This window comes from Actinoplanes sp. NPDC049598 (assembly GCF_040675435.1).
GTDB lineage: Bacteria > Actinomycetota > Actinomycetes > Mycobacteriales > Micromonosporaceae > Actinoplanes.
Map to the genome: position 1 here is coordinate 55,421 of NZ_JBFAOX010000002.1, position 225,579 is coordinate 280,999.

Annotated in this window: 211 protein-coding genes and 2 pseudogenes (2 of these 213 only partly in view); 104 read left to right on the forward strand and 109 right to left on the reverse strand. The window is 71.2% G+C overall.

Annotated features, from left to right (window positions below; all coding sequences use genetic code 11):
• From AB0J66_RS06080 to AB0J66_RS06095, 4 genes are all read right to left on the reverse strand, one after another.
• Positions 1 to 663, reverse strand: the 5' portion of a protein-coding gene (locus AB0J66_RS06080; protein ID WP_364656132.1) for a substrate-binding domain-containing protein. 483 nt of this gene lie to the left of the window's left edge; only the first 663 of its 1,146 coding nucleotides appear in the window; its start codon is at positions 661 to 663; the stop codon falls past the left edge of the window.
• Positions 664 to 941: 278 nt separating this feature from the next.
• Positions 942 to 1,946 (reverse strand): ABC transporter permease subunit, encoded by a 1,005-nt coding sequence (locus AB0J66_RS06085; RefSeq protein ID WP_364656134.1) that lies wholly within the window; start codon positions 1,944 to 1,946, stop codon positions 942 to 944.
• The gene (locus AB0J66_RS06090) at positions 1,943 to 2,827 is read right to left on the reverse strand and encodes an ABC transporter ATP-binding protein (protein ID WP_364656137.1); all 885 of its coding nucleotides are present in this window, start codon (positions 2,825 to 2,827) and stop codon (positions 1,943 to 1,945) included. The genes AB0J66_RS06085 and AB0J66_RS06090 overlap by 4 nt, the downstream gene beginning before the upstream one ends.
• A complete protein-coding gene (locus AB0J66_RS06095) occupies positions 2,824 to 3,231 on the reverse strand; it encodes a GntR family transcriptional regulator (protein ID WP_364656139.1) in 408 nt (135 codons plus the stop codon). The genes AB0J66_RS06090 and AB0J66_RS06095 overlap by 4 nt, the downstream gene beginning before the upstream one ends.
• Positions 3,232 to 3,303: 72 nt before the next feature.
• Between AB0J66_RS06095 and AB0J66_RS06100 the strand changes: the two genes are divergently transcribed.
• The gene (locus AB0J66_RS06100) at positions 3,304 to 3,837 is read left to right on the forward strand and encodes a GNAT family N-acetyltransferase (RefSeq protein ID WP_364656141.1); all 534 of its coding nucleotides are present in this window, start codon (positions 3,304 to 3,306) and stop codon (positions 3,835 to 3,837) included.
• Here the strand turns inward: AB0J66_RS06100 and AB0J66_RS06105 are convergent.
• A complete protein-coding gene (locus AB0J66_RS06105; protein WP_364656143.1) occupies positions 3,827 to 5,254 on the reverse strand; it encodes an NAD-dependent succinate-semialdehyde dehydrogenase in 1,428 nt (475 codons plus the stop codon). The two genes, AB0J66_RS06100 and AB0J66_RS06105, sit on opposite strands and share 11 nt — an antisense overlap.
• A 35-nt stretch (positions 5,255 to 5,289) precedes the next feature.
• Here AB0J66_RS06105 and AB0J66_RS06110 point away from each other — a divergent pair, with 35 nt between their 5' ends.
• From AB0J66_RS06110 to AB0J66_RS06120, 3 genes are all read left to right on the forward strand, one after another.
• Positions 5,290 to 5,580 carry a hypothetical protein gene (locus tag AB0J66_RS06110; RefSeq protein ID WP_364656145.1) on the forward strand — a complete coding sequence of 97 codons (291 nt, stop codon included), beginning with the start codon at positions 5,290 to 5,292 and terminating at the stop codon, positions 5,578 to 5,580.
• Complete coding sequence (locus AB0J66_RS06115; RefSeq protein WP_364656148.1) at positions 5,523 to 6,731, forward strand: oligopeptide:H+ symporter; 1,209 nt, start codon at positions 5,523 to 5,525, stop codon at positions 6,729 to 6,731. The genes AB0J66_RS06110 and AB0J66_RS06115 overlap by 58 nt, the downstream gene beginning before the upstream one ends.
• Positions 6,732 to 6,911: 180 nt before the next feature.
• Positions 6,912 to 7,163: a hypothetical protein gene (locus AB0J66_RS06120; protein WP_364656150.1), complete on the forward strand. Its 252-nt coding sequence runs from the start codon at positions 6,912 to 6,914 to the stop codon at positions 7,161 to 7,163.
• Positions 7,164 to 7,287: 124 nt separating this feature from the next.
• On the opposite strand, the gene AB0J66_RS06125 is transcribed toward AB0J66_RS06120, so the two are convergent.
• Both AB0J66_RS06125 and AB0J66_RS06130 read right to left on the reverse strand, forming a co-directional pair.
• Positions 7,288 to 7,545 (reverse strand): hypothetical protein, encoded by a 258-nt coding sequence (locus AB0J66_RS06125; protein WP_364656153.1) that lies wholly within the window; start codon positions 7,543 to 7,545, stop codon positions 7,288 to 7,290.
• On the reverse strand, positions 7,542 to 7,775 hold the full coding sequence (locus AB0J66_RS06130) for a hypothetical protein (protein ID WP_364656155.1): 234 nt from the start codon (positions 7,773 to 7,775) through the stop codon (positions 7,542 to 7,544). Before AB0J66_RS06130 ends, AB0J66_RS06125 begins: the two co-directional genes overlap by 4 nt.
• A 147-nt stretch (positions 7,776 to 7,922) precedes the next feature.
• Between AB0J66_RS06130 and AB0J66_RS06135 the strand changes: the two genes are divergently transcribed.
• Entirely contained in the window at positions 7,923 to 8,762 is an 840-nt protein-coding gene (locus tag AB0J66_RS06135; protein WP_364656157.1) for an NAD(P)-dependent oxidoreductase, read from the forward strand.
• Positions 8,763 to 8,872: 110 nt separating this feature from the next.
• On the opposite strand, the gene AB0J66_RS06140 is transcribed toward AB0J66_RS06135, so the two are convergent.
• Entirely contained in the window at positions 8,873 to 9,421 is a 549-nt protein-coding gene (locus tag AB0J66_RS06140; protein WP_364656160.1) for an alpha/beta hydrolase, read from the reverse strand.
• Between the two features lie 31 nt (positions 9,422 to 9,452).
• On the opposite strand from AB0J66_RS06140, the gene AB0J66_RS06145 reads away from it, so the two are divergent.
• On the forward strand, positions 9,453 to 10,073 hold the full coding sequence (locus AB0J66_RS06145) for an L-threonylcarbamoyladenylate synthase (RefSeq protein ID WP_364656162.1): 621 nt from the start codon (positions 9,453 to 9,455) through the stop codon (positions 10,071 to 10,073).
• Positions 10,074 to 10,094: 21 nt separating this feature from the next.
• Here the strand turns inward: AB0J66_RS06145 and AB0J66_RS06150 are convergent, their stop codons facing one another.
• The 6 genes from AB0J66_RS06150 to AB0J66_RS06175 all read right to left on the reverse strand — a co-directional run bounded on the left by AB0J66_RS06150 (position 10,095) and on the right by AB0J66_RS06175 (position 22,710).
• On the reverse strand, positions 10,095 to 11,315 hold the full coding sequence (locus AB0J66_RS06150; protein ID WP_364656164.1) for a GDSL-type esterase/lipase family protein: 1,221 nt from the start codon (positions 11,313 to 11,315) through the stop codon (positions 10,095 to 10,097).
• Between the two features lies 1 nt (position 11,316).
• Positions 11,317 to 14,454, reverse strand: coding sequence for a glycosyl hydrolase 115 family protein (locus tag AB0J66_RS06155; RefSeq protein WP_364656167.1), 3,138 nt, complete (start codon positions 14,452 to 14,454; stop codon positions 11,317 to 11,319).
• Entirely contained in the window at positions 14,451 to 15,737 is a 1,287-nt protein-coding gene (locus tag AB0J66_RS06160) for an SGNH/GDSL hydrolase family protein (RefSeq protein ID WP_364656170.1), read from the reverse strand. Before AB0J66_RS06160 ends, AB0J66_RS06155 begins: the two co-directional genes overlap by 4 nt.
• A gap of 253 nt (positions 15,738 to 15,990) precedes the next feature.
• On the reverse strand, positions 15,991 to 17,082 hold the full coding sequence (locus tag AB0J66_RS06165; RefSeq protein WP_364656173.1) for a lytic polysaccharide monooxygenase: 1,092 nt from the start codon (positions 17,080 to 17,082) through the stop codon (positions 15,991 to 15,993).
• 11 nt (positions 17,083 to 17,093) lie between these two features.
• On the reverse strand, positions 17,094 to 20,021 hold the full coding sequence (locus tag AB0J66_RS06170; RefSeq protein WP_364656176.1) for a glycoside hydrolase family 48 protein: 2,928 nt from the start codon (positions 20,019 to 20,021) through the stop codon (positions 17,094 to 17,096).
• A 16-nt stretch (positions 20,022 to 20,037) separates the two neighbouring features.
• Positions 20,038 to 22,710, reverse strand: coding sequence for a cellulose binding domain-containing protein (locus AB0J66_RS06175; protein WP_364656179.1), 2,673 nt, complete (start codon positions 22,708 to 22,710; stop codon positions 20,038 to 20,040).
• A 378-nt stretch (positions 22,711 to 23,088) separates the two neighbouring features.
• Between AB0J66_RS06175 and AB0J66_RS06180 the strand changes: the two genes are divergently transcribed.
• From AB0J66_RS06180 to AB0J66_RS06195, 4 genes are all read left to right on the forward strand, one after another.
• The gene (locus AB0J66_RS06180; RefSeq protein ID WP_364656181.1) at positions 23,089 to 24,453 is read left to right on the forward strand and encodes a UDP-glucose/GDP-mannose dehydrogenase family protein; all 1,365 of its coding nucleotides are present in this window, start codon (positions 23,089 to 23,091) and stop codon (positions 24,451 to 24,453) included.
• 295 nt (positions 24,454 to 24,748) lie between these two features.
• Positions 24,749 to 26,119 carry an ABC transporter substrate-binding protein gene (locus tag AB0J66_RS06185; RefSeq protein WP_364656183.1) on the forward strand — a complete coding sequence of 457 codons (1,371 nt, stop codon included), beginning with the start codon at positions 24,749 to 24,751 and terminating at the stop codon, positions 26,117 to 26,119.
• Positions 26,120 to 26,250: 131 nt separating this feature from the next.
• Complete coding sequence (locus tag AB0J66_RS06190) at positions 26,251 to 27,192, forward strand: sugar ABC transporter permease (RefSeq protein ID WP_364657338.1); 942 nt, start codon at positions 26,251 to 26,253, stop codon at positions 27,190 to 27,192.
• Positions 27,189 to 28,100: a carbohydrate ABC transporter permease gene (locus AB0J66_RS06195; RefSeq protein ID WP_364656186.1), complete on the forward strand. Its 912-nt coding sequence runs from the start codon at positions 27,189 to 27,191 to the stop codon at positions 28,098 to 28,100. Before AB0J66_RS06190 ends, AB0J66_RS06195 begins: the two co-directional genes overlap by 4 nt.
• A 52-nt stretch (positions 28,101 to 28,152) precedes the next feature.
• Here AB0J66_RS06195 and AB0J66_RS06200 read toward each other — a convergent pair whose 3' ends face one another.
• Together AB0J66_RS06200 and AB0J66_RS06205 are read right to left on the reverse strand one after the other, a co-directional pair.
• On the reverse strand, positions 28,153 to 28,974 hold the full coding sequence (locus AB0J66_RS06200) for a toll/interleukin-1 receptor domain-containing protein (protein WP_364656189.1): 822 nt from the start codon (positions 28,972 to 28,974) through the stop codon (positions 28,153 to 28,155).
• 43 nt (positions 28,975 to 29,017) lie between these two features.
• The gene (locus tag AB0J66_RS06205; RefSeq protein WP_364656191.1) at positions 29,018 to 30,910 is read right to left on the reverse strand and encodes a hypothetical protein; all 1,893 of its coding nucleotides are present in this window, start codon (positions 30,908 to 30,910) and stop codon (positions 29,018 to 29,020) included.
• Between the two features lie 95 nt (positions 30,911 to 31,005).
• Between AB0J66_RS06205 and AB0J66_RS06210 the strand changes: the two genes are divergently transcribed.
• A complete protein-coding gene (locus AB0J66_RS06210) occupies positions 31,006 to 31,779 on the forward strand; it encodes a tetratricopeptide repeat protein (protein ID WP_364656194.1) in 774 nt (257 codons plus the stop codon).
• Here the strand turns inward: AB0J66_RS06210 and AB0J66_RS06215 are convergent.
• Positions 31,771 to 32,289: a phosphotransferase gene (locus AB0J66_RS06215; RefSeq protein ID WP_364656197.1), complete on the reverse strand. Its 519-nt coding sequence runs from the start codon at positions 32,287 to 32,289 to the stop codon at positions 31,771 to 31,773. The two genes, AB0J66_RS06210 and AB0J66_RS06215, sit on opposite strands and share 9 nt — an antisense overlap.
• Before the next feature lie 257 nt (positions 32,290 to 32,546).
• On the opposite strand from AB0J66_RS06215, the gene AB0J66_RS06220 reads away from it, so the two are divergent.
• The 7 genes from AB0J66_RS06220 (at position 32,547) to AB0J66_RS06250 (ending at position 41,114) form a co-directional block, all read left to right on the forward strand.
• A complete protein-coding gene (locus AB0J66_RS06220) occupies positions 32,547 to 32,717 on the forward strand; it encodes a hypothetical protein (RefSeq protein ID WP_364656200.1) in 171 nt (56 codons plus the stop codon).
• The gene (locus AB0J66_RS06225) at positions 32,714 to 33,127 is read left to right on the forward strand and encodes a hypothetical protein (RefSeq protein WP_364656202.1); all 414 of its coding nucleotides are present in this window, start codon (positions 32,714 to 32,716) and stop codon (positions 33,125 to 33,127) included. The genes AB0J66_RS06220 and AB0J66_RS06225 overlap by 4 nt, the downstream gene beginning before the upstream one ends.
• A gap of 113 nt (positions 33,128 to 33,240) precedes the next feature.
• The gene (locus tag AB0J66_RS06230) at positions 33,241 to 36,438 is read left to right on the forward strand and encodes a hypothetical protein (protein WP_364656205.1); all 3,198 of its coding nucleotides are present in this window, start codon (positions 33,241 to 33,243) and stop codon (positions 36,436 to 36,438) included.
• Positions 36,439 to 36,559: 121 nt separating this feature from the next.
• Positions 36,560 to 37,312 carry an SIS domain-containing protein gene (locus AB0J66_RS06235; RefSeq protein ID WP_364656207.1) on the forward strand — a complete coding sequence of 251 codons (753 nt, stop codon included), beginning with the start codon at positions 36,560 to 36,562 and terminating at the stop codon, positions 37,310 to 37,312.
• Positions 37,313 to 37,446: 134 nt separating this feature from the next.
• Entirely contained in the window at positions 37,447 to 38,619 is a 1,173-nt protein-coding gene (locus AB0J66_RS06240; protein WP_364656209.1) for a glycosyl hydrolase, read from the forward strand.
• Between the two features lie 96 nt (positions 38,620 to 38,715).
• On the forward strand, positions 38,716 to 39,753 hold the full coding sequence (locus tag AB0J66_RS06245) for a lysylphosphatidylglycerol synthase transmembrane domain-containing protein (protein ID WP_364656212.1): 1,038 nt from the start codon (positions 38,716 to 38,718) through the stop codon (positions 39,751 to 39,753).
• Positions 39,754 to 39,842: 89 nt separating this feature from the next.
• Positions 39,843 to 41,114, forward strand: coding sequence for a M28 family peptidase (locus AB0J66_RS06250; RefSeq protein WP_364656214.1), 1,272 nt, complete (start codon positions 39,843 to 39,845; stop codon positions 41,112 to 41,114).
• Here the strand turns inward: AB0J66_RS06250 and AB0J66_RS06255 are convergent.
• Positions 41,008 to 43,212: a hypothetical protein gene (locus AB0J66_RS06255; protein WP_364656216.1), complete on the reverse strand. Its 2,205-nt coding sequence runs from the start codon at positions 43,210 to 43,212 to the stop codon at positions 41,008 to 41,010. The two genes, AB0J66_RS06250 and AB0J66_RS06255, sit on opposite strands and share 107 nt — an antisense overlap.
• A gap of 164 nt (positions 43,213 to 43,376) precedes the next feature.
• Here AB0J66_RS06255 and AB0J66_RS06260 point away from each other — a divergent pair, with 164 nt between their 5' ends.
• The gene (locus AB0J66_RS06260) at positions 43,377 to 44,270 is read left to right on the forward strand and encodes a GNAT family N-acetyltransferase (RefSeq protein ID WP_364656219.1); all 894 of its coding nucleotides are present in this window, start codon (positions 43,377 to 43,379) and stop codon (positions 44,268 to 44,270) included.
• A gap of 477 nt (positions 44,271 to 44,747) precedes the next feature.
• On the opposite strand, the gene AB0J66_RS06265 is transcribed toward AB0J66_RS06260, so the two are convergent.
• Positions 44,748 to 45,023 (reverse strand): hypothetical protein, encoded by a 276-nt coding sequence (locus AB0J66_RS06265; RefSeq protein WP_364656221.1) that lies wholly within the window; start codon positions 45,021 to 45,023, stop codon positions 44,748 to 44,750.
• Between the two features lie 328 nt (positions 45,024 to 45,351).
• On the opposite strand from AB0J66_RS06265, the gene AB0J66_RS06270 reads away from it, so the two are divergent.
• Positions 45,352 to 45,807, forward strand: coding sequence for a nitroreductase family deazaflavin-dependent oxidoreductase (locus AB0J66_RS06270; protein ID WP_364656224.1), 456 nt, complete (start codon positions 45,352 to 45,354; stop codon positions 45,805 to 45,807).
• Between the two features lie 78 nt (positions 45,808 to 45,885).
• Here AB0J66_RS06270 and AB0J66_RS06275 read toward each other — a convergent pair whose 3' ends face one another.
• Positions 45,886 to 46,719 carry a LysR family transcriptional regulator gene (locus AB0J66_RS06275; RefSeq protein ID WP_364656227.1) on the reverse strand — a complete coding sequence of 278 codons (834 nt, stop codon included), beginning with the start codon at positions 46,717 to 46,719 and terminating at the stop codon, positions 45,886 to 45,888.
• A 69-nt stretch (positions 46,720 to 46,788) separates the two neighbouring features.
• Here AB0J66_RS06275 and AB0J66_RS06280 point away from each other — a divergent pair, with 69 nt between their 5' ends.
• The gene (locus AB0J66_RS06280) at positions 46,789 to 47,295 is read left to right on the forward strand and encodes a hypothetical protein (protein ID WP_364656230.1); all 507 of its coding nucleotides are present in this window, start codon (positions 46,789 to 46,791) and stop codon (positions 47,293 to 47,295) included.
• Here the strand turns inward: AB0J66_RS06280 and AB0J66_RS06285 are convergent.
• The gene (locus AB0J66_RS06285) at positions 47,242 to 48,216 is read right to left on the reverse strand and encodes an alcohol dehydrogenase catalytic domain-containing protein (RefSeq protein ID WP_364656233.1); all 975 of its coding nucleotides are present in this window, start codon (positions 48,214 to 48,216) and stop codon (positions 47,242 to 47,244) included. The genes AB0J66_RS06280 and AB0J66_RS06285 overlap by 54 nt on opposite strands.
• Positions 48,217 to 48,280: 64 nt before the next feature.
• Between AB0J66_RS06285 and AB0J66_RS06290 the strand changes: the two genes are divergently transcribed.
• Positions 48,281 to 49,483 (forward strand): isocitrate lyase/phosphoenolpyruvate mutase family protein, encoded by a 1,203-nt coding sequence (locus AB0J66_RS06290; RefSeq protein WP_364656235.1) that lies wholly within the window; start codon positions 48,281 to 48,283, stop codon positions 49,481 to 49,483.
• 4 nt (positions 49,484 to 49,487) lie between these two features.
• Here the strand turns inward: AB0J66_RS06290 and AB0J66_RS06295 are convergent, their stop codons facing one another.
• The gene (locus tag AB0J66_RS06295; RefSeq protein WP_364657340.1) at positions 49,488 to 50,483 is read right to left on the reverse strand and encodes an SEC-C domain-containing protein; all 996 of its coding nucleotides are present in this window, start codon (positions 50,481 to 50,483) and stop codon (positions 49,488 to 49,490) included.
• A gap of 164 nt (positions 50,484 to 50,647) precedes the next feature.
• On the opposite strand from AB0J66_RS06295, the gene AB0J66_RS06300 reads away from it, so the two are divergent.
• The 7 genes from AB0J66_RS06300 to AB0J66_RS06330 all read left to right on the forward strand — a co-directional run bounded on the left by AB0J66_RS06300 (position 50,648) and on the right by AB0J66_RS06330 (position 56,244).
• Positions 50,648 to 51,271 carry a hypothetical protein gene (locus AB0J66_RS06300; RefSeq protein WP_364656238.1) on the forward strand — a complete coding sequence of 208 codons (624 nt, stop codon included), beginning with the start codon at positions 50,648 to 50,650 and terminating at the stop codon, positions 51,269 to 51,271.
• A 45-nt stretch (positions 51,272 to 51,316) separates the two neighbouring features.
• Positions 51,317 to 51,688: a YbaB/EbfC family nucleoid-associated protein gene (locus tag AB0J66_RS06305; RefSeq protein WP_364656241.1), complete on the forward strand. Its 372-nt coding sequence runs from the start codon at positions 51,317 to 51,319 to the stop codon at positions 51,686 to 51,688.
• Positions 51,685 to 51,993, forward strand: a complete 309-nt coding sequence (locus AB0J66_RS06310) for a type VII secretion target (RefSeq protein WP_364656244.1) — start codon at positions 51,685 to 51,687, stop codon at positions 51,991 to 51,993. Before AB0J66_RS06305 ends, AB0J66_RS06310 begins: the two co-directional genes overlap by 4 nt.
• The gene (locus tag AB0J66_RS06315) at positions 51,993 to 53,015 is read left to right on the forward strand and encodes a hypothetical protein (protein WP_364656246.1); all 1,023 of its coding nucleotides are present in this window, start codon (positions 51,993 to 51,995) and stop codon (positions 53,013 to 53,015) included. Before AB0J66_RS06310 ends, AB0J66_RS06315 begins: the two co-directional genes overlap by 1 nt.
• Entirely contained in the window at positions 53,012 to 53,614 is a 603-nt protein-coding gene (locus AB0J66_RS06320; protein WP_364656249.1) for a DUF6346 domain-containing protein, read from the forward strand. The genes AB0J66_RS06315 and AB0J66_RS06320 overlap by 4 nt, the downstream gene beginning before the upstream one ends.
• Before the next feature lie 220 nt (positions 53,615 to 53,834).
• Positions 53,835 to 55,463, forward strand: coding sequence for a D-alanyl-D-alanine carboxypeptidase/D-alanyl-D-alanine-endopeptidase (gene dacB, locus AB0J66_RS06325; protein ID WP_364656251.1), 1,629 nt, complete (start codon positions 53,835 to 53,837; stop codon positions 55,461 to 55,463).
• A gap of 85 nt (positions 55,464 to 55,548) precedes the next feature.
• A complete protein-coding gene (locus AB0J66_RS06330; protein ID WP_364656253.1) occupies positions 55,549 to 56,244 on the forward strand; it encodes a GTP pyrophosphokinase family protein in 696 nt (231 codons plus the stop codon).
• Positions 56,245 to 56,325: 81 nt separating this feature from the next.
• Here AB0J66_RS06330 and AB0J66_RS06335 read toward each other — a convergent pair whose 3' ends face one another.
• Positions 56,326 to 57,240 (reverse strand): helix-turn-helix transcriptional regulator, encoded by a 915-nt coding sequence (locus tag AB0J66_RS06335; protein WP_364656256.1) that lies wholly within the window; start codon positions 57,238 to 57,240, stop codon positions 56,326 to 56,328.
• 102 nt (positions 57,241 to 57,342) lie between these two features.
• Here AB0J66_RS06335 and AB0J66_RS06340 point away from each other — a divergent pair, with 102 nt between their 5' ends.
• Entirely contained in the window at positions 57,343 to 58,263 is a 921-nt protein-coding gene (locus AB0J66_RS06340; protein ID WP_364656259.1) for an oxidoreductase, read from the forward strand.
• A gap of 5 nt (positions 58,264 to 58,268) precedes the next feature.
• On the opposite strand, the gene AB0J66_RS06345 is transcribed toward AB0J66_RS06340, so the two are convergent.
• Positions 58,269 to 58,694 (reverse strand): hypothetical protein, encoded by a 426-nt coding sequence (locus tag AB0J66_RS06345; RefSeq protein WP_364656262.1) that lies wholly within the window; start codon positions 58,692 to 58,694, stop codon positions 58,269 to 58,271.
• Positions 58,695 to 58,744: 50 nt separating this feature from the next.
• Positions 58,745 to 59,806 (reverse strand): class I SAM-dependent methyltransferase, encoded by a 1,062-nt coding sequence (locus AB0J66_RS06350; protein ID WP_364656265.1) that lies wholly within the window; start codon positions 59,804 to 59,806, stop codon positions 58,745 to 58,747.
• A gap of 85 nt (positions 59,807 to 59,891) precedes the next feature.
• On the opposite strand from AB0J66_RS06350, the gene AB0J66_RS06355 reads away from it, so the two are divergent.
• Entirely contained in the window at positions 59,892 to 63,578 is a 3,687-nt protein-coding gene (locus tag AB0J66_RS06355; protein WP_364656267.1) for an AAA family ATPase, read from the forward strand.
• Between the two features lie 9 nt (positions 63,579 to 63,587).
• Positions 63,588 to 64,139 (forward strand): GNAT family N-acetyltransferase, encoded by a 552-nt coding sequence (locus tag AB0J66_RS06360; protein ID WP_364656270.1) that lies wholly within the window; start codon positions 63,588 to 63,590, stop codon positions 64,137 to 64,139.
• Positions 64,140 to 64,185: 46 nt separating this feature from the next.
• On the opposite strand, the gene AB0J66_RS06365 is transcribed toward AB0J66_RS06360, so the two are convergent.
• A complete protein-coding gene (locus AB0J66_RS06365) occupies positions 64,186 to 64,920 on the reverse strand; it encodes a class I SAM-dependent methyltransferase (protein WP_364656273.1) in 735 nt (244 codons plus the stop codon).
• The gene (locus AB0J66_RS06370) at positions 64,917 to 65,219 is read right to left on the reverse strand and encodes a YciI family protein (protein ID WP_364656276.1); all 303 of its coding nucleotides are present in this window, start codon (positions 65,217 to 65,219) and stop codon (positions 64,917 to 64,919) included. Before AB0J66_RS06370 ends, AB0J66_RS06365 begins: the two co-directional genes overlap by 4 nt.
• A gap of 71 nt (positions 65,220 to 65,290) precedes the next feature.
• On the opposite strand from AB0J66_RS06370, the gene AB0J66_RS06375 reads away from it, so the two are divergent.
• Positions 65,291 to 65,785: an NUDIX domain-containing protein gene (locus AB0J66_RS06375; protein WP_364656279.1), complete on the forward strand. Its 495-nt coding sequence runs from the start codon at positions 65,291 to 65,293 to the stop codon at positions 65,783 to 65,785.
• A gap of 81 nt (positions 65,786 to 65,866) precedes the next feature.
• The gene (locus AB0J66_RS06380) at positions 65,867 to 67,495 is read left to right on the forward strand and encodes a methyl-accepting chemotaxis protein (protein ID WP_364656282.1); all 1,629 of its coding nucleotides are present in this window, start codon (positions 65,867 to 65,869) and stop codon (positions 67,493 to 67,495) included.
• A 62-nt stretch (positions 67,496 to 67,557) separates the two neighbouring features.
• On the opposite strand, the gene katG is transcribed toward AB0J66_RS06380, so the two are convergent.
• From katG to AB0J66_RS06405, 5 genes are all read right to left on the reverse strand, one after another.
• Complete coding sequence (gene katG, locus AB0J66_RS06385) at positions 67,558 to 69,795, reverse strand: catalase/peroxidase HPI (protein ID WP_364656284.1); 2,238 nt, start codon at positions 69,793 to 69,795, stop codon at positions 67,558 to 67,560.
• A complete protein-coding gene (locus AB0J66_RS06390; protein WP_364656287.1) occupies positions 69,795 to 70,214 on the reverse strand; it encodes a Fur family transcriptional regulator in 420 nt (139 codons plus the stop codon). Before AB0J66_RS06390 ends, katG begins: the two co-directional genes overlap by 1 nt.
• Positions 70,215 to 70,342: 128 nt before the next feature.
• On the reverse strand, positions 70,343 to 71,635 hold the full coding sequence (locus tag AB0J66_RS06395; RefSeq protein WP_364656290.1) for an acyltransferase: 1,293 nt from the start codon (positions 71,633 to 71,635) through the stop codon (positions 70,343 to 70,345).
• Positions 71,636 to 71,753: 118 nt separating this feature from the next.
• Complete coding sequence (locus AB0J66_RS06400) at positions 71,754 to 72,260, reverse strand: hypothetical protein (protein ID WP_364656293.1); 507 nt, start codon at positions 72,258 to 72,260, stop codon at positions 71,754 to 71,756.
• A gap of 11 nt (positions 72,261 to 72,271) precedes the next feature.
• Positions 72,272 to 73,633, reverse strand: a complete 1,362-nt coding sequence (locus AB0J66_RS06405; protein WP_364656294.1) for a sensor domain-containing diguanylate cyclase — start codon at positions 73,631 to 73,633, stop codon at positions 72,272 to 72,274.
• Between the two features lie 137 nt (positions 73,634 to 73,770).
• On the opposite strand from AB0J66_RS06405, the gene AB0J66_RS06410 reads away from it, so the two are divergent.
• Both AB0J66_RS06410 and AB0J66_RS06415 read left to right on the forward strand, forming a co-directional pair.
• Complete coding sequence (locus AB0J66_RS06410) at positions 73,771 to 76,662, forward strand: M36 family metallopeptidase (protein ID WP_364656297.1); 2,892 nt, start codon at positions 73,771 to 73,773, stop codon at positions 76,660 to 76,662.
• 68 nt (positions 76,663 to 76,730) lie between these two features.
• Entirely contained in the window at positions 76,731 to 77,096 is a 366-nt protein-coding gene (locus AB0J66_RS06415) for a response regulator (protein ID WP_364656299.1), read from the forward strand.
• Here AB0J66_RS06415 and AB0J66_RS06420 read toward each other — a convergent pair.
• The gene (locus AB0J66_RS06420) at positions 77,064 to 77,708 is read right to left on the reverse strand and encodes a response regulator transcription factor (RefSeq protein WP_364657342.1); all 645 of its coding nucleotides are present in this window, start codon (positions 77,706 to 77,708) and stop codon (positions 77,064 to 77,066) included. The genes AB0J66_RS06415 and AB0J66_RS06420 overlap by 33 nt on opposite strands.
• A gap of 118 nt (positions 77,709 to 77,826) precedes the next feature.
• Here AB0J66_RS06420 and AB0J66_RS06425 point away from each other — a divergent pair, with 118 nt between their 5' ends.
• Positions 77,827 to 78,039 carry a DUF5999 family protein gene (locus AB0J66_RS06425; protein WP_364656302.1) on the forward strand — a complete coding sequence of 71 codons (213 nt, stop codon included), beginning with the start codon at positions 77,827 to 77,829 and terminating at the stop codon, positions 78,037 to 78,039.
• Here the strand turns inward: AB0J66_RS06425 and AB0J66_RS06430 are convergent.
• Positions 78,014 to 81,682 (reverse strand): glycosyltransferase, encoded by a 3,669-nt coding sequence (locus tag AB0J66_RS06430; RefSeq protein WP_364656305.1) that lies wholly within the window; start codon positions 81,680 to 81,682, stop codon positions 78,014 to 78,016. The genes AB0J66_RS06425 and AB0J66_RS06430 overlap by 26 nt on opposite strands.
• A 208-nt stretch (positions 81,683 to 81,890) precedes the next feature.
• Between AB0J66_RS06430 and AB0J66_RS06435 the strand changes: the two are divergent.
• Positions 81,891 to 81,995: pseudogene (locus AB0J66_RS06435) on the forward strand (DUF397 domain-containing protein); the annotation flags it as partial.
• A gap of 15 nt (positions 81,996 to 82,010) precedes the next feature.
• Here the strand turns inward: AB0J66_RS06435 and AB0J66_RS06440 are convergent.
• The gene (locus AB0J66_RS06440) at positions 82,011 to 82,715 is read right to left on the reverse strand and encodes a TetR/AcrR family transcriptional regulator (protein WP_364656307.1); all 705 of its coding nucleotides are present in this window, start codon (positions 82,713 to 82,715) and stop codon (positions 82,011 to 82,013) included.
• 58 nt (positions 82,716 to 82,773) lie between these two features.
• Between AB0J66_RS06440 and AB0J66_RS06445 the strand changes: the two genes are divergently transcribed.
• The 3 genes from AB0J66_RS06445 to AB0J66_RS06455 are packed head-to-tail and all read left to right on the forward strand — an operon-like array spanning position 82,774 to position 85,747.
• A complete protein-coding gene (locus AB0J66_RS06445; RefSeq protein WP_364656310.1) occupies positions 82,774 to 84,165 on the forward strand; it encodes an FAD-binding oxidoreductase in 1,392 nt (463 codons plus the stop codon).
• A gap of 16 nt (positions 84,166 to 84,181) precedes the next feature.
• Positions 84,182 to 85,051 (forward strand): hypothetical protein, encoded by an 870-nt coding sequence (locus AB0J66_RS06450; protein WP_364656312.1) that lies wholly within the window; start codon positions 84,182 to 84,184, stop codon positions 85,049 to 85,051.
• Positions 85,052 to 85,081: 30 nt separating this feature from the next.
• Positions 85,082 to 85,747, forward strand: coding sequence for a helix-turn-helix domain-containing protein (locus AB0J66_RS06455; RefSeq protein WP_364656315.1), 666 nt, complete (start codon positions 85,082 to 85,084; stop codon positions 85,745 to 85,747).
• 40 nt (positions 85,748 to 85,787) lie between these two features.
• Here AB0J66_RS06455 and AB0J66_RS06460 read toward each other — a convergent pair whose 3' ends face one another.
• Together AB0J66_RS06460 and AB0J66_RS06465 are read right to left on the reverse strand one after the other, a co-directional pair.
• Complete coding sequence (locus AB0J66_RS06460; protein WP_364656317.1) at positions 85,788 to 86,183, reverse strand: VOC family protein; 396 nt, start codon at positions 86,181 to 86,183, stop codon at positions 85,788 to 85,790.
• A 44-nt stretch (positions 86,184 to 86,227) separates the two neighbouring features.
• A complete protein-coding gene (locus AB0J66_RS06465) occupies positions 86,228 to 87,127 on the reverse strand; it encodes an SDR family NAD(P)-dependent oxidoreductase (protein WP_364656319.1) in 900 nt (299 codons plus the stop codon).
• 104 nt (positions 87,128 to 87,231) lie between these two features.
• Between AB0J66_RS06465 and AB0J66_RS06470 the strand changes: the two genes are divergently transcribed.
• The gene (locus tag AB0J66_RS06470; protein WP_364656320.1) at positions 87,232 to 87,894 is read left to right on the forward strand and encodes a TetR/AcrR family transcriptional regulator; all 663 of its coding nucleotides are present in this window, start codon (positions 87,232 to 87,234) and stop codon (positions 87,892 to 87,894) included.
• Positions 87,895 to 87,896: 2 nt separating this feature from the next.
• Here AB0J66_RS06470 and AB0J66_RS06475 read toward each other — a convergent pair whose 3' ends face one another.
• Positions 87,897 to 88,499 (reverse strand): hypothetical protein, encoded by a 603-nt coding sequence (locus AB0J66_RS06475; RefSeq protein WP_364656322.1) that lies wholly within the window; start codon positions 88,497 to 88,499, stop codon positions 87,897 to 87,899.
• Positions 88,500 to 88,799: 300 nt separating this feature from the next.
• Here AB0J66_RS06475 and AB0J66_RS06480 point away from each other — a divergent pair, with 300 nt between their 5' ends.
• A complete protein-coding gene (locus AB0J66_RS06480) occupies positions 88,800 to 89,597 on the forward strand; it encodes an SAM-dependent methyltransferase (RefSeq protein ID WP_364656324.1) in 798 nt (265 codons plus the stop codon).
• Positions 89,594 to 91,564: an EAL domain-containing protein gene (locus AB0J66_RS06485; protein ID WP_364656327.1), complete on the forward strand. Its 1,971-nt coding sequence runs from the start codon at positions 89,594 to 89,596 to the stop codon at positions 91,562 to 91,564. Before AB0J66_RS06480 ends, AB0J66_RS06485 begins: the two co-directional genes overlap by 4 nt.
• Here the strand turns inward: AB0J66_RS06485 and AB0J66_RS06490 are convergent.
• A complete protein-coding gene (locus AB0J66_RS06490; RefSeq protein WP_364656330.1) occupies positions 91,474 to 93,375 on the reverse strand; it encodes an MFS transporter in 1,902 nt (633 codons plus the stop codon). The two genes, AB0J66_RS06485 and AB0J66_RS06490, sit on opposite strands and share 91 nt — an antisense overlap.
• A 169-nt stretch (positions 93,376 to 93,544) precedes the next feature.
• Between AB0J66_RS06490 and AB0J66_RS06495 the strand changes: the two genes are divergently transcribed.
• The 3 genes from AB0J66_RS06495 to AB0J66_RS06505 are packed head-to-tail and all read left to right on the forward strand — an operon-like array spanning position 93,545 to position 96,641.
• Positions 93,545 to 93,976, forward strand: a complete 432-nt coding sequence (locus AB0J66_RS06495; protein WP_364656333.1) for a universal stress protein — start codon at positions 93,545 to 93,547, stop codon at positions 93,974 to 93,976.
• A 39-nt stretch (positions 93,977 to 94,015) separates the two neighbouring features.
• Complete coding sequence (locus AB0J66_RS06500) at positions 94,016 to 95,137, forward strand: nitronate monooxygenase (RefSeq protein ID WP_364656336.1); 1,122 nt, start codon at positions 94,016 to 94,018, stop codon at positions 95,135 to 95,137.
• Positions 95,124 to 96,641 (forward strand): acetyl-CoA acetyltransferase, encoded by a 1,518-nt coding sequence (locus AB0J66_RS06505; protein ID WP_364656339.1) that lies wholly within the window; start codon positions 95,124 to 95,126, stop codon positions 96,639 to 96,641. Before AB0J66_RS06500 ends, AB0J66_RS06505 begins: the two co-directional genes overlap by 14 nt.
• Here AB0J66_RS06505 and AB0J66_RS06510 read toward each other — a convergent pair.
• The 7 genes from AB0J66_RS06510 to AB0J66_RS06540 form a co-directional block, all read right to left on the reverse strand.
• Entirely contained in the window at positions 96,626 to 97,159 is a 534-nt protein-coding gene (locus AB0J66_RS06510) for a hypothetical protein (protein ID WP_364656342.1), read from the reverse strand. The genes AB0J66_RS06505 and AB0J66_RS06510 overlap by 16 nt on opposite strands.
• Complete coding sequence (locus tag AB0J66_RS06515; protein ID WP_364656344.1) at positions 97,117 to 97,452, reverse strand: hypothetical protein; 336 nt, start codon at positions 97,450 to 97,452, stop codon at positions 97,117 to 97,119. Before AB0J66_RS06515 ends, AB0J66_RS06510 begins: the two co-directional genes overlap by 43 nt.
• A 347-nt stretch (positions 97,453 to 97,799) precedes the next feature.
• Complete coding sequence (locus AB0J66_RS06520) at positions 97,800 to 98,225, reverse strand: NUDIX domain-containing protein (protein ID WP_364656346.1); 426 nt, start codon at positions 98,223 to 98,225, stop codon at positions 97,800 to 97,802.
• A gap of 17 nt (positions 98,226 to 98,242) precedes the next feature.
• Positions 98,243 to 98,974: a phosphotransferase gene (locus AB0J66_RS06525; RefSeq protein WP_364656348.1), complete on the reverse strand. Its 732-nt coding sequence runs from the start codon at positions 98,972 to 98,974 to the stop codon at positions 98,243 to 98,245.
• Between the two features lie 3 nt (positions 98,975 to 98,977).
• The gene (locus AB0J66_RS06530; protein WP_364656351.1) at positions 98,978 to 99,232 is read right to left on the reverse strand and encodes a dihydrofolate reductase family protein; all 255 of its coding nucleotides are present in this window, start codon (positions 99,230 to 99,232) and stop codon (positions 98,978 to 98,980) included.
• A gap of 155 nt (positions 99,233 to 99,387) precedes the next feature.
• Positions 99,388 to 99,861 (reverse strand): helix-turn-helix domain-containing protein, encoded by a 474-nt coding sequence (locus AB0J66_RS06535; RefSeq protein WP_364656354.1) that lies wholly within the window; start codon positions 99,859 to 99,861, stop codon positions 99,388 to 99,390.
• Positions 99,842 to 100,855 (reverse strand): SDR family NAD(P)-dependent oxidoreductase, encoded by a 1,014-nt coding sequence (locus AB0J66_RS06540; RefSeq protein WP_364656357.1) that lies wholly within the window; start codon positions 100,853 to 100,855, stop codon positions 99,842 to 99,844. The genes AB0J66_RS06535 and AB0J66_RS06540 overlap by 20 nt, the downstream gene beginning before the upstream one ends.
• Before the next feature lie 73 nt (positions 100,856 to 100,928).
• Here AB0J66_RS06540 and AB0J66_RS06545 point away from each other — a divergent pair, with 73 nt between their 5' ends.
• The 3 genes from AB0J66_RS06545 (at position 100,929) to AB0J66_RS06555 (ending at position 103,897) form a co-directional block, all read left to right on the forward strand.
• Complete coding sequence (locus AB0J66_RS06545; RefSeq protein WP_364656360.1) at positions 100,929 to 101,825, forward strand: AraC family transcriptional regulator; 897 nt, start codon at positions 100,929 to 100,931, stop codon at positions 101,823 to 101,825.
• 169 nt (positions 101,826 to 101,994) lie between these two features.
• Complete coding sequence (locus AB0J66_RS06550; protein WP_364656362.1) at positions 101,995 to 102,483, forward strand: N-acetyltransferase family protein; 489 nt, start codon at positions 101,995 to 101,997, stop codon at positions 102,481 to 102,483.
• Between the two features lie 37 nt (positions 102,484 to 102,520).
• Positions 102,521 to 103,897 (forward strand): S28 family serine protease, encoded by a 1,377-nt coding sequence (locus AB0J66_RS06555; protein ID WP_364656364.1) that lies wholly within the window; start codon positions 102,521 to 102,523, stop codon positions 103,895 to 103,897.
• On the opposite strand, the gene AB0J66_RS06560 is transcribed toward AB0J66_RS06555, so the two are convergent.
• Entirely contained in the window at positions 103,894 to 104,358 is a 465-nt protein-coding gene (locus AB0J66_RS06560) for a 2'-5' RNA ligase family protein (RefSeq protein ID WP_364656366.1), read from the reverse strand. The genes AB0J66_RS06555 and AB0J66_RS06560 overlap by 4 nt on opposite strands.
• Positions 104,359 to 104,427: 69 nt before the next feature.
• Here AB0J66_RS06560 and AB0J66_RS06565 point away from each other — a divergent pair, with 69 nt between their 5' ends.
• Positions 104,428 to 105,429: a LacI family DNA-binding transcriptional regulator gene (locus tag AB0J66_RS06565; protein WP_364656368.1), complete on the forward strand. Its 1,002-nt coding sequence runs from the start codon at positions 104,428 to 104,430 to the stop codon at positions 105,427 to 105,429.
• A gap of 303 nt (positions 105,430 to 105,732) precedes the next feature.
• Here AB0J66_RS06565 and AB0J66_RS06570 read toward each other — a convergent pair whose 3' ends face one another.
• Together AB0J66_RS06570 and AB0J66_RS06575 are read right to left on the reverse strand one after the other, a co-directional pair.
• Complete coding sequence (locus AB0J66_RS06570; protein ID WP_364656371.1) at positions 105,733 to 106,716, reverse strand: EamA family transporter; 984 nt, start codon at positions 106,714 to 106,716, stop codon at positions 105,733 to 105,735.
• 193 nt (positions 106,717 to 106,909) lie between these two features.
• Complete coding sequence (locus tag AB0J66_RS06575; RefSeq protein WP_364656373.1) at positions 106,910 to 107,527, reverse strand: GntR family transcriptional regulator; 618 nt, start codon at positions 107,525 to 107,527, stop codon at positions 106,910 to 106,912.
• A gap of 53 nt (positions 107,528 to 107,580) precedes the next feature.
• Here AB0J66_RS06575 and lhgO point away from each other — a divergent pair, with 53 nt between their 5' ends.
• A complete protein-coding gene (gene lhgO, locus AB0J66_RS06580; protein WP_364656375.1) occupies positions 107,581 to 108,807 on the forward strand; it encodes an L-2-hydroxyglutarate oxidase in 1,227 nt (408 codons plus the stop codon).
• Positions 108,808 to 108,919: 112 nt separating this feature from the next.
• On the opposite strand, the gene AB0J66_RS06585 is transcribed toward lhgO, so the two are convergent.
• Both AB0J66_RS06585 and AB0J66_RS06590 read right to left on the reverse strand, forming a co-directional pair.
• The gene (locus AB0J66_RS06585; RefSeq protein WP_364656377.1) at positions 108,920 to 110,098 is read right to left on the reverse strand and encodes an MFS transporter; all 1,179 of its coding nucleotides are present in this window, start codon (positions 110,096 to 110,098) and stop codon (positions 108,920 to 108,922) included.
• 48 nt (positions 110,099 to 110,146) lie between these two features.
• Complete coding sequence (locus AB0J66_RS06590; protein WP_364656380.1) at positions 110,147 to 110,608, reverse strand: Lrp/AsnC family transcriptional regulator; 462 nt, start codon at positions 110,606 to 110,608, stop codon at positions 110,147 to 110,149.
• A gap of 200 nt (positions 110,609 to 110,808) precedes the next feature.
• On the opposite strand from AB0J66_RS06590, the gene AB0J66_RS06595 reads away from it, so the two are divergent.
• A complete protein-coding gene (locus tag AB0J66_RS06595) occupies positions 110,809 to 111,642 on the forward strand; it encodes a universal stress protein (RefSeq protein WP_364656382.1) in 834 nt (277 codons plus the stop codon).
• A 4-nt stretch (positions 111,643 to 111,646) separates the two neighbouring features.
• Here the strand turns inward: AB0J66_RS06595 and AB0J66_RS06600 are convergent, their stop codons facing one another.
• Both AB0J66_RS06600 and AB0J66_RS06605 read right to left on the reverse strand, forming a co-directional pair.
• Positions 111,647 to 112,015 (reverse strand): Asp23/Gls24 family envelope stress response protein, encoded by a 369-nt coding sequence (locus tag AB0J66_RS06600; protein ID WP_364657345.1) that lies wholly within the window; start codon positions 112,013 to 112,015, stop codon positions 111,647 to 111,649.
• Positions 112,016 to 112,056: 41 nt separating this feature from the next.
• Positions 112,057 to 113,022, reverse strand: coding sequence for a hypothetical protein (locus AB0J66_RS06605; protein ID WP_364656385.1), 966 nt, complete (start codon positions 113,020 to 113,022; stop codon positions 112,057 to 112,059).
• Between the two features lie 89 nt (positions 113,023 to 113,111).
• On the opposite strand from AB0J66_RS06605, the gene AB0J66_RS06610 reads away from it, so the two are divergent.
• Positions 113,112 to 114,518 carry a hypothetical protein gene (locus AB0J66_RS06610; protein ID WP_364656388.1) on the forward strand — a complete coding sequence of 469 codons (1,407 nt, stop codon included), beginning with the start codon at positions 113,112 to 113,114 and terminating at the stop codon, positions 114,516 to 114,518.
• 1 nt (position 114,519) lies between these two features.
• On the opposite strand, the gene AB0J66_RS06615 is transcribed toward AB0J66_RS06610, so the two are convergent.
• Positions 114,520 to 115,902: an amino acid permease gene (locus tag AB0J66_RS06615; protein ID WP_364656391.1), complete on the reverse strand. Its 1,383-nt coding sequence runs from the start codon at positions 115,900 to 115,902 to the stop codon at positions 114,520 to 114,522.
• 189 nt (positions 115,903 to 116,091) lie between these two features.
• Here AB0J66_RS06615 and AB0J66_RS06620 point away from each other — a divergent pair, with 189 nt between their 5' ends.
• The 3 genes from AB0J66_RS06620 to AB0J66_RS06630 are packed head-to-tail and all read left to right on the forward strand — an operon-like array spanning position 116,092 to position 117,942.
• Positions 116,092 to 116,667: a phosphoesterase PA-phosphatase gene (locus AB0J66_RS06620; RefSeq protein WP_364656392.1), complete on the forward strand. Its 576-nt coding sequence runs from the start codon at positions 116,092 to 116,094 to the stop codon at positions 116,665 to 116,667.
• A gap of 46 nt (positions 116,668 to 116,713) precedes the next feature.
• Positions 116,714 to 117,196, forward strand: a complete 483-nt coding sequence (locus AB0J66_RS06625; RefSeq protein WP_364656395.1) for a cupin domain-containing protein — start codon at positions 116,714 to 116,716, stop codon at positions 117,194 to 117,196.
• Complete coding sequence (locus AB0J66_RS06630; protein WP_364656397.1) at positions 117,193 to 117,942, forward strand: methyltransferase domain-containing protein; 750 nt, start codon at positions 117,193 to 117,195, stop codon at positions 117,940 to 117,942. The genes AB0J66_RS06625 and AB0J66_RS06630 overlap by 4 nt, the downstream gene beginning before the upstream one ends.
• 7 nt (positions 117,943 to 117,949) lie before the next feature.
• Here the strand turns inward: AB0J66_RS06630 and AB0J66_RS06635 are convergent, their stop codons facing one another.
• From AB0J66_RS06635 to rfbB, 4 genes are read right to left on the reverse strand one after another with little or no spacing between them, the layout of a single operon-like run.
• Complete coding sequence (locus AB0J66_RS06635) at positions 117,950 to 118,102, reverse strand: hypothetical protein (protein ID WP_364656399.1); 153 nt, start codon at positions 118,100 to 118,102, stop codon at positions 117,950 to 117,952.
• Positions 118,092 to 118,682, reverse strand: coding sequence for a GNAT family N-acetyltransferase (locus AB0J66_RS06640; RefSeq protein WP_364657348.1), 591 nt, complete (start codon positions 118,680 to 118,682; stop codon positions 118,092 to 118,094). The genes AB0J66_RS06635 and AB0J66_RS06640 overlap by 11 nt, the downstream gene beginning before the upstream one ends.
• The gene (gene rfbD / locus AB0J66_RS06645; RefSeq protein ID WP_364656402.1) at positions 118,604 to 119,437 is read right to left on the reverse strand and encodes a dTDP-4-dehydrorhamnose reductase; all 834 of its coding nucleotides are present in this window, start codon (positions 119,435 to 119,437) and stop codon (positions 118,604 to 118,606) included. The genes AB0J66_RS06640 and rfbD overlap by 79 nt, the downstream gene beginning before the upstream one ends.
• On the reverse strand, positions 119,437 to 120,399 hold the full coding sequence (gene rfbB / locus AB0J66_RS06650) for a dTDP-glucose 4,6-dehydratase (protein ID WP_364656405.1): 963 nt from the start codon (positions 120,397 to 120,399) through the stop codon (positions 119,437 to 119,439). The genes rfbD and rfbB overlap by 1 nt, the downstream gene beginning before the upstream one ends.
• A gap of 46 nt (positions 120,400 to 120,445) precedes the next feature.
• On the opposite strand from rfbB, the gene rfbA reads away from it, so the two are divergent.
• From rfbA to AB0J66_RS06665, 3 genes are all read left to right on the forward strand, one after another.
• On the forward strand, positions 120,446 to 121,321 hold the full coding sequence (gene rfbA / locus AB0J66_RS06655; RefSeq protein ID WP_364656408.1) for a glucose-1-phosphate thymidylyltransferase RfbA: 876 nt from the start codon (positions 120,446 to 120,448) through the stop codon (positions 121,319 to 121,321).
• Positions 121,318 to 121,947: a dTDP-4-dehydrorhamnose 3,5-epimerase family protein gene (locus AB0J66_RS06660; RefSeq protein WP_364656410.1), complete on the forward strand. Its 630-nt coding sequence runs from the start codon at positions 121,318 to 121,320 to the stop codon at positions 121,945 to 121,947. Before rfbA ends, AB0J66_RS06660 begins: the two co-directional genes overlap by 4 nt.
• A gap of 317 nt (positions 121,948 to 122,264) precedes the next feature.
• On the forward strand, positions 122,265 to 123,743 hold the full coding sequence (locus AB0J66_RS06665) for a sugar transferase (protein WP_364656413.1): 1,479 nt from the start codon (positions 122,265 to 122,267) through the stop codon (positions 123,741 to 123,743).
• A 74-nt stretch (positions 123,744 to 123,817) separates the two neighbouring features.
• Here AB0J66_RS06665 and wecB read toward each other — a convergent pair whose 3' ends face one another.
• The 7 genes from wecB to AB0J66_RS06700 form a co-directional block, all read right to left on the reverse strand.
• Positions 123,818 to 124,948: a UDP-N-acetylglucosamine 2-epimerase (non-hydrolyzing) gene (gene wecB / locus AB0J66_RS06670; protein WP_364656416.1), complete on the reverse strand. Its 1,131-nt coding sequence runs from the start codon at positions 124,946 to 124,948 to the stop codon at positions 123,818 to 123,820.
• A 2-nt stretch (positions 124,949 to 124,950) separates the two neighbouring features.
• The gene (locus AB0J66_RS06675) at positions 124,951 to 126,207 is read right to left on the reverse strand and encodes a nucleotide sugar dehydrogenase (protein WP_364656419.1); all 1,257 of its coding nucleotides are present in this window, start codon (positions 126,205 to 126,207) and stop codon (positions 124,951 to 124,953) included.
• A gap of 13 nt (positions 126,208 to 126,220) precedes the next feature.
• Positions 126,221 to 127,006 (reverse strand): WecB/TagA/CpsF family glycosyltransferase, encoded by a 786-nt coding sequence (locus AB0J66_RS06680; protein ID WP_364656422.1) that lies wholly within the window; start codon positions 127,004 to 127,006, stop codon positions 126,221 to 126,223.
• Positions 127,003 to 128,181: a hypothetical protein gene (locus AB0J66_RS06685; protein WP_364656424.1), complete on the reverse strand. Its 1,179-nt coding sequence runs from the start codon at positions 128,179 to 128,181 to the stop codon at positions 127,003 to 127,005. Before AB0J66_RS06685 ends, AB0J66_RS06680 begins: the two co-directional genes overlap by 4 nt.
• A gap of 302 nt (positions 128,182 to 128,483) precedes the next feature.
• On the reverse strand, positions 128,484 to 131,879 hold the full coding sequence (locus AB0J66_RS06690; protein WP_364656426.1) for an Ig-like domain-containing protein: 3,396 nt from the start codon (positions 131,877 to 131,879) through the stop codon (positions 128,484 to 128,486).
• 94 nt (positions 131,880 to 131,973) lie between these two features.
• Entirely contained in the window at positions 131,974 to 132,870 is an 897-nt protein-coding gene (locus AB0J66_RS06695; RefSeq protein WP_364656429.1) for a glycosyltransferase family 2 protein, read from the reverse strand.
• Positions 132,867 to 133,709 (reverse strand): glycosyltransferase, encoded by an 843-nt coding sequence (locus AB0J66_RS06700; RefSeq protein WP_364656431.1) that lies wholly within the window; start codon positions 133,707 to 133,709, stop codon positions 132,867 to 132,869. Before AB0J66_RS06700 ends, AB0J66_RS06695 begins: the two co-directional genes overlap by 4 nt.
• A 193-nt stretch (positions 133,710 to 133,902) precedes the next feature.
• Here AB0J66_RS06700 and AB0J66_RS06705 point away from each other — a divergent pair, with 193 nt between their 5' ends.
• Both AB0J66_RS06705 and AB0J66_RS06710 read left to right on the forward strand, forming a co-directional pair.
• A complete protein-coding gene (locus AB0J66_RS06705; RefSeq protein ID WP_364656434.1) occupies positions 133,903 to 135,132 on the forward strand; it encodes an MFS transporter in 1,230 nt (409 codons plus the stop codon).
• Positions 135,129 to 136,157, forward strand: coding sequence for a hypothetical protein (locus AB0J66_RS06710; RefSeq protein ID WP_364656436.1), 1,029 nt, complete (start codon positions 135,129 to 135,131; stop codon positions 136,155 to 136,157). The genes AB0J66_RS06705 and AB0J66_RS06710 overlap by 4 nt, the downstream gene beginning before the upstream one ends.
• On the opposite strand, the gene AB0J66_RS06715 is transcribed toward AB0J66_RS06710, so the two are convergent.
• Positions 136,144 to 136,800, reverse strand: a complete 657-nt coding sequence (locus AB0J66_RS06715) for a class I SAM-dependent methyltransferase (RefSeq protein ID WP_364656439.1) — start codon at positions 136,798 to 136,800, stop codon at positions 136,144 to 136,146. The genes AB0J66_RS06710 and AB0J66_RS06715 overlap by 14 nt on opposite strands.
• Before the next feature lie 268 nt (positions 136,801 to 137,068).
• On the opposite strand from AB0J66_RS06715, the gene AB0J66_RS06720 reads away from it, so the two are divergent.
• Positions 137,069 to 138,157 carry a hypothetical protein gene (locus AB0J66_RS06720; RefSeq protein WP_364656441.1) on the forward strand — a complete coding sequence of 363 codons (1,089 nt, stop codon included), beginning with the start codon at positions 137,069 to 137,071 and terminating at the stop codon, positions 138,155 to 138,157.
• Positions 138,158 to 138,170: 13 nt separating this feature from the next.
• Positions 138,171 to 139,370: a glycosyltransferase gene (locus AB0J66_RS06725; protein WP_364656444.1), complete on the forward strand. Its 1,200-nt coding sequence runs from the start codon at positions 138,171 to 138,173 to the stop codon at positions 139,368 to 139,370.
• Here AB0J66_RS06725 and AB0J66_RS06730 read toward each other — a convergent pair.
• Positions 139,336 to 140,712: an O-antigen ligase family protein gene (locus tag AB0J66_RS06730; RefSeq protein ID WP_364656447.1), complete on the reverse strand. Its 1,377-nt coding sequence runs from the start codon at positions 140,710 to 140,712 to the stop codon at positions 139,336 to 139,338. The genes AB0J66_RS06725 and AB0J66_RS06730 overlap by 35 nt on opposite strands.
• Complete coding sequence (locus tag AB0J66_RS06735) at positions 140,709 to 141,602, reverse strand: hypothetical protein (RefSeq protein ID WP_364656450.1); 894 nt, start codon at positions 141,600 to 141,602, stop codon at positions 140,709 to 140,711. The genes AB0J66_RS06730 and AB0J66_RS06735 overlap by 4 nt, the downstream gene beginning before the upstream one ends.
• A 223-nt stretch (positions 141,603 to 141,825) precedes the next feature.
• Between AB0J66_RS06735 and AB0J66_RS06740 the strand changes: the two genes are divergently transcribed.
• Positions 141,826 to 143,094, forward strand: coding sequence for a glycosyltransferase family 4 protein (locus AB0J66_RS06740; RefSeq protein WP_364656452.1), 1,269 nt, complete (start codon positions 141,826 to 141,828; stop codon positions 143,092 to 143,094).
• A 6-nt stretch (positions 143,095 to 143,100) separates the two neighbouring features.
• Here AB0J66_RS06740 and AB0J66_RS06745 read toward each other — a convergent pair whose 3' ends face one another.
• From AB0J66_RS06745 to AB0J66_RS06775, 7 genes are all read right to left on the reverse strand, one after another.
• Positions 143,101 to 144,582, reverse strand: coding sequence for a lipopolysaccharide biosynthesis protein (locus AB0J66_RS06745; RefSeq protein WP_364656455.1), 1,482 nt, complete (start codon positions 144,580 to 144,582; stop codon positions 143,101 to 143,103).
• Positions 144,583 to 144,594: 12 nt separating this feature from the next.
• A complete protein-coding gene (locus AB0J66_RS06750) occupies positions 144,595 to 148,215 on the reverse strand; it encodes a DUF4082 domain-containing protein (RefSeq protein WP_364656458.1) in 3,621 nt (1,206 codons plus the stop codon).
• Positions 148,216 to 148,388: 173 nt separating this feature from the next.
• On the reverse strand, positions 148,389 to 149,477 hold the full coding sequence (locus tag AB0J66_RS06755; protein WP_364656461.1) for a DegT/DnrJ/EryC1/StrS family aminotransferase: 1,089 nt from the start codon (positions 149,475 to 149,477) through the stop codon (positions 148,389 to 148,391).
• 10 nt (positions 149,478 to 149,487) lie between these two features.
• Positions 149,488 to 150,117 carry an acetyltransferase gene (locus AB0J66_RS06760; protein WP_364656464.1) on the reverse strand — a complete coding sequence of 210 codons (630 nt, stop codon included), beginning with the start codon at positions 150,115 to 150,117 and terminating at the stop codon, positions 149,488 to 149,490.
• The gene (locus AB0J66_RS06765; RefSeq protein ID WP_364656466.1) at positions 150,114 to 151,229 is read right to left on the reverse strand and encodes a DegT/DnrJ/EryC1/StrS family aminotransferase; all 1,116 of its coding nucleotides are present in this window, start codon (positions 151,227 to 151,229) and stop codon (positions 150,114 to 150,116) included. Before AB0J66_RS06765 ends, AB0J66_RS06760 begins: the two co-directional genes overlap by 4 nt.
• Before the next feature lie 8 nt (positions 151,230 to 151,237).
• The gene (locus tag AB0J66_RS06770; protein WP_364656469.1) at positions 151,238 to 152,203 is read right to left on the reverse strand and encodes an NAD-dependent epimerase/dehydratase family protein; all 966 of its coding nucleotides are present in this window, start codon (positions 152,201 to 152,203) and stop codon (positions 151,238 to 151,240) included.
• Positions 152,200 to 153,258: a Gfo/Idh/MocA family oxidoreductase gene (locus tag AB0J66_RS06775; RefSeq protein WP_364657351.1), complete on the reverse strand. Its 1,059-nt coding sequence runs from the start codon at positions 153,256 to 153,258 to the stop codon at positions 152,200 to 152,202. The genes AB0J66_RS06770 and AB0J66_RS06775 overlap by 4 nt, the downstream gene beginning before the upstream one ends.
• A 238-nt stretch (positions 153,259 to 153,496) precedes the next feature.
• Between AB0J66_RS06775 and AB0J66_RS06780 the strand changes: the two genes are divergently transcribed.
• Positions 153,497 to 154,084, forward strand: coding sequence for an acyltransferase (locus AB0J66_RS06780; protein ID WP_364656472.1), 588 nt, complete (start codon positions 153,497 to 153,499; stop codon positions 154,082 to 154,084).
• Positions 154,085 to 154,121: 37 nt separating this feature from the next.
• Here AB0J66_RS06780 and AB0J66_RS06785 read toward each other — a convergent pair whose 3' ends face one another.
• Positions 154,122 to 155,210, reverse strand: coding sequence for an endo-1,4-beta-xylanase (locus AB0J66_RS06785; protein WP_364656474.1), 1,089 nt, complete (start codon positions 155,208 to 155,210; stop codon positions 154,122 to 154,124).
• A 195-nt stretch (positions 155,211 to 155,405) separates the two neighbouring features.
• Here AB0J66_RS06785 and AB0J66_RS06790 point away from each other — a divergent pair, with 195 nt between their 5' ends.
• The 5 genes from AB0J66_RS06790 to AB0J66_RS06810 all read left to right on the forward strand — a co-directional run bounded on the left by AB0J66_RS06790 (position 155,406) and on the right by AB0J66_RS06810 (position 160,665).
• Positions 155,406 to 157,271 carry a glycoside hydrolase family 15 protein gene (locus tag AB0J66_RS06790; protein ID WP_364656477.1) on the forward strand — a complete coding sequence of 622 codons (1,866 nt, stop codon included), beginning with the start codon at positions 155,406 to 155,408 and terminating at the stop codon, positions 157,269 to 157,271.
• Positions 157,268 to 158,038: a SigB/SigF/SigG family RNA polymerase sigma factor gene (locus tag AB0J66_RS06795; protein WP_364656480.1), complete on the forward strand. Its 771-nt coding sequence runs from the start codon at positions 157,268 to 157,270 to the stop codon at positions 158,036 to 158,038. The genes AB0J66_RS06790 and AB0J66_RS06795 overlap by 4 nt, the downstream gene beginning before the upstream one ends.
• 73 nt (positions 158,039 to 158,111) lie before the next feature.
• Positions 158,112 to 159,689: a methyl-accepting chemotaxis protein gene (locus tag AB0J66_RS06800; RefSeq protein WP_364656482.1), complete on the forward strand. Its 1,578-nt coding sequence runs from the start codon at positions 158,112 to 158,114 to the stop codon at positions 159,687 to 159,689.
• 37 nt (positions 159,690 to 159,726) lie between these two features.
• Positions 159,727 to 160,104 (forward strand): YccF domain-containing protein, encoded by a 378-nt coding sequence (locus AB0J66_RS06805; protein ID WP_364656484.1) that lies wholly within the window; start codon positions 159,727 to 159,729, stop codon positions 160,102 to 160,104.
• Between the two features lie 60 nt (positions 160,105 to 160,164).
• Entirely contained in the window at positions 160,165 to 160,665 is a 501-nt protein-coding gene (locus AB0J66_RS06810) for a hypothetical protein (protein WP_364656487.1), read from the forward strand.
• Here the strand turns inward: AB0J66_RS06810 and AB0J66_RS06815 are convergent.
• The 3 genes from AB0J66_RS06815 to AB0J66_RS06825 all read right to left on the reverse strand — a co-directional run bounded on the left by AB0J66_RS06815 (position 160,649) and on the right by AB0J66_RS06825 (position 162,246).
• Positions 160,649 to 160,918 (reverse strand): hypothetical protein, encoded by a 270-nt coding sequence (locus AB0J66_RS06815; RefSeq protein WP_364656490.1) that lies wholly within the window; start codon positions 160,916 to 160,918, stop codon positions 160,649 to 160,651. The genes AB0J66_RS06810 and AB0J66_RS06815 overlap by 17 nt on opposite strands.
• A gap of 109 nt (positions 160,919 to 161,027) precedes the next feature.
• Positions 161,028 to 161,732, reverse strand: a complete 705-nt coding sequence (locus AB0J66_RS06820) for a hypothetical protein (protein WP_364656493.1) — start codon at positions 161,730 to 161,732, stop codon at positions 161,028 to 161,030.
• A gap of 64 nt (positions 161,733 to 161,796) precedes the next feature.
• Positions 161,797 to 162,246: a nuclear transport factor 2 family protein gene (locus tag AB0J66_RS06825; RefSeq protein WP_364656496.1), complete on the reverse strand. Its 450-nt coding sequence runs from the start codon at positions 162,244 to 162,246 to the stop codon at positions 161,797 to 161,799.
• Between the two features lie 192 nt (positions 162,247 to 162,438).
• Between AB0J66_RS06825 and AB0J66_RS06830 the strand changes: the two genes are divergently transcribed.
• Positions 162,439 to 163,257 (forward strand): EamA family transporter, encoded by an 819-nt coding sequence (locus tag AB0J66_RS06830; protein WP_364656500.1) that lies wholly within the window; start codon positions 162,439 to 162,441, stop codon positions 163,255 to 163,257.
• 139 nt (positions 163,258 to 163,396) lie between these two features.
• Here the strand turns inward: AB0J66_RS06830 and AB0J66_RS06835 are convergent, their stop codons facing one another.
• The 4 genes from AB0J66_RS06835 to AB0J66_RS06850 are packed head-to-tail and all read right to left on the reverse strand — an operon-like array spanning position 163,397 to position 168,647.
• Positions 163,397 to 164,611 carry an MFS transporter gene (locus AB0J66_RS06835; RefSeq protein WP_364657354.1) on the reverse strand — a complete coding sequence of 405 codons (1,215 nt, stop codon included), beginning with the start codon at positions 164,609 to 164,611 and terminating at the stop codon, positions 163,397 to 163,399.
• Between the two features lies 1 nt (position 164,612).
• Complete coding sequence (locus tag AB0J66_RS06840) at positions 164,613 to 166,304, reverse strand: glycerol-3-phosphate dehydrogenase/oxidase (protein ID WP_364656503.1); 1,692 nt, start codon at positions 166,302 to 166,304, stop codon at positions 164,613 to 164,615.
• A gap of 2 nt (positions 166,305 to 166,306) precedes the next feature.
• Positions 166,307 to 167,824: a glycerol kinase GlpK gene (gene glpK / locus AB0J66_RS06845; RefSeq protein WP_364656506.1), complete on the reverse strand. Its 1,518-nt coding sequence runs from the start codon at positions 167,822 to 167,824 to the stop codon at positions 166,307 to 166,309.
• A complete protein-coding gene (locus AB0J66_RS06850; protein WP_364656508.1) occupies positions 167,817 to 168,647 on the reverse strand; it encodes an MIP/aquaporin family protein in 831 nt (276 codons plus the stop codon). Before AB0J66_RS06850 ends, glpK (AB0J66_RS06845) begins: the two co-directional genes overlap by 8 nt.
• Positions 168,648 to 168,770: 123 nt before the next feature.
• Here AB0J66_RS06850 and AB0J66_RS06855 point away from each other — a divergent pair, with 123 nt between their 5' ends.
• From AB0J66_RS06855 to AB0J66_RS06875, 5 genes are read left to right on the forward strand one after another with little or no spacing between them, the layout of a single operon-like run.
• The gene (locus tag AB0J66_RS06855) at positions 168,771 to 169,526 is read left to right on the forward strand and encodes an IclR family transcriptional regulator (RefSeq protein WP_364656511.1); all 756 of its coding nucleotides are present in this window, start codon (positions 168,771 to 168,773) and stop codon (positions 169,524 to 169,526) included.
• Positions 169,527 to 169,542: 16 nt separating this feature from the next.
• A complete protein-coding gene (gene glpK, locus AB0J66_RS06860; protein ID WP_364656514.1) occupies positions 169,543 to 171,036 on the forward strand; it encodes a glycerol kinase GlpK in 1,494 nt (497 codons plus the stop codon).
• 52 nt (positions 171,037 to 171,088) lie between these two features.
• Positions 171,089 to 172,270: a M20/M25/M40 family metallo-hydrolase gene (locus tag AB0J66_RS06865; RefSeq protein ID WP_364656517.1), complete on the forward strand. Its 1,182-nt coding sequence runs from the start codon at positions 171,089 to 171,091 to the stop codon at positions 172,268 to 172,270.
• Positions 172,271 to 172,315: 45 nt separating this feature from the next.
• Complete coding sequence (locus AB0J66_RS06870) at positions 172,316 to 172,975, forward strand: SDR family NAD(P)-dependent oxidoreductase (RefSeq protein WP_364656519.1); 660 nt, start codon at positions 172,316 to 172,318, stop codon at positions 172,973 to 172,975.
• A gap of 23 nt (positions 172,976 to 172,998) precedes the next feature.
• A complete protein-coding gene (locus AB0J66_RS06875; protein WP_364656522.1) occupies positions 172,999 to 173,535 on the forward strand; it encodes a GNAT family N-acetyltransferase in 537 nt (178 codons plus the stop codon).
• Here AB0J66_RS06875 and AB0J66_RS06880 read toward each other — a convergent pair.
• Positions 173,501 to 173,968, reverse strand: coding sequence for an SAM-dependent methyltransferase (locus AB0J66_RS06880; protein WP_364656525.1), 468 nt, complete (start codon positions 173,966 to 173,968; stop codon positions 173,501 to 173,503). The genes AB0J66_RS06875 and AB0J66_RS06880 overlap by 35 nt on opposite strands.
• An 83-nt stretch (positions 173,969 to 174,051) precedes the next feature.
• Here AB0J66_RS06880 and AB0J66_RS06885 point away from each other — a divergent pair, with 83 nt between their 5' ends.
• Positions 174,052 to 174,237: a hypothetical protein gene (locus tag AB0J66_RS06885; RefSeq protein ID WP_364656528.1), complete on the forward strand. Its 186-nt coding sequence runs from the start codon at positions 174,052 to 174,054 to the stop codon at positions 174,235 to 174,237.
• A 100-nt stretch (positions 174,238 to 174,337) separates the two neighbouring features.
• Positions 174,338 to 175,018 (forward strand): class I SAM-dependent methyltransferase, encoded by a 681-nt coding sequence (locus tag AB0J66_RS06890; protein ID WP_364656530.1) that lies wholly within the window; start codon positions 174,338 to 174,340, stop codon positions 175,016 to 175,018.
• On the opposite strand, the gene AB0J66_RS06895 is transcribed toward AB0J66_RS06890, so the two are convergent.
• The 3 genes from AB0J66_RS06895 to AB0J66_RS06905 form a co-directional block, all read right to left on the reverse strand.
• Positions 174,970 to 175,662, reverse strand: a complete 693-nt coding sequence (locus AB0J66_RS06895) for a Type 1 glutamine amidotransferase-like domain-containing protein (RefSeq protein WP_364656533.1) — start codon at positions 175,660 to 175,662, stop codon at positions 174,970 to 174,972. The two genes, AB0J66_RS06890 and AB0J66_RS06895, sit on opposite strands and share 49 nt — an antisense overlap.
• A gap of 75 nt (positions 175,663 to 175,737) precedes the next feature.
• Complete coding sequence (locus tag AB0J66_RS06900) at positions 175,738 to 175,911, reverse strand: hypothetical protein (protein ID WP_364656536.1); 174 nt, start codon at positions 175,909 to 175,911, stop codon at positions 175,738 to 175,740.
• Between the two features lie 156 nt (positions 175,912 to 176,067).
• A complete protein-coding gene (locus AB0J66_RS06905; protein WP_364656539.1) occupies positions 176,068 to 178,344 on the reverse strand; it encodes a glycosyltransferase family 2 protein in 2,277 nt (758 codons plus the stop codon).
• A 110-nt stretch (positions 178,345 to 178,454) separates the two neighbouring features.
• Between AB0J66_RS06905 and AB0J66_RS06910 the strand changes: the two genes are divergently transcribed.
• Complete coding sequence (locus AB0J66_RS06910) at positions 178,455 to 179,975, forward strand: chitinase (protein WP_364656541.1); 1,521 nt, start codon at positions 178,455 to 178,457, stop codon at positions 179,973 to 179,975.
• A gap of 57 nt (positions 179,976 to 180,032) precedes the next feature.
• Here AB0J66_RS06910 and AB0J66_RS06915 read toward each other — a convergent pair whose 3' ends face one another.
• The 3 genes from AB0J66_RS06915 to AB0J66_RS06925 form a co-directional block, all read right to left on the reverse strand.
• Positions 180,033 to 180,503, reverse strand: a complete 471-nt coding sequence (locus AB0J66_RS06915; protein WP_364656543.1) for a hypothetical protein — start codon at positions 180,501 to 180,503, stop codon at positions 180,033 to 180,035.
• An 85-nt stretch (positions 180,504 to 180,588) separates the two neighbouring features.
• Positions 180,589 to 181,317: a hypothetical protein gene (locus tag AB0J66_RS06920; protein ID WP_364656546.1), complete on the reverse strand. Its 729-nt coding sequence runs from the start codon at positions 181,315 to 181,317 to the stop codon at positions 180,589 to 180,591.
• 152 nt (positions 181,318 to 181,469) lie between these two features.
• Positions 181,470 to 181,736, reverse strand: coding sequence for a helix-turn-helix transcriptional regulator (locus AB0J66_RS06925; protein ID WP_364656548.1), 267 nt, complete (start codon positions 181,734 to 181,736; stop codon positions 181,470 to 181,472).
• A gap of 42 nt (positions 181,737 to 181,778) precedes the next feature.
• Here AB0J66_RS06925 and map point away from each other — a divergent pair, with 42 nt between their 5' ends.
• Positions 181,779 to 182,570 (forward strand): type I methionyl aminopeptidase, encoded by a 792-nt coding sequence (gene map, locus AB0J66_RS06930; protein ID WP_364656551.1) that lies wholly within the window; start codon positions 181,779 to 181,781, stop codon positions 182,568 to 182,570.
• Here the strand turns inward: map and AB0J66_RS06935 are convergent.
• Together AB0J66_RS06935 and AB0J66_RS06940 are read right to left on the reverse strand one after the other, a co-directional pair.
• Positions 182,550 to 183,761: an acyl-CoA thioesterase/bile acid-CoA:amino acid N-acyltransferase family protein gene (locus AB0J66_RS06935; RefSeq protein WP_364656554.1), complete on the reverse strand. Its 1,212-nt coding sequence runs from the start codon at positions 183,759 to 183,761 to the stop codon at positions 182,550 to 182,552. The two genes, map and AB0J66_RS06935, sit on opposite strands and share 21 nt — an antisense overlap.
• 22 nt (positions 183,762 to 183,783) lie before the next feature.
• Positions 183,784 to 184,286: pseudogene (locus AB0J66_RS06940) on the reverse strand (hypothetical protein).
• A gap of 83 nt (positions 184,287 to 184,369) precedes the next feature.
• Here AB0J66_RS06940 and AB0J66_RS06945 point away from each other — a divergent pair.
• Together AB0J66_RS06945 and AB0J66_RS06950 are read left to right on the forward strand one after the other, a co-directional pair.
• Positions 184,370 to 184,774 (forward strand): SDR family NAD(P)-dependent oxidoreductase, encoded by a 405-nt coding sequence (locus AB0J66_RS06945; protein WP_364656557.1) that lies wholly within the window; start codon positions 184,370 to 184,372, stop codon positions 184,772 to 184,774.
• Positions 184,775 to 184,855: 81 nt separating this feature from the next.
• On the forward strand, positions 184,856 to 185,455 hold the full coding sequence (locus tag AB0J66_RS06950; protein ID WP_364656560.1) for a DsbA family protein: 600 nt from the start codon (positions 184,856 to 184,858) through the stop codon (positions 185,453 to 185,455).
• Here AB0J66_RS06950 and AB0J66_RS06955 read toward each other — a convergent pair.
• Complete coding sequence (locus AB0J66_RS06955; protein ID WP_364656563.1) at positions 185,398 to 186,324, reverse strand: TetR/AcrR family transcriptional regulator C-terminal domain-containing protein; 927 nt, start codon at positions 186,322 to 186,324, stop codon at positions 185,398 to 185,400. The genes AB0J66_RS06950 and AB0J66_RS06955 overlap by 58 nt on opposite strands.
• A gap of 115 nt (positions 186,325 to 186,439) precedes the next feature.
• Between AB0J66_RS06955 and AB0J66_RS06960 the strand changes: the two genes are divergently transcribed.
• From AB0J66_RS06960 to AB0J66_RS06975, 4 genes are all read left to right on the forward strand, one after another.
• Positions 186,440 to 187,174, forward strand: coding sequence for an ABC transporter ATP-binding protein (locus tag AB0J66_RS06960; RefSeq protein ID WP_364656566.1), 735 nt, complete (start codon positions 186,440 to 186,442; stop codon positions 187,172 to 187,174).
• Positions 187,171 to 188,472 carry an FtsX-like permease family protein gene (locus AB0J66_RS06965; RefSeq protein WP_364656568.1) on the forward strand — a complete coding sequence of 434 codons (1,302 nt, stop codon included), beginning with the start codon at positions 187,171 to 187,173 and terminating at the stop codon, positions 188,470 to 188,472. Before AB0J66_RS06960 ends, AB0J66_RS06965 begins: the two co-directional genes overlap by 4 nt.
• Before the next feature lie 139 nt (positions 188,473 to 188,611).
• Entirely contained in the window at positions 188,612 to 189,739 is a 1,128-nt protein-coding gene (locus tag AB0J66_RS06970; RefSeq protein WP_364656571.1) for an MFS transporter, read from the forward strand.
• Positions 189,740 to 190,057: 318 nt separating this feature from the next.
• Positions 190,058 to 190,609 carry a class I SAM-dependent methyltransferase gene (locus AB0J66_RS06975; RefSeq protein ID WP_364656572.1) on the forward strand — a complete coding sequence of 184 codons (552 nt, stop codon included), beginning with the start codon at positions 190,058 to 190,060 and terminating at the stop codon, positions 190,607 to 190,609.
• A gap of 910 nt (positions 190,610 to 191,519) precedes the next feature.
• On the opposite strand, the gene AB0J66_RS06980 is transcribed toward AB0J66_RS06975, so the two are convergent.
• Together AB0J66_RS06980 and AB0J66_RS06985 are read right to left on the reverse strand one after the other, a co-directional pair.
• Complete coding sequence (locus tag AB0J66_RS06980; protein WP_097329175.1) at positions 191,520 to 191,771, reverse strand: type B 50S ribosomal protein L31; 252 nt, start codon at positions 191,769 to 191,771, stop codon at positions 191,520 to 191,522.
• A gap of 92 nt (positions 191,772 to 191,863) precedes the next feature.
• Positions 191,864 to 192,832 carry an aldo/keto reductase gene (locus AB0J66_RS06985; protein ID WP_364656575.1) on the reverse strand — a complete coding sequence of 323 codons (969 nt, stop codon included), beginning with the start codon at positions 192,830 to 192,832 and terminating at the stop codon, positions 191,864 to 191,866.
• Positions 192,833 to 192,961: 129 nt separating this feature from the next.
• On the opposite strand from AB0J66_RS06985, the gene AB0J66_RS06990 reads away from it, so the two are divergent.
• Positions 192,962 to 193,501: a snapalysin family zinc-dependent metalloprotease gene (locus tag AB0J66_RS06990; protein WP_364656577.1), complete on the forward strand. Its 540-nt coding sequence runs from the start codon at positions 192,962 to 192,964 to the stop codon at positions 193,499 to 193,501.
• A gap of 48 nt (positions 193,502 to 193,549) precedes the next feature.
• Here AB0J66_RS06990 and AB0J66_RS06995 read toward each other — a convergent pair whose 3' ends face one another.
• The 3 genes from AB0J66_RS06995 to AB0J66_RS07005 all read right to left on the reverse strand — a co-directional run bounded on the left by AB0J66_RS06995 (position 193,550) and on the right by AB0J66_RS07005 (position 195,889).
• Positions 193,550 to 194,326: a trypsin-like serine protease gene (locus AB0J66_RS06995; RefSeq protein ID WP_364656579.1), complete on the reverse strand. Its 777-nt coding sequence runs from the start codon at positions 194,324 to 194,326 to the stop codon at positions 193,550 to 193,552.
• Between the two features lie 320 nt (positions 194,327 to 194,646).
• Positions 194,647 to 195,510, reverse strand: coding sequence for an LLM class flavin-dependent oxidoreductase (locus AB0J66_RS07000; RefSeq protein WP_364656581.1), 864 nt, complete (start codon positions 195,508 to 195,510; stop codon positions 194,647 to 194,649).
• 13 nt (positions 195,511 to 195,523) lie between these two features.
• Positions 195,524 to 195,889, reverse strand: coding sequence for a DoxX family protein (locus AB0J66_RS07005; protein WP_364656583.1), 366 nt, complete (start codon positions 195,887 to 195,889; stop codon positions 195,524 to 195,526).
• A 112-nt stretch (positions 195,890 to 196,001) separates the two neighbouring features.
• Here AB0J66_RS07005 and AB0J66_RS07010 point away from each other — a divergent pair, with 112 nt between their 5' ends.
• Both AB0J66_RS07010 and AB0J66_RS07015 read left to right on the forward strand, forming a co-directional pair.
• Positions 196,002 to 196,391, forward strand: coding sequence for a helix-turn-helix domain-containing protein (locus tag AB0J66_RS07010; RefSeq protein ID WP_364656585.1), 390 nt, complete (start codon positions 196,002 to 196,004; stop codon positions 196,389 to 196,391).
• 12 nt (positions 196,392 to 196,403) lie between these two features.
• On the forward strand, positions 196,404 to 197,591 hold the full coding sequence (locus tag AB0J66_RS07015) for a hypothetical protein (RefSeq protein ID WP_364656587.1): 1,188 nt from the start codon (positions 196,404 to 196,406) through the stop codon (positions 197,589 to 197,591).
• Here the strand turns inward: AB0J66_RS07015 and AB0J66_RS07020 are convergent.
• Positions 197,588 to 198,940, reverse strand: coding sequence for an FAD-dependent oxidoreductase (locus AB0J66_RS07020; protein ID WP_364656589.1), 1,353 nt, complete (start codon positions 198,938 to 198,940; stop codon positions 197,588 to 197,590). The genes AB0J66_RS07015 and AB0J66_RS07020 overlap by 4 nt on opposite strands.
• Before the next feature lie 192 nt (positions 198,941 to 199,132).
• Between AB0J66_RS07020 and AB0J66_RS07025 the strand changes: the two genes are divergently transcribed.
• Genes AB0J66_RS07025 through AB0J66_RS07050 form a run of 6 tightly spaced genes read left to right on the forward strand, consistent with a single transcriptional unit; the run spans position 199,133 to position 204,775 of the window.
• Complete coding sequence (locus AB0J66_RS07025) at positions 199,133 to 199,810, forward strand: DUF1684 domain-containing protein (protein ID WP_364656591.1); 678 nt, start codon at positions 199,133 to 199,135, stop codon at positions 199,808 to 199,810.
• On the forward strand, positions 199,807 to 201,306 hold the full coding sequence (locus AB0J66_RS07030; protein ID WP_364656592.1) for an ABC transporter substrate-binding protein: 1,500 nt from the start codon (positions 199,807 to 199,809) through the stop codon (positions 201,304 to 201,306). The genes AB0J66_RS07025 and AB0J66_RS07030 overlap by 4 nt, the downstream gene beginning before the upstream one ends.
• Entirely contained in the window at positions 201,306 to 202,262 is a 957-nt protein-coding gene (locus tag AB0J66_RS07035) for an ABC transporter permease (protein WP_364656594.1), read from the forward strand. Before AB0J66_RS07030 ends, AB0J66_RS07035 begins: the two co-directional genes overlap by 1 nt.
• Entirely contained in the window at positions 202,259 to 203,167 is a 909-nt protein-coding gene (locus tag AB0J66_RS07040) for an ABC transporter permease (RefSeq protein WP_364656596.1), read from the forward strand. Before AB0J66_RS07035 ends, AB0J66_RS07040 begins: the two co-directional genes overlap by 4 nt.
• The gene (locus tag AB0J66_RS07045; protein ID WP_364656598.1) at positions 203,164 to 203,961 is read left to right on the forward strand and encodes an ABC transporter ATP-binding protein; all 798 of its coding nucleotides are present in this window, start codon (positions 203,164 to 203,166) and stop codon (positions 203,959 to 203,961) included. The genes AB0J66_RS07040 and AB0J66_RS07045 overlap by 4 nt, the downstream gene beginning before the upstream one ends.
• Complete coding sequence (locus AB0J66_RS07050; protein WP_364656601.1) at positions 203,954 to 204,775, forward strand: ATP-binding cassette domain-containing protein; 822 nt, start codon at positions 203,954 to 203,956, stop codon at positions 204,773 to 204,775. Before AB0J66_RS07045 ends, AB0J66_RS07050 begins: the two co-directional genes overlap by 8 nt.
• Here AB0J66_RS07050 and AB0J66_RS07055 read toward each other — a convergent pair.
• Positions 204,760 to 205,659, reverse strand: coding sequence for a LysR family transcriptional regulator (locus tag AB0J66_RS07055; protein WP_364656604.1), 900 nt, complete (start codon positions 205,657 to 205,659; stop codon positions 204,760 to 204,762). The two genes, AB0J66_RS07050 and AB0J66_RS07055, sit on opposite strands and share 16 nt — an antisense overlap.
• Positions 205,660 to 205,729: 70 nt before the next feature.
• Between AB0J66_RS07055 and pseI the strand changes: the two genes are divergently transcribed.
• Genes pseI through AB0J66_RS07070 form a run of 3 tightly spaced genes read left to right on the forward strand, consistent with a single transcriptional unit; the run spans position 205,730 to position 208,230 of the window.
• Positions 205,730 to 206,779, forward strand: coding sequence for a pseudaminic acid synthase (pseI, locus tag AB0J66_RS07060; protein WP_364656606.1), 1,050 nt, complete (start codon positions 205,730 to 205,732; stop codon positions 206,777 to 206,779).
• Between the two features lie 36 nt (positions 206,780 to 206,815).
• Entirely contained in the window at positions 206,816 to 207,625 is an 810-nt protein-coding gene (locus AB0J66_RS07065) for an SDR family oxidoreductase (protein ID WP_364656607.1), read from the forward strand.
• A 53-nt stretch (positions 207,626 to 207,678) separates the two neighbouring features.
• Positions 207,679 to 208,230, forward strand: a complete 552-nt coding sequence (locus tag AB0J66_RS07070) for a hemerythrin domain-containing protein (RefSeq protein WP_364656609.1) — start codon at positions 207,679 to 207,681, stop codon at positions 208,228 to 208,230.
• 7 nt (positions 208,231 to 208,237) lie between these two features.
• Here the strand turns inward: AB0J66_RS07070 and AB0J66_RS07075 are convergent, their stop codons facing one another.
• Both AB0J66_RS07075 and AB0J66_RS07080 read right to left on the reverse strand, forming a co-directional pair.
• Positions 208,238 to 209,287 (reverse strand): spore photoproduct lyase family protein, encoded by a 1,050-nt coding sequence (locus AB0J66_RS07075; RefSeq protein WP_364656612.1) that lies wholly within the window; start codon positions 209,285 to 209,287, stop codon positions 208,238 to 208,240.
• 13 nt (positions 209,288 to 209,300) lie between these two features.
• Positions 209,301 to 210,131, reverse strand: coding sequence for an SDR family NAD(P)-dependent oxidoreductase (locus AB0J66_RS07080; protein WP_364656614.1), 831 nt, complete (start codon positions 210,129 to 210,131; stop codon positions 209,301 to 209,303).
• Positions 210,132 to 210,220: 89 nt separating this feature from the next.
• Here AB0J66_RS07080 and AB0J66_RS07085 point away from each other — a divergent pair, with 89 nt between their 5' ends.
• Positions 210,221 to 210,868, forward strand: a complete 648-nt coding sequence (locus tag AB0J66_RS07085; protein ID WP_364656617.1) for a TetR family transcriptional regulator — start codon at positions 210,221 to 210,223, stop codon at positions 210,866 to 210,868.
• On the opposite strand, the gene larC is transcribed toward AB0J66_RS07085, so the two are convergent.
• From larC to AB0J66_RS07105, 4 genes are all read right to left on the reverse strand, one after another.
• Complete coding sequence (larC, locus tag AB0J66_RS07090; protein WP_364656620.1) at positions 210,804 to 212,333, reverse strand: nickel pincer cofactor biosynthesis protein LarC; 1,530 nt, start codon at positions 212,331 to 212,333, stop codon at positions 210,804 to 210,806. The two genes, AB0J66_RS07085 and larC, sit on opposite strands and share 65 nt — an antisense overlap.
• 143 nt (positions 212,334 to 212,476) lie before the next feature.
• Positions 212,477 to 213,154: a nickel pincer cofactor biosynthesis protein LarB gene (gene larB / locus AB0J66_RS07095; RefSeq protein ID WP_364657356.1), complete on the reverse strand. Its 678-nt coding sequence runs from the start codon at positions 213,152 to 213,154 to the stop codon at positions 212,477 to 212,479.
• A gap of 92 nt (positions 213,155 to 213,246) precedes the next feature.
• Positions 213,247 to 214,086 (reverse strand): ATP-dependent sacrificial sulfur transferase LarE, encoded by an 840-nt coding sequence (locus tag AB0J66_RS07100; RefSeq protein ID WP_364656622.1) that lies wholly within the window; start codon positions 214,084 to 214,086, stop codon positions 213,247 to 213,249.
• A 59-nt stretch (positions 214,087 to 214,145) separates the two neighbouring features.
• Positions 214,146 to 215,363, reverse strand: coding sequence for a lactate racemase domain-containing protein (locus tag AB0J66_RS07105; protein WP_364656625.1), 1,218 nt, complete (start codon positions 215,361 to 215,363; stop codon positions 214,146 to 214,148).
• A 100-nt stretch (positions 215,364 to 215,463) separates the two neighbouring features.
• On the opposite strand from AB0J66_RS07105, the gene uxaC reads away from it, so the two are divergent.
• Together uxaC and AB0J66_RS07115 are read left to right on the forward strand one after the other, a co-directional pair.
• Entirely contained in the window at positions 215,464 to 216,840 is a 1,377-nt protein-coding gene (gene uxaC, locus AB0J66_RS07110) for a glucuronate isomerase (RefSeq protein ID WP_364656627.1), read from the forward strand.
• Complete coding sequence (locus tag AB0J66_RS07115; RefSeq protein WP_364656630.1) at positions 216,837 to 217,928, forward strand: mannitol dehydrogenase family protein; 1,092 nt, start codon at positions 216,837 to 216,839, stop codon at positions 217,926 to 217,928. Before uxaC ends, AB0J66_RS07115 begins: the two co-directional genes overlap by 4 nt.
• On the opposite strand, the gene AB0J66_RS07120 is transcribed toward AB0J66_RS07115, so the two are convergent.
• Together AB0J66_RS07120 and AB0J66_RS07125 are read right to left on the reverse strand one after the other, a co-directional pair.
• Positions 217,899 to 219,134: a hypothetical protein gene (locus tag AB0J66_RS07120; protein ID WP_364656633.1), complete on the reverse strand. Its 1,236-nt coding sequence runs from the start codon at positions 219,132 to 219,134 to the stop codon at positions 217,899 to 217,901. The two genes, AB0J66_RS07115 and AB0J66_RS07120, sit on opposite strands and share 30 nt — an antisense overlap.
• Positions 219,135 to 219,178: 44 nt before the next feature.
• A complete protein-coding gene (locus AB0J66_RS07125) occupies positions 219,179 to 219,778 on the reverse strand; it encodes a hypothetical protein (protein WP_364656635.1) in 600 nt (199 codons plus the stop codon).
• Positions 219,779 to 219,925: 147 nt separating this feature from the next.
• Between AB0J66_RS07125 and AB0J66_RS07130 the strand changes: the two genes are divergently transcribed.
• Entirely contained in the window at positions 219,926 to 223,900 is a 3,975-nt protein-coding gene (locus tag AB0J66_RS07130; protein WP_364656637.1) for a tetratricopeptide repeat protein, read from the forward strand.
• On the opposite strand, the gene AB0J66_RS07135 is transcribed toward AB0J66_RS07130, so the two are convergent.
• Entirely contained in the window at positions 223,866 to 225,293 is a 1,428-nt protein-coding gene (locus AB0J66_RS07135) for a Dyp-type peroxidase (protein ID WP_364656640.1), read from the reverse strand. The two genes, AB0J66_RS07130 and AB0J66_RS07135, sit on opposite strands and share 35 nt — an antisense overlap.
• A gap of 187 nt (positions 225,294 to 225,480) precedes the next feature.
• Between AB0J66_RS07135 and AB0J66_RS07140 the strand changes: the two genes are divergently transcribed.
• Positions 225,481 to 225,579, forward strand: the 5' portion of a protein-coding gene (locus AB0J66_RS07140) for a S8 family serine peptidase (protein ID WP_364656642.1). The gene runs 2,697 nt beyond the window's last position; the window shows 99 of its 2,796 coding nt (coding positions 1–99); it begins with the start codon at positions 225,481 to 225,483; its stop codon lies off the right edge, out of view.

Genomic DNA, 225,579 nt, shown 5'->3' on the forward strand with positions numbered 1-225,579 from the left:
GGCCTGCTTGGGGTCCCACTCGGGAACCCACTGGTCCGGGCCCTTCTTGGCCGTCGCGTTGTCGTAGCGCTCCTGCAGCACCGAGTCGTAGCCGTCCTTGAACAGGGTGGCGTTGTTGTCCGACCGGGAGCCGTTGAGCTCGGCGATGACCGGGTTGCTCACACCCTTCGCCGTCAGGCAGGTGCCCAGGGCGTACGCCTGCTTCTTGCCGACGTCCTCGTTGTCGAAGCTGACGTAGTAGTTGGCGCCGCCGTTGAGGGTGAGCCGGTCGTAGTCGATCGTCGGGATCTTGTTGGCCCGGGCCTTGTCCAGGACGGCCTTGCCGCTGGCCGAGTCGAGGTTGGCGATGATCAGCACCTTGACGCCGCTGTTGACCATCGACTCGCCGATCTTGACGAAGTTGGCCTTGTCGCCCTGCGCGTTCTGGATGTCGACCGGGATGCCGGCCTTGTCGAACGCCGCCTTGAGGAACTTCGGGTCGTCGTTGCCCCACCGCTGCGAGCTCACGGTGTCGGGCAGGATCACACCGACCCGGGCCTTGCCACCGCCGCTGGTGCTGGTGTTGCTACCCGCCTCGCCGGAATCCCCCGAATCGTCACACGCAGTCATGGTGGCTGTCGCCATCACACCCGCCATGGCGAGGGCCAACAGTTTCTTGCGCATGGGTTGAGACGTCCTCTCCGGTGGAACCCGAGCTGTGCCGCCCGAACGAGCGGACCCAGTATCGGATACCCGTCAATGCACTCGACAAGGGGTACGGTGCCGGAGAAGAAAATAGTTCATTTCCCGTCAGTTATCACCCTCTCATTACCCTGCGTATCGATGAGCGTGATCATGCCCAGGTCAGGCCGCCCGAAATCGCCGAATCGGACGCGGCGGCGGCGGGGCGGCCACCACCGCGCCGATCGGGTGAAGTCCGGAAGGACGGCCGGAATCGGGCGCTATGCCACTTTGCGCTGGACCCACCACAGGCTGAACGCCGACAAAAGCCCCGCCACCACCACGAGCAGCCCGAACTCGCGCCACTGCAGGGCCCAGAACCGGTCGGCCGGGATGTAGGTGACCTCCTGCCTGAGGTTCAGGGTCCCGAGGTACTCGTTGCAGGTCCGGGGGCCGGCTTCACGGCCGCACCGGGCCGGGTCGACCGGGCCGCGGTACTGCTCGCCGTCCGGCCGGACGGTGACGTTCGACAGCTCCCAGGCGCCCTGGACCGGCGCGGCCATCCGCACGGTGATGGAGTTGTCCGAGCTGATGCCCATCGACTGGATCTGCCGCGGGTCGAAGGCGACGGACGCCGTCACCGGGGTGACGAGGTGCTCCCGGATCAGGAACGGCACCGCGAGCTGAATCAGCGCGACCGCGAGCAGCGTCACCGCCATGGCCGTGACGGCCCGCCGGAGCAGCATGCCGATCAGCACCCCGGCCGCGAACCCCAGCGCCGCGTAGCCGATCGGAACGACACCCCGGCCGGTGAACAGCGCCGGCGCGAGGCGGCCGTCGTTGGCCACGTCGAACGGGGCCGCCCACCAGGTCACGACCGCGCTGAGCACGGCCGCGGTGACGACGGTGGCCAGGCCGACCCCGATCAGCTTGGTCAGGATCCAGCGCCGGCGCGACACCGTCTGGTTCCAGACCAGCCGGTGCGTGCCGGTCTCGAGCTCGCGGGCCACCAGCGGCGCGCCCCAGAAGACGCCGACGACCGCCGGCAGCGCGAACAGCCCGATCGTGCCCACCGCGTACAGCACGTTGGTCAGGCCCTTGTCGGCCTGGAGCATGAAACTGTCGGCGAGGTCGCGGCAGTCGGCCGTGCAGTCGGCGAGGCCGCTGCTCCGATAGAGGTCGAACAGGTGCGGCCCGGTCGCGGCCAGCGCGGCCGCGACGACGACGGCGAAGGCCGCCGCCGCCCAGGCCTGGACGCGGAACTGCCGCCAGGTCAGCCAGATCATCGCTTCTCCAGGACTCGGTCGCGGCCGTCGGCGCCGGCCTCGGCGGTCATGTACGCGAGGACGAGGTCCTCCAGGTCGAGCCGGTCCGACGCCCACGACGGGTCGTCGACCGGCGCGGTGCTCCGCACGACCAGGGTCGACTGCACGTCGGTGTGGCTGGCCTGGACCACGTGGCGACCGGCGCCGAGCGTGCCGGGGTCGCGGCGCGGGCCGGTCAGCCGGTGGTGGGTGCCGAGCAGCTCCTCCACGTCGCCGTGGACCCGGACCCGCGAACCGACCAGGACGATCAGGTAGTCGCAGACCCGCTCCAGATCGGCCACCAGGTGCGAGGACATGACGACGCTGGTGCCGTGCTCGGCGGCGTACGCCATCAGGCCCTGCAGGAACTCACGGCGGGCGAGCGGGTCGAGCGCGGCCACCGGCTCGTCGAGCAGCAGCAGCTCCGGCCGCTTGGCGATGGCCAGGGTGAGCGCCAGCTGGGCTCGCTGGCCGCCGGAGAGCTTGCCGGCCCGCTGGGCCGGGTCGAGGCCGAGCTCGGCAATGCGCTCCTCCGCCAGCGCCTTGTCCCAGCCCGGGTTGAGGTGGGCGCCGAACCGCAGGTGGTCGGCGACGGTCAGGTGGCCGTAGACCGGGGTGTCCTGCGCGACGAAGCCGATGCGCGGGGAGCCGGTGTGCGGGGTCTCGCCCAGCACCTCGATGGCGCCCGCGGTCGGCGTGAGCAGGCCGCAGGTGAGCTGCAGGAGCGTCGACTTGCCGGCCCCGTTCGGGCCGACCAGGCCGACCACGTGGCCGGCCGGGATGTCCAGGGTGCAGTCGCTGAGGGCGGTCCGGCGCCCGTAGCGCTTGGTCAGCCCGGTGGTGGTGACGACGGCGTCAGTCATCCCCGTCTCCCCGCTCGTTCTTCCGAAAACTCACGAAAGGTGCTGGTCAGGAGCGCCTCGACGTCCTCGTCGTCGAGACCGGCGGCCCGGGCCCGGCCGAGCCAGTCGGTGAGCTCGCGGCGCAGCGGCCCGTGGGCCGCGATCGCCTCGTCGTCGCCGGCCAGCGTGCGGGTGACGAAGGTGCCGAGGCCGGGGCGGGGCTGGACGAGACCCTCGTACTCCAGCTCGCGGTAGGCCTTGAGCACCGTGTTGGGGTTGATCGCCACGCGGGCCACCACGTCCTTGACGGTGGGCAGCCGGTCGCCCTCCTTGAGCAGGCCGAGCCGCAACGCGTGCCGAACCTGCTGGATCAACTGCAGGTAGGGCGCGACACCGGATCGCGCGTCCAGGTGAAACTCGATCATCCTTGACCCTTCTATTTAACTAGGTAACTAGCACAATAGCAGTCGACTCCAACGTGGAGGAAGATGGCGGTCATGACGCTGACGAGCCGGGTGGCCGGGATGGATGATCTGGAAGCGCTGAGACCGCTGATCGCGGCGGCGATCTCGGTGAACCAGAAGGAGTTCCTGACGCCGGAGCAGGTGGCCAGCAGCAACGCGATCATGGGGCTGGACACGCAGCTGATCGACGACAAGACCTACTTCGTCGTGCTGGAGGACGGCGAGATCGCCGGCTGCGGTGGGTGGAGCCGGCGGGCCACGCTCTACGGCGGCGACCACTCGGCCGGCCGGGACGCGGGCCTGCTGGATCCGGCGAAGGACCCGGCCAAGGTACGGGCGATGTACACGCACCCGGATCACACGCGGCGGGGCGTGGGCCGGCTGATCCTGTCGCTCTGCGAGCAGGCCGCGGCCGCGGAGGGCTTCACGACCCTGGAGCTGATGGGGACGCTGTCCGGGCAGCCCCTGTACGAGAGCTACGGCTTCACGGTGGTCGAGCGGCTCGAGGACGCCCGTGGGGGCGCCCCCGTGCCGCTCGTGCGGATGAGGAAAGCCATCACCAGTTGACGGCGATGTACTTCGACTCGAGGTACTCGAGCAGGCCCTCGTGCCCGCCCTCGCGGCCGATGCCGCTCTGCTTGACGCCGCCGAACGGCGCGGCCGGGTCGCTGACCAGGCCCCGGTTGAGCCCGACCATGCCGGCCTCGATCGCCTCGCTGACCCGCAGGCCCCGGGCCAGGTCCTGGGTGTAGACGTACGCCACCAGGCCGAACTCGGTGTCGTTGGCCAGCCGCACCGCTTCCGCCTCGTCGGTGAAGGTGACGATCGGCGCCACCGGCCCGAAGATCTCCTCCTTGAGGATCGGCGCGTCCGGGGCGACCCCGGTCAGCACGGTCGGCGGGTAGTAGTAGCCGGGGCCGTCGGGGCGCGTGCCGCCGGTGGCCGCGGTGGCCCCGCCCTGCAGGGCGTCCTTCACCAGGCTGTCCACCTTGCCGACCGTGTCCTCGTTGACCAGCGGGCCGACCTGCGTGTTCTCGTCGGTGCCGGGGCCGACCCGCAGCGCCGACATGCGCTCGGCCAGCTTCTCACTGAAGGCCGCGGCCACCGACTGCTCGACGTAGAAGCGGTTCGCGGCCGTGCAGGCCTCGCCGCCGTTGCGCATCTTGGCGATCATGGCGCCCTCGAGGGCCGCGTCCAGGTCGGCGTCGGCGAAGACCAGGAACGGCGCGTTGCCGCCCAGCTCCATCGACGTGTTGATCACGTTGTCGGCCGCCTGGGCGAGCAGGATGCGGCCGACCTCGGTCGAGCCCGTGAACGACAGTTTCCGTACCCGCGGGTCCTTGAGCATCTTGCCGACGACCTTGCCCGAGCTGCGTGAGGGCAGCACGTTGACCACGCCCGAGGGCACCCCCGCCTCGGCCAGGATGGCGGCCATGGCCAGGGCGGTCAGCGGGGTGTCGCTGGCCGGCTTGAGCACGACCGTGCAGCCGGCGGCCAGGGCCGGGCCGATCTTGCGGGTGGCCATGGCGGCCGGGAAGTTCCACGGGGTGACCAGCACGCAGACGCCGACGGGCTGACGGGTCACCAGGATCCGGTTGGCGCCCGACGGAGCGGTGGCGAAGTCGCCCGCCCCGCGCACCGCCTCCTCGGCGAACCAGCGGAAGAACTCCGCCGCGTACGTCACCTCGCCCTTGGCGTCCGTCAGGGCCTTGCCGTTCTCCAGGCTGATGAGCTTGGCCAGGTCGTCGGCCCGCTCGGTCATCAGCTCCCAGGCCCGGCGCAGCGCCTCACCGCGTACCCTCGGGGCCGTCGCCGCCCAGGCCGGGCCCGCCTCGGCCGCCGCGTCCACCGCGGCGATCGCGTCGGCCTCCGACCCGTCCGCGACCGTGGCGATCACCTCGCCCGTCGCGGGGTCCCGTACGTCGAAACGGTCCCCGGTCGAGGAGGGGACCCACTTGCCGCCGATGAAGAGTTCAGTTTCCACGCTCTTAGTCTCGTCCGGCTGGGTATCCCCCGCCAATGGTAGAGACGACGACCGAGCGCACCTTCTTCGGGCAGCCGCGCCCGCTGGCCAACCTTTTCGGGGTTGAGCTGTGGGAACGGTTCTCCTTCTACGGCATGCAGGGCATCCTGCTGATCTACCTGTACTACGAGGCGTCGCGGGGCGGGCTCGGGATCGACGAGGGCACGGCGACGTCGATCGTCGGGGCGTACGGCGGGTCGGTCTATCTGGCCACGGTGATCGGAGCCTGGTGCGCGGACGGCTCTTCGGGCCGGAGAAGGTACTGTTCGGCAGCGCGGTTCTGGTGATGTGCGGGCACATCGCGCTGGCGGTGATCCCTGACATTCCGGGCGTGGCGACGGGGCTGATCCTGATCGCGCTGGGCAGCGGCGGGGTCAAGGCCACGGCGACGGCGATCGTCGGGACGCTGTACGCCGAGGGCGACGAGCGGCGCGACGCCGGGTTCTCGCTGTTCTATCTGGGCATCAACCTGGGCGCGCTGGTCGGGCCGCTGCTGACCGGGGTGCTGCAGCAGGAGGCCGGGTTCCACTGGGGCTTCGCGCTGGCGGCGGTGGGGATGGCGCTCGGGCTCACCCAGTACGCGCTGACGCGGCGCAGCCTGCCGCCGGCGGCGAGTCGAGTGGCCAATCCGCTGCCCGCCTCCCGCCGGCCGCTGGTCGTCGGCATCGCGCTGGCGGTCATGGCGGTCGTCGCGGTGCTCGCCTTCACCGGGCTGATCCCGGCCGACCACTTGTCGGACATCGTGGTTGTTCTGTCGATCTGCGCGGCTGTGGCGTACTTCGCCGTCATCCTGTCGTCCCGCAAGATCGACTCCGTGGAACGGCGGCGGGTTTTCGCTTTCATCCCGATGTTCGTCGCGTCGGCCGCTTTCTGGTCGCTCTACCAGCAGCAATTCACCGTGGTCACGATCTATTCGGACAAGAGGCTTGACCGGGACATCTTCGGCTGGACGATGCCGGTGTCGTGGGTGCAGTCGATCAATCCGGTCTTCATCATCATCCTGTCCGGCGTCTTCGCGGCGATCTGGACCAAGCTCGGCGACCGGCAGCCGTCCACACCGGTGAAATTCGCGGCCGGCACCGCGGTCATGGGTCTGGCGTTCCTGCTGTTCCTGCCGTTCGCGGGAAACCCGAGCGTGCCGCTGCTCGGCCTGACCGGCATCCTGCTCGTCTTCACCATCGCCGAGCTGCTGCTCTCCCCCGTCGGGCTGTCGCTGTCGACCAAGCTCGCCCCGCGCGCCTTCCAGACCCAGATGGTCGCGCTGTTCTTCCTGTCGGTCGCGCTCGGCACCGCCCTGTCGGGCACGCTGGCCGGCTACTACAGCGAGGACCACGAGGTCGCGTATTTCGGGATCCTGGGCCTGATCGCCATCGTCCTCGGCGGCGTGCTGTTCGCGCTGAGCCCGTGGCTGCGCCGCTTGATGGGCGGCGTGCGGTGAGCGCCGTCCACCAGATCTACCCGCGCTCGTCCCTGGTTCACCGGCCCGTTCCCCTGCGACCGGCCTGACGAGCACGAGGCTGACGTGCAGCCGGGGCACCACGCCGTAGGTGGTTTGACTCCCCGTGAGGGGTGGGTACACAGAGGACACACCACGACTCGTACGGGGAAAGGAAAAACGATGACCCAGGTGACGACCCGCCGCAGTGGCAGCATCACCGGCGCCCGCGTCTGCACGATCCTCGCGTTCGTCTTCGCCGCCGTAGCCATCCTCTTCGTGCCGATCATCTTCGGCCTCGCCGCCGTGGTCCTCGGCCTCGTCGGCGGCTACCTCGGCGACCGCCCCCTCGGCTGGTACGCCGCCGCGGCCGGCGCTGCCGGTGGCGTGCTCGGCGTCATCCTGGGCGCCATCGTCCTCAACGCCACCAGCTGACCGCAACCGCACTTCACACGGCCCCCGCGTCTCGTCGCGGGGGCCGTGCCCGTTCCCGGACCGGCCGGCGGCCCCGCATGTCCGACGCGATCCGGGTCGGTGGCGGCGACAACGGCGACGGAAGCTAACCGGCCGGCACGACCGCCCCGGTCTTGTCGAGCATGTGGGTGCGCCAGTACGTGTCCCACTCGTCGTCGGTGTGTCTCGGCTCCTGGCCGGGCGGGAAACGCGCGTACCCCGGGGGTGGTTCCTGGCCGTTGGGGACGCAGGTGCGGCCGGTGGAGCCGAGCTGGGTCGCGGGGTATTCGCCGTTGCGGCAGATGGCCTGGTCGGTGCAGCCGGCGACCGCCATGATGAGCAGGAGCAGGGCGAGACGCTTCACGCCGGGGGTTCGATGACCTTGGCCAGGGCGGTGATGGCGACCGCGGCGCGGATGAACTGGTTGTCGGCCAGGTCGCCGATCGTGTTGATGCCGAAGGCCAGGGCCAGGCCCTGCGCCTCCTCCTCGCTGACGCCGGAGAGCGCGGAGACCGGGGCCGCCACGAGGTCTTTCAGGTCGAGGGAACGGTACGGCTCGTCGAGAAGGGCGTCGAGGTTGGCGGTCACTGCCATGAAGGGGCTCCCCCGTCGTGGTCGCTGCCGGATGCCCTGCAGCATGTCACGCGGGCGGACCCGGGCACGTCGCGTTTCGGATGGCGCGAACCAATGCGGCCCGATTGGATCGGTTGCCGCGGCCCGCGGGCTCCTAGCCTCGGCGTCATGACAGTGGGATTCCTCGGGCTCGGCGTGATGGGCGGGCCGATGGCGGCCAACCTGGCTCGCGCCGGCACCGATCTGATCGTCTGGAGCCGTACGCCCGCACGGGAAACCCCGCCGGGGGCACGCCGGGCAGCCGACCCGGCCGAGGTTTTCGACTGCGCCGAAACCGTGATCATGATGCTGTCGGGCGCCCCGGCCATCGACGCCGTTCTGCCGCTGCCGCTCGTCCGTGACCGTCTCATCGTCCACATGGGAACGACGGCGCCCGCCTACTCGGCGGCGCTCGGCGCGCGGATCCGGGCCGCGGGCGGCCGCTACGTCGAGGCCCCGGTCTCGGGTTCCCGCGGCCCGGCCGAGGCCGGCGCCCTGGTCGCCATGCTGGCGGGAGACCCTGAGGATCTGGCGGCCGTACGCCCGTTGCTGGCGCCCATGTGCGCGCAGGCGTTCGACTGCGGCGCCCTGCCGGGCGCACTGCTCATGAAGCTGGCGGTGAACACGTACCTGATCGGCAAGGTGACCGCGCTGGCCGAGGCGTTCCACTTCGCCGCGGGCCACGGCCTGGACGTCGCGTTGCTGCGGCAGGTGATCGACGCCGGCCCCATGGCCAGCACGATGTCCCGCGCCAAGACGGCCAAACTCGCCGACGGCGACTTCGCGGTGCAGGCGTCCGTCCGCGACGTCCTGATGAACAACGAGCTGATCGTGGACGCGGCCCGTACCGCCATGCCCTTGTTGGAAGTCTGCCGTGACCTGTACGCGGAGAGCCTCGACCTGGGCCACGGCAACGCGGACATGGCCGCGGTCGTGCACGCCATCGCTACCCGGCCGCGGGCCGCCTGACCGCCTCCCCCGCCGCGTCGTGCCCTCGCAGCCGCCGCGTCAGCTCCTCGACCGGATCGTGCACGAGATCACCCAGCAGTGACGTCGCCGCACGGCCCGTCGCGGCCTCGCTATGCGGCTGGGCGGCGCAGGCTGTCGATCAGGGTTTGGGCCAGGGGCCACTCGCCGTAGCCGGCGTCGGGGTTGATGTGGCCTACGTCGCCCAGGTCAAGGAAGCGGCTCCCCCAGGCCTCGGCGTACGCGGCGGCGGCGCCCGACTTGTCGTACGGGTCGTTGGTGCTGGCCACCACGATCGAGGGGAAGGGCAGCTTGGTCCGGGGCGGTTCGCGGAACGAGGCGGCGGCGGGCGGGAACGCGGGGCCCGCGGGGTCGGGGATGGCGACCAGCAGGGCGCCCGCGACCGGGGGGCGGTCGGGGCGGGCCGCCCAGTGGGCGACGGTCAGGGTGCCGAGGCTGTGGGCGACCAGGACCGGGTGGTCGGCGACGGCCACGGCGCGGTCCAGGGCGGCCAGCCAGTCGTCCAGCGACGGGTTGCTCCACGACGCGGGCTGGAGGCGCACGAAGGAAGGGTCGGCGTCGAGCAGGGTCTGCCAGTGGCCGGGGCCGGAGCCGTCCAAGCCGGGGACGGTGACGGCGGTGATGCGCGGGGAGTCGATCACGTTCGGCGGCCTCACTCACTAGACTTCGCGGGTGGCGAAGTATTTCGACGTGCATCCGGACAATCCGCAGCCCCGCGCCGTCCGGCAGGCGGTGGACATCATCCGCGGGGACGGCCTGATCGCCTACCCGACGGACTCGTGTTTCGCGCTGGGCTGCCGGATGGGCAACAAGGACGGGCTCGACCGGATCCGGGAGATCCGGCATCTGGACGAGCGCCATCATTTCACGTTGATGTGCCGCGACTTCGCGCAGCTCGGGCAGTTCGTGCAGATCAACAACGCGTCGTTCCGCCTGGTCAAAGCGAGCACCCCGGGCCCGTACACGTTCATCCTGCCCGCCACCAAGGAGGTGCCGCGCCGCCTGCTGCACCCCCGGAAGAAGACGGTCGGCGCCCGCATCCCCGACCACGTGGTGGCCCAGGCCATCCTGGCCGAGCTGGGCGAGCCGCTGGTCTCCAGCACCCTGCTGCTGCCGGGCGAGGAGGAGCCGATGACGATGGGCTGGGAGATCAAGGAGACCCTGGACCATCAGCTCGACGCGGTGGTCGACTCGGGCGAGGGCAGCACCGAGCCGACCACGGTCGTCGACCTCTCCGACGGCGACCCGGAGATCCTCCGCGTCGGCGCCGGAGACCCGAGCCGCTTCGAGTAGGTCAGAGCCGCACAGGGCAGGTCAGAGCCAATGCCGGGGTACCGCCCGGGCCAGGGCGGCGTAACCGGCGGGGTTGAGGTGAAGGTGATCGCCGGTGTCGTAGGCCGGTAGGAGCTGTTCCGGCGCGGCCGGGTCCTGGGCCGCGGCGGCGAAGTCGGCCACGTCGTCGAAGAGGTGGCGCAGGGCGGCGTTGACCGTGCGGCGGGAGCGCCGCCGCAGGCCGTCCGGGTCGTCGTAGCCGGTGTTCCCGCCGAACGGGGTCAGGGTGGCGCCGTAGACGGTCAGGCCGGCGGCGTGACCGCGGAGCACGATCTGCTCGTACGCCACCAGCAGATCGTCGACCACCTGCTTCTGCGCCTCTTCGGTGGCCGCGGCGGTGCCGATGTCGTTGACGCCCTCGAACAGCAGCATCCGGTCGACGCCGCCCACCGCCAGCACGTCGCGGTCGAGGCGGGCCAGCACGTTCGGGCCGAGACCGTCGTTGAGGACCCGGTTGCCACCGGCCGCCTGGTTGAGCACCGCGATCCTCGTACCGCGGGCGAGGAGCTGATCGGGCCAGCGGTCGTTGCCGTTGGTCGTCGAGCCGCGCCCGTCGGTCAGCGAGTCACCGACGATGGCCAGCGCCGGCGCGTCCGACCGCACCTCGACCGCGCTGATCAGATACCAGTGATCGACGGGGACGGACCCCGGCAGGTCACTCTCGGCGGTGCGGTCACCCTTGATGAGGTACGAGGTGGTGCGCGAACCCGGATGCCCGGTGACCGCGTCGCCGCTCACGCCCGTGGCCAGGTAGGCCGAGATGGTCAGGTTCGCGCCGGCGCCGGCCGTGAGCGCGACCGGGTCGGAGACGATCTGCGCGCCGACCGGGATCACCACCGAGCGCCGGCCGCCGAAGGTGAGCGGCTTGATCTGCGAGGCCGCGGGCACACCGGCGCGGCCGTCGATCGGCCGCCCGACCGAGGCGGCGGTGAGCGCGAGAGGACCCGTACCGAACGCATTGGAGAAACGCACCCGCAGCTGGCGACCGCCCAGGGTGAGATGCACGGTCTGCCGCAGGGTCGTGTCGGCCAGCGTGGCGAACGGCGCCGGCGGCACGTTGTTCGGCTCGGTCAGCTGCGGCATGGCGGTCCAGGTGTGGACCCAGGACGTACGCCGTGACGACCGGCCCGGCAGCGCGGCGGCGGCCGGGACCGCCGCGCCACCGACGGCGCCCCCGAGGGCGAGAAGGGTTCTTCTGCGCATGTCAGGACCTCCGGCTCTCGGGCGGGCCGAGGTACGACGGTTGCAGCCCACCCGTGTCGATCACCAGCCGCTGGAGGACGACCGTGGCGTCGACGGCGTGGAACGTCACCGTGTGCCGCCCCGGGCCGGCCAGATCGAAGACGGACGTGGTGATGTTGATGTTGTCCGAGGTGTTGCGGGCCCACTGGCGGTTCATCGTCGTGTCGTTGGCGCCGGTGGCCGTGGTGATGTTGACGATCTGCGGCGGGCCGCCGTCGACCGAGATCCCGTAGCGGACACCGTCCGGCGTGTAGACGCTGTTGCGCGGCGAGAGGTACGCGGAGATCCGCACCGGCTGATCGCCGGTCACCGTGAACGTGTACGAGAGCGACGCGTTCTCCGACCGTGGCGTGAGCCCGTTCCCCGTACGGCCGATGTCCGGCAGCAGCTGCCAGGAACCGGACTTGCGGGTGTAGTGGTCGGCCTCGATCGCGACGTAGCCGCCCGCCTCGAGGAAACCGGCCGGTGCGACCCGCGGCTTCTCCACCTTGACGTCGACCGTGGTCGAGGTGCCGGCGCCACTCACCGTTACCGGCACGGTCGTCACTCCGGCCGGCGCCCGCTTCCAGTCGACACGCACCGCGACCCGGACCTCGTCACTCACCCGGCCCTTGGCCGGCGTCAACCGCAGCCAGGGAGCGGTCGAGGAAACGTCGTAGGCGAACGGCGTGCGGCCCTTGTTGTAGATCTCCAAATGGGCCGAGGAATCCGAGGACCACGGGCTGAGCGACGACGGCAGCACCGGCAGCACACCCAGCGCCGCGGTTTCCGGCACTTCGATGCGCTTGAGGTACGGGTAGATCTCGTCGGGCAGCGCCACATTGTTCAATTCGGGCTGCTGCCACGGCGCGTTCGGGCCGTAGCGGGCCACATTCCCGTACCCGATCTTGGGTTGGGTCTGCCAGCCCTTCCATTTGCCGCCGGCCAGCACCTCGTTGTAATAGCGGCTCATCGCCTGATCCTCGGCGAACAAGGCCTCGGCCCGATCGGCCAGCCGGTTGGTGGCGGCCCGCCCCTGCCCGGCGTACTCGATGTTGGTGAACTCGGCCCGGCGCAGGTCGTAGACGATCGCCGTGTCCTTGATCTGGTAGTAGACGAGTTGATAGAACGCGTCCTGCCACGCTCCTGGCACCCGTTTCCTCACTTGGGTGGCGCGGCGGGCGAGCGCGAGCCATTCCTCGGTCACCCGGTCCATCTCGGCATAGGCGGTACGGCTGAACGGGCTCGCCTCGTCGTTGTAGGTCACCTCGCCGGTGGCCGGGTTCGTGCTGATCCGGCGATTGAGCAACTCCGGCTTGCGGCGGGACTGCAAATGCCCGTACGTCTCCAGAAGGTCGGCAATCGCCGGCGCCAGCGACGGCCCGAAGTTCTGCGCCGCGAAGCGGCGATGCCAATCGTCGAGCGCGCTCACCGGCAGCGAATCCGGATTCCACGCGTAGTCCAGGAAGAACTGGGTCGGCAGCTCCTCGTTCTTCAGGTCACCCACGTTGACCATCCACAGACGGTCAACCCCGGAGGTGTACGCCCGGTGCAGCTGCTCCCAGGTGTTCGTGATGTTGACCGTGTCCGCCCACTTGTAGTTGCGGCCGTCGCCCACGTAGTCGAAGTGGTAGTACAGCCCGTAGCCACCGCTGCGCTTCTCGGTCGTCGGCAGCCGGCGCATGTTGCCCCAGTTGTCGTCGCAGAACACGACCGTGACGTCGTCCGGCGGGCGGTAGCCGTTGTCCCAGTAGCGCTGGACCTCCTTGTAGAGCGTCTGCACCTGCGGCCGGTCGATCAGCCCGGTCTCCCGCAGGATCTGCCGCTGACTGTCGATGATCGACGACATCAGGTCGATGCCGTCCCCGTCCGGCAGCGACACATCGCCGTTCCCGCGCATGCCGAGCGTGATCACACCCTCGATGTTCTGATCCCGCATGCGCTCGGCGCCGTCCCGCCAGTACGCCTTGATCGCGTCCGGGTTGCGGCGGAAACTCCACTCCCCCGTGCCCTGCGGGTGCCGGTTCCACTCCTCGATGCCGCGCATCATCGGCGCCTCGTGCGAGGTGCCCATCACCACGCCGTAGAAGCTCGCGGTGGCATGGTTGGCCGGATCGTCCTCGGCGAACGCGCGCCCCCACACCGCCGGCCACAGATAGTTGGCCCGCGTCCGCAGCATCGTCTCGAAGACCTTCTCGTAGTACGCGGCGTTGAGGCCCCCCGGATAGCCGGGCGCCTTACCCGGCCCGAAGAAGCCCGGCGCCCAGGTCCCGGTGGCCGGGTTCTCGTCGTTGATGAAGAAACCCCGGTACTTGACCTTCGGCGTGCCCTGCGTATGCCGCCCCGGCAGCACATAGAGCTCGCCGGAATGCGCGGCCGGCACGTCATCCCAGAAGTGCCACGGCGAGATCCCGATGTTCCGCGAGACGTCGTAGGCGCCGTAGATGCTGCCGCGCTGATCGCTGCCGGCGATGACGAAGGCCCGCTTGACCCCCGGCAGCGGATCGGTGACAACCTGCTCGACCGTGGTCTCCCACTTGCCGGCGATGGCGCGGACGTCGAGCTTGCCCCGCGCGATGATCTGGTCGATCAGCGGACTCTTGCCGATCGTCCCGACGATCACCGGGTCGCCCGCCGCGCCCCTGGCCGCGGAGCCCGCCCTCCCATGGGGGCCCCCGCCTCTGGCAATTATCCCGGATCCGCCCAAGATCGTGTCAGCAGCCTGTGGATAACCAGCACTGGCCGGCGAACCGCTGTGGACAACTGTGGGCCGGACTCCGGTGACCTTCTCGATGTCGGACTGCAGATCGTCGACGACGCGGATGACGCCCGCGTAGTCGGCTGTGCTCACCACGATCGGCGCCGCCTTGCCCCGGGCGACCAGCGGGAAACGGCCGGCGCCGGCGCGGGTGGCGATGTAGTCGGTGGTGGCGGCCGAGGAACCTCGCGCAGGCGAGGACGATGGCGCGGCGCCCGCGGAGGACAGGCCGCCTGCTGAGGACAGGGCACCCGCGGAGGACAAGCCGCCCGTGGAGAGCGCGGCGCTCGCGGCCTGCGCGGTCCCGGGGACCAGGACGACCGTCGCGGTCAGGGCGGCGGCGACTGCTAACACGGTTCTCATTTGAACAACCTCAGGGGTACGGCCTCGGCCATCGCGGCCATGCCGGCGTCGTTGGGGTGCAGTCCGTCGCCGCTGTCGTACGCGGGGTTGAGGCGCAGGCGGTCGGCCGGGTCGGCCATGGCGCGGTCGAAGTCGACGACGGCGTCGTATTCGCCGCCGGCTCTGATCCAGCGGTTGAGGACGTCGCGTTTTCGTTCGTTGGCCTCCGAGTAGAAGCCGAGCGTGTCGCCTTTGAACGGCAGGATCGTCCCGCCGATCGCGGTGATCCCGGCCGCGTGGGCGCGGGCGATCAGCTGCCGGTGCCCGGCGATCAGGTCGTCGGCCGAGACCACCTCGTTGACCGGGGCCACCGTGCCCGGGTGGCCCAGGTCGTTCACCCCGAGCAGCACGATCAGATGGCGCGCCCCGGGCTGGGCGACCACATCCCGGTCGAAGCGCCGTAGACCGCTGTGACCGAAGTAGGCCGCGAACGTCTCGGCATCGCTCCCGGCGGCCGGGTTTGGGTCGTGCAGCAGGCGGTTCCCCGAGATGCCCACGTTGGCCACGCCGCGTTCGAGGCCGGCCGCGCGCAGGCGGGCCGCCAGCAGGTCGGGCCAGCGGTGGTTGAGGTTGTTCTGGGTGTTGGCGCCGTTGGTGATCGAGTCACCCAGGGTGACGATGGCCGAGCCCCGGTCGCGGACGGCGACGCCCGAGAGGAAGAGATATTGACCGATGGCCTGTACGGGGGTGAGCGTGCGGGCCGCTGTCACGTCCCCGTCGGCGATCACGTTGTCCTGGAAGGCGAACGCGGCCAGCGTCGTCACGGGCGTGCGGGCCGGCAGGAACAGGCTGACCGCGAGGTCGGCGCCGGGGGCCACGCGCAGCCGGACCGGGTCGCTGAGCAGCGGCGCCCCGGCGGGCAGGATCACGTCGGCCCGGTTGCCGAAGGTGACCCGGCGGTCGGTGCCGGGGACGATGGCCGTGCTGGCGCCGGTGCCGGCGCGCAGGGCCACGCGGACGGCGCCGACCCGGAGCGGGGTGGTGCCGAACTCGTTGGTGATGCGCACCCGCAGCTCGTCGCCGCCGGCGCTGAGGTGGACGACGTGGCGGACGGTCTGCGCGGCCAGCACGAGCGGCGGGGTGGGCGGGATGGTGGTGGGCGCGGCCGCCCACGAGGCCACCCAGTCGGCGTCGTGCGCAACGGGCGAGGTGGCAGAGGCGGGGGCGGGGGCGGCCAGCCCGGAGGCCGCGGCGGTGACGGCGGCGCCGGAGGTGAGGGCGAGGAGTTCTCGTCGGGTGGGCATGAGGCTCCTTCTCGGCAGCGGGGACAGCGGCGGAGGTGGGGACGGGAGCACAAAAGGGGCCGGAAGTTTCGGAAACAAATCGAGCGGACCCTCGTAACGTAAAGGTGCTCATCTATGTCGTCAAGACGTGACGAGCCGATCATGGCCAACACATGACGTTGAAACGTTCGCGATAATCGTCGGAACTTTCGTCGTAGGCAAACGCCGACGGCGACACGAGAAGTCTCGTGCCGCCGCCGGGATCAGGGAGGGGTCAGGCCGTCGTACAGGCCAGGTTGTCGACGCTCGGTGGGGCGCTGCCCGAGCCGATCAGGCCGAACGTCGTATGGCTGCCCGCCGCCACCGTTCCGTTCCAGCTGGCGTTCTTGACCGTCACCAGCGATCCACTGCTGCTGGCGGTGCCGCTCCAGGCCTGGGTCAGGCCTTGCGAGCCCGGCCAGGTCCACGTCACCGTCCACTTGCCGATGGCCGCGGTGCCGGCGTGCACCATCACCTCGGCCTGGAAGCCGCCGTTCCACGTGCCCGTGATGTTGAACATCGCGGAGCAGTCGGAGCCGGCCGGCGGGTTCGACGGCGACGTGCCCGGCGTGGTGGGCACCGGCGTCGTGGGCGTCGGCGTGCCGGGCGTGGTGCCGCTGCCCCGGATGCCGGTGACCTCGCCGTTGCCGCCGTCGAAGACGACGTCGGAGCAGCCGTAGAACGTCTCGTTGCTGTCCGAGCGCTGCCACACCGAGTAGATCAGGTGACGGCCGCTCTTGCCGGACGGCAGCTTGGCGTTCCAGTAGTAGTAGCCGTCGTCGCTGCCCGGCCCGCCGTTGTCCGGCGGGTTGGTCACCGTGTCGAACGGCGTGGACTCCAGGTCGCTCCAGGCCAGGGCCCGGGTCGGGCTCCAGCTGTCCTTGGTGATGTAGAGCCGGAACGTGCCCGGGTGCTTGGCCCAGTTGTTGTACTTGACGCCCAGCGTCGCCCCCGTGGTCAGGTGCGTCACCGGCCAGTCGTTGCGGGCCAGGTTGAAGCCGGTGAAGTTGTACGGGCCGCCGGTGCCGCCCGAACAGAGCTCACCGTTGGGGATGAAGCCGTCCATCCGGCCCGCCCCGTCGGAGCGGAGCACGGCGAACCAGTTGTAGAGCGAGGTCGTGCCGCTCTGGGCCACCGCCGCGGCGCAGGCCGCGTTGGTCGGCTCGATCGCCCCGGTGGTGGGGTTGCGGCCGTCCTTGTAGCAGAGCCAGGTGCGGCTGCCGGGCACCATGATCGCGCCATGAGCCTGGGCCGCGCCCGAAGCGATGACGAGACCGGCGGTGGAGGCAACCAGAGCCGTGACGGCGTAGACGAAGAATCTCTTCATTGTCACTCCCTTCAGCCGTTCGGGAACAGGCGGGCGAAGTCGGCGTAGCCGGTGGCGACGTCGACCTGGGCCCAGAACCGGTGGTAGTTGAACGTCGGCGCCGGGCCGCCGTTCAGGTAGGCCTCGACCTTCGGGTAGTCCGGGTCGTTCTTGTAGAAGGAACGGATGTCCAGGAAGGACACGCCCGGCTTGATGGCGTCGCCGTTGGGCATCTTGCCGCTCCAGCCCGGCGGGATGTAGATGCCCTGGCCGGTCGAGGCGTTGTAGGTGTCGTCCATGCGGTTGTAGTCGGCGCGGGTCTCGGTGACCGACACGCCCTTGGCGTCCTTCTTGGTCCAGATCGCGTCGAGCAGGTTCTTGGCCGCGGTCTTGGCCGCCGCGTTGCCCGACTTGGCCGCGTAGTAGGTCAGCAGCTTGGCGAACGACCCCGCCACGCCGAGGTCCTGGCCCTTGCTGGTCACCGTGACGTGCAGGTTGGTGTTGGCCGCGGGCGAGGACGGGTTCCAGGTGGCCGGGGCGCCCGACCACTCCATGTCGGACGGGATGGAGAAGTCGGTGGCGCTGATGGTGCTGTTGGCCAGGGCCCACGGCACCCACTTGTCCAGCACCGACTTCGCCTTGGCGTCACCGGTGGTGTAGTAGTACTCGGCCAGCCGCTCCAGCGACCAGGTCTGCATGCCGAACCAGCGGTTCGACGGCGGGTCCTCGTACACCGGGGCCTCGACGTAGGCGAGACCGTAGAACGTCGGCGTGCCGGCCGGGCGGGCCTGGTAGCTGCCGTTCCAGCTGTTGGTCGCGCCGCCTGCGATGGCGCCCTCGGACGACTGCAGCCACTGGTAGAACTCGAGCTGCCGGTTGAGGCTGGCCTGCCAGTCGGCCTTGGCGGTCGGCGACTTCGGGGCGAAGGCGCTGACGTTGCTCAGGATGTAGGCGGCCATCGGGTTCTGGTAGCCGAAGTGGCTCGTGCTCGAGCCGATCCGCCACGCCCAGCCGGCGCTGGTGTCGGTCGCGCCGCCCCAGGCGTAGTACCAGGACATCAGGTTGTTGGAGGCGTTCTTGCCGGTGCCCGCGGCGCAGGAGGTGGACGCGCAGCCCGGCTGCTTGAAGTACTTGTCGTAGAACGAGTAGCGCAGGTAGTCACCCATCTTGGCCGCGTTGGCCACGGCGGAGGAGATCTGCGACTGCTTGCCCTGCTCGGTGGCCCAGGTGTACGCCCAGTAGGCCGCCTGCACCGCGCGCGAGTCCGCGTCCGGGGCGTTGGTGTACTTCCACTGCTTGGCGTAGCTGGCGTCCTTGGTGAACAGGTCGAGGAAGCCGTTCGGGCCGCCGTGCTTGAAGGTGTCGCAGGACGGCTGCGGCACGGTCTCGAACGTCGACTCCTGCGGGCCGCGCTGGAACGTGTTGATGTAGACGTTCTTCGACGTGCCGTCACCGCACCGGCCGAAGCCGTAGACGTTGTCGACGTCGAGCAGCCAGTGCATGCCGTAGATGTCGGAGGTGCCGTACGCGCTCTTCAGCTCCGAGGCCAGCGGGTCGCTGCCGACCGAGACGCTGTTGTCGAGCTGCGACGGGTACTGCGACGGCAGCGGGTACTCGGCCGCGTAGGTCGCCGGCTTGGACGCGTCGTACTTGTCGTTGGTCGGCTGGTCGGCGTGCGAGGGGATGATGTACTTCTCCATCGTCGCCCAGGCGCTGTTGAACGGCGCCCAGTCGCCCGCCGCGTGCCCGTGCTCGGCCTCGAGCCACAGCCAGTAGCTGAACGCCTCGGAGGTCGTCTCGTGGCCGTGGTCGGGCGCCTCGTCGATCAGCGTCTCGATCGAGTGGTAGGGCACGCCGTCCGGGCTGAAGTAGCCGTTGGCCGGGTTCTTGATGTCGTTGTAGAGCTGGGTGAACCGGGCGTCGGCCGAGCCCTGCTGGGCCACGGTGGCGTTCACCGAGGCCGCGGTGTGCCCGCTCGCGGTGGCCGAGAACGTGGCGGTCGCGCCGAGGGCGGCCGCGCTGGTGGCCGCGATCGTGACGGTCTGGCCGGTGTTCCAGTTCGTCGGCGTGAAGGTCAGCGACGCCGGGGTGGCCGACACCGTGGTGGCGCCGGCGCTGCGGGCGACCGCGACGGTCACGTCGGCCGTGGGCGCCTTGGAGAGCGCCAGTTTCACCGTGGCGCTGCCGCCGGGCGAGACGGTGACCGAGGTGGCGTCGGCCACGATCGCCGGCGTGGTGGCCGCGTCGACGAAGACCGGCACGTCGGCCGTGTTGCTCTTGACGCCGTTGGCGTCGTAGGCGATGGCCTGCAGGTGGTAGGCGGCGGCCTGGCTGGGGACGCCGGTCCAGGTGTACGTGTACGGGGCCGCCGTGTCGGTGTTGATGAGCAGCCCGTCGTGGTAGAACTCGACCTTGCTGACCGAGCCGCCGCCCGCCACCGTCGGCGTGGCCGTGATCGGGATCGAGGCGGGCGCGGTGTAGCGGGTGTTCGCGGCCGGGCTGGTGATCTCGACCTTCGGCGCCGCGACCGCCCCGTTGCAGGGCGCCCCGTTCAGGGTGAACGAGGTCGGCACCGGGTTGGCCGAGCCGAACGTGCCGTTGAAGCCGGTGCTGACCGTGCCGTTGGTGCCGATGCCGCCGTTCCAGGCCGCGTTGGTGACGGTGACGTGCTGCCCGCTCTGGGCGTACGTGCCGTTCCAGCCCTGGCTGACCTTCTGCGCGGCGTCGGGGAAGTCGTACTCGAGCTTCCAGCTGGTCAGCGGGTCACCGGTGTTGGTGATGGCGATGTCGCCGGTGAAGCCGCCGGACCACTGGCTCTGCACCTTGTAGACGACGGTGCAGCCGGGGGCGGCGAGGGCGGGGGTGCCGGCCGCGAGGGCCACGCCGGCGCCGAGGACGGCGGCGCCGGTGAAGGCCAGCCCGCGGCGCAGGCGTCTTCTGGCTAGTTGTCGTGCTCGCACGTGGGGAGTTCCTTTCTCAGGAGAGGGCACAGCTGACGGGAGAGGGGACGGGGTTATTCGTTCCGGCGACGCTGCCGAGGAAACCGAAGGTGGTGGAGGCGCCGGCGGCGAGCGCGCCGTTGTAGCCGGTGTTGCGGGCGGTCACCGCGGCGCCGCTCTGGGTGGCGTTGGCGTTCCAGGCGTTGGTGAGGGTCTGGCCCCCGGCGAAGGTCCAGCCGACGCTCCAGCCGGTGGCGGCCGCCGTCCCGGTGTTCTTCACGGTCACCTCGGCCTGGAAACCCCCCTGCCACTGCCCAGTGACCTTGTACGCGGCGGAGCAGCCCCCGGCCGGCGTGGTGGGCGGGGTCGTCGGCGGCGTGGTGGGAGGAGTCGTCGGCGGGGTGGTGGGAGGAGTCGTCGGCGGGGTGGTGGGTGGAGTGGTGGGTGGAGTCGTCGGTGGGGTCGTGGGAGTTGTGCCCGTTTTGTCGCCGTAGAGGATGCCGCGGCCGTTGGTGCCGAGGTAGACGCGGCCATAGACGTTCGGATCGGCCGCGAGGGCGTCACCCGCGTTTCCGTACTGGTGGGCGTCGTCGTTGATCCGCACCCAGCTCGCGCCGGAGTCATCGGAGCGGAAGACCCCGGTCACCCCGTCGACCGTGCCGACCAGATAGACGGCCGGCTTGGACGCGCCCGGCGCCGCCTTGCCGAAGGCGACGTTGATGCCCGACGTCACCGACGGGATCCTGGTGAAGGTGGCGCCCGAGTCGGTCGACCGCAACAGCCCCGTACTGCCGGCGAACCACACTTCGCCCGCCGCCCCCGGCACACCCTTGAAATGCAGCCGTCCGCTGCTCGGGAGCGATGCCGCCGACGCGGTGAACGTCGCGCCGCCGTCCTTGCTCGTGTAGAGCGTGCCGGCGGCGTACGCCCAGAAGGCCTTGGGGTCGACCCGGTCGCTCTCGACGATCGCCCCGGCCGGCACCCCGGTCGACGCGGTCCACGAGCTGCCCCGGGTCGTGCTGTAGTGCACGCCGGCGCCCTGGGGTGACCAGACCATCGCCGTCGCGTCGGCCCCGACCGCGATCGTGCCGCCGCCGGTGACCCCGGACGGCTCCTGGCCCTGGTACCAGTTCTTGCCGCCGTCGCTGGAGATGCCGATGTGCGGGGCCGCGTCCGCGTTGCCGACCCGCGCGAACACTCCCGGGTCGAGCTCGGCGAAGTCGAGGCTGGTGTTGCTGCCCAGGCTGGGCGTGTCGTGGAAGTTGGCCGGGACGGTGTCGAGCGACGCGTGGTGGAAGCCGCCGATGTCACCGAGCGCGCTGACCAGCGGCGCCCCGGAGGGCGGAGCGGCCAGGTCCAGTACGGCGGTCTCCTCGAGCCCCTTGGCCATCGGCTTGATCGTGACCGTGCCGCCGCTGTCCCAGTTCGTCAGGTTCGCCGAGCCGTACACGGTCGCGCCCGTCCCGTACAGGAACCGGTTGGAGTTGAACGGGTCGATGGCCAGCGTCTCGTTCATCCAGCCGAGCTTCGGGGTCGACTCCGGCGGTTGCGGGTTGGTGTTGAAGTCGAGCCACGGGTTGGCCGAGATGTCCAGCGCATAGCGCTTGGTGACCGACGGATAACCGGCGAAGTCCCAGATCCGGGTCCAGGTGGCGCCGTAGTCGGTGCTGCGGAAGAAGATGGCGTCGGGCCACCAGGAGATCTGGGTGGCGACCATCAGCGTGCCCGGCTTCTGCTTGTCGACCGTCAGGCCGGAGTAGCCGTAGTACGGCGACTCGGAGGCGGGCGTCGGCGAGATGTCGGTCCAGGCCCCGGTGGTCAGGTCGAGCCGCTGCACCTGGCCGGCACTCCCGTCGTACGGGCCGCCGGTGTCGCTGGTCGCGATGAACAGGTAGTTGCCCTGCACGACGCCTTTGTGCGCGATGTAGCCGGTCGGCTGGCCGGGGACACGTTCCCAGGTGACGCCGTTGTCGAGCGAGCGGTAGACCGGGTTCTGCTTGTCGGCCACGCCGACGTAGATCTGGTTCGCCGCGCCGAAGGCGACCCAGGTCAGGCCCTGGTTCTGGCTCAGATAGCCGTTGGCGTCGTTCGGGTCCTGCACGTAGTTGCCGGCGTTCGGGAACGCGGTGACCTCGGCCCAGGTCGCGCCGTAGTTCGTGCTGCGCCACAGGCCGTTGCCGCCTTCGGCGGCGTAGTAGACCGTGCTGTTGTGGTACGGGTCGACGGCGAGCCGCTCCCCCATGCCGCGCCCGGGCATGTTGCCGCCGTTCTTGAACGGCAAGGTGGTGATCTGCCAGGTGTTCCCCTTGTCGGAGGATCGGAGGATGGCGCCGTTGTTCGGGTCCCAGCTGTTGGTGTACATCCCGACTGCCGCGTAGACCCGGTTCGTCTCGACCGGGTCGGGCGCGATGCTGACCACGCCGTTGTAGCCCCAGTTGTCCTGCCCGACCCAGTCGAGCAGCGGCGTCCAGCTCTGCCCGGATTCGTTCCAGCGGTAGGCGCCGCCGATGTCGGTGCGCGCGTAGATCAGGTTCCGCTCGCCCGGGTTGAACACGACGGCCGGAACGAAGCCGCCACCGTCGATACGGACGTTCTTCCAGGCGTACGGATCCACGGCTGCCGCGGTGGCCGTCAGGGGCCGGGCGAGGACCATCACCACGGCACTGAGCAGGACAGCGACAACGGTGGCAGCCAGGGTGGAGCGCCTCATCCGGCCCCTTCCATCGATGCACGTCATAGTGGGAGCGCTCCCAAGAGCGTGAGTCGCCGACATACCGCTGTCAAGACCTGGAAACCGGGAGTTGACAATCGTGCATATTTTGGGCACCGTGCGGGGGTTCGACGCGCCGCGAACGGGCATACCTGCAGGCCTGCGGGCAAGCCGAAGGGCTATTGAGGCCGGTGAATCGCGAAAAAACGTCGGCAACTCTTAGGAATGAACTGAATACCGTACGTCAAGGATTTGCCGGGCGTTTTTCTACGCTGTGTATCATCTGGCATTGTTTACCAGGGCGGCGTGGCGTTCGCTGTGTCAGAAGGGCCGGCCGGCCAGGGCGGCCGCCGGACCACCGCGGTGGAGGAGCGTTTGATGAAGGTTTGCGTTGTCGGCACGGGCTATGTCGGGCTCACCACCGGGGTCAGCCTGGCCTTCCTGGGCCACCAGGTCACCTGCGTCGACCTGGATCAGGGCAAAGTCGACATGCTGCGCGCCGGACACTGCCCGATCTACGAGCCCGGCATGGACGACCTGCTGGCCGAGGCCGCGGCCAACCTGAGCTTCACCACGTCGTACGCCGAGGCCGTGCCGGGCGCGGACGTGGTCTTCGTGGCCGTGCAGACCCCGTCCGCCGCCGACGGCAGCCCCGACCTGCGCTACCTGCGCTCGGCGGCCGAGAGCGTCGCGCAGAACCTGGACAACGACTTCACGGTCGTGGTCAACAAGTCGACGGTCCCGATCGGCAGCGGAAACTGGGTCGACGCCATTCTGCGCGACTCTTTTGCCGTTCGCGAGAACCGCCCGGAAAGCTGCGAATTCTCCGTCGCCTCGAATCCCGAGTTCCTGCGCGAGGGCAACGCCATCCACGACACGCTCTTTCCGGACCGAATCGTCATCGGCTCGGACAATCCGCGCAGCCTCGAGGTGCTCAACCGGCTTTACCGCCCGATCATCAACCAGACCTTCACCGCGCCCAGCTTCGCGCCCCGGCCCGACGACACGACCGCCGTGCCGCTGGTCTCCACCGACCTCGCCTCGGCCGAGCTCATCAAATACGCGGCCAACGCCTTCCTGGCGCTGAAGATCAGCTTCGTGAACGAGATCGGCCAGCTGGCCGGCAAGGTCGGCGCCGACATCGCCGAGGTCGCCCGGGGCATCGGCCTCGACCAGCGCATCGGCTCGCGCTTCCTGCAGCCCGGCGTCGGCTGGGGCGGCTCCTGCTTCGGCAAGGACACCAAGGCGCTGATCGCGACGGCCTCCGAGTACAACTACGAGATGCCGATCGTGCAGGCCGCCCGCGACATCAACCAGCGCCAGCGGGCCATCGCGGTCGAGCGCCTGCAGGACGAGCTGCGCATCCTCAAGGGCCGGCGGATCGGCCTGCTGGGCATCGCGTTCAAGCCGAACACCGACGACCTGCGCGACTCGCCCTCGCTGGACATCGCCAACCTGCTCATCGCCCGCGGGGCCCGGGTGCGCCTGCACGACCCGATCGCCGGCGAGCGCTTCAAGCGGGAGCAGCCGGAGCTGGCGCCCTTCCTGAGCGAGACCATCGACGGCGCCTTCGACGACTGCGACGCCGTCGTGCTGGTCACCGAGTGGGCGCAGTACCTCGAGCTCGACTGGGGCAAGGTCGTCGGGCTGATGCGCTCCCCCATCGTTCTCGACGGCCGCAACGTGCTCGGCCGCGAGCGCATGACCCGCCTCGGCTTCAAGTACCTGTCGATGGCCGGCTGACCTCAGCCAGGCCGCCCTCGTCCGATCAGGCCACCCCGCTCTCGTCCATTCGACGATAACCGAGCGGGGTGGCCTCTTTGCGACTAGGGTCGTCTCTAGGCCCTTTATGGGCCATGACCTGCGGTTCTTCCTTAACCGGTTAAGCTGCTCCGTGCATCGCGGCCGTATCGTTATCGAGTCGATCAAGCGGAAATCATTGCGCAACGTGCCGGTTACCTCTTGACTGTTGTCCAAGTAGCGCTTCGGACGGCGACGTCTTCGGACGTCGGAGGCGCGATTTGACATAGGGAGCGGTATGTTCGGTCAATCTACGAGCCCGCGTTTTCGCCGGGCGGCGCTCGCCGGCACGCTGAGCGCTGGGCTGGTCTTCAGCCTCGCCGCGTGCGGTGGCGACGATTCCGACAGTTCGGCCAGCACGGATGCGTCCGCGTCGGCCATCGACTGTTCGCCATACACCAAGTTCGGCGACATCAAGGGCAAGACGGTCACGATCTACACGGGCATCGTGACCCCCGAGGACACCCCGCACAAGGAGTCCTACAAGCCCTTCGAGAACTGCACGGGCGCCACCATCAAGTACGAGGGTGACAAGTCCTTCGAGACGCAGATCCTGGTCCGGGCCAAGGCCGGCAACCCGCCGGACCTCGCCATCGTGCCCCAGCCCGGTCTGGTCAAGCAGCTGGTCGCGACCGGCAAGGCCAAGGAGGCCCCGGCCGAGACCGCGGCCAACGTCGACAAGTTCTGGGACAAGGCCTGGAAGGCCTACACCACGATCGACGGCAAGTTCTACGGCGCGCCGCTCGGCGCCAGCGTGAAGTCCCTGGTCTGGTACTCGCCGTCGGAGTTCAAGGACTCCGGCTACCAGGTGCCGACCACGCTGGCCGACCTGCAGGCGCTCACCGACAAGATCGTCGCGGACGGCAAGAAGCCGTGGTGCGCCGGCATCAGCAGCGGTGACGCCACCGGCTGGCCGGTCACCGACTGGATGGAAGACTTCATGCTCCGGACCAGCGACCCGGAGACGTACGACAAGTGGGTCAACCACCAGATCCCGTTCAACGGCCCCGAGGCCACCGCCGCGCTCGACGCGGTCGGCGGCTACCTGAAGAACGACAAGTACGTCAACGGCGGTCTGGGCGACGTCAAGAGCATCGCGACCACCACGTTCCAGGACGCGGGCCTGCCGATCACCCAGGGCACCTGCTCGCTGCACCGCCAGGCCAGCTTCTACGCGGCCAACTTCGACAAGGGCACCAAGGTGGCCGAGGACGGCGACGTCTTCGCGTTCTACCTGCCCGGCAAGGACGCCAACACCAAGCCGGTGCTCGGCGCCGGTGAGTTCGTGGTCGCGTTCGCCGACCGTCCCGAGGTCAAGGCCTTCCAGACCTACCTCTCCTCGGACGTGTGGGCCAACACCAAGGCCAAGCTCTCCTCGGGCTGGGTCACGGCCAACAAGGGTCTCGACCCGAACAACCTGACCAACCCGATCGACAAGCTGGCGGGCACCATCCTGCTCGACCCGAAGGCGACCTTCCGCTTCGACGGCTCGGACCAGATGCCGGCCGCCGTGGGCTCGGACGCGTTCTGGAAGCAGGCGACCGCGTGGATCACCGGCCAGGACACCAAGACCACGCTGGACAACATCGAGAAGGCATGGCCTAAGTAGTCACACAGCTTTGCCGGGGCCGGTCGGGACATCCGACCGGCCCCACCCCTCTTCTTAAACTGTCCAGCGCGTAAGGAGGTCCGGGTCGCGTGTTCAACACCGCCTCCACCACCCCCGAGAAGATCCTGCAGATGCTCGCGGCTCTGCTGCTGTTCGCGGCGGTGCTGGGTGTCATCCTCTTCATCGCCGCCCGATTCGGCGGCAAGCGCGGCGACAAGGTCGTCGCATGGCTCTACCTTCTGCCGACCGTGCTGCTGCTCGCGGTCGGTCTCGTCTATCCCGGGCTTCGCACGATCTACCAGTCGTTCTTCGACGCGGCCGGCAAGACGTTCATCGGCCTCGACAACTACACCACCATCTTCAGTGACAACGACCAGCTGACGGTCCTGCGCAACACGGTGATCTGGGTCGTCGTGGTGCCGTTCCTGGCCACCGCGATCGGGCTCGTCTACGCGATCCTGGTCGACCGGTCACGCTTCGAGTCGGTCGCCAAGGCGCTGATCTTCCTGCCGATGTCGATCTCGTTCGTGGCGGCCAGCGTCATCTGGAAGTTCATGTACGAGTACCGCCCCGACCAGGGCAACGTGAAGCAGATCGGCCTGATCAACCAGATCATCGTGTGGCTCGGCGGCAAGCCGGTCCAGCTGCTCATCGAGTCGCCGCTGAACACGTTCCTGCTCATCGTCGTGATGATCTGGATCCAGGCCGGCTTCGCGATGACCATCCTGTCGGCCGCGATCAAGGCGATCCCGGACGACATCATCGAGGCCGCCCGCCTGGACGGCGTCAACGCGTGGACGATGTTCCGCAACATCACCCTGCCCAGCGTGCAGCCGACCGTCGTGGTCGTGCTGACCACGATCGGCATCGCCACCCTGAAGGTCTTCGACATCGTGCGGACGATGACCGGCGGCCAGTTCAAGACCAGCGTCGTGGCCAACGAGTTCTACAGCCAGACGTTCCGGGCCGACAACCAGGGCCTCGGCGCCGCCCTCGCGGTGCTGCTGTTCATTCTGGTCATCCCGATCGTCGCCTACAACATCCGCACCCTGCGTCGTTCGGAGGCGTCATGACAGTCACTCCGGTCACGACCACCCCGCCGCTGACGGCCGAGAAGCCGAGCGCGTCCTCGATCGCGAAGAAGAAGCTCAGCTCCCCCTGGGCCTCGATCGCGGCCATCGTGCTCGCGGTGCTGTGGACGCTCCCGACCTTCGGCCTGCTCGTCTCCTCGTTCCGGCCGGAACGGGCGATCAAGACGACGGGCTGGTGGACGTTCTTCAGTGACCCGACGGTCACGATGGAGAACTACAAGGCGGTCTTCGGCGAGGAGGGCGGCGTCAACCTGGCGTCGTACTTCGTCAACTCGCTGATGATCTGCATCCCGGCCGTGCTGATCCCGATGGCGCTGGCCACGCTGGCCGCGTACGCGTTCACCTGGATCCAGTTCCCGGGCCGCAACTTCCTGTTCATCGTGGTCTTCGCCCTGCAGATCGTCCCGCTGCAGGTCACCCTGATCCCGCTCCTCGAGATCTTCGTGAAGATCGACCTCACCGGCACGTTCTGGACGCTGTGGATCTCCCACTCGACGTTCGCCCTGCCGCTGGCGATCTACCTGCTGAGCAACTTCATGCGCGAGATCCCGTCCGGCCTGATCGAGGCGGCCCGCATCGACGGCGCCGGCCACGTGTCGATCTTCTTCAAGGTGATGTTGCCGCTGCTGACCCCGGCCCTGGCCGCGTTCGGCATCTTCCAGTTCCTCTGGGTCTGGAACGACCTGCTGGTCGCCCTCGTCTTCGCCGGCGGCGGCGACGAGGTCGCCCCGATCACCCTGCAGCTCGCCAACCTGAGCGGCACCCGAGGCACCGCCTGGCAGCTCCTGTCAGCCGGCGCCTTCGTCTCCATCGTCGTCCCCGTGACGGTGTTCCTCCTGCTCCAGCGCTACTTCGTCCGAGGCCTCCTCGCCGGCAGCGTCAAGGGCTAGATCCGCTCCGCACCAAGGAAAGGCCGCGTCCCTCGGTGGGGCGCGGCCTTTCTCATTCGGCCAGGATCGGGAACTCGTCGCGCGGGCGCTCGCCCGTGATCACCCGCCGCAGCGTCTCCAGCCCCTCCTGCAGGTGCCGCAGGCCGAGGATCTCGACCCGCGCGAGAGGCAGCAGCTCGGGGACGCTGGTGCCCGGCAGGGCCATCAGGGCGACCCGGAAGTCCGGACGATTCCGTTGCTCGTCGAACACCGCGGCCAGCTCCGCGTCCTGCCGCTCCCGCACGCTGGGAGGCCCGAGGAACACGACCGCGGAGCGCGAGCGCCCGACGCGCTGGCGCATCCCGTGCGCCCAGGTCTCGGTGAACCGGGCGTCGAAATTGAAGGTGGAGGCCAGCAGACCGGCTTGCCGGAGCTGGCCGACGAGCCGGTCCACGATGTCGCGGTTGCTGTGATCGTAGGACAGGTAGACGTCGTAGTCGCGGGTGCTCTCCTTGCCCCGCACGGAGGCGGTCGCGACCGAACGGTCCCGGCCGAGGTCGGCGCTCGTGTTCATCTGCCGCACGCCGGCTCCGCTCAGCCGATCCTCACGGTCCAGCAGCGAGATCCGGACGGTCTCGCAGTCCGGGCAGGCCATGTCGCTATCACCGCGGGCCTGCCGCCGGCGTACAAGCTCGATCGGAACCCGGTAAGCGCAGCCGGGACACGTGAAGACGCGGTCACGCTCGACGGAGCCCGGTACGGCCCGGGCCTCAAGATGGTCGTGGACGTACTCCTCGAACAGGAACCGGGTCTCCTCGCTCGGGGAGTCGCTGAAATAGACCGTCAGCTCGCCTTGCGCACGAACCCCGGCGGTTCCTCGCTCATCCCTGCACATTAATGGCGATCGGCCGCCGCCGGCGCGGCGGCCGATCGTCCGCTCAGGACTGGCTGCGCGGGCTGTTCGGGGCCAGCGTGTCGATGAACTCGTGCGGGCTGTGCACCTCCGGGTCCTGGCGGGCCGCGTCGGCTTCGGACTTCAGGGCGTCGGCGGCCGAGTTCGGGTTCACGCCGGCCTTCTTGGCCGCGGCGACGACCTTGTAGTACGCCGCCTCGCTGAACGCGTACGCGGCACGGTACTCGTGCTTCGCGAAGGCCGCTCGCGCCACGCCCAGCAAGGCGTCCGCGTCGTGCAGGCGGGTGCCGGCCGGGACGGTTGCGGCCAGGCGGTTGGCGGCCTCCCAGTACGCCGCGGTCAGCCAGCGGTCGCTGTTGTCGCGGTCGAACTGGCTGAAGTCCCAGTTCACGTCGAGGTAGGTCATGACGGTGTTGCTCTCGTCGCCGGCCCAGACGTAGAAGAACTCGCCCTCCGGGCCGTAGGCCGTGCCGGTCTCGCTGTCGTAGCCGTCGTGCGGGTGCGACATGCCGAGATGGTGGCCCACCTCGTGGATCTGGGTGGTGCTCAGGCCGTACCCGTCGGCCACGATCTCCGGCGAGATGAAGCAGAAGACGTACGTCTGGTCGCCCGTCACGTAGTCCTCGTCGGCGAATCCGAGGGCCGGGGCGCCGACGCCGGGGCCGACCGCGTAGTTGAACACCGGGAGCTCGTAATCGACGCGGCCCCGGTCGTCCTGCGTACGGCCGAGGTTGTCGCGGTTGTAGAGGTAGAGGTTGGCGAAGGGCGGGTAGCCGGCGCCCGGGTAGCAGCTGACGTCCTCGAGCAGGTCGAGGTAGCAGGCGCGGGCCTTGGCGTCGAACGGCAGGTCCTGGCTGTCGTAGTCGAGCTTGTTGCGCCAGCGCAGCTCGCTGAGCTCGTCGACGACGTACCGGGGTTTCTGGTAGCGGGCCGAGGCGTCGACACCGGGCCAGCCCTCGTACGTGTTGCTGTCGATGTTGATCGATCTTGGAAGAGGGGTCGGCAGCTCGACCGGGTAGAGCGGTGACGTCGTCATCAGCAGGTTCAGCGCCACGTAGCGGGTGATCCGGCCCAGGTCGGCCGGGAGCGCGCCCGGCGCCCGGTAGCCGCCCGCCGCGTACTCCCAGATCGGCGGCATGCGGTAGTCGGCCACGCCGTCACCGTCCACGTCGGCGTTGGTGACGTCGAAGTTGGCCGTCCACGACTCGGGGCCGGCCGACAGGTCGTGGAACCAGACCCGGCGCGTACGGCCCAGGCCCGTCTCCTCGTCGTCGGCCGTCGTGCCACCCCAGGCGATCACCTTGCGGCTGTCGCGGTTGGCGCCGAAGTCGTAGCCGGTGTCCGGGTCGGGCTCACCCGTCTTCGTGTAGGCGTGGAATTTGAAGTCCGACCGGCCGTACCAGTTGATGAAGAAGACCGTGTTGCGGCGGGTGTCCACGCCGGACGGCGGGTTGAGGGCCAGCCACTTCTCCACGCTCGGCGCGTCGATCGTGTGATTGTCGGTGACGTCCCGGACGTTGGTCGGCGAGGCGTTGTAGGCGGTTTGATATTCGGTCAGCGGCGCCGGTTTCGCCAACTTTCCCAACTGCCTGAAAAACCGGTTCTCGTACGCTTTATCGGTGTACTTGAACTTGTAGTCGTAGGTGTAGGTGATCCCCAGCTTCTCCACCACGTCGTACGGCAGCCGTGACCGCACCACGGGCTCGTAGCGCCGGGCGAGCTGCCCCTCGAAGGCCGCCCGGTCCGGCTCGTAGCCGACGAACACGATGTTGACCGGCACTTTCTCGGTCAGGCGGGGCTGGCCGCCCGGGTTCAGGAACTGATATCCGTACGCGGGTGCGGCGGCCCCCGCCGGTGTTGCGGACGCCCCGACGAGCGCGGCGGTCAGCAGAATGATGAACGCGCTTCTCCGTCTCATGCCGCCACCAAACCATCAACATTGATCGATAGGAAGGGTCACTCTTTCGGTGACGAATTCCAGCCCGGGCGACGCCGGGCCGCTATAACGGTCAGGTGATCCCGGCTGAGACCATCGACCGGCTCGGTGAGGACGACCCCGCCGCGGCCCAATTGCTTTGCCTGTGCGCGGTTCTGCACCCCGCTCCCGTACCGGTCGACGTCTTCACCCCCGGCCTGCCCCGGCTGCCCCGCCCGCTCGGCGCCGTCCCGCCGTCCCTGGTCCCCGGCCTGGTCGACATCCTGACCGCCCAGGGCCTCGCGGCGTCCGGGGCGAGCGGCCTCACCCTGCCCGATCCGGTCCGCGACGCCGTCCAGGAAGACCTGGGACCTTCGGCGGTACGCGTGTGCCGCGCCTACGCCGGCGCGCTGATCGCCGCGGCCGCGCCCGCCGCCGTCGAGGACCCCGCCACCTGGCCCCGCTGGGCCGCCCTGGCCCCGCACCTGATCGCCGCCGACGCCGCCCACAGCCCCGATCCCGACCTGCGCGCCGCCGCCCGCCGCCTGGTCACGAGCCTGCTGCACCGCGGCAAGCCCCGCCCGGCCCGCACCATCGCCGCCGAGCTGCACACCGCCTGGCGCGCCGACCTCGGCCCCGACCACCCCGACACCCTGGCCGCCGCCCACGAGCTGGCCCGCGCCCTGCTCGCCACCGGCGCCCTGCTGCCGGCCCGCGCCCTCCTGGACGACACGGTCACCCGCATGGCCGGGGCCCTGGGCCCCACCCACCCCCAGACCCTGGCCGCCGCCGCCACGCGCCGCGGCGCCCTCCTCCGCATCGGCGGCGCCCCCGGCAAACCGCGCCGCCCCCGCCGTCGCCCATCACCGTAAGAAAGCATCCCGGTGCCGCTCGAGAACCGCCCGGTCGTTCCGGGCCCACTCGACTGCCCGCACCGCATGCCTCCGCCGCGCCGTATCCAGCCGTTGGTCGCGTGCGTTGGCCGCCTCAACCTCGGCCAGCCCGCTCTGCCGGGCCAGCATCGCGTCGACGAGCACCTCGGGCTCGACGCCGCCGTACCCCTCACGCACCAGCCGCACATGCTCGGCCTGCTCACCGACCGGCACGTTGCCGAGCGCCTGCACACCCCACGTCCAAGCCATGTAGGCGAGGTCGTCGAGACGCCCACCCGGCCGGCACGAGTCCCAATCGATGAGCGCCACCGGCAACCCCGCCCGGAAGATCGTGTTGAACGGCCCCGGATCCCCGTGCGTCACACACTCGCGCTCCCCCGCGAGCACGCTCCCCGCAGTCAGATCGTGCAACTCCCGCAACATCCGACCACCCAGGCCGTACGCCCGCACGTCCCGCTGCCCCGGATGGTCACTCGTCCTTCCGTCCACAAAGCTCAGCACATCCCGCCCCGCCTGATCCCGCCCGAGATACCGCGGCGCGTAGGCATACCCGGCCTTCTTTAGAAACTTCAACACCTCAACGGCAAACCCAGGCCCAGCCGTACGCCGCACGGTGTCACCAACCCGCACAACCTCCCGCGTGTTGTTGCCGCCGCTCAGCCGCTCCTCATCGCCTGACACGATCCGCCTCGCCTTCACCCGCTAGGGGATGTCGCGCGCCTAGTTGACTCATTACTATGGCGCGCATGAACGACACCCCTTCCCAGAAGATGACCACCTTGGCCGAGCTTTGCGCAGCCCTCAACCTGCCCGAGCCCGAGCCCCTGACGGAAGAACAGCGACGTGAGTTCGACGCCAAAATGGATCGGGCGGACGCCGACCTCGCGGCAATGCTGGCCCGCCGCGAAGCCGCGTGAACACTCTCCAGCAGCCGCGCATATTCGACGCATCGGCGCTGGTCGAGCTGTGTGCAGGGCATCCCGAAGTCATGGACATCCTGTTCAAGGCCCGGGCCGGGAAGTTGACTCTCTCCCTGCCCGCGCTCGCCGTCGCTGAGGCGCAAGCCGCCTTGCGGTTCTCCGATCATGTCTGGCAGCACATCTTCGGCTTCTCCGGTCTCACCGAGCAGCCGCTGACCTGGAACGGCGCTCTTGCCGCAGGCGTCATCGCCGCGCCGCGGCTTGAGCACTATCCGATGCAGCCGGCGCTGATCGGGCCGATCATGGTCGGCCAAGTCGTCCACGAGGCGCGGGAGATGAAAGCCATCGTGGTCACTCGGGTTCCCGAGGCGTACGGCGCCTACAACGTCACCCTTCACCACATTTGAGGAAGGCCCCACTCTCTCCCGGGCATGCGGCGCCCCCCAGTGCCTCGGGTCGGGAGAGAGTGGTCAAACTTCCTCTTCTTCGTGCTCGAGTCGCCCTAGGCCATCATGGAGCGATGCCGTCTCGCCTGTCCTACGCCGATGCCGTCAAGATCCTGGGTCGGGCCGGGGCGTTCTCCGCGGCCACCGCGGATGGCGGCGAGCCGGCGGTCGGGCTCTTCGGCGCCAAGGCCGAGGTGGTTCGGCTGGGCGGGCTGGTCGCGGTCCACATCGGTGAGGCCGTACGGGGACTCGGGCGCCACGAGCGCAGCGAACGCCTTCAGGCCGCTCATGTGGTGCTGGTGGTCGCCGCGTTCTTCGAGGAGCTGGACGACTGCCTGACCGCGGCGGGGCTCGCCGAGCCGGAGTTCGCCCGGGACGGCCAGGTGGCCGGCGAGGCCGCGGGGACGATCGTCGACCGCCTGCTCCCGGCGCCCGTGCCGTTGCCGGCGCCCGAACGGCCGTACAGCACGCTCTTGAAAGATCTGCACGTCTGGTTCGCCCGCCAGTCGCAGCACCTGACCGCGCCGGCGGTCGGGGAGCGCGCCGGCGAGGACCCCCGCCGCGCCGTCACCCACCTGCTCGACCAGGGTCTGCCCGGCGGGGCCGTCGCCCGCTACGACGAGGCCCATCGGCGGCTCGCGGCCGAGATTCCCGAGTTCGCGCTCTGGGCCGACCGCCTCGAGACCCGGGCCACCACCCGTGGCCTGCAGCGACTGGAGGATCTGCTGCTGCGGGCGGCGAGCGGTCGCGACCCGGGCCGGCAGCGGGCCGCGCTGGCCCGCGCCTATCGGGCCGATCTCGACCGGCCGGTGCTGGGCGGCGACGCCGGTGACGTCGACCTGCCCGCCCTCGGGGCCGCCTATCTCGATCCGCGGTTCCGGGTGCGGGCGGCCGGTCAGGGCGCCCGCCCGGCCGACGAGCAGTGGTGGGGCGAGGCCGGGGTCCGGGCCGACTTCGCGGAGTTCCTGGCCGCGCACCTGACCACCACGCAGGCCACCGAGGCGCCGATGCTGCTGCTCGGGCAGCCGGGCGCCGGCAAGTCGTCGCTGACCCGGATCCTGGCCGGCCGCCTGCCCGCGGGCGACTTCTTCGTGTGCCGGGTCGCGCTGCGCGACGTGCCGGCCGAGGCCGACATCCAGGATCAGGTGGAGCTGGCCCTGCGCCGCGAGATCGGCGAGACGGTGTCGTGGGCCGAGTTGTCCCGCGACGCCGAGGGCACCCTGCCGGTGATCCTGCTCGACGGCTTCGACGAGCTGCTGCAGGTCACCGGACTCCACCAATCCGACTATCTCCAGCAGGTGGCCCGGTTCCAGCAGCGGGAGGCCGCGCTCGGCCGCCCGGTCGCGGTCCTGGTCACCACGCGGGTCGCGGTCGCGGACCGGGCGCGGCTTCCGGTCGGGGCCTTGGCCGTACGCCTGGAGCCGTTCGACGACGACCAGATCAACCGCTGGCTGACCGTCTGGAACAGCACCAACGCCCGGGCCGAGCCCTTGACAGCGGATCTGGTCCTCCGCTTCCGAGCCCTCGCCGAACAACCGTTGTTGCTGCTCATGCTGGCCCTCTACGACGCCACCGACCACGCCCTGAAAGGAGGCGAGCTGCTCGACGACGGCCGGCTCTACGAGCGCCTGCTGACGTCTTTTGCGGAACGCGAGGTCCGCCGGGTCCACGAGGGACAACCCGACGCGGCCATCCCCGGCCTCGTACAGCAGGAGCTTCTCCGCCTGTCGGTCGTCGCCTTCGCCATGTTCCACCGCCTGCGCCTGTGGGTCACCGAGCCCGAGCTCGACGCCGACCTCGCCGGCCTCGGCATCACCCCGTCCCGCCCCGGCCGCACCGAGGCCTTCCGCAGCCCGCTGACGGCGGGCCAGGAGATGATCGGCCGCTTCTTCTTCATCCAGCGCGCCCAGGCCGTGCAGGACAACCAGACCCGCCAGACGTACGAGTTCCTGCACGCCACCTTCGGCGAATACCTGGTCGCCCGCCTGGTCGTCCAGGCCGTCCGCGACATCGAGGCCAGGGAGGCCGCCAGCACCCTGGCCCTGCGCCTCGGCGCCCACAACGACGACGACCTCCTGCGCTCCCTGCTCGGCTTCACACCCCTGACCGCCCGCACCACGGTGTTGCCGTTCATCTCCGCTTTGCTCGACACCCCCGACCGCGACCGCCTCCGCACCTGGCTGACCGGCCGCACCGCCGAAGCCGTGACCCGCCCGCAGTACGCCGAAAGCCAATACCGCCCGATCGACAAGCGCGTCGACCACTGGATGGCCACGTACTCGTACAACCTGATGCTGTTGACCCTGACTTGCGGCGGTGAGCTGCGCGCTTCCGATTTGTTCATCCACACCGACGACCCCGCCGCATGGCTGCGCAACTCGGCCCTGCAGTGGCAGGCAGCCATCCCGAGCGGCATGTGGATGGACGCCATGGAGGTTCTCAAAGTCACCCGCGGCTGGCGCGACGGCCGCCGAGACATCGCGCTGGAGCTCGCGCTCGACTGGACCAGGGACTTCCCGGCCGGGGCCGATGTCCTCTGGATGCACGGCATGGAGCCCGACGATGACAGCGAAGTGCCGTTCGCGGCCGGCGTGGAGCTGCCACCCGCGCTCCGGTCCATGCGCCTGACCAATCACCTGAGTGACGATGTGCTGCTGCACGCGCTGGAGCCGCTGATCCGGCGGACGCCGTCGGCGCTGACTCAGTTCGTCGCACCGGAGCCCGGAAGCTACCACTCCGTGGCCAACAGTCTCGTCCGGATGTGGCTGGCGGCCACGAGCACCTCCCCGGCGAACGGATTGGCCTCGAACTACATCGAGGCGGCAAGCGCCGCGATGGACCTCGCCTACGACAATCTGGCCACCGCGAGCGCCGAGGTCACCGAGCTCGTCCTGGCCACCATGCGAGCCGACGCCTATCGCCTGCGGCCGGACGACGTATGCGACATCGTCAGCGGGCTCATGCACAACGCGGTCGTCACGGCTGACGCTGCCGCCAGCGCCGTCTACTGCTTGACCACCTCGGGAGCAGCCCGTCACTCGGCGGGCGCTGACCTCGCCTCCCGCCTGATCGAGGAGCACACGGAAATCGAGGCCTGCGTCCTTGTTCCCGCGTTGCGGGCCATCGTCGAGGGCATGAGCCACCCTCGGGAAGAGATTTCCGAGGTGCTGACGTACGCCGGGCGACGGCCGGAGCTCGAGCGCCTCGCCCCCGACCTGGCCGACTCTCTGTTCATCACTCCTCCGCTCGCCTTACCGCCGATCGAAACATAGAAGAAAGTTATTGACTAGATGTCGTGGCGGTCGTAATTTTCATCGACAAGTGGTGGCGATGAAAAGGATGACCGACGTGACCCGTGAGAGCGGCGGCGCGCGGGCGTGCGAAAGGACAGCCGTGAGCCTCACCAGCAGTGACTTCCTGACCCGGATCCAGGCGGCGATCGACAAGGTGGGCCGTGGCCAGGACGAGCAGAAGCACCGGGCGGCCGACCTCCTAGCCGGGTCGCTGCGCAGCGGCGGCGTGATCCAGGCGTTCGGGTGCGGGCACTCCGAGGCGCTGGCCATGGAGATCGCCGGGCGGGCCGGGGGTCTGGTGCCGACCAACCGGATCGCGCTGCGCGACGTCGTGCTGTACGGGGGTGAGCCGCTCTCGGTGCTCGAGGATCCGATGTTCGAGCGGCGGGCCGACGTCGCGCACCGGCTCTACGAGCTGGCCCCGGTCAAGCCGGACGACGCGTTCGTCATCGCCTCCAACTCGGGCATCAACGGGGCCGTGGTGGAGATGGCGCTGCTGGTCAAGCAGCGTGGGCACGCCCTGATCGCGATCACCTCGGCCGAGCACTCGGCCGGCGTCGACTCGCGGCACCCGAGTGGGCGCAAGCTGGGCGAGATCGCCGACGTGGTGCTGGACAACGGGGCCCCGTACGGCGACGCCGCCCTCCCGATGCCCGGCGGGGGCGCGGTCGGGGCCGTCTCGTCGATCACCGCGGCCCTGCTGGCCCAGCAGATCGTCACCGAGGTGGTGTCCCGGCTGGTCGCGGCCGGTGTGACGCCGCCGGTCTACCTGTCGGACAACGTGCCCGGCGGCAAGGAGCACAACGCGGCGATGGAGGCCCGGTACGCCGGCCGGATCCGCCGCATCGCATAGACCCGGTACGTCCTGGCGCAGGGTCTGGCCGCCCTGCGGGTCAGCCAGGGGTACCGCGTTCCAACGGCACATCCGCGCCGGCCTGACCACCGGCGCGGTCCAGTGATCCCCCCGTTACCAGGAGGCCTTTCTCCATGCTCAAAAGACGATTGGCGGGCATTCTGACCGCGGTCCTGGCCGGAGCGGGCGCCGTGGCCCTCTCCTCGGCCGAGCCGGCCGCCGCCGCGGACTGCGGCTACCTGTTCGACGACTTCCACTACAGCACCTCGGCCGACCCGGCGCTGACCGCCAACGGGTGGACGCCGCGGTCGTACCAGGGCGGGCCGGGTGTGCCCGGCGCCAACTGGTCGCCCAACAACATCTCGTTCCCCACCTCCGGCGGGCAGAAGGTGCTGCAGCTGACCGCCTCGACCGACGGCACCGGGGCCGGCACCAACCACGCCGAGCTCTACTCGACGCAGAAGCGTTACCTGGACGGCACCTACGCCACCCGGATCCGGTTCACCGACACGCCGGTCAGCGGCAACGACGGCGACCACATCAACCAGACGTTCTTCACGATCAGCCCGCTCAACGGCGATCTCGACCCGACCTACAGCGAGCTCGACATCTCCGAGTACCTGCCCAACGGCGGGTGGGGCGAGACCGGGCCGATCAATTACCAGACCAGCTGGTACACCTACCGCAACGAGCCCTGGTTCGCCGACAACGTGCACTCCGAGCAGCGCAGCAGCCTGGACGGGTGGCACGAGCTGGTGGCCCAGGTGGCCAACGGGCACATCGTCTACTTCATCGACGGCGTGCAGGTCGGCGACCACTCGGGCAAGTTCTACCCGCGCCAGACGATGACCATCAACTGGAACCTGTGGTTCATCGACACGGCGACCCACTCGGGCGGCCTGAGCACCTACATCGAGCAGGTCGACTGGGTCCTGTTCGCCAAGAACCAGGTCCTCTCCCCGTCGCAGGCCACCTCCCGGGCCTCGGGTTACCGCACGGCCGGCAGCACGTTCGTCGACACCGTGGCCGGTACGGGAACCTGCTCCACCCCGCCCACCACACCTCCGACCACACCTCCGACCACCCCGCCCACCACCCCGCCGGCGGCCAACTGTGACAACGCGGCCTCGTGGGCCATCGGCTCGGTCTACACCGCCGGCAACGTGGTGAAGCACGAGCGCAGCCGCTACGGCGACCCGAACGGCCCGAAGTCCGGCGACGGCGCCCACCTGTGGCGGGCCAAGTACTGGACGCAGGGCTCGGAGCCCGGCTGGACCGACCAGTGGCAGGACCTCGGCCGCTGCTAACAGCTCTTCCTGGGAGCGGGGCTGTCAGGCCCCGCTTCCAGCTCTTTGCGTCACAGCGGGTAGCCGAAGCTTGATCGCGTTTGCCAGGATCGGCCCGTGTCTCCTACCCGGTCTGAGCTGCGGCCCGACCCCGCGGCTCCGGCCGTGCGGGCGGGCTCACGCTGGTGGGCCCGCCTCCGCCTGCCGCTGGTCGTCGTCGCCGGGCTCGCCCTGGCCGCCTACGGCCTGCGCGGCCGGTTCCCCGACCCGCGCGACTTCCTGGGCGCGCTGACCGGCGCCGACTACTGGTGGGTCACCCTCGCCGCGGCCCTGCAGGCCGTCTCGATCGGCGCCTTCGCCTGGCAGCAACGGCAACTGCTGAGGGCCTTCGGCGTACGCGTGCGGGCGCGCTTCGCCCTCGCGGTCACCCTGTCCCGTACCGCCATCTCCATCTCGATGCCGGCGGGTGCGGCCGTCTCGGCGGGTTACGCGGGCCGGCAGTACGTCCGTACGGGCGCCACCAAGGAGATCGCGGCCGCCTCGATGATCGTCTCCGGCCTGACCTCGATCGGCGGTCTGGCCCTGCTGTACGTGGTCCTGGGCGCGGCCCTGATCACCACCGACCCCGCCCTGCTGGCCAGCCCGCAGCCGCTGATCGTGGTGGCCGGCCTGATCGCCCTGACCGCTGTCGCCGTCTACGCCGGCCGCCGCGCCATGCACCGCCCACCGCGCCCCGGCCCGGACGGCCCCCCATCCTTCGTCCGCAGACTGCTCACCAGTGCCGCCGACGCCTGGCGGGCCGGCGCCGCCCTGCGCTCCCGCGAATGGATCACCGGCGTCCTCTACTACACGGTCAACTGGCTGACCGACCTGCTCTGCCTGATGGCCACCTGCCGCGCCGTCGGCCTCCCGGTCGGCGTCATGACCCTGGCCGGCATCTACCTGGGCGTGCAGATCGTCCGCCAGGTCCCCCTCACCCCCGGCGGCGTCGGGGTCATCGACACGGCCCTGGTCGCCGGCCTGACCGCCGCCGGCGCCACCGCCGCCACAGCCGCCGCCGCGGTGGTCATCTACCGCCTGCTCTCCTGCTGGCTCCTGATCCCGGCCGGCGGCCTGGCCGCCCTCTACCTCCGCCGCGACGCCGCCACCCGCTGATCTGCGGCGCTGGTCCTTGATCCGACTGCGGCCGCGGGGGCGCGCCTGGAGAATCCCGGTAACCGTTGTCGGGTCGGCGGGTGGGACTCATGCATGAGCCGGGGGAACTCCTGTCGATCGTCGAGGGGCTGGCCGGGATTCCGCGGCTGCCGGGGTCCGAGGGGGAAGCTCGGGCGGGGGCGCTGATCCGGGACGATCTCGTCGGGGTGTGCCGGCGGGTGGTGGTCGAGCCGGAGCGGGCGTACGCCTCCTATGCGCGGCCGATCGGGCTGCTGTGTGCGACGGCGCTCGGCGCGGCGATGGTGGCGGCGCGGGGGCATCGCGGGCTCGGCTCGGTGGTGGCGGGGCTGGCGGGGGCGGGGATCGCCGATGACATCACCGGTGGCCGCATGGCGTTCCGGCGGATGTCCGGGAGGCCCGGGACGACGGCGAACGTCGTGGCGCAGACCGGCGACGACCAAGCGCGGACGACGCTCGTCGTGCTCGCCCACCATGACGCCGCGCCGTCGGGGGTGGTCTTCGATCAGCGTGTGCACAAGTGGGTGGCCCGGAGGTGGCCGCGGCTGATCGCGAGAGCCAAGGGCAACCCGCCGCTGTGGTGGGTGGTGCTGGCCGGGCCGGTGCTGGTGGCGCTGGGCAGCGCGATCAACCGGGCGAGCTGGCGGAACGCCGGGGCGGTGATCTGTGCGGGCTCGGTGGCCGCGATGGCGGACATCGGGCGGCGGCCCGCCGTGCCGGGGGCGAACGACAACCTGAGCGGGGTGGCCGTGCTGATCTCGCTCGCCCGGGCGCTGCACGAGAAGCCGCTGGAAGGGCTGCGAGTGCTTCTGGTTTCGGCCGGGGCCGAGGAGGCGCTGCAGGAGGGCATCCGCGGTTTCGCCCGGCGGCATTTCGGCGAGCTCGACCCCGCGCACACCTACTTCCTCAACCTCGACACCGTCGGCAGCGGGCGTCTCGTGCTGCTGGAAGGCGAGGGCCCGCTGCGCATGCACGACTACCGCCCCGAGTTTCTCGCCACGGTGGCCGAGTGCGCCGACCTTCAAGACATTGCGGTGGTACGGGGTCTGCGCGCGCGCAACAGCACGGACGGCTCGGTTCCCCACCGGTACGGCTATCCGACCGCCACCGTGGTCTCGGTCGACCGGCGCGGGCTGATGCCGCACTACCACCTCGACTCCGACGTGCCGGCGAATCTCGACCCGGAGTCGGTGGCGGAAGCGGCCCGGCTGGCCGAGGCCGTGGCCCGGCGGCTCGCTACGTCTCCGCCAAGCGGCGCTGGAGCTGCTCGTGCCGGAACTGGTAGACGGCGCCGACGCGGCGCAGCAGGTCGTGCTGGTGGGCGTCGTCGAGGAAGGCCATGAAGCGCCACGGCACCCGGCCCTGGACGGCGAGCCAGAACTTCGCCGCCAGGAACCGGCCCCACACCGTCGCGTTGAACCCGCTGTAGCGGTCGACCAGGACGAAGCCGGTCGCGAAGATCAGGGCGTGCAGGACGCCGCTGCGCCAGCCTTCGGCGATGGTGAAGGCGACGTACGTGGTCCCGCCGATCACCAGGCCGATGGAGGCGCCACGGGCGATCGCCGCGGTGCAGTCCGAGCGCCTCGTCGAGCGCGGGCTCAGTCCGGTCGTGGTGTCGGAGGCGACGTCCAGCCAGACGTTCAGGCCGTCGATCAGGCCCATCGCCATCCCGGCCGAGAGCCCGGCCAGCACGCCCAGCCCGGGGCCGATGAAAACGCTGGCGAACAGGGCCGTGCCGGCGCCGACGGTGGCGCCGATGGCCAGATGGCGGGCGAACCGGCCGACGCTGCGGCGCAGGGTGAGCCGCATCTTGCTCGGGGTGCGCCGCTCGGCGATGACGAACGGGCCGGCGGCCAGCCCGACGGCGAGCGCGGCCGCCACGCCGTCGGCCATCGCGGTCGCGGGCGGCTCGGCCGCCCAGTACCCGGTGAGGGCCACCGCGACACCGGCGGCCATGCCGGAGTAGCGGCCGGCTGTCAGCCCGATCCGGCGCGCGGAGCCACTGGTCTTGGAGCGGAGCAGCCACTCCTCCAGGGTGCGGGGGCGCGGGCCGATCAGCCGCCAGAAGATCAGGGCCGCCACGGCGTACGCGACGCCGACCGCCGGGCCCAGGACGAAGCCGAGCACCCCGCCGGCCAGGACGGCCGTGGGCACCTCGTAGATCCAGCGGGGCACGGTGCGTTCCAGCTCCCACCAGGCCAGGTTGTTGCAGTTGCCGGCGGCCAGGTCGCGGGCCAGGAAGGCCAGCCAGGGGGCGACGTCGGGCGCCTGGTCCTCGTACTTGGCCGGGATCAGCTGGTCCAGCAGGTGGTTCTCGACGGAGACGCGGTCGCCGAGGGCGGGGCTGAGCAGTTCGGAGCTGTCGCGAGGGTTGTCGCCGTAGATGGTCCGGGCCAGGCCGATCATCAGGGGGCTGCTCAGGACCGTGGCCAGCGGGCCGTCCGGGTCGTCGGTGAGCTCGCGGAAGACCGGCTTCCACTGGTCCTCGCGGCGGCGCGGTGTGGTCCGGGCGAGATAACTCTCGATGATCGGCACGCTGAGCGGCTGCAACTGCATGACGGCGGCGAAGGTCAGCACGTCGGAACTCTCCACGGCGTCGCGGAACTCGTCGGAGCGGCACGTGACCACGAGCGGCTGGTCGGCGTCGAACGCCCGGTTGATCTGGCCGATCGCCGTACCCCGCAGTCGCTCCGGCATCTCGTCGAGTCCGTCGAGGACGGGCCGGACGAGCCGGCGCTCGACCAGGGACCGGGCCAGGGCCCGCCGTTCGCGCTCGGTGGCCGCGCCGAACCGGTAGTTCTCGAGCAGGTAACCGGCGATCCAGCGGGCCAGGCCACCCGCGCCGGGGTCCCAGCCGCTGATCGGCATGATGACCGGCACCGGGTCGCCGGGCGCGCGCTGCTGCAGGAGTTGCAGCGTGAGCACCATCGCGAAGACCGACTTGCCGGAGCCGGGGCCGCCGAGCATCACCAGCCGGCCGGTCGGCACCCGCGCGTAGAACTCGGCCGCGTGGGACAGCTCCCCCGGCTCGGGGCCGTGCTCGGGTGTCTCGCCGAAGACGAGCGCCGGGTGCTCGGCCAGGTCCGGGTCGGCGGGAAGCCAGCGTACGGGCAAGGGCCATGGGTCTTGCAGACGCCGGACCCGGGCCTCCTCCCGCCACTGGGCCTCGACCACCCGGGCCAGGTCGTCGGCGGCCCGGGCGCAGGCCTCGGCCTCCTCGGCCTCGGAGCGGGTCACGCGGGCCTGCCGTACGCGGGTGAAGGTGCGCTCGGCCCAGGGCGCGGAGAAGCCGGCCAGCGCCGTGATCGCCCCCAGCACACCGGCCCAGCGCGACGCGTGCTCCACGCCCTGCCCGACCAGCACGATGGCGACCGTCGCCAGGACCGCGGCCCAGGCGAGCACGACCAGGAACAGGAGCAGGCCCTTGCGGCGTCCGTCCACAATTTCGAGTCTGCGCGCCGCCCGCGCCCCGTCAAGCAGGTTGCCGACGGGCGTAAATCGGATGCGCGCGCCGCCCGGACCGGGCACCATGCCAGAAGCACAACGCCGACGAGGAAGGAGGGTGCCGTGACTTCCGCACGCAGACCATCGCCTTGGAGGCACCGTTGTTGTTCCGTACCTTCGCCGAGGGAGACCTCGACTCCGTTCTGAGCCGGCTCGACGATCCGGAGCGCTTCGCCGCGTTCCTCAAGACCGGCAACTACCGTCCGGCCTGGACCTGGCTCGCCGTCGACGGCGAGGAGATCAAGGCCGTCGCCGTCTGGTGGGGCTTCCCCACCTCCGAGCGGCCCTTGGCCCTCGACACGCTGTACGCGTCCTCTGACGTGGCCGACCCCGCGGCCGTGTGGGCCGCGCTGATCCGGCAGATGCCCCCACCGTTCGAGTACCACCAGTTCACGCTGCCCGGCGGCGAGAACGACCCCGACGTGAGGCTGCGGCTCGCCGCCGCCGAGGCAGCCGGCCTGAACAGCGTCAACGAGCGGCTCCGCTACCAGTGGACGGCCGACGACCCGCTCCCCCGCCGCTCGACCCGGCTCACCTTCGCCCCCGAGCCCGACGACGAGGCGTACGCCAAGGTCTTCGCCTTGATCTCCACCGGCAGCCTGGACGTGGCCACCCGCGAGGGCGTCGCCCGGCTGGGCGCCCACGAGAACGCCCGCGAGGAGGTCGCCCTCTACCGCCAGATGCGCGGCCCCCGCGACCGCTGGCGCCTCGCCCACGACCGCCACGGCCGCCTGGTCGGCTGCGCCCTGCCGAGCGCCAACGACGGCGGCCCGGTCGTCGGCTTCCTCGGCGTCGTCCCCGACCAGCGGGGCCACCGCTACGCCGACGACCTGCTGGCCGAAATCACGCACCTGCTGACCGAGGAAGGCGCCACCACCATCCGCGCCGACACCGACAAGACCAACACCCCCATGGCGAACTCCTTCAACCGTTCCGGCTACCACATCTTCGCCACCCGCATCGTCGCCACCATGCCCCCAGACACCCAAAGCTGACCCCCACCCGCGACAAGCGCGACGCGCACCCGGTAAAGGCGTGGCCACGTTGCCAGCCAACGCGGCCACGCCGCCCGAGCGGTACGAAATGGTGTGGGCGACTCCCCCACCCGCGCCGACCGGGCGGCGCGGAACAGCCCGGGCGATTCCCTCGCCCCGGCGCGGAACAGCCCGGGCGACTCCCTCGCCCCGGCGCCGACCGGGCGACCCGCTCACCCGCGCCGACCGAGCGGCGCAACACGACCGGGCGATTCCCTCACCCCGCGCCGACCGGGCGGCGCGAAATAACCCGGGCGACCCGCTCACCGGCGCCGGCCGCCCGATTCCTCGGCGGCCCCAATTCCGAGCCGCGACACCGGATCCTTCGTTGACCCAGCGTGCCATTCCATCGGTTAGGCGGCAGCTATTCACCCGGCTCGGGCGCGCTCGGCCCCGACACCGCCAGATCACCGGGGATTCACGAATGCGGGCCCGAGGTCACCGGGACGGAAATTGGCGAATCGTCGATCCTGGGCTTGCCCGGCCGGCATCTTGGCTGTTCGGGGAGATCGGCGGGAAGGGCGGAGGCTCGTCGGGGCACGACTCCTGGAAGTCCAGGTAGATGCGCCGGGCGTGGCGCAGAGCCTTGCCGTGGTCGCGACGGCGCTTGTGATCGCGACGAAATTCGGCGGCGCTCGGTGAGTAGTTGCGGCGCTTTGTCGAGTCACGCATTGCCGACAATTCCGTGCGGCCGAAGAAGGAAGGCTGTGTCATGCCGATATTCTTTCACGCGCCGATACCGGGATGCCAGTAAAGGATCATTGCAAACTCTTTCTTCGGTAGCGGTTGAGGTGCGGGATAATCAGCTGCGATTTTCCTGCCGCCGCGGTTTCTTGCTTGCTCTGCCGAGTCGGCCATAAACGGTGCTCACGGCGGAGTCGACGATCATTCTGGCCGTGGGTGGTCCGGCCACAGTGGGGTCGGCTGTCGTGGCGGGGCCGACGCAGATCGAGGCCCTCGGGCCGCTCGACGGAGGGGCGACGCCCGCGACGGATCTACGCGGCTCAGCCGGCTCACAGGTGGTGGGGGGCAGACTCGGACGATGACGGACGGGGTGCGGGTTCCGCCTCGGTGGGTGGTCACGACCGCGTGGCGGGTGCATCGGGGGCTGTACCGCGCGACGGGTGGGCGCTTCGGGTTGCGGCGCCCGCGCCCCGGACGTGAAGGGCTGTTCCGGTTGACCACGGTGGGGCGGCGCAGCGGGTTGGAGCGCAGCGTCATTCTGGCCTACATCGTGGACGGTCCGGCCGTCGTCACGTTGGCCATGAACGGATGGGGCGACGGCGAGCCGGCGTGGTGGCTGAATTTGCGGGCGAGCGGGACCGCGTACCTCCGGACGCCCGAGGGGACGCGCAGGGTGACCGGACGCGCAGCGGCGGGCGCGGAACGCGACCGGCTGTGGGAACGCTGGCGTGAGCTCGACCCGAAGCTGGACGGGTACGCCGCGCTGCGAAAGACCGAGACCGCGGTGGTCATCTTGGAAGACACAGCGGGCTGACCAAGCGGCCGGCGACCAGTAGACGCCGCGGTCACCTCAAAAAGACGCAGCGGGCTGACCAAGCGGTAGACGCCGCGGTCAGCCTAGAAGACGCAGCAGGTTGAGCACGCGGTCGTCGGTCAGGGCGGACGGCTGGTGGACCACGTGGTAGGTGACCGGGGGCAGGTCGGCGACGCGGAGGGCGGCCAGGCCGGGTGGCGGTGGGACGCAGCCGTTGACGATGGCCAGGCCCGCTCCGAGGGCGACGAAATGGGTGATCAGCGGCCAGCCCTCGGCCTCGACGGCGACCGTCCACGCGGCGCCGGCGACTCGCAGGGCCTGCTCGAGCATGGCGCGCTGGGGGCGGTGCTGGGGCGGGACGACGAGCGACTCGCCGGCCAGGTCGCGCATCCGGACCGAGCGGCGGCGGGCCAGGCGGTGGCCGGCGGGCACGAAGAGCATCTGGGGGAACGTCGCCAGTTCCCGTACGGACAGGTCGGGTGGCAGCACGTCGAGGACGCTCACGCCGACGTGGGCCTGGCCGTTGCGGATCGCCGCCAGCATCTGGCGGTGATCGCAGTTGATCAGGCGGAGCGGGGTGGTGGCCAGCGCGGTCCGGATCGTGTCCCCGAGCAGGTAGAGGTAGGCGCCCTGGCCGGCCGCGAGCACCACCGGGCGTTGCGCGGGCGCCCCGGCGAACTCCGAAAGAAATCCTTCGAGCCGCGCGTTCTGGTCGCGGGCGAATCGGGCGACCGCCTCGCCGTCGGCGGTGAGCACCAGCCGGCGGCCCTCCCGCCGGTAGAGCGGCCGGCCCAGCGACGCCTGCAGCTTACGGATCTTCACGTGCAGGGCGGGCTGCGAGATGTGCAGCTCCTCGGCCGCGCGCGTGAAATTCAGATGGGCGGCGAACACCGCGAACGCCGTCAGATCCATAACGCGAAACTATAGCCGGGCCACCAAGAATAGTTCCGCATTAATACAACGGAGAGCACCCTGAGCGGCATGAGAAACCTCGGCGTAGACATCGGACGCGTAATCATCGACGGCGGCGGCCCCGGCGGCGCCGACACGCAGTTCTTCAGCGGCGACACCACCCGGATGCTGGCCACCCCGGCCGTGCCCGGCGCGTTCGAGACCCTGGCCCGGCTCGTGCCGCTCTTCGACCAGGTGTGGCTGATCTCCAAGTGCGGCGAACGGGTCCAGCGAAGAACCCGGCTCTGGCTCGACCACCACGAGTTCGCCACCCGCACCGGCATCCCCCGCGACCACCTGCGCTTCTGCCTGAAGCGGCCGGACAAGGCGATCCACTGCGCCGAGCTCGGCATCACGCACTTCATCGACGACAAACTCGACGTTCACGAGGCGCTGCGCGGGATCGTGCCGTACCGCTACCTGTTCGGTCCGCAGACGGTCACGCCGCCCACTTGGGTCACGCCCACGGCGGACTGGACGGAGCTAGGCACCAGGATGGACGAGGACCTTCACACCCGTACGGCCGGCCGCCGTTGACATGGCATTGTGGATGTCTCCGAGCGGGAACGTGTCGGAGACCAGCGGGGCCAGCTCGACCAGGCCCCGGGCGGCGAGGTCGATCGCGCGCGGATAGACCTCGCCCATCCGCCGCACCATGACCAGGGTCAGGCCCTTGCGGCGGGCCAGGGCCGCGCTGAAGGTCGTGCGGTCGCCGTCCGGGATGCCCACCAGCACCACCCGGGCCCCCGGCTTGGCGAGCCGTAACGCCGACTCCACGGCGCCGTCCGAGCCGGACACCTCGAAGACCACGTCGGCCACGGCCTCCTGATCACCGGCCGGCTCGGCCCCGAGACCCTCGGCCGCCTTCAGGCGGTGGGTCAAAGGCTCCCGGGCCAGTACGCGCGTAGCACCGTGCCGCTGCGACAGCTGAATCAGCAGCAACCCGATCGGACCACAGCCGACCACGGCGACGGTCGACGCCATCCGCAGGTGACTGAGATCCATCGCGTGCAGGGCGACCCCGAGCGGCTCCAGCATCGCGCCCTCGTCGTCGGAGAGCGCGTCGGGCAACCGGTGCAGCCGGTGCGCGGGCCAGGTCAGGAACTGCCGCAGGCCACCGTCGCAGTCACCGTGCCCGGCGAAGACGATCCGCGGGCACAGGTTCGGATAGCCGGCCCGGCACTCCTCGCAGGTCTCGCACGGGATCGCCGGGTCGATCGCGACACGCACGCCGTCGTCGTCGCCCCCGGAGCGGATGACCCCGGCCATCTCATGTCCCAGCACCAGCGGGCGTGGCAGCCCGGCGTCGCCGATGCCGCCCTCGGTGAACCAGTGCAGATCCGACCCGCAGATCCCCACCGACGTCACCTCGACCAGCCGCTCATGGGGCGCCGGGGACGGGCGCTCTTCGTCGTGCAGCCGGAGGTCGCCGGCCCGGTGGAGACGCGACACGATCACGACCCGACGCTAACACCGCAACGGTGTATCGCGAACCGGCGATGAACCCTGCATGATCGACGGCATGTCTTCCACCGACCTGTTCGCTCCCGGCAGCGTCACGCACCTCCCCGGCGTCTACGACCCGGCCAGCGCCGCGCTCGCCGTCCGGGCCGGCATCCGCGCCGCGTACCTCTCCGGGGAGGCGATCGCGGCCACGATGCTGAAACCGGCCGCCACGCCGAACGCCGTCTCCGCCACCGAGATCGCCGACCGCGCGGCCGTGCTGGCGCCCTTCCTGGGCGGGGTGCCGCTGATCGCGGACGCGGTGGTCGGCTTCGAGGAGCCGGACGGGGCGGTGTGGTCGGCCCTGGCCTACCAGCGGGCGGGCATCGGCGGCCTCGTCCTCGGCGAAGGCTCCCCCGCGCGGGTGGCCGCGGTGAAGGAAGGCGCGCCCGGGATCGCGGTGATCGCCTCGGCCGGCGGGGACTCGCCCGGGGAGGCCATCGCCCGTGGTCGGGCACTCGCGGCGGCCGGCGCGGACGCCGTCCTCCTGCTAGGCCTCGGTGAGGACCAGTTGCGCTCCGCGGGGGTTGCTCTCCCGGGTGTACGCCTGGCAGTGAACCGGACGGAAGGGGCGACCCGCGGCCGTTTCCTCAGCGACGCCGAGCTGGCCGAGGCGGGGGTTGTCCTCGTGCTGCACCCGCTGACGGCGGTGCTGGCGGCGCTGCGGGCGGCGTCGCTGGCTTATCACGCGCTGACGTCGGAGCCGCTCTCCTCTACTGAGCCGCCCTCGCCCGCGCCGCCGCCATCGCCGGGCGCGTCGGCTTCGGCCGCGTCTTCCTTCCCCGAGCCGCCCTCCTCCGCCGCGCCCTCCTCCGCCGCGCCCTCAGGCGGTGCGTCGTCGGCAGTGGCACCCACGCTGGAGCAGGTCGACATGATGCCGCCGGCGGTGCTGGCCACCCTGGCGGGCGGGGCGCCGGCGAGCTTCCTGACCCAGACGGATCCGAGGGCCGTCTTCGCGCTCCCGCCGCCACCGGCCCCGGCCACGCCGCCGTTCGGCGCTCCGGCCTTCGGCACGGTCGAGGACCGGCCCTGGGCCAGTGCCACCGAGCCCGCCGAACACCCGTGGCTCGCGGTCAGCGGACCCGACGAGCCGACCGAATCGGCGTTCGACCAGCCGCTCCCCGATCGGCCGGCCCCCACGCCCACCCAGCGGCAGGCCGCCGGGGCGGCCGGCCGAACCTGGGCGAGCATCGCCCGGGAGGTCGGCCGCCTCGGCACCTGAGAGGTCAGCTGCGGGAGCGGGGCAGGCAGCACTTCTTGTACTTGAGGCCGGAGCCGCACCAGCAGGCGCCGTTGCGCTCCGGCGGCCACGGGATCTGGTCGGCGGTCGCCGCCACCTGGCGGGCGTAGCCGGCCCGGACCTGCGGGTCGGCCGGGTCGCCGTCGGCGCCGGCGAAGCCGCTCAGGCCGGTGACCTTGCCGCTCAGCACGGTCAGGCCGGTGCGGCCGGAGCCGGCCCGCCGGACCAGTTCCTTCTCGAGGTGGGCGCGGTGCTCGTCCCAGTTCGCGCCGTACGGCTCGGACAGGGCCGGCCACTTCTCGAGCAGCTGGTCGAACTCCGCCTTCGGGAAGAACAGCAGGTCGTCGGCGGGTGCGCCGGCGGCCCGGCCGGAGGCGTTGGCCAGCCGGGTCTCGAGCCGGTCGGCCAGGTTGTCGTGGTGGTCGTGCTGCAGCCCCAGCGCGTGCCGGGTCCGGTGGCGCTGCTGCAGCAGGAAGAAGAGCAGCCCGGCGTCCTCGGCGCTGGCCGGCTCGGCCGCGTCGCCCCGCTCGGCCAGCACCTCGTCGACCGCCTCGGTCAGCCACTCCTCGGCCAGCCGGTCGCGCCGGCCGGCGGCGAGGGCGGCACTGACGTACGCCGCCGCGTCGGGGTACTTGGTCAGCAGCGGCCGCAGCGGCTCGATCGCGGCCACCGCCTCGTCCTCGCGGCCGAGGCGGAACAGCACACGGGCCAGCAGGGCTTTGGCCCCGGCGGCCTGGTTGTCGTCACGCGACCCGAAGGACTCGACGGCCCGCTCCGCGTACCGCAGGGCCGCGTCGAGCTTGCCCCGGCTCTCCGCGATCTCGGCCGCGAGCGCGAGGGCGTACCCCGCGTCGTCCTTGTCGGCGAGCCGCCCGCTCTCCGCCGCTTCGGCAAGGTCGGCCGCGATGCCGAGCGGGTCGGCCGCGCCGAGGGCGCTCTGCCGGATCTCTGTAAGGTCTGCGCTGGTCAGATCGGCTTTCATAGGCACGCCGCCACCGTACAACTCCGTAGGCACTCACGGTTGTTGATCTGGGTCTCACTCGCGCGGTTTTCGCGACCGGCCGAACCGGTGTTCCTCGATGTCCGCCGCGCCCGGGCCGTGCGGAATACTGCGTAGCTTCGGCGACGACGAGGCGAGGTGGCTTCATGAAGGGTCAGGTCGTGCGCTCCCCCGAGGGGGAGGAGATCGTGCTGGCCGACATCGGGCTGGTCGAGATCTTCGACAACCCGGTGGTACGGGTGTGGGACGTGTCCCTGCAGCCCGGGGAGACCCACCCGTGGCATCTGCACCACAACCCGTACGTCGTTCTGAGCCTGTCGGGGTCGGAGTGCCGGATGGACTGGCTGGACGGGTCGGCGCCGCGCTTCCTAAACGAGTATCACGGGGGCAGCGTCTACCGGCCGCTGTCGCCGGTGCACCGGCTGACCAACATCGGCGACCGGTTCTACCAGAACCGGCTGGTCGAGCTGAAGGAGCTCGGTGAGCTGCGCGCCGAGCCGTACCCGGTGGGTGAGGGCGCCCGCAGCGTCCGCGGCGAGCGGCCGGGACCGGAGCTGCCCGACGGGCGCGTGCCGGTGTTGCACCACGATCACGTGAAGGTGTGGACGACCTCGACGGCCGAGCTGGACCTGGCCGAGGTGCCGCACGTGCTGGCCGCGCTGGCCGCTCCGTACGAGGTGCGGTTCCACGAGGGCGGCCCGGTCAAGGTGGACGGTGACTGGTTCGTGGTGGAGCTGTCCTATGTCGCGAGCGGGATCGCGGGGGCGTGACCTCCTCGTCTATCCTCCTGGCCGTAACCGGGGGATGGGATGTCGATGTCGATGGTGCCGGAGGACCGCATCGCTGACTGGGAGCTCAGGGTCGAGGAGCAGGCTCGGCGCACCCAGCGGCTGAGCGAGTCGATCGAGCGCAGCACCAGCTCGGCGGAGTCGCCGGGCGGTGAGGTCGTGGTCACGGTGGACTCGACCGGCGGCCTGGCCGGGCTGCGGTTCCGGCGCGAGGCGGGTGATCTGCCCCTCGACCGGCTGGACGAGCTCGTCCTGGCCACCAGCAAGCGGGCCCAGGCGCGGATGGCCGAGCAGGTCAGCGATCTGGTCGAGCAGCTGTACGGATCCGGGTCGGGCACCGCCCAGTTCATCCGCACCGCGTACAGCGAAAGGTTCGCCGGGGAGGCTGAGCGGCCATGACCCAGCCCGGGATGAACGTCGATCCGGCCCAGGTGCGCCGGCACGCGCTGCTGATCGACGAGGTCGCGACGATGGTCGACGAGGCGGTGGCGGCCGGTGGTCACGTGCGGGCGGGCAACGAGTCGTACGGCAAGCTCGTGGGTTGGATCTTCACCCCGCCGCTGAACCATTTTGCCGACACCTATCTCACCGCCGGTCGCGACATCGTGACGGCCACGCAGCGGCAGGCGGACGCGCTGCGGGCCACGGCGGACGAGGCCGTGGCGTCCGACCAGCGCTCGGCGGATCGGCTGGGTGGCGACTGATGGCGGGCGACTACCAGGTCCAGCGGGCCGGCCTGATCGCCGGCGAGGCCGGCACCAAGGGCTACGAGGGCGCCGGAATCATCGAGGCCGCGTCCGCGCTCGGCGACGGCGTGCACAACGGGGACTGGTTCGGCGTCACCGCGAACGGGGCGGTCACGGCGCTCGGGGCGGTCGGCGCGGTCATGGACCCGTTCCAGGCGGTCTTCGCGGCCGGCGTCGGCTGGCTGATGGAACACCTCGACTGCCTCCGCGAACCGCTCGACTGGCTGTGCGGCGACCCCAAGGAGATCGAGGGGCACGCCAACACCTGGCGCAACGTCGAGCAGCGGATGTACGACTCGATGACGTTCTACGTGGACGAGGTCGACAAGACCGTCGCGTACTGGAGCGACCAGGCCGCCGCGGCGTACCGCTCCCAGGCCCGCGGCAGCGCGGAGAACCTGGAGGCGGCCGGCAAGCTGGCCGGCATCCTCTCCGAGATCACCATGCTGGCCGGTGCGATGGTCGGCGTGGTCCGCAACACGGTCCGCGACCTGATCGCCGAGGTGGTCGGCGCGGCCATCTCCAAGGCGCTGTGGGCGCTGACCGTGGTCGCGATCCCCAAGGTGGCGGCCGAGATCTCCATCATGGTCACCAAGTACGCGACGAAGATCGCCGGCCTGCTCAAGCGCCTGTCGGCCGCGGTCAAGGAGCTGGCCGGCAAGGCCGGTCACGGCACCGAGCTGCTCGAGTCGATCAGCCGGTACTTCGCCAAGCAGGGCGACGAGCTCTACCTGGGCGCCCAGGAGCTGGATGTGGCGCGCCAGGGCGCGGGGCGGCAATTCGGCGGTACGGGGTGGCGCGGTCTCGACGACGCGCACGCGCACGTGAAGGACGGCCACGTCGGGGCCCACGGCAGTCTCCCGTCGCAGGCCGGCGACATCCTGAAGACCGCGCCGCGCGACAACGCCCTGCAGAACGCGGGCTCGTACGGCGCCTGGACCACCGACGAGGACGAGCCTTCCTTGAAGCTGCCGCTATGAGCCCCATGTCGGACGAGGAACGGCAGCGCCGCCTGGCCAACTTCGAGAAGGAGCAGGCAGCCCTGGACGCCCGCCGCGAGGCGGCCCGCCGGCGCGACCGGGAGGTCAGCGACACCCAGGCGGCGGTGCTGGGCAAACGCTCCGGCCTCGGCAGGTTCTGGGCCGGGGTGGCGCTGGTGCTGGTGCTCGCCCCGCTCAGCTGGCTCGCCTCGGGCACGGTCGGCCGCTACACGGGCAACGACTTCGGCGACGCCAAGACCACGTACCGGGCGGTCGTCCAGTCCTGCGACAAACGAGGCCCGGTCACCGACAAGGGCGGCTTCGGCACCTACTACGTCTGCCGCGTGAAGATCGGCGACGTCGACACCCGCCAGATCAGCGACCCCGGCTTCTTCCCCGACGACCAGACCGGCCGCACCATCACCATCGGCGACAACGGCTCCAGCCGCGGCGTCCACGCATGGTCCCGCCCCGAGCTGCCGTCCCGCTGGTACCTGAACGCGCTGGTCATCATCCTGGGCCTCTTCCCGGCCCTGGTGATCTGCCTGCTGGTGTTCGTGGCCATTGCCGCTTTCAAGGGACGTAGACGGAAGCCCTGAGCCCGTCGTACCCGGACGGCCGCCCGCGCGCGGGCACCTGGCCGTCGTACCCGGACGGCCGCCCGCGCGGGCACCTGCCCGTCGTACCCGGAGGGCCGCCCGCGCGGGCACCTCGATCTCCATCGCGGGCCCCTCCCCATCGGCCCCAGCGCCTGCAGCGCAACCTCACCCAGCCAGCTGACCAGCGTTTCCTTGACCGCGGTGGCGCGTTGATCATGCGGTGAAGCGGAAAGCGCCCCTGATCCTCGCCATCGCGCTGTGCATGATCGCGCCGTCCGCCCCGGCGGCGGCATCGGCTCCGTCCGCCGCCGCCGGCCCGGCGGCGGCCTCCGGCCCGGCGGCGGCCTCCGGCCTGGCTTCCGGCCTGGCGGCGGCATCCGGCGGTCCGGCGTGGGCCCCCGCCGCGCCTACATCGCGTACCGGCGCCGGAGATCCTTTCGCCGCCTGCCTGCCCGGCGCGATCGACCGGCTGCTGGCCGATCCGGCGCTCGCCGGGGCGCAGACCGGCGTGGTCGTGGCCGACGCCCGTACCGGCCGGACCCTGGTCGATCGCCGCGGCGGCACCCGGCTGCTGCCCGCCTCGAACCTCAAGTTGCTGACCTCGGCCGCGGCCATGGCGCTGCTCGGCCCGGATCACCGTTTCCCGACCACCGTCCGCTCCGACGGCCTCCGCCGCGGCCCCGTGCTCGACGGCGATCTCTACCTGCGCGGCTCCGGCGACCCCGCTCTCACCCCCTCATCGCTGAACACGCTCGCCCGCGACGTGGCCGCCACCGGTCTCCGCCGCGTCACCGGGGACCTCATCGGTGACGACACCGCCTTCGACGACGTCCGCCTGGGCCTGGAGTGGGCCTGGGACGACGAGTACTCCGCCGACGCCGCCCCTGTGTCGGCCCTCACACTCTCACCCGACAGTGACCTCAAGGCCGGGACCGTGACCGTCACTGTCAGTGCCGATTCCTCCGCGGTACGGCTGACACCGACGACCTCACGGCTCCGCGTCATCAACCGCACGACCGCGTCACGCGTCGGCCCCACCACGATCGACGTGACCCGGCGCCACGGAACCAACACCATCGTCGTGACCGGCCACATCACCGCCGGATCCGCACCCGAGAAACGTTCGGTCTCGGTACCGGACCCCACCCTGCTCGCCACGGAGGTGTTCCGCTCGGCGCTGCGCCGCCACGGCGTACAGCTGGACGGAAAGATCCGGACAGCCCGGCCCACCCCCGCCCGGGCGCCCGAGGTGGCGCGGCACATCGGGCCACCGTTGCGGAATCTGATGGCTCCCCTGCTGAAGCTTTCGAACAACAGCATGGCCGAACTGCTGGTCAAAGCCCTGGGCAAGGGGACCTGGGCGGCCGGCACCGCCGCGGTCGCCGGCTATCTGGGTCGGCTCGGCATTGACCCGGCGACGCTGCGGCAGGTGGACGGCTCCGGCCTGTCCCGCCGCAATCTCGTGCCCCCGGCCGCGCTGGTCCGGCTGCTGCTCGCGGTGCGCGCCGAGCCCTGGTTCGCCACGTGGTTCGCCGCCCTCCCGGTGGCGGGCAACCCCGACCCCCGGATCGGCGGCACGCTGCGCAAACGGATGCTCGGCACCCCGGCCGCGGGCCTCGTACACGCCAAGACCGGCTCCCTGACGGGCGCTTCCGCGCTCTCCGGCTACGTCAGCGGTCCCCGTCCCGTCGTCTTCTCGGTGATCTTGAACAATCAGCTCGCGCCCACGGTCACCCCCGTGATCGACGCCATCGCGGTGGCCCTCACGCAGCGTTACCATGAGGCCCGACCCTCCGTCGGCCGACTGGCGTACTGCGAATACGGTAGGGCGGAGACTTCGCTGGGATGACGACGGGGTGATCCCCGCCGAGCGATGCTGGTCAGGGCAGGGATGCCGCGGCACCGCGCATCGAACGACTCTGGAGAACGGCACCGTGACGACCGAGCAGCCCGCCGTGAGCAGCGACCAGGAGATCGCCCGGCGCAGCGACAGGACCCTGGCCGCCCTATCCGTGACCTCCACGTTCGCGGACGAGCTGAGCCACTTCATGCTCGTCTACAAATTCGGCCTGGCCGAGATCGGCACCAAGATCTCGATCCTGGCCGAGGAGCTCGCCCACCGCGGCCGCGGCAACCCGATCGAGCACGTGCTGCCCCGTCTCAAGAGCACCCAGAGCCTCACCGCGAAGGCCCGCCGCATCGACTGCCCGCTGACCCTCGACGACATGCGGTCCCGCATCCGCGACATCGCCGGCATCCGCATCGTGTGCAGCTTCGTCTCGGACGTCTACACGGTCGCCGACATGCTGACCCGGCAGCCCGACGTCACCCTGATCCAGACCAAGGACTACATCGCCAAGCCGAAACCCAACGGCTACCGGAGCCTGCACCTGATCGTCGAGATCCCCGTCTTCCTCTCCGACCGCGTCGTCTCGGTCCCGGTGGAGGTCCAACTTCGTACCGTCGCTATGGACTTCTGGGCCAGCCTCGAACACAAAATCCACTACAAGTACGACCCCGACGTCCCCGCCGCCCTCCGTCAGGAACTCGCGGCCGCCGCGGAGGACGCGGCCCGCCTCGACGTCCGCATGGAACGCCTCCACCGCGAGATCCACGGCCCCCGCCGCTAGTAGGGCCGCGCCGCTAGCCCGGCCCCGCCCCGGGCCGGGCTGAGCCGCCGGCCGCGTCTGGCTGCCAGCCCGGCCCCGCCGCTAGCCCGGCCGGCTCGCCGCCGCCTGTTCGGCGGGCTCGTGGGTGGGCTCCTCGCTCACCCAGCGGACGGCCTTCGTCGCCTGCAGGGACCCCAGGAGCCGCAGCCGGTCGGCGTGCGGAGTGCCGGGCTCGGCGGTGTAGACCAGCATGACCGGGCCCGGGTTGCCCGGCAGCGGATACGTGTCCCAGTCGAGGGTCATGTCGCCCACCAAGGGATGGTGGAAGACCTTGGAGCCGGTCACCGACTCGCGGACGTCATGGCGCGACCACAGCCGGCGGAACGTGGAGCTGCGGATGGTCAGATCGCCGATGATCGAGGCGGCCCGGGGATGGGTGGGATCCACGGCCACGGCCGCCCGGAGCATGCCGATGTAGTCGAGCGCGAAAGTCTCCCAGTCGCCGCAGCGCTCGCGCGCCGATGGGTCCTTGAAGAGAGCGATCAGCAGATTGCGCTGGTTCGGCGGCAGCAGCTCGGGCTCGCCGAGCAGGGCCACGGCCAGCGGATTCCAGGCGAGGACGTCCAGGTGGCGGCTGACCACCAGGGCGGGGGTGTCCATGACCTGCAGAAGGTTGCGTGTGCTGCGGGGCACCCGCTCGGGGGCGTGCCGTTGGCGGACCGGCCCCGGGCGCCGGGCGGCGCGAGCGAGCTTGAAGAGGTGGCGCCGCTCCTCGCCGTCCAGATTGAGGGCGCCGGCGATCGCCTCGAGGACCTCCTCGGACGGGCGAACGTCGCGGCCCTGCTCCATGCGCTGGTAATAGTCGGTGCTCAGGCCTGCGAGCAGAGCCAGCTCCTCGCGCCGCAGGCCTTGTACTTTACGGCGGCCACCGGGCTCGAGACCGACGTCGGCAGGGCAGAGACGGGCGCGGCGGGCACGGAGGAAGTCGCCGAGTTCTTCGGTGTAGGCGTTGGGCATGCGACAAGTGTGCCCCGGCCGGGTGACCGCGAAGGTAGGTCTGCTTTTCCTAGGGAGGCGCGTGCGAGGGAACCTTCCTCGAGCGCCCCTAACGTCGTCGCCATGAGCGAGTGGACAGCAACCGACATCCCCAGTCTCCGTGGCCGCACGGCCGTGGTGACCGGGGCCAATTCCGGCCTGGGCCTGGTCACGGCCACCGAGCTCGCCCGGCACGGCGCCCGGGTCGTCCTGGCCGTTCGCGATCTCGACGCCGGCGAGCGGGCGGCCGGGCGCATGAGAGAGGCCCGGCCGACGGCCCAGCTGGAGGTCCGCGAGCTCGACCTCGCCTCGCTGGCCTCCGTCCGCGCCTTCGCGGCGAAGCTGGTCGCCGACCATCCGTCGATCGACTTGTTGGTCAACAACGCGGGGCTGGTGCTGCTCGGGCGCCGGCGCACGACCACCGACGGCTTCGAGCTTCAGCTCGGCACCAACATGCTCGGCCATTTCGCCCTGACCGGGCTGGTGCTCGGCGCGCTCGAGGCCGGGGACGCCGCACGGGTGGTCAGCCTCAGCTCGGTCACCCACAAGGGCGCCCACCTGGATTTCGACGATCTCATGTCGGAGCGGGATTTCGACGCCGCCCGCGCCTACGGTCGCTCCAAGCTGGCCACCACCGTGTTCGGCCTGGAGCTCGACCGCCGGCTGCGCGCCGCCGGGTCGCCTGTCACCAGCGTGATCGCCCATCCCGGGGTGTCGTCCACCAATCTCACTCCACGCGCCTGGCAGGACAGGGGACGGCTCGGCCGCGCCCTCGCGCGACTCTTCCTGCTGCTCACCCAGCCGGTCGAGCGCGGCGCGCTTCCCCAGCTCTTCGCGGCCACGGCTCCCGGGGTGCGGGGTGGGCAGTTCTTCGGCCCGTCCGGATTCCGCGAGATCCGGGGCGGCGTGACCGAGGTCCGTCCGAGCGCCGAGGCGGCCGACCCGGCAGTGGGCCGCCGCTTGTGGGGTGTGTCCGAGGGCCTGACCGGGGTCGGTTACCTATGAGACCGTCACGCCCAGAGGGCGACCCACTCGATCTCGTCGCCGTCGCTGCCAACGTCCTCGCGAGTGGCGATGTTGACGCCGAGGCCGGGCACGTCCATCCCGTCGTCGAACTCGACCGGCTCCCGCACGGACAGGTTGCGGGCGGCCAGCGCCGGTCCCAGAGCGCCGAACGTCGTGGCGTACAGCTCGAGGCCGTCGTATTGAAGGGAGCCGTTGACGAACAAGATCGACGTGAGCACGCCGTCCGCGTACCGCAGGAAGAGGGTCGTGTGCTCGTTGCTGTACTGGTCCTCGAAGGGCCGGTTCTCGTCCGGGGCGGGGAAGGTGCCGGCCAGCGCCGCACGCAGTTCCTCGCGGCTCGTGCGCAGCAACACCTCGACGTCACCCGACCGGAGCCCCTGGTGGGGCACCAGTTCCCAGCGCTCGGCCATCCGACCCTCCCGGAAAAGAATCATGCTAACCGGGCGCTGGGCCGGTGGTGTCAGGGTGTGGCCTGGAAGACGAGGTTGAAGGGCGTCTCGGCGACCCGGCGGAAACCGGTGAAGCCGGCGGTGGTCGCCACCTCGCGCAGGCGGCGCTCGCCGGCTTGGGCGCCGAGCGCGGTGCCGACCTCCTGGGAGAGCGAGTTCGGTGTGCAGAGAAGCGTCGAGGCGCCGTAGTAGACGGCCCCGACCGGGTTGAGGTTGTCGCGCAGGGTGTCACCGGCGAAGGGTTCGACGATGAGAAGGGAGCCGCCGTGAGCGAGTTTCGAGCGCAGGTGCGCGAGCACACCGGCGGGATCGCCCATGTCGTGCAGGCAGTCGAAGAGGCAGATCAGGTCGTAGGCGCCGTCGAGCTCCCGGGCCGGGCCGGTCTCGAAGCGGGTCCGGTTGCCGACACCCGCCTCGGCCGCCCGCCGACGGGCGGCCTCGATCGAGCCGGCGTGGTAATCGGTGCCCACGAACGTCGACTGCGGATAGGCGCCGGCCATCAGGATCGTCGACGCGCCGAGACCGCAGCCGATGTCGGCCACCCGGGCGCCCGCCTTCAGCTTCGCCTCGACGCCGTCCATGGCCGGGATCCAGGCCCCGGTCAGGTTGGCGTGGTAGCCGGGCCGGAAGAAGCGCTCGCAGCCCTCGTAAAGGTCATGGTGGTGTTCGTGCCAGCCGACGCCCTCGCCGGTGCGGAAGGCGTCGACCAGCCGGTCCGTGGAGCGGACGGCGGCCAGCATGAGCTCGAAGCCGCCGATCACGCAGGCCGGGCTGTTCTCGTCGGTCAGCGCGACGGCGTGCTCGGCCGGCAGCACGAAGCGGTCCTCGCCCGCGAGCTCGAGGTAACCGGCGGCGGCCTGGGCGGAAAGCCATTCACGCACGTAGCGCTCGGCGGTCCCGGTGCGGCCGGCCAGTTCGGCCGCGGTGACAGGAAGGGAGTCGGCCATGGCCTTGTACAGCCCCAGCTTGTCGCCGATCACGGCGAGTGATCCGGTCAGCATCGAGCCGAAGTCGCCGACGGTCTTGAAGACGAACTCCATCAGGCGCTGCTCGTTCAGTGTCGTGGTAGTCATGCCGGGCGACGCTAACCAGGCCGATTTCCGTTTCGTGTCCGCTTCCCGTCCGCACCCCGGACGACGGGCGCGCACAATCATCGGCATGCCCGGTGAGCTGCGCCTCCGGCTGTTCGGCGGCTTCCACGCGGAGGCCGGCGGTCAACCCGTCGTGCAGTGGCACCGCAGCGCCGCCCTCGACCTGGTCAAGCTGCTGGCGCTGACCCCTGGCCACCGCCTGCACCGGGAGCAGGCCGTCGATCTGCTGTGGCCGTCGGCGCCCTCGCGGCTGAACAAGGCGCTGCACTACGCCCGCCGCGCCGTCGGCCACGATCACCTGCTGCTGCGCGACGACATGCTCCTGCTTCACGGGTCGCCGCTGCGGGTCGACGTCGACGATTTCGAGGAGGCCGCCCGGCAGGGCGACACTTCCCAGGCTCTCCGGCTGTACGCGGGTGAGCTGCTGCCCGAGAACCGGTTCGACACCTGGGCGTCGGCCCGGCGCGACCAGTTGCGCGACGCCGTGACGCCGCTGCTGCTGTCCCAGGCCGAGGGGCTGCGCTCCCGTGGTGATCGGCGCGGCGCCATCGCCGCGCTGGAACGGCTCGTCGAGCTCGACCGGTTGCACGAGGAGGCGTACGCCCGGTTGATCGCCCTCGAGGAGCGCCATCGTGCCCTCCGCTGGTACGAGCAGATCACCGCGTTGCTCCGCGACGAGCTGGGTGTCTCCCCCGGCCCCGCGCTGCAGCGGGCCCACCGCGCCGTGCTCGACCAGCCCGGCCCGGAGCCCGGAGCCGAGGAGCGCAAGCTCGTGACCGTGCTCGACGCCGACTTCCGCGGCGCGCCCGCCCCCGACGGCGACCCGGAGCAGGCTCGCCGCGACCGGGCGCTGTGGACCGGCCAGCTCGGGGAGATCGCGCGCCGATGGGGCGGCACGGTGCGGCCCCGGGTCGGCGGCGGCGTCATCGCGGTGTTCGGCTATCCGGCGGCCCGGGAGGATCATGCCTCGCGGGCCCTGTGGGCGGGCTTCGAGATGCTGCGGCGCTCCCCCGCGCCGCTGCGGCTCGGGGTGGCCACCGGGGAGATCATCGCACCGGAGCCGGCGTCCGGGGCGCTGGAGGGCATCGGCGGCGCGGTGCTCGACGGCGCCGCACGATTGCGGGAAAGCGCCGCCCCGCGGACGCTGCAGGCGGCCGGCCGGACCCGCCGCGCGGCCCGCCGGGGCGCGTTCCGCTTCGACGGCCGCCGCCTGCTCACCGCGTCGTGGGCCGTCGAGCAGCCGTCGGCGGGCGAGCCCCCGATGGTCGGGCGCACGGGCGAGCTGCGGGCCGTCCTCGGCCTGATCGACGATGCGGTCACCAGCCGCTCACCCCGCCTGATCACCGTGGTGGGCCCGGCCGGGATAGGTAAGACACGGCTCGTCCGCGAGGCAGTGGCCGCCCGGCCCGGACTGCGCGTGCTGCAGGGCCGATGCCTGGCCGCGGGCGACGGCATCACGTACTGGCCGCTCGGCGAGATCCTGCGCGACGCCTGCGGCATTCCGCTCAGCGCGCCCGGCCCGGTCGCCGCCGACCGGCTGCGCGCCGCCGTCCCGCACCCGGAGACCGTCCACGCCCTGGCGGCCGGAGCTGCCATCCGCCTGCCCGGCAACCCTCTCAGCAACGCCGACCCGCGCACCGTCGCCGAGGAACTCGGCCGCGCCTGGCCGCGCTTCGTCACCGCGCTGGCCGCCCGCGGCCCGGTGCTGCTGGTCATCGAGGACCTGCACTGGGCCGGCGGGCCGATGCTGGCCATGCTGGCCCGGCTCGTCGCCCGCTCGGCCGGCCCGGTCGTGCTGCTGACCACCGCCCGGCCCGAGCTGCTCGAACACCACGGCGCGATCACCGCCGCCTCCGTCGTGTCACTCAGCGCGCTGACCGACGAGGCCGCTCGCGAGCTGGTCACCGGGCTGCCCCACGATCCGGGCCGGCGCGACGAGATCCTGGCCCGGGCCGAGGGCAATCCGTACTTCCTCGGTCAGCTCGCCGCTCACCTGGCCGAGGGCGGCTCGGGTGCCCTGCCCGACTCCCTGCACGCGCTGTTGTCGGCGCGGGTCGACGCGCTGCCGACGGCCGAGAAGCGGCTCCTGCAGGCGGCCGCCGTCATGGGCCGGGTCTTCTGGGCCGAGCCGATGCGTGACCGGCTCGATCCGGAGGCGCTCGCCTCGCTCGAGGCCCGCGGGCTCGTGCTGGCCCGGCCGTCGCCGGGGGCGGCCGGGCAGGAGGAGTACGCGTTCAAACACGCCCTGCTGCGCGACGTCGCCTACGCCGCGCTGCCCACCGCGCAGCGGGCGACCGGGCACGCCGACGTCGCCGCGTGGCTGGAGGAGATCTCCCGCGAGCGGGTCGACGAGGTGATTGAGCTGATCGCCTTCCACTACGCCGCGGCGGCCGACAACGCGGCGACCAACGACTGGGTACGGGCCAAGGCGTTCCGCTCGCTCATCGCCGCCGGAGTCGGGGCCCGCCGCCGGTACGCCGTGGAGAAGGCACTGGATCTGCATCGGCGGGCGCTGCGTTACACGAGTGACCCGGCCGAGGCGCTCGAGGCGATCGGCGACGACCACGAGACGGCCTACGCCGGGGACGACGCCGTCGCGACCTGGCGGGAGGCGATCGCCCTGACCCACGGCGACCGCCGGGCCGCGCTCTGCCTGAAGACCGCGACGATGGTGGTGACCCGCTGGGGCGGCTTCCGGGCGCCGGCCGATCCCGCGCTGGGCGACCGGGTCATCGACGAGGGCCTGGCCGCCGTCAGCGACCCGTCGACCAGGGCGCGGCTGCTGTCCCTGCGCGCCCTCTGCGGCTCCCGCTGGTCGTGGACCGGCCGGCCCGACCCGCTGCCCGTGGCGCGCCGCCGCCAGGCCGCCACGGCGGCGGGCGCGCTGGCCGACCGGCTCGGCTCCCCCGCGCTGCACGGCATGGCCCTGCTCGGCACGGCCGCCGCCCAATTCCTGGAGGGCCGCTACGACGACGCCCTGCTGGCCGTCCTCGAGCAGACCGGCAACGACGGCACCGACCGGGACCGGGCCCTGGCCCACCTCGTCGCCTCGCTGCTCATGACCGACATCCGCGGCGATCACCCGAGCGCTCTCGAGCACGCGCTCCACTCGTACCGCTGGGCTCGTGGTCTGTCCCCACACGACCGTCTGCACGGAACCGCCGCCGTGATGACCTGCCTGCTGCATCTGGGTCGCTGGGGGGAGATCGACTCCTATCTGGAGGAGCATCTCACGCTGCGGCAGGGGCCCGAGGCGGAGATGGCCTGCCCGTACATCCGCTCGGGTCCACTGGTGGCCGCCCTGGCCCTCGCCCGGCGCGGCGACCCGGGGGCCGCCCGCACGGTCGCCACCACCGTGACGCCCGACCTGGCCCATCCCGGCAACCCCGAGGCCACCCGGGCCCAGCTCCTGATCGAGCTCGGCGACCCGCTCGCCGGCCGCGACCTCGCCGAGCGGCTCGTCGAACGACATCGCCGCCCCGGCCCCGAAGAGATCCCGCACGAGGCCCTCGCCCTGGTCCAGGCGCTCGAGGCCCTCGGCGACCACCCGGCCTTGCGGGCGTTCCTGCCCACCGCCCGCGCCGCCACCGGCTACCTGGCCGCCCTCGGCCCTACCTGCGACCGGGCCGAGGCCCGGGCGTTGGCCGCCGAGGGCGACCACGCCGCCGCGACGGCCCTGCTGACCCGGGCCGCCGGCGCCTTCGACCGCATGTCCCTGTCCTTCGAGGCCGCCCGCTGCCGGGCCACATCGTAGGCTCCCAGCGTGGAACTGACCACCGAGCGCCTCCTGCTGCGCCCCCTGCGCCCCGGCGACGAGGCCGACGTGTTCGCCTACCGCGGGCGCGCCGACGTCTCGCGCTACCTCGAAAGCGAACCCATGGCCGCCGACCAGGTCGAGGCCTTCATCGCGGAGCGCACCACCGCCACCCGCATCGAGAAGGAGGGCGACCGCATCCTGCTCGGCGCCGAACTCGACGGTCACGTCATCGGCGACGTCCGCCTCCGCGGGGGCAGCCCGGAGAACGCCCAGGGTGAGCTCGGCTGGGTCTTCAACCCCGCTTTCGGCGGCCGCGGCTACGCCACCGAGGCCGCCCGGGCCCTGCTCCGCCTCGGCTTCGAAGACCTGCACCTGCACCGCATCTGGGCTCAGCTCGACCCGCGCAACAAGCCCTCGTCCCGGGTCTGCGAACGCCTGGGCATGCGCCTCGAAGCCCACCTCGTCGAGGAGTCCCTCTTCAAGGGCGAATGGGGCGACCTGGCCATCTACGCCATCCTCGACTGTGAGTGGCGGGCGGCCACGACCAATGACCAATGACCACTGACGGCCCACGGAAGACAGCGATCGCAACCCGACGGCGGTTTCAGCGGCGGACGACAGCAGTGAAATCGGTGGCGTCGTCGGTGGCGGGGTTGCCGTCGTCGTCGGTGAGGTGGGCGGAGAGGCCGGCGGTGGTGCACAGGGTGCGGAACTGGGCCGGGGTGTGCCAGTGCAGCAGCCACTCGCGGGCGGCGGACTCGGTCGTGTCGGGGGTGATGCGTTCGTAGCGGGAGGTGGTGATGCGGGTGCGGGCCGACTCGTCGTACGTCTCGGTCAACGGGGTGTAGCGGAGCCGGGCGCCGTCGTCGGCAACGGTTTCACGGGGGATACCTAGGTCGTCGGAGGGGGTGGGGATCCACAACGGGATCAGGGCGGCGCCGTCGTCGGTGAGGTGGGCTCGGATGGCGCGCAGGGCGCTCAGGGCCGCGGCGTCGTCGGGGAGCAGGTTGAACGTGGGGCCGGCCAGGTAGATCGAGCGGTAGCGGCGGCCGAGGGACAGCGACTCCATGCTCTGGTGATGCAGGGTGACGTCGAGGCCCAGGGCGGCGGCGTTGGCGCGGCAGCGGTCCAGCATGTCGGCCGAGGAGTCCACACCGGAGACGTCCAGGCCCTGGGCGAGCAGGGACAACAGCGGTTCGCCGTCGCCGCAGCCGATCTCGAGGGCCGGCTGGCCGGTGGTGCGCACGAAGTCGGCGTACGGCGTGGGGTCGAAGTGGGCCGACTTCAGTTTGGCGTAGGCCTCGACGACGATGCCCGTGTAGAACTGGTCCGGCGTCATGCGTCGCGGCCGCGGAGCAGGGAAACGCGGAACGGGCGGAGCTCGCCGCGGGCGTAACCGCCGGCGATGGCCGGGTCCTCGTCCATGATCTGGCGGGCGGTGGGCTCGTCGGGGGCCTCGATGACGGCGATGCCGGTGTTGATCGAGCCGAGCGTGGGGCCGGCCAGGATCAGCACGCCGTCGGCCAGCAGCCGCTGGAGCCGCTCGAAGTGGGTGGCCCAGACGGCCTGTTCCTCGGCGGTCATCGTGGCCGCGAAGTCGTCACGCGGCGGATGAAGAAAGTAGATCCACTCGGCCATGCGCGGAGTGTCGCAGAACCGGCCGGATCCGGCACCCGAATTGCGGCGACGGCCCGCCCTAGAGTGTTCATGTGTCTCAATATGCTCGGCGCTCGGCGCGCGTGATCCTCCTCAACGCGGCCGATCGGGTTCTGCTGCTTCGGTCGGCGCTGGCCCCGCCCAGCCAGGGTCATCTTTGGCTTACTCCCGGTGGCGCGGTCGAGGAGGGCGAGGACCTCTCCACCGCGGCCGCGCGGGAGCTGCATGAGGAGGTCGGGCTGGCCGTGGCACCCGGGGAGTTGCGGCCGATCGCCTACAGCGAGGGGCACGTCGAGTTCAGCTGGGCCTCGGGTCTGTTCCGCGACGACTTCTTTCTGCACCGGGTGCACGCTCACGAGGTCGACACTTCGGGCCACACGGCCCTCGAGCAGACCCACTACCGGGGCTTCCGCTGGTGGAGCGTCGGGGAGCTGCAGAGCACCACGGAGGACATTTTCCCGTACGGCCTCGAAATGCTCCTGAAACGAGTAATGAGCGGTGACGTGCCCGCGGTACCGGTGCGGCTGCCCTGGGGGCTTCGAAAATAAGTTGTGCAACGGCTCACGGAACCGGCCACCTGACCGATTTGTCAGGTGAGCGGCCACCGAGCGATCAACACGAGGCATGGCATGACTACGAGCACGCAGCACCCGGGCGGGAACGCGGTTACGCGGTCGTTCGCCAACATGAAGATCAACAGCAAGATCGGGGTGCTGGTCGCGATCCTCGCCGTCGCGGCGCTCGGGGTCGGGATCATCGGCATCAACCGGATGGGCGCGCTGAACGACGAGCTCACGGCGATGAAGACCAAGCACGTCGAGAGCATGGGAAACCTGCTGGGTGTGCAGGGCGGCCTGGCCACGATGTATCGCGAGATGCTCGTCTACTCCGTCTCGCCCACCGCCGCGGAGAAGGCCGACGCCGTCACGAAGACGAAGGCCGCGGACAATGAGATCGACGCGGCGCTCAAGGCCTATACGGCCGCGGCGGCGGGCTCGACCACCCGGCAGACGGCCGTCACCACCCTCGGCCGGGGCCTGTCGACGTACCGGGACCTGCGCAACGTCCTCTTCTTCCGGGAGACCCCACCGGCCGGTTTCACCGCGCCGACCGATGTCGGCGCCGCTTTCAACGACGCCGAGAAGACGGTCAACGACACCGTCGACGGTCTCGAGGACCTGGAGAAGACCGAGGCCAACCAGCGGGCCGAGAAGGCCGCCTCGGCCTACTCCTCGGCGCGGACCTGGGTCATCGTCGCCATCGTGGTCGGCCTGCTGCTGGCACTGCTGCTGGCGTACGTCATCTCGTCGACCATCAAACGCCAGGTGAACTCGGTCGGCACGGCGCTGCGGTCGCTGGCCGCCAACGACCTGACCAAGTCGGCCACCGTGTACGGCCGGGACGAGATCGGCCAGATGGCGATCGCCGTCAACGAGGCCCGCGACGGGCTGCGCAACACGCTGAACGAGGTCACCGCGACCGCGGCCACGCTGGCCGCGGCCGGGGCGGATCTGTCCGAGGCCAACCAGGAGATCTCGGTGCACGCCCGGGAGGCGGCGGCGCAGGCCGACGTGGTGGCCTCGGCCGCCGACCACGTGTCGATCAACGTGTCGACCGTGGCCGCCGGCTCGGAGGAGATGGGCGCGTCGATCCGCGAGATCAGCCAGAACGCCAACGACGCCGTGCAGGTCGCGGCCCAGGCGGTCGGGGTCGCCGAGGCGACCAACCGGACCGTGTCGAAGCTGGGTGAGAGCTCGGCCGAGATCGGCAACGTGGTCAAGACGATCACCGCCATCGCCGAGCAGACGAACCTGCTGGCCCTGAACGCGACGATCGAGGCGGCCCGGGCCGGCGAGACCGGCAAGGGTTTCGCGGTCGTGGCGGGCGAGGTCAAGGACCTGGCCCAGGAGACGGCCAAGGCCACGGAGGACATTTCGCGGCGGGTCGAGGCGATCCAGGCCGACACGTCCAGCGCGGTCGACGCCATCGGCGAGATCAGCCGCATCATCGCCCGGATCAACGACTACCAGGTGACCATCGCCTCGGCGGTCGAGGAGCAGACGGCCACGACCGGCGAGATGACCCGCAGCGTGGGTGACGCTTCCGGCGGTACGACCGACATCGCCTCCAACATCACCGGGGTGGCCAACGCCGCCCAGTCGACCACGGCCGCCCTGACCCGGGCCACCATGACGGTCGACAACCTGTCGCGGGTGTCGTCGGAGCTTCAGGTGATCGTCGGCCGCTTCCGCCTCTGACCGGCTGCGCGGAAAGAGCCCGGCCGGTCATCGACCGGCCGGGCTCTTCTTACGGCAACGGATCAGGCGAGGTCGTAGCGGTCGAGCTCCATGACCTTCGTCCAGGCGGCGACGAAGTCGGTGACGAACTTCTCCTGGGCGTCGTCGCTGGCGTAGACCTCCGCGAGGGCGCGCAGCTGTGAGTTGGAGCCGAAGATGAGGTCGGTCGCCGAGGCGGTCCACTTCACCTGGTCGGTGGCGAGGTCGCGGATCTCGTAGACGTGCTCGCCGGACTCGGCGGCCTTCCACTTGGTGCCCGGGGAGAGCAGGTTGACGAAGAAGTCGTTGGTCAGCACGCCCGGCTTGTCGGTCAGCACGCCGAGCTGGCTGCCGCCGAAGTTGTTGCCGAGGGCGCGCAGACCGCCGACCAGCACGGTCATCTCGGGCGCGGTCAGGTTGAGCATGTAGGCGCGGTCGACCAGCAGGATCTCGGGCTGGGTCTTCTCGCCCGGGCGCAGGTAGTTGCGGAAACCGTCGGCGCGGGGCTCGAGGACCTTGAACGACTCGACGTCGGTCTGCTCCTGCGTGGCGTCGGTACGGCCCGCGCGGAAGGGCACGGTGACCTTGACGCCGGCGTCGGCCGCCGCCTTCTCCACCGCGGCCGAGCCGGCCAGCACGATCAGGTCGGCCAGGGAGATCTGCGCGCCACCGGCCGCGTTGAACTCCTGCTGGATGCCCTCGAGCTTGGCGATGGTCGCGGCCACCGGCTGGTTGACCTCCCAGCTGCGCTGCGGCTCGAGACGGATGCGGGCGCCGTTGGCGCCACCACGCTTGTCGGTCGAGCGGAAGCTCGCGGCCGACGCCCACGCGGCCTGCACCAGCTCGGCCACCGAGAGGCCGGAGTCGAGGACCTTCGCCTTGAGACCGGTGACGTCGGCCTCGCTGACCAGGGGGCCCTCGACGGCCGGGACCGGGTCCTGCCAGAGCTGGGCCTCGGGAACCCACGGGCCGAGGAAGCGGCTGACCGGGCCCATGTCACGGTGCAGCAGCTTGTACCAGGCCTTGGCGAACGCGAGACGGAACTCCTCGGGGTTCTCCAGGAAGCGGCGCGAGATCTTCTCGTACGCCGGGTCGACCCGCAGCGCCAGGTCGGTGGTCAGCATCGTCGGGCGGTGCTTCTTCTCCGGGTCGAAGGCGTCCGGGATGATCTCGTCGGTCGTCTTGGCCACGTACTGCTTGGCGCCGCCGGGGCTCGTGGTGAGCTCCCACTCGTACTTGAACAGGATCTCGAAGAAGCGGTTGCTCCACTGGGTCGGCTTGTCGGTCCAGGTGACCTCGAGGCCGGAGGTGATCTGGTCCTTGCCCTTGCCGCTGCCGTAGGTGCTCAGCCAGCCGAGGCCCTGGGCCTCGATCGGGGCGCCCTCGGGCTCGGGGCCGACGTGGCCGTCGGCGACACCGGCGCCGTGGGTCTTGCCGAAGGTGTGACCACCGGCGATCAGCGCGACGGTCTCCTCGTCGTTCATCGCCATCCGGGCGAACGTCTCCCGGATGAAGTGCGCCGCGGCGAGCGGGTCGGCGCTGCCCTTCGGGCCCTCGGGGTTGACGTAGATCAGGCCCATCTCGGTGGCCCCGACGCCCTCGGCCATCGTCTTCTCGGAGGCGTAGCGCTCGTCGCCGAGCCAGGTGTCCTCGGGACCCCAGAAGATCTCCTCGGGCTCCCACGTGTCGACCCGGCCGAAGCCGAAACCGAAGGTCTGGAAGCCCATGTCCTCCAGGGCCACGTTGCCGGCCAGCACCAGCAGGTCGGCCCAGGAGATCTTCTGGCCGTACTTCTGCTTGACCGGCCAGAGCAGGCGGCGCGCCTTGTCCAGGTTGGCGTTGTCGGGCCAGCTGTTGAGCGGGGCGAAGCGCTGGCCGCCGTCGCCGGCGCCACCGCGGCCGTCCTGGATGCGGTACGTGCCGGCGGCGTGCCAGCTCATCCGGATCATCAGGCCGCCGTAGTGGCCGAAGTCGGCCGGCCACCACTCCTGCGAGGAGTGCAGCGTCTCGGCGATGTCGCGCTTGATCGCCTCGACGTCGAGCTTGGCGAACTCCTTCGCGTACTCGAAGGAGGGGCCGAGCGGGTTGGCCTTGGACGAGTGGGCGTGCAGCACCGACAGGTCGAGCTGGTTGGGCCACCAGTCGCGGTTGGTGCGCGGGCGCCCACCGGTCTTGGGGGTCGGCGAGTCGATCGCCGGGTTCTCGCTCTCACTGCCGTGGGCGGTGACGGAGTCGTGGTCGACCGGGCAGCCGCCGGACTTCGGGTCGAAGGTGTCAGACATCAGTTTCCTTCCGAACAGTCGGGGCAGGTGCCCCAGTAGACGACTTCCGCCTCGTCGACCACGAAGCCGTGGTCGTCGGACGCGGTGAGACAGGGGGCGTGGCCGACGGCGCACGCGACGTCCTCGATCGCGCCACAGCCGCGGCACACGAGGTGGTGGTGGTTGTCACTCACCCGGGTCTCGTAGCGGGCGGTGGCACCGCGGGGCTGGATGCGGCGCAACAGGCCGGCATCGGTGAGCACACGCAGTACGTCATACACCGCCTGGTGGGACACCGCGGGGAGATCCGCCCGAACGAGCGAGATCACGGTGTCGGTGTCGACGTGCGGGTGGTCGCGCAGCGCGCCCAGCACCGCCAGCCGGGGACGGGTCACGCGCAACGAGACCGCCCGGAGCTGCGCCTCGAGGTCGGCCGTCATGCGGCAAACCCTAGACCACTTTTCTGGAACAGATCAAGTTTTCGGCGCGCCGTCGTGACGTCGCACGCAGTGACGAAAAAGCTCGCCGCGCGGGGGCACGGCGAGCTTCTGCGGCGGAGCGGCGCGTCTCAGCGCGGCGGGTACGGCGGGTTCTGCGGGTAGCGCTGAGTGTCGTTGGCGGGGATGACCTGGGCCACGCCGCGGGCGGCGGGCGGGACGGTGGGCGGGGTCAGGGGAACCATGATCGGCTTCAGCGGACCGGCGGGAACGACCGGAGCGGCGGCAGCGACGGGAACGGCCGGAGCGACGGGAACGGCGGCAGCGACGGGAGCGGCTGTCGCGACGGCCGGGATCAAGGCCCGTGGGGCGGGCGGCCAGAGCGACGCCTTGCGCTTGGCCGAGACGTCCTCGACCCAGCCGAAGACCAGCACGGCCGCGATGACCAGGGCCGACTCCACCACCAGCATCCAGCCGATGTAGGTCGGCGTGGCCCACTGCACGTGGTAGTGCTCGAGCAGCATCGCGGCCACGGTGATCAGCGGGTAGTGCCACAGGTAGATCGTGATGGCCCGGGCGTTGATGACGCGGATGCCCTCGGCCAGGGCCGGGACCTTGTCCAGGAAGGCCATCGACGGCTTGAGGCGCAGGGCGATCAGGACGAACGCCAGCGACCAGAACGTGCGGGCGATCGGCTCCGAGTTCAGGTCGTAGCCGTACTCGGTCGGGTGGGTGAACAGGTAGTAGCCGCCGTAGGCGCCGAGCGCGGCGATCGCCGGCAGCAGGACGTAGAGCGGCAGCCGGGCCAGGCGGCCGTCGCGGTGGGCGAAACCGGCGATCCAGCACGCCGCGTAGGTCACGAAGTCCCACATGACGCCGTCGATCTGGTCGGGCAGCCGGAAGCCGGTGTAGACGAGCAGACCGAGACCGGCCAGCGGGGCCAGCACGACCGCCCACGACAGCCGCTTGTACAACAGCCACAGCAGGGGCGAGACCAGGACGAACAGGAGGTACGCGCGCAGGTACCAGAGCACCTCCCAGAACGGCTCCCCCCAGCTGCTGCCGGGCGGGTCCTCCAGCGGGAAGACCCAGAAGACCAGCTGGAGCTTGTGCAGCGGGTGGTCGGGGTCGCTGGTGTGCCAGCCGTGCCAGAGCATGATCGGCACGGCGATGGCCCCGAACACCCACAGGGCGGGCAGCAGCCGCCGGATGCGCGACCACACGGCCTTGCGCGCGCCCGCCTTGGCCAGCGACGCGGCCATGAGCGAGCCGGCGATCGCGAACATCACGCCCATCGCCGGCAGCACGAAGCTCAGCCACGCCCAGCCGAAGGCGTGATAGATGATCACCCGCACGATGGCCACGGCCCGCAACGTGTCGATGTACCGGTTGCGGGACCCCGCGGGGGCCGTCGTCGCTGTCATCTGGTGGCCTTCCGCGGATGATCAAAGCCTGGCGAGTTACAAGATCACGATTGTGCTCTCGCTGTGAACCGCCGGACGGCCGCCCGCCCCCTAGCCGTTCAGCCAGGACTTATGTAGATCAAACAGAGGGCTTCACGCCGAGCTTGGCGCACGCCGCGTCGAAGCTCTCCCCCGCCTTGTCGGTGTCGCCGCTGTCGAGCACCTTCTCCGGCTCAGAGCTGGCGGCGGCCTTGGCGAACTGCGCGGACAGGGTCTTGAGGTCCTTGGCCACCGGGCTGTCGCCGCCGGACTCCGCGATCTTGCCGAGGTCCTTGGAGAAGGTCGCGACGACCTTCTTCAGGCCGGCCGGGTCGAACTCGCCCTGCGCGTTGGCGACCGTGGCGAGCGACTTGGCCATCGTCAGCTTGGCCTGGTTGGCCTGCTCGCACAGTGCCTTGTCACCCGAGGCGGCGGGCGCGGCGGCCGCCGCGGAGGACGTGGCCGGAGCGGCGGACGTGGCGGGAGCGGCGGCCGAGGACGCCGGGGCGGCCGCCGAGTCGCTGTTTTCGGATTTGTCCGAGTCGGAACCGCAGGCGCCCAGCAGGGCGAGCGGCAGGGCAGCGAGAACAAGAGTTAGACGCTTCACGATGGAGCACCCTAGCGGTCGGCCGCCTGGAGCTCATACACGTGTACTCCGTGCGTGCCCGCCCGCTTGGCGTCGTACATGGCCAGATCGGCCCGGTCCAGCAGCTCGGCCGCCGATCCGCAGGAGGGGTCGGCCGCCGCCACGCCGATGCTGGCCCGCGCCCGCAGCGTCACTCCGTCGACGGTCACCGGCTGGTCGAGCGCGGCCAGGATCCGCCCCGCCACCGTCAGCGGCGACCCCGAGGCCAGCACGACCCCGAACTCGTCCCCGCCGAGCCGGCCGAGCAGATCCTCCGGCCGTACGCAGGAGCGCAGCACCCCCGCCACCGACGCGAGCAGGGCGTCGCCGTACCGGTGCCCGTACGTGTCGTTGACCGCCTTGAAGCCGTCGAGGTCGACGAAGAGCACCGCGACCCCGGCGGTGAGCGGCGCCGCCGCGAGCCCGCGCAGGAACGCCGCCCGGTTGTGCAGCCCGGTCAGGTGGTCGTAGGTCGCCTCGTGGGTGAGCCGCTCCTGCATCTCGACGCGCTCGGTGACGTCGCGGAAGTTGACCACCAGGGCCCCGACCGCGGGATGCGCGATCAGGTTGCGCACGGTTCCCTCGACCCAGCGCCAGCCGCCGCCGGCGTGCCGCGCCCGCAACTGCACCGCCTGCGGTTCGGCCGGGTCGGCCAGGCACCGTTCGATCGCGGCCCGGGCCAGGACGACGCCGTCCGGGTCCACCTGCGTGGTCCAGTTGGCCCCGGCGTACGCCTCGGCGCCGAACCCGGTGAGGTTGCGGATCGCGGGCGAGACGTAGCGCATCTCGCCGGTGGCCTCGACGACGCAGTACACGTCGGTCGAGTCCTGCACCAGCGCCTGGTACAGCGCGGCGGTGTCGCGCACCGAGGCCTCGGCCTGTTCGCGCTCCTCGGCGCTGTGCCCGAGGGCGCGGATGAACAACACCGTGAGCAGCAGCCCCAGCAGACCCGTGGCCTGGGCCGGGGTCGGCGGCAGATAGGTGAAGACCCAGCCGAGGGCGATGCCGAGCTGTCCCAGCCCGATGCAGACGGCCGTCCCGACCGCCATCGGCCGCCACAACCGTGCGCCGAAGTCACGCACGTAGTACGTGACCACCAGGGCGAAGGCCAGGGGCAGGACCGGGCCCCAGCCGGTCACGTAGACGATCCAGCCCGCCGCCAGTAGGTGCAGGTAGGGCGTGAGGCGCCGGGTGACCAGGACCGGGTGCTGCAGGACGCCGAACAGCACCATCGGCAGGACGGTGAGCACCAGCGGCGCCCGCCCGACCAGGTCGAACGGGTGCAGCACGAGGACGACGACCAGGGCCACGACCGGCTCGATCGTCAGCCCGGACCACCGCCGGCGAATTCCCACGGATGCCCCCATCGACCAGGCCCGGCCGGACCTGAGAAATCTGACCTTTGATCGACGCATTTAGATGTTTGGCCCATGTCGCGGGGCCGGGCGGTGCGATCGGATGACGGGGACACCCGTTCCACAAAGGAGGTACCGTGCGCGCTCCATCCCGTGCGTCGGCGGGAGCCACCGCCGGTCTGCTCGCGGCCGCGCTCGTCCTGGTCGCCGGATCCGGCAGCCAGGCCGCGCCCGCGAGCCCGGACAGCCATCCCGGTGACGGAAGCAAGGACTACCGCCAGGGCCACGTCGCCCCCACCTCGGCCCAGAAGACGAAGACCGCGGGCGACCAGGTCCGCTGGAACACCTTCGGCACGCCGGCCAGCCTGACCGCCACCACGGAACCGCTGGCCACGGGCCTAGCGGCCGACCCGGTGGCCGCGGCCCGGGCCTACGTCGCCGGCCACCGCGACGTCCTCGGCCTGACCGCGGCCGGCGCCGACTCGCTCGAGCTGCTGACCTCCGCCCCGCTCGGGGAGGGCGCGGCGGTCGTCTTCCGCCAGCGCTTCGGCGACCTGGTGGCCGGCCGCGACGGCCTGCTCTCGGTCGGCGTACGCGACGGGAAGGTGTGGTACGTCAGCTCGTCGCTCGCCCGGGACGCGGCCGCGCCCGAGCCGGCCACGCTCGGCGCCGACCAGGCCGCGGCCGCCGCCAAGGCCGAGGCCGGCCTGCCCGGCGCGACCGTGATGGCGTCCAAGCTCGTGGCCGTGCCCACGGCGGACCGCGGCGCCCGGGCCGCTTACCAGGTGACGATCGGCGACGACCTGCGCGGGGCCGATCCGGTGGCCTTCACGTCGTACGTCGACGCCCGCGACGGCCAGGTGCTGGTCCGCGACGACATCGTCGACGCCGACAGCGACCACCCGGAGTGGGAGGTCTTCCCGGCCAACCCGCCCACCGACTACTCGTCGCGGGACACCCGCCGTACGTGGTGCTTCGCCCCCGGGCCCCGCTGCGACGAGAACGTGCGTACGTCCGCCTCGCCGCTGGCCTGGGACGTGATCCCCTCGACCGGCGAGCCCAGCTTCACCACCCGCGGCAACAACGCCATCGCGGTGGAGAACTGGAACTCCAGCGACCCGTTCACGGTCGGCACCGAGACCGCCACCCCGCGCCCGAACCGCAAGTACGACTACCGCTGGACCAACCAGTGGCACCGCGAGCGCTGCGCGCCCACGACGTTCGAGACACCGCAGAAGAACGACATCGACGCGGCCCGCGGCAACCTGTTCGCCATGCACAACCGGATGCACGACTGGACGTACCACCTGGGCTTCACCGAGGCCACGTGGAACATGCAGGACGACAACCTGCGCCCGGGCGGGCTGGCCGACGACTACGAGCAGGGCAACGCGCAGGCCGGCGGCATCAGCGGCGGCCCGCCCACGTTCGCCGCGCGCAACAACGCCAACCAGATCACCCCGCCCGACGGCGAGGCGCCGATCACCAACATGTACCTGTGGCAGCCGATCGCGGGCACCTTCTACGGGCCCTGCGTCGACGGTGACTACGACATGTCGGTCATCGCCCACGAGTACGGCCACGCCGTGACCAACCGCATGATCGCCGGCCCGGACGGCGGGCTGAGCTCGCCCCAGGGCATGAGCGAGAGCTGGTCCGACCAGCTCGCGATCGAGTACCTGTACGAGCACGGCTACCAGAAGACGTACACGATCGGCCAGTACGTCACCAGCGACCCGACGGCCGGCATCCGCAACTACAACATGAGCCGCAACCCCCAGCTGACGTACGCCAGCGTCGACTACGACCTGGTCGGCCTGCAGGTGCACGCCTCGGGCGAGCTGTGGAGCGCGACGAACTTCGACATCCGGGCCGCGATGATGAAGCGGTACGGCTCGGGCACGCCGGCGCTGCAGAAGGCCTGTGCCAACGGCCGCGTGCCGGTGACGTCCTGCCCGGGCAACCGGCGCTGGATCCAGCTGGTCTTCGACTCGTTCCTGCTGATGGCCAACAGCGAGAACAGCCAGGTCGACGCCCGCGACGCGCTGCTCGGGGCCGACCTGGTCCGCTTCGGCGGCCGGAACCAGGACCTGCTGTGGAACGCCTTCGCCCGCCGCGGCCTGGGCCAGAACGCCGCGAGCAACGGCGCCGCCGACGCCGACCCGCGCCCGGACTTCACCTCCCCCTACGCCAAGGAGGCCACTGTCCGGTTCCGCCCGGTCGACGAGCGCGGCCAGGCGGTGGCCGGGGCCAAGCTGTACGCCGGTGACTACCAGGCCCGTGCGGTGCCGATCGCCGACACCGACCCCGCCACGGCCATCCCCGACACGGTCGGCATCGTGCCGGGCTCGTACCGGTTCGTCGCGCAGGCGCCCGGCCACGGGCACGCCCGGGTGGCCGAGTCCGCGTACCACCCGGGACAGACCCGGACGCTGAGCGTGCGGATGCCGGTCAACCTGGCCTCGGGCGCCGCCGGGTCCACGGCGACCGGCGACGGCGTCAACCTGGCCCGGCTCACCGACGACGACGAGGCCACCAACTGGGCCTCGCTGGGCGCGCCGGTGGCGGGCCGCCAGGTCACCGTCGACCTGGCCGGCGACAAGGCCCAGACGGTACGGAGGGTGCAGGTGAGCGCCCTGCTGCGGCCGCAGATCCAGACCGACCCGGACGCGACCGTGCAGAACCGGTGGTCGGCTCTGCGCCAGTTCCGGGTACAGGCGTGCACCGCGTCGGCCACGGTCACGTGTGCGAACGCGGCCGACTTCCGGACGGTGTACACGAGCCGGCCGGACGCGTTCCCGTCGGGCAAGCCGCGCCCGCGCGCGCCGGAGCTGATCATCAAGTCGTTCGACATCCGGCCGGCCAGCGCCACCCACCTGCGTCTCGAGGTGCTGACCAACCAGTGCACGGGCGGGCCGGCCTACGCCGGTGAGCAGGACGCCGACCCGCGGGCCAACACCGACTGCGCCACGGCCAGCCCGCAGGCGCTGAACGTGCGCGTGGCGGAGTTCCAGGCGTACGGAAAGTAGGTGATCGGCATCCCCGGACTACCGCTAGCAGGAATGCGGCGGATGTCCGGGGATGCCACCCTTGGCGGGTGACCCTGCGCTGCCTGCTCGTCGACGACAACGAGCACTTCCTGACCGCCGCGCGCGACCTCCTCGAGCGCGAGGGACTGGTCGTGGCGGGCACGGCCGCGCACCTCGCGGACGCCGTGCGCCGCGCCGCCGACCTCGGGCCGGACGTGGCCCTGGTCGACATCAACCTGGGCGGCGAGAGCGGCTTCGACGTGGCCCGGCGGCTCGCGCCGACTCCGGTCATCATGATCTCGACGCACGCCGGCGACGATTACGCCGACCTGATCGAGGAGAGCCCGGCCATCGGCTTCCTGTCGAAACTGCACCTCTCCGCGGCGGGCGTCGAGGCGCTGCTATCGGGCCTCCAGGAAGGCCAGCACCGCTAGCACCCGGCGGTGGTGGTCGTCGGTCTCGGGCAACTGCAACTTCGCCAGTACGCTGCGGACGTGCTTCTCCACCGTGCCCTCGGTGATGAACAGCCGCCGGGCGATGCCGGCGTTGGACTGGCCCTCGGCCATCTGCCCCAGCACCTCGCGCTCGCGTGTGCTCAGCACCGCGAGCGGGTCGTCGCGGCGGCGGGAGCTGACCAGCTCCTCGACCAGGCCGGGGTCGATGACCGAGCCGCCACCGGCGATCCGCTCGAGCGCGGCCAGGAACTCGCCGACGTCGGTGATCCGGCTCTTCAGCAGGTAACCGATGCGCCGGCCGCTGGCCAGCAGCTCCATCGCCTGCTCGACGTCGGCGTAGGCGGACAGGACCAGGATCCCGGTCTCGGGCAGCTCGTCGCGGATCTGCTTGGCCGCGCGCAGGCCCTCGGTCGTGTTGGTCGGCGGCATCCGCACGTCGACCACCACCAGCTCCGGCTTGGTCTCGCGGACCAGGCGCATCAGCTCGACCGCGTCGCCCGCCTGGCCCAGCACGTCCAGCCCGGACCGCTCCAGCAGACTCGCCAGCCCCTCGCGCAGCAGGACGTCGTCCTCCGCGATCACCACCCGCATCCCGCTCATGGGGGGATTATCGCCGGTCGGCTACCGGCTAGCCGGTACCGGGGAGCCGGTAGGCGGAAGTCGGGCTAACGGCGATGTGCGGAACCACTCGGATGACGAGGCTGTAGTCATGTGCGAACACCAGCCGCAGTGCCCCGCGATCGACCAGCCCGGCGCCGAGAGCGCGCAGGTCATCATGCATCACGCCGACCTCGGGTGGGCCATGTTGTGCAACGGCGCCATCGTGCTCGACAGCGCGGTGCGGGCCGCGCCCGTCATCGACCTGGCCAGCCGTAAGCGCCGGGCCCCGCAGCCGGTCACTGCCCATCAGGTCGCGGCCTGACCAAGGGCACCCGGCACGTCACGGTCGTGCCGCCGCCCGCGGGGCTGCGCACGTCGAACGTGCCGCCCAAAGCCTCGATGCGGTCCTTGAGGCCCAGCAGACCGGTGCCGCGCGTGGGATCCGCTCCCCCGGCGCCGTCGTCGCGGACCACCAGCCGCAGCGCATCACCGTCGGTGTCGACGGCCACCTCGACCACCGAGGCGCCCGAATGCTTGGCCGCGTTGGTCACCATCTCCGAGACCACGTAGTACGCGCCGACCTCCACCGCTTGCGGCGGGCGCGCTTCCAGGCGTACGTCCACCTCCACCGGAAGCGGCGAACGGCGCGCAAGCGCCCGCAGGGCCGGCCGCAGGCCGGAATCGGAGAGAACCGCCGGGTGGATGCCGCGGGACAGCTCGCGCAGCTCGTCGATGACCGTCATCAGGTCGCCGGCGACGTCGGTCACCCCGCGCCGGGTCTCCCCCTCGGTGTCCATCCCCACCCCGCGCAGCCGCAGGGCCAGCGCCACCAGCCGCTGCTGGGCGCCGTCGTGCAGGTCGCGCTCGATGCGCCGGCGGGCCTCGTCGGCCGCGGCCACGATCCGGGCCCGGGAGCTCTGCAGGTCGGCCCGGCTCTGCGCGTCGGCCACGGCGGTCGCGACCAGGTCGGTGTACTCGGTCATCCGGGTCTCGGTGTCGGCCGGCAGCTCCTCCTCACCCCGCCCGACCACGAACATGCCCCACAGCCGGCCGTTGACGTGGATGGGCACGCCGACCGCGGTGTCGTCGACCCGGGCCGCGCGACCTGTGGTGCGCACTTCTTCTGACAGCGCAGTGCCGTCCCACGAGTCTCCGGCCAACAGCGAGGTGGTTCCGTCAAGCTCATATCTGACAAGTCGGACATGCCCGCCGCCGAAGTGGCGCAGCACCTCCTGGGTCACGGCGGCGAACACCCGCTCCGGGGCCTCGCCCTGCGCGATGAGCAGCGCGAGCCGGCGCAGCGAGGCCTGGGTCTCGGCCAGCTCGCGCAGCCGCTGCTCGGCCTGCGTGTTGGCGATGGCGGTGGCCGCGAGCTCCATGAAGTCGCAGATCCGGGCCTCGGTGCCGGGCGGGAAGTCGGGCTGGGTGGTGGCCGCGATGATCACACCCCACTGGGCGCCGCCGACCGTCACCGGCGTGGCGATGCCCGCCTGAAGGCCCAGCCGCTCGATGATGTCGCGGAACGGCCCGGTCCGGAACGGCGCCCCGACCCGCTTGAGCGGCTCGCCCCGCTCGATGGCCGACGCCATCAGCACCGACGAGGAGCCCAGCTCAAGCCGCCGGCCCACCGGCATCGGCTCGCTGAGCAGGCCGTACGTGGCGACGACGGTCACCGCGTCGTCGCCGTCGAACCGGGCCACGTACGTGCCCTCGGCCCCGATCAGCCCGGCCAGCTCGTCGGCGATCGCGGTGAAGACCTCGGCCGGTTTGGCCTGCGCGGCCACCAGGGTGGCGACCCGGCGCAGGGCGGCCTGCTCCCCGGCCAGGTCGCCGCGGGCCCGCTCCGACTCGACGGCCCGCCGGATGGCCACCGTGGCGACCGTCGAGACGATCGTCGCGGTGCCGATGAACAGGCCCAGCACGATCAGCGAGGTGTCGTTCAGCACGCGCAGCGGCGGCAGGAAGTACCAGTCGAAGGCCAGCACCGCGGCCACGCCCACCGGCAGGGCGAACATGATGCCGGCGGTACGGGCGATGGCCAGCACCACGGCCAGCATGCCCAGCCCCAGCACGGGCGCGTGCACGGTCGGCACGTGGTCGCGCAGATAGGTGCTGAGCACGGCCACGACGACGAACGACCCGACCCCGGAGAGCAGGGAGAACGTGACTTCGGTCCAGAGGGGCAGTCGGCGGCGCACGGGAGAAGGCTGCCATCGGCCGATGGCCGGCACAATGGCGTGCGTCATCCGCCGCCGGGTCAGTTCCCACCGGGCGTCGCGGTCCCGGCGCGGGTCGGCCGCGGCCGGGACGATCGGCTCGCCGGACATCACGATCATGGTCGGGCGGCGGCGCCACCGGCTCGGTGTGAACCGGATCGACAACGGCACCACGGGCACCCGGGCCCGCGCGGCCAGATGGAAGGCGCCCCGCTGGAAGGGGCGCAGCCCGGTCTCGTACGGCTTGAGCTCGCCCTCGGGGAAGAAGTGGACGAGCCGGCCGTTGGCCAGGAACAGCTCCAACTCGGCGAAGAACAAGGGCAGTTCCACGGCCGTACGCGGCACAGCGATCCCGCCGAGCAGGCGCACCAGAGCGCCGTACCAGCGGTTCTCCAGGTTGATCGGGGCCGAGGTGAAAACGGCCCGGCGCGGGAACACGGCCAGGGCGACGAGCGCGCTGTCGAGGTGATGGACGTGGTTGGCGACGGTGACGGCGGTTTTCGGAAGCCGGATTTTGCCCTCGCTACGCACACCGAGGACCACCCGGGTGGCGAGGAACAGCAGCGGGATGGCGACGGCGTAGTAGAAGACGGCCGAGAACAGGCGGTACGGGAGGCTCTGGTAACCGGCGGGGCGCTCGGGGGGCTTGCCGGCGCGGGCGTAGACGCGCTCGACGGCCCGGACGCTGCGCTCGACCGAGAACGAACGGCCGTAGCGGGCGTACGACTCCGAGGCGGTGGCGAGGCCGGCCGCGTCCTCGATCCAGTCGTCGATCCGCTCGGCCAGCGACGACGGATCGCCGGCGCGGAACAGGTTGCGCGGCTCCAGGGCGAACTGGCCGGTGGCGCTGCGGCGGCTGTCGGAGATGATCGGCACCAGCCCGCACGAGAAGGCCTCCAGGCAGGCCAGGCCCTCGATCTCGGCGTCCGAGGCGTGCACGTAGAGGTCGCAGGCGCGGATGAGCTCGATCAGCTCGTCCTGCGCGTAGTAGCCGAACCGCGGTTCGTTCCGCAGCGTCGCGCCCAGCCGTTTCAGTCGTCTCTCCCGGGGCCCGTGCCCGGCGAAGTACAGCTGGATCTTGTCGGCGTAGCGCGACCGCCGCACCGCCCGGATGACCACGTCCTGCCGCTTCTCGGCCGCGAACCGGCCCGTCATCAAGATCTTGAACAGGCCGTCGGCCCGATCCGCCGGTCCGGGCCGGAAAGCGGCGTCGACGCCGTTGCTGATGACATGCAAGCGCGCGCGATAGCCGTGCGCGCGCATCTGCGCGGCAATGAAAGTCGACGGGCAATGAATGTCGGCGAAGCGCCCGTAGAAGAACAGCCGCAACAAGAAGTAGACAAGATGCGCCGCCGGCCGGAACCAGCCCAGCCCGACGTTGTAGGTGATGTTCTCCGGCTGCACATGAAAAGCCGCCACCGCCGGCACCCCGAGCCGCCGCGCGGTCCGCTCGGCCGCCCGCCCCAGCGCCCACGGCTGATAGATGTGCACCACATCGGCGCCCCGGATCGCCTCGGTCAGCGTCTCCGGCACCGGCTTGGCGAAGAGCGTGCTCTGCTTGTGCGCCAGCCGGCTGGCCACCGGCACATGCAACTCGGGCAGCCCGAAAACCCGCGGCCCGCCGCTCCGATGCCGGCTCACCCCACAGGCCACGACCCGCACGTCGTGCCCGCGCGCGATCAGCCCCTCAGCAAACCGATTTGCCGAAATAGTCGTCCCGTTGTTGTTGACCTCGAACGTATCCGCCACCAGCGTAATGATCACAGTCGAACTCCCCCGAATCCGACGAAACAATCATCACGTTATACAAAACCCGAGATCCCCGGTCAATGGGCCGATCGTCCTCACTGGACTCCGCCACCTCGGCCACCAGGCGCGCGACTGCGGCGTGAGTCGAGCCAAGGCGGCGCCGGCTCAGTTCGAACTCGAGGATCGGGGCCAGCCCGTCCCCAGGAGCGGCAACTGCGTCGAGGTGGCCACCGACCTTCCGGACGTCGTTCCGGTGCGGGACACCAAGGACCGCGATGGTGGGACGCTGCTGTTCACGCCGGCGGCGTGGCGGGACTCATCGGCGCGGTCAAGGCTGGGGAGTTCGACCTCTAGCCTGCTGCTGCAGGGCGTAGATCAGTTTGACGAGGACGCCGGGGAACGGGGATGAAGTGACCTCGGGCAGGTGCTCGCGGACGGCGGCCAGGTTCGGGTAGTCGGCGGCCGGGAACGACGCGTACGTCTGGGTCAGGGCCTGCCGGTCGGTTTGCTCCTGGTTGGCGGTGAGCTCGGCGGCGTCCATGGCGGCCAGGGAGAGCACCGCGTCGATGAAGTCGGAGTAGTGGCGGACGGCTTCGGCGCCCGTGAAGCCGGCGCGGAGGAGCAGGCCGATGCCGATGTCGTCGACGCGGAGTTCGTTGGGGCCGGCGGTGAAGCGGACGGCCCGGAGCTGGGCCAGGCGGGGGTGGCGCAGCATCGAGTCGTGGACGCGTTCGCCGAGCTCGCGCAGGGACGCGGCCCAGTCGGGGCCGGGGGTGTAACCGGCGAGGGTCTCGCCCAGCAGGCGGTCGGCGATCGCGATGAGCAGCGCGTCCAGGTCGCGGAAGTAGCGGTAGACGGCGCTCGGGTCAGCCCCCAGCTCGACGCCGAGGCGGCGGAGGGTGAGGGCGTTGCCGCCGGGGGCCTCGATGAGCCGCAGGGCGGCGTCGATGATCAGCCCGGGCTCGAGGATGACGCCGCTGCGGGTGGGGCGCCGCCGGACCCGGGCCGCTGCGCCCGCACGGGTCGTCGCCAAAAAGGCCTCCTTATGTCAACGCATTGACTTAAGCGTAGCCCGGCGATTTGCTGAGCCCATGACCAGGCCGGCTTACGACCTCGACCTCCGCACCGACCCCGCGCGCCTCCGGACTGCCCTGGCCGGCGCGTCCCGTACCCCGTTCTGGCTCGAGGACCCGGGCCGGCCGGCCGCGCGGCCCGCGCTCGTCGGGGCCGTCGAGACCGACCTGCTCATCGTGGGCGGTGGTTATTGCGGGCTCTGGACCGCGCTGCAGGCCAAGGAGCGGGATCCCGGCCGTGACGTCGTACTGCTCGAAGGTCAAGAAGTTGGCTGGGCGGCGAGCGGTCGCAACGGCGGGTTCGTCGAGGCCAGCCTCACCCACGGCCCGGCCAACGGGCGGCGGTACTTCGCCGGCGACCTCGACGTGCTGGAGACCCTGGCCGCGGAGAACTTCGCCGGGTTCCGCGAGGCCCTGACCAGGCACGGGATCGACGCCGAGTACGCCGAGGAGGGCGCCCTCTCGGTCGCGACCGAGCCGCACCAGCTGGCCGAGCTCGGCGAGCACCTCTCCCCCGCCGAGCTGCCCGTCCGGTCGCCGCTCTACCGCGGCGGCGTCTTCCACCGGACAGGCAACGCCCTGGTCCATCCGGCCAAGCTCGCGTGGGGCCTCAAGGCCGCGTGCCAGACCCTGGGGGTACGGATCTTCGAGCACACCCCGGTCAGCCGGCTCACCGACGCCGGGAGCACCGTCCTCGCCACCACGGCCATGGGCACCGTCCGCGCGCGCCAGGCCGTCCTGGCCACCAACGGCTTCCCGTCACTGCTGCGCCGCGTACGTCTGCTCACGCTGCCGGTCTACGACTACGTGCTGATGACCGAACCGCTGACCGACGCTCAGATCGACGAGATCGGCTGGCACGGCCGCTTCGGCATCTCGGACACCTCACGGCAGTTCCACTACTACCGCAAGACCGCCGACAACCGGATCCTGTGGGGCGGATACGACGCCGTCTACCACCGCGGCCGTGGCGTCCGGCCCGAGTTCGACCAGCGCCCGGAGACCTTCGCCCGGCTGGCCGACCACTTCCTGCGGACGTTCCCCCAGCTGGCCGACATCAGGTTCACCCACACCTGGGGCGGCATGATCGACATGTCGACCCAGCTGGCCGCGTTCCAGGGCCTGGCGATGAGGGGCAAGACGGCGTACGCCGGTGGGTTCACCGGCCTGGGGGTGGCGGCCACGCGGTTCGCCGGCACGGTGATGCTCGACCTGCTGGCGGGGGCGGACACGCCGCGTACGCGCCTGAAGATGGCCACCAGGCGCCCGTTGCCGATCCCGCCCGAGCCGCTGACCTACCCGGCGGTCCAGGTGATCCGCCGGGCCATCGCCCGATCGGACCGCAACGGCGGCCGGGACGGTGTGATCCTGAAGACGGCCAACCTGATGGGGTTCTCCTTCGACTCCTGACCTCTACACTTCCCCGGTGATCTTCGACCTGGCCGTTGCGGCTGCTCAGCACGCCCGCGTGGTGTTGCTGAGCGGTCTCGCGCTGGTGGTGCTCGGCGTCGGCGCGGGGTGGGTCGCGGTTCCGGCCGCGATCGCGGGGATCATGCTTGCGTTGCTATTGGTCTGCTTCGGCGCGCCGTCGATGCGGCGGCCCCGGCCCTCCTTCTCCTCATGGCGCACGCCCCGGACCATCGTCTACACCCTGGCCGGGGTGGGGCACTTCGCCCTGATCGGCATCTTCACCCTTCATCTCGGGGACTTCACTGCCCCGAAGGACAAGATCATTCTGGCGCTGACCGTTCTGTCCTTCCTCGTTTATCTACCGGCGATGTGGCGGGGCGTCGGCCTGACGGTCACGGCCTCGGGTGTACGGGCTGAGAAGTGGTCCGGTTCGGTTGTCGTGCCCTGGGAGGCGCTCGCCGACGAACCGCCCACCGGCGAACGCGGCGCGGTCCGGGTCGTCTACGCCCGGCCCGATCTCGTCCAGGTCTCCGGGTGGACGGCGAACCGCGCGGAGCTGCCCTGCGAGGGCACCGACCCGCGCTTCGCCGCCGCCGTGATCAGTTACTACGTGCGCCATCCGGAAGAGCGCGCCGCCATTTCCCCGGATGCGGTCGCGCCCACCGTGCCCGAAGAACCCGAACCGCCGGCCGATCGCGCCACGGCCCTCACGGTCCTGGTGGTCAGTGCGGTCGTCCTCGCGCTCGCGGTGGCCGGCGAGGCTTGGGTGGACGATGAATCGCTCCTCGGCTGGCTCGTCCACATCGGCGCCGGGATCATCGCCACCGCCGCCGGCCTCTGCGTGATCGGAGCCGTCAAGGATCTGCGGCAGTCCGGGCCGAGATGAACGTCGTACCCCCGTGGCAGAGTCGGGGGCATGTACGAGGAATGGCAGTCCCCGCTGCCCCACGTCATAGCGTGGCGCAGCGTCACGCCGCCGGGCGCGGCCCCGCTGCGGATCCTGCCCGACGGCTGCCTCGATCTGATCTGGCAGGACGGGACGGTCTTCGTGGCCGGGCCCGACACGACCGCCCAGCTCGGGCGCCCGTCACCCGGCAGCCGGCACGCCGCCCTGCGCTTCGGCGCCGGCACCGGCCCGGGAGTCCTGGGCGTGCCCGCCTCGGAGCTGGTCGACCGCCAGGTGCGCCTCGACGCCCTGTGGCCGGCCGCCGCGGTGCGGGCCATCGCCGAGGCCGGCGACCCGCTGGCCGCCCTGACCGCGGCCGCCTTTGATCGGTGGCGAACCCCCGACCGCACCATGGTCGCCCTGGCCGCCGCGGCCCGCGCCGGCCTGCCCGTGAGCGCGGTCGCCGACCGCTGCAGCCTCAGCCCTCGCCAGCTGCAGCGCCGCAGCAACGACGCCTTCGGCTACGGCCCGAAGACGCTGCACCGCATCTTCCGCATGCAGCGCGCCGTCGCCCTGGCCCGCTCCGGCCGCCCGTTCGCCGCCGTGTCGGCCGACGCCGGCTACGCCGACCAGGCCCACCTCGCCCGCGAGGTCAAAGCCATGGCCGGCGTGCCGCTGGGCGCCCTCGTGTCCTGACCCCCTACCGAGGCGACCGGTGCGGACTTGAGCCGGTGCGCTACTGCTCGGACTTGCCTTGAGCGAAGAGGTCGACGACGTTGCCGTCCGGGTCGCGGACCTGTGCGTACCGCTGCCCCCAGGGCGCGTCCCAGGGCGCCTTGACCGATTGATAGCCCGCGCCCACCAGGTCGGCGTGGGTGCTGTCCACTTCGGCCGGATCGGCGCACAGGAACGCCCAGCCACCGGACGGCGGCTCCGGCTCGTACGCCGGGTCGAAGGACTTCAGCGCCGCATGCGTGTCCCACATCAGCCGGATCCCGCCGGCCACCACCGACTCGGCATGCGGCTCCTGGTCGGCTCCGTCCGGGAACTCCAGGCCGAGCCGCCGATAGAACGCGAGTGATGCTCCCATGTCGGCCACCGCGAGGCCGATCGCTTGAAAGGTAGGTGCCATGCCGTCGACGATAAGAGCCTCACCGCGGCCCCGTCTTGAACAAATCAGACGGGAAACTTCACCCCGGTCAGGTCCTCGGAGACAGCCCAGAGCCGCTGCTGGACCGCCACCTCGTACGACTCGGGGCTGGAGGTGACCAGCCGAGGGTGACCCATGATCTGGTTGCGGCCGCCGGGGCCGTAGTACTGGCCGCCGAGCACGGCCGGGTCGGTGGCGGCGCGCAGGCTCGGCAGCGCGCCCATCGCCGGCGTCTGGGTGATCACCGGCGCCAGCCAGGTCAGCGGGAGCCGGAGGGCGGCCGGGGTGTTGCGGGCGAGCTCGGTGCCGGAGAGACCCGGGTGCGCGGCCACCGCGGTGGTGGTGCCGTGCGGGGCGAGCCGGCGCTGCAGCTCGTACGTGAACATAAGGTTGGCCAGCTTGGCTTGACCGTAGGCGCCGACCCGGCTGTACGACCGCTCCCACTGTAGATCGTCGAAGTGGATGGCGGCCCGGATGCGGTGGCCGGTGCTGCTGACCGTCACCACCCGCGAGCCCGGCACCGGCAGCATCAGGTCGAGCAGCAGCCCGGTGAGCGCGAAGTGCCCGAGGTGGTTGGTGCCGAACTGCATCTCGAAGCCGTCCCGGGTGACCTGCTTCGGGGTGTACATCACGCCGGCGTTGTTGATCAGCAGGTCGAGCCGGCCGAGCCGGGACCGCAGCTCCGCCGCCGCCGACCGGACGGAGTCGAGCGAGGTCAGATCCAGCGCCTGGACCGTCACATCGCCGGTCATCCGGGCCGCGGCCTGCTTGCCCTTCTCGACGTTGCGCACGGCGAGCACCACCGACGCACCGCGCTCGGCGAGCGCCTTCGCGGTCTCGAAGCCCAGCCCGGTGTTGGCCCCGGTGATCACGGCCGCCCGGCCGCGCTGGTCCGGGATGTTCGCTGTGGTCCACTTCTCGCTCATGTCGTCTCCCCATTAACGTACCGAAGGTATCTTGTGGGATCGACAGTAAAGTACTGCCGGTACGCTGTCAACGTACCGGCAGTACTTAAGTTAGGCTGGCTGTCGTGACATTCCAACGGGCACGAACCGAGGAGCAGCGGGAGATCCGCCGGCAGGCCATCCTCGACATGGCGTCGACCATGCTCGACGAGATGCCGGTGGCCGCGGTCACCCTCAACGAGCTCAGCCGCCGGGTGGGCCTGGCCAAGCCCAACGTGCTGCGCTACTTCGAGTCCCGCGAGGCCGTGCTGCTCGAGCTGCTCGACCGCTTCCTGCAGGAGTGGCTCACCGAGCTGGCCGCCGACCTGGCCACCGGCGTCGACGAGACCCAGCCCATGCCCGCCCGCGCGACAGCGGTCGCCGAGATCCTCGCCCGCTCCCTCTCCGACCGGACCGTGCTGTGCGACCTGTTCGGCGCCCAGGGCAGCGTCCTCGAGCACAACGTCTCCGTCGAGGTCGTCGCCCGCTACAAGCGCGCCTCCCTCGACCGCCTGACCACCATGGCGGGTCTGCTGGGCAAGCACCTGCCCGAGTTGGGCGACGACGCCACCCTGTTCAGCCTGCAGACCATGGTCATGGCCGGCGCCCTGTCGGCGTACAGCACTCCCCCACCCAGCCTCCAGGCCGCCTACGAGGCCGAGCCCGAGCTGGCCCGCTTCCACCTGGACATGGCGGAAGCCTTGAAGCTGACCCTGACGAGCGCCCTGCTGGGCGTCCTACCCCGCTGACCTCACGATTGAGGAGCCGGTAATCCCCGGGCGATCGCCTGCTCGAAGCGTTCCCACGCGGCCTGGGTGAAAGGGTGGACGCCGTCGAGCACGAAGTCGGCCACACGCTGCGCTTCGGCGCGTGTCCCCGCCGCCTCGGCGGCTGTGATCCACCCCCGGCCGACGGCGTCGTCGAGCTCGTCCTCGTCGGCGACGCCGACGGTCCTGCCGTGCCGGCTGAGCCTGGGGCGGGGATCGGCGCCGGAAGGCGTGTCGTCACCCGGCAGGTGCCAGAGGTCCAGCTCCAGGTCGACGAAGCCCCACACGTTCCCGCTCCGCGTCACCGGGCGGGACAAGTCGACGGTGATCCCCGTCCAGGGTGTGTGCCGCCAAGCAGCGACCCAACCGCCCTGATGTGGTGCGAAGTAGAGGACGGGGCAGCCCGGCGCCTCGGGGACCCCGGAGAAACACGTGGCCTCGCGGCCGTCGGCCCACCGCCCCGTGTACGAGGTGCCTTCGGGATGGAACAGCCAGGAGCCGACCGCGTCGTCACCGAGGTGATAGGTGAGCCAGCTACCCCCGTTGCCGTTGAGCTTCCGCTTGACCAGCTTCACGACGCGGGGCACTGCCTGAGGCTAACCGACCACGTAGGTGCCGTCGTCGGTGATGGCGAAGACCGGAGCGGGCCGCCGGCACCGAGCGCACAGCGCGGCCCACCGCCGAGGGGCGACTCCGAAACATCCACCGTGGTCACCACCGCAGAATGGGACAGCGTCGAGCTGACCGACGGCGTCAATGTCCTGTGGCCGCAGGGTTTGGCCCACTATGTCGACGCTCATGGTGGCACCTGAAGGAGGTTGCACGTGTGATCCCCATTCGATAGACAGTTGTGGTTCTTGGCGCAGCATGGATGCTGGGGGTTGGGCATGGGTGAGGACTGGGTGCCCGCGGGGGTCGACGTCAGTCGGCCGTCGGCGGCGCGGGTCTATGACTATTTTCTGGGTGGGGCGCACAACTTCGCGGTGGATCGGCAGCTGGCCGAGCAGATCGAGGCGATGACGCCCAACATCGCGGAGACCATGCGGTCCAACCGGGTCTTTCTTCGGCGGGCCGTACGCTTCCTGGTCGAGCAGGGGGTGCGGCAGTTCCTCGACATCGGGTCGGGCATTCCTACCGCGGGCAACGTGCATGAGATCGCGCTCGAGGCCGCGCCCGACTCCCGTGTCGTCTATGTGGATGTGGATCCGGTTGCGGTGGAGCACAGCCGGGCGATCCTGGCCGGCACGCCGAACACGGCGGTGATCCTGGCCGACGCCCGTGACGTGGACCGGATCCTGGCCGAGGCGGGCAAGCTGCTCGACTTCGATCAGCCGGTGGCCGTGCTGCTGGCGGGGGTCGTCCACTTCATTCCGGACGGTGACGATCCCGCGGTGACGGTGGCCGCGTTGCGTGACGCCGTCAAGAGTGGCAGCTACCTGCTCGTGTCGCATGCGACGGCGGACGGGCAGCCGGCCGAGGTGATCGAGGCGCAGCGGCTCTCGGGCCGGACCAACACCGAGATCACCTTGCGGCCGGCCGCGGCCATCGAGGCGTACTTCGACGGTTTCGATCTGGTTGAGCCGGGCCTGGTCTTCATTCCGCTGTGGCAGCCCGACCCGCAGGACCCGGCGGACGAGCACCCGGAGCGCATCGGCGCGTACGCGGGAGTCGGAAAGAAGAGATGAGCTTCGTCGAGCGGTGGCGCCAGCAGCTCGTGGCCGCCGGTTTCGTGCCGCTGGACGCCGATCAGCTCAGCCGGCTGCTGTCCGGGCTGGCGGTGAAACTGCTCGCGGGTGACGGCGAGGCGGTGGGGGCCGCCCTCGTCGAGGCCCACCTGACGGATCCGGCGCTGCTGGCCGCCACGGTCGAGGCGATCGGCGACGAGAAGATGGCGGCCAAGGTCGCGGCCGGCTACGCGCAGGCGATCCGGTCGGCCACCATGGCCGATCAGGAGGAGCTCAACCAGGCCGTGCTGCGGGCGTTGCGGAGCAGCGAGGCCCGCCTGCGCGCGGTCTTCGACAACGCCGCCATCGGCATCGGCGTGAGCGCCATGGACGGCCGGATCGTGCAGGTCAACCAGGCCTTCGCCGATCTTCTGGGCTACACCCCGGACGAGATGTGCCGGCTGCTGGTGCCGAGTCTGACCCATCCCGAGGATCCGCGGGACATGTGGCGGATGTACGAGGCGGTCATCGAGGGCGACGTCGACCACGTACGAATGGAGAAGGCCTACTACCGCAAGAACGGTGGCGAGATCTGGACCGACCTGACCGTCTCGCTGATCCGCGACGACGACGGCCGGCCCGAGTTCACCATCGCGATGGTGCAGGACATCACCGACCGGCGGCGGCTCAAGAAACGGCTCGAGCATCAGGCCACTCACGACCCGCTGACCGGCCTGCCGAACCGGACGAGGATCGCCACCGAGCTGGAACGGATCTTCCGCGACCACCGGAGCGTCGGGCTCTGCTATCTGGACCTGGACGGCTTCAAGCGGATCAACGACACTCTCGGCCATCAGGTGGGCGACGAGCTGCTGACCGCGGTGGCGAAAAGGCTTCGGGACAGTACGCCGCACGTGGCCGGCCGGATGAGCGGCGACGAGTTCGTCGTGCTGGTCGAGGACCCCGAGGACATGCCGAAGCTGGCCGAGCGCATCCTCACCGAGCTGTCCCGGCCGTACGTCATCGCGAAGCACCGGCTGCGCATCTCGGCCAGCATCGGCGTCGTGGAGAGCGAGACCGCCACCACCAACCCGACCGAGCTGATGAAGGCGGCCGACCTCACCCTGTACGCGGCCAAGTCCGACGGGCGGGGGCGCTACGTGCTCTACGACCCGGAGCGCGACGCCCGGCAGGCGGCGCGCTACGCCCTCGCGGCCGAGATGCCGGACGCGCTCGACCGCCGCGAGTTCACCCTGGTCTACCAGCCGCTGGTCGCCCTGCGGAACCGCGAGCTGCGCGGGGTCGAGGCGCTGATCCGCTGGGACCATCCTCGGCTGGGCCGGCTCGGCCCGGACGCGTTCATCCCGCTGGCCGAGGAGACCGGTGTCATCCTGCCGCTGGGCCGCTGGGTGCTCGAGGAGGCGTGCGCGCAGGCGGCCGCGTGGGCCAAGGCGTTCCCCGACCGCCGGGTCGGGATGAGCGTGAACATGACGGTGTCGCAGGCCCACGACCCGGGTCTGCTCGCCGATGTGGACGGCATTCTCGCCCGTACGGGCATGGACCCGGCCCTTCTGGTCCTGGAGCTCACCGAGAGCGCGATCATGGACCCGGGCGGCCCGGAATCGCTCGCGGAGCTGGCCGGCCGGGGCATCCGGATCGCGATCGACGACTTCGGCACCGGGTATTCGAATCTCGCCTATCTGCGCCGCCTGCCGGTGCACATGCTCAAGCTGGCCGGGCCGTTCGTGGAGGGGCTGCGGGACAGTGACGGCGTGGACGAGCGGATCGTGGAGACGATCATCCGGCTCGCCCACGCCATCGGCCTCAGCGTCACCGCCGAGGCCGTGGAGACCGCCCCGCAGGAGGCGGCGCTGCGGCAGCTCGGCTGTGACACGGGTCAGGGCTGGTTGTTCTCGCGGCCGCTCTCCTCCGACGGCGTCACCGAGTTGCTCTTGAACAGCCTTTCCTCGTCCAGCGCCGACGTCTGAACCACCAGCACGTCGCAGACCGCGTTGCGGACCACCCCGGCCGGGACCGAGCCGAGCAGGGCGCCCTGGGAGGCGCCGAGGCCCCGGTTGCCCACCACGATCAGGTTGGCCGGGTTGTTGCCGACCGTGTCGAGCAGCGCCTGGGCCGGATCACCCTCGACCAGCCGCTGTTCGATGTAGCGGGCCCGTTCACGGGTCAGCCCGGTGACCGATTTGTCCAAAGCCGAACGGGCAACGTCAGCGCCGTAGAGGTCCCGGTGGATGCCCTCCGTCGGTTCGGACGGCGATTCGCCCGATTTGTAGGCGGTAACCACGATCAGCCGAGCTTGGGCGGCCTGAGCCACCTCGGCCGCGCGATCCACTGCGTACAGGCTGGTGGCGGTCCCATCCGAACCCACCACGACCCGGTCGTACACCGTGATGCTGCGCTTGCCGCCCAGCGGCACGATGGGCGACTCGTCGGCCTCGTCCGGCGGGTTGACCCAGAGCATGGCGATCGCGCCCAGGCCGAGCAGCACCCCGGCCAGGGTGATCGCGTGCGAGCCCTTGCCGTCCAGCCAGTGCTCGTAGATCCAGCCGAAGGTGACCGTCTGGATCAGCATCGGCACCACGATCATCATGTTCAGGATGCCCATGTAGACGCCGGTCCGCTTGGCCGGCACCATGCTGGCCACCATGAGGTACGGGACCCCGACCGCGCTGGCCCAGAAGATGCCGACGCCGATCATCGGGACCAGCGTGAGCCACTGGTTGTCGATGCGGGCCAGCCAGACCAGGGCCAGCGCGGCCAGCCCGAGCGCGATGGCATGGACCCGCTTGGCCCCGATCCGCTGGGCGAAGCCGACCAGGAACAGCGCCGAGATCATGGTGACGAAGTTGTAGGCGCCGTTGGCCAGGCCGCTCCAGGCGATCGCGTCGTCCCAGGCCTGGCCGCCGGTCTCCGGGTTCGAGCCGAAGACCGTCTCGCCCAGGCTCACCGCCAGGAACTGCCAGTAGATGAACATCGCGTACCACTGGAAGGCGAACACCACGCCGATCTTGTGCATCGCGACCGGCATGGAGCGTACAGCGTCGGCGATCTCCCGGACCGCCGGCCCGAGGCCCTTCGGGGCCGCGCGCATCTCGGCCAGCTCCTCCTCGGAGGGCTTGAGCTCCTTGGTGCGCGACATGGCGGTGAGCACGGTCAGCAGGATGCAGAACGTGCCGATCATGAAGCAGGCGAACATCCAGTACGGCACGCCGTTGCCGGCCGTGCCCTGCAGCGGCTCCACCTTCTGCAGCGCGAACAGCGACAGGTTGGCCAGCACCGCCCCGGCGCCGGTGAACATGCTCTGGGTCAGAAAGCCGCGGGCCAGCTGCGATTTGGGCAGCCGGTCGGAGATGAACGCCCGGTACGGCTCCATCGAGGTGTTGTTGCCGGCGTCGAGCAGCCAGAAGCAGATCACGCCGAGCCAGAGCACCCCGACGAACGGGAACAGGAACAGGATGATCGCGCAGAGGATGGCGCCGGAGACGATGAACGGCCGTCGCCGCCCGAACCGCGGATGCCAGGTCCGGTCGCTGATCGCGCCGATCAGCGGCTGGATGATCAGACCGGTCACCGGGCCGGCCAGGTTGAGGATCGGCAGCTGCTCGGGATTCGCCCCGATCAGGAGGAAGAGCGGGTTCACCGCCGACTGCGTGAGCCCGAAGCTGAACTGCACCCCGAAGAAGCCGAGGTTCATCATCAGCAGGGCTGGACCCGTCATCAGGGGGCGCCGCTCCGAAGAGGCCGACTCCGCCGGGACGGTGTCCGATGTCGTAGTGGTCATGGGCTCCACCTCATCGACAGTGATCTAGGTCACACCTTCTGCTGAAGCTAAACCGGGTGTGCACGGCCCGCAACTCCTGGTGTCGATGCGTTCGGCAGGGGTTTGTTTGCCCGGCGGGCGTTGACCGCCCCGCGCGCCCGGCCATGTAATGGCGTCGGAGGTGACGGTGATGAGCGCATGGAAGACCGTCGTCGTCGGCGTGGACGGCTCACCCGGCAGCCGCAAGGCGCTGACCTGGGCCGCCGCCGAGGCCGCGGACCACGGCGCCGACCTGGTGGTGGTCAACGCCTGGGAGCACACGCTCCTCCCGCCGGCCGGCAGCGTCAGCGTCTCGGAGCATTTCGTGCCCGAGCCCACCCAGCGCACCTCGGACGAGCTCGTCCAGGTCATCCAGGAGGAGCTCGGCGCCGAGCCGCCGATCCTGGTCCGCCCGCACGTCAAGCAGGGCCGGGCGGCGAAGGTCCTGATCGACGAGTCGGCCGGCGCCGATCTGCTCGTCGTCGGCCACCGCGGGCACGGCGGCTTCGCCGGGCTGGTTCTCGGCTCGGTCAGCCAGCACGTCGCCGCCTACGCGAGATGCCCGGTGACAGTGGTCCGCTGAGCGGGATATCTTCCTTCCACTTCACGGGGAGGGAGATCGATGCGTACCGCTTTGACGGACCTGCTCGGCGTCGAGCATCCGATCGTCGGCTTCAACCGGTCACCGGCGGTGGTCGCGGCGGTGACCAACGCCGGCGGGTTCGGGGTGCTCGCCGCCTCGGCCTACTCACCGGCCGAGCTCGACGCTCAGTTGACCTGGATCGAAGAGCAGGTTCAGGGGCGGCCGTACGGGGTGGATCTGCTCGTTCCGTCGAAGTTCGTCCCCGGGGATCCGTCGCGGCTGGTCGAGAGCCTGCGCGCGCAGATCCCGCCCTCCCATGTCGATTTCGTCCGTTCTTTGCTCGACAAATACGACATTCCGCAGGGCCCGGTCGTCGATCATTCCGAGGTCGCGGCGGCCATCACCCCGGACGGGGCGCCGGCCCTGCTCGACGTGGCGTTCCGGCACCCGATCGCGCTGATCGCCAACGCGCTCGGCCCGCCGCCGGCCTCCCTGGTCGCGCGGGCCAAGGAAGCGGGGGTCGTGGTGGCCTCGCTGGTCGGGCAGGCCAAGCACGCCGAGAAGCAGATCGCGGCCGGCGTGGACGTGCTGGTCGCGCAGGGCACCGAGGCCGGCGGGCACACCGGCACGATCGCCACCATGGTGCTCACCCCGGAGATCGTCGACATCGCCGGCGACCGGCCGGTCCTGGCCGCGGGCGGCATCGCCGACGGCCGGCAGATGGCGGCCGCCCTCGCGCTCGGCGCGGCCGGGGTGTGGTGCGGCTCGGTGTGGCTCTCCAGTGAAGAGGACATCGCCGTCCAGGCCATCAAGGACAAGTTCCTGGCGGCCACCAGCGACGACACGGTGCGGTCGCCGACGCGTACCGGCAAGCCGGCCCGGCAGTTGCGTACCGCCTGGCACGATGAGTGGGACGCGCCCGGCAGCCCCTCGCCCCTGCCCTTGCCGTTGCAGCTGATGCTCGTCGAGGAGGCGTGGCAGCACATCGACGCCGCGGCCGAGGCCGGCCACGAGGGCGCGCTCAAGCTCGAATCGTTCTTCGTGGGCCAGGTCGTCGGCTCGTTCCGTGGCGTCCGCCCGGCCGGGGAGATAACCCGGCAGATGGCCGCCGACTGCGAGCGCCGCATCGCCGAGCTCGGAGGTCTCCTTGCCTCTGCCTGACAGCACCCCGGTCATCGTCGGCGTCGGCGAGGTCTCGGAACGCTTCGACGCGCCCGGCTACCTCGGCCGCTCACCGGTCGAGTTGGCCGCCGACGCCGCCCGGCTGGCCCTCTCCGACGCGGAGATCGCCGCCTCGGAGATCGACACCATCGCGGCGGTACGGCAGTTCGAGATCTCGCTGCCGTTCGCGCAGGCGCCGCTCGGCCGCTCCGACAACTTCCCGCGCTCGGTGGCCGGCCGGATCGGGGCCGCGCCGTACCGCGCGGTGCTGGAGGTCGGCGGCGGCCAGAGCCCGCAACATCTGGTCAACGAGTTCGCGGCCGCCATCGCCGCCGGGGACGCCCGCGTCGTGCTGCTCACCGGGGCCGAGGCCATCTCCACGATCTCCCGGCTCGCCGGCGCCCCGGACGCGCCCGACTTCACCGAGCACGCGCCCGGCTCGCTCGAGGACCGCGGCTTCGGCCTCGAGGGCATCGTCTCGATGGACCACTTCCCGTACGGGTTGACGGACACCCCCTCGCACTACGCGCTGTTCGAGAACGCGCGCCGGGCCCGGCTGGGTCTCTCCCGGAAGGCGTACGCGGGGGCGATGGGCGCCTTGTTCGCGCCTTTCACCCGCATCGCGGCTTCGAACCCGCACGCGGCCGCGCCAGTGGCCCGTACGGCCGCCGAACTGGTCACCGTCACGGCGGCCAACCGCCCGATCGCCGACCCGTACACCCGCTACATCGTCGCCCGGGACAAGGTGAACCAGGGCGCCGCCGTCCTGATGATGTCCCTGGCCGCGGCCCGCCGACTCGGCGTACCGAAAGAGAAGTGGACGTTCCTGGCCGGCCACGCCGACCTGCGCGAGCGCGACCTGCTCGACCGGGCCGACCTGTCGGCCGGCCCCGCCGCCGTGGCCGCGACCCGGCACGCCCTCGACCTGGCCGGCCTCGACCTGCCCGACCTGGCCACCCTCGACCTGTACAGCTGCTTCGCCGTGCCGGTCTTCGCCATCACCGACGCCTTCGGCCTGTCCCCCGACGACCCGCGCGGCCTGACGGTCACCGGCGGCCTGCCCTTCTTCGGCGGCGCCGGGAACAACTACTCCATGCACGCCATCGCCACGACCGTCACCCGCGCGCGGGCCATCCCCGGCACGTACGGCTTCGTGGGCGCCAACGGCGGCATGATGAGCAAGTACTCCACCGGCGTCTACACCACCGCCCCCGTGGCGTGGAAACCCGACGACAGCCCCAAACTCCAGGCCTCGCTCGACGCCCACCCGGCCCCCGGCCAGGCGTCCTCGCCGTCCGGCCCGGCGGTGATCGAGACCTACACCGTCAAGCACGACCGCGACGGCACCCGAACCGGCATCGTCATCGCCCGGCTGGAGTCCGACGGCCGCCGCTTCCTGGCCCACGGCAACGACATTCTGGAGCTGCTCAGCGAGGCCCCCGAGCCCATCGGCACCCGCGTCACGGCCCGTCACGACTCCGACGGCAATCACGTCGAGGGCTGAGGATCCTCCGGCTTGCCGGGCCGCCGGGGTTCCCGCAAGCGGCCCTCCTTCTGGCCGTCCACGCAACAACTCTGATCGCACTGATACCGTTCCGCGCGGTCGATCAGATATTGGAGATTCGGCCGACCCTGAAGGATGTACGGCCGCTCGGGATCCGGTTGCATCCCGAAGCCGTGTCGGAGCAACTGCAGTCGAGGGTGCCAGAATTGCATCACCCATTTCCGCGGCACCATCCACCGCCGGGACAGCATGCCGAGTTGGTCGAAGACCGCGAGGGCCCGAGCCATCAGATACTCCTCGTCGGAGTCGCGAACCGGGGCCACACCGGTCGTGATGGCTTTGTACACCAACAGTCGGCCGCGCTGCATATCACCGCTGAGCATGACGTTCTGAATGGCGATGAAACTGTTCGTCCGCAGATTCTGCACACCGATCAAGACGGTCGAGAGTGACACCAGGATCGCCAGAAAAGCGATCAGAAGACTGAGAAGATCTTTGTTCGCGCCGACCCATTCCACGGATAATTCCCCTTCCGGGTTGCCGATTTTCCGCTCGAAGGTATCGGCGCCGGGCGATACGTGACCATCCCCCGGAAGCCCGGCCCGCCGTCGGTCAGCTCCCCGCTGCCGTTGGCCGCTCCGCAGAGGCGGCAGGTGGAGAAACCCGCGGAAGCGGCAAACGCCGTCCCCGATCGCAGATAGGCGACCACCGCCGCCTTCTCGGCCGCCGGCATCCCCGGATCGACGAAGTCACGGGGGTCGGGCAGAGCGTCCTCCGCGGGCGGTTCATGCCAGTAGCCGATCGCGCGCATCGCCCCATCCGGCCGGACCCCCACGGCCCCCACGGTCTTCGGCCTGGTGGCCGCTGGCGCGGGCCGTTTGCCACAAGGCGACCACCGTGGGTGCGGCGACCTCGGTGGTGTCCCGCAACCGAACGTTGACAGCGCCGACGCCGCCGCGGAGAAGGTCTTCCAGCCGCAGACCCATGACGATCCCGCCCCGGAACCGGCTCGCGCCCGACGCCGTCGCGGACGCGTGGCCAGGTCAGTGCCGGCCGTGCCCCTCCGGCCGTCGGCGGACCGGCTCAGAACCACGAACAGGCGCGCATCGCCGGTCGGGGCAGGCCGCAGGACGAGATCCGCCGCGCCGCGGGCCCTGTTCAATCGATGAATGGTGCGGCTTCTCGCCGCGCCGCGTGGTGCAGGACGGGCACGTCGAGGGCGAAGAGCGGCTCGGGGAGCCGATCGAGCGGGAACCACCCGAGCTCCGCGGCTTCGCCGTCCGGTGTTGCGACGAGGCTCAGGGGCGACGCGAGAAAGACGACACCGACGCAATGCACCACTCGGCCGTCCGGATAGCGGTGCACCTGTGTCGCGGGGTCGCTGTAGATGCCGAGAAGGCCGAGCAGGTCGATCTCCCAGCCGGTCTCCTCCCGGCACTCGCGCCGAGCCGCCTGCTCCCATGTCTCGCCGGCCTCGACTCCGCCGCCCGGCAGTCCCCAGGTGCCTTCACCGTTGCGGCGCATCAGGAGCACCCGGCCGTGCTCATCCTGAACGACGACGCCGCAACACGGCCGCAACTCCATCCGGCTGGTCGCCTTCCTCAGAGCGGGCGGACCTCGGCCAGGCGCTTCTTCGAGTAGTCGTCGTCCCAGCAGACGGCGGCCTCCCAGGCGGCTGAGGCCTGGGAGACGACGTCGAGGTCGGCGTCGTCGAAGCCGGCCGGGTTGCCGGGCAGGTCGAGATCCAGATCGGGGACGTCGACGTGGGCCTCGTCCCAGTCGATCAGGGCGACCCGGTCGGCGGTGATCCGGATGTTGCGGGGGTTGGGGTCGCCGTGCACGACGCAGGTCGGGCGGCCGGCGAGGCGGGCCCACGCCGCGCGGCAGCGGGCGACGGCCTCCGCGGGCATCTCGGTGAGGTCGACCTTCGTGCCGGTCTCGGCGTGCAGGAGGTCGGTCGACGATCGCCAGCCGGGGCGTTGCGGCCGGTCCTTGGTCAGCCGGTGCAGCTCGCGGAGCGTACCGGCCACCCGGCGCCAGTCGTCCGGCGTCTCCGGCGGGCCGCCCTCCACGTAGGTCATCACTACGAGACCGCCGGCGAACAGGCGCCCGTCCGTGGTGGGGATCGGCACCGGCACGGTCAGGCCGGCCCGGTCGAGGTCGGCGAGGAGCCCGGTCTCCCACGCCAGGTCGGCGTCGCTGCGGCGGCCGAGACGGCCGACCGCGAGCTGCCCATTGACACGTACGCTCCACACGTCGTTGGCCACCCCACCGGTGAGCGGCTCGATGCGGACGGCGTCGTCACCCCACTGCGCCAGTGCCTCCCACCCCATTCGTCACACCTTAGTGGCCGAGCGCCCCTCTTCCACGGTGTAAGCGCCCGCGGCGAGCGTGCCGCGTGTTTCGGGACGCAGGGTCAGCGAGACGACGCCGCCCGGCAGCACGCGCGCGCTTCCCTCGGCTGCCCCGAAGGACGTGGGAATCGTTCCCTCGGGGAACAGGCGCTTGCCGGTTCCGACGACGACCGGGTACTGGAGCAGCCGGTAGAGGTCGACCAGCCCCGCCTGGTGCAGCGCCTGCACGAGCACCACCCCTCGACGACCTCGGTGGTGGCCGCGGAGGCGTACGGCACGATCCACCCGCCGCGGTCGAAGCCTCCCGACCGGTCCTCGCCGGGGTCGCCCGGCCCTTGCATGACGCCGTCGAGGCTGACGAAAACGTTGACGCTGAGCAGCATGGACGCAGGCTAGCTACCCGGTCCGGGCGAGATCTTGTAAGAGAACGACATCGCGGCTTCGCCGCCCGACTGCAGTTCCCGAGCCGTACGCCCGACGTAGCGCCGCAGCGCGTGACCGAGGTGGGCCTGGTCGAAATACCCCAGCGCGTCCACGACCGCCGGCCAGTCGCGGCCGGCGCGCAGCATCGTGGCCGCCGCGTTGGCCCGGTCGATCTGCGTCACAGCCGTGCGGGACAGTCCGGTGACCGCCCGGAACCGCCGCTGCAGGGTCCGCTGGGTCGGGCGGTCCCCGCCGTCGAGCCGCGACGGCACCACCAGCCCCGCGTCGCGCAGGCCCCGGACGAACTGCTCGGCGTTCTCGTACGTCGGCGCCTCCCAGTCCTGGCCGCCGATGACCACCCGGCCGGCCGTGTCGCTGGAGGTGCGCCACACCCGGTCGACGACGCTCGGGCCGCCCTCGGCGTCACGATGTTCGAACCGCAATGAGATCCTCGCTGAGTTCCCAGAGGCGCCGGGCCGACTCCGGGTCCAGGGCGTGCGGTGCGGCGTCGGTGAGGATGACCGGCTCCTCGCCGACTGGAGTGGGACCCCAGGGGGTCGGGTCCAGAGCTGCCACGTCGCTGTTCTTCAAGTAGACCCCGCCGACGCCGTCGAGCAGCGGACTGGCCGCGCCGAAGACTATCGTGGCGGCAGCCTGCCGGGGCGTCTTCTTCTCGTGCTCGGGGTCGATGACGGGCTGTTCGTCCTCGTCGACCAGGCCCATCGCCTGCAGCTGCCGCATGGTGAACGTGCCCTGCTCCATGTGGGCCAGGCTGGAGGCGATGGAGATCCCCGGGTGGGCGGAGAAGGCCCGGATGCCCTCGCCGGCCCAGCGCCGGTCCAGCTCGACGGCGAACAGGACGCCGGCGGTCTTGGTCTGCCCGTACGCCAGGTTGCCGTCGTAGCCCCGCCCGAAGTGCAGATCGTCCCAGCGGATGTCGCTGGTGCGGTGCGCGCCGGAGGAGACGTTGACGACGCGGGCGCCGTGCGCGGCCCGCAGCGCCGGGTGCAGAGCGAGGGTCAGCTGGAAGTGGCCGAGGTGGAACGCGGCGAAGCCAGCCTCGTAGCCCCGGGCGTCCAGGGTGAGTCGGCCGTAGGCGTTGCCGGCGCTGTTGATGAGGATGTGCAGCGGGCGGCCGGACTCGAGGTATCGCGCGGCGAAGGCGTCGATGGAGGCCGGGTCGAGCAGGTCCAGCCGGCTGATCTCGACGCGGTCGATGCCGGCCAGCGTGGCCGCGGCCCGTTCCGGGTCGCGGGCGGCGACCGTGATCGAGGCGCCGGCCTTGCTCAGCGCGCGGGTGGCTTCGAGGCCGAGGCCGCCGGCGCCACCGGTGATGACGACGTTCCGGCCGGTCAGGTCGAGGCCGTCGAGCACGTCGTCGGCCGTCGAGGCGGCCGTGAACGGGGTGCCGAGCGGGTGCTGCTGTTCGGTGGTCATGATCCAACGCTAAGCGGCTTACTTCGTACGATGAATGCTTGACGGTCCGCATTTTCTTCGCGATAGTCCGGGGGTGGACGAGCTCTCCGGGTTGTTCGACGTCATGGAGGCGCGCGGGCAGGTGACGGGCGCGTTCTCCGCGCGCGGGCACTGGGTGGCCCGCTCACACAGCCGGACCCCGCTCAAGCTCACGGTGATGGTGCGCGGCCGGGCCCGGCTGTCGGCCGACGGCCTCGACGCTCCGGTGGAGCTCGAGCAGGGTGACGTCGCCATCCTGAACGGCCGCTCCTGGATCGAGCTCGAGGCGGGCGCCGGCGACGGCCCACCGCAGGAGATCGAGCCGGAGGTCACCGCCCCGCTCAGCGTGGACCCCGGCCGTGATCTCGTGATCGGCGGCCGTATCCAGCTCGATCCGGCGGGCGAGGAGCTGTTACGCCAGACGCTGCCTCCGGTCGGCCACGTCCGCGCGGAGGCGGGGGCGACCCGGCTGCGCGCCATCATCGACCAGCTCGTGGACGAGGTGGCCGGCCACCGGATGGGTTCGGCCTTCGCCGTCCGGCAGTACGCGCAGTTGCTGGTCCTCGAAGTGCTCCGGGCGTACATCGGGCAGGCCGTGTTGCCGCCGGGCCGGCTGCGCGTGCTGACCGACGAACGCCTTCGGCCAGCGGTCAGCCGCATGCACGCCGAACCGGGCCGGCCCTGGAAGCTGGCGGAGCTCGCCCAGGCGGCGGCCATGTCCCGCACGTCGTTCGCCGAACGCTTCCGAGAGGTGGCCGGCGTGCCCCCGCTGGCCTATCTGAACGGCTGGCGCATGCTGCTGGCCCAGCGTGCCCTGCGCACCGGCGACGTACAGGTGGGCACGCTCGCGGCCGACCTGGGGTACACCTCGGAAAGCGCCTTCAGCACGGCCTTCAAACGCGAGGTGGGCGAGTCACCTCTGCGCTATCGGAATCGCGTCCGGAACCGCTGAGCGGAGGGCGTCCGGGAGCTGGGTGCGGGCGGATCCGGTCCGGCCGGCCTGCTGCGCGACTTCGACCGGGTCACGGTCACGAAGCTGTCGGTCGCCGGCTCAGCCCGAGCCGTGATCTCCATCCTGAACCGTCTACGTGAACCTCCCCGGCGACGGTTAATGTCGGCAGGTGCCCGCCTTCTCCGTCCGGCCGATGATCGCCGGTGACGCCGACGCCGTGCTGGCGATCTACCAGGCCGGGCTGGACGGCGGTGACGCCAGCTTCGAGACCACGGCCCCCAGCTGGGAGTCGTTCGACGCCGGCCGGCTCGCCGGCCACCGCTTCGTCGCTGTCGACTCCGCGATCCTCGGCTGGGTCGCCGTCACGCCCACCTCCACCCGCGCCGTGTACGCCGGCGTGGTCGAACACTCGATCTACGTCGACCCGGCCGCTCGCGGTCGCGGCGTCGGCCGGGCCCTGCTGGCCGCCCTGATCGACTCCACCGAGCGGGCCGGCGTCTGGACCATCCAGTCCGGCATATTCCCCGAGAACGAGGCCAGCCTCGCCCTGCACCGCACCGCCGGCTTCCGCGTCGTCGGCACCCGCGAACGCGTCGCCCGCCACGGCGACCGCTGGCGCGACGTCGTCCTCCTGGAACGCCGCAGCCCGCTCATCTGACCTTTTTAATATCGCGCTGCGTCGATATGGTCGGGGCGTGAGAATACGCATCGTCGCTGCCCTCGCGTCCCTGCTCGTCGCACTCACGCCCGCCGCGGTGGCGCGGGCCGCCGAGGATCCGCTCCTCGGCCAGCTGAGCTCCATCCCCGGCATGACCGTGGTGTCGCAGACGCAGGGCACCGGTTACCGGTTCTTCGTGCTGACGTACCGCCAGCCCGCCGACCACCGCCACCCTGGGCAGGGCAGCTACGAGCAGCGCCTCACCCTGCTGCACCGGTCCAGCGACGGGCCGGTCGTCCTCTTCACCAACGGGTACGGGTTGCCGGCGGCGCCCCGGCCCTCGCAGACGGAGCCGGCCGCGCTGCTGAACGCGAACCAGGTCTCGGTCGAGCACCGTTTCTTCACGCCGTCGCGGCCCGCGCCCGCCGACTGGTCGGATCTGTCCATCTGGCAGGAGGCGAGCGACGAGCACCGCATCGTCGGCGCCTTCAAGACGATCTACGACGGCAAGTGGATCCAGACCGGGGGCAGCAAGGGCGGTATGACGTCGGTCTATCACCGGCGCTTCTACCCGAACGACGTCGACGGTGTCGTCGCCTACGTGGCCCCGAACGACGCCATCAACCCCGAGGACTCGGCCTACGACAGATTCTTCGACCGGGTCGGTACGGCTTCCTGCCGCACCGCGCTCGACAATGTGCAGGCCGAAGCGTTGCGCCGCCGGAGCAAACTGGTCGCCCTGCTGCAGGCCGACGCGGCCGAGAACGGATGGACGTTCGCCCGGACGATCGGCACCCCCGACCGCTCATTCGAAATGACCGTGCTCGATTCGGTGTGGGCGTTCTGGCAGTACAGCCTCGAGGCCGACTGCGCGACCGTGCCGACCGCGGCCACCGCGACCGACCAGCAGCTGTACGACTGGATCGACGGCGTCGCCGGCTGGAGTTTCTACACCGATCAGGCGCTCGAGCCGTACTGGCCGTACTACTACCAGGCGGCCACCCAGCTCGGCTGGCCCAGCCTGCGCTTCGAGCACCTGCGCGGTCTGCGCAATTACCCCGGCCTCTACACCGCGAACTCGTCGCTGCCGCCGGAACTGCGCCGCCCGCACCACCCGATCCCCATGATCGACGTGGACCTGTGGGTGCGTACCGCCGCGCAGCGAATGCTTTTCATCTACGGCCAGAACGACCCGTGGGGCGCCGAACGCTTCGCCCCGAGCCGCCGCGACTCGTACCTTTACGTCGCCCCGGGCGCCAATCACGGCGCCAACATCGCCCGTTTGCAGCCGTCCGATGCGGCCGCCGCCACGGCCACCCTCCGCCGCTGGGCCGGCGTCCCGGCGACTGCCGCCACCACCCTTTCCGCGCCCTTGCCGATCGACGACATGCTGCCCGGCCGGCATCGTTTCTAAAGGCCCGTGACCGTACGCGTCGCGGTGTCATAGCTCCGCGCCGCGACGAACTGCCCGCGGGCATGCGTGACGTTCCCGAGCGCGGCCAGCACAGCGTCGTGCTGGTCCGCTCGAACGCGCAGCGCCAAACTGACATGCGGCACGAACTCCTCCGGCGGCGGCCACGCCTCCGGAAGCGCCGCCCACACTTTCGCCTGCAGTTCCCGCAACGCTGCCGTGGGCCGTACTTCCCACACCGCCGCCCGTCCGAGAAACCCCACCGCCCCCAACTCCACCTCAAGCGGCAATCCCAAGTCGGGCAGCCCTTCCAGCGCGGCCGCCGAAACCACCGTCAAATGCGGCCGGTTCGTCACATGCGGGTGCGTGGCCAGACTGGGCAGGCCCGCTTCCTCCAAGGTGGACCACAGACGCCGTACGCGGTCCTCAAGCGCCGAATCCAGCAACAGTTCAACGGTGTGCACGCAGCAGTATTACCGCACGAGCGGTTTATTGGGGCGCTTCGCCGGCGTGGTGCGACCTATAGTGGGCCGATGCCGCAGGGAAGGCCGACGCTGGCCGATGTCGCGCGCCGGGCGGGTGTGTCCAAGGCGGCCGTCTCGCGGGTCATCAACGACGCGCCGGGGGTGGCGCCGCAGACTCGGGAGCACGTGCGCGAGGTGATTGCCGCGCTGGGGTTCCGGCCCGATCCGGTGGCGCGGGCGCTCGCGTCGGGGCACGGTGAGGTCATCGAGCTCGTCGTGGTCGACGAACCGTCGATCTTCAGCAACAGCCCGTACTACGGCCGGGTCACCGCCGGCATTCTGCAGGAATTGGCCGGCAGCAGCGCTCAACTGCGCGTGCACGTGGTCGACGAGGCCGGCGCCCGCGCGCTGCTGACCCGGATGGCCGACACGGTCACGCTCGGCGTGCTGCTCATCAACGTTCCCGCCGGGATCGCCGGCGAGTTCTACGCCCGCTGCGACCGGGTGGTGGCGATGAGTCCTTCGGCGCCCGGAGTTCCGTACATCGGCCTGGAGAACGCCGAAGGCGCCCGGGCCGCCGTGACCCACCTGCACCGGACCGGCCGCCGCCGCATCGCCGCCCTGCACGGCCAGGACGGCAACCCCTGCGCCGAGGGCCGCCGCGAGGGTCACCGCCGGGCCGTGCTCGAGCTGGGCCTGCCCGACATCTCCGCCACCGGCAAGTTCCGCCGCGAGGACGGCTACACCCTGACGCAGAGCCTGCTCGCCGAGCATCCCGACCTGGACGCCATCTTCGTGGGCTGCGACCTGATGGCGACCGGCGCCATGCAGGCCCTGGCCGACGCCGGCCGCCGCATCCCGCAGGACGTCGCCGTGGTCGGCTTCGATGACAGCGTCATCGCCGAGTGCGCCACCCCGCCCATGTCCTCCGTCCACCAGCCCGTCGAGGCGATGGCGGCCGCCGCCACCCGCGCGATGATCGCCCGCCGGCTGGCCCCGTATTGGCGCTGCGTCTTCCCCGCCGATCTGCGGGTCCGGCAGAGCTCCCACCCGCGCGCCGCCGCGATCTGAAACCGCGAACGAGCCCACAAGCCGATCCGCCCCGACGGCGCCTTGAAGCCCAGAACGAACCGTCGAACCCCATCCGCTCGCCCACGCCAAGACGCCCAGAACGAACCGTCGAACCCCATCCGCTCGCCCACGCTTGAGGAAGCCTGGCGGTGACAACGCAAGCCGCACGGACCTGAAGCCACCGGCTGATCCGCGAAGCCGGATCCACTCGCCGATGCCCGAGCCGGCTCGGCAGGGACGACACGTGCAGCAGGGATCCGAAGACCGGGGGCGGGCCCGTCGATCGGCCCGCCCCGGGGCAGTTCAGGCGGTGCGGCGGGACCGGGCGGGCAGGGTCAGGAACGCCAGGCCGGCGACGAGGACGAGCAGGCCGGCCCAGGACAGGGCCGGGAGCCGCTCGCCCAGCAGGGCGACGCCGAGCAGCGCGGCGACGGCGGCCTCAGCCAGGGACAGCACCGTGGCGGTGGTCGCCGTGGTGTGGCGCAGCCCGTAGCCGAAGAGCCGGTAGGCGGCATAGGTGGGCACCAGCGCGAGGTAGACCGCCACCGCGGCCCCACGCACGGAAAGCAGCCACCCCGGATCGCCGCCCGCCACGACCGGGAGAACGAGCAGGCCGGCCAGGCCGAACATCGTGCCCATCACGGTTCCCGACGGATGGCCGCGGGCGATCAGGTTGCCACCGACCATGGTGTACGCGGCATAGGACAACCCGGCGACGAGGGCCAGCCCTGCGCCGAGCACATCCGCGGCCGCACCACCGCCGGCCAGCTCCGGCCCGAGAACGAGCACGACACAGCCGGCGATTGCCGCGACGGTCCCGACCGTCCAGCGCCGGGCCGGTCGCGCTCCTTGAACCAGCCCGGCCAGCAGACCCGCGAAAACAGGCGCGCTGCCCAGCGTGATGACCGTCGCGACGGCCACCCCGGAGCGAGCCACCGCCGGGTAGAAGCTGAGCGGATAGCCCGCCACGGTCACCGCCCCGAGAAGCAGCAGCGGCCACTCCCGCCGGGGAATCCGCGGGTTGTCAGCGCCGAGGACCCTGGGCAGGGAGCGGCGAAGGAGAATGCGGCCCGGCTGGGTGAGGGGCCGGCGGTCGGTCAAGAAGAGCAGCAGGCCGCCGAGGAGCAGGCCGGCCGCGCCGATCGCGGCGGCGGGGGCGGCGGAGGGAGCAAACGAGGCCGCCGTGCCGGTGGTGCCCCACAGGGTGGCGGCGGCCAGCACCGGGACGGGGCCGGCCAGCGGGCCGACGTGGGGGGCGACTTCAGGGGTACGCGTCGTAACAGACAAGATCGTGAACTTCCGTGTCGAATTCCGGGCCAGGGCGGGAATCGTCACGGGCGCACGGAACAAGAACCCAGGCCGACGTGAGCGCCGGCGGGGCCGCGGAACGGATCGTCAGCGGGTGCGCCCGGTTACGGGGCGACCGGCGGCGAGATGACGTGCCGATACTTGTTCACGCTGCGATGCTACCTCGCCACTCTCAGAGAGCAGCCAGCACGTGGTCGCGCGCTCCCATGATGTGGGCGACGATCACCCGCGCGAGCGCCCCGGCGTCACCGGCCCGCAGGGCGTCGACCATCTGCCGATGCTCGGCGTCGATGCGCTTGAGGTCACGCCCGGAGCGGACCCACTGCCGGCTGTACGGCTCCACGAGCTGCAGCAACTGGTCGATGAACCGGATGCTCAGCCGTCGCTCGGACAGTTCGTAGATGCGCGAGTGAAACTGGTAGTTGAGCGCCGCGCGCCCCGCCGCATCCGCCCCCTTGAGGTGGATCTGCTCGGCGAGGTCGGCCAGCGCGTCCACATCGCGCGGCCGGCAACCCCGCACGATCTCGTCGGCCAGCCCCGGCTCCAGCTGCAGCCGCAGATCGAACAGCTCGTCCACTTCCTCGCGGCCGAGCTCGGCGACGACCATGCCCCGGTTCGGCTGGTTCACCAGCAGTCCCTCGGCGGCGAGCATGTGCAGCGCCTCCCGCAGCGGGATGCGGCTCACGGCCAGGTCGGCGGCGATCTTCTCCTGCACGAGGCGGGCGCCGGGCCGGAAGTCGCCGCGCCGCAGCGCCGAGCGCAGTTGATCGGCGATCGCATCGGCACTCACCGCCGCATGGTATCCCGTTTACTACAGTCGCTGCGTCTGTATACATTCCGGAGGTGGATGCAGATGTAGCGATCATCGGAGGCGGACTGCTCGGTCTCGCCACGGCCCGGGCCCTGCTGCGGGAGCGGCCCGGCCTGAGCGTGACGGTCCTGGAGGCCGAGGATCGCTGGGGAGCCCACCAGTCCGGCCACAACAGCAACGTCATCCACTCCGGGCTGTACTACAAGCCCGGCGGTCTCAAGGCCCGCCTGGCCCGCGCCGGGGGCGAAGCGATGATCACTTACTGCGAGCAGAACGGCGTCGTGGTCAAGCGCACCGGCAAGCTCGTCGTCGCCACCGCCGACCGGCAGTTACCCCAGCTCGATGCGCTTGCCGAGCGCGGCCGGGCCAACGGCGTGACCGTCGAGCGCCTCGACCGCCGGGCCATCAACGAGCGGGAACCGAACATCGCCGGCGTCGCCGCGCTCTGGGTCGCCGAGACCGCGATGACCGACTTCGGCGCCGTCGCCCGCGCGCTCGCCGCTGAGCTGACCGAGCTCGGCGCGGACCTTCGGTTGCGTACGCCCGCGCGGGACTTCCAGAGCCGGGGCGACAGCACGGTCATCAACGGCGAGCTCGGGGCCCGCGTCGTCGTCAACTGCGCCGGCCTGCACAGCGACAAGATCGCCGAGGCTCTGGGTGAGAGGCCGCCCGTACGGATCATGCCGTTCCGCGGCGAGTACGCCGAGCTGCGCCCCGGTCTGCGCAACCTCGTCACGAACCCGGTCTATCCGGTGCCCGACCCGGAGCTGCCATTCCTGGGCGTGCACGTCACCCCGATGCTCGACGGTACCGTGCACATCGGGCCGAACGCCGTGCCCGCCCTCTCCCGCCACGGCTACCGCTGGCGCGACGTCGACCCCCGGATGCTCGGCGAACTGCTGGCCGACCCCGCGCTGCGCGGCCTGACCAGGCGGTTCTGGCGCTACGGGATCACCGAGATCAGCCGCTCGCTGATCTGGCCCCTGTTCGTGCGGGAGGTGCGCCGGATGGCCCCGGCCGTACGCGGCCGCGACATGCGCAAACACGGCAGCGGCGTCCGCGCCCAGGCCGTCACCCGCGACGGCGCCCTGGTCGACGATTTCGTCATCCGCCGCACGCGGCGGGCCGTCCACGTCCTCAACGCCCCCTCCCCCGCCGCCACCTCGAGCCTGCTGATCGGCCGCCGCATCGCCGGCGACGTCTTCGACCAGCTGAGCGACACCGACGCCGCGCGCGCCGCCCTCAAGGACGTGCCGTAGGCACACCAGGCCCCGGCGCGCCGCCCTCAAAGACGCGCCGCAGGCACACCAGGCCCCGGCGCGCCGCCCTCAAAGACGCGCCGCAGGCACACCAGGCCCCAGCGCGGCGCCCTCAAAGACGCGCCGCAGACTCACCAGCCGCGCGTGGCCGGAGCGCCGGGGCGCTGACCGCTACGAACAAGGCCAGGATCACCGGAATGCCCAAGGCGACCGGCAGAGTGACGACGGTGGCGGCAGCGCCGATGAGGATCGGGCCGAGCAGGAAACCCAGATAGCCGATGCTCACCACCGTGGACAGCGCCCGGGCGGCCCGCTCCGGATCATGATCGCCCGCCGCCGTGAACACCTGCGGCGCGATGCAGGACAGGCCCGCCCCGAGAAGGCCGAAGCCCAGGACGCCCGCGACAGGCCGGTCGACCAGGAGGGCGGCGCCGAGACCGGCCGCGGCCAGCAGCCCGCTGAGCCGTACGAGAAGGACCGGCCCCAGGGCCCGCACCAACCGGTCCCCGAAGAGGCGGCCGACGGTCATCATGACGGCGAACGCGGCGTAGCCGTACGCGGCGAAGCCCGCACTCGTCCCCAGGTTGTCGCGCAGGTAGACGGCGCTCCAGTCGGCCGCCGCGCCCTCGCCGACAAGCGTGCACAGGACGAGAACGCCCATGAAGATCAGCAGCAGCGAGCGCCCGGCGGGCGGCTCCGACACGACCGGCGCCGGTTCGGTTCGCCGGGAGGGCAGAAGCCAGAAGGCGACCCCAACCGCCAGCACCACCACGGCGACACCGACGCTGAGGAGGGTGACGCCCACATCGGCGCCGGAGCGGGCGAAGACGCTGCCGATCATCGCGCCCAGGAAGCCGCCGATGCTGTAGACGGCGTGGAACGACGACATGATCGGGCGTCCGTACGCGCGCTGGACCTCGATCGCGTTGGCGTTCATCGCGATGTTGAGCGTCCCGTGCGTGGCGCCGAACAGGAACAGCGCGACCGACAGGGCCACCAGCCCGCCGGCGAAGCCGGGCGGGATCAGCAAAATCCCTTCCAGCACCATCGCCGGCACGAGGACCCGGCTGCTGCCGAACCGGTCGCTCAGCCGCCCGATCAGCGCCATCCCCGCGATGCAGCCACCCGCGAAGGCCAGCAGCGCCACACTCAGGCGCCCGTCACTCAGCCCGAGGTCGCTCTTCACCGCCGGGATCCGCGCCGTCCACACCCCGAGCGCCGTCCCGAACCCGAGAAACGCCGCCGACGCGGCCACCCGCCCGCGCCCCACCCGCCGATCGACCGTCGTCATTTCCACACCGACCACTCAAGGTCACATCGACACTTGAATCAAGCCCGATCAAGGGACGGGGGTCGGTTTGTCGGCCACCACCTCGTACACCAGGTCGGTCGAGATGGGCCCGATCTGGGCCAGCTCGTCGGTGATCTCCTCGAGGTCGCGCAGGCCGGTCGCCACGATCTCCATCAGGTAGCAGGACTCGCCGGTCACGCGCAGGCAGCGCACGATCTGCGGGCGGCGCTCCAGCACCGCCGCGACTTCGGTGTCGAAGAGCGGGCCGTTCACCTTCATCCGGACGACCGCGCGCAGCGTGTAGCCGATCGCCTCGGGATCGACGTGGGCCGCGTACGCCGTGATGATCCGGTGCTCCTCCAGGGTGCGCAGCCGGGCCCGGGTGGCCGAGACGCCGAGCCCGACCGTGCCGGCCAGGTCGCTCAGCGTCGCCCGGCCGTCACGCTGCACGGCCTCGAGCAGCGCGTGATCCACATCGTCCAGCTCCTTGAGAGCGCCGCCGTTCGTCACCCGGCGATGATGCCGCACAACCGCCGCCGCGTCGGTAAATGTTCGGCAAATGTGTGGCCATCTTCGACACCTCCACCGATCAGGCTCGTCCCGGCCGCTGCGGCCTGACAGGGTCCTAAGTCCCGCGCTCCGGGGCGGATCGCCTCTGCCCTGAGGGCGGCGGACCGGCCGACGATCAAGGGGAGGAAGGGAGATCGACCATGAGGAACCCGGCAGTGGTCGTCGGCACGGACGGCACGGCCTGCGGCACCACCGCGGTCGAATGGGCGGCGGGCGAGGCCCGGCGGCGGGGCGCGACGTTGCGGATCGTGCTCGCCTACGACTGGGACGTCGACGACATCGGCGGCGAGTACGCCGACGTGGCGCGCAACCTGGCCGAGACGACGGTCGCGGCGGCGCACACCCGGGCCCGCGCTCTCGAGCCGGGCATCAAGATCGAGACAACGGCACTTCGGGGGTACGCGGTCCCGCAGCTCCTGGAAGCCTCGAAGGGGGCCGCGCTCCTGGTCGTCGGGAGCCGTGGCCACGGCGGGTTCGCGGGGATGCTGCTCGGCTCGGTCGGGCGCAAGATGGCCCTGCAGGCGCCGTGCCCGGTCGTCGTGGTGCGTGGCCGCACCGATGCGCGGGGCCCGGTCGTGGTCGGCGTCGACGACTCCGACGCGATGCTGGCCACCGCGTTCGAGGCGGCCGCCGCCCGCGGGACGGGCCTGACGGTGGTTCGCGCGATCCGCCCGGCCGTTCCGCTGTGGCTCGGGGTGCCCGTCACGGCCGTACCGCTGCCGGAGGACGACGAGACCGAGCGCAGGCAGCTCGCCGGCCTGCTGGCCCCCTGGCTGGAGAAGTATCCGCGGGTGCCGGCGGCGACGGTCCTGTCGCACGACAGCGCGGCCGCCGCCCTGGTGCACGCCTCGGAGCGGGCGCAGCTCGTCGTGGTCGGCAGCCACGGGCACAACGCGGTCAGCGGGGCCGTGCTGGGCTCCACCGGCCTACAGCTGCTGCACCACGCGCACTGCCCCGTGCTGATCGAGCGCTGAGCGCCTACAGGGTCGACGCGGGCATCGCGATGTCGTCGACCTTGACGTTCACACCGGTCACGGTCAGGCCGAAGCCCGAGACCGCCTCGGACACCTTGGCCTGCACGGCCTTGATGACGTCGGCCACCACGGCGCCGGCCGCGATCACCAGCACGACGGTGACCTCGACGGCCGCGCCCTTGACCGACGCGTGCACGCCGCGGGTGGCGTCGCCGACCTCGTCCAGGCCGATCCGGTCCAGGACCTTGTCGAAGAAGCGGGCCACGTCGCCGCCGAGCTCGGCCACCCCGGGCACCTCACGGGCCGCGGCCGCCGCGATCTTCTCCACCACCTCGCGGGAGACGCTGTTGGTGCCCGCCACGCCGTCGCTCATGCCGCTCCCTCGCTCCGATTCGCCGGGCAGCGTATCAACGATCATGGAATGTCGTTGCTCTGCCCGGCCACGGTCGGGGCCAGGGCGCGCCATCCGTCGCCGTTGATGGCCCGGGCCCGCCCGGCCAGCCGTTGGAGGGCCTCGTCGGCGGCCGCGGTGCGCGTCGCGCCGCTGTAGCCGATGAACGCGATCAGGCCCGGCTTCGGCTCCCAGGCGATCGCGCCGTTGCCGCCGAAGACGGAGCTGAGGTCGCCGGTCGCGTACAGGTGATCCTCGTAGCCGCCCGCCGCGGCCACCCCGGTGAAGGTCAGCCCGCTGCCGAGCGCGGCCTGCTCGCCGAGCTCGGCCGTCCCGTACCGGATCTCGTGGATCGAGGCGGGCCGGTAGGTGCCGGTGGCCACGACCGACATGCCCCGCGGCGGGCGCACGACCGGCCGGCCGCCGCTGACGGTGATGCTGTCGGCGATGGCCTTCAGGCCGTCCGGGGCAAGATCTCCACGGACCCGGGCGTACGTGTCGCCGAGGCGCTTGACGACCTTGCCGGGCCCGTCGCCCTCCCGCGGCACGGGGTAGGTGACCACGGCGCCGTCGCGGCCGAGCGAACCGCCCTCGCCGCGGACCACGACCGTCCACGGGCCGGTCGCGGCCGTGGTGTCGCGGCGGTCGAGCCCGGCCCCCGGGTGGCACGCGCCCTCGATCACGATCGCGACCGGTGAGGCGCCGGTGACCGCGGCCGGCGAGCCCGTACGGCCGGCGGCGGGCGAGCCCGTGCGGCCGGGAACGGGCGAGCCCGTCCGCTCGGAGGCGGGCGCGGAACCCGTACAGCCGGAAGGGGTGAGCGCGACCGGCGCCGGCGGCTCACCCCCATCGGGGTTTTCGTCCCCGCCGCGGGTGAGGAGGACCGCGAGGCCCAGCCCGGCGACGGCGAGCGCGAGCGCGGCGGCGACCAGACGGCGCGAGGGCCGCCAGGGCGGTTTGTCCGATCCGAAGGCCACGACGTCGGTCACGTCCCGAGCATATGGCCATCGATCCACCCGAGTCCGCGGTCTGTTAACGTCTCGGCTTCCATCGATGATCTTCATGTGAAACGGGGACCATGACTCTCGTCAGGAAACTCGGCGCCGCCCTGTCCGCGGCCGCCCTCGCCGCCGGCCTGGCCCTGCTGCCGGCCTCGCCCGCGGCGGCCGCCACCGCGCCCCTGCTCAGCGATTTCCGGCTGCGCACGGCGTCGCTGCCGGCGCCCTCGCTGCAGGACCGGGTCAACCAGCTCGACGCGCGCCTGCCCAAGCTCGGCGTGCAGAACATCCTGCTGCAGGCCAACCGCGCGGGCGCCTGGGCCACGGGTTCGAGCAGCGCCTGCCCGGTGCAGAACATCTTCACCGACTCGGCCACCGGCGCCAAGGCCCTGCCGCCGGGCCGGCGCTTCTGCTGGAACCCGAGTGACGCCAACACGGTCGGCGGCGCGTACGAGTGGGTGCCGCAGGGTGTCACGACCGTGGCCGACGCGCAGGCGGACGAGCTGTGGGGCAGCCGGCAGGCCGTGCTCGTGTCCTGGTACGACAGCAACCACCAGTCGGATGACAACGTCACCAAGGGCGTGCGGGTGTCGTTCGTCGACGCCAACACCAACCAGTACCAGCATGTGCTGCTCGCGTACCCGTACATCTCGAGCTCCGGCGGTGTGCCGACCTGGGAAGCCGTGACCACGCCGCAGTCGGGTGACCACGGCAGCCTGCACGCCGGCGGGATCGTCTGGTACGGCAACTACCTGTACGTGGCCGACACGGTGCAGGGCTTCCGGGTCTTCGACATGCGCTACATCTTCGACATCAAGGCGGCCGAGGAGCAGGGTCTCGGCGACACCGCGGCGACCAGCACCACCGGCTACAACCCGCTGACCGGCAAGTGGTCCAGCTACGGCTACCGGTACGTGATGCCGCAGGTGGACTGGCTCGTCAGCGACCTGGGCGACTACAGCGGCAAGGACAACGACTGCTCCGCCACCGGCACGCCGAAGTTCTCGTCGGTCTCGCTCGACCGCAGCTCCGGCCCGAGCCTGATCACGAGCGAGTACTGCGCCAACACCGGCGGGAACAACCCCACCGCCGACGAGTACGGGCGCATCGCCCGATGGCCCCTCGACAGCGCCACCGGGCTGCTCAAGCGGGACTCCGACGGCAAGGTCCGGGCGACCGCCGCGTACCGGTCGCCGGCCCGCTACATCCAGGGCGCGACCGCGTACAACGGGAAGTTCTATCTGAGCCAGACCGGCGGTGGCGAGAACGGCATGGCCCAGCTGCTGGAGGCGACGCCGAGCAACGGCGTGCTCAGCGTGAGCAAGGCGCGGTGGGCCGGGATCGGCTCGGAGGACCTGTCGGTGTGGCCGTCGAAGTCGGAGATCTGGACGGTCACCGAGTTCGCGGGCAAACGCGTCGTCTACACGTGCCCGCTGGCGGCCACGGCCGACGGCACCTCGTGCGGCGGCGGGGCGAAGGTGCGCTGAGTCAGCGGTTCAGCTTGGAGTGGTGGCGGCTGTAGAAGAAGTAGACGGCCGCGCCCAGCACGAACCAGACCGCGAAGCGCAACCAGGTGACCGGGTCGAGGAACGTGATCAGCCAGATCGAGAAGATCACGCCGACGGCCGGTACGAGCGGCATGCCGGGGACCTTGAAGGTCCTCGGCAGGTCGGGGCGGCGGTACCGCAGCACGATGACGGCCACGCAGACCACGACGAAGGCCAGCAGGATGCCGATGTTGGTCAGCTCGGCCGCCTCCCGGATGGGCAGGAAACCGGCGATGAGCGCCGAGGCGACACCGACGATCCAGGTCACCCGGGACGGCACGCGGCGGCGCGGGTGCAGGGCGGCGAACCACGAGGGCAACAGGCCGTCGCGGCTCATCGAGTACCAGACGCGGGTCACGCCGAGCATGAACGTGAACATGACCGTCAGGATGCCGATGATGGCGCCGACCGCGATGACGTCGGCCAGCCCGGACAGCCCGACCGCGGCGAAGGCCGACGAGAAGCCGCTCTCGGGGTCGATGTCCTGGTAGTTCTGCATGCCGGTGAGCACGAGGGTGGCCAGCACGTACAGCACCATCGAGACGATCAGCGAGTAGATGATGGCCCGGGGCAGGTGCCGCCGGGCGTCCTTCGACTCCTCGGCGGCGGTGCTCATCGCGTCGTAGCCGAAGACGGCGAAGAAGACGGTGGCGGCGCCGGTGATGGCGCCGCTCCAGCCGAACGGGAAGAACGGCGTGTAGTTGTCGCTGTTGATGTGGAAGAAGCCCACGACCACCACCAGCAGCACCACGAAGATCTTGATGCCGACGACCGCCGTCTCGGCCCGGGCCGCGGCCCGGATGCCCTGGTTCAGCAGGTACGCGATGAGCAGGCACAGGATGACCGCGAACAGATCCACGACGTGGCCGTCGCCGCTGCCGGGCGCCCCGAGCATCCAGGCCGGCAGGTCGAGGCCGAGCTCGCCCATCAGGAACGAGAAGTAGCCGGAGATGCCGATGGCGACCACCGCCACGATCGCCGTGTACTCCAGCAGGAGATCCCAGCCGATGAACCAGCCGACCACCTCGCCCAGCACGACATAGCCGTACGTGTAGGCGGAGCCGGCCTTGGGGATCATGCCCGCGAACTCCGCGTACGACAGGGCGGCCGCGGCCGAGGCGATGCCCGCGACGAGGAACGAGATGAGCACGGCGGGCCCGGCCGTCTCGTGGGCCACGGCCCCGGCCAGGGCGAAGATGCCGGCCCCGATGATGCCGCCGACGCCGATCGCCGTGAGCTGCCACAGGCCGAGTGAGCGCTGCAGGTCGGTGTCGCGCTCGTCCTCGATGTCGTCGACGGGCTTGCGCCGGAAGATGCCCTCCATCCGCCCACCTTGCATCAACATCCATGGATGCGCCAGACCTTCACAGATCGGCCACCCGTCCTCCGCGGCGGATCCCTGGCGTTCCCGGCATGCGCGTCACGATGATCCTGGCTCCGGACCTGCGAAACTCCGGTGTGGTTGGTCATGGTTCGGGCTTACCCGCAACGGGGGCGTCCTAGAGTTTCGCTGGTGACCTTGCACCAAGACACCCGTTCGGGGGCCGGCACGCTGGCCCGGCTCATCACCGAGATCTTCGCCCCGGCGGTGCTCGTGACCGTGCTGCTTCTGGTGGTGGGGCGCTGGTGGGGTGTCCCGGCCGCGGTCTTCACCGCGGGCATCCCCATGGCGTACGTCTTCCGGGGTGTCCGCCGCGGCGACTGGGCCGACCATCACATCCCGGAGCGTGCGCACCGCAAGGCGCCCCTGCTCTTCGGGGTCGGCTCGGTGGCGGTCGGGCTGACCGCGCTGATCCTGCTCGGCGCGCCGCGGTCGCTGCTCGCCCTGATGATCGCCGGCGTCGCCGGGCTGGTCGTCTTCGGCGCGGTCACCGCCTTCTGGAAGATGTCCATCCACGCGGGGGTCGCCGCCGGCACCGTCGCCGTCCTGGTCGTCGTGTACGGCCCGTGGGCCCTGCTCGGCGCCCTGCTGCTCCCGCTGATCGGCTGGTCGCGGGTCCGGCTCACCGCGCACACCCCGGCTCAGGTCGTAGCCGGCACGGTGGTCGGCGCTCTCATCGCCGGCACGGTCTTCCCCGCGCTGCGCTGACTTCCGCGGGGCCGCGCCCCGCTCAACGAAGTGGGACAATCAGCGCATGACGTATCCTCCGCCGCTGTATCACGGGGACAAGGGCGAGGTCAGCGCGACCTACCGCCCGGACGGCACCGCCCCGGAGCTCGTCTATCCGACCAACGGCACCCGCGTGCACTACCTGTCCACGGGCGCCTCGACCGGTGGCCTGTTCGGCCTCTACCGCTGGGAGTGCGGTCCCGGCGTCACCGGCCCCGACCCGCACTTCCACCACACGCTGGCCGAGAGTTTCTACATCCTCGACGGCGTCATGAGCATCTACAACGGCGAGCGCTGGATCGAGGCCGGCCCGCACGACTACGTGCACGTCCCGCCGGGCGGCGTCCACGCCTTCAAGAACCGCTCGGGCGCTCCCGTCTCGATGCTGCTGCACTTCTCCCCCGGCGCGCCCCGCGAGGGCTACTTCGAGGGCCTCGCCCACCTGGCCGAGATGTCGGACGAGGAGCGCACCGCCTTCTATCTGGAGCATGACAACATCTGGCTATGACCGACTCCACCATCGATCTCTTCGACCGCATCGCCGACCAGTACGACGAGGTGCTCCCGTTCTTCGAAGAGTTCGGCCGCCAGACGGTCGAGCGGCTCCCCGACCAGGGGGGCCGCCTGCTCGACATCGGCGCGGGCCGGGGTGCGATCGCGCTTCCGGCCCGCGACCGCGGTTTCACGGTCACCGCGACCGACGCCGCCCCGCGCATGGTCGAGCTGCTGGCCCCGCACGTCGACGCCGTCGTCATGGACGCCGGCCATCTGGCCTTTCCGGACGCCACCTTCGACGTGGTCACCGCCGGCTTCGTCATGCATCTACTTCCGGACCTCACTGCGGCCGTACGGGTCGTGAAGCGCCTCCTGAAGCCCGGCGGCCTGTTCGCCTTCACGACGCCCGGTCGCGTGCCCGAGGGTTTCGAGTTCGCCGACGGGGCCAACGCCCTGTTCGCCGAGTTCTCGCAGCACCTTCCGCCCGGCGGCGGCATGGGTGAGCCGTTCGACGAGCTGGAGTCCCTGGCCGCGGCCGGTTTCACCGCGATCGAGGAGACGGACCTGCGGGTGGAGCTCCCGGTCGCCGACGCGGAGACGCTGTGGGAGTGGTTCCGGACGCACGGGACCCGCAAGTTCCTGGACGACCTGAGCGACGAGCACCGGGCCGAGTTCCGCGCCCGCCTGCTCGCCGACCTGAACGCCCGCGACCGCGTGGTGCTGCGCCGCTACGCGTGGCTTTACACCGCGCGCGCCTGACGCCTACTCAGTCGTCGTCCCCGCCGTCGTCATCGTCATCGTCGTCATCTCCGTCGCCGCCCGGGCACCCGGAGAGCGTAAGCACGGTGGCGACCCCTCCGGCCGCCCACAGCACCCGGCCGAAGAAGGCCCGCCGGCCGATCCGTTCCTCATCCTCCATACCCGCATCCTGACAGTCCCTCCCCATGACCGGAAGAACGAACTCGCCACGCCTCGAAAGAGATCTCGAACCGCCGGTGCGGGTCCGGCTCGAGCTCGGTCATGCCGAGGCTTCGCAGGATCCGGATCGAGGCGGTGTTGGTGGGTTCGGCCTCGGCCCAGATGTGGGTGAGGCCGAGCTCGCCGAAGCCGTGGGTGAGCCCGGCCCGGGCGGCGGCGCCGCCCAGGCCGCGGCCCCAGCGGCGGGAGTCGCCGATGACGTAGCCGAGCTCGCGCCGGGCCGGTTCGGTGCCGTGCAGGTCGACGTAGCCGACCAGGTCGCCGTTCTCGACCGCGCCGAGCCGGATCAGCTCGGGCGGTGGGTTCGTGATGAGGTTGAGCTGGAAGGCCACGTGGGCGGCCGGGCTGAGAGTGGGTGTCCAGCCGGCGCCGGCGACGAAGACCGGGTCCCCGGCCCACGACGCGATGGTCGGGGCGTCGGCGGGGGTCAGCGGGCGCAGGGTCAGCGGAGCAGGAACGGCATGGCCTCCTTGAGCATCGGGCGCCAGTCCGGGAGCGGGGCGACGCTCGTGGCCGGCCAGCGGGAGTGGCTGAGCACGCTGTAGGCGGGGCGGCGGGCCGGGCGGACGAAGCGGTCACTGGTCGTCGGGCGTACGCGCGCGGGGTCCAGGCCGGCCTCGGCGAAGACGGCCTGAGCGAGACCGAACCACGTGGTCGAGCCGGCCGCGGTGCCGTGGTACGGGCCGGGCCGGGCATCGGCGCGGGCCAGGGCGACCAACTGCCGGGCCAGGGCGTACGACCACGTCGGCGGGCCCTGCTGGTCGTCGACGACGTCGAGCGTGTCGCGGGTGGCGGCCAGCCGCAGCATCGTACGGACGAAGTTGGTGCCGTGCTCGCCGTAGAGCCAGGCCGTACGCACCACGTAGCCGCCGGCCGCGAGAACGGCGCGCTCCCCCATGGCCTTGCCGCGGCCGTAGGCGTTCAGCGGGGCCGGGATCGCGTCCTCCAGGATCGGCGCGGTGGCCGTGCCGTCGAAGACGTAGTCGGTCGAGACGTGGATGAGGCGCCGGCCGGCCGCCGCCGCCAGCACGGCGACCGCCCGGCCGTTGACCGCGGTCGCCGCCTCCTCGGCGGTCTCGGCGCCGTCGACGTCGGTCCAGGCGGCCGCGTTCAGCACCACATCGACACCCTCGACGGCCGTACGCACGGCCGCCCCGTCGCCGATGTCCAGATCGGCCCGGGTCGCGGCGATGACGTCGGTCTCGCCCGAGGCCCGGAGCACGGACACCAGGTCGCGGCCGAGCATGCCGCCGGCGCCGGTGACGAGCCAGCGCATCAGAGACCGGCCCGGGCCTTGAGCGGCTCCCACCACTCGCGGTTCGACCGGTACCACTCGACGGTCGCGGCCAGCCCGTCCTCGAGGGTGACGGCCGGGGCGTACCCCAGCTCCTCGGAGATCTTGGTGATGTCGAGCGAGTAGCGCCGGTCGTGGCCCTTGCGGTCCTCGACCCGCTGCACCTTGTCCCACCCGGCGCCGCAGGCGGCCAGGAGGAGCTCGGTGAGGGAAAGGTTGGACAGCTCGGTGCCGCCGCCGATGTTGTAGACCTCGCCGGCCCGGCCCTTGGCCAGGGCGAGCTGGATGCCGCGGACGTGGTCGGAGACGTGCAGCCAGTCGCGGACGTTGCCGCCGTCGCCGTAGAGGGGCACCGGCTTGCCGTCGAGCAGGTTCGTGACGAACAGCGGGATGACCTTTTCCGGGAACTGGTAGTGCCCGTAGTTGTTGGAGCAGCGGGTCACCACCACGTCCATGCCGTGGGTGCGGTGCGCGGCCAGCGCCATCAGGTCGGAGCCGGCCTTCGAGGCGGCGTACGGCGAATTCGGGGCCAGCGGCCACGTCTCGGTCCACGAGCCCTCGGCGATCGACCCGTACACCTCGTCGGTCGAGACGTGCAGGAACCGCCCGACGCCGGCCCGGCGGGCCTCGTCGAGCAGCACCTGGGTGCCCAGGACATTGGTCGTGACGAACGGCGTGGCGCTCTGAATCGACCGGTCCACATGGGACTCCGCCGCGAAATGGACGATCGCGTCATGCCCGGGCAGAAGCTGGCGAAGCAAGTCAGCGTCGGTGATATCGCCCTGGACGAAGCGGAGTCGGTCATGCGACAGCGGCAGATTTGCCCGATTGCCCGAATAGGACAGCAGGTCGAGCACGGTCACGTCGGCGTATTCATCCTGAAGGACGGCGCGGACGTACTCCGATCCGATGAAACCGGCACCCCCGGTCACGAAAATGTGCACGGCTGGCGAGTGTAGACGGGCGCTGCACTCTGCGTAACCTGCGCGAGTGCGAGGAATTCTGCTCGCCGGGGGAACCGGCTCACGTCTCTGGCCCATCACCATGGCCATGTCCAAACAGCTCATGCCGATCTTCGACAAACCGATGATCTACTACCCGCTGACCACCCTGGTCTCGGCCGGGATCCGCGAGATCATGATCATCACGACGCCCGAGGACCGGCCGCACTTCGAGCGGCTCCTGGGCGACGGCTCGCAGTTCGGCCTGGCCCTGACGTACGCGGTGCAGCCGCGCCCGGAGGGCATCGCGCAGGCGTTCCGCATCGGGGCCGACTTCATCGGCACCGACCCGGTGGCGCTGATCCTGGGCGACAACATCTTCCACGGCGTCGGCCTGGGCCGGCAGCTCACCCGCTTCGCCGACCCGCGGGGCGGTCGCGTCTTCGCCTACCCGGTGGCCGATCCGGAGCGCTACGGCGTGGTCGAGTTCGACGACGACGGCAAGGTCCTCTCCATCGAGGAGAAGCCGGAGAAGCCCAAGTCCACGTACGTCGTCCCGGGTCTGTACTTCTACGACGCCGACGTCGTGCGCATCGCGGCCGGACTCGAGCCCAGCGACCGGGGCGAGCTGGAGATCACCGCGGTCAACGAGGCCTACCGGCGCGACGGCCGGCTGGACGTGACCGTGCTCGACCGGGGCACCGTCTGGCTCGACACCGGCACGTTCCAGTCCATGGTGCAGGCCTCGGAGTACGTGCGGGTCATCGAGGAACGCCAGGGCCTCAAAATCGGCTGCGTCGAGGAGGCCGCGTGGCGCCTCGGTTTCGTCTCCGACCACGAGCTCCGCGAGCTGGCCCAACCCCTGCTCAAGAGCGGCTACGGCCAGTACCTCGAACGCCTGCTGGACATGGGAGGCCCCCGGTGAAGATCCGCCCGCTGAGCATCGAGGGCGCCTGGGAGGTCACACCCGTCCAGCACGGCGACGACCGCGGCACCTTCCTGGAGTGGTACCGCTTCGACCGCCTGACCGAGGCCGTCGGCCATCCGCTGGACCTGAGGCAGGCCAACCTCTCCACCTCCACCCGCGACGTCGTGCGCGGCGTCCACTTCGCCGACGTCCCACCGGGACAGGCCAAGTACGTGACGTGCGTGGCCGGCTCGGTGCTGGACGTCATCGTCGACATCCGCGTCGGCTCGCCGACCTTCGGCGCGTGGGAGGCCGTGCCCCTCGACGACGTCGAGCGCAAGGCCGTCTACCTCGCCGAGGGCCTGGGGCACGGCTTCTGCGCCCTGAGCGACAACGCGACCGTCGCCTACCTCTGCTCGGCGACCTACCGCCCCGGCCACGAACACGGCATCCACCCGCTGGACCCGGAGCTCGCCATCGACTGGCCGGCCGGCGCGGCCCTGCTGTCCCCCAAGGACGCGGCGGCCCCCAGCTTGACCGAGGCACGCGCCGCCGGCCTGCTGCCGCAATACGAGACGTGCCGTGAATTCACCGAATCCCTGCGTCGGGTTCAAGACATTCATCCATCCGCCGCGGACGATTGACCGCACGCCTGTCAGTTGGTATGAGACAAGCATTTCGGCGGCGGTGTGCGCCGATGCGGGACGCTACCCGAGGATAGTCCGATGTGACCACTTTGGACACCGTTTCTTCATCGCCCTCATCCGAATCGGCATCGGACTCATACGGAAAGGCGTAGCGCGAACGGCCGACCGTTCAGCAGTCTTTCTCGTGTGTGTCCGAGGGGTTACCCGCGGCTACGCGTATCCGGCATGCCCGGTACGTCCGGCCCGGCGGTGACCTCGGCGCGGGGATAGACGAAAGTCGATGACGGAGGCACCGAGTGCAGACAGTCGATTCAGTGTCGACCCTTGACCTCAGTGACAGAAATCCGCTGCTCAACAACCGCCCGCGGGCCGGTAACGCCCGCGCCGGCTGGCAGAACCGGTACGTGCTGGCCCTCTACCTCATCGACTTCGCCGTGGGCCTCGCGGCGGCCGGCTCGGCCCTGCTGCTGCGCTTCGGCGCACCCAACCGCGATCCGTTCGCCTCCGGCTATTTTCTATTGACATTTTTAATACCTGTGGCCTGGCTGGCCTGCCTCACGCTCAACCGCGCGTATGAGCCCCGCCACCTGTTCGTCGGCACCGATGAGTACGCCCGGGTATTCCGTTCCGGATTGGCGCTGACCGCCGGCCTGGCCATTGTTTCGTTCGCCTTCGACCTGCGTTTGGCCCGCGGTTACGTGATTATCGCGATGCCGTTGGCGGTGGCCGTGAGCCTGACCGCGCGATTCGTGCTGCGGCAGCTCCTGCACGGTTCCTGGGCCCGCGGCCGGCACCTGCACCGGGTCATCCTGGTCGGCCATGAGCGGGCCGTGGCCGACATGGCCCGCCGGCTCGGGCGAGAGCGTCACCACGGCCTCGACGTCATCGGGGCCTGCCTGCCCCCCGGCCCGAGTCGCGGGGGCTTCGTGCTCGGTCTCCCACCGGTCTACGGCACCTTCGACGGCGTGGCCGCGGCGGTCGCCCGCTCCGACGCCGACACGGTGGTCGTGCTGTCCTGCCCCGAGATCGACGGCCCGGCCCTGCGGCGGCTGGCCTGGCAGCTCGAGCGGGACGAGATCGACCTCATCGTGGCCAGCACACTGGTCGACGTGGCGGGCGACCGCACCACGATCCGCCCGGTCGACGGCCTGCCCATGCTGCACGTCGAGCACCCGCGTCTGAAAGGCAGCGCCCGGCTGGTCAAGGCCGCCTTCGACCGCGTCGGCGCCTTCGTGTTGCTGCTGCTGGCGTCCCCGGTGCTGGCCACGGTGGCCGCGATGGTGGCCTTCGGGCCCGGCGGGCGCGGCCCGGCCATCTTCCGGCAGGAGCGCGTCGGCAAGGACGGCCGGCTGTTCACCCTCTACAAGTTCCGCACGATGGTGGTCAACGCCGAGGCCCGCCTGATCGAGCTGCGCAACCTCAACGACACCGACGGCGAGCTCTTCAAGATGCGCAAGGACCCCCGGATCACCCCGATCGGCCGGTGGCTGCGCCGCTTCTCCATCGACGAGCTGCCGCAGCTGGTCAACGTGCTCAAGGGCGACATGTCGCTGGTCGGCCCGCGGCCGCCGCTGGCCAAGGAGGTCGCCGGCTACCCGTCCGACATGCTGCGCCGGCTCGTGGTCAAGCCCGGCCTGACCGGCCTCTGGCAGGTCTCCGGCCGCTCCGACCTGTCCTGGGAGGAGTCGATCCGGCTCGACCTGACGTACGTCGAGAACTGGTCGCTCTCCATGGATCTGGCCATCCTGGCCCGCACGGTCAGCGCGGTGGCCCGCAGCTCCGGCGCGTACTGAGACCGGCCCGGCGCGAAGGCTCGAAGAGCAACGGCCCGGCCCCGGAAAGGGGCCGGGCCGTTCTCCCTTGCCTGTCAGGCGGGTGTGCCGACCGTCGTGTCCCGGACGTCGGTCGGGCGCCGCCGGACCGGCGCGGCCAGGTGCGCGAGCAGCGTCTCGGCGATGCGGTCGCCGGCGTGGCCGTCCCAGAGGGCGGGGGCCCGCTTGGCCGGCGGGTCGGCCAGGACCCGGCGGGCCGTGGCCACGATGAGCTCCGGGTCGCGCCCGACGAGGATGTTCGTGCCCTCGGTGAGCGTGATCGGGCGCTCGGTGGAGTCGCGCGTGGTCAGGCAGGGCACCCCGAGCGCGGTGGTCTCCTCCTGGATCCCGCCGGAGTCGGTCAGCACGAGCCGGGCCGACGCCTGCAGGGCGATGAAGTCGAGGTAGCCGGCCGGCGGGATGAGCCGGAGACCGGCGGGCAGCCCGGCCGTCTCGAGCCGGGCCGCCGTGCGCGGATGCACCGGCAGGATGACGGGCAGCTCCTGAGCCACCTCGCCGAACGCTTGGAGCAGTGCGGCGAGGATCTCCGGGGAGTCGACGTTGGCCGGCCGGTGCAGGGTGGCCAGCGCGTAACCGCCGGGGGTGAGCCCGTGCCGGTGCAGCGCGTCCGAGCCCAGCGCCCGGTCGAGGTTGGCGTGCAGCGTGTCGATCATGACGTTGCCGGCCAGATGGATCTGGTCGTCGTGGTAGCCCTCGGCCCGCAGGTTGTCCACGCCGTCGGGCGACGGCGCGAACAGCAGGTCGCTGAGCCGGTCGGTGGCGAGCCGGTTGACCTCCTCCGGCATGCTCCAGTCGCGGCTGCGCAGGCCGGCCTCGACGTGGGCCACGGTGACCCCCGCCTTGGCCGCGACCAGCGCGCAGGCCAGCGTCGAGGTGACGTCGCCGACCACCACGACCGCGTCCGGCGCCAGCTCGTCGACCAACGGCTCGAAGGCGAGCATGACGCGGGCCGTCTGCTCGGCGTGGCTGCCCGAGCCGGTGCCGAGGTGCCGGTCCGGCTTGCGCAGCCCCAGATCGGTGAAGAACACGTCGTTCATCGCGGCGTCGTAGTGCTGGCCGGTGTGCACCAGCACCACCTCGGCCCCGCGCGCCTCGAGCGCGTCCATCACCGGCTTGACCTTCATGAAGTTGGGCCGGGCCCCGGCCACGCAGATGATCCGGGGCATGCTCAGATCACCTCGACCGTGTCGCCGCTCAGCCGCCGGCGCGTGTCGAGCAGGCACCTGGCCTCACGGCCGATCAGGTCGTAGTCGAACTCGTCGTGGTCGGCCAGCAGCACCACCGCGTCGGCGGCGCGCACCTCCTCGGCGTCGGCCGTGACCATGGTCAGGTCTTCCGCCCCGTGCACGGCCTCGACCACGTGCGGGTCGGCCACCCGGACCTCGGCCCCCATCTGGCGCAGCAGCTGCACCACACGGACCGCGGGCGATTCCCGGGCGTCGCCGGTGTTCTTCTTGTAGGCCAGGCCCAGCAACAGGATCCGGCTGCCGGAGACCGAGCGCTGCTGGCGGTTGAGGGCCTCCATGAGCCGCCGGACGACGTAGTCGGGCATGTGGTTGTTGATGTCGTTGGCCAGGTCGACGAAGCGGAAGCTCTGGCCCAGGGCCCGCTGGACGCGCCAGGACAGGTAGGACGGGTCGATCGGGAGGCAGTGGCCGCCGACGCCGGGGCCGGGGGTGAACTTCATGAACCCGAACGGCTTGGTCGATGCGGCGTCGATCGCCTGCCACACGTCGATGCCGAGGTCGTGCGAGATCATCGCGATCTCGTTGACCAAAGCGATGTTCACGTGCCGGAAGGTGTTCTCGATGAGCTTGGCCAGCTCGGCCTCGCGCATCGAGCCGACGGTCACGGTGGTCTCCACGACGCTGTCGTAGAAGCCCTTGACCCGCTTGAGCGACTCCTCGTCCAGGCCGGAGACGACCTTCGGGGTGTTGACCAGACCCCAGGCCGGGTTGCCGGGGTCGATGCGCTCGGGGCTGAAGCCGAGCTGGAAGTCGGTGCCGGCGGTCAGGCCGGACGCCTTCTCCAGGATCGGCAGGACGACCTCCTCGGTCGTGCCCGGGTACGTGGTCGACTCGAGCACCACCAGCGCGCCCGGGCGCAGGTGACCGCCGAGCATCTCGGAGCAGGCCTCGACGTACGACAGGTCGGGCGCCCCGTCCCGCAGCGGCGTGGGCACCGTGATGACGGCGACGTCGAAGCCGGCGCAGTCGGCCGGATCGGTGCTGGGCTTGTACCGGCCGCCGGCCAGGACGGCGGTCAGCCGCCCGGCCGGGATGTCCTCGACGTACGACTCCCCCTCGACGAGCCGGCCGACGCGGACGGTGTCGACGTCGAAGCCGACGACCTCGTGCCCGACCTCGGCCGCGCGGACGGCCAGCGGCAGTCCGACATAGCCCTGGCCGGCGATGACAACTCGCATGGCAGCTTTCCCCTCAGTTGCTCTTGGCGGCCGGCGCGGGCCGGGTGGTACGCACCCATTCGCGGGCGACCAGCCCGACGAAGGCGACATTGGTGGTCAGGTAGCGGCGGCCGAGCCGGCGGGGCTCCTGCAGGGCCCGGTAGAGCCATTCGCAGCCCAGCCGCTGCCAGGCCGCGGGGGCACGCTTGACCACCCCGGCCAGCACGTCGAAGGAGCCGCCGACGCCATGGACGACCTTGGCCCCGGTGCGGGCGCCGTGGGTGGCCACGAAGACCTCCTTCTTGGGCGAGGTCATGCCGAGGAACAGCAGATCGGCGCCGCTGGCCTTGATGCCGTCGGCCACCGCGGCCGACTCCTCCGTCGGGTAGTAGCCGTCGCGGTACCCGGCGATCTTCAGCTTCGGGTGCTGCTTGCGGACCCGCTCGACCATGGTCTCGAGCACCTCGGGCTTGGCGCCGAGGAAGTAGACCGAGTGGCCGCGCAGCTCGGCCATATACATCAGGCGCTGGAACAGGTCGATGCCGGCGACCCGCTCGGGCAGCGGTTGCCGCAGCACCTTGCTGGCCCAGACGACCGACTGGCCGTCGGCCACGATCAGGCCGCAGCCGGTCACCGCGTCGCGCAGGCCGGCGTCGCTCCGCATCTTCACGATCTTGGCGGCGTTCACGACGCCGACCTCGAGCAGCTCGCCCTGGCCGACCGAGTCGAGGCAGCGCTGCACGGTCTGTTCGAGGGTGAGCGCGTCCAGCGGCATGCCGAACAGGTCGCGCCGGCCGTCCGTAGTGGTCGTCGTGGTCATCGGGCGATCCCCTCGGCCGGAACCTCCACGGAGGCGAGCCAGGCGAAGTAGAGCCAGCCGAACTCGTACGGGCGGCACTCGCGGTCGAGCGCGAGTGGCTTGTAGACCCGGTCGATGACCGGCATCCTGAGGCCGGAGCGGGCCCGGGTGGTGACGGTGTGGGCCGCGCGCACGATCTTGCGCGGGTCGCCCCGGAAGACCTTCCGGACGGTCAGGCCCTCGTCGTCGAGCAGCATCGGGTTCTCCGTGGCCCCGAGCTCGGCCGGGCCGAGCAGCCAGCGCAGGCCCCGGCGGATCGGCTCGTCGTAGTCACTGCTGCCGCCGGCCGCCTCGGCCAGGTCGAGCAGCGCCATCGGGCCCATCGCGTGCTGGTGGACGGTGTACACCGGGTAGCCCTCGACAACGCCGCCGGTGCGGGCGTCGTAGTGCCACCACCACTGCCCTTCCGGGCCCTGCAGCCGGCAGATCTGCTCGGCGGTGGTCCGGGCCGCCTGCAGCGCCTCGGGATCGGCGCCGGACTGGTGCAGCCGGGCCAACGCCTGGATCGGGTAGACCTGGTCGGCGAAGCAGGCGACGTGGTCGCGGTACGGCTTGACCAGACCGGGGCCGGTCGCGTGCGGGAACAACGGGCTGCCGGGCCGGACGCTGCCGAGCAGGCGCGCGCGGGCCTGGGCCAGGTGCTCCTCGACGTCGGCCTGCCGGCGGGCGGTGGCCAGCGCGGCGACGACCCAGGAGGCCTCGACGACGTACTCGGCGGCGGTGCGCCGGTCGAACGTCGTGAGCCGCTGCAACGCCTCCGGCAGGCGCGAGTGTCCGATCTGGGCGGCTGCCCACGTCACGAGCGCGATGTCGCCGAGGTTGGTGCTGGTGGCCTGCCGGTCGATCAACAGCGCCACGAACTTCTCGAGGTCGTGGCCGCCGAGCAGGGCGGGCTGCTGCCCGGCGGGCAGCCAGGCGACGCCGAGCGCCACGATCGCCGCGTACCGCAAACTCGTTCCGGACAAATGGGCGCTGACCAAACCATTCTCAGTAGTAAATACCCGAGTGAAGGCGAATTCGTCCGTTTCGGTGCGGTACATCGAGGGCAACCCGCGCGAGGCGAGCGCGATGAGCCGGTCGGTCAGATCGATCGTCCCTCCGTCGAGGTGGACGTATCTCGCAGGTGCTGACGTCATGGCGTCCTTCCGCAGGCAGGGCGACCGGCGGGCTCGGTCAGCTTGCCCGCCAACGTTTTTCCGTGGCCGAGGCTGAGGCTACTGAGGACGGTCGGCCGACAGGAAGGTGTGACAGGTACCTGACTCGACGTTACGGGCGATTCGCGCGGAGCTGGCCGATTACTCCGACCGTCCGGCAGACGCCTCTTTCAGAATGGTCAATGCGAATTCGACGTTTCGGGCCGCGCCCTCACACCTTCGGACGATAGCCGGGACAGCAAAAGAGGCCCTCCGGACGGAGGGCCCCTGCTTGCCGGCGGCGGCTACCGCCGGGCGACTGCCACTGTTGACGGCGCGGTCACCCTCGTGTTGCCGGCGGAGTCGGTGACCACCGCCAGCAGGGTCACCTTACGGCCCGCGTTCTTCGCGCCCGGCGTCCACGAGAACCGGTACGGGGACTCCGATGTGGCGCCCACCTTGACCCCGTCGGCGTACAACGCCACCGACCGCACGCCGAAGTCGTCGGAGGCCCGCACCAGCGGCCGTACGGTCTCGCCGGCCTTCACTGTGGACCGGCTGCCCGGGTCCACGATCGCGGCCGCCGGGCGGGCGTCGGCCACCCGGCCCACCCCGCTCGGCAGGTTGCGGGACCGGGGGACGCTGACCGGGCCGGCGTCGGTCAGCACGACCCCGCCGCTGACCCGGCTGTCCTTGACGAAACCGTCGGCGCCGTAGGTGAACGTGACCGAACCCGTGACGACGGACCGGCTCACGTAGCCGTGATTGCGGATGCCGCTACGGATCGTGTTCTCCGGCGCGCCGTCCTTACCGCGCGCACCGTCGAACAGGATGCCGCCGGTGACCACGCTGCCGGCCACGGTGAGCTCGCTCTCGACCGTTCCCGGGCCGGAGCCCTGGATCAGCCCGGTCTTGACGACCGACGACTTCACCACGCTGTTCTCGAGACGGCCGGCCGCGCCGAAGTAGGCGATGCCGGCCTCGGCGGCCACCTTGCCCGGGGTGACCGTGACGCCGGAGATGTCGACGAACATCTCGTTGGTGTCGGTCGAGCCGAGCGACTGCCGCGACACCGTGACGACGTTGCCGCCGCCGTCGCGCAGGTAGGGCTGATCGCCGGCGAGCGTGGTGAGCGACTGGTCGGGCTCGATGGTCACCTTGTTCGCGCCGGCGCCCTTGATCTTCACCGGCTTGGTGATGGTCAGGCCGTTCCTGGCACCCGCCTGCACCGGATTGGAGTTGCTGTTCACCGGGGTCGACGACTCCTGGTAGAGACCGTCGCAGACGACGATCGTGTCCCACGGCGACGCGAAGTCCACGGCCGTCTGGATCGAGGTGAACTGCGCGGCCGGGCACTGCTCACGGTCGTCGTCGACGGTCCAGAGGGTGCCGCTGTCCTTCAGCGCCACCTCACCGGGCGAGTTGTCGTACGCCGCGAGCGCCGCCGCCGGCATCGGGCCGTCCGAGGCGTACCGGCCGTACCCGGCGCCGTTAGCCTTGTTCGTGCCGTCCGAAAGGATCTGGGCGCCGCCGGCGCTTTCCTGGAAGCGCACGTCGGCCAGCTGGATCGAGCCCGACTTGGGCATGGCGCCGGTGCCGAAGCGCAGCTGCAACCCGGCCAGCGAGCCGACGTCGACGCCCTGCCGGGCGAACTCGGTCAGCGGCACACGGATCTGGTCGAGCACGATGTGCGTGTTCGGCGTGTTGGTGCCGGTCGACATGTGCAGGGCGTTGCCCCAGCGCGGATCGCCGGCCGCGACGGTGGCCTCGCGCCCCGCCGTGTCCTTCAGCGCGATGACGAAGTCCTGGGTGGTCGAGGCCGGGTCGTACGACGTGGGCTTCTCATTGGGCCAGTCCGCGCCGGAACGGGTGTTGTCGCCGCGGTTGTCCGCGCCCGGGTTGCGGGTGTCGAAGAAGTTGACCGCGGCGTCGAGGGCCAGCGCCTCCAGACCCTTCAGGTTCTTCGAGGCGGCCGGGATCTGCGCGGTCAGCGTCGCCGCCGAGCCCGGCTCCCAGGCCAGGGTGAGCTGACGGCCGTACGAGTGGTTGATCGGGGCGTTCTCGCGGGTGCCGTTCTGGCCGCCGAGCGCGGTCGCGGCCGGCAGCGGGCACTGCTTGGCCGCGGCCGGCAGCCCGCTCTTGCCGAGCTGGGCCGGGGCGAAGTCCTGCGGCTCCGGGTTGCACCAGTCGAAACCCTGCGGGGTCGGCGCCGGCTTGGTGGTCACACCGGCGGCCTGGGCGTACGGATCGGCGAAGCCCGACCCGCTCAGCGCCCCACCGAGCGCGTTCAGGCCGAGCGGGTTCCCGGTCTCCGGCCGGATCAGGTCGACCCGGGCCCCGGCCCCCGCGAAGTAGGTGGTGTTGACCCGCTCCTCGCACTTGATGGCCGTGCCCGACACGCTGGCCGGGCAGGCGCTCGCCGGCACCTGAAGGTGCGAGGCGGTGGTGGACAGCTCGCCGGTCATGTACGGCTCGAACGCGCCCTCCCCGCCGATGTAGCGCCGGAAGAACGCGGCCATCGTGGCCAGGCCGAGCTTCTCCTGGTCACCCATCCGCTGCGGGTCGCCCGAGATCTTCGTGTTGACCGCCGGGTTCAGCGGGTCCGAGTTGTCGATCGCGTAGTTCAGCGCCGGGTCGGTGTAGCTCGCCGCGCCGCTGAGCCGCAGGTTGTGCGGGTGCACGTTGGTGGTGGCGAACGGCGCCGAGTTGCCGCAGGCGGCGTCGTTGTTAGCCTGCCCGTCGGCCCCGCCGTCGGCGTACCAGACGGAGTTGTACCAGTTGTGGATGGCGCCGAGCTGCTCGACCTGGATCCGCGGGAAGGGGTCGCCCTCGCTGACGTACTGGCCGCGCTCGAACTGCCGCGCGCCCATCAGGTTGGACACGTCACCGTCGCACATCGGCAGGATCGACATGTACGGCATGCCGTACGGCGCCTTGCGCTCGTAGTCGGTCGGGGCGAGCGAGATGACCCCGTTGATCGGGTAGCGCGGGCCGTCGGTACGGATCCGGTTGTAGTCGAGGAAGTTGGTGACCGCGTCGCCGCCGCGCGAGTGCCCCATCAGCCCGATGCGAGTCATGTCGAGGCGCCCGGCCAGTGTCTTGCCGATGGTGGTGTGCGCGTCGACCGGCAGGCCCTTGGCCTTGTTGGCGGCGGTGATGGCGTCGAGCGCGGCAGCCAGGAGCATGCGGCGGTTGTGCATGCCTTTGCCCTTGTTGCCGTCCTGGCGCATCATCAGCTGGTCCTGCGAGATGGAGAACGTGGTGTAGCCCCACGTGGCTAGGTTCTCGGCCAGGTAGGCGTAGCCGCTCTCGTTGTGCTTGTACTGCGCGCAAGTGGCGGTCGCCGAGTCCTGACCGGAGTCGCAGGAGCCGTGGTTGCCATGCACCAGCACGATCAGCGGCGACGGCTTGGCCCGCAGCTTCCAGTCGGGCATGTGGAGCTGGCCGCGGATCTCGACGTCCATCGGCGCCTGGGCCGTGCCCGCCGTGGGGGCCGCGCCGTCGGAGTTGGGCTCCTGGATGGTGGCCAGGCCGAACTTGGCCTCCTGGACGACCTGGTGGCCGTACGGGCCCCGCGCGGTCGGGTCGGGAGGAGACACCGGCTTCGGAGTCGTGGCGGCCATCGCCGGCGCGGTCAGACCCGCGATCGAGACGACGACCGGCAGAACAATTCCGAGTACGCGCCTAAATGTTCCGTGCACGCATTTCTCCCCAGAAAGGTGAAGGGAATTACGGATCGGAACGCTAAGAGTCCGACGTTTCTCAGCTGTTTCCTACGTAATTCCGATCGAACTTTCAGGAAGCAGAGGGCGGAAACGGCAGTGTGGCGGGACGGACGAGGGCGGTCACCGCACGGCGGCTGCGCTGGTGACCCAGCGCAGCCCGGGACGCTTCACGCAGGAAGACGGCCGACCAGTAGGCCACGGTGGCCGCCCCGGAATGCCGCATCCGGTAGAGCCGGACCCGGTTGACGGTCAGCAGGCTCCACAAGGCCGGCGAGACCCGCGATTCGCCTCCGATATGGACAACCTCGGCGTCGGCCACCAACTCGGTCACGAAACCATGATCCCGGGCGCGCAGGGCGAATTCCGTTTCCTCGGAATAGAGGAAGAATCGTTCCTCCCACGGCCCGCACGCCTCGAGGCAGGCCCGCGACATCAGCATCACGGCGCCGGTGGCCCAGTCGGCCGTGCCGTCGGTGAAGTACGCCTCGCGGTCGAGCACCGTCTCCCCCAGCGCCGGGAAACGGCCGGCTCGCTGCCCCAGCACGGCCTCGCCCAGGGCGCGGCGCACGGTCGGCTCGCGGCGCAGCGAGAACGCCACATGGCCGTCCTCGCCGAGGATGCGCGGCACCGCGATGCCGACCTCCTCCTTCGCCAGCCGGGCGGCCAGCTTGGCCACCGACCCGGGCTTGAGCCGGACGTCCGGGTTCAGGAGCAGGACGGCGTCGTACGGATCGGCCACCCGCAGCGCCGCGTTGAAGGCGGCCGCGTAGCCGGCGTTGCGCCCGGTCTGCTCGATGTGGCACCCCGGCACGAGCTCGCGGGCGACGGCCACGCTGTCGTCGGCCGAGTTGTTGTCGGCCAGGTAGAGACCCCAGTCGAGGCCGCTCAGTCCTTCGCCGAGCGAGCGCAACAGGCCCGGAAGCACGGCCGCGCTGTTGTAGGAGACGACTACGACCGCCACTCTCATGCTGTCCTGCTGCTTTCGTCTCGGAGCCAGGTGGTGAAGTCGCCCGCGCGCACGGCCCGTTCGGCCCGCCGCCGGGTGATGAGCGTGACCGCGAGGAAGACGCCCATTTTGGGGGCCGCCAGCGGATTGGCCCGGAGGATGCCGATCAGGTCGGCCTTCGTCGTCCGCGCCTCGTCCACCGCCTCCGGCAGCGACTGCCGCAGCTGCGTCGTCGCGGTCACCGACCGGACCCGGCGCCGGATCAGATCACCGAGCGTGCGCGGCGGATGCACCACGACGCGTGAGCCCGGCACGATCCGCCGCTCGGCCGGGCTGAACGCCACCGAGGCGGCCAGGTCGTCGCCCATCACGTCGGGCACGGCCCGCAGCCGTTCGCGGGCCTCCCCGGTCACCGCGATCACGCCGCGGCCGAACAGGCCCTCGCGCACCACCGGCAGCTGCTGCCAGACGTCGTAGTACCACCGGACCGGCCAGGACGACCGCTTCGTCGGGACGACCCGCTCCGGCGCCGCCGCCAGCACCCCGGGCTCCCGCAGCGCCTCGGACAGGCGCCGCAGGTCGTCCACGCTCATCTCGACGTCGGCGTCGAGGTAGACCACATCGCGGCCGGTGGCCCGGTCGTCGCCGGCCCTCATCGCGCCGTACTTGCCGGGCCGCTCGAGGTCGACCACCTCCACCGGCGGGCCGAACTCCGCGGCCAGCGCCGCGGTGTCGTCGGTGCACCCGTTGGGCACCACGACGACCTGCATCTCCCCGGGCTGCGCACCGGCCAGCAGGCCGTGCAGCAGCCGGCCGATCACGGGCGCCTCGTTGTGCGCCGGGACAACCACGCTGATCACGCTGGCAGTATCGCCGGGGGCCGACGATCGACACCACCCTCTGTCGGATCCTCGCTCGAGGACACACCGGTCGGCCACCGTGGACGGACCGACGGATGCCCAGCCTCGGCCGGACGGCCGACTGCCGCCGGTACCCGGTTGTGCGACAAGGTGGTGGAGCAATCCGGCAACACCAGGAAAGGCAGGGCAATACGTGTACGTCTCGGTACGCGACCGGCCCGCGGCCCAGCCGGGCCGAACGGCCGGCCGGGTGGCGACGACCGTGGTGCTCCTCGGCGTGGTCAGCATGTTCACCGACATCTCCTCGGAGATGGTCGCCGCGGTCCTGCCGCTGTACCTGACCACCCAGGTCGGCCTCGGCTACCTCGCGTACGGCTTTGTGGACGGCCTCTACCAAGGCGTGAGCGCGGTCGTACGGATCGGCGGCGGTTACGCGGCCGACCGGCACGGGCACCCGAAGTGGATCGCGGTGGCCGGTTACGGCGTATCGGCGATCAGCCGCATCGCGCTGCTGCCGGCGCACGGCTTGGCCGCCATCGTCTCGGTCATCTCGGCCGACCGGCTCGGCAAGGGCCTGCGGACGGCCCCGCGCGACGCGCTCATCGCCGCCTCGAGCGACCCCACCGAGCTCGGCCGGGCCTTCGGCGTGCACCGCACGCTCGACACGATCGGCGCCGTGCTCGGCCCCCTGGTGGCTTTCGCCCTGCTGGCCATGGTTCCGGGCAGTTACGACTCGGTCTTCGTGGTCTCCTTCGCCTTCGCGGTCGTCGGCCTCGCGGTTCTGCTGCTGTTCGTGCCGAACATGCGCACCCACGCGGCCGCGGCCCGCACCGGGCTGCGGGTGGTGTTCCGTGAACTGGCCGGCCGCGGCCTGCGCAAGCCGCTGATCGCGACCGCGATCCTGGGTGTGCTGACGGTCGGCGACGGCTTCCTCTACCTCTCGGTCCAGCAACGCGACGACCTCACGGCGAGCCTGTTCCCCCTGCTCTATGTGGGCACCAACGTGGCGTACCTGGCCTTCGCCCTGCCCCTGGGCCGGCTGGCCGACCGCGTCGGCCGGGCCCGGGTCTTCGTCGGCGGCCACGTCGCGCTGCTCGCGGCCTACTTCGCGGCCGGCGGCCAGTTCGGCGGCATCGCCACCACGATCCTGGTCCTGCTGCTGCTCGGCACGTACTACGCGGCCACCGACGGCGTGCTGCCCGCGCTGGTGAGCCGGCTGGTCAGCGAACAGACCCGGGGCAGCGGCATCGCGGCCGCGCAGACCGTGGTCGCGCTGTCCCGCTTCGTCTCGGCCCTGGCCTTCGGCAGCCTGTGGGTGCTGATCGGCCGCGGCAACGCCCTGCTCGTGGTGGGCGTGCTGTTGGCCTGCGCGCTGCCCGCGGCCTGGATGCTGCTGCGGCCCTCCGAGGCGGCCCGCGCGTGAGCACCCGGATCCGCGTGGCCGTCCTGGCCGCCGTCGTCGTGCTGGCCCTGCTGGTCGCGGTCGTCTACGTGCTGCGCGTACAACGTGAACAGGCGTCGGAGGCCGAGGCGGCGCCCGCCGTGCCGGTCGCCGACCTCACCACCGCGACGGCCGGGCCCCACCTCGTCTTCCGCAACACGGCCCTGGGCAACGGTTACGGCAAGCTGGCGGTCGTCCCGCTGAGCGACCCCGGCGGCGCCCGCGCGCTGACCACCATGTCGTGCGAGCGGGCGTACGCGGCCGCGGGCCGATCGGTGTGCCTGTCGGCCCGGCGTGGCATCACCAACACGTACAAGGCCGAGGTGCTCGACGACGCCTGGGAGGCCACCGGCGATCTGCCGCTGACCGGCCTGCCCAGCCGCGTGCGGCTCTCCCGCGACGGCTCGCTGGCCGTCACGACCACCTTCGTCTACGGCGACTCCTACGCCACCGTCGGGCAGTTCTCGACCCGCACCCTGATCACCCGCATCGGGGCGGGCGGGAAGGGCTCGGCCGACCTCGAGAACTTCAAGCTCTACGTGGACGGCAAGCGGGTCACCGCCGCCGACCGCAACCTCTGGGGCGTCACGTTCGCCGACGACGACACCTTCTACGCGACGGCGGCCTCCGGCGGCACGACGTGGCTGGTCAAGGGAAGCCTGTCCAGCCACCGACTCGACTCGATCCGTACGGACGTGGAATGCCCCTCGCTCTCCCCCGACCGCACCCGGATCGCCTTCAAGAAACACGGCAACCTGCCCAACGGCCAATGGCGCCTCGCCGTCTACGACCTCCGCACCGGCCAGGAGACCTTGCTGGCCGAGCAGACCAGCGTCGACGACCAGGCCGAGTGGCTCGACGACGACACGGTGCTCTACGGCCTGCCGCGCACCAGCGACAGCGGCGCCGCCACGAGCGACATCTGGGCGGTGCCGGCCGACGGGACCGGCGCGCCGCGCCTGCTCGTGCGCGACGCCTGGTCGCCCGCCGTCGTCAGGCCTTCTTGACCGCGATCAGTGACTTGGTGAAGCCGGCCAGCCGCTCGCCTTGGATCGCCGAATCCGGGAAGTAGTACCGCATCTGGCTGCGGTCGAGCAGCTCGGTCCAGAGCACGCCGGTCAGAGCGTCGCGCAGGTCGGCCGAGCGGACGTGAGCCAGCGGCCAGCGCCGGGCGAACGCCGCGCGCGCCCGCACCGGGAAGAACTGCATACCGGGGGCGATCCAGTGTGGCTCGACGGGGAAGTACCGGTACGGGGTCTGCACCCAATGCGCGGGGGCCAGCGTGTGCACCGACTCGGCGAACCGCAACCGCCGCTCGTGGCCGCCCACGTGCTCGATGACCGAGTTGGAGAAGACCAGGTCGTAGCGACGGGACACGATCTCGGCCGGCAGGGCGCAGGCGTCGCCGTTGTCGACGGTGATCCAGTCCGGCACCTCGTCCGGCGGGGTGTCGATGTTGACGACGTGCACGTGCTTGGGGTGCAACGGCGACTGGGTCCATGTGCCGGCGTCGCCGCCGAGGTCGATCACCGACATCCGATCGAGGTCGGGGAACTCACGCACCAGCCAGTCCCATCGCTTGGCCCGCCGCTTGCCGCCCCACGACTCGTTGCGGTCGACGACGCGTTCCCTGATGGACTGCGATCCCATCCCGGCCATTCCTCTCGTCGGCACATGCCTGTGGCGCGGAGCGCGCCGGGTGCACCGTAACGCCCACCGGAGCAGCCGCAGAAGGGTCCATCGTGGCCTCGGTCGCGGTTCCGACACAGTGGCGGCCGATCTCGGCCACCCGGTCGGCGGCGGTTGACCGAAGGGCGCACATCGACTGGTACGCATGCCGGCCACAGCGGCCCGGAAGGGCCTGCGAAGCGGCGTTCGGCGTCGATAGAGTGCCGTTGTCCGGGCCTGAGGGGGTTCTGTGCGCTCACTGTTCCGTTCGCCGCCCGTCCTGGTGGCGATCGCCGGAGTGGCCGTGGTCATCATCCTGCTGGTCGTCGCCGTGGCCCTGACGGACCGCGACGACGCCGACCGGGAGTCGACCGCCGCCCATCGCCCGTCACCGACCACCACGCCGGACTCGGCCGGCCCGGCCGCGCCGGCGTCGAGCGGTCCCGTCGTCCCGTCGTCGGCCGCCCCGTCTCCCTCCTCCAGTGGCTCAGGCAGTCCGGCCGCGCCGAGCTCGGCCCCGGCCGGCTCCGCGCCGAAGGCCGAGTCGGCCAGCCCGGCCGCCAAGCTCCGTGGCTCGTTCCCGAACGCCGGCAACACCGGAGTCCCGGCCGGCGCCGCTCTCAAGGCCCCCAGCAGCACCGTCCTGCGCATCATGAAGCCGGGCACGGTGATCGACGGCGCCGACATGCGGGCCGACATCAGCGTCGAGGCGAACAACGTGACCATCAAGAACACCCGGGTCATCACCGCCGGCGAGTGGGGCATCATCCAGCGCGAGGGTTTCTCCGGCCTGGTCGTCCAGGACAGCGAGATCCGCGGGAACGGCAAGGACCGCCTGCAGCACGCCATCTTCAACCTCGGCGGCGACATCACCATCAAGCGCACCGACATGTCGATCTGCTCCGACGCCATCTCCACCAACTCGGGCCTGATCGAGGACAACTACCTGCACGACCCGATCTACTTCGACGGCGACCACACCGACATGATCCAGTCGAACTCGGGACCGGCGGCCGGCAAGCAACTGGTGATCCGGCACAACACGGTCATCAACACGCTCGACCAGACGGCCGCGGTCGCGCTGTTCCAGGACTTCGGTGTGCAGCACAGCGCGCTCATCGAGAACAACTTGCTGGCCGGCGGCGGCTACGCGCTCTACGCGGGGGCCGGCAAGCTGGGCACCTCGCACAACATCAAGATCCTGAACAACGCGTTCAGCCGTGAGGTGCACGCCAAGGGCGGGCAGTACGGCCCGGTCTCCTACTGGGACGCGCACGGCAGCGGCAACGTGTGGCAGGGCAACGTCTGGGCCGACACCGGAAAACCCGTCAATCCGTAGAACGAGGAGACACGTGACGGTCCCCGCTCTCCAGGGCGCCCTGGAGGATCTGGTCATCTACTTCGCGAACAGCACCTGGTACGGACCGGCGGGTACCGACCGCCACATCGCCGAGGCGCTGAGCCGGCACGCGCCCGTGCTCTACGTCGAGCCGCCGGTCTCGGTGCTCACCGCGCTGCGCAACCCGGCCTTCGCCTCGACGCTGGCCGACCGGCCCCGCCTGGAGGTGCTGGGGCCGCGTCTGGCCCGGGCGGTGACCCGGGTGTCACCCGGCATGCACCGGCCCGGCCTGAACCGTCTCACCGCTCCCCTGGTCGCCCGGGGCACACGGGCCGCCCTCCGGCGGCTCTACGGCCGCACCGGCACGGTCGCCGGTGTCGTCTCGTGCCGGGTGACCCCGCTGTGGTCGGCCGTGCCGGCCCGGCGGCGGTTGTTCTTCGCCACCGACGACCTGCCGGCCGGGGCCGAGCTGCTCGGCGAGTCCCGCGAGCGGCTCCTGCGCGACGAGGCGTCCACGATCCGGGGCGCCGACGCGATCGCCGTGGTCTCGCCGGGCCTGCGGGATCGCTACGCCGACTCCGGGTGGAAGGCCGAGCTCGTCCCGAACGGGTGTCTTCCCGGGGCTTACGACGGCGTGGAGCAGGCCCCCATGCCCACGGACGTCGACCTGCCGGGTCCGATGGTCGGCTTCGTCGGCTACCTCAACCACCGCATCGACCTCGCGCTGCTGGAGGCCGTGGCCGCCACCGGCGCCTCGCTGTTGCTGGTCGGGCCGGCGGTGCCCGGCTATCGCACCGAGCGCTTCGAGGCCCTGTGCGCGCGGGCCAACGTGACGTGGGTGGGCGCGAAGCCGTTCGAGGAGTTGCCATCCTATCTGCGGCTCATGCGGGTCGGCCTGCTGCCGTACGCGGACACCGAGTTCAATCGGGCCAGCTTCCCGCTCAAGACCCTCGAGTACCTGGCCGCGGGCCGGCCCGTCGTGGCCACCCCGCTACCCGCCAACACCTGGCTCGGCACCGGCCTCGTCATCGAGGCCTCGGGTCCCGGGGCCTTCGCGGCGGCGGCCACGGCCGCGCTGGGCGCGGAACCGAGCGAGCAGCTCGCGGCCCGCCGTCGCGCCTTCGCCGGCGGGCACTCCTGGGACCGCCGGGCCGAGGCCCTGGCCGACCTGCTGGAGCTCACGAGCTCGGATGCCCGGCCGTCGACGTCCTGATCTGCCGTTTGGGGTGGGTGAACCGCCACACCGCGCCGCACAGTCCGACCGTCAGCGCCACCACCGTGGCGTAGGTGTCGAACCAGAGCGAGTCGAACGTCGCCGAGACGAACATGGCGATCAGCTGAGTGCTGATCAGCGCCGCGCACACGTGCTTGTCCTCGGGCGTCGCCGCTCGCCGCAGGGCGATGAAGGCGAGCGCGAGCGCCGTCAGGAAGAGCAGCGCGAGGGCAGCCACACCGATGATGCCGTTGCACAGGGCCGTGGCCAGCCACTGGTTGTCGAGATATTGATACTGCGGTGGCACCCACGTGCCAGTGCCCCGCCCGAACCACGGCGTCTGGGCGAAGTAGTACCCCACCAGCTCGTACCGTTCGGTGCGGGACGTGATGCTCGGGTCGTCGCTGTAGTTGGTGAACATGTCCAGCAACGTGGCCGCGAACGACGGCTTGACCGCGGCCAGCACACCGAGCATCGCCACGCAGATCATGATGCCGTTGTAGCGAAGCCGCCACGTCCAGAGCGGCATCAGGCACAGTGCCATGATGGCCACGGCCACGATGCCGGTGCGGGAGATCGTGGCCGGGATACCGGCCCCGATCAGGACGGCCGCGAACGCGAGCCGGCGCTTCTCCCACCGGGAGGTGGCGAACCGGGCCAGGTGGATGGCGAAGGGCAGCGCCGTGGCCAGCACCGCGCTCAGCTCGATGTAGTGCGTCGTGTTGCTGGCCACGCGCAACCCGCCGCCGCGGGCCTGCAGCTCGGGCGCCGGGCCCTTCTCGGCCAGGCCGGGCAGGACGAGGTACTGCGTGACGTCCCGGGCCAGGACGGTCTCCACCAGACCGACCAGCGCGAGGAAGCCGGCACAGTAGACGAGGACCCGCAGGACGCTGCGGAACCTCTCCCAGTTGGTGAGGCCGTCGGCCGCGGCCAGGATGACCCCGCTGAACGCGGCCGTGCTGATCAGCCACCGGTCGGAGGAGTTGGCCTCCATGCCGGTGAGACCGCGCAGGAACCCGGTGCCGTAGGACACCAGGATCGACAGCCAGTAGATGAGCAGGGCCCAGCGGATGGGCTGGTTGCCGGTCAGCACGAGGTGCGGGTTGAGCTTGCTCAGCACCCACCAGCAGAACAGGCCGAGGCAGACCACGATCGCCGGCCGGCCCACGTCCGTCGTGCCCGGGATGATCAGACGAGCCGGGATCGCCGTCAGCAGGACCAGCATCAGGCCCAGCAGCGTCGCCGCGTCGAGCTTGAGGATCCGGCGCCGGGTGAGGTAGGTGTGGCCGTTCAGCAGGGACGGCTCGAGGTCACCCGGGTGGACGGCCGCCGGGGCGGTCAACGTTGACTGCCAGGGCCCTTGCCGGGCTTCTGATAGACCGACGAGGGCAGCAGGATCGTCGACTCACCGGGCGGGTTCGCGTCGCTGCGGCCGTTCTTGCCGTTGCGGGCCCCGCTCTGCACCACCGTGCCGGCCGGGCGGCCGGAGCCGTTCGCCGGCAGCCGCACGGTCTGCGAGCCCGGGTCGGGCAGGGAGGGCCCGGAGCCGGGCAGCACGAGCTTGCTCTCGGGAGTCGTCTCCGGGGGGTTGCCGGCCGCCACGGGTTCGCCGGACTCCTTGCGCCGACGGGACCGCCGCCGCATCAGGGCGTCGAAGGCGACCGTGAGGCCACCGGTCACCAGGGCGCCGGCGCCGGCCACGGCGACCAGGGCCCGCTTCACCTTGCCGCCGGTCTCCTCGAGATTGTTGCCCGTGTCGAGCCGGCGGGTCAGGATGCGGCCCGGCGTCTTCACGGCGTAGTCGTCCTGGAGCTGCTTTACCGTGTCGTTGAACTTCTTGACCACGGCGTCCGCGGTCTTCGTGGCCATCTCCTGGCTGGTGCCGATGGTCTCGACCGTGGCGATCGGCGCCGGATAGCCGTTCTCGATGACGACGTTGTCGCTCAGCCCGCTCGTCTTGAGCTGGTTGAGGAACTTCTTGTCCACCGTCGCGTAGGTCGCGGCCGTGTTCAGCGAGCCGAGGCCGAGGTCGAGCCACGGGTTGCGCAGCGTCTTGATGTCCTTGGCGATGGACGCCTCGGGCGGCGGTATGAGCTGCACATATGCCGTCGCCTTGTAGTCCGGCTGCACGGTTCGGGATATGTACCCGGCGGCCAGGCCGGTCAGGACCAACAGCGGCACGGCCACGTACCAACGCCGGAACACCAGCTTGGTCAGGTCCCAGAAGTCCACCCGCTGCCTCTCCTCGCCATTTCGGTGTCGCTCCGGCCCTCCGCACAGGACACACCGGGCCGGTCCTCGGCGAGCGTAGCGAGAGCCGGCCGTCTCCGGTCATCCGCCGGAAGGCCCAAACCATTGGCTGTCGGTGATACGACGGAAGCCGTTCGACGGTGCCGGCGGCGCTCGTCCACTTTCTACAATCTGCGCCTATCGGATGAACGGCAGGTGTATTGCGATGGGCCTCGACCGGATGAACATCCTGGTCTACCCGCACGACATGGCCATGGGCGGCAGCCAACTGAACGCCATCGAGCTGGCCGCGGCCACCCGGGACCTCGGGCACCGGGTGGCGGTGGTCGGCGACGACGGCCCGCTCGTTCGGCTCGTGCGAGATCTGGGCCTTCGGCACATTCCAGTGCCGGCGGGCCGTCGCCGCCCGTCCCCCGCCGTCACGCGCCGACTGCGCCGGCTTGTGCGGGCCGAGGGCGTGGACATCGTGCACGGCTACGAGTGGCCACCGGGCCTGGAGGCGGCGGCCGCCGCTTTTCCCCTCGGCCGGGCCGCGGCGGTCTGCACGGTGATGTCGATGTCGGTGGCGCCGTTCCTGCCCGCTTCGCTGCCTCTGGTGGTGGGCACGAAGGCCATTCAGGACGTCACCGCGCCCGGCCGGCCCGGCCCGGTGCACCTCATCGAGCCCCCGGTCGACGTCGTCGCCAACGCCCCCTGCCATCCCACCGGGGCGTTCCGCGCCGAGCACGACCTCGGCCCCGGCCCGGTCGATCTCGTCGTCGTCTGCCGGTTGGTGCCCGAGCTCAAGCTCGAGGGCGTGCTCACCGCGATCGACGTGGTCGGCGAGCTGTCCCGGGAGCTGCCGCTTCGCCTGACCGTCGTCGGCGACGGCACCGCGCGGGCCACGGTCGAGGAGCACGCGGCCAAAGCGAACGCGCGCGCCGGGCGCCGGGCCGTCGTGCTCACCGGTGAGCTCTTCGATCCCCGGCCGGCGTACGCCGCGGCCGACGTCATGCTCGGCATGGGCGGTTCGGCCCTGCGCTCCCTGGCGTTCGGCAAGCCGCTGGTGGTCCAGGGCGAGAAGGGTTTCTGGGAGCTGCTCACGCCGGACAGCGCCGGCCTGTTTCTGCAACAGGGCTGGTACGGCGTCGCCGACGGCACGGGCGGAGCCGAGCGGCTGGCTGCGATCCTGCGGTCGCTGGTGGCCGATCCGGCCCGGCGCTCGGAGCTCGGGGCCTACGGGCGGCGGCTGGCCGAGGAGCGGTTCAGCCTGTCCCGGGCCGCGCGCGTCCAGGAGGACATCTACCGCGAGGCGCTGGCCGCGGCGCGCTCCGGCCGGGGAGTGCTCGGTCAGGGCGCGGAGCTGACCCGGTCGTTCTCCGGCGTGGCCGCGCACAAGGTGCGCCGACGCTACCGGGCCGCGCGGGGCACCCGCGCCTCGGAGGACTTCAACCAGGTCACGCTGGCCGGCCAGGCGCTCGCCGGCAGGAAGTAGCGACCGTCAAGCCGGGGCGGCGGCGGCTTCCGCCGTCGCCGCCGGCTCGCCGACCGAGCGCAGCGACCGCAGTGTGCCGCGCAGACGACGGACCAGCAGGCCGAGCACGGCCACGGCCGCGACGCCGGTGGCCGTCAGAGCCACCAGGCCGGCGCCGAGGAGCAGCGTGGCCGGCACGCCGACCGCGGCCACGGCGAGGCCACCGGCGGCGGCCGGCGCGAGCCGGGCCCCGAAGGCACGGCCGGAGACTCCCGTGCGGCGCAGCTCGTAGAGGTAGATGGGCGCGACCACGAGAGCCGCGACGGCCAGCGCCGCCGCCCCGGCTCCGGCGGCGCCACCCGCGTCGGCGCCGAGCCACAGGGCCGGCACCAGGGCCACGAACCAGACGACCTGCACGGTGAAGACCACGCGGGTGTTGGCCAGCACCACGAAGTAGTCGTAGACGAGCTCGAACAGGATGCGCAGCCCGGCCAGCAGGCCGAGCCAGGTGAGCACCATCGCGGCCGGTCGCCAGACATCGCCGTAGACCAGAGTGACGAGCGGCTCGGCCGCGACGGCGAGCGCGACACAGGCCGGCAGCGTGATCGCGCCGAGCAGGCCGCCGGTCGACAGGAACGTGCGGCGCATCGCCGGCGGGTCCGACTGCAGCCGCGCCAGCAGCGCGGGCGCCACCGACCGCACCGGCAGGGAGAACACGGTGGCCGGCCAGTTGGCCAGATTGGCCGCCAGCACGTAATAACCGAGCGGGACCGGGCCCAGCACGGCCCCCACGACCACCTTGTCGACGTTGGTCGCCGCGAACACCACGATGCTCGACCCGGCCAACGGCAGACCGAACCGCAGCAGTGCCCGGGCCCGGGCCGGGTCGAAACCGAAGCGCAGCGACCGCGGCGCGAAGGCGATGAACAGCCCGGCCCCGATCACCGAGCCGGCCAGCTGCCCGACGGCCAGGCTCATGGCGCCGACGCCGGCCAGCGCCAGGGCCACCGACGTCAGCGCGCTCGTCCAGGTCGCCACCTGATCGGCGATCATCTTGCGGTCCTGGCGGAACTCCCGCTGCAGCATGGCCACCGGCGCCGCGGCGACACCGCTGACCAGCACGCTGAGCCCGAGCACCCGTACCACCGGGGTCGCGTCCGGCGCGCCCATGGCGGCCGAGAAGGCCGGCGCTGCCAGATAGGTCGCCAGGCAGATGAGCGCACTCGACACCACCGAGATGGTGGTGACCGTCGGCGCGATCTCCCGCGGGTCGCCCGGCCATCGGACGATGGCCAGGCTGACCCCGAGCTCGTTGAAGCTGAGCACGGCCAGCAGCGCCACCGTGGCCACGGCGAACGTGCCGAACTCCTCGGGACCGAGGATCCGGGCCAGCACGATGCCGATGGCCAAGGTGCTCAGCTTGGCCAGGGCGGTGCTGGCGAAACTCCATCCCAGCGCCCGGCCGGCGCGGGAGAAGAGCGAACCCTCCTCCGCTACCCCCAGCTTCAACGAACCGTCCTCCTAGCTCTCCGGGGTGAAGACGACGTCGACCCAGTAGTTGTGGTTGACGGCTGCGTCCGGGAAACCCCCGCCGTACCGGTAGGAGCCACCGCCGGCCACCGTCCGCAGCGGGGCGTTGACCACCGGGGTGGACAGGCCGTTCACCTCGACGGCGTAGTGACCGCTCGGCGCGGAGTACGAGACCACGTACTGTGTGCCGGCCTCGATCGCGACCGGCGCCGAGAACAACATGGTCTGCCAGCCCGACTCGGTCTCACCCACGAACGGGCCGGAGGCCAGCAGGGCGCCGGACGCCGTCCACAGCGTGCCCGAGTGGGCGCCGTCGTTGCCGGGACCCTTGTAGAAGCGCACTCCGTTGACGACGCCGGCCGTGTCGGTGGTGAACTTCAGGCCGACCTCGAGCGATCCGGAATCGTTCCAGCTCGGGTTGGCCGGTACCGCGGTCGCCGGGAACACCGTGCGGGCGCCCGACGGCACCTCGGGCTGCGGCTGTGGCGGCGCGGCCACGAAGACCGGGTCCACCCAGTAGTTGGTGCTGCCCCACGACCCGGTCGGGAACCCGTCCGAGCCGTACAGATAAACGCCGTTGGTGCCGGCCGGCGCGCTCAACGGCCCGGTCGTCCGTGTGGTCGAGAAGTAGCCGCCGGTCGAGGCGTAGTTGCCGCGCGGAGCGTAGTACGACGCCACGTACTGGGTGCCGGCCTTGACCGCCACCGGATCGGCGAAGTACACCGTCTGCCAGCCGCCGGACGACTCGCTGACGAACGTCGCCTGGGCCAGGCGGCTGCCGGTGGCCGACCAGAGACTGCCGACGTGCGTGCCGCCGTTGCCCGAGCCCTTGTAGAAGCGCACGCCGATGACGTCCCCGTCCGCGCTCGGGGTGAACTTGACGCCGAGGCTGATCGCCGTCGAGTCCTTGACCGCCGCCGTGGCCGGGGTGTCCGAGGCGGTGAACAGGGTGCTCACCTCGGTCGAGGCCGGGTCGACGGTGAACGACCAGGTCTGCGGGGCGGCCAGGGAGTTGCCGTTGGTGTCGGAGGCGGTGATGGACGCCGTGTACGTCACTCCGGCCGCCAGATCGGCCGACGGGGTGAAGGTGGCCGTCCGCGACGCCGTGTCGTAGTCGACGGAGCCGGCAACCGCGGTGCTGCCCGGACCCGTGAGGGTGAAGGTGATGGTCGAGGCGTTGATCGGCTTGCTGAAGGTCGCGGTCGGGTGCGCCGTGGCCGACACGTAGATCGCGTTCGGGGTCGGCGTCACGCCGCCCACCGTCGGCGGGGTCAGGGCCGAAGAGTCGAACAGCACGTCCACGTAGTAGTTGGCCGCGTTGTAGGACTGGACCGGGAACTGGCCGGGGTTGCCGAACAACCCGTTGCCGCCGCCGTCACCGTTGCGTGGCGAGCTCAGCGGGGGCGCCTGGAACGGCTTGTAGGCGAAGACCCAGGAGTCGGCCGCATAGCGCCCGTTCGGCGCCGTGTACGAGGCCACGTACGTGGTGCCGGCGACCACCGGTACGGCGGGCGAGAAGGTGAGGGTCTGCCACCCGGTCGCCGACTCCCCGCTGAAGGTGCCGCCGGCCAGCAGATCGCCGTCCGACGACCACAACGTGCCGTTGTGGCTGCCGGTATTGCCGGCGCCCTTGTAGAAGCGGATGCCCTTGACGAAGCCGTCGGTCTGCGGGATCACCTTGACGCCGAGCTCGGCCGCGTCGGTGTCGGTGGACGCCGGGGTGGCCGGCACGCGGGCCCCGAACAACGACGCGGAACCGGTCAGGGCGACGACGCGCGACGCGACCGGGCCGATGTTGGCGCTGTCGTCGGTCGCCCGGACCCGGATGGTCCCCGTGCCGTCGCCCGACAGGTAGCCGCTGTAGGTCCAGCTGGTGGTGCCGGTGGCCGGGTGCCAGGTGGCGCCGTTGTCCAGCGAGACCTCGATGCCGGCCACAACGCCGCCGCCGCTGTCGGCGGCGGTGCCGGAGACGGTCACCTTGGCGCCGTTGGCCGCCGTGGCGCCGACGGACGGGGCGGTGATCGTCGTGGTCGGGCCGGTGGCGTCGGTCGAGGCGGACGCGGCGGCCAGGCCGCTCATCCTCGTCGCCGGCTGGACGTGCATGTCGGCCAGCAGGTTCACGATCGCCTGCTGCATCCGGCTGTCGGCGGGGGCGATCGGATCGAACGAGCTGTCGTGGTTGGCGTCGAGGCCCCAGGCGAACTGGACGGTGCCCGCGCCGAAAACGAGCGCCCCGCTGGCCGCCCGGTAGAGCGTCATGTGGTGGGTGGTGGTGCCGGGCGTGACGTCGTTGCCGAAGTCGCGCAGGTATTCGGGGGTCTCGCCGACCGTGGTCGACAGGCGGATCAGGCCGGCCGGCCGGAAGCCGTTGTCCAGGTCCTCGTCGGACTCGTAGCCGACGGTGTGCGGGGCCAGGGTGAGGGTGGCGCCGGCGGCCTGCGTCGCGGCGGCAGTGCCGCGCCAGAACCGGTTCTTGCCCTGCGCGGCCGGCACCTGCAGGTCGAGGTCATCGCTGTTGGCCATGAAGGCGGTGCCGGTGAGGGCGTTCTCGGGCCGGCCGGCGCCCTGCGCGGGCTGGGCGAACCGCGGGTCGCGCCACGTGCCGGTCCACTCCGGCTCGGGGTCGCTCTTCTGGTTGGCCCAGGTCTCCTTGTAGCAGACCAGCGTGCGGTGCGCGGTGTTGCTGCCGTCCTTGCTCGGCTCCCACCTGGTGCGCCAGTAGACCTCGTTCCCGCTGAGGAAGGCGAGGTTGACGCCGGCGTCGCGGGCCGACTCGACGGCGGCGCGCTGGGCACCCGACCAGTATTCGTCATGGCCGACGGAGAGGAACACCTTGTGGTTGTTGATCAGGGTGGCCCGGCGATCCATGTCGACGTCGGTGGTGTACGTGACGTCGTAGCCGTTGCGCTCCATGAATCGGATGGCCGGGTACTCGTTGCTGAAGAGGAAGTCCCGGCCGCCCAGGGCGCCCCGGGTGGCGAAGGGCCGGTTGTAGCTGAGCTTGGTGGCCCGGCCGTTGGGACCGGAGTAGAAGTCGGCCCCGCCGTACAGGTTGTACGCCTGCCAGGTCGCGTCCGAGGTCTTGAAGAAGACGTCCGAGTGACTGGCGTCGTTGCGCACGACGAAGGTGACGTGGCTGCTCGCCTCGTCGTCGTCGGTTCGGGTGAGCAGGGCGAAGTACACGCCGGAGACGGCGGTCGCCGGCACCGGCCAGCTGGCCGAGGCCGCCCACGTGCCGCAGTCGTAGATCTGGGTGGCGACCGTGTCGCTCACGCAGTCGGTCGTCGTGTTCTGCGCCGGGTAGGTACCGGGCAAGGAGGTGATCTTGCGGGCGCCGCTGCCGCCGTAATAGCCGAGGCGGTAGATGTCGATCGTGTAGGCGTGCTCCGCCCGGACCTTGAAGCTGACGGTCTGGCCGGCGTTCACGCTCATGTCGGTGGCGAAGCCCTGCAGCGTCTCGTCGCCCGCGCCCTCGATGTCCCAGACAGTGCGCGACGTTCCGGTCAGCTGGTTCTCGCAGACGACGGGGTTGGCCGAGCAGGCTGCGACCGCCGCGGACTGCGGGAGGAGCACGGCCAGGACGCCTGCGACCAGAATTCCGACAGCGGTCACGGCCGTTGTCGCGCGCAGCTTCCGCTGCCGTCTTACGCCTGCGATGTTCATATGTGCGGCCGCCTCTGCGCGGAGAATTCGGAAAGGTATTTCAGCGCGAACGTAATGATCGTCGTGTGCGAGCCACCATCAGCTTTTCGGGCGGCCACCGGTCCACAACGGATTCAAAGCGCTCAGCCGTGTAGGGCGCCGGTCAGCGTCTCGGCCACTCTGGCCTGCTGATCCGGCGTGATCTGCGGGTAGATCGGCAGGGACAGGATCTCCGGGGCGACGGCCTCGGCATTCGGGAAGGATCCGCCCACTTCAGCGAAAGCGCCCGTCTTGTGCACCGGGATCGGATAGTGGATCCCGGCGCCGATGCCGGCCGCGTTCAGGCGGCCGAGGACGGCGTCGCGGCGGCCGCCGGGGATGCGGATGCAGTAGATGTGCCAGACGTGCTCGTTGCCGTCGAGGGTGGCCGGGAGCACGATGTCGAGGCCGGACAGCAGCTCGTGGTAGCGGGCCGCGGCGGCGCGGCGGCGGGCGTTCCAGTCGGCCAGGCGGGCCAGTTTGGCTCGCAGCACGACGGCCTGCAGGCCGTCGAGGCGGCTGTTCATGCCGACCAGGTCGTGGTGGTACTTCTTCAGGCCGCCGTGGCTGCCGAGGGTACGGACCGTGGTGGCCAGCTCCTCGGAGGAGGTGACGACCGCACCCGCGTCGCCGTAGGCGCCGAGGTTCTTGCCGGGGTAGAAGCTGGTGGCGGCGATGCCGTCGACGCCGGCCGCGCGGCCGTGGCGGGTGGCGCCCTGCGACTGGGCGGCGTCCTCGACGACGGCCACGCCGGCCTGGGCGAGCTTCTCCACCTCGGCCATCTGGCCGTAGAGGTGGACGGGCGCGATCGCGCGGGTGGCCGGGGTGACGGCGGCGAGGGCGGCCTCGGCGTCGATGAGGTACGTGGCCGGGTCGCAGTCGACCAGCACGACCTTCGCGCCGCAGCGGGCGACCGCCTCCGCCGTGGCGATGAACGTGTTGGCCGGCAGGATCACCTCGGTGCCGGGGGTGACCCCGACGGCGCGCAGCGCCAGCTCGAGGGCGTCGGTGCCGTTGGCCACGCCGACGCAGTGGCCGAGGCCGGAGAAGGCGGCGTACTCCTGCTCGAACGCGGCCACCTCGGGGCCGCCGACGAAGGCGGTCTCGGCGATGACGCGCTTGAAGCCGGCCTCGACCTCCTCGGCCACCTCGGCGTGGGCGGCGGCGAGGTCGACCAGCGGGATGCGGGACATGGGCTGACTCCTAAGCGGTGGGGCGGATCGGACGGGCCGGGTTGCCGGCCCAGACCTCGCCGGACGGGACGTCGTGGAGCACGACCGAGCCCATGCCGACCAGGGCGCGAGCGCCGACTTTCACGCCCTCGCGGAGGAGGGCGCCGGCGCCGAGGTACGCCTCCTCGTCGAGCACGGCGCCCCCGCCGAGCCGGACGCCGGAGGCGATGGTGCAGTAGTCGCCGACGCGGTCGTCGTGGGTGAGCACGGCTTGCGGCATGACGGCCACGTGGGCCCCGACGGCGACGTCGGCCGTGAGCACCGTGCCGGCCAGCAGCACGGTGCCGGGGCCGACGGAACTGCCCGCGCCGACCGACGCAAGGGGGTGCACGACGGTGGCATAGCGAGACGACGGCAGGTCGAGGCGCTCGACGATGCTGCGCCGGGCCGTGAAGTTGCGCGGATTGCCCACACAGACCACGACGGCGGCGTCGATGTCTTCGGCAGACGCGGCAGGCCCCAGGATGGGCAGCCCGGAACGCGCAGTGCCGTGCAGCTCCGGGTTGTCGTCGAGGAAGCCGAGCACGTTCCAGTCGGCGCGGGCGGCGGAGGCGGTCTCCCGCGCGAAGCCGCCCGCGCCGACGATGATCAGGTCGTTCACGACCGGGCCAGCTCCCGCAGCACGCCGACGATGTGGTCCTGGTCGTCCTCGGTGAGCTTGTGGTGCAGCGGCAGGATCAGCGAGTCGCGGGTGATCCGCTCGGTCACCGGCAGCGGCCCGGGCGTGACGTCGGCGTAGGCGGGCTCCAGGTGGGCCGCCATGATGCCGCGCCGGGCCGAGACGCCCTGCTTCGCCAGCTCGGCCAGCACGTCGTCCCGGCCGCGGCCGTACGCCGGCTCGATGAGCACCCAGAACGACTGGTAGTTCGTCTGTCCGTAGGCGGGGTCACGAACCGGCACGAGACCGTCGATGCCGGCCAGCAACGACTGGTAACGCCCGGCCAGAGAGCGGCGGTGCGCGACCAGACCGGGCAGGCGGCCGAGCTGGACGAGCCCGACCGCGGCCTGGATGTCGGTCATCCGGTAGTTGTAGGCGGTCTCGAGGTACGCCTCGAGCACCGGCTGGCTGCTCTTGTGCCGGTCGGCGGCCGAGACGTTCATGCCGTGCTCGCGCAGCCGGCGCAGGCGCGCGGCCCGGTCGGCGTCGTCGAGCGTGACCATGCCGCCCTCGCCGGTGGTGATGAGCTTGCGCGGGTGGAACGACCACGCGGCGAGCGTGGCTCCGGTGCCGGCCGGCTGCCCGTAGGCCGTGGAGCCGGCCGCGCAGGCGGCGTCCTCGACCAGTTCGACGCCCCAGCCGGCGGCCGCCTTGCGCAGGCCGGCGGTGTCGAACGGGACGCCGCCCTGGTGCACCGCGATGACCGCCCGGGTACGCGGCGTGCGTACGGCCTCGATGGTCTCGACCGTGAGGTTGCCCGTGGCCAGATCCACATCGGCGAAGACGGGGGTCGCGCCGACATAGCGCACGGCGTTGGCCGTGGCGATGAACGACAGCGACGGGACGACGACCTCGTCACCGGCTTTGACGCCGAGCGCCACCAGGGCGAGGTGCAACGCGGTCGTGCACGAGCTGACGGCCACCCCGTGCGAGGCGCCGGCGACCGCCGCGAAGTCCTTCTCGAACTGGGCGACGCGCGGGCCCTGGGCGACCCAGCCGGAGCGTACGGCCTCGGCCGCGGCCTGAGCCTCTTCCTCCCCCAGCTGGGGAATCATCACGGGAATCATTTGGACGATCGCCACCAGTCGACGAGGCCTTCCAGGCCTTGCTTCAGCGACAGCTGAGCGGTGAAGCCGAGCTTCTCGCGGGCGGCGGTGGTGTCGGCCAGGCGGCGGGTGACGCCGTTGACCGCGCGGGCCGGGCCGAACTCCGGCTCCAGGTCCGACTTCATGACCTCGCTGAGCGCGGCGGCCAGGTCGCGCAGGCTCGTCTCGGTCTGGCTGGCGATGTTGAAGACCTCGTCGGTGACGTCGGCCCTCGCGGCCAGGATGTTGGCCCGGGCGATGTCGGCCACGTGCACGAAGTCCATCGTGGCCAGGCCGTCGCCCAGGATCAGCGGCGGCGTCCCGGCGTCGATGCGCTCCATCCAGCGGATGAGCACCTCGGTGTAGAGACCGTAGATGTCCATCCGGGGCCCGTAGACGTTGAAGTAGCGCAGCGCCACGTAGTCCAGGCCCTTCATGGCGTGGAAACTGCGCAGCGTGGCCTCGTTCATCGCCTTGGCCGCGCCGTAGAACGTGTCGTTGTTGTAGGGGTGGTGGCGCTCGGTGGTCGGGAACTCCTCAGCCAGGCCGTAGACGGAGGCCGACGAGGAGGCGATCACCTTCTTGACGCCCTTCTCAGCGGCGGCCTCGACCACGTTGAAGGTGCCGTCCACGAGCACCTCGTTGGCCAGCCGGGGCTCCTCCGCGCATTGCGTGATCCGGATGGCGGCGAGGTGGAACACCAGGTCCTTGCCCTCGGTCACGTCGTTGACGAGGGGGACATCGCGGATATCCCCCTCGACCAGCTCGACCGGGCCGTTCTCCAGCGCCCAGGCCAGGTTCTCGCGGCGGCCGCGGACGAAGTTGTCCAGGACCACGATCTCGGCCGCGCCCCCGCGGACCAGCTCGTCGACGACGTGCGAGCCGATGGTGCCCGCCCCGCCCGTGACCAGGGCGCGCGCACCCTCGATCTGTACGCCCGTCACGCCATGTGCCCTTCATCGAGTTTGATCATGGTGCCGCCCTCGGCCAGGCTGCGCGTGGCCGCCTGCAGGATCTCGAGGACGCGGAGACCGGAACGGCCGTCGGTCAGCGCCGGCTCGCCGGAGGTGATGGCCCGCGCGTACTCGTCGACCATCGTGCGCAGCGCCTCGCGCTCGGTCAGGGCCGGGGCGACCATGTCGCCCGAGCGGTACGAGACGAGGATGTCGCGGCGCTGCTCGTCGCCGAGCTCCTCGGGCGAGGCCACGTCGACGCCGCGGTCGTAGATGGCGACGCGCTGGCTCGGGTTGAGGTCGTCCCAGACGAGAGTCCGCTTCGACCCGCCGACGATGGTCGTCCGGATCTTCACCGGTGACAGCCAGTTGACGTGGATGTGGGCGATCGCGCCGTTGCTGAGCTCCAGCGTCAGATACGCCACGCAGGCCCGGCCGGCGCCGATCCCGTCGGCGCCGTGCGCCGAGACCGCTATCGGACGGACCGATTCGGGAAGAACGAAGTCGAGGATGGACAAGTCGTGCGGCGCGAGGTCCCACACCACGTCGATGTCGCGCTGGACCAGGCCCAGGTTGATCCGGACCGAGTCGAGGAAGTGCAGCTCGCCCAGCTCGCCCGAGCGCAGCAGCTCACGGATGCGCAGCACGGCCGGGGTGTAGCAGTACGTGTGGTCGCACATCAGGGTCAGGCCGCGGCGGCCGGCCTCCTCGACCAGCCGCCGGCCCTCCTCGTACGTGGCGGCCAGCGGCTTCTCCACGAGGACATGCTTGCCGGCCGCGAGCGCGGCCATGGCCACCGGCAGGTGGGTGCCGGCCGGCGTGGCGATGGCGACGGCCTGCACCTCGGGGTCGGCCAGCACCTCGTCCAGCTCGGCGGTGACCTGGACGGTCGAGTAGCCACCGAGCACGCGGCGGGCCCGGTCGACGTCCAGGTCGCACAGCCAGCGCAACCGGAAGGCCGGCGTGGCCTGGAAGTTGCGGACGAGGTTGGGGCCCCAGTAGCCGGCCCCGATCACGGCGATACCGATTGGTTGAGTCACGGACATCCTCATCCGGTGCACGGTGGACGGGCGGAGTTCTTCCGTGCCGGAAGTTATCGATCCCGATGCGCCCACCGGAAGAGGCGTGACGGAAGTCCAACCGAGGCCGCGAGGGGCCGCCGGTACGTTCGGTCGGGGTCGCGCGACTGTCGGTCAATGTGGACGGCGACCATCGGCCGGAATGGGCCGCTGGGTCGATTTCGCGACACCATCGCGTGGTCCCGTCCCGTTAGTCTGCCCGGCTATGACTGACGTAGCCCCGACCGCGGACGTCGATTCCCGGGCCACCATCGGCGAAGGCACCCGAATCTGGCATCTGGCCCAGATCCGCGAAGATGCCGTGCTGGGCGCCAATTGCAACGTCGGCCGCGGCGCGTACGTCGGTCCCGGGGTCGTCATCGGCGACAACGTCAAGCTGCAGAACCACGCGCTGGTCTACGAGCCGGCCCGGCTGGGCGACGGCGTCTTCGTCGGCCCGGCCGCCGTGCTGACCAACGACGAGTACCCGCGCGCCGTCACGCCGGACGGCCGGCTCAAGACGGGCGACGACTGGCACGCGGTGGGTGTGACGATCGGTGAGGGCGCGGCCATCGGCGCTCGCGCGGTGTGCGTGGCGCCGGTGACCGTGGGTCGCTGGGCGCTCGTCGCGGCCGGGGCCGTGGTCACCAAGGACGTGCCCGACTTCGCGCTCGTGGTCGGGGTGCCGGCCCGCCGTGTCGGCTGGGTCGGCCGGGCCGGCCGGCCACTGGCGGACAAGGGCGACGGCACCTGGGTCTGCCCGGAGACCGGCGAGACCTTTGTGGAGAGCGACGGCGAGCTTCGGCCGAGGTGAGACGCCGCCCGGGCTGGCGGGCCCGGGCGGCGCCGTCTCAGCGGCGGGCCCTCTGCAGGGTGTCGCGGAGGGCGTAGTAAGCCGGCTTCTTGGTGAAGTCGTCCCACATCACAGTCGCGGCGCCCTCGGCCGGGAAGAACACGGGCACCCACGAGTACTTGTCGGTGAAGCCCCAGATCGTGAACGAGTTGCAGCCGTCCACGGCGAGGCACGCGTCGAGCACCGTCTTGTAGTAGGAGGCCTGGGTCCGCAACTGCTCGGTGGTAGGCACGCCACTATCGGGCAGGTCCATGCGTACGTCAAGCTCCGTGATCGCGGTGTGCAGCCCGAGGTCGTCGAAGCGCTGCAGCACGCCCGCCAGTTGGTCGGGCGCGCCGTAGCGCATGCTCAGGTGGGCCTGCGACGCGAAGCCGTGCAGCGGCACCCGCTGGGCGAGCAGCTGCTTGGCCAGCGCCTCGTAGGCGTCGACCTTCACACCGGGCCACTCGACGCCGTAGTCGTTGAGGAACAGCTGAGCCCGGGGATCGGCCTGGTGGGCCCAGCGGAACGCGTCGGCCACGATGCCCGGCCCGAGCTCGCGGATGAAGATGTTCTCCGTGCGGTACTCGCCGTTCTCGTTGAAGATCTCGTTGGCCACGTCCCACTGCTGGATCTGCCCGCGGTAGTGGCCGACCACCGTGAAGATGTGGCTCTTGAGGATCGAGCGCAGCTCCGCCTTGGTGAAGGTGCCCTCGTTCAGCCACGCCGGGTTCTGGCTGTGCCACAACAGGGTGTGACCACGGACGACCTGGCCGTGCTGCCGGGCGAAGCGCACGATGGCGTCGGCCGGGCCGAAGTTGTACCGGTTGCGCTCGGGGTGGATGAACTCCCATTTCATCTGGTTCTCGGGCGAGACCGAATTGAACTGGAGAGCCAGAACCTTCCGGTACGGCCGGTCATAGGTGAACGGATCCGGATAAGGCTGGTCGACGTGGTGCCCGCCGCCCGCGACCGCGGTGCCGATCCGCAAGTCTCGGGGCGCCGCCTGCCGAAGGGTCTGACTCTTGCCATGGTCATGGGCCAGGGCCGGCTGGGCCCCGAGGGCCAGTAAGGGAAGCGTGGCGAGGACTAGCAGTGCCTTTCTCACAGCGACTCCTTTAAATATGCCGTCAGCACGGCCCGATCGGTGGCGATCTTGCGGGTCCGCAACTTCCGGAGTTCCGTCGGAACTTAGGGGGATCAAAGGTGTCCGTCAATGTCCGCGGGCCGCTTCACCCCTGGCGCATGAGGCAACCCGGCCGAAAACGCCGCATGCTGCTTCGTGACCTTGTAGGAGCCCGCCATGCCCGATCACCCGCTCATCGCCGACCATGGCCTGATCGGCGACCTCCAGACGGCCGCGCTCATCGCCACCGACGGCACCCTCGACTGGTTCTGCGCGCCGCGCTTCGACTCCCCCAGCGTCTTCGGCGCGCTGCTCGATCCCGAGCGCGGCGGCTCGCTCGCGATCCGCCCCGCCACCGGCGACTTCTCCGCCAAGCAGCTCTACCTGCCCGACACCGCCGTGCTGATCACCCGGTTCATGACGACCGGCGGGGTGGGCGAGGTCGTCGACTTCATGCCGATCGACGGCGACCGCAAGCGGCACCGTCTAGTCCGGATGGTCCGCTGTGTCCGCGGCGAGATGGCCTTCGCCGTCCGGGTCTCGCCGCGCTTCGACTACGCCCGCGAGCCGTTCACGACCCGCGTGGCCGACGACGGCGTCGCCTTCGAGGGCGCCCGCAGCGCGCTGACGATCCGGCTCATCCGGGAACCGGCCGACCATCGCGCCGCGACCCGGGTCGACGGCGAGGGCGACGTCTACGCCGACCTCCGGCTGAGCGCCGGCGAGGTGCGCGGCCTGCTGCTCGAGACGGGCACCGCCGGCCCGCTGCACGCGGTACGGGTCGCCGAGGCGCTGCGGCTGTTCGATCACACCGTCGACTTCTGGGAGTCCTGGCTCGGCCGCTGCACCTACGCGGGCCGCTGGCGCGAGATGGTCAACCGCTCCGCCATCACCCTCAAGCTGATGACGTACGCGCCGACGGGCGCCCTGATCGCGGCGCCGACCGCGGCCCTGCCGGAACAGATCGGCGGCGAACGCAACTGGGACTACCGCTACACCTGGGTCCGCGACGCGTCGTTCTCGGTCTATTCGCTTTTGTCCCTGGGCTTCACCGAGGAGGCGGCCGCGCTGGCCGGCTGGCTGCGCGACCGGGTCGACGAGCAGGACGGCAAGGACGGCGCCGGCCCATTGCAGATCATGTACCGGGTGGACGGGTCGAGCGACCTCTCCGAGGAGATCCTCCCGCACCTGCGCGGCTATCGCGGCTCGGCGCCCGTACGGATCGGCAACGGCGCCGCCGGGCAGCTCCAGCTCGACATCTACGGCGAGGCCCTGGACAGCATGTACGTGGCCGGGCGGCACGGGCTGGCTCCTGGGCATCAGGGCTGGCTGGCCATCCGTGACCTGGTCGACTGGGTCGCGGCCAACTGGTCGCAGCCCGAGGAGGGCATCTGGGAGACCCGGGGCGGCCGGCAGGACTTCACCTACGGGCGGCTGATGTGCTGGGTCGCCCTCGACCGCGGCCTGCGGATGGCGGCCGAGCACGGCCGGCCGGCCCCGCTGGAGACGTGGCGCCGCGAGCGCGACGCCGTCTACACCGAAATCATGACGCGCGGCTGGAGCCCGGCGCGGCAGGCGTTCCGGCAGCACTACGACACCGAGGTGCTCGACTCGTCGCTGCTGCGCATGCCGACCGTGGGCTTCGTGACCCCGGGCGACCCGCGCTGGGTGTCCACCTTGCAGGCCATGGAGAAGGAGCTGGTCACCGACAGCCTGGTCTACCGCTACGACCCGGCGGCCTCGCCGGACGGCCTGGCCGGCTCGGAGGGCACGTTCTCGCTGTGCACCTTCGCCTACGTCTCGGCCCTGGCCGCGGCCGGCGAGCTCGACCGGGCCCGGCTCACCTTCGAGAAGATGCTGACGTACGCCAACCATCTCGGCCTGTTCTCCGAGGAGATCGGGCTGACCGGCGAGCAGCTCGGCAACTTCCCGCAGGCCTTCACCCACCTGGCCCTCATCGACGCCGCGGTCACCCTCGACCGGGAACTCGACCGGCATCCGCGGGCCATCGCCCGCAGGCACACGGCCATGGCGGCCCGATGACTGTTGCGACGGCCCCGCCGGCCCTCGACTCGAACGCCCGCGACCTCGTGGCCGCGGTCGCCCGGCTGTCCACCCGGCATCCGGCCTACCCCGCGCTGCGGGCCCGGGCCATCGAGGCGTGGCTGTCGCTGGCCCGCCACCTGGCCTACCGCTACATCGGGCGCGGCGAGCCGGCCGAGGACCTGCTCCAGGTGGCGGCGCTGGGGCTGTGCAAAGCGGTGGACCGCTACGACAGCGCCCGCGGGGTCGAGTTCACCACCTTCGCCGTGCCGACCATCGTCGGCGAGCTCAAGCGGCACTTCCGCGACCGGACGTGGTCGGTGCGGGTGCCGCGCCGCCTGCAGGAGCTGCGCTCGGCCATCGCCGAGGCCGACAACGACCTGACCCACCGCCTCGGCCGCCGGCCCACCGTGACCGACCTCGCGGCCTACCTGCAGATCGACGAGGAGGAGGTGGCCGAGGGCATGGCCGGCGCCGGCGCCTACACGGCGACCAGCCTCTCCACCCCGGCCGGGGCCGACGGCGACCTGGACCTCGGCTCCACCCTCGGCGTCGAGGAGCACGGGTACGCCCTGGTCGAGCTGGGTGTCGTGCTCGGGCCGGCCCTGGCCACCCTCGACGAGCGCGAGCAGCGCATCCTGGCCCGCGACTTCTACGGCAACCTGACCCAGCGCCAGATCGCCGAGCTCGAGGGCATCTCCCAGATGCACGTCTCCCGCCTGCGCACCCGCGCCCTGGGCAAACTCCGCCGCCAGCTGGAAAACTGAATCACTTCTTCTTGAGCACCTGCCGTTCGCCGCCGATGTACCTCGAACAGTCGACGAACGAGGGCAGGACACGGTGAAGGCAGCACGCTGGGTACGGGACCGCAAGGTAGCCACCAAGATCCTCGGGGTGGCGGGGGTGGCCGTCGCCGGCACGGTGGTCACCGGGGCGATCAGCCTGGCCGGCATCGAGGACCTGCGCAGCCAGCGCGCGGCCGAGCTTCAGCGCGCCGTCCCCTACATCACCGGCCTCAACCACGCCTCCCTCGAGGCCAAGGCCGCGGCGAACGACGAACGCGGCTACCTGATCGCCGGTGAGACCGACTTCAAGACCGAGGCGCTCGGCAGCAAGAAGGCGGTCGACGCCGACCTCGCCGCCGCCCGCACCCTGGGCACTCCCACCGAGCAGGCCACCGTCGACAAGATCAAGGCGGCCACGGACGCCTGGTTCGCGGCGCTCGAGGCCGAGTTCGACACCTTCACCACCGACCGGAAGGCCGCCGTCACCGCCGCCTTCGGCGAGAACCGGGACCTGCGCAAGACGTACGAGGCGATGCTGACGGCCGAAGTCGAGCGGGCGAGCGCGGCGCTGGTCGAGGGCCAGGAGTTCGACGCCACGGTCGACCGGACACGGACCGAGATCATGATCGCCTTCGCCGCCTCGGTCGGTCTCGCGGCCGTGCTGGCCCTGCTCGCGGCCCGCATGATCGTCCGGCCGCTGCGGAAGGTCTCCGACGTGCTCGACGCGGTGGCCGAGGGCGACCTGACCCAGGACACCGACGTCGACCAGCGCGACGAGGTCGGGCACATGGCGGAGAGTCTGCGCCGGGCCACGGGCTCCATGCGTACCGCCATGGGTGATCTCTCAGCGCAAGCGAAGGCACTCGACGAGGCCGCCGCCTCGCTGGCCACGGTCAGCGAGCAGAGCTCGGCCAGCTCCCAGCAGGGCGCGCAGCAGGCCGCCGCCGTCGCGGCCTCGGCCGAGGTCATGTCGTCCAACATCCAGACCGTCGCCGCCGGGGCCGAGGAGATGGGCGCGTCGATCCGCGAGATCAGCCAGAGCGCCACCCAGGCCGCCCAGGTCGCCACCGAGGCGGTCGACATCACCGCCGCCACCAGCACGGTCATGGCCCGGCTGGGCGACTCGTCGGCCGAGATCGGCGCCGTCGTCAAGGCCATCACGGCCATCGCCGAGCAGACGAACCTGCTGGCCCTGAACGCGACCATCGAGGCCGCCCGGGCCGGCGAGAGCGGCAAGGGCTTCGCCGTGGTCGCCTCCGAGGTCAAGGACCTGGCCCAGGAGACCGCGAAGGCGACCGACGACATCAGCCGCCGGGTGGCCGCCATCCAGACCGACACCAGCGGCGCCATCACGGCCATCGCCCAGATCAGCGAGACCATCGCCCGGATCAACGACTTCCAGACCACCATCGCCTCGGCCGTCGAGGAGCAGACCGTCACCACCAACGAGATGAGCCGCAGCGTGGCCGAGGCCGCCTCGGCCGGCGGCGAGGTGGCCGGCACGGTCGGCCGGGTCGCCGCCTCGGTCCAGGCCACCACGGCCGGCGTCGACGAGGCCCACGAGGCCGCCGGCCGCCTGACCCGGATGTCGGCCGAGCTCGACCAGCTCGTCAGCCGCTTCACCATCCGCTGATGATCCGGGGCTGGCAGGCCCCGGTCATGATTGACACGTGCGACTGATCCTGAACGTCCTCTGGTTCATCTTCGGCAGCGGCTTCCTGCTGGCGATCGGATACGGCATCGCGGCGCTCATCTGCTTCGCGCTGATCATCACGATCCCGTTCGGGGTGGCGGCGCTGCGGCTGGCCGTCTACTCGCTGTGGCCGTTCGGGCGGACCGTCGTGAGCCGGCCCACCGCCGGCGTGGCCTCGGGCATCGCGAACATCGTGTGGGTCGTCGTCGCGGGCTGGTGGCTGGCCCTGACCCACATCGCGGCCGGCATCGCCCAGTGCGTGACCATCATCGGCATCCCGTTCGGCATCGCCAACTTCAAACTGGTCCCGGTCGCCTTCTGGCCCCTGGGCCGCGAGATCGTCGACCTTGACTGAGTTCTTCTGCAAGGTCGCCATGGACCGCGCGCTGCGGCGGGACTCGTTAGAGTCCCCGGCGTGAAGCGTGCATTGATCCTCGTCATCCTGCTGGCGATCGGGCTGGCGGTGTTCGCCCGGTGCAGTTACCGGCCGGCGCCGGAGGCGGCGAGGCCGGTGGCGGGGGATCCGCTGCGGGCGGATGCGGCGGCGATCGACGAGGATCGCCGGGCTGGGAACGTGGCGCATTTCGCGCTCGTGCCGAAGACGCCGCCGCCGGGGCTGCGGCGGATGGAGGCGGTCGGCGATCCGGCCGATGACGGTGTCACCGACGTCTACTCGGTGGGTGGGGTGCGCGCCATCGTCAAGTTCACGGCGGTGCCGGGTGAGCATCCGTGCGGCGAGCTGACCTGCATCCGGGACGGAGCGACCGGCGTGGTCAGCCCGGACGCGCCCAGCCTGACCCACGTGTCGGTCGCGCTGACCGGGGAGGACGCGCAGGCCCGGACGTTCTGGGCGACGACGGCCTGGATGCCGGTCGGCCAGGCGAGCTGGTTCGGCGAGCTCAGATCGCCTGGGTGACGGCGATGGCCCAGCGCATGCGGCCGGCGGCGGCCTCGGGGTCGTCGCCGAACTCGCCGGCCAGATGGGCGGCGCAGCCGCGGATGCCGCGCTGGCGGAGCGTGCTGGTGATCGCCGCGCGGACCTGAGCCGGCGAGGGGCGGTCCGACGGCTGCAGCGCCGAGGCGAACAGCGCCTCGGCCCGCGCCGTGTCGAACGTCGTGCGAACCGTGAACCGGAGGTGCTGGGCCTTCGGTGCCGTCGTGAGCAACATCGGTGTCGCCTCGCTTCCGGGTGCGTCAGGTGTTGCCCGTTACCCTCGTCCCTTCGCGCCCGGGTGTCATCGGGGCCACCCCCCAACCCGCACTACCAGCCAGCAGGAATCACCCGCGCCAGGCTTTGATCGCCTTCGCCGAGCCGTCCACGAACGTGTCGACGAGCTGGGGGATGCTGCTGCTGCGTTCGTACTCGTCGTCGTAGAGGACGGTCACCACGGTGCCGAAGCGCATGACCACGACCTTGTTGGTCTGCTCGCCGCCGGTCGGGTCGCCGGGCAGGTCGAGCTGCGGCCGGACCAGGTCGATGGTCAGGGCCTCGTCGGCCGCGCCGGGCAGCGCCTTCGTGCGTACCCGCACGGTGCTCTCGCCGGTCTTGAACGACTGGCAGCCGGCCAGGCCGTCCCGGGCCCGCTCCATGAACGCCGTGGCGCCGTCACCGTCGTACGACCTGATGGTCTGATAGAGCATGCCGTGCGGCACCGAGCCCTCCGGGCTGTCCGGCGTCTGATAGAGGTTCATCATCGCCGCGCTGGCCACGACCCCGTCGCCGGGCGCCAGCTCGCGGTCGCACAGTTCCGGCACCGCGTCCGAGCCTTCGGCCTTGCGCTGCTCCCGCCGCATGCCCTCCGGCATCGTGTAGAACGCCGTGGCCGGGATCGTGCGCGCCGCGGTCGCTCCCGTAGCCGACGGCGCGACACCGGCCTGACTCGACGCCGCCGCCACCGGCGCCCCGGCCCCCTCGGCCGTGCTGCACCCCGCCACAGCCACAGCGGCGAGCATCGACAACAACACCGGCGATCGGGCGGCCATGCGGGTCTCCTCCGGTAGCGGCGATAGACCCGGAACAGTGCCCGCGCCACTTCGCCCGGAAACTTCAGCAATCGTCCTGGTGCCACTCACCGCTCTCGCGGGTCCACGGCTCGGCCTCCTGGTTGATCGCCTTGATCGAGTAGGTGTAGGTGACCCGAGCGAGATCGCCGGAGACCTTCGCGGAGTACGTCTCCAGTGGCAGGGCGCTGCCGTACATCTGCCCGGCCGCGGTGACGATCTGGGTGAACTCCGACTGCGACATCCGCTTCCGGCATCGCTCGGACAGCAACCCGTAGGCCTTCTTCGCATCGCCGGTGAGAAAGGCGTCGCTGTAGGCCTGAACGGCCGGCCGCAGTTCGCCGGTCACCCCCTCATCCCCGGGCGCCGTCGACACCGGCGCCGAGGAGGCGGCGGCGCTGGCCGGGGTGACCGCCGCCGAAGGCGTTTCGGCGCCGCCACATCCACCGAGCAGGAGACACAGGGAAGCCCCGGAGAAGATGATCTTGAAACCCATGCGCACATCCTGCGGCATGGATCATCAGCGATGCGGCGAGGGGTGGGTGGCCTTCCGGGGCGATGCGCACCGAACGGATTAGGCCGGTTGGGCGCCCGCCTGCGGGCGACTGACCTGGGCGTTCGTGGTGGGCATCATCGGCCGCATGGATTGGTGCGGGGGCGGGGCTCCTTGACGGGCATGGTCTGGGTGATGACGACCGCGGTGGTGGCGGCCGTGGGCTGGGGGCTGTCGGATTTTCTGGCCGGGGTGCTGGGGCGGCGGGTGCCGGTGTGGACGATTCTCGTCGGGTCGCAGATCGCCGGGCTCATCTTGATCGCGCCGGCGGTGCTGGTGCGGGGCCTGCCACCGGTGTGGGACGGGCGGCTGTGGCTGGGCGCCGTGGCCGGGCTGGTCGGTCTGCCGGCGATGGGGCTGCTCTACCGGGCGATGCGGGACGGCTCGCCGGCCGTGGTGGCGCCGGTGGCGGCGGTGGCCGCGCTGGTTCCGGTCGGGTGGGGGCTGCTGCACGGGCAGCGCCTGGGGGCCGGGGTCGCGCTGGGGGTGGCGGCGGGTCTGGCCGGGGCCACGATGGCGAGCTGGCCGATCAGGGGCACGGCTCCGGGCCGTACGCCCCGGTCGGCCGTCCCCTGCGCCCTCGGGGCCGCCCTCGGCTTCGGCGCCTTCTTCGTCCTGTTGCACGAGGCGGGCACGGCCGACGAGTTCTGGGCGCTCGCCGCCGCCCGCCTCACCTCCGGCGCCGTCGCGCTGGTCGTCGCCCTCGTCCTGGTCCGCGAATGGCGCGCCCTGCTCCGCCCCCGGATCGTCCTGGTCGGCGCGGCCGACGTCGGCGCCGACGCGGCCTTCGTCGTGGCCGCCACGTCGGCCCTGGCCCCCGCCGCCGTCGTCGCCTCGCTGTTCCCCGCGGTCACCCTCCTGCTCAACCGCCTGTTCCTCCGCGAGCGCCTGCACACCGTGCACCTGTACGGCGTCGTCGCCGCTCTGATCTCCATCGCCTGCCTCGCCCGGTGAGCGGCCGTCAACGGGCCGTCAGAAAGTGGGGCGAGGGCGTGCCAAGGCCGTCAAAACCCGTGCGGGCGGTACGGGCCGGCGCGTTGATTCGAGGTGTGAACGATGAAGTGAGTTCTTGCCGAGGGGCGGTGGCGGTTTCTCAGGGCCGGTGCTCCAGTCGGCGTACGTCGCGGCTCAGCGTCATGCCGGCCACCGCGAGCAGGATGATCGACGTGGCGATCAGCAGGGTCGGTTCGACGCCGAGCGCGTGCGCGGCCGGGCCGGCCACCACCTGGCCGATCGGGATGGCGATGACCGAGCCGAGCATGTCGTACGAGTACACGCGGGCCAGCCTGTCGGCCGGCACGTACTCCTGCATCGTCGTCTCCCAGGCGATGCCGAACTGCTCGACCGCCACCCCGGCCACGAACGCACAGGCCATCAGCACGCCGAGGGTGGGCGTGACCGCCATCGCCGCCGGCAGCAGCGCCGGGCCGGTCATCGCGACCACCCCGAAGAAGAGCAACCGGCGTATCCGCAGCCGCATGGCGATCACCGCCCCGGCGATCATGCCCGCGGTCTGGGCCGCCAGCACCAGCCCCCACGACCGCCGGCCCACCGACGCGTCGGCCACGACCGGCCCGAGCACGCCCATGCCGGCGGCCGAGGCGGCGTTGAGGAACATGAACCCGATGACCACGGCCCACAGCCACGTCCGGGAGCGGAACTCGCTCCAGCCCTCGCGCAGACCGGCCAGCATTCCCGGCTTGGGCGCGGCCGTGTCGCGTACCCCCGGGACCTTGATCAGGGCGAAGCAGAGGCCGCTGACCGCGAAGGTGGCCGCGTCGAGGGCGAGACCCCAGCCCGGGCCGACCGTGGCCACGAGGAGGCCGCCGACCGGCGCGCCGACGATCACGGCGGCGTTGGCGCTCAGCCGGTTGACCGCGTTGGCCTGTTTGCGGGCCCCCTCGGGCACGGTCTGCGGGAGCAGCGCCGAGACGGCCGGCCAGGCCAGCGCCGAGGCCAGCCCGTTGAGCGCGGAGAGCCCCATCAGCAGCGGCACCGTGGCCGAGCCGGTGAGGATCGTGGCCGCCACCGCCGCCTGAGTGACCGCGGCGACCGAACTCGAGGCGACCATGACCAGGTTGCGCGGCAGCCGGTCGGCGATGACCCCGCCGGCGAGCAGGAACACCACGTTGGTGAGCGAGCGCGCGCCCACCACCAGCCCGAGATCGCCGGCCGACCCGGTCAGGTCGAGCACCGCGAAGGCCAGCGCGATCGGCGCGATCGCGTTGCCCAGCATGGACACCGTCCGCCCGGCGACGAGCAGACGGAACGACGGGTGGCGTACGACTAAGGTGAGGACGGCGAGGATCTTAGTTCAGGGGAACCACCTCCGGGGCCCCGAGGCGGGCGGCGTCGGCGGTCTCGTCGTCGGGCTGCTCCTGGGAGCGGCGTTCGGCCTCGACCCGCAGGCGGTAACGCTCGACCTCCTTCGCGGTCTGCTCGGGGGTCCAGCCCAGCACGTCCGCGATGAGCGACGCCGCCACTCCGGCCGCGGCCACTCCCCGGTCGAAGGTCTCGATGGAGATGCGGGTGCGGCGGGTCAGGACGTCCTCCAGGTGCCGGGCGCCCTCGTGGGAGGCGGCGTAGACGAGCTCCGCCCGCAGGTAGTCGTCGGCGCCGTCGAGCGGCGCGGCCAGTGAGGGATCGGCCGCGATCAGGTCCAGGACCTCGGTCACCAACGTGCCGTACCGGCCCAGCAGATGCTCGACGCGCGCCACGTGCAGCCCGGAGGAGGAGGCCAGCACCCGCCGGCGGTTCCACAGGGCGGCGTACCCGTCGGCGCCGATCAGCGGCACGTCGTGGGTGCAGGACGCCGGCACCGCGCGGCCCAGGTTGTGCACGCACGCGTCGACCGCGTCCTTGGCCATCACGCGATACGTCGTGTACTTGCCGCCCGCGACCACGACCAGGCCGGGCTGCGGACTGCCCACGGTGTGTTCGCGGGACAGCTGCGAGGTCGACTCCGATTCGCCCGACAGCAGGGGGCGCAGTCCGGCGTAGACACCCTGCACATCCGTACGGCTCAACGGTGTGGAAAGCACGGAGTTGACGTGTTCCAGCAGGTAGTCGATGTCGGTGCTGGAGGCGGCCGGGTGGGCCTTGTCGAGGGCCCAGTCGGTGTCGGTGGTCCCGATGATCCAGTGCCGGCCCCACGGGATGACGAAGAGCACGCTCTTCTCGGTGCGCAGGATGAGCCCGGTGTTCGACTGGATGCGGTCGCGCGGCACGACCAGGTGGATGCCCTTGGACGCGCGCACGTGGAACTGGCCGCGCTCGCCGACCAGGGCCTGGGTGTCGTCCGTCCACACGCCGGTCGCGTTGATCACCTGCTGGGCCCGGACCTCGAAGGTCCGGTCGTGCTCGAGGTCGTGCACCCGTACGCCGGTGACCCGCTCCCCCTCCCGCAGGAAGCCGACCACCTCGGCCCGGGACGCGACGTGCGCCCCGTAGGCGGCGGCCGTGCGGGCCAGGAACATGGTGTGCCGGGCGTCGTCGACCTGGGCGTCGTAGTACTGCAGGGCCCCGATCAGCGCGTCCTTCTTCAGCGCCGGGCATTCACGCAGCGCGCCCCGGCGGGTCAGGTTGCGGTGGCGCGGCAGGCCGCCGTTCATGGCGAGGGTGTCGTAGAGGGTGACGCCCGTGCCCGCGTACACCCGCTCCCAGGCGTGATGCTGCAACGGGTAGAGGAAGCGGACCGGGCGCACCAGGTGCGGGGCGAGGCGGGTCAGCAGCAGCCCGCGCTCGCGCAGCGCCTCGCGGACCAGCGCGAAGTCGAGCATCTCGAGGTAGCGCAGGCCGCCGTGGATGAGTTTGCTGGACCGGCTGGAGGTGCCCGACGCGAAGTCGCGCGCCTCGACGAGCCCGACCGCGAGGCCGCGGGTGGTGGCGTCGAGGGCGCATCCCGCACCCACCACGCCGCCGCCCACGACCAGCACGTCGAGCTCGGCGCCGGCCAGCGCGGCCAGCGCCGAGTCCCGGTACTCCGGTGAGAGAGCAGTCATGATCAGTCCACGTCCACCCAGTCGAGAGTGCGCTGCACCGCCTTCTTCCATTTCTCGTAGCCGGCGTTGCGCTGTTCCTCGTTCCACTCCGGCTGCCAGCGCTGCGACTCGTTCCAGTTCTCCCGCAGCTCGTCGGTGTTCTTCCAGAAACCCACGGCCAGACCGGCGGCGTACGCGGCCCCGAGCGCCGTCGTCTCGGCCACCACCGGGCGGCTGACCGGCACGCCGAGCACGTCCGCCTGGATCTGCATGGCGAGGTTGTTGGCGGTGATGCCGCCGTCCACCTTGAGCACGTCGAGGGTCACGCCGGAGTCCTGCGCCATCGCGTCGACCACGTCGCGGCTCTGGTAGCAGATGGACTCGAGGGTGGCCCGGGCGATGTGGGCGTCGGTGTTGAAGCGGGACAGCCCGACGATCGCGCCCCGGGCGTCGGAGCGCCAGTACGGCGCGAACAGCCCGGAGAAGGCGGGGACGAAGTAGACGCCACCGCTGTCGGGCACCTGCGACGCGAGCCGCTCGCTCTCGTCGGCCGACTTGATCACGTGGAGCTGGTCGCGCAGCCACTGCACGGCCGAACCGGTCACGGCGATCGAGCCTTCCAGGGCGTAGACCGGCGCCGCGTTGCCGAACTTGTAACACACCGTAGTGAGCAGACCGTTCTCGGAGCGTACAAGCTCGGTGCCGGTGTTGAGCAGCATGAAGTTGCCGGTGCCGTACGTGTTCTTGGCCTCGCCCGGCGCGAAGCAGACCTGCCCGACGGTGGCCGCCTGCTGGTCGCCCAGGTCGCCGGTCAGCGGCACCTCGCCGCCGAGCGGGCCGGGCCAGCGGGCCACGCCGTACGTCTCCGGATCGGACGACGGCCGGATCTCGGGCAGCATCGAGCGCGGGATGTTGAAGAAGCCGAGCAGCTCGTCGTCCCACTGCAGGGTCTCGAGGTCCATCAGCATGGTCCGGCTGGCGTTGGTCACGTCGGTGACGTGCCGGCCGCCGTCGACGCCGCCGGTCATGTTCCACAGCAGCCAGCTGTCGGTGTTGCCGAAGATGGCGTCGCCGCGCTCGGCGGCCTCGCGGACCCCGTCGACGTTCTCCAGGATCCACTGGATCTTGCCGCCGGAGAAGTACGTGGCCGGGGGCAGGCCGGCCTTGCGGCGGATCACGTCGCCCCGGCCGTCGCGGTCGAGGGCCGACGCGATCCGGTCGGTGCGGGTGTCCTGCCAGACGATCGCGTTGTAGTAGGGCCGGCCGGTGGTCCTGTCCCAGACCACGGCGGTCTCCCGCTGGTTGGTGATGCCGAGGGCGGCCAGGTCGCTGGCCTGCAGGTTCGCCTTCTGCATGGCGGTCCGCACGACCGTGACGGTGCGCTCGAGGATCTCGACCGGGTTGTGCTCGACCCAGCCCGCCTGGGGCAGGATCTGCTCGTGCTCGAGCTGGTGACGGGCGATCTCGTTGCCGCCATGGTCGAAGATCATGAAGCGGGTGCTGGTCGTGCCCTGATCGACGGCGCCGACGAAGTCAGCCACGGCTCTCCTCCAGTCTCTGGTCCGGGATGCGGCCCGGCTCCTGCGGTTCGGCGGTCGGCAGGAACCGCCCGATAAGTACCTTGTACAGGCCCGCGCCGAGAATGCCACCGATGACGGGCGCGATGATCGGCACCCAGAAGTAGAGGTTTCCGTACTGATCTCGCCATGCGCCCCCATATCCGGTCAGGAAGCTGGCGAGCCGCGGCCCGAAGTCGCGGGCGGGGTTGATGGCGTAACCGGCGTTGGTGCCCCAGGCCATGCCGATGCCGACCACGAGCAGGCCGATGACCACGGGGGCCAGGTTGGCGGTGGGGGCGGTGTTGGCGGCGTCGGTGATGGCCAGGATCAGGAACAGCAGGATCGCCGTGCCGATGATCTGGTCCCGGAAGGCGCCCCACTCGTGCACGGGGAGGGTTCCGTTGCCGGGCAGGGTGGAGAACACGCCCTGCGTCTTGATGGTCAGGCCGGGGTCGGCCGCGTGCAGGACCTCGGTGTAGTTCCAGCGCACGAGCAGGGCCGCCACGAACGCGCCGAGGAACTGGGCGATCGAGTACGGGGCCACCTTGCGCCACTCGAAGCCCTTGAAGCAGGCCAGCGCGATCGTCACGGCCGGGTTCAGGTGAGCTCCGCTGATCCGGGCGGCGACGTAGACGCCGAGCGTCACGCCGAGGCCCCAGGCCCAGGCGATGCTGTCGTGGTCGCCGATGCCGGCCCCGGCCACCTGCGCGACGACGCCCACGCCGAAGAGGATGAGGATCATGGTCCCGGCGAACTCAGCCGCGAGCTCGCCCCACAGTCCAGTCAGTTTCAGCCTTTCTGCCATGTGCCCTCCTTGGAAGATTCTCCGGACGCTAGGTAGCCGGAGGGGCACGGGCAATGACGGGCGTTCGACAATGTCGAACATTCGTCACGGTAGATGTTCATGAGGTGGCATAGAGTCAGAAACGTGCCCGGAACAGTGCAGTCCATCGAGCGGGCCGCCGCCGTGCTGCGCCTGCTCGCCGGCGAATCCGGACATCTCACCCTGGGCCAGATCGCCCGGTCGCTCGACCTGGCCAAGCCGACGGCGCACGGCATCCTGGCCACCCTGCGGTACGTCGGCTTCGTCGAGCAGGACCGCGCCTCCGGCCACTACCGGCTCGGCTCGGGTCTGCTGCAGCTCGGCCACGGCCGGCTCGACGTCAACGACCTGCGCTCCCACTCGATCAACTGGGCCGACCCGCTGGCCGCGCGCAGCGGCGAGGCCGTCCGCGTCGGCACGATCCTGGACGGGCAGGTCCTCGTCGTCCACCACGTCTTCCGCCCCGACGACACGTTCCAGACCCTCGACGTCGGCACCCTGCTGCCGCTGCACGCGACCGCGCTCGGCAAGGTGCTGCTCGCGTACCGCGGCGTCCCGGCCGAGGCCGAGCTGGAGCGCTTCACCCGGCGCACGATCCGCACCACCCAGGCCCTGGAGACCGAGCTGCAGCGGGTCCGCGACACCGGCTGGAGCCTGGAGGCCGAGGAGATGACGCCCGGGACCGCGGCGATCGCCGCCCCCATCCGCGGCTACGGCGGCCTGGTCGTCGGGGCCGTCGGCCTCAGCGGCCTGGTCGAACGCGTCTGCGACAGCCACTACCGTCCGCACCAGCATCTCGTCGCCCTCGTCCGGGAGGCCGCGCGCGCCATCTCCCGCGATCTCGGAGCCGCCCGCCGCTGAAGTTGGGGGTCTGTCCATGACCGAGCGTTACGTCGTCGCCATCGACCAGGGCACCACGTCGACACGGTGCATCGTCTTCGACCGCCGCGGGCGGCTCGTCTCCCTGGCCCAGCACGAGCACAAGCAGTACTACCCCAAGCCCGGCTGGGTGGAGCACGACGCCGCCGAGATCTGGCGCAACGTCGAACGGCTCGCCCCCGAGGCCCTGCGCAACGCCGGCATCACCGAGGACCAGGTGGCCGCGGTCGGCATCGCCAACCAGCGCGAGACCACCCTGCTCTGGGAGCGCGACACCGGGGTGCCGATCGGTCACGCCATCGTCTGGCAGGACACCAGGACCGACGACCTCGTACGGGATCTGCAGGGCGCCGAGGGTGCGAAGACGGTCGAACACGACTCCGGTCTGCCGATCGCCACGTACTTCTCCGGTCCGCGCGTGCGCTGGCTCCTCGACCACCGCCCCGAACTGCGGGAACGGGCCGAGCGGGGCGAGATCCTGTTCGGCACCATGGAGACCTGGCTGATCTGGAAGCTCACCGGCGGCCTGCACGTCACCGACGTCACCAACGCCAGCCGCACGATGCTGCTCGACGTGCACACCCTCGACTGGTCGCCGGCCGCGCTCGGTTTCTTCGGCATCCCCCGGGCCATGCTGCCCGAGGTGCGACCTTCGGTCGGCGTGTTCGGCACGGCCGTCGCGGGCTTCCCGGGGGTACGCATCGGAGCCGCGCTCGGCGATCAGCAGGCCGCCCTGTTCGGGCAGACCTGCTTCGCGCCGGGTGAGGCCAAATGCACGTACGGCACCGGAAGTTTTCTGCTTCTGAACACCGGCAAGGAGCTCGTGCGCTCGACGCACGGGCTGCTCAGCACCGTCGCCTACCAGATCGCGGGCGGCCCGGCGGCGTACGCGCTGGAGGGGTCGATCGCGATCACCGGCTCCCTCGTGCAGTGGTTCCGCGACCAGCTCGAGCTGATCGCGACCGCGCCCGAGATCGAGACCCTCGCGCGCACCGTCGCCGACAACGGAGGGTGCTACATCGTGCCCGCCTTCTCCGGCCTGTACGCACCGTATTGGCGCAGCGAGGCACGCGGAGTGATCGTCGGCCTGACGTCGTACATCACGAAGGGTCACCTCGCGCGGGCCGTGCTGGAGGCGACGGCCTGGCAGACCCGCGAGGTGGTCGACGCGATGAACGCCGACTCCGGCCTCGACCTGACCACCCTGCGGGTCGACGGCGGGATGACCGCCGACAACCTGCTCATGCAGTCCATCGCGGACGTGCTCGACGTGCCGGTCGTACGCCCCCTGGCCGCCGAGACGGTCTCGCTCGGCGCCGCCTACGCGGCCGGCCTGGCCGTCGGCTACTGGCCCGACCTGGAGGGCCTGCGCCAGAACTGGCACCGCGCCGCGCAGTGGCTGCCCGAGATGGATCCGGCGGTCCGCGACACCGAGTACCGCAACTGGCAGCGCGCGGTCGAGCGCACGTTCGACTGGACGCGCCCGTCCTGAAGTAGACCTAGCACCACTGCGCCGGCCCGGTGTCGTGCGACAGGCTCGGGCCATGCCCCACAACATCAACCGCCGCGTGTTCCTCGGTGGCGCGGCCGCGGCCGGCGTCGCTGCGGCCCTGCCCTCACCCGCCCTCGCTTCGCCCGCCGACCTGATCGCGCTCCGCCGTGATCTGCACGCCCACCCGGAGGCGCCCGGCCAGGAACAGCGGACCGCGGCCGTGGTGGCCCGCCGGCTGCGCGCGGCCGGTCTCGACGTCACCACCGGCGTCGGCGGGCACGGCGTCGTCACCGTCGTCCGCGGGGACCGGCCGGGCCGCACGGTCGCCTACCGCGCCGACATGGACGCCGTACCGCCCGAGGACCAGATCGAGGGCCCCGGCCCGACCGCCCACATCTGCGGCCACGACCTGCACACCACCATCGGCGTCGGCATCGCCACCGGCCTGGCCCGCCGGCCGTCGTTCGCCGGCGCCGTCGTCTTCCTCTTCCAGCCCGCCGAGGAGAGCCTCACCGGCGCCGCCGCCATGCTCGCCGACGGCGTCCTCGAGCGCTACCGCCCCACCGAGATCCACGCCCTGCACTGCGGCCCCTTCCCCGTCGGGCACTTCGCCGTCACCCCCGGCACCGGGCTCCCGGGCCAGGACCTCGGCGCCATCACGCTCCCCTCCCCCGCCGCCGCCTCCGACGTGGCCGACAAGATCAACTCGTTGAGCACGGTGGCCCGCCCGGCCACCGGCGCGGACCTCGAGCGGCTGGTCGCCGACATCCAGAAACCGGACGGCCCCCTGGCCCGCTACGTCTTCGCCCAGGCCCGCGCGACCGGCAACCAGGTCCAGTTCGCGTACCGCTGCTGGCCCGCCTCCCGCCACGCCGCGATCCGCGACCGGATCCGCGACCTGGCCCAGGCGCCCGTCACGTTCCCCACCGACCCGTTCCCGGCCATGGTCTGCCCCCGCCCGCAGGCCCTGGCCCTGAAACGCCACCTGCAGCAGCACCTCGGCCGCGACCGGGTCCGGACCGTCCACGCCGCGATCCCCTTCAACGGCGAGGATTTCGCCCTGTTCCTCAACCGCCTGCCCGGCACCTACACGTTCCTCGGCGTCCGCCGCCCCGGCGCCCCCATCAAGGCCAGCTACCCCCACTTCAACGCCTTCGACCCCGACGAGCGGGCCATCAGCCACGGCGTACGGGCCATGTCGAGCTGGCTGACCACGCGAGCCGCCGCCGTATGACCTGTCCCCTTGCCCCCGCCGGTGATCACCGGGTTGGCTCGGGGCATGACGCGATTGGCCGTGGTCACCGGGGCGGGGCGAGGGCTGGGGGCGGCCCTGGCCGACCATCTCACCGGGCAGGGCTGGGAGGTCGTGGCCTGCGCCCGCACGCCCGCTCCGGGCCGGGTCGTCCAGGACGTCCGCGACCCCGTGAGCCCGGCCCTGCTGGCTGCCGTCGGCGACCGCCCGGTCGACGCCCTCATCAACAACGCGGGCGTCGGCGCCCCGGCCCGCCCGCTGGCCGAGACCGACCCCCGATCGCTCCTCGACACCGTCGACGTCAACGTGGCCGGCCCGCTGCGCCTGGCCCAGGCCCTGCTGCCCGGCCTGCTGGCCGCACCCGCCCCGCTCATCGTCAACGTGTCGTCGCGCCTCGGCTCCCTGACCGCCCAGGCCGCCGGCGCCTTCGCCGACCGGAGGACCAGCTACGCGTACCGCATCTCCAAGGCCGCCCAGAACATGCTGACCATCGCCCTCGCCACCGAGTTGGCCGGCCGCGTCCGCTGCTGGGCCGTGCACCCAGGCGCCCTCACCACCACCATGGCCGGCCCCGACGCCACCACCCCGCCCTCAGTGGCCGCCGCCCGCCTGGCCGAGCTGCTGGACAGCCCGGACCGGACCTCCCCGCGCTACATCTCCCTCGACGGTCCGGACCTGCCCTGGTGAGGGACGCGCGATAGGGTCGGGCGATGCCCAGGCTCGAGCTGCTGCGCGCCGATCACGCCCCGGCGGTCCTGGATTTCGAGGTGGCGAACCGCGCCTGGTTCGCGACCTCCATCTCCGACCGCGGCGACCACTACTTCGACGAGTTCGCCGACCACCACAAGGCCTTGCTGGCCGAGCAGGAGGCGGGCATCTGCGCCTTCTACGTGCTCGTGGACGGCGACGGCTCGGTGCTGGGCCGCTTCAACCTGTACGACATCGAGAACCACTCGGCCCACCTCGGTTACCGGGTGGCCCAGCACGCCGCCGGCCGGGGCGTGGCCACCGCGACCGTGCGGGAGCTGTGCCGGCTGGCCGCAGTCCGGCATGGCCTGCACACGCTGCGCGCGGCCACCTCCCAGCAGAATGTGGCGTCGCAGAAGGTGCTGACCAAGGCCGGTTTCGAACCGGTCGGCCCGGCCGACCCGGCTGACCTCGGCGGCAAGCCGGGCACCTGGTACCAGCGCGACCTTCTGCGGGACGCGTCGCTCAGGGTAGAAAATACTCGGCCATCATCCGGGTGACCCATTCCGGCTGCCGTACCCCGACCGGGGTGAACTCGGCCATGGCCGGTTTGAGATCGACGACCGGGGTGCCGGACACCGCGTCGAGCCCGACCACCGTCAGCTCGCGGCCGTCCACCGACTCGATGGCGCAGGTCGTCACCCCGATGCGGTTGGGGCGGCGGGGCCCTCGGCCGGCGAACACCCCGACGGGCGGGAGGTCGGCGCGGCCACGGTACGGGCGCGGCTCGCGGTAGTCGCCCTCGTCCGGGAACCGGTCGAAGACGAACAGGACCTCCACATGCGAGAAGCCCTCGAGCCCTTGCAGGCAGGCGTCGCCGAAGCGCTCGTCGACGGTGATGGTGCTGCGCACGGCGCCCCAGTTGTCGGTGTCCTGCACGTCCGTACGCTCGTTGCGGACCGTGCCGATCGGGGTGAGCTCGAAGCTGGCCATGACCGGCAGGTTATCCGGGCCGCGCCTCGCCGTGGGGGTCGTCGTTCCGGGCGGCGGCGGCCGCTGTGCCGGATGATGGGCGCATGACAGATCCCGACCTGAACCCCGACGAGTACCCGCCGATCGACCCGGGTGAGCCCGTGCCCGACGACCCGGGTGAGCTGCTGTCCGACGGGCCGGACGAGCTGCCGGACGCGCCGGTGGAGCCGATGCCGGGTGACGGCGACGGCGGGGACGGCGGCGAGGGTGGTGTCCGCGAGCCCGCTTAGGCCGGAAACTGACCTGATCCGTTCGTAGCGCCGCCTCCGGGCCGGTCACCGCCGGCCCGGAGCTGCGAAGAGCTGAAAAGGCCGGGCTAGGGTGCGGTTCATGAGCGGCGACAGTCGAGAGTGCGCCAAGGAGCGGGCCTACGAGGTTCTGGCGCCCATCGACGAGGCGTACGACCGGGGTGAGATCACCCAGAGCGAGTGGCACCGCAGGGTCCTCGCCGTCATCGAACCCGCCTACCTCTCCGCCGCCACCGAACGGCTCGCCTCGGGCCATTCCGGCACCGCGGAGCAGTGGGAGACGTCGCGGGGGCTCATCATGCAGGCCGTCGACCGCCCCGGCACGGTGCTCGACGTCGGCTGCGCCAACGGCTTGCTGATGGCGTCGGTGGAGCGCTGGTCACGTCAAACCCTGGAGCCGTACGGGGTCGACATCTCCCCACGGCTGGCCGAACTCGCCCGCGAGCGCTATCCGCAATGGCGGCACCGCATCTGGACGGCCAACGCGGACGGCTGGCGTCCTCCGATGCGCTTCGATTTCGTGCGCACCGGTCTCGAATACGTGCCCCGCGACCGCCGCCAAGGCTTCGTCCGCCACCTCCTCGACCTCGTCGTGGCCCCGCACGGCCGCCTGGTCATCGGCAAGAACAACGAGAACCGCGGCGAACCGGGCATCGCCGGCGACCTCCGATCCTGGGGCTTCCCCGACGTCCACGAACTGCGCCGCCCGCACCCTCATCCCGGCGTCGAGATGTCCGTCGTCTGGTTGAACAACCGCCACTGACCCTCGGAGACGACCTCGACGTCCCCGTCGACCACCTTGAGGGCCGTCTCGTTGTCGATGGCGTACGCCGGCGTCGGTATCGAGGCGGCCCACTTCTCGGCCTCGGCCATGGTGTTGCCCGCCATCCCCGGGTAGTCGAGGTGCGGGAAAATCGAGAAGCCGACCACGCCCAGCGCGGTGTCGCCGCCACCGGGCGGACTCCAGCGGACGAAGTCCGGCCCGATCCGGGGCGTCATCACCATGCTGCCGGCGCTCAGCCCCACGTAGACCGTGTCGCGCAGCGAGGGGAACAGACCGGCCAGCCCGGACTCGCGCATCCAATGGCACAAATACATCGGGTCGCCACCCTCGACCAGCAGAACGTCGGTCTCCCGAACCAGCGGCACCCAGAGGTCCTCGCCCGCGGTCGGCAACGCGGTCAGCTCGAGGACGCCCACCGACTTCCAGCCCAGCCCCGTCATGGGCGCCCGGGTCTCCTGGCCGCTGATCACCCGGTAGGCCTGGGCGGCGCCGTTGCGCTGGGCGTGCAGGGCGGTCGGCACGAACAGCGCACTCGCCTCGGCGATCGGCTTGCCCAGCAGGCCGAGCAGCGCGTCGTGGATGCTCGCGTTCTTGATGCCGGAGTCGGTGAGAAGCAGCTTCATGATGTCCCTCCTGGCCGTCTCGTCACGTGTCCGGCGACGCTACCGCCCACCTCCGACATTTTCCGACGGCAGCCGTCAGCAGAGGGCGTGGTCGATCAGGGCGGCCGACGCCTTGGCCTGCGCGGCCGGGTCCTGGCCGGGGTCCAGGGAGCTGGCGATGGCGACCGTGACGGCCCGGCGGCCGTCGGGGGTGACGCCGTTGTCGGTGAGGGCGTTCCACCAGCCGCCGCAGGGCAGGCGGCGCTTCAACAGGCCCAGCCCGTAACCGGTCTCCTCCCAGACGGCCGGTGGCCGGATCGCCCACGCCGGCCCGGGGGGGGGGGGCGAGGATCCGGTGACTTCGCATGCCGCCGGCTTTCCCAGCGCCGCCGGCCGGCGGTATGGGGCACACCCCTGAGCGTCCCCTTAGGAACGGTCCGAGGAGCGGCGGTTGTGGGTGGGTGGGGCGGACGGGGGTGAGGCCAGGATGTGGAAGGAGCCGGTGGCCTCGGCGTGGTAGGCGCCGGTGGCGGTGGCGGCCGCGCCGCGGTAGAGGACTTCCTGCCACGGTGCCGGCTCGGGGGCGGCGGCGGTACGGCGACGGCGCCGGACCAATGGTTTGTCGGCGGCGGCCGGGACGTACAGGTGCTCGACGAACCCGAGCCACAAGTCGACGAGCAAGTTGCGTACGCCCATGAACGCCACGACGGCGTAGGTCGCGGCCAGCGCGTTGAGGAGCGCGAAGGCCGCGTTGCCCCAGTTCTGCAGCTGGTAGTCGCGCCAGATGGTGTAGGCCGAGAACGCGATGATGAGCAGCGGCGAGACCGCGAACATCAGGGAGGTGGCGGTGCGGTCGGCGACCTTCGGGGTGCGGGCGAACGGGATCTTCTTGCCGGTCACGGCCTGCTGCAACGATTTCAGGACGCCGGAGAGGTTGACCGGCAGCAGGATCAGGTTGAAGCCGTAGATGCGCAGCACGTCGGTCCGCTTGTAGCCGAGGCGTTTGAGGTCGCTCGCCATGGCCAGGAAGTACGGCAGGGCCGCCGTGACGATGAGCGGGCTGAGCAGCTTGCTGTCGAACGGGTAGGCGAGCAGCAGGATGAGGCCGATGCTGCTCCAGCACGTCGAGGCCATGTAGTTGATGCGCAGCCACGTCTGGGCGGCGCTGCCGTGCTCGCCGCGTTGTGTGCGCTCGCGGCTGTTGCGCCACAGCTTGGGCAGGATGAGCAGGCCGCCGTTGGCCCAGCGGCGGCGCTGGATGGCCAGTGAGCCGAAGTCGGGCGGGGTGGCGCTGTAGCTGAGACGCTCCGGGTAGTTGATGAGACGCCAGCCGTGGATGGCCAGGTCCAGACTGGACTCGGTGTCCTCGATGACCGTGCGGTCCTGCACGTAACGGCGCACCTCGTGGCCGCCCTCGTGCTCGACCTCGACGATGTCGTCGAGCGCGCGCTTGCGGATGACCGCGTTGGCGCCGACCCAGAACGTGGCGTCGTGGTAGCTCATGCCCTGGTGCACGATGTGCTGCAGGTCGGTGGTGGCGCCGGCCAGGCGCTCCATGCGGGTGGCCGAGCCCGGGAAGGCCGAGTACGGCGTCTGGGCCACCGCCAGCCGGTAGTTGTCCGGCAGGAAGAACAGGTAGACCAGCCGGAGGCAGTACTCGGGCAGCAGGATCGAGTCGGCGTCGAGGGTCAGGACGAATTCCGCGTCGGGCACGGTCATCGTGCCGGCCGGCGACGGTACGAGCACCGTGCCCTCGGGCGTCTCGCGGACCTCGTACGTGCGGCCCATCAGCCCGATGTAGCTGTTGAGGTTCATCGCCTTGTTCGCCTCGTGCGACAGCGACGCGTACTGCTTGCGCTCGAACGAGGTGATCTCGCAGCGGAAGGTCCAGGCGAGGCGCTGGGCGAGCTGCCGCTTGCGGTCGTACGGAAGAGGTTCGCCCTCGCCGACCGCGGAGGTGAGCGCCGCTGCGATGCTGTCGAAGTCGCGGGCGAGCGCGCCGAGCACCTGTTCGGCGAAGAACGTGTCGACGTGGTCCTCGGCCGGCTCCTCGGCCGCCCGGGCCCGCAACCATTCCGCGGCCCAGCGGTATTCGGCGATGAGGTCGGCCGAGGACGGGTCGAGCGCCTCGAACCGCTCGCGCGGCTCGCGCAGCCAGGCCGAGAGCTCACCCGGCAGGGCCCGGCCCGCCTCGAGGGCCGCGCGGTGGTCGGCGCGTACGGGCGCGGGCGGGTCGTCGAGCAGCAGCACCACCCGCAGGTCGGGGTATTCCTGCAGCGCGGCCGACAGCAGCGTCTTGCGGATGGTCGGGATCTCCTCGCGGTACGAGGGGACGAGCACCGTCATGGACGGCTGCCGGTCGTCGAACGCCTCGTCGATGACCGCCCGTGGCACCCGGCGGTGGGCCCGGGTGCGGTAGAGCGCGCCCTGCCGGGCCACCAGGTAGAGCAGCGATGACATCGTCAGCAGCGACATGATGGCCACGTAGACCGTCGTCTCCGAGGTGAACCGCATGCCCTGGAAACCGCGGTTGACGAACTGGGAGATGACCGTGACGACGATGTAGGCCGCCCAGGCGAGCACGGTGACGACGATGCCGAGGCGGCCCATCGTGATGAGGGTGTCGCTGGCCGGCGCGGCCACCGGTGGCAGCGGCTGGGTGCGCCGGTCGGCGCCCCACTGGCGCCTGCGTTTCGCGGGCATGCACGTCTCCCCGGGGGGTCGGAGGGTGATCGAGACCTTGGATCGGCCACGGCCCGGCCCAGTTGAGGAAAGTTCCTCAAGTACGCCGGTGGGCCGCCGATGCAACGCACATGTCATCCCCCGACTCGGCCGCGGAACCCCGGCGCCGGCTCTCCGTACCGCGGATCCTGTTGGTCGTCGTGGTCGTGGCCGCCGCGGTCACGGCGCCGTTCGCCTTCCGCACGGTCAAGGACCGGCTGGACGCGGGCGCCCCGCAGGCGTCGTCCTTCGCGCCCTACGTGGACGTGACCAACACCCCGCAGTTCACCTTCGAGGACCCGTCGGCCAACGCGGCCGGCAATGTGGTGCTCGGCTTCGTGGTCAGCAGCACCGACGTCGTCTGCCAGCCCAGCTGGGGTACGGCGTACTCGCTGGCCACCGCGTCGACCGGCATCGACCTGGACCGGCGGATCGCCCGGCTGCGCCAGCGCGGCGGGGACGTGACCGCCTCGTTCGGCGGGGCCGCGAACAAGGAGCTCGCGTCGGCCTGCACCGACCAGGCCAAGCTGACCGCCGCGTACCGGTCGGTGGTCGACCGGTACAACCTCACCTCGGTCGACTTCGACCTCGAGGACGGCGGCGAGACCTCGGCGGTCATGTCGCGGCGGGCCATGGCCGTACGCACGGTGCAGCAGAAGCAGAACGCGGCCGGCAAGAGCCTCGACGTGTGGCTGACCCTGCCGGTCGGCACGGACGGGCTCACGAGCGTGGGCGTGGCCGAGCTGGACGCGATGCTCGCCGCGGGCGTGGAAGTGGCCGGGGTCAACGCGCTCACGATGAACTACGGCTCGTCGGGCACCGGCAAGACGATGCGGTCGCTGGTCGAATCGTCGCTGACGTCGCTGGCCGGGCAGGTCGTCACCGCGTACGGCCGCGCCGGGACCCCGCTGAGCGCGAGCGAGGGCTGGCAGCGCATCGCGGCCACCCCGATGATCGGGCAGAACGACACGGCCGACGAGCGGTTCCAGCTGTCGGACGCGTCGGCGCTGATCGCGTTCGCCCGGGCCAAGGGCCTGCGGCGGCTGTCGATGTGGTCGGCCAACCGGGACAACAACTGCGGCGTGAACTACGTCGACACCACGCTGGTGTCCAACAGCTGCAGCGGGCTCGACCAGGCCGAGGGTGCGTTCTCCGCCCTGTTCAACGAGTTCACGGCGGTCGCGCCGTCGGCCGGTCCGGCGACCGCCGCGAGCGTCGCCGCGCAGCCCACCGACGACCCGTCCACGGCGCCGTACCCGATCTGGAACGCCCTGACGGCGTACGCCAAGAACTCGAAGGTCGTCTGGCACCACAACGTCTACCTGGCGAAGTGGTGGACCCAGGGCGACACCCCGGACGCGCCGGTGGCCGACGCGGCCCAGACCCCGTGGACCCTGATCGGCCCGGTCCTGGCCGGCGAGACCCCGCTCGCCACCGCCTCGTCGACCGTGACGGCCACGGCCTACGCCACGTGGAACCCCACCGCCACCTACGTCTCCGGCGACCGGGTCCAATATCACGGCGTCATCTATCAGGCGAAGTGGTGGACCCTCGGCGATGTGCCGGGCGCCCAGGTGAGCGACCCTTCGGACACACCCTGGCAGACTCTCTGACCATCGCCTGGCTGGATCGGACCCGGCGGCAGCGCCACCGGGTCCGATCCACCTGCGTTAACCGTGATCGACGTGCTCGTAGACGGCGTCGTGGGGACGTGGGCGAGCGCGCCACAGCGGAACCATCGCCCGGATCAGCCAGGCGAACGCGAGCAGCGCGGTGAAGCCGGCCATGAGCGGCTTGACGGCATCGCCGGCGAAGACGAACGCCGACGCGATGGGGAGCAGTCCGAGGATGAGGACGACGTCGGCGAGGGACCGACGGCCGCCCTCCGTCACGAGGATCGGGGGGTTCGTGACGAATTCGGGCTCGGTGGGCGCCCGGCCCACACCAACTTCGGCTTCGAGTAGTTGGCGGACCTCGGCCAGAGAATCCTCGGCTCCGGCGGCGCCCTGCTCCCACGCCACTCGCAGCCAGTACTCGGCCCGGATGAGGCTGCCGTTCTCCAGATGAAGGTTACCCAGCTCGTAAGCCGCGATTGCCAGCTCACTGGAGACCGCCTTGAGGCTCCCGTCGTGAATGGCCATGATCACTCCAGACAATATCGGTGTTGCAATGGCGGGGTGGTGGGGGAGATTGCCGACCTCCCCCTCGAAATCACGTCTTCGCTGATCAGTGGGACAAAGTGTGGCTCAGGTCGGCTTTCACGTCGCGGATCCGCTGGACGGCCAAGGAATAGGAGATTCCCCGAATCTGCGCGATGCGCTGGATCTTGAGCGTGTGATCGGCGCGCACCGGCTCGGTGATGGCATCGTAAAGCGCGGCTTCCGGCCACAGGCGGCGGCGAACCGCCTTGTTGATCACACTGCGAGTGTGATCCCACTCGAGCAGCTCCCGCTCGTCGTCGGCCACCCGTAGTCCGAATCGGATTCGGAAATCGCTGGGCACGTCCCACGAGAGGGGTTCGGGTCGCAACGCCTCCTGCTCTGCGGTCATGAAGATCACCGCTTGCGGATTGGTACAGCGCACCGGGTACGAGTAACGCTCGTACAACTTCTGATAGGCGCGCCAGACATAGGGAACAGGATCCTCACCCTCCTTCAAGACCTGGACCATTCGGCATACCGGCTTCGCGCAGAACAGAAGTGTCCTGTCGATCTCCGGCAAAGCCGCGCCAGGCTCGCAATCGTCCATGGCTATCTCCTCGTCGTGAACAATGGAATTATTTTCTGGTGCACTGCCGATCATGTTTTGGGGCAGCGTGGCGTTCATGAGATTGGCCCACGCGATACCGGCCATGATGCCGGGTCCCGGGCCTGCCACAACGCCGGTCGCACAACCCACCGCCGCCGCCGATCCCGCCGTGATGGTCCAGCGGATCCACGAGTTCTTCTTCGACATTTCCTCCGCCTCGAAGGCCCACGTCAGCAACAAAAAACCCGCAGCCGGTTCTGGCTACGGGTTCAGCGGTCGTGCGTTCGTGCGAATCTCAAGCTATCAGTTCGACCGGGGCGCGGACGGCAAACGCACCTGTCTCACTCGACAGGGTGGCGTCAGGAGGCCTTGTCGACGTACAAGCCCGCGCGCCAGGCGTCGGCCAGGGTGTCGAGGGGCAGGCCGAGGACGTCGCTGAGGCGGACGATGGTGCCGAAGGCGGGGGCGGGCAGGCGGCCGACCTCGATCTTGCGGAGGGTCTCGGGTGACATGCCGGCGGCGAGGGCGACCTCGACCAGGCTGCGGCCGTCACGGGCCCGCCGGAGGGCGACGCCAAGGCGCTGGCCGGCCGCGATCTGTTCGGCGGTGTGCGGTTGGCGAACCATTCCGTCACTATAACCCCCAAACGGACGTGGTATAACTATACCGTGATCGAGTTGAAGTCCCCCGCCGAGATCGGGCGCATGCACGTCACCGGCCGCTTCGTGGGCGAGGTGCTGGCCGAGGTCAGCGCGTCGGCCGCGCCCGGCGTCAACCTGCTCGACCTGGAGCACCAGGCCCGTGAGCTGATCAAGAAGCGCGGCGCCGAGTCCTCGTACTGGGACTATGCACCGTCGTTCGGCCGTGGCCCGTTCCGCAACGTGCTCTGCCTGTCGGTCAACGACGCGGTGCTGCACGGGCTGCCCCACGACTACACGCTGGCCGACGGCGATCTGCTGAGCATCGACATGGCGGTGGCCATCGACGGCTGGACGGCCGACTCGGCGTACTCCGTGGTTGTCGGCGAAGCCGCGCCCGAGGATCTCCGCCTCATCGAGGCGACCGAGGTGGCCCTGGAGGCCGGCATCAAGGCGGCCCAGCCCGGCGGGCGCCTGGGTGACATCTCGGCTGCCATCGGCGCTGTCGCCCGCGAGTACGGCTTCCGCGTGAACAACGAGTTCGGCGGGCACGGCATCGGCCGCACCATGCACGAGAGCCCGCACATCCCGAACGACGGCCGCGCCGGCCGCGGCATGAAGCTCACGCCGGGCCTCACCGTCGCCATCGAGCCGTGGTTCCTGACCACCACCGACAAGATCCGCTTCGACGAGGACGGCTGGACCATCCGCTCCTCCGACGGCTCACGCACCGCTCACTCCGAGCACACCATCGCCGTCACCGAGGACGGCCCGGTCGTGCTGACCCGCCGCCCCAGCGAGTCAGCCGAGAAACCCCAATAACTTCGGCCAGGCGTCCAGCCGCCCGACAGCGTCGGCCTGCTGGGTCCCACCGACCTCGGCGCCCGGGGCGGTCGCCTGGTTGGGTACCGGGTCACCGATGAAGTGACCGGCGTCCGGCTCACGCACTTCGGTGTACGGAAGTTCGCCCCGCCGGGCGCCGATGGCGCCGGCGTACGTGCAACTGGGCCAGAGCCGGTCACTGTCACCGCACAGCAGGAAGACGGGCCCACGGATCCGCTCGACGGGAATGACTGCCGACGGGGTTCGGGGCGGCGTGACGAAGCCGAACTCCGAGCGTTCGACGAACGGCAACGGCCGGCCGTGCAACGTCCACGCGGGCTGGGTGGTGTCCGGCAAGCCCGGGTTCACCACGCTGCTGGGCGAGGCGGCGACGACCCCGTGCACCAGGCCGGGGAAGTTGACGCCGAGCAGCAGGGCGGCTTCCGAGCCGCGGGAGATTCCGTAGACGTACAGCCGGGCGGGATCCACCCCCGGTTGCCGGGCCAGCCAGCGCAGGGCCGTGGCGAAGTATTCGAGAGGGATGCGCTCGAGGTGGGCCGGGCGCCCGGGCACGTCGAAGTAGCCGATGCCCAGCGCCGGGATGCCCTTCGCGGCCAGCGCCCGGGCGCTGGCGATCCCACCGCCGGCGCCACCCTCGGACCCACCGAAGGCGAGCACCGCGGGACGCCGGGCCCCGTCGCCCGCAGGAGCGAAGTAGGTGCCGGTGAAATCCGCGGCGACCTCCTGCGACGTCACCCCGGGGCCGCTCTCCAGACGCCGCAGCCGGGTGCTCGCGACCTGGTCACCGTCCACTATGGCGGCCAGGCGCACGGTCGTGCCGGACTCGGGTGGGCTCAGCGAGGACTTGCCCGGGCTCGTCATGGACCAGAGCAAGCCGGTGTCGTGAACTCCGCTGTACGACCCGGAGAGCGGCGCCTGGATGGCCGGATCCACCGCCCCGTCGTCGCTCGACTCGAAAGTGGCCGCGGACGACCACTGCGTACCGGCCTTGTCCCCGGCGGTCGCCCGGATGACGACTTCATGGTGGGCGGGGAGACCGGTGAGGGTCACGCCGAGCGGCGCGTCGAACAGCGCCGACGCGACGGCGACGTGGAACTCCGGCGAGGAACCGCTCGTACAGCCGGCGGAACCGAGCAGCACGGCCGCCACCGCGACGATCATCCGGCGCATGGTGACGATGGTAATCGATCGGTCAGGAGGGGCCGCTCCAGGCGGCGAGCAGGTCGAGGGCGTGGCGGGCGGGTGAGGACGGGGCGGCCAGGAAGACCATGAGCATCTGGTCCGGGTCGGTGGGGAAGGTCATCGCCTCGGTGTCCAGGGTGAGCTCGCCGACCAGCGGGTGGTGGATCGTCTTGCTGCCCGTGCCGAACTCGACCACCTTGTGGCCGGCCCACCAGCGGCGGAGGTCCCGGCTCTTCATGGAGAGCTCGCCGACCAGGGCGGTCGTCTTCGGGTCGTCGGGGTGGCGGGCGGCGTCCATCCGCAGCACGCCCACCATGTCGGAGGCGACCTGGCACCAGCCGTCGCCGAACAGCGAGCGGGCGCCCTCGTCGAGGGCGAGCCAGCGGGCCGCGTTGCGCTCCCGGGCCGGCATCGTGGTGAAGTCGGCCAGCAGCAGCGGGCCAATCGATTGCTGGCGAGCAGATCCGTGCGCCGGCCGAGGACGAGGGCCGGGACGTCGCCGAGCTGTTCCATCAGCGCCAGCGTCCCGGGCCGCACGGACTGCGCCTTCGGCGCCGCCCGGCGCCGGGCGGGCGGGGAGCGGCGGGCTGTCGTCGATGAACGGCCAGATCGCCTGGGCGTCCTCCGGCGTCTACTCCGCCTCCAAGGGCGCGGTCGAGCTGTTCAGCGCGGCGTTGGCCGAGGAGCTGGCCCCGGCCGGGGTCCGGGTCACGCTCATCGAGCCCGGCCTGTTCGCCACCGAGTTCGCCGGCTCCGTGCACGCCGTGCTCCCCGACGACGTGTACGCGCCGACCGTCGGCAAGTTCCTCTCCGACTTCTCCCAGTTGCCGCCGTCCGCCTTCGGCGACGCGGCCCAGGTGGCCGACGCGATCGTCGCGGTCACCAAGATGCCCGAGCCGCCGCTGCGCCTGGCCGTCGGGGCCGACGCCGTGGCCGGGATCCGGGCCGCGCTCCAGGCGCGCCTCGAGCAGCTCGACAAGTGGGAGAACGCATTGGCCTAACGGACCGGGCCTGTTTTGGCCCTCCGGCCGGGCCCGAACGGATCTAGCCTGGGGGCCGAACCCTCATCTCAAGGAGCTCCTATGACCCGGGTCGACTTCTACTTCGACGCCGCCTGCCCGTTCGCCTGGATCACGTCGCGGTGGATCCACGAGGTGACGCCGCTGCGCGAGCTCGACGTCCACTGGAAGCCGATGAGCCTGTACGTGCTCAACGAGAACCGTGAGCTGCCGGAGTCGTACCGCCAATTGGTCAACCGGTCGCTGGGCACGGCCCGGGTCGTCACCGCGGCCTGGGTGGAGCACGGCGACGGCGTGCTGGCCGGCCTCTACACGGCTCTCGGCACGCGGATCCACAACCAGGGCAACAAGGACCCCGACGTCGTGGTGCCCGAGGCGCTGCGCGAGGTGGGGCTGCCGGCGTCGCTGGCCGGGGCGGCCACCAGCGAGCAGTACGACGAAGCGCTGCGCAAGAGCCACCACGAGGGCATGGACCCGGTCGGCGACGACGTCGGCACGCCCACCATCCACATCGACGGCGTCGCGTTCTTCGGGCCCGTGCTCAATCAAATCCCGCGCGGTGAGGAAGCGGCCCGCATCTTCGACGGGGCGCGGGCGCTCGCCGACTACCCGGGCTTCTTCGAGCTCAAGCGAACCCGTACCGGCGGCTTGTCCTTTGACTGAACGACGGCCTCCAGGCCGTCGAGGAGACGCTGGAGGCCGTACTCCAGGAGGACGTCCAGGGTGAAGCTCTGGTCGCCGGAGGCGATGAAGCGGGCCATCAGCGGCAGCTTGCCCGTGCCCAGGACGGCGGCGAAACGGTCCTGCTGGTTCGCCATCCACTGCTCGTCGGTCAGACCGGTCTCCTGCTCGGCCTGGGCTTCCTCCTCGAGGTTGACGGCCGTGCCGCGGACGTAGTTGGCGAGCATCACCGAGGCCGTGAACTGGGTGCTCGAGTCGAGGCCGCACCGTTCGAGGGCCCGCATCGACCACTCGGTGTGGGCCATGCCGTGCGGGGCGAGCGGGGGCCGGGTGAACGACACCGCCTGGGCCAGCCAGGGATGGTCCCGGTACATCGTCCACTGCAGACGGGCGAGCGCCTCCAGGCACGTACGCCAGTCGTCGGCGCCGGGGTCCAGGCCCGGCGGCGGCGGATAGGCGGCCATCACCCGGTCCATCATGAGCAGGACCAGATCCTCCTTGTCCTCGACGTAGCGGTAGAGCGCCATCGTCGGCAGGCCGAGGTCGCCGGCGAGGCGGCGCATGGAGACGGCGGCCAGCCCTTCGGCGTCGCCGATGGCCACAGCGGCCTCGACGACCCGGTCCCGGTCCGGTGGCGGAGCGCCGCCGGTCACGATCGTGCCCAGGCCGGGCCGCGTCTCGACCAGACCGGTGTCGCGCAGGTAGGCGATGATCCGCGTGGCGGTGGCCATCGCGACGCCGTACGTGGCCATGATCTGCCGGGTCGACGGCACGGCGGCCCCGGGCGGCAGCGTGCCGTCCTTGATCCGGGCGGTGATCTCGGCGGCGATTCGCTGGTACAGGGGTTCCACTGCACTAGTGCACCACGAGACCCAGCCCCACGCCAAATGGTGGGGATAGCACTACCGACTAGCCAACTAGTGCGCCCGTACGGTGTATTCATCCGATCACGGGAGGGGCACCATCATGAATGACGCGGTCCGTGTGGAATCGCTGTACAAGACGTACGACAACGGGGTGACCGCCCTCGACGGCGTGTCGGCGAGCTTCGCCACCGGCACGTTCGTCGCGGTCATGGGGCCGTCCGGCTCCGGCAAGAGCACGCTGCTGCAGTGCGCGGCCGGCCTCGACAAGCCGACCGCCGGCCGGGTCTTCATCGGCGGCACCGAGCTGACGGCCACCAAGGACACCGCCCGGACGAAGTTCCGGCGCAGCCGGGTCGGCTTCGTGTTCCAGGACTACAACCTGCTGCCGTCGCTCACCGTCGAGCAGAACGTGCTGCTGCCGTTGCGGCTGGCCGGCAAGCGCAAGCCGTCCTCGCTGCCGTTCGTCCTCGGCCGCCTCGGGCTCGGCGACCGGGCCCACGAGCTGCCGGAGCGGCTCTCCGGCGGTCAGCGCCAACGGGTCGCCGTGGCCCGGGCCCTGGTCACCGAGCCGGCGGTCGTCTTCGCCGACGAGCCGACCGGCGCCCTCGACATGCGCAGCGCCCGGGAGGTGCTCGGCCTGCTGCGGGCGGCGGTGCACGAGTTCGGCCGTACGGTCGTGATGGTCACCCACGACCCGGTGGCGGCCGCCCACGCCGACTCCGTGATGTTCCTGGCCGACGGCCGGCTGGCCGGCACGATGCAGCGGCCCAGCGCCGACGCGGTGGCCGAGCGCCTCGCCCACCTGGGCGACAACACCGTGCGGGCCGCGGCATGATCGCCATCGCGCTGCGGAATCTGAAGCACCGGCCGGGCGGCTTCGTGGCCACCTTCGTGTCGGCGTTCCTCGGCGCCGCCCTGCTCATGGCCTTCGCGTCCCTTCTGGACACCGGTGACAGCGAATCGCTGACCTCGACGGCCACCATCGGCGGCGGCTGGTGCCTGGTCATCGTGGCCTTCGCGGTCACCTCGACGCTGAGCCTCTCGGTGCGGCAGCGCGCCGACCAGGTCGGGCTGCTGCGCTCGGCCGGAGCGACCGGTCCCCAGCTCCGCCGGATGATCGTCGGGGAGGCGGCGGCGGTCGCGCTGATCGCCTCGGCGGCGGCCGTGCCGGCCGGTTTCGCGCTCGGGCGGGTGCTGGTCGGCCTGCTGCAGAACACCGGGCAGGTCCCCTCGTCGACCGAGGCGGCCTTCGGGCCGATCGCCCTCGGCACGGGCTTCGGCGTCACCGTGGCCGGCGCGGTGCTGGCGGCGTTCGCGACCGCTCGCCGGACGGCCGGCAACGCCGGGGCGAAACCGGAAAGGCCGCGGCTGCGCCGGATCGCCGCGGTGGTGTTCCTGCTGGCCGGGGCGAACTGTTCGGTGCTGACGGCCACCGTGATGGACGGCAAGGGCGTCGACGCGATGCAGACGGCCGGTCAGGCCGGCATCTGGGCCGCGATCGGCCTGGCTCTGCTGTCGCCCGAGCTGCTACGGCTGGTCACGGCGGTGATCGGTCCGCCGGTACGCAGTTTCGGCGGCGTGGCCGGGGAGCTGGCGGTCACCGGCGTGCACTCGCGGGCCCGGCAGCTGGCCGGCGCCGTGATGCCGGTGCTGATCTTCACCGGCATCGCCACCGGCACCGTCTACATGCAGGGCATCGAGGACCGGGCGGCCGAGGGGCAGATCCAGCCCGCCTACGCCCAGGACATCCAGACGCTGAACTACGTCGTGGTCGGCATGATCGCTCTCTTCGTGGCCGTCATGCTGGTGAACACGCTCATCGCGGCCACCACGTGCCGCCGCCGCGAGTTCGCCCAGCACCGCCTGGCCGGCGCCACTCGCGGGCAGGTCCTGGCGATGGTCTCGCTCGAGGTCGTGCTGGTCACCGTCACCGGCGTGCTGGGCGGCTCGCTGGCCGCGTTGTTCACCATCGTGCCGTTCGGCTCGGCCCGGGCCGACCGCCTCTGGCCCGACGCCGAACCTTGGCAGTACGGAGTCATCGTCGCCCTGGCCGTGCTGCTGACGGCGGCCGCGACCGTGCAGACCACGCGACGCGCCCTGCGAGGGCCGGCCACCGCCGCCGTCCGAGCCTGAAACCCGGCCCGCCCGTCCATGCCCGGTAGCGGTTGTCTCGCTACCGGGCATGACTGCTCAACGTCTTGCCAGATCACTGCGTAAGTTGGTCATCGTCCGCCCTTGTCCGTCGCCGCTGTCGTTCGCCTTGGGAGGCGTCATGTGGCCGCTCTACGCGGCGGGGTTCACCACCGCCTTCGGGGCCCACGCGATCGCCGCGAATCTGGGTGGGTTCTCGGATGACGCCGTCACCTCACTACTGGTGCTCGGTGGGCTTCTCGCCCTGTACGACGGGGCCGAGGTGCTGCTGAAGCCGGTCTTCGGCAGCCTGGCCGACCGGGTCGGCGCGAAACCGGTGCTGCTGGGCGGTCTGATCGCGTTCGCCGCCGCGTCACTGGTCTACGTCGTCGCGGACAGCCCCGGCTGGTTGTGGGCGGCCCGGCTCGGGCAGGGCGCGGCCGCCTCGGCCTTCTCCCCCGCCGCCTCGGCCCTGGTGGCCCGGCTCAACCCGGCCGCCAAGCACGGGCGGGCGTTCGGCTCGTACGGCTTCTACAAGTCCATCGGCTACACCCTCGGCCCGCTGCTCGGCGGGGTGCTCGTCTGGGCCGGCGGCCTCCGTCTGGTCTTCGTCGTGCTGGCCGTGCTGGGCGCCGCCGTCGCGCTGTGGGCGGCCTCGGCGGTCCCCGCCGTCCCGCCGCTGCCCAAAACCCGGCAGACCGTCGTCGACCTGGCCCGCCGGCTGGCCGACCCCGCCTTCCTCATCCCGACCGGCGCCCTGGCCGCCGCGACCGCCGCGCTGTCGGTCGGCGTCGGCTTCCTGCCCGTCTCCGGCCGCGCCGCCGGCCTGGGCCCGATCGCCACCGGCGCCGCCGTCTCGGTCCTGGCCATCTGCGCCGCTTTCATCCAGCCGTGGGCCGGCCGCGCCCTCGACAACGGCCGCCTGCCCACCCGCGCCGGCCTCACCGTAGGCCTGCTGCTCACCGCCGCCGGCCTGGCCGCAGCCGCCCTCCCCGGCCTGCCCGGTGTGCTCCTGGCCGCCGTCCTCACCGGCGCCGGCACCGGCCTGATCACCCCTCTGGGCTTCGCCGCCCTCGCCGCGAGCACCCCACCCGAGCGCCTCGGCCAGACCATGGGCTCAGCCGAGCTGGGCCGAGAACTCGGCGACGCCGGCGGCCCCCTCCTCGTCGCCGCCGTCGCGACTCTCGCCACCCTGGCCTGGGGCTACGCCACCCTGGCCCTCGTGGTGGCCATCCTGCCCCTGCTGGTCCGCCGCCGCGCCACCCTTTGAGCCAGCAGCACGAAAGTTCAGCCCATCGCCCGACAACCTGACCGCGCTGGTTTTGTTCGCGAGTTTGGACGCCAGATGTCGCTGAGTTTCGGCACCACCGAGATCTCACCTATCCCGATGTTCGCGAGTTCGGGACCCGCCCCGAGCGAGACCCGCTCAGGCGTCATCGGACAACCCCATCGTTCACGCACGGTGACGATCTGGCTGAGACAGGGCACGCCTTGTCTGCGGCAAATCCTGATGCTCTCGCTCGCCATGTAAGGCCCGTATGCCGTCGGCGCGGGACGCCTTGTAGGCAATCGTCTATATCCTGCGCTGATGGAGAACCGGAACCCTGCTCTGGTCTTCGGCGAGGTCGCCGACGACTACGACCGTGTCCGCCCGGCGTACCCCGTCGACCTGTTCCGTGACGTGCTGAGTTACAGCCAGCCCAACATCGGCGGCCTCCGGGCGCTGGATGTCGGAGCGGGCACAGGCCGGGCCACTGAGGCGTTTGCCAGAGAGGGTCTACCAGTCGTCGCCCTGGAGCCGGACGACGCCATGGCCGAGGTTCTCGCCCGGCGAATGACCCCATTTCCGAGAGTGCAGGTGGTACGCGGCAGCTTCGAGGAGTTCCGTCCCACACAGCGGTTCGGGCTGCTGTTCAGCGCGGAGGCATGGCACTGGACTGCGCCGGAGACGCGATGGTCACTGGCTGCGGACGCGCTGGCGGACGGCGCGACGCTGGCCCTGTTCTGGAACACCGAGCGGATCGCCGAACCCGCCCTGCGAACGAGCATGCTGGAGATCTTCGCTGCGCATGCTCCCTCGGTAATCATCAACGACGAACCGATGACCGCCGAACAGGTGGCATCGTTGGCCGGGCGATGAGCTGTCCGCGGTCGCCGCGTTCGAGAGCCTAGCCAGCCGCCCCTACCAACGTCGGTGGAACATGCCGAGGACGGACTACCTTGGGTTGACCCAGACCAGGTCGCAGTTCCGGATGTTGCCCCCACCGGCGCGCCACAACCTGCTGGCGGCGTTGGCAACGCTATTCAGCGACGAAGTGCCGCTCGTGATCCACACGACGCTGATCCTCGCCCGACGCCAGCCAGCATAAGCCGGCTGCTTCGAGCATCTTCACTGATCGCCTGCACGCAGCGTGAGCGGGCTCCTGAGGAGCCGTCGGCGCCACCCGCCGGTCAAGATCCTAAGAGTTGTCGTTTCTCACGGACATTGCGGCGACCGGTGCCGGCAGAGTGGTGCCGAAAGTCGCGAACGAAGCCACCGCGCAGAGCCGCACGCGCGAACGCTCAAGTAGGACCATCTGCGATGCTCAAACGCTCAAGTTCGGGGGTGCGAACGCGCGGGGTGGGGTGACGGCGCGGGGTGGCGGCCACGCGCGGTGGGTGACCGCGCGGAGTGAGGTGACCCCGGGGGTGGGCGGCCGCGCGGAGTGGGTGGCCACGTGGAGTGGGTGGCCACGCGCAGTGAGCTGACCGCGCGGGGTGGGCGGCCACGCGGAGCGGGTGGCCACGCGCAGTGAGGTGACACCGTGAGGTAGGCGGCTACGCGGAGCGGGTGGCCACGCGCAGTGAGGTGACACCGTGGGGTAGGCGGCCACGCGGAGTGGGTGACCGCACGAGATGGGGTGACGGCGGGATTCGGACGCGCGAACGCCCGGACGCGCGAACGCCCGGACGCGCGAACGCCCGGACGCGCGAACGCCCGGACGCGCGAACGCCCGGACGCGCGAACGCCAACGGCCCCGGCCTGAGGCCGGGGCCGGGCGTTGACGAACTTACTTGCCGTGGCGGGCGTACTTGGCGCGGAACTTCTCGATGCGGCCGGCGGTGTCGAGCACGCGCGTGCGGCCGGTCCAGAACGGGTGGCTCGCCGAGGAGATCTGGACGTCGATCACCGGGTAGGTCTGGCCGTCGGTCCACTCGATGGAGTTCCGGCTCGTCTCCGTCGAACGGGTGAGGAACGCGAAGTCAGCGTTGCGGTCGCGGTAGACGACGCGGTGGTAGTCCGGGTGAATGCCGTTCTTCATGGCTATCTCCTCCAAAGGAACGTCCACCACAACCAGCCCCAGGGGCCTGGTATTCCGCGCTCAGGGTCTGCTGGATCACACCCGCTCAGCTGCTAAAACTCGGCCGAGGCGGCGTCCAGGGCAGCGATCTCGGCGGGGGTCAGGTCGAGCGTCGCCGAGGCGAGCAGGGCCGGGAGCTGGTCCGCCGAGCGGGCGCTGGCGATCGGCGCCACGACCTGCGGGCGGGCGCGCAGCCAGGCCAGGGCCACGGTCGCGAGGGCCACGTCCCGGTCCCGGGCGATCTTGTCGAGGGCGTCGACCACGTCAAGGCCGCCGTTGCTCAGCAGGTCGGCCGCTCCACCGCCGCGCGGGGACTTCGACAGGTCCTGCTCCGTACGGTATTTGCCGGTCAGGAAGCCGGCCGCCAGGCCGTAGTAGGGCACGACGGCCAGGTCGTAGGCGGCCGCGACCGGCGCGATGTCCTTCTCGTACTTGGCGCGGGCCACCAAGTTGTAGTGCGGCTGCACGGCCACCGGCACGGCGAAACCCTCGCGCCGGGCGATCTCGACCCACTCGGTGATGCGGGCGCCGGTGTAGTTCGACACCGCGATGGCGCGGACCTTGCCCGCCCGGACCAGCGCGTCGAACGCGGCCGCGGTCTCGGTCAGCGGCGTGGCCGAGTCGTCGTAGTGCGCGTAGTAGAGGTCGATGTGATCGGTGCCCAGGCGGGTGAGCGACGCGTCGGCGGCGGCCGCGATGTTGCTCGCGGAGAGACCGCGGAACTGCGGGTGCTGGCTGACCTTGGTCGCCACGACGATCTGGTCACGGTTGCCGCGGGCGCGCAGCCACGCCCCGATGATCGTTTCGGACTCGCCGCCGGAGTTGCCCGGCACCCACGCGGAGTAGCCGTCGGCGGTGTCGACGAAGTTGCCACCGCCGGTCACGTACTGGTCGAGCACCTCGAACGAGGTGTCCTGGTCGCTGGTCCAGCCGAAGACGTTGCCGCCGAGCGAGAGCGGAAAGACGTCGATGCCGGAGGTGCCGAGAGTCGCCATGAGCCCCACATCCAGAAAAGAGATCAACTCCCCGAACCTAGCGCGGAGGTAGGAGAACGGCATCACATGCCGCAGAGTCCGTAACCGGTATGACGACACGTATTGATATGGGTCGATAAGAGCGGCAGCCTCGGGAGTAACCCCCGAGGAGGAAGCATGCTGCTACGCAGGATCGCCGCGGCTCTCTGCGCCACCGCGCTGGCCGCCGTCGGAGTCCAGGCCACGAGCGCCGGACCGGCCGCCGCCGCACCCAGGGTGCTCTACTACGACGCCAGCCAGGCCCAGGAGTTCCGCTCCGTCGTCGACCAGGGCGCCCAGATCTGGAACAACTCGGTCACCAACGTCCGCCTGGTCGCGGTCAGCGCGGGGCAGACACCCAACATCCGGGTGTACGCCGACAACGGCTGGCCGCGCACCTACTCGACCTCCCTGGGCAACGGCCGCTGGTACATGGGCCGCGAGGCGGTGAACGACGGCTACTACCAGGCCCGGATCGCCGCGCACGAATTCGGCCACATCCTCGGCCTGCCCGACCGCCGCACCGGCCTCTGCGCCGACCTGATGTCCGGCAGCAGCGCCCCGGTCTCGTGCACGAACGCCAACCCGAACAGCAGCGAGCGGGCCTCGGTCAACCGGCTCTTCGCCACGGCCACGGCCCCGGCCACGGCACCCCAGGTGTACGCCTGGGCCGGTTGACGAATCCTTGATGAAGGGCCGGCGGGAGACCGCCGGCCCTTCGCCGGCTCAGGCGGCGGGCAGGCCGCCCACCTGCGTGTTGACCCAGGTACGGATCGAGGGCAGGTCGCCGTAGATGGACGGGGCGGTAGCGCAGGTCGAACTGCTGTTCCCGGCCCGGCTGGTCACCCCGATCAGGTTCCACCGGCCGCTGACCGCCCGGACCTGCGGGCCACCCGAGTCGCCGTAGCAGGCGCCGGCGTTGCCGTTCGTGTTGTTGGTGCAGATCTCGTACGCGGCGTTGATGCCCGCGCATCGACTATCGGCCACGACCGAGGTGTCCAGCTCGTTGGCGACGCGCGGCGTGGAACCGCATCCCCGGGTCGGGCACGTCTGGCCCCAGCCGATGATGCGGGTGGCAGTGCCGACCGCGCCCGAGGCCGTCGGGATCGGCGCCGGGGCGTACGTCACGGAGGTCGCCAGCTCCAGCAGCTTGACGTCGATCGACGGGTGATTGACACCCCGCCGTACGGCGACCACCGTGCCGCCGCTGGCACGGTCGACGCTGCCGACCCGCACCGAAGAGGGCGTCGGGCAGTGCTTGGCGGTCACGGCCCAGTTGGCCTTGATCAGGGATCCGGTGCAGCCGGACACGTAGACCATGAACGAGTAGTTCTCGCTGGCCGGCCGTCCGTTGACGACGTTCGTGCTCGGCGCGGGTTCAGCCGCCGGCGCCGCACCCGCGGTGGCGGGAGCGAGCAGCCCGGCCGCGACCACAGAGACCGCGACGAGCGTACGGGCGAGGATGCGCATGGTTTCGTCCTCCTCGAACTCGATGGAGGACACACCGTAGCGTTGAATTGATGAACGTCGATACATACCAGCTCGGGCCTACCGCGAGACGATGACCCACCCGAGAGGCCAGGGCAGGCCGGGGCGGGGCAGGCGGGGGCGACGCGGGCCAGAGGGCGCGGGAGAGGGCCCGGGGTTGAGAGCGCGCAGCGGGGCGCAGGGTTGGGAGCGCGCGGTGGGGCGCGGGGTTGAGAGCGCGCGGTGGGGCGCGGGGTTGAGAGCGCGCGGTGGGGCGCGGGGTTGAGAGCGCGCAGCGGGGCGCGGGGTTGGGACGGGCGGGCCCCGAAGCGCGGGAGCCCGCCCGGGCGTCGGGGTTACTGCTGGGCGAGGGCTTCCAGGGCCGTGCGGACCTGGGTGAGGGGGTCGGGGCCGAGGGGGCGCAGGACGACGGTGTCGGCGCCGGCCCGGTGGAGGGCCTCGATCTTGGCGGGGATCTCCTCGGGCGGGCCGATCAGGGAGAAGACCTCGGAAGGGTCCACGCCGAGCCAGGCGGCCTGGGCCTCGACCATGTCGCGGGTGACCTCGAAGGTGTCGGTGCGCAGGTAGGTGAAGACGATCAGCTCGTGGGCCGGGCGGTCGCCGGTCTCGCGGCCGCGGTTGATGTGGGTGAGGGCGGCCGCGATCTCGGCCGGGCCGGCGCCCTCGGCCAGGATGGTGCCGTCGGCCGAGCGGCCGGAGAGCTCCAGCGACTTGGGTTTCACGACGCCGGTGACGATCGGCGGGACGACGCGGGGCGGGTGCACCAGCGCGATGCCGTCGAGGGTCACCTCGCGGCCGTGCTGGGTGACGGTCTCGCCGGCGAGCAGGCCGCGCACGCCGACGATGGTCTCCTCGAGCAGGGCGAGTTTGCGGTCCCGGTCGGCGCCCACCTTGCGCATCCAGTCCGGTACGCCGTGACCGACGCCCGCCACCAGGCGGCCCTCGTGCACCCGGGCCAGATTGCCGAGCTCCATGGCGAGCAGCGCCGGGTTGCGCAGCGCGACCGGCGCGATGCCGATGCCCACCCGCAGCCGGGAGGTGGCCGCCAGGGCGAGCGCGGCCGAGCTGATCGACCCGGTCCAGCCGAGGTCCTCGATCACCCACAGGTCGTCGGCGCCGAGCCGTTCGAGGTCGGCGGCGAAGCCGGTCAGCTCTTCGGGCTGCCGGTCACGGTCGAACATGAATCCGATCCTGGTCATGGGAGACAGATGATCACACCCAGACCGTCGCGAGCCAGACCGCCACGGCGGCCAGGGCCAGAAGCACGATGTTGAACCCGATCAGTTTGGCCTCGCCCCGCGACAGGTGCAGCCCGATCGCGCCCACCTGGACCAGCACCATGCCCACGGCCGCGGCCAGCGCCAGCCCCGGCAGGATCCCGGTCAGCGGCGGCAGGATCAGGCCCACCGCGCCGAGCAGTTCGAGCACGCCGATCGTCCGGATCGCCGGCAACGGGAAGCTGTCGACCCAGCCCATCATCGGCCGCAGCTGGTCCTTGCTGCGTACGGCCTTGAGACCGCCCGAATAGAGATAGACCAGCGCGAGCAGCCCGGCCACGATCCAATAGGCGATTTCCATATGCAGCCCTCTCTGAGCAGGATGGTTACTATCCGGAAGTAGCCACATCATGCGGCACCATCGAGAGGCTTACAAAAGGCACACGAGTGTGCCTCAGGCACACGGAGGTGACATGTCGGAGTACGAGCACACGTGCATGATCCGCGGCGACGGCGGCAAGACGCTGCGCGCGATCCTCGACCAGATCTGCAACAAGTGGACGCTGCTGGTCGTGGCCACGCTGGATCAGGGCACCGTGCGCTTCACCGACCTGCGGCAGCAGGTCCCGGGCATCTCGCAGCGGATGCTCACTCTGACCCTGCGCCATCTGGAGCGCGACGGCCTGGTCTCACGCACCGTGCACGCCGAGGTGCCACCCCGGGTGGAGTACGCGCTGACGGGGCTGGGCAAGAGTCTGATCGCGCCGGCGCTGGCCCTGGCCGGCTGGGCCATCGACCACGTCCCGGAGATCGAGGCCAGCCGGGCCGCCTACGAGGGGCACACCGCGACCGCCCGTCGGTGAAAAGATCCGTCGATGCGCGTTCTCTTCGAGGGCAGGGTCCCGATCGACTACGGCCAGGTCTACGTGATCAGCCGCGAGCTGCCGGACATGCACCGTGCGTTCGCCGGGCAGGTCAACGGTCTCTGCGGGGCCGCGGTGCCGGGCAACCTGTTCCTGATGACGGGCACTCATTACGGGCGGGTCAACTTCAGGATCGAGTTGTACGACCGTGAGCCCCCACCCGCGGGTCCCGGGTGGGAGGAGGTCGTCGAGGTGCCGTTCGCCCTGCGGGCCGACACGGTCGACCTGGTGCCGTGGGGCGACGCTTCGCTGGCCGAGCTGCCGTTGACCCCGGACGTCTCCCGGGTCCGCTATTGCGCGGCCGGCATGGATCAGGGCAGCGACCCGTACGGCGGGTTCGACCCGGACGAGCTCGAGGACGGCGACTACACGTACATGGAGCAGCGCCCGGACCGCTACCTGCTCGCGTTCTGGCCGGCCGGCACGGAGGCGGGCGAGGTGATCGTGCGGCGGACCAGCCGGTCGGCCGAGTACTGGCACGGCTGGGCGGCCGGGTTGCCGGCCCCGCCGACGTTGTGGGAGCAGGTCGAGGCCGAGCTGGCCGAGCGCGCGGAGCGGGAGCGCCGCGCCGAGGAGCACCGGCGGCGCGAGGAGGAGCGGCTCTGGGGTGGGCGGGCGCCGGGCGATCGGCTGCGCCGGGTCCGCGGCAACGTGTTCGGGCTGGCCCGGGTCGACCGGGATCTGATGGACGGGGTGGCCGGGGCGGACGAGGCCACGCAGCGGCGGATCGCCGTGTGGGCGGCCAGGCAGGCGTTCGCGTACGCCGGGATCGCCGATCTCGACTGGATGGCGCCGGCGTGGGCGGCGCTGGAGCGCGGCGAGCCCTTGCCTCCGGAGTTCGCCGACCCGATGGCGCTGTGGATGCGCCTGGGTTCACCGCCCATCCGGTATTCGGCGATCTCGGTGCGCCCGAGCGGATTCCAGCCGCCCGATCCGATTCCGGAGGTTCTCGACGGGGCCGTGAACCGGGTGTCGATGGCTCTTCCGGCGCTCGCGGCCGCCGCCGGCCCGGATCCCCTGCAGGCGGCTCTGGAGGCGTTGTGGGCGGGCGTCACCGCGTACGGCCAAGGTCGTGGGGTCTTCTTGACCGCCGTCAGGCGGGCCTTCCCGATCGTCGACCGGGAAGGCCCGGTGACCTAGGCGACGGTGTTGCAGATGGTCGTCATCTCGTCGCGGGCGACGACCTTGATGCGGTTGCGGCCGTGCGGCTCGCCGAGGGTGACCTCGTGGGCGTCCAGCCGCTGCCAGCCCTCCCAGGTGGTGATGGGCAGGCCGCGGCCGCGCAGGTAGTCGGTGACGTCGTCGTGCTCGCGGTTCGGCGCCGTGGGCAGCTTCTCGACGTCGGCCAGCAGGCTGGTGACCGTCTCGCCGGCGTCGCCCTTGGTGTGGCCGATGAGGCCGACCGGGCCACGCTTGATCCAGCCGGTGACGTACATGCCGGGGATGTGCTCGCCGTCGAGGTCGAGGATGCGGCCGGCCTGGTGCGGGATGGTGCCGGTCTTGGTGTCGAACGGCAGGTCGGGCAGCGCGGTGCTGAGGTAGCCGACGGCGCGGTAGACGGCCTGGACGTCCCAGTCGGTGAACTCGCCGGTGCCGCGGACCCAGCCGTCGCCGGTGAGCTCCTGCGTCTCGGTGCGCAGGCCCTCGACCTTGCCGTCACCCAGGACCTCGACCGGCGCCTGCAGGAAGTGCAGGTGCAGGCGGCGCGGACGGTCCTCGCGGGGGTCGCGCACAGCCCAGTTCTGCAGGATGTCGACGCACATCTTGACGTGCCGGGTCTGGCGCATCATCTCGAGGCTGCCCTCGTCGAACTCGATGCCCTCGGGGTGCACGATGACGTCGACGTTGGGCGAGTGGTCGAGCTCGCGCAGCTCCTGCGGGGTGAACTTGACCTGGGCCGGGCCGCGCCGCGAGAAGACGTGCACGTCGGTCACGGGGCTGTTCTTGAGGTGCTGGTAGACGTTGTCCGGGATCTCGGTCTCGAGCAGCTCGTCGGCCGTCTTGGCGAGGATCCGGGCGACGTCGACGGCGACGTTGCCGGCGCCGATGACGGCGACCTTCTGCGCGGTGAGCGGCCAGTCGCGCGAGACGTCCGGGTGCCCGTTGTACCAGGACGCGAAGTCGGCCGCGCCGTAGCTGCCCTGCAGGTCGATGCCGGGGATGTCGAGCTCGCGGTCCTTCTCGGCGCCGGTCGCGATGATCGTGGCGTCGTAGAAGCGGGTCATCTCCTCCGGCTTGACGTCCACGCCGTAGGCGACGTTGCCGATGAAGCGGATCCGCTCGTTGTCCATCACGCGGTGGAGAGCCTTGATGATCTCCTTGATCCGCGGGTGGTCGGGGGCGACGCCGTACCGGATCAGACCGTAGGGGGTCGGGAGCTTGTCGAAGATGTCGACGGTGACGTTCTCGACGGCCTTGATGAGGTGGTCGGCGGCGTAGATGCCGGCCGGGCCGGCGCCGATGACGGCAACCCGCAGAGGGCGGTTCATGGTCGCGGTTCCTTAGCAAGATCGACGTTAGGCAAACCTAACTGTAAAACCTCAACCTAGGTTCAGATCAAATCAGGTCCCGCCGGGTGATATTCCGTTGCTCACTGTGACGAGACCGACCGTGCTATCAAACCCCTCGGGATTGTAGGGTTGGGCTAGCCAATTCCAAGATCAACTGACCGAGGCCAACCCATGACGGCAGACGAATACGCTGCGTGGCGGGAGAGCCGGGAGCGCGCGGTGACCGCGCCGACCGGCAACCTTGCCCTGATCGAGACCCGGTGGGGTGCCGACGACCCCGACGCGGCCCTCGCCGGTCAGGCACCCACAGTAACCGCCAGCACGCTCTCCCGGCGTGATTTGATCACGGGGATCGAGCAGCGCGGCGTCCGCCTCTGGGACGCCGACGCCCCGGCCATCCGGGCCTTCGCGGGCATCGACGCCTACCCATTTTCGCAGGAATGGGTGCTTGAGGGGACCTGGGAGCCGGTGCCCGGGGCGCGCTATCTGCCCTTCGAGCACGCCCGCGACGAGGGCCGTACCCGCGATCTCCCGGTACCGGGTGATATTCACCTCACCCTGGCCGGTCAGGAGTACAACCTGAGCGCCTTCGACGACGACGGCACGCTGCTGCTGGTCTTCGGCGACCCGACGAACGGCGTCGACACGTACCACTCGGGCCGCTTCCTCTTCCCCACCCTGGCCCCCGGGTCCTCGACGGTGACGCTCGACTTCAATCGGGCCTTCGTCCCGCCCTGCGGTTTCTCGTCGCACTACAACTGCCCGATGCCGCCGCCGCAGAACCGCATCGCCGTGCCCGTCCTCGCCGGCGAGAAGCTCCCTCTGTTCAAGAATGGATTCGAAGTATGAGAAGGCTTCTGGCTTCGCTCGCCGCGGTCACCGCGCTGAGTGTGCTGGCCGCGTGCGGTGGTGGCGGCTCCTCGTCCGCCGACGGCAAGGCGGACGGCGCGGCCACCATCCAGGTCGGCTCGGTCTACGAGCCGCAGAACCTGGACAACACCGCCGGCGGCGGCCAGGGCGTGACCGAGGCGCTCAACGGCAACGTGTACGAGGGGCTGTTCAAGCTCACCGACGACGGCAAGGTCGAGCCGCTGCTGGCCAAGGACCAGAAGGTCAGCGACGACGGCCTCACCTACACCTTCACCCTGCAGCCGAACGTGAAGTTCCACTCCGGCAAGGCGCTGACCTCGGCCGACGTCAAGGCGAGCATCGAGCGGGTGACGGCCGAGAACTCGAAGTCGGCCCGCAAGAGCAACCTCTCGGTCGTGAAGAGCATCGCCACCCCGGACGACTCGACGGTCGTGGTCACGCTCTCCAAGCGCTCCATCTCGTTCGTCTACAACCTGAGCTACGTCTGGGTCGTCAACTCGGCCGCCACCGACCTCACGACGAAGGCCGACGGCACCGGCCCGTACAAGCTGGGCGAGTGGAAGCGCGGCTCGACGCTCACGCTGACCAGGAACGACAGCTACTGGGGGACGCCCGCGAAGAACGCCGGCGTGGTCTTCCACTACTACACCGACGCCACGGCGCTGAACAACGCGCTGCTGACCAACGCGGTCGACGTGGTCACGAGCGAGCAGAGCCCGGACGCGCTCGCCCAGTTCAAGAACAACGACTCGTACAAGGTGAACGACGGCAAGTCGACGACCAAGCTCCTGCTGGCCTTCAACGACAAGGTGGCGCCGTTCAACAAGGTCGAGGTGCGCCAGGCCATCACCCAGGCCATCGACAAGAAGAAGCTGCTCACCTCGATCTGGGGCGAGTACGGCACGGTGATCGGCTCCATGGTCCCGCCCACCGACCCCTGGTACGAGGACCTGACGTCGGTCAACGCGTACGACGTGGCGGCGGCCAAGACGAAGCTGGCCGCGGCCGGCTTCCCGAACGGCTTCACCTTCACGCTCGACACGCCGAACTACGACCCGCACCCGACCGCGGCCACCTTCATCAAGTCGGAGCTGGCCAAGGTGGGCGTCACGGTCAACATCAACACGATCACGGCCGACCAGTGGTACGAGAAGGTCTACCAGAAGCGCGACTTCCAGGCGACGATGCAGGAGCACGTCAACGACCGGGACGTGGTCTGGTACGGCGACCCCACCTTCTACTGGGGCTACGACAACAAGCAGGTCACCTCGTGGATCGACCAGGCCGAGCAGGCCAAGACGACCGATGAGCAGACCGCGCTGCTGAAGCAGGCCAACAAGCAGATCGCGACCGACGCGGCCAGCGACTGGCTCTACCTCTACCCGCAGATCGTGGTGGCCTCGTCCAAGCTGTCCGGCTACCCGCTCAACGGGCTCAACTCGCAGTTCCCGGCGTACGACATCGTCAAGAGCTGATGACCCGCTACCTGCTGCGACGGACAGCGATCCTGATCGGGTCGCTGTTCGGAGCCGCGGTGGCTCTTTTCGTGCTGCTGCGGCTCCTGCCGGGCGATCCGGCCAACGCTCTGCTCCCGGTGGGCGCGACGCCCGAGCAGATCGAGGCCGCCCGGCGGGAGCTGGGCACGAACGAACCGCTGCTCACCCAGTTCTGGACCTGGCTGGGCGATCTGTTCTCGGGCGACCTGGGCACCTCGCTGATCAGCAAGCTGCCGGTGGCGCCGGAGATCGCGGCCCGGCTGCCGGTGACGGTGCCGCTCACGCTGGCCGCGTTCGTGCTCGCGGTGGTCGTGGCGGTGCCGGTGGGCACGCTGGCCGCGGTCCGGGCCGACCGCTGGTACGGCGTGGTGCTCAACGCGGTGGCCCAGTTCGGCATCGCCGTCCCGGCCTTCTGGGTCGGGCTTCTGCTGGTCACCGCGTTCGCCCTGCGGCTGCAGGTGCTGCCCGCCGGCGGCTTCCCGACCGGCGGATGGGCCGACTTCGGCCCGGCCGTCGAGTCGCTCGTCCTGCCCGTCGTGACGGTCGCGCTGGTCATGTCGGCCTCGCTGATCCGGTACGTCCGAGCGGCCGTCCTCGAGGTGAAGGGCGCCGACTACCTGCGGACGGCCCGCTCCCTCGGCGCGTCCCCGGCCCGGGCGCTGTGGCGGCACGGGCTGCGCAACGCGGCCGTGCCGGTCATCGCGGTGCTCGCCATGGAGCTCGCCACCACCTTCCTGGGCGCCGTCGTCGTGGAGAGCGTGTTCGCGCTGCCCGGGCTCGGCGGCCTGCTGGTCAAAGGGATCGGCGAACACGACTTCCCGGTCATCCAGGGCGTGATGCTGGTCAGCACCGCGACCGTGCTGGTGGTCGGCTTCCTCGGCGACGTGTCGCAGCGCCTGGTCGACCCCCGCCTGCTGCATCGGAGCGCGTCGTGAACCGCCGGTCACTCCACCTGGTCGCCGGGCTCGTGCTGGTGCTCATCGTGATCGGGGCGGTGCTGGTCTCGTACGTCTGGCTGCCCTTCGCCCCGGATGACACCTCGGGCGGCCGGCTGACCCCGCCCGGGGGCGACCACCTGCTCGGCACGGACAAGCTCGGCCGGGACCTGTTCACCCAGCTGCTGATCGGCGGGCGTATCGCCATCGGCACGGCGCTGGGCGCGGTCGCGGTGGGCGGGGTGCTCGGAGTCACCGCCGGCCTGCTCGCGGGCTTCGCCACGCGCTGGCTCGACGACGCCTTCGCGGTGGTGCTGGACATCCTCATCGCGTTCCCGACCCTGCTGCTGGCCATGCTCATCGTGGCCGGCACCGGGGCGTCGCTGGGCACCGCCATCCTGGCCATCGGCCTGGCCATGGCGGCGATCGTCGCCCGGCTCGTCCGGGTGCTGGTCAAGCAGATCCTCGCGCGCGACTACATCACGGCGGCTCGGATCGCCGGTGTCTCGTGGCCGCGGATCGTGCTCAGCCACGTCCTGCCCAACATCGGGCCGGTCGTGATGGTGAATCTGGCCCTGCAGGCCGGGCTCGCCGTGCTGGCCGAGGCCAGCCTCTCCTACCTGGGCCTGGGCACGCCGCCACCGAACGCTTCCTGGGGCCGGATGCTGTACGAGGCCCAGGCCACCGTCCTGACTTCCCCGGTGGCCGCTCTGGCGCCGGGTATCGCCCTGGTGGCGCTCGTGGTCGGCATGAACCTGACCGCCGACGGGCTGCGCGACCTCACCGACCCGACCCGGCGTCGCGGCCGCGTGGTCGCTTCGGATCCGTTCGAGCTTGCCGACTACACCACCGTCGTCGATCCGGCGCTGCCGGCCGACACCACCGTTGTCCGGAGGGACCGATGAGTCTGCTCTCCGTTTCCGGGCTCACCATCCGCAGCGGCGACACCAAGCTCGTCGACGACGTCTCGTTCACCGTCGGCCCGGGCGACCGGGTCGGCCTGATCGGCGAGTCCGGCTCGGGCAAGTCCCTGACGGCCCTCGCGGTCACCGGTCTGCTTCCGCCCGGTCTCACCGCGACCGGAGAGGTACGCCTGGACGGCGTCGACATGATCGGCGCGCCCGAGCGGCAGCGCACCGCCGTGCGCGGCCCCGTCGCGGCCATCGTCTTCCAGGAGCCGCTGACCGCGCTGAACCCGCTGATGCGGGCCGGCCGCCAGATCGCCGAGCCGTTGCGCCGCATCCGCGGCCTGCGCGGCCCGGCACTGCGGTCCGCGGTGAACGAGGCGCTGCGGGAGGTGCTCCTCGACGACACCGAGCGGATCGCCCGCTCGTACCCGCATCAGCTCTCCGGCGGCCAGCGCCAGCGCGTGGCCATCGCGATGGCGATCGCCTGCCGCCCGCGCCTGCTGGTCGCCGACGAGCCCACCACCGCGCTCGACGTGACCGTCCAGGCCGAGATCCTCGACCTGCTCGACCGGCTGGCCACCGCCCACGGCACCGCGCTCGTCTTCATCACCCACGACCTGCCGGTGGCGGCCCGCGTGGTTCGCGACACGCACGTCATGCGCAACGGCCGGATCGTCGAATCCGGCCCGATCGGCGCGCTCATCGACCACCCCGGACACCCCTACACCCGAACGCTCGTCGACAGCGCCCGCCGCTTCGACGCCGCCCTGGAGCGGACCGCCCGTGACTGACACCCCCACATCCCCGTCCACTCCACCCGCCGCCGCGACCGGTGGCGCCCCGGCGGGGGCGGTTCCTCTCGTCGCAGCGGACGGAGTCGGCTTCTCCTACCGCGGAGGCACGCCGGCGCTGACCGACGTGTCGCTCGCGGTCCACGCCGGGCGCAACGTGGCGCTGGTCGGCGAGTCCGGCGCGGGCAAGAGCACGCTGCTGAGACTGTTGCTCGGGCTGGCTCGGCCGACCACAGGAACCATCACGTTCGCGGGAGCGCCGCTGACGAGGGGCCGGCTGCGGGACTACCGGCGTACGGTGCAGGCGGTCTTCCAGGACCCGTACTCCTCCCTGGATCCTCGCCACAAGATCGGGCGGATCGTGGCCGAGCCGCTGCGCGGTCTCGGCCTGGGCGCCGACCCGGCCCGGGTGACCGAGGCGCTGGACGCGGTGGGGCTGCCGGCCGACACCGCGAGCCGTTACCCGCACGAGTTCTCCGGCGGTCAGCGCCAGCGCATCGCCATCGCGCGGGCCATCGTCGGCCACCCGAAGGTGCTGCTGGCCGACGAACCGGTCAGCGCCCTCGACCTGACCACCCGGGTCCGGATCGTCGACCTGCTGGCCTCGCTGGGCGCCGAGCGCGACCTCACCATCATGCTGGTCTCGCACGACCTGGGCGTGGTGGCCGAGCTGTGCGAGCACACGGCCGTCCTCGAGCACGGCCGCCTGGTCGAGCAAGGTGACACGTCCCAGGTTCTGGGCCGGCCGTCCCATCCGTACACCCGCAGGCTCCTCGCGAGTGTCCCCCGCCTGAGCGCTCAGCCGCCGGCGTAGCCGGGTCCCTCGGCCCCGGCGGCCTCGCGCAGCCAGGTGATGGCGGGGTCGCCGGCGCGGTCGCGGTGCCAGGTGAGGGCCCACGGGTAGGCGAGGCCGGGGTTCAGCCGCAGCCCTGTCGTCCCCTCGGGAAGCGGTGTGGAGCGCAGGCTCAAGGTGACGCAGCCGCCCTCGGCGACCAGATCGAGGGCGGAGGCCGCGCTGCCGGTCGTCACCGGGTGGCGCTCCGGTTCGAAGCCGGCCCGGCGGCACTCGGTCAGCACGAAGTCGCGCCATTCGGGGGCGAGCGTGTCGTGCGGCAGGTAGAAGGTCTCCCCCGCCGCGTCGGCCAGCGCCACGGCGCCGGCCGCGGCCAGACGGTGCCCGGCCGGCACGATGAGATCGACGGGCTCGTCGCAGACGAGAGCAAGCGTCAGCTTCTCGTCGCCCGAGGCGCCCAGGCCGCAGAACCCGGCGTCCAGCTCACCGGCCAGCAGGCGGCGGCGCTGGCTCACGCTGCCCTCGGCGGTCACGGCCAGTTGGAGGCCGTGATGGGTGGTGCGCAGCCGCTTGACCACGGCCCGGGGCAGGGCCAGCTCGGCGTCGAGGACATCGACCCGCAGGGCCGGCGCGGGCGCGACAGCGGCGACCCCGGCGCGAATGGCCGTCAGCGCCTGACGGGCGTGCGGCACGAACGCCCGGCCGGCCGGCGTGAGCGCGACCCCGCGGGTGGACCGCTCGAACAGCGATCCTCCGACGGCCCGTTCGAGGCGCTGGATCTGGTTGCTCAGCGCCGGCTGGGAGACGTAGAGCCGCTGCGCGGCCCGGGTGAAGTGCAGCTCCTCGGCCAGGGTGAGGAAGTAGCGGAGCAGGCGGGCGTCGATGCCGTCTTCACCTGTGGTCATAACCAAATCCTGTCACCGGACCGGATCTGTGTCTTGGACCGCCGCCGCCGGCCGCGCCAAGACTGGGTCCATGACCACCATCAAGATCGGCAACCACCTCATCGGGCCCGGCCACCGGCCGTACGTCATCGCCGAGATGTCGGGCAACCACAACGGCTCGCTGGACCGGGCGCTGCGCTTGGTCGACGCGGCGGCGGAGTCCGGGGCGCACGCGCTGAAACTCCAGACCTACACGCCGGACACCATCACCATCGACGCCGACGGGCCCGACTTCCGGCTCTCCGCCGGGCACGAGCTGTGGGGCGGGCAGACCCTTCACGAGCTCTACCAGCAGGCCCACACGCCGTACGAGTGGCACGAGCCCCTCTTCGCCCGGGCCGCCTCGCACGGGCTGACGGTCTTCTCGGCGCCGTTCGACGCCAGCGCGGTCGCCCTGCTCGAGTCGCTCGGCGCCCCCGCGTACAAGATCGCCTCGTCCGAGATGGTGGACCTGCCGCTGATCCGGCTCGCGGCCCGCACCGGCAAGCCGCTGATCATCTCCACCGGCATGGCGACCATCGCGGAGATCGCCCAGGCGCTGGACGCGGCCCGTGGCGCCGGAGCGCAACAAATCGTGCTGCTGGCCTGCACCGCCTCCTATCCGGCGTCGCCGCACGAGAGCAACCTACGGCGCATCCCGGTGCTGGCCGGGACGTTCGGGGTCCAGGTCGGGCTGTCGGACCACACGCTGGGCATCGGGGTGCCGATCGCGAGCGTGGCCTACGGCGCCACCGTCATCGAGAAGCACCTCACCCTGGCCCGGGACGACGGCGGGGTGGACTCGGCCTTCTCGCTGACCCCGGCGGAGATGCGGGTCCTGGTCGACGAGTCCGAGCGGGCCTGGCAGGCGGGCGGGACCACGGACATCGGGCCGACCGCGTCGGAGAAGGAGGGGCTGCGCTTCCGGCGGTCGCTCTACGTCGTGGCCGACGTCCGGGCCGGGGACGAGGTGACATCGGCCAATGTGCGGTCGATCCGCCCGGCCCGCGGTCTGCCGCCGGTCGAGATCGACCGGGTGCGGGGGCGGCGCTTCACCCGCGACGCGGCCAAAGGCACGCCGCTGAGCTGGGATCTGATCTGAGCGACTATCGCCGCGGGGCCGGGGTATCGCGAGGTCATGACGAGGCGATACGACGGGTACGACAGGGTCGCGGTGGTGACGGGGTCCGACTCCGGGATCGGCGAGGCGATCGCGGTGGCGCTGGCCGGGGCCGGGTTCGACATCGGGGTGACCTACCGGTCGGACGACAGCGGGGCCAAGGCCACCGCGGAGAAGGTACGGGCGGCCGGCCGCAAGGCCGAGCTGCGCCGGCTGGACCTGACGAAGCTGCCCGCGGCGGCCGACGTGGTGGACGAGCTGGCCGACGCCCTCGGCGGGCTGGGCGTCCTCGTCAACTGCGCCGGCACCGGGATCTCGGCGCCGGTCATCGACACCTCATTCGAGCAGTGGCGCGAGGTGCTGGCCGTCGACCTCGACGGGCCGTTCCTCTGCGCGCAGCGGGCGGCCCGGCGCATGTCGGCCGCGGGCCGGGGCGGCCGGATCATCAACATCACGAGCGTGCACGAGCACGCGCCACGGGTCGGCTCGGGCGCGTACTGCGCGGCCAAGGGCGGCCTCGGCCTGCTCACCAAGGTCATGGCCCAGGAGCTGGCCAGCCACGGCATCACCGTCAACGCGGTGGCCCCGGGCGAGATCGCGACGCCGATGACCGGCAACGACGACGTCGACCCGTTCACGGTCGACCGGCCCGGCATCCCGGTCGGCCGGCCCGGCGACGCCAACGAGGTCGCGGCCGTGGTGTCGATGCTGGCCGAGCCGAAGGCCGCGTACGTCACCGGCTCGTCCTTCGTCGTCGACGGCGGCATGCTGCTGATGGGCCCGCAGGCCGGCTCGCACCTGACGACCGACGAGTGGCGCGAGGGATAGAACGCGACCATCGGGGTATCCCCGCGACTCACCGAGGCCGAGGGAGCCCCATCATGACCAACGACGTGGTCGACGTACTGACCAGCGACCACCGGGACGTCACCGCCCTGATCGGCGAGATCTGGACGGTCCGCGACCCGATGATGCGCCGGGACCTGACCGACACCGCGATCAGCGAGCTGGTCCGGCACGCGGTCGCCGAGGAGATGTACGTCTACCCGGCGATGCGCAAGTACCTGCCGGACGGCGACAAGGCGGTCGAGCACGACGTGCAGGAGCACAAGGAGCTCGAGGAGACGATGAAGCGCCTCGAGGACGTGGACGTCTCCAGCCCCGAGTTCGACGAGGCGCTGCGCAACCTCGAGACCATCCTGGCCGATCACGTGCAGGACGAGGAGTCCGAGCAGTTCCCGGAGCTGCGCCGCGTGATCCCGCGGGAGGAGCTCGTCGAGCTGGCCGGCAAGGTGGAGACGGCCAAGAAGCTGGCGCCGACCCGGCCGCACCCGAGCGCACCCAACAACGAGGTGTTCCACAAGCTCGTGGGCCCGGGTGTCGGCCTGGTCGACCGGCTCCGCGACAAGCTGACCGGCCGCGCGACGAAATAGGGCGGGGCTAGAACGCGTACCGCACCCGGCAGTAAGGGATCTTCTCGGCGATCAGGCCGGTCAGCGCCTGGACGTATTGACCCTTGCTGCCGGTGCGGTAGCGCACGTTCCAGCTGCCGTTCTGCGACCGCTTCGGCTGCTGCAGGTCGGGGCGCCAGAGCGCGTCCTCGGCCTTCGGGTGCCACCCGAGGTTGACCTCGTGCAGGTCGCGGTTGTGGGTCAGGAAGATGATCTCGCAGGCCAGCTGCTGCTTCGCGGCGGCGCCGGTGCCCGCGTCGAGCTGGTCGAACAGCTCCGACCAGGCCTCGAGCCAGCCGTCGCGCACCACGACGGGGCTGAAGTTGACGTGCACCTCGTAGCCGGCGGCCACGAAGTCGTCGATGGCGGCGATCCGCTCGGCGATCGGCGAGGTGCGGATGTCCAGCAACTTGGCGTCGGCCTGCGGCATCAGCGAGAACCGGACGCGGGTCCGGCCCTGCGGGTCCCAGTCGAGCAGGTCACGGTTGACGTACTTGGTGGCGAACGACGCCTTGGCGGTGGGCATCCAGCGGAACAGCTCGACCAGGTCCCGCACGTTGTCGCCGAGCAGCGCGTCGACGCTGCAGTCGGAGTTCTCGCCGATGTCGTAGACCCAGGCCTGCGGGTCGCACTCGTTGGGGACCGGCTTCACACCCTGGCGGCCCACGTGCCGCTGCACGTACCCGGCGATCTTGTCGATGTTGGCGAAGACCGTGATGGGGTTCGAGTAGCCCTTGTGCCGCGGGACGTAGCAATAGGCGCAGGCCATGGCGCAGCCGTTGGCCGTGGAGGGTGCGATGAAGTCGGCTGAGCGCCCGTTCGGACGGGCGCTCAGCGACTTCTTCACCCCGAGGACTAGTGCCTCTTGCTTGATACGTACCCACCGGTTCACGTTTGACTCATCCCCGTACAACTCGGGGATCCGGTTGTGGCTCTCCACCTCGACGAGGGTGGCCTCCGGGAACCGCGCGAGGATCTCCTTGCCGCGGGGCAGGTCGGCGGCGGCGGCTTCGTAGTAGATCCGGCTGATGGCGAGCACGAACCCACGTTACTCAGTCGAAATCCACCGATCGGCCCAGCTCGGCCCACTTCGCGTCCTCGGCGTTGAGAACCGCCATCTCGGTGCGCACGATGTCGACGGCGTCGCGGCCCAGCGGCAGGTGCAGCGGCGGCTCCTCCATCGCGGCCACGTCGATCAGCACGCGCGCCACCTTGACCGGGTCGATCGGCTCCCGGCCGCCACGGCCGCGCAGGAACTCCCCCATCGCGCCGACCGTGCCCGCGTAATTCGCCGAGACGGCCGGGATCTCCATCGAGGAACCGGACCAGTCCGTACGCATGGCGCCCGGCTCGGCCAGCGTGACCTTCACCCCCAGCGGTCCGGTCTCCTTGGCCAGGACGCCGGAGAAGCCCTCGACCGCCCACTTGCCCGACTGGTACGCGCCCACGCCGGGCGCGGTGCCCCGGCCGCCGACCGAGGTGACCTGGATGAAGTGGCCGGCCCGCCGCTCGACGAAGTGCGGCAGCGCGGCCTTGGTGACGTAGACGGTGCCGTAGAAGACCGCTTCCATCTGCGCGCGGAAGTCGTCGAGCGAGATGTCCTCGATCGAGACCAGGTTCGCGTAGCCGGCGTTGTTCACGACGACGTCGAGATGGCCGAAGGCCTCGATGGCGGCGTCCACGACGCGCTGCGCCTGCCCGGCGTCGGTGACGTCGAGCTCGGCGAGCATCAGGCGGTCGCCGAACTTGGCGGCGAGGTCGTCGAGCGCCTCGGGCCGGCGCGCGGTGGCGACGACGCGGTGCCCGGCGGCGAGGGCCTCCTCGACGATGGCGCGGCCGAGGCCGCGGGAACTGCCGGTGACGAACCAGACCTGCTCGGTCATGCCTTGCTCCTTGGGTGGTGAGGTGTGCCTCGACGTTAACGCAACTTGCTTGCGCTAACAACGCAAGGAGGTTGCGTTAGGATGGTGTTGTGCCACACACCTTTCAGCGCGCCCGCTCCACCGAGGCCAAAGAGGAGCGCACCGCCGCCCTGCTGACAGCCGCCCGGGTCCTGGCCGGGCCCGCGGGCCTGCGGACGGTCACGCTGACCGAGATCGCCCAGACGGCGGGGGTCCACGTCTCGGGCGTCCGGCGCTACTTCGGGTCCCGCGAGGAGATCTTCCTGACGCTCGCGGCCGAGGAGTGGACCGCTTGGGCCGACGTGGTCCAGGCGCGCCTCGCCGCCGGCGGGCCGGCCGACCTGGCCGCGACGCTGGCGGACACGCTCGCCGACCAGCCGCTTTTCTGCGACCTGCTGGCGCACGTGCCGCTCAGCCTGGAGCGGGAGGTGTCGGCCGAGGCTGTCCGCGACTACAAGGTGACAGCGGTGACGGCCCTCGGCGTGCTGCTCGACGCCATCACGGGCGCGACGTCACTGTCGCGTGAGGCCGCGCAGGACCTCATCGCGGCCGTCACCAGCATCGCGGCCGGCCTCTGGCAGGTCTCCCACCCCCCGGCCACCCTGGCCCGGCTGTACGCCGAGGACGAGCGGGTGGCGCACCTGGCGTCGGACTTCACTCCGCGGTTGGCCCGCCTGACTGAGGCGATGGTCCGCGGGCTGGAGGCGGCGGCGTCGTAGTGAGCCTGTCCGCGGCGGGCTGAGGCAGCGGGGCTTCGGCTTCGGCGGGCGCGGGCAGCGTGGCACCGATGGCCAGTCCTGCGGTGGCCGCGGCAGCGAGGGCCTCCTGCAGCACGGCCCGCTCCGGGCGGTCTTGGCGGGCCGCAAGGGCCGCCACGTCCGCGAACTCCGGCATGACCTGCACGATCGCCCCGTTCAGGTGACCGATTTTGATAGCCACGGTGCCGCCGCCGAGCGCCACGTTGACGAACGTCCGCGGCAGGGCGGTCTTGCCGCGCGCCGACTCGCGGACGCCGAGGGTGCTCGTGTCCCGGAAGATCCGGGCCCGCAGGGTCGCGACCGCGGCGGGCTCGCACAGGACGCTGAGGGTGTGCGCCGGGCGGCCCTTCTTCATCAGGATCGGCACCAGCCAGGCATCCGAGGCGCCGTCGGCCAGGAGGCCGTGCAGGACCCCGGGCCACAGCCTCGGGTCGAGGTCATCGACATTCGCTTCCAGCAGCACCGCTTCAGCCAGACCCTCCGCCGGCGTCACACCGCCCGCGCCGCCCGCCGGAGAAGGACCGACCGACCGCCCCGCTACCGGGGCGCCACCCGCCGGGGAAGGACCGACCGCCCGCCCCGCCACCGGGGCGCCACCCGCCGGGGAAGGACCGGTCGCCCCAGACGCCCCTGCCGCAGCACCCGCTGGTGAAGGACCGGGGGCGCGCGCGGCCCCTGGCCCACCGCCTGCGCCAGCCGCTGGGGGTGGAGCGAGCTCTCGGGGCGCGCTGAGGAAGGCTCGGACCACGTTCGGGCGGTTGGGGGTGTCTCGGCCGCCGGCGCCGACGCCGGTTGCCTCCAGGGTCATGGTGGGGAGGTCTTCGCAGGTGTCGGCCAGGGCGCGGATGACGGCCAGGCCGGTCGGGGTGGCGAGCTCGCCGGGGCCGCCCGCGCGGACGCGCCAACCACGGGCCAGTTCGGCTACAGCGGGGGCGGGGACCGGCAGCTCGCCGTGGGCGGTGCGCACGCGGCCGGAACCCAGCGCGATCTCGCCGGCCGAGACCGTGCCGACGTTGAGGTCGTCGAGGGCGGCGCAGACGCCTACCACGTCGGCTATCGAGTCGAGGGCGCCCACCTCATGGAAGTGCACGTCCTCGGCCGCGACGCCGTGCACGGTGGCTTCCGCCGCGGCCAGCCGTTCGAAGACCGCGAGGGCCCGTTCGCGGACGCCGGGGCGCAGATCGGCCGTCGCGAGAAGCTCGCGGATGCTCCGCCAGGTGCGGTGCGGCGGGTCGTCGGTCAGGGGCCGCACATCGGCTTTGACGGCACGCAGCCCGGCGCGGGTGACGGCCCGCATCTCGATCCCCACGGAGCCCGGGACCACCGCCTCGACCGCCGCCCGGATCGCCTCCAGGCCGGCCCCCGCGTCGTGGAGGGCGGCCAACAGCATGTCCCCCGCGACACCCGCGGAGGCGTCGATCCACACGTGCCGGTCGACTCGCTCGCTCGCATCCGAGCCGCGCCGGGCAGCGGAAGGGGCGGCGCCAGCAGGAGGGCTGCCGCCGACGGTAGGGGTGGAGCCGGCAGAAGGCGCAACGCCAGCAGGAGAGGCGGTGCCAGCGGGGCTGCTCATGAGGGGGCGGCGATCTGGGCTGCGAGGTGGCCGGCGCCGTAGCCGTTGTCGATGTTGACCACGGCTACGCCTGGCGCGCAGGCGTTGAGCATGGACAGTAGAGGGGCGAGGCCGCCGAAGGCGGCGCCGTAGCCGACCGAGGTCGGCAGGGCCACGACCGGAGCCGAGATCAGGCCGGCGACCACGCTGGGCAGGGCCCCGTCCATTCCGGCGGCAACCACCACGACTCGGGCCCGGCGCAGCAGCGGCAGCTGGGCGAGCACCCGGTGCAAACCCGCGACCCCGACGTCCACGACCAGCTCCACCGAACGGCCCAGATACCGGGCGGTCAGCATCGCCTCCTTCGCGACTCGCAGGTCGGACGTCCCGGCGGCGACCACCACGACCAGGCCGCCCACCGGAGCCGGCGGTTGCGGCGGGTAGGCCAGCAGCGCCGCGTCCGGGTCGTGGAAGGCGTCCGGCCGCTCCTGCCGCACCGCCGCGGCGTGCTCATCGCTCGCCCGGGTGAACAGCATGACTCCTGATCCTCCGCCTGCCGCGGCGATGGCACCCACTTGCGCCGGCGTCTTGCCTTCGCAGTACACCGCCTCGGGATAACCGCGCCGGGCGTATCGCTCGGCGTCCAGCCGCGCGAAATCGGCGAGCTCCGCGGATCCGACCGCCCCTCCGTGCATGGCTTCCGGCTCACCGCCGCCGCGCTCCAGATTCCTGTCATCCACGAAGGCAGCGCCGTCCTTCCACGTGTGGGCCCCCGGGGCGGGTGGGGTCAGTCACGGGTGGCCGCGACCAGGGGGAGGGTGAAGGCGCCGGACTGGATGCCGGTGGCCAGGTCGAGGGCGGCGAAGCGGAAGCCGGCGGCGACGACCGCGGCGTGGATGTCCTCGCGCAGCGTCGTCACGGCGCGGACCAGGTCGCCGGGTGGGAGTTCGATGCGGGCCACCTCGCCGTGGTGCCGCACCCGCAGGTCGCCGAGGCCGAGGCGGCGCAGGGCGGCCTCGGCGGTCTCGATCTGGCCGAGTTTTTCGCGGGTCACCGGGGTGAAGTGCGGGATGCGGGAGGCGAGGCAGGGCGCGGCGGGCTTGTCGGCCGAGGGCAGGCCGAAGGCGCGGGCCAGCTGCCGGACGGCGGCCTTGTCGAGGCCCGCGTCGGCCAAGGGGCGCAGGACGCGGTGTTCGGTGGCGGCGCGGCTGCCGGGGCGGTCGGGGCGCCGCGCGTCGTCGGCGTTCTCGCCGTAGGCGACGGCGTCCAGGGCGTGGGCCGCGACCACCTCGTCGTCGATGCGGGTGAAGAGCTCGTGCTTGCAGTGGAAGCAGCGGTCGGGGCCGTTGGCCTGGTACGCCGCCACGTCGCCCTCGCGGGTCAGGACCTCGACGACCGGTACGCCGATGTGGCGGGCCACGGTGTGCGCGCCGGTCCGCTCGTCGGCGGCCAGGCTGGGTGAGACGCCGAGGACGGCGACCACGCGGCCCGGGCCGAGGATGCGGGCGGCCAGGGCCAGCAGCACGGACGAGTCGACGCCGCCGGAGAACGCCACCCCGAGCCGGTCCACACCCGCTAGAAGCTCGGCCACCCGGCGGACCGCGGCGGCGGTGGGGTCATCGGTCATGATCTCCATTTGATGCCGGGTTCGCCCGCGCGGCAAGCGGTTGCCACATGTTGCGGAGCTCAGCGCAGCCGGAACAGCACCTCACCGGCCTGCGGAACGACGAAAGCAGTTGGGTCGTCGAGGCGTACAGCCGCTGGGTCCAGATAATCGAGATTGGCCGCGCGTACGACGTCCTCGGGGATGCCCGTGGCCAGCGTGACCGTCACGCGCAGCCGCTCGCCGGTCGTGGGGTCGTAGGTGCCGGCCCCGCGCAGGTGGGTCGAGTGGGCCAGCACGCCCCAGTGGTAGTCCTTGAACTTGTCCCACTGCTTGAGGAAGTAGTCCCGGCAGTGGTAGCCGATCTTCTCGATCTCCGGGTGCATGGCGGCGATCCGGGTGATGTGCGGCGCGTAGAGGATCACCTGTCCCCCGTCGGCCACCACCGGCTCGACCTTGTAGAACCCCTTGGCGCCGGTCCACATGTCGTCGTACTTGGCCGGGATGATGGACAGCACCTTGGACACCGGGGCGTCCAGGTAGCGCACGTGGGTCTGCGCCGACACCTCGGAGGCGGCCGCCCACGCCTCCTCGGGCGATCCGAGCGCCGCCGCGTGCAGCACGCCCGTCTCCGACTGGACGACCAGGCACAGCGCGAGCCGCCGGCTCGGGATCAGCGCCGCCGCCTGATTGATCAGCGCCCGGACCGGAGTGGTTCCACGCGTCCCGATGATCGAAGCGCTGGTGATGAGCGCCCCGAGCCAGTGCGAGAAGTCGATGATCTCCTGGCCGGCCACCCCCGGGAAGAAGTACTTGTTGCCACCGGAGAAGCCGACCACCTCGTGCGGGAAGACCGGCCCGATGACCAGGCACACGTCGTGCTCGACGACGGCCCGGTTGAGCACCACGTCGACGTCCTGGCTCATCCGGCCCTCGGACAGCTCGGCCACCCGGGCCGCCGGGATGACCCCGATCGAGGTGAGCGCCGACGGCTGCCACCACTCGTGGTTGCGCACGTCGAAGCCCTCGTACGGACCGCCGAGGTGGGCCGTCAGCTGTTCCTCGCTCATCGGCGCGTGGGTGCCGAGCGCGACGAGCACCGTCACCTGCGACGCGCGGCCGTGCAGGGCCGAGTGCACGGCGGAGAGCAGCATGGGCAGGGGGCAGCTCCGGGTGCCGTCCGGCACGATCACGCAGACGCTGCGGCCGTCCAGGTCCTCCGCGGCGAGCGTACGCAGCACGTAGTCACGCACCTCGGCGTCGTCGAGGGTCGATCCGGGGCCACCGAGGAGCTCGATCATGGCTCCACCATCCGCCCGCGCGCCGTAGCGTGGCAAGCGAACCGGGCAACACATGGCAACCCCTTGCCGCCCCGCCGCCCGCGAAGGAAGCCTCAGGAGCATGGTGATGCGAGAGGACCGGCTGCTTCCGGCGGACGCGACCGTACGGCCCGTGGCCCGGCGGCTGTACGAGGCGGTGCGCGACCTGCCGATCATCTCCCCCCACGGCCACGTGGACCCGGGGATGCTGCTGGCCGACGAGCCGTTCACCGATCCCACGGCCCTGTTCATCACGCCCGACCACTACGTGACCCGGCTCCTGCACGCCGGCGGCGTGAGCCTGGACCGGCTCGGTGTCGGTGAGGGACCGCTGACGGAACAGAAATCGCGAGAGGCATGGCGGCTGCTCTGCGAGAACTGGGCTCTGCTGCGCGGCACACCCGTGCGCTACTGGCTGGAGACGGAGTTCGCCGACATCTTCGGCATCACCGAGCGCCCGTCGGCCGCGAACGCCGATGAGCTGTACGACCGGATCGCCGGCCGCCGAGCCCGGCCGCGGGAGCTGCTCGACCGCTTCGGCATCGAATTCCTGGCCACCACGGACGACCCGGCCGACGACCTGGCCCCGCACCAAGCCCTCGGCAGCGCCGTCCGGACCCGCATCGCGCCCACTTTCCGCCCCGACGCCTACCTGGAGCCGGCCCGTCCCGGTTGGCCGGAAAAGATCAAGCGTCTCGGCGATGTCGCCGATACGGACATTTCCCACTACACCGGCTATATCACGGCGCTCGAGAATCGGCGCCGCTTCTTCAAAGCCAACGGCGCCGTCTCCGCCGACCACAGCCATGCCGACCCCCGAGCCGAGCCCGTGGACCACCCCGAGCGCCTCTACGAAAGGGCGCTGAAGGGCGATATCACCGACGCGGAAGGCACAGCCTTCCGGCGGCACATGATGCTCGAGATGGCCCGGATGTCCTCCGAGGACGGTCTCGTGATGACCCTGCACCCCGGTATCTATCGCAACCACCACCCGGCCAGCTTCGACCGGTACGGGCCGGACACCGGACACGACATCCCGACCACGGTCGAGTTCACCCGCGCCCTGCAGCCGCTGCTGGCCCGGCACGGCACCGACCCCGGCTTCCACCTGGTGCTGTTCACCGTCGACGCCACCGTCTACAGCCGCGAGATCGCCCCGCTGGCCGGCTTCTACCCCTCGGTCTACGCCGGCGTGCCCTGGTGGTTCCTCGACAACCCGTCGGCGATCCGCCGGTTCCAGGAGTCGGTCACCGAGATCGCCGGGTTCAGCCGCCTCTCCGGGTTCATCGACGACACCCGCGCGCTCTGCTCGATCCCGGCCCGGCACGACATGTCCCGCCGCCTCGACGCCGGCTACCTGGCCGAGCTGGTGTGCACGCACCGCCTCGACGAGGACGAGGCCGTCGAGACACTCACCGCCCTCGTCTCCGACCAGCCCCGGAAGGTCTTCAAGCTGTGATCGTGCACCTCGGCCTCGGCAACTTCTTCCGCGCCCACCAGGCCTGGTACACGGCCGAGGCGAAGGACGGCTGGGGCATCGCCGCGTTCACCGGCCGCTCCCCGCACGCGCCGGACCCACGCTACAAGCTCATCACCCGCGGCCCGGAGACCGACGAGATCTCCTGGCCGGACGCGATCCGGGAGACCCACCCCGGTCCGGATCGGGCCACGTGGGAGGCGAAGCTCGCGCAGAAGGAGACCGCCATCGTGACGCTTACGGTCACCGAGGCGGCGTACGCGGGTGAGGACGTTCCCGACCGCCTGACCAAAGGCCTGGCCGCCCGCAGAGAAGCCGGCAGCGGCCCGATCGCCGTCGTCCCCTGCGACAACCTGCCGGACAACGGCGCCGTTGTGAAGAGGGTGGTCACCGAGCACGCCCGCCGCACCGATCCCGCCCTGGCCGGCTGGATCGACGAGAACGTCTCGTTCGTCTCCACGATGGTCGACCGCATCACCCCGGCCTCGGACCGGGCGGACGAGGTGGTCACCGAGCCGTACCACGAATGGGTGCTGCAGGGCGATTTCCCGGCCGGCCGGCCCGCCTGGGAGGTGGCCGGGGCCCGCTTCGTCGACGACGTGCTCCCGCACGAGCAGCGCAAGCTGTGGCTGCTCAACGGCGGCCACTCCCTGCTGGCGTACGTGGGGAGCGCGCGCGGCCTGACCACCGTGGCCGAGGCCGTGGCCGACCCGGAGTGCCGGGCGCTGCTCGAGACGTGGTGGGACGAGGCGGCCGCCTGTCTGCCGCTGCCCGCCGCCGAGATCCGCGACTACCGGGCGGCGCTGATCGAGCGCTGGGAGAACGCCCGCATCCGCCATCTGCTCGCGCAGATCGCCATGGACGGCTCCCAGAAGATCCCGGTCCGCGTGCTGCCCGTGCTGCGGCAGACGAAGGAGCCGAAGGCGGCCCGGGCCGTCCTCGAGGCCTGGCTCCGGCACCTGCACGGCGCCGGAGCCCCGGTCCGCGACGCCGGCGCGGCAAGATACGCCGCGGCGACGTCGGTCGACGAGTTGCTGGCCCTACTGGACGCTGACCACCCCGCCGGCTGAGCGGGTGCACCGCACGGACCGCGAGGCGGCCGTGAAAGCGCCCGAGAGGCACTGCCCGAGCACCGCGTGCCCGGCCGCGTTCGGGTGCCACGACTCCTGGCAGGTCTGGAAGTAGGTGACGCAGGCGTTGGCGATCCGCTGGATGTCGAGCTTGTCGAGCCCGGCCAGATCGGTCAGGAACACGCCGGTCGGCCCGTCCTGCAACCGGATCGGCGTCGCCAGCGCGTTGCCCGGGCTGCCCGCCCGCTCGCACAGCCGGGCCCCGTCGAAGGCCTGCTGCACGTTGAGGTACACCAGATCCTCGCCCGGGAACTCGCTGCTGACCGTGCCGTGCACACCGGCCACGATGGTCCCCAGCCCGGCCGAGAACGTGTGGCCCGGCCCGAGGCTGGCCCGGTGGATCGGGCAGCCGGCCCGGTACCGTTCCGCGCCCAGCGCCCGGAACTTGTCCCGGTCGTCGGCTCGCCCGTCCTCCTCGTGCAGGCTGCCCTCGAGCTCCGTCGGCAACGGATTCGTGTAGTCCTGGAACACCACCTTGTGCACGCCGTCCGCGTCCACCTCGTCGAGAGTGCGCAGGATCTCGCGTACGGCCGAAGTCGTCTCGGTCTGAGCGGCGGACAGCTGGGCCGGTGTGGCCAGATCGCCCGCGGCGCACGGCTCCTGCGGCACCGGGCCGCCGAGGTAGGCCCAGAACTCCCACCAGCCGGTCCAGGCGTCCGCCACGAAACGGTTGGCGCACTTGACCGCGACGTCGCCGAAGGTGAACGACGAGTTGTTCGAGCCGAGGCCGATCAGGACCAGGTCGATGTCGTGGGTGCGGGCCACCGCGCGCAGCTGGTCGAGTTGCGAGGCCACCGTGCGGCCCTTCTCGCGCCCGGCCGGGGCGTTGGCGATGTCGAACGGCTGCCCGCCCGAGCAGGCCAGGTTGAACCGGTCCTGGATGCCCGGCAGCGACGCCTTCAGCAGCGACGCGTTGGCCGAGCGGTGGCAGAAGTAGGCGTTGCTGTTCGCCGCCGCCCACCCCGGGAAGGGTTGCGCCTGCCCGGAGGCGTCGACGACGGGCTGATAGTTTCCGGCGCCCTCACCGCTGATGAAGCTGTCGCCCAGGGCGACGGCGGCGGTGGGCAGGGCGGCCCGCGCGGGGACCGCGGTCAGGAGGAGGGGAAGAAAGGCGAGGACAACGGGAACAGCCAGTCGGCGCCACATGCGTCGATCGGATCACGTCGGTTAGACGCCCGTCAATGTCCGGCTCAGCTGGCGGGGCATTCCGCGTCGCAGGCGCCGATCGGGATGATCAGGTCGGCGCTGTCGCGCTCCGGCGGGTAGAACGCGTCGAAGCTGACCGCGACCCACTCCCCCTCGGGCCGGCGCGCCCACTCCATCCTGTACTCGTCGTAGTACTGGACTTCGCAGTCGGTCTTCACCGATCCCGGCGGGATCGGGCTCCAGTAGCCGATGGACAGCAGGTACTTCCCGCGGTCGGGACCGGGGAAGGCCATCGTCTTCTTCCGGCGCGGCACGCCGAACCACCTGTCCAGCACGACATCGTCGGGGTCGGCGCCGTTGAGCGACGGGATCCCCTCGGCATGCCGCACCTCCTCCAGGCGCGCGGGCACACCCTTGGGCACGTACGGAGCGTCGTCGAGGGTCATCCCCTCGTACCACTCGCCGTCACCCCGGCCGGGTGGCGGCGAGACCGCCTGCAGGCGGCGGAAGATGCTCGGCGGCGGGTTGTCGGTCGCGAGCGGCGGCGCGTACGGGTACTGCAGCGGCGCACCGAAGGCGAATCGAAGGGAATGGACGCACGCGCCAACGAGTTCGAAGGCGGCGTCACTGGTCGGCTGACCCATGTCCGTATCCTCATTGGGCGACTGGAATTGGGCGAACGAAACGCCTGGGGCGATGATGTGAGCCCGACAGTAAGCTGGCGAAGGGTGGCGGCACAAGGCGTGGCCAAAGACCTCCCGGTGACTCCCTCGTCACGGACAGTGAGTGCAATGTCCGCGACCTGGCGCTCCTATCTGCCCGAACACGTCTTGCGGCTGCTGCACGGCACCACGAGTGTCAGCAATCCGCCAATCACCCAGCGTTCCGATGCGGTCGTTCTCTTCGCCGACGTCGTCGGTTTCACCGCGATGACCGAAAGCTTCGCGGGCTCCGGCAGTTACGGCACCGAGCAATTGACCCGCATCATCAACCGATGGTTCGAGGTGACCGCACACGCCATCGCCGAGTCCGGCGGCAGTGTGGTCGACTTCGCCGGCGACGCGCTCGTCGGGGTGTTCCTGCATTCGCCGGAGGGAGCGGCCGCGACGGCCCGGCGGGCCATCCGGTGCGCCGAGCTGATCCGGGAGGCCACGGCCTCGGTGGCGCCGGTGTCCACCCCCGACGGTCACCGCTCCCTGACGATCCGGGTCGGGCTGGGTGGCGGCCCGCTGCTCATGATGCTGGTGGGCGATCCGGCCATCCGCCTGCAGCATCTGATCGTCGGACCCGGCCTGGACTCGGCCATCGACGCGCTGCACCGCGCCGAGCAGGGCGAGATCGTGGTGGACGAGGCCCTGCGGGAGGCCGCCACCGCCCCGGGCGCCGACCAGGACACCCCGCGCGGTCCCGAGAAGAGCCCGGAGCTGCTGGAGCGGCTGCTGACCCCGTTCCTGCACCCGGCCATCCGGCAGCGCCTGCGCTCCGGACGGCACGAGCTGGTCAACGAGCACCGCAAGGTCACGACCGCCTTCGTCCGCCTACCGGACCTGTCGGCCGACAACCCGGCCACGGTCCAGGCCCTGCAGCGCTTCCTCGGCGCCGGCGTCGCCATCATCGACCGGTACGGCGGCCACCTGCGCCACCTCATGGCCGACGACAAGGGCACCGTGCTGGTGGCGGTGTTCGGCACCCCGGTCAGCCACGAGAACGACGAGGAACGGGCCCTGCGCTGTTGCCTGGAGCTGCTGACGCTGCCCGGCGGCCCGTACCGGGGCGGGGTCACCACCGGACCGGTCTACTGCGGCGAGGTGGGTTCGGACGTCCGCCGGGAGTACGCGGTGGTGGGCGACGCCGTCAACCTCGCCGCGCGCCTCATGCAGGCCGCCCCGGCCGGGCACCTGCTGATCGACCAGGCCACCTACGAGCAGACCCGGGACATCGTGGCCGCCGAGGGACCCGGCGTGGTGACCGCGAAGGGCAAGACCGGGCCGATCTCGGTGTGGACGGTGCGCGAGGCTTTCGAACTCCCGTCGCCGGCCCCGCTCCCCGCGCCCGCCCCGGGGCGCCTGGTCGACCGCACCCGCGAACTGGCCGAGCTGCACACCTTCGTGCACGAGGCGCGACGCGGCCACGGCCGGCTGGTCTGGCTGCACGGCGAGGCCGGTGTCGGCAAGTCCCGGCTGGCCGCCGAGACCTGCCGGCTGGCCGGCAAGCTGGGCTTCACCGGCTACGGGGACAGCTGCCGGTCGCACGGCGGCACCGCCGGTTACCTGGTCTGGCGCTCGATCCTGCGCGAGATCCTCGACATCGATCCGGCCCTGCCGATCGCCGAACAACAGGCGCAACTGACCGAGCGCACCGCCCGGTACGACGGCACCGGCCAGCGCGCGCCGCTGCTGGCCGGGTTGATCAACCTGCCGATGCCCGAGTCGGTGCTCACCGCCCAGCTCGACCCGGCCGGGCGGGACCACCTGCTCCGGTCCACGCTGCTGGCCTGCCTGTTCGACCGGGCGGCGTCCGGCCCGCTGATCCTGCTGCTGGAGGACTGCCACTGGATCGACCCGGCCTCGCTGACCCTGCTCGACCTCATCGGGCGGCACATCGCCGACCTGCCCGTGCTCGTCATCGCCACCTCACGCGAGCCCCTGCCCCGCCGGCTCGCCGCCCGCGAGCACGCGGTCGAGATGCCGCTGATCCAGATGGCGAGCACCGACGCCGAGCAGCTCACCGTCGTCCGGCTCAAGGAGCGGTTCGGCGGCGACGCCGACATCGCGGCCGGGCTGATCGGCCGGATCGGCGAGGAGGCCGGCGGCAACGCCTTCTACATCGAGGAGCTGGTCACCTATCTGCACGGCCGTGGCGTCGACCCCGGCGACCCGCGCGCCCTGGCCGAGATGCGCCTGCCGGACAGCCTGCAGCGGCTGGTGATGGCGCGCATCGACCAGCTCACCGACGGGGAGAAGACGGCCATCAAGGTGGCCAGCGTCATCGGCCGGCGTTTCCAGCCGCCCTGGATCGCCTCGGTCTACCCGCCGGCCGGCACCGCCGAGCAGATCACCACCAACCTGCGGCGGTTGCACACGCTCGAGCTGACCCCGCAGGTGGAGTCCGAGCCGGCCGCCGAGTACGAGTTCAAGCACGCCATCACCCAGGAGGCGGCCTACCAGAGCATCACCTACGACACGAGGTCCGCCCTGCACGAGAAGGTCGGCCTGCTCGTCGAGGAGCTCTACGCCGACCGGCTCCCCCAGTACGTCGACATGCTCGCCCACCATTACACACGCAGCGCACGAGTGGACAAGCAGCGGATCTGGCTGCGCGCCGCGGGCGACCGGGCCAAGGCGACGTTCGCCAACGACGCGGCCATCCACTACTACGGGCGGTTGTTGCCGTTGCTGCCGGAGCCGGAGCAGGCAGCGCTGCACATCGAGATGGGCGACGTCTACCACCACACCGGGCAGTGGGAGGACGCCGAGTCGCACTACCGGCGGGCGATGAGCCTCGCCGAGAGCACCGGCCAGCCCGAAGTCCTCGCCGCCGGCCAGCGTCAGCTCGGTGATCTCCTGATGTACACGCACTCGTACGCCGAGTCGGTCAGCTGGCTGCAGCGCGCCCTGGACGGCTTCAATCTTCTCGGCGATCTCGCCGGTGTGTCCCGCACGATGGAGCGGATGACGTTCGCCCTGTTCCGCCAGGGCTCGTACGCGGACACGCTGGCCATGGCGCGGCAGCACCTGTCGATGGCGGCCGAGGCCCAGGATCTGTCCGCGATGAGCGCCGCGCTCAACCATCTCGGTCTCGTGCACCTGAACACGGGGCGGTTGAAGGAGGCGCTGGACCACCTGCGCCGGGCGCTCGCCACGGCCGAGGAGGCCGACGACCGGCACTGGATCCTGCACGCGGCCAACAATCTCGGCTGGGCGTCGCTGCGCGGCGCCGACCACGTCCAGGCGATCGCGTCGTACGGGCGGGCCCTGGCCGTGGCCCGCGACATCGGCGCGCGGCACACCGGGGCCGTCATCGTCGGCAACATGAGCGAGATCTACCGCGACCAGGGCGACTACCGGCGGGCCCGGACCTGTGTCATGTACTCGCTGAGGGTGGCCGTCGAGCTCGGCGACGCCTCCAGCGTGGTCGACCTGGTGGCCGGGCTCGGGATCATCACCGCGGGCGAGCGGCGGCCGGGCGAGGCGCAGCGGTTGCTGGAGCGCGCGATCGAGCTCGCCCGCGACCTGGACGCCCCGTACTACCTCTGCGCGTGGCTGCACCGGCTGGCGAGCCTGCATCTGGCGGCGGACCGGCCGGCCGCGGCCGGACTGCTCAACGCGGAGTCGTTGCGCATCGCCGAGGAGCACGGCGAGCGCGACACCCTGGTGCACGCGTTCGTGCTCTCCGTGCGCCTGCGCGCGGCCGCCGGCGAACTCAGCACCGGCCAGGCGGCGGAGATGCTCCGGGCGGCGGCCGAGGAGTGGACGGAGCCGCACGAGGTCGCCCTGCTGCTCGACGCGGTGTGGCGGGCCGACCCGGACGACACCGGCGCACGCGACACGGCCGCCGCCATCTACCGCGAGCTGTACGAGCGCGCGCCGAGCATCGAGTACCGCGACGCCTACCGCAAGCTCACCGGCGTGCTCCTGCCACCGGGCCCACCTCTGCCGGAGCTACCGGCCTGGATCGCCGCGGAGGGCGGCCCCGACCTCGCGACGTTGCTGCGCCGCATCGACCGCCCCGCTACACCAGAGGCTCCCCGCCTGCCAGCTGCCTGAGCGCGGGCAGCGACGGCGCGAAGGCGTACACGGCGCCGGTGGTCGTGACGAAGCCGCCGAAGGACTGGCGGGGGATCTTGTCGACGACGTCGGCCGGGAGGCGGTCGCGCGCCTGCGTCTCGCTCAGGCCCACGACCGGGTCGAGGCCGTCGATCCGGTCGCGGTGGGCGACACTGCGGCCGTACGCGTTCAGGGCGCTGGTCGGGAACTTGGGGTCGTTGACCCAGTGCCGCAGCAGGAACTCGAACTGGTCCTCGATGCTGGCCACGTACGCGTTGAACAGGATGCCGCGTTCGCGGTCGTCGGGGCGGTCGCGGTCGAAGCGCGGGCCGAACGTGATGCCCCGGCGCAGCATCTTGTGGCCGCGGTCGCGGAACACGTCGTCCTCGCGCGGGTTCATCTTGCGGATGTGGGCGTAGAGCGGCGTGTGCCGGCCGGCCTCGTCGTCGCCGTACGTGAAGTCGTTCTGGTCCTGAGACCGGGCCCCCGGCTCGAGCGGGTTGCCGTCGAGGGAGCGGCCGAGCGCCTTCGCCGCGGCCGTCTCCGGGTCGCCGCCGTTCTCCCCGGCCCGGCGCCACCAGCCCGCCGCGTCCTGGTTCATCCGGCGGAAGACCTGGAACGAGCCGTTGTGCATCCATTTCGCCGGAGTGGGGCGCGGCGCCCAGCTCTGCGGGCGGCGCTCGCCGGGGTGGCCGAGGACGAACTCACCGGCCGCGACGACCGTCTTGAACTCGGCCGGGTTGCTGAAACCGCGCACGCCCGGCTGGGAGATGCCGTCGGTGAAGCCGAAGTGCTCGACCCGCCGGTGGGCGGCGTTGCGGCGCACCTCGCCGCGTTCCGACCAGAGCACCTCGAGACCGGCCGCGGTGGCCGCGGCCGTCTCGGCCCGCAGCGCCGCCCCGAGCGTCTCGTCGTCGTCGGCGGCCAGGGTGAGCAGCGCGTCGACCGGGGCGCCGGACGGCTGGCCGACGACCCAGTTCGCCGGGTCGCTCTTCTCGACGTCGCCGAGCAGGGCCGGGGCGGTGGTGAGCTCGCCGGCCTGGTTGAGCCGGGCGCCCAGCGGGCCGCGCCAGAAGGCGTCGTACGGCGTGAGGTCGCCCGCCACCTCGTCGTGCAGCAGGACGAGCCCGGTGGCGGTGAGCCCGATGTTCAGCAGGGCGGCCGATTTCTGCAGGCGCCGGCCGCGGCGGGCCCGGCCCTGCCCGTCGTCGTCGCCGTCGAGGGCCGCCTCGACCTCGTCGGTGCCGGCGACCCGGTCCACGGCCGAGCCGAGCCAGGTGCGGGCGCCGGCCCGGCGGCTGCGGAACGAGAGGGCCACGAAGGCCTGGAACTGCCCGCCGAAGGGCAGAAGGATGTTGCCCTGGATCTTGGGCGCGTCGGCAAGGATGGCCACGGTAGTCCCCTCCGGGTCTAGTTGTGCACCACGGAGGATGCCGCAGATGATCGCCGTTTCGGCCCGGGTGTCCTAAATCTGCCAGCGCCGGGACCAGCCAGATCATCCGTTCGTACGAGGTGGGGTCATCCTTTTTCTCGTCGAGTGGGGCCGGCGGCGACCGAACAACAAGCCCGTGGCCTACCGAATGAAGACAGCAGCAGCCGTCGCGGCTATCGCGACGGCCTCGCTCACCGCCGTTGCCGCCCCCGCGCTCGCCGCGACCGACACGACCCCGTCCTCGCTG

Bases quoted from the DNA above. Each gene is read 5' to 3' on its own strand.
- AB0J66_RS06085 (WP_364656134.1), bottom strand. From the start codon at position 1,946: ATGATCTGGCTGACCTGGCGGCAGTTCCGCGTCCAGGCCTGGGCGGCG.
- AB0J66_RS06090 (WP_364656137.1), bottom strand. From the start codon at position 2,827: ATGACTGACGCCGTCGTCACCACCACCGGGCTGACCAAGCGCTACGGG.
- AB0J66_RS06095 (WP_364656139.1), bottom strand. From the start codon at position 3,231: ATGATCGAGTTTCACCTGGACGCGCGATCCGGTGTCGCGCCCTACCTG.
- AB0J66_RS06100 (WP_364656141.1), top strand. From the start codon at position 3,304: ATGACGCTGACGAGCCGGGTGGCCGGGATGGATGATCTGGAAGCGCTG.
- AB0J66_RS06110 (WP_364656145.1), top strand. From the start codon at position 5,290: ATGGTAGAGACGACGACCGAGCGCACCTTCTTCGGGCAGCCGCGCCCG.
- AB0J66_RS06120 (WP_364656150.1), top strand. From the start codon at position 6,912: ATGACCCAGGTGACGACCCGCCGCAGTGGCAGCATCACCGGCGCCCGC.
- AB0J66_RS06130 (WP_364656155.1), bottom strand. From the start codon at position 7,775: ATGGCAGTGACCGCCAACCTCGACGCCCTTCTCGACGAGCCGTACCGT.
- AB0J66_RS06135 (WP_364656157.1), top strand. From the start codon at position 7,923: ATGACAGTGGGATTCCTCGGGCTCGGCGTGATGGGCGGGCCGATGGCG.
- AB0J66_RS06150 (WP_364656164.1), bottom strand. From the start codon at position 11,315: ATGCGCAGAAGAACCCTTCTCGCCCTCGGGGGCGCCGTCGGTGGCGCG.
- AB0J66_RS06155 (WP_364656167.1), bottom strand. From the start codon at position 14,454: ATGAGAACCGTGTTAGCAGTCGCCGCCGCCCTGACCGCGACGGTCGTC.
- AB0J66_RS06160 (WP_364656170.1), bottom strand. From the start codon at position 15,737: ATGCCCACCCGACGAGAACTCCTCGCCCTCACCTCCGGCGCCGCCGTC.
- AB0J66_RS06165 (WP_364656173.1), bottom strand. From the start codon at position 17,082: ATGAAGAGATTCTTCGTCTACGCCGTCACGGCTCTGGTTGCCTCCACC.
- AB0J66_RS06175 (WP_364656179.1), bottom strand. From the start codon at position 22,710: ATGAGGCGCTCCACCCTGGCTGCCACCGTTGTCGCTGTCCTGCTCAGT.
- AB0J66_RS06180 (WP_364656181.1), top strand. From the start codon at position 23,089: ATGAAGGTTTGCGTTGTCGGCACGGGCTATGTCGGGCTCACCACCGGG.
- AB0J66_RS06185 (WP_364656183.1), top strand. From the start codon at position 24,749: ATGTTCGGTCAATCTACGAGCCCGCGTTTTCGCCGGGCGGCGCTCGCC.
- AB0J66_RS06190 (WP_364657338.1), top strand. From the start codon at position 26,251: ATGCTCGCGGCTCTGCTGCTGTTCGCGGCGGTGCTGGGTGTCATCCTC.
- AB0J66_RS06195 (WP_364656186.1), top strand. From the start codon at position 27,189: ATGACAGTCACTCCGGTCACGACCACCCCGCCGCTGACGGCCGAGAAG.
- AB0J66_RS06200 (WP_364656189.1), bottom strand. From the start codon at position 28,974: ATGTGCAGGGATGAGCGAGGAACCGCCGGGGTTCGTGCGCAAGGCGAG.
- AB0J66_RS06205 (WP_364656191.1), bottom strand. From the start codon at position 30,910: ATGAGACGGAGAAGCGCGTTCATCATTCTGCTGACCGCCGCGCTCGTC.
- AB0J66_RS06220 (WP_364656200.1), top strand. From the start codon at position 32,547: ATGAACGACACCCCTTCCCAGAAGATGACCACCTTGGCCGAGCTTTGC.
- AB0J66_RS06230 (WP_364656205.1), top strand. From the start codon at position 33,241: ATGCCGTCTCGCCTGTCCTACGCCGATGCCGTCAAGATCCTGGGTCGG.
- AB0J66_RS06240 (WP_364656209.1), top strand. From the start codon at position 37,447: ATGCTCAAAAGACGATTGGCGGGCATTCTGACCGCGGTCCTGGCCGGA.
- AB0J66_RS06250 (WP_364656214.1), top strand. From the start codon at position 39,843: ATGCATGAGCCGGGGGAACTCCTGTCGATCGTCGAGGGGCTGGCCGGG.
- AB0J66_RS06265 (WP_364656221.1), bottom strand. From the start codon at position 45,023: ATGACACAGCCTTCCTTCTTCGGCCGCACGGAATTGTCGGCAATGCGT.
- AB0J66_RS06270 (WP_364656224.1), top strand. From the start codon at position 45,352: ATGACGGACGGGGTGCGGGTTCCGCCTCGGTGGGTGGTCACGACCGCG.
- AB0J66_RS06275 (WP_364656227.1), bottom strand. From the start codon at position 46,719: ATGGATCTGACGGCGTTCGCGGTGTTCGCCGCCCATCTGAATTTCACG.
- AB0J66_RS06280 (WP_364656230.1), top strand. From the start codon at position 46,789: ATGAGAAACCTCGGCGTAGACATCGGACGCGTAATCATCGACGGCGGC.
- AB0J66_RS06290 (WP_364656235.1), top strand. From the start codon at position 48,281: ATGTCTTCCACCGACCTGTTCGCTCCCGGCAGCGTCACGCACCTCCCC.
- AB0J66_RS06295 (WP_364657340.1), bottom strand. From the start codon at position 50,483: ATGAAAGCCGATCTGACCAGCGCAGACCTTACAGAGATCCGGCAGAGC.
- AB0J66_RS06300 (WP_364656238.1), top strand. From the start codon at position 50,648: ATGAAGGGTCAGGTCGTGCGCTCCCCCGAGGGGGAGGAGATCGTGCTG.
- AB0J66_RS06305 (WP_364656241.1), top strand. From the start codon at position 51,317: ATGTCGATGGTGCCGGAGGACCGCATCGCTGACTGGGAGCTCAGGGTC.
- AB0J66_RS06310 (WP_364656244.1), top strand. From the start codon at position 51,685: ATGACCCAGCCCGGGATGAACGTCGATCCGGCCCAGGTGCGCCGGCAC.
- AB0J66_RS06315 (WP_364656246.1), top strand. From the start codon at position 51,993: ATGGCGGGCGACTACCAGGTCCAGCGGGCCGGCCTGATCGCCGGCGAG.
- AB0J66_RS06320 (WP_364656249.1), top strand. From the start codon at position 53,012: ATGAGCCCCATGTCGGACGAGGAACGGCAGCGCCGCCTGGCCAACTTC.
- AB0J66_RS06335 (WP_364656256.1), bottom strand. From the start codon at position 57,240: ATGCCCAACGCCTACACCGAAGAACTCGGCGACTTCCTCCGTGCCCGC.
- AB0J66_RS06340 (WP_364656259.1), top strand. From the start codon at position 57,343: ATGAGCGAGTGGACAGCAACCGACATCCCCAGTCTCCGTGGCCGCACG.
- AB0J66_RS06345 (WP_364656262.1), bottom strand. From the start codon at position 58,694: ATGGCCGAGCGCTGGGAACTGGTGCCCCACCAGGGGCTCCGGTCGGGT.
- AB0J66_RS06350 (WP_364656265.1), bottom strand. From the start codon at position 59,806: ATGACTACCACGACACTGAACGAGCAGCGCCTGATGGAGTTCGTCTTC.
- AB0J66_RS06355 (WP_364656267.1), top strand. From the start codon at position 59,892: ATGCCCGGTGAGCTGCGCCTCCGGCTGTTCGGCGGCTTCCACGCGGAG.
- AB0J66_RS06365 (WP_364656273.1), bottom strand. From the start codon at position 64,920: ATGACGCCGGACCAGTTCTACACGGGCATCGTCGTCGAGGCCTACGCC.
- AB0J66_RS06370 (WP_364656276.1), bottom strand. From the start codon at position 65,219: ATGGCCGAGTGGATCTACTTTCTTCATCCGCCGCGTGACGACTTCGCG.
- AB0J66_RS06380 (WP_364656282.1), top strand. From the start codon at position 65,867: ATGACTACGAGCACGCAGCACCCGGGCGGGAACGCGGTTACGCGGTCG.
- katG (WP_364656284.1), bottom strand. From the start codon at position 69,795: ATGTCTGACACCTTCGACCCGAAGTCCGGCGGCTGCCCGGTCGACCAC.
- AB0J66_RS06390 (WP_364656287.1), bottom strand. From the start codon at position 70,214: ATGACGGCCGACCTCGAGGCGCAGCTCCGGGCGGTCTCGTTGCGCGTG.
- AB0J66_RS06395 (WP_364656290.1), bottom strand. From the start codon at position 71,635: ATGACAGCGACGACGGCCCCCGCGGGGTCCCGCAACCGGTACATCGAC.
- AB0J66_RS06420 (WP_364657342.1), bottom strand. From the start codon at position 77,708: ATGCGGGTGGTGATCGCGGAGGACGACGTCCTGCTGCGCGAGGGGCTG.
- AB0J66_RS06425 (WP_364656302.1), top strand. From the start codon at position 77,827: ATGTGCGAACACCAGCCGCAGTGCCCCGCGATCGACCAGCCCGGCGCC.
- AB0J66_RS06445 (WP_364656310.1), top strand. From the start codon at position 82,774: ATGACCAGGCCGGCTTACGACCTCGACCTCCGCACCGACCCCGCGCGC.
- AB0J66_RS06455 (WP_364656315.1), top strand. From the start codon at position 85,082: ATGTACGAGGAATGGCAGTCCCCGCTGCCCCACGTCATAGCGTGGCGC.
- AB0J66_RS06460 (WP_364656317.1), bottom strand. From the start codon at position 86,183: ATGGCACCTACCTTTCAAGCGATCGGCCTCGCGGTGGCCGACATGGGA.
- AB0J66_RS06465 (WP_364656319.1), bottom strand. From the start codon at position 87,127: ATGAGCGAGAAGTGGACCACAGCGAACATCCCGGACCAGCGCGGCCGG.
- AB0J66_RS06480 (WP_364656324.1), top strand. From the start codon at position 88,800: ATGGGTGAGGACTGGGTGCCCGCGGGGGTCGACGTCAGTCGGCCGTCG.
- AB0J66_RS06485 (WP_364656327.1), top strand. From the start codon at position 89,594: ATGAGCTTCGTCGAGCGGTGGCGCCAGCAGCTCGTGGCCGCCGGTTTC.
- AB0J66_RS06490 (WP_364656330.1), bottom strand. From the start codon at position 93,375: ATGACCACTACGACATCGGACACCGTCCCGGCGGAGTCGGCCTCTTCG.
- AB0J66_RS06495 (WP_364656333.1), top strand. From the start codon at position 93,545: ATGAGCGCATGGAAGACCGTCGTCGTCGGCGTGGACGGCTCACCCGGC.
- AB0J66_RS06500 (WP_364656336.1), top strand. From the start codon at position 94,016: ATGCGTACCGCTTTGACGGACCTGCTCGGCGTCGAGCATCCGATCGTC.
- AB0J66_RS06515 (WP_364656344.1), bottom strand. From the start codon at position 97,452: ATGCGCGCGATCGGCTACTGGCATGAACCGCCCGCGGAGGACGCTCTG.
- AB0J66_RS06520 (WP_364656346.1), bottom strand. From the start codon at position 98,225: ATGGAGTTGCGGCCGTGTTGCGGCGTCGTCGTTCAGGATGAGCACGGC.
- AB0J66_RS06525 (WP_364656348.1), bottom strand. From the start codon at position 98,974: ATGGGGTGGGAGGCACTGGCGCAGTGGGGTGACGACGCCGTCCGCATC.
- AB0J66_RS06540 (WP_364656357.1), bottom strand. From the start codon at position 100,855: ATGACCACCGAACAGCAGCACCCGCTCGGCACCCCGTTCACGGCCGCC.
- AB0J66_RS06565 (WP_364656368.1), top strand. From the start codon at position 104,428: ATGCCGCAGGGAAGGCCGACGCTGGCCGATGTCGCGCGCCGGGCGGGT.
- AB0J66_RS06585 (WP_364656377.1), bottom strand. From the start codon at position 110,098: ATGACGACGGTCGATCGGCGGGTGGGGCGCGGGCGGGTGGCCGCGTCG.
- AB0J66_RS06595 (WP_364656382.1), top strand. From the start codon at position 110,809: ATGAGGAACCCGGCAGTGGTCGTCGGCACGGACGGCACGGCCTGCGGC.
- AB0J66_RS06600 (WP_364657345.1), bottom strand. From the start codon at position 112,015: ATGAGCGACGGCGTGGCGGGCACCAACAGCGTCTCCCGCGAGGTGGTG.
- AB0J66_RS06610 (WP_364656388.1), top strand. From the start codon at position 113,112: ATGACTCTCGTCAGGAAACTCGGCGCCGCCCTGTCCGCGGCCGCCCTC.
- AB0J66_RS06615 (WP_364656391.1), bottom strand. From the start codon at position 115,902: ATGGAGGGCATCTTCCGGCGCAAGCCCGTCGACGACATCGAGGACGAG.
- AB0J66_RS06625 (WP_364656395.1), top strand. From the start codon at position 116,714: ATGACGTATCCTCCGCCGCTGTATCACGGGGACAAGGGCGAGGTCAGC.
- AB0J66_RS06630 (WP_364656397.1), top strand. From the start codon at position 117,193: ATGACCGACTCCACCATCGATCTCTTCGACCGCATCGCCGACCAGTAC.
- AB0J66_RS06635 (WP_364656399.1), bottom strand. From the start codon at position 118,102: ATGGAGGATGAGGAACGGATCGGCCGGCGGGCCTTCTTCGGCCGGGTG.
- rfbD (WP_364656402.1), bottom strand. From the start codon at position 119,437: ATGCGCTGGCTCGTCACCGGCGCCGGCGGCATGCTCGGCCGCGACCTG.
- wecB (WP_364656416.1), bottom strand. From the start codon at position 124,948: ATGCCCCGGATCATCTGCGTGGCCGGGGCCCGGCCCAACTTCATGAAG.
- AB0J66_RS06675 (WP_364656419.1), bottom strand. From the start codon at position 126,207: ATGCGAGTTGTCATCGCCGGCCAGGGCTATGTCGGACTGCCGCTGGCC.
- AB0J66_RS06680 (WP_364656422.1), bottom strand. From the start codon at position 127,006: ATGACCACGACGACCACTACGGACGGCCGGCGCGACCTGTTCGGCATG.
- AB0J66_RS06685 (WP_364656424.1), bottom strand. From the start codon at position 128,181: ATGACGTCAGCACCTGCGAGATACGTCCACCTCGACGGAGGGACGATC.
- AB0J66_RS06695 (WP_364656429.1), bottom strand. From the start codon at position 132,870: ATGAGAGTGGCGGTCGTAGTCGTCTCCTACAACAGCGCGGCCGTGCTT.
- AB0J66_RS06715 (WP_364656439.1), bottom strand. From the start codon at position 136,800: ATGGGATCGCAGTCCATCAGGGAACGCGTCGTCGACCGCAACGAGTCG.
- AB0J66_RS06740 (WP_364656452.1), top strand. From the start codon at position 141,826: ATGGGCCTCGACCGGATGAACATCCTGGTCTACCCGCACGACATGGCC.
- AB0J66_RS06755 (WP_364656461.1), bottom strand. From the start codon at position 149,477: ATGTCCCGCATCCCGCTGGTCGACCTCGCCGCCGCCCACGCCGAGGTG.
- AB0J66_RS06765 (WP_364656466.1), bottom strand. From the start codon at position 151,229: ATGATTCCCCAGCTGGGGGAGGAAGAGGCTCAGGCCGCGGCCGAGGCC.
- AB0J66_RS06775 (WP_364657351.1), bottom strand. From the start codon at position 153,258: ATGTCCGTGACTCAACCAATCGGTATCGCCGTGATCGGGGCCGGCTAC.
- AB0J66_RS06780 (WP_364656472.1), top strand. From the start codon at position 153,497: ATGACTGACGTAGCCCCGACCGCGGACGTCGATTCCCGGGCCACCATC.
- AB0J66_RS06790 (WP_364656477.1), top strand. From the start codon at position 155,406: ATGCCCGATCACCCGCTCATCGCCGACCATGGCCTGATCGGCGACCTC.
- AB0J66_RS06795 (WP_364656480.1), top strand. From the start codon at position 157,268: ATGACTGTTGCGACGGCCCCGCCGGCCCTCGACTCGAACGCCCGCGAC.
- AB0J66_RS06815 (WP_364656490.1), bottom strand. From the start codon at position 160,918: ATGTTGCTCACGACGGCACCGAAGGCCCAGCACCTCCGGTTCACGGTT.
- AB0J66_RS06820 (WP_364656493.1), bottom strand. From the start codon at position 161,732: ATGGCCGCCCGATCGCCGGTGTTGTTGTCGATGCTCGCCGCTGTGGCT.
- AB0J66_RS06825 (WP_364656496.1), bottom strand. From the start codon at position 162,246: ATGGGTTTCAAGATCATCTTCTCCGGGGCTTCCCTGTGTCTCCTGCTC.
- AB0J66_RS06830 (WP_364656500.1), top strand. From the start codon at position 162,439: ATGACGACCGCGGTGGTGGCGGCCGTGGGCTGGGGGCTGTCGGATTTT.
- AB0J66_RS06840 (WP_364656503.1), bottom strand. From the start codon at position 166,304: ATGACTGCTCTCTCACCGGAGTACCGGGACTCGGCGCTGGCCGCGCTG.
- AB0J66_RS06850 (WP_364656508.1), bottom strand. From the start codon at position 168,647: ATGGCAGAAAGGCTGAAACTGACTGGACTGTGGGGCGAGCTCGCGGCT.
- glpK (WP_364656514.1), top strand. From the start codon at position 169,543: ATGACCGAGCGTTACGTCGTCGCCATCGACCAGGGCACCACGTCGACA.
- AB0J66_RS06865 (WP_364656517.1), top strand. From the start codon at position 171,089: ATGCCCCACAACATCAACCGCCGCGTGTTCCTCGGTGGCGCGGCCGCG.
- AB0J66_RS06870 (WP_364656519.1), top strand. From the start codon at position 172,316: ATGACGCGATTGGCCGTGGTCACCGGGGCGGGGCGAGGGCTGGGGGCG.
- AB0J66_RS06875 (WP_364656522.1), top strand. From the start codon at position 172,999: ATGCCCAGGCTCGAGCTGCTGCGCGCCGATCACGCCCCGGCGGTCCTG.
- AB0J66_RS06880 (WP_364656525.1), bottom strand. From the start codon at position 173,968: ATGGCCAGCTTCGAGCTCACCCCGATCGGCACGGTCCGCAACGAGCGT.
- AB0J66_RS06885 (WP_364656528.1), top strand. From the start codon at position 174,052: ATGACAGATCCCGACCTGAACCCCGACGAGTACCCGCCGATCGACCCG.
- AB0J66_RS06890 (WP_364656530.1), top strand. From the start codon at position 174,338: ATGAGCGGCGACAGTCGAGAGTGCGCCAAGGAGCGGGCCTACGAGGTT.
- AB0J66_RS06895 (WP_364656533.1), bottom strand. From the start codon at position 175,662: ATGAAGCTGCTTCTCACCGACTCCGGCATCAAGAACGCGAGCATCCAC.
- AB0J66_RS06905 (WP_364656539.1), bottom strand. From the start codon at position 178,344: ATGCCCGCGAAACGCAGGCGCCAGTGGGGCGCCGACCGGCGCACCCAG.
- AB0J66_RS06910 (WP_364656541.1), top strand. From the start codon at position 178,455: ATGTCATCCCCCGACTCGGCCGCGGAACCCCGGCGCCGGCTCTCCGTA.
- AB0J66_RS06915 (WP_364656543.1), bottom strand. From the start codon at position 180,503: ATGGCCATTCACGACGGGAGCCTCAAGGCGGTCTCCAGTGAGCTGGCA.
- AB0J66_RS06920 (WP_364656546.1), bottom strand. From the start codon at position 181,317: ATGTCGAAGAAGAACTCGTGGATCCGCTGGACCATCACGGCGGGATCG.
- AB0J66_RS06925 (WP_364656548.1), bottom strand. From the start codon at position 181,736: ATGGTTCGCCAACCGCACACCGCCGAACAGATCGCGGCCGGCCAGCGC.
- AB0J66_RS06935 (WP_364656554.1), bottom strand. From the start codon at position 183,761: ATGCGCCGGATGATCGTCGCGGTGGCGGCCGTGCTGCTCGGTTCCGCC.
- AB0J66_RS06945 (WP_364656557.1), top strand. From the start codon at position 184,370: ATGAACGGCCAGATCGCCTGGGCGTCCTCCGGCGTCTACTCCGCCTCC.
- AB0J66_RS06950 (WP_364656560.1), top strand. From the start codon at position 184,856: ATGACCCGGGTCGACTTCTACTTCGACGCCGCCTGCCCGTTCGCCTGG.
- AB0J66_RS06960 (WP_364656566.1), top strand. From the start codon at position 186,440: ATGAATGACGCGGTCCGTGTGGAATCGCTGTACAAGACGTACGACAAC.
- AB0J66_RS06965 (WP_364656568.1), top strand. From the start codon at position 187,171: ATGATCGCCATCGCGCTGCGGAATCTGAAGCACCGGCCGGGCGGCTTC.
- AB0J66_RS06970 (WP_364656571.1), top strand. From the start codon at position 188,612: ATGTGGCCGCTCTACGCGGCGGGGTTCACCACCGCCTTCGGGGCCCAC.
- AB0J66_RS06975 (WP_364656572.1), top strand. From the start codon at position 190,058: ATGGAGAACCGGAACCCTGCTCTGGTCTTCGGCGAGGTCGCCGACGAC.
- AB0J66_RS06980 (WP_097329175.1), bottom strand. From the start codon at position 191,771: ATGAAGAACGGCATTCACCCGGACTACCACCGCGTCGTCTACCGCGAC.
- AB0J66_RS06990 (WP_364656577.1), top strand. From the start codon at position 192,962: ATGCTGCTACGCAGGATCGCCGCGGCTCTCTGCGCCACCGCGCTGGCC.
- AB0J66_RS07000 (WP_364656581.1), bottom strand. From the start codon at position 195,510: ATGACCAGGATCGGATTCATGTTCGACCGTGACCGGCAGCCCGAAGAG.
- AB0J66_RS07005 (WP_364656583.1), bottom strand. From the start codon at position 195,889: ATGGAAATCGCCTATTGGATCGTGGCCGGGCTGCTCGCGCTGGTCTAT.
- AB0J66_RS07010 (WP_364656585.1), top strand. From the start codon at position 196,002: ATGTCGGAGTACGAGCACACGTGCATGATCCGCGGCGACGGCGGCAAG.
- AB0J66_RS07015 (WP_364656587.1), top strand. From the start codon at position 196,404: ATGCGCGTTCTCTTCGAGGGCAGGGTCCCGATCGACTACGGCCAGGTC.
- AB0J66_RS07020 (WP_364656589.1), bottom strand. From the start codon at position 198,940: ATGAACCGCCCTCTGCGGGTTGCCGTCATCGGCGCCGGCCCGGCCGGC.
- AB0J66_RS07025 (WP_364656591.1), top strand. From the start codon at position 199,133: ATGACGGCAGACGAATACGCTGCGTGGCGGGAGAGCCGGGAGCGCGCG.
- AB0J66_RS07030 (WP_364656592.1), top strand. From the start codon at position 199,807: ATGAGAAGGCTTCTGGCTTCGCTCGCCGCGGTCACCGCGCTGAGTGTG.
- AB0J66_RS07035 (WP_364656594.1), top strand. From the start codon at position 201,306: ATGACCCGCTACCTGCTGCGACGGACAGCGATCCTGATCGGGTCGCTG.
- AB0J66_RS07045 (WP_364656598.1), top strand. From the start codon at position 203,164: ATGAGTCTGCTCTCCGTTTCCGGGCTCACCATCCGCAGCGGCGACACC.
- AB0J66_RS07055 (WP_364656604.1), bottom strand. From the start codon at position 205,659: ATGACCACAGGTGAAGACGGCATCGACGCCCGCCTGCTCCGCTACTTC.
- pseI (WP_364656606.1), top strand. From the start codon at position 205,730: ATGACCACCATCAAGATCGGCAACCACCTCATCGGGCCCGGCCACCGG.
- AB0J66_RS07065 (WP_364656607.1), top strand. From the start codon at position 206,816: ATGACGAGGCGATACGACGGGTACGACAGGGTCGCGGTGGTGACGGGG.
- AB0J66_RS07070 (WP_364656609.1), top strand. From the start codon at position 207,679: ATGACCAACGACGTGGTCGACGTACTGACCAGCGACCACCGGGACGTC.
- AB0J66_RS07080 (WP_364656614.1), bottom strand. From the start codon at position 210,131: ATGACCGAGCAGGTCTGGTTCGTCACCGGCAGTTCCCGCGGCCTCGGC.
- larB (WP_364657356.1), bottom strand. From the start codon at position 213,154: ATGCACGGAGGGGCGGTCGGATCCGCGGAGCTCGCCGATTTCGCGCGG.
- AB0J66_RS07100 (WP_364656622.1), bottom strand. From the start codon at position 214,086: ATGACCGATGACCCCACCGCCGCCGCGGTCCGCCGGGTGGCCGAGCTT.
- AB0J66_RS07105 (WP_364656625.1), bottom strand. From the start codon at position 215,363: ATGATCGAGCTCCTCGGTGGCCCCGGATCGACCCTCGACGACGCCGAG.
- uxaC (WP_364656627.1), top strand. From the start codon at position 215,464: ATGGTGATGCGAGAGGACCGGCTGCTTCCGGCGGACGCGACCGTACGG.
- AB0J66_RS07120 (WP_364656633.1), bottom strand. From the start codon at position 219,134: ATGTGGCGCCGACTGGCTGTTCCCGTTGTCCTCGCCTTTCTTCCCCTC.
- AB0J66_RS07125 (WP_364656635.1), bottom strand. From the start codon at position 219,778: ATGGGTCAGCCGACCAGTGACGCCGCCTTCGAACTCGTTGGCGCGTGC.
- AB0J66_RS07130 (WP_364656637.1), top strand. From the start codon at position 219,926: ATGTCCGCGACCTGGCGCTCCTATCTGCCCGAACACGTCTTGCGGCTG.